The 227616-nt window shown below is 57.9% G+C and carries 211 protein-coding genes, 5 tRNA genes and 1 pseudogene (1 of these 217 only partly in view); 133 read left to right on the forward strand and 84 right to left on the reverse strand.

The window, feature by feature from the left end; all coding sequences use genetic code 11:
* Both E5Q11_RS00005 and E5Q11_RS00010 read left to right on the forward strand, forming a co-directional pair.
* Positions 1 to 415: pseudogene (locus tag E5Q11_RS00005) on the forward strand (integrase core domain-containing protein); the annotation flags it as partial.
* A gap of 174 nt (positions 416 to 589) precedes the next feature.
* Positions 590 to 901, forward strand: coding sequence for a hypothetical protein (locus tag E5Q11_RS00010; RefSeq protein ID WP_135801367.1), 312 nt, complete (start codon positions 590 to 592; stop codon positions 899 to 901).
* 110 nt (positions 902 to 1011) lie between these two features.
* On the opposite strand, the gene E5Q11_RS00015 is transcribed toward E5Q11_RS00010, so the two are convergent.
* The 9 genes from E5Q11_RS00015 to E5Q11_RS00055 form a co-directional block, all read right to left on the reverse strand.
* Positions 1012 to 1088 (reverse strand) — tRNA-Met (locus tag E5Q11_RS00015).
* Positions 1089 to 1199: 111 nt separating this feature from the next.
* A complete protein-coding gene (ychF, locus tag E5Q11_RS00020; protein ID WP_135801368.1) occupies positions 1200 to 2291 on the reverse strand; it encodes a redox-regulated ATPase YchF in 1092 nt (363 codons plus the stop codon).
* A gap of 48 nt (positions 2292 to 2339) precedes the next feature.
* A complete protein-coding gene (gene pth, locus E5Q11_RS00025; protein ID WP_135801369.1) occupies positions 2340 to 2927 on the reverse strand; it encodes an aminoacyl-tRNA hydrolase in 588 nt (195 codons plus the stop codon).
* A gap of 21 nt (positions 2928 to 2948) precedes the next feature.
* On the reverse strand, positions 2949 to 3632 hold the full coding sequence (locus E5Q11_RS00030) for a 50S ribosomal protein L25/general stress protein Ctc (protein WP_135802370.1): 684 nt from the start codon (positions 3630 to 3632) through the stop codon (positions 2949 to 2951).
* Between the two features lie 164 nt (positions 3633 to 3796).
* Entirely contained in the window at positions 3797 to 4747 is a 951-nt protein-coding gene (locus E5Q11_RS00035; RefSeq protein ID WP_135801370.1) for a ribose-phosphate diphosphokinase, read from the reverse strand.
* Between the two features lie 52 nt (positions 4748 to 4799).
* A tRNA-Gln gene (locus E5Q11_RS00040) sits at positions 4800 to 4874 on the reverse strand.
* 19 nt (positions 4875 to 4893) lie between these two features.
* Complete coding sequence (gene ispE / locus E5Q11_RS00045) at positions 4894 to 5751, reverse strand: 4-(cytidine 5'-diphospho)-2-C-methyl-D-erythritol kinase (protein WP_135801371.1); 858 nt, start codon at positions 5749 to 5751, stop codon at positions 4894 to 4896.
* Positions 5748 to 6377 carry a lipoprotein insertase outer membrane protein LolB gene (gene lolB / locus E5Q11_RS00050; RefSeq protein WP_135802371.1) on the reverse strand — a complete coding sequence of 210 codons (630 nt, stop codon included), beginning with the start codon at positions 6375 to 6377 and terminating at the stop codon, positions 5748 to 5750. The genes ispE and lolB overlap by 4 nt, the downstream gene beginning before the upstream one ends.
* A gap of 2 nt (positions 6378 to 6379) precedes the next feature.
* Positions 6380 to 8149 carry a tetratricopeptide repeat protein gene (locus E5Q11_RS00055; RefSeq protein WP_135801372.1) on the reverse strand — a complete coding sequence of 590 codons (1770 nt, stop codon included), beginning with the start codon at positions 8147 to 8149 and terminating at the stop codon, positions 6380 to 6382.
* 247 nt (positions 8150 to 8396) lie between these two features.
* On the opposite strand from E5Q11_RS00055, the gene hemA reads away from it, so the two are divergent.
* The 4 genes from hemA to E5Q11_RS00075 are packed head-to-tail and all read left to right on the forward strand — an operon-like array spanning position 8397 to position 12380.
* The gene (gene hemA / locus E5Q11_RS00060; protein ID WP_135801373.1) at positions 8397 to 9686 is read left to right on the forward strand and encodes a glutamyl-tRNA reductase; all 1290 of its coding nucleotides are present in this window, start codon (positions 8397 to 8399) and stop codon (positions 9684 to 9686) included.
* Complete coding sequence (prfA, locus tag E5Q11_RS00065; RefSeq protein WP_135801374.1) at positions 9683 to 10768, forward strand: peptide chain release factor 1; 1086 nt, start codon at positions 9683 to 9685, stop codon at positions 10766 to 10768. The genes hemA and prfA overlap by 4 nt, the downstream gene beginning before the upstream one ends.
* A complete protein-coding gene (gene prmC / locus E5Q11_RS00070) occupies positions 10761 to 11609 on the forward strand; it encodes a peptide chain release factor N(5)-glutamine methyltransferase (RefSeq protein WP_135801375.1) in 849 nt (282 codons plus the stop codon). Before prfA ends, prmC begins: the two co-directional genes overlap by 8 nt.
* Positions 11610 to 11633: 24 nt before the next feature.
* The gene (locus E5Q11_RS00075) at positions 11634 to 12380 is read left to right on the forward strand and encodes a HesA/MoeB/ThiF family protein (protein WP_135801376.1); all 747 of its coding nucleotides are present in this window, start codon (positions 11634 to 11636) and stop codon (positions 12378 to 12380) included.
* 64 nt (positions 12381 to 12444) lie between these two features.
* Here E5Q11_RS00075 and E5Q11_RS00080 read toward each other — a convergent pair whose 3' ends face one another.
* A complete protein-coding gene (locus tag E5Q11_RS00080; protein ID WP_135801377.1) occupies positions 12445 to 13347 on the reverse strand; it encodes a formate/nitrite transporter family protein in 903 nt (300 codons plus the stop codon).
* An 80-nt stretch (positions 13348 to 13427) separates the two neighbouring features.
* Here E5Q11_RS00080 and E5Q11_RS00085 point away from each other — a divergent pair, with 80 nt between their 5' ends.
* Both E5Q11_RS00085 and E5Q11_RS00090 read left to right on the forward strand, forming a co-directional pair.
* A complete protein-coding gene (locus E5Q11_RS00085; RefSeq protein WP_135801378.1) occupies positions 13428 to 13835 on the forward strand; it encodes a GFA family protein in 408 nt (135 codons plus the stop codon).
* A gap of 64 nt (positions 13836 to 13899) precedes the next feature.
* Positions 13900 to 14592: an aspartate/glutamate racemase family protein gene (locus E5Q11_RS00090; protein ID WP_135801379.1), complete on the forward strand. Its 693-nt coding sequence runs from the start codon at positions 13900 to 13902 to the stop codon at positions 14590 to 14592.
* Here the strand turns inward: E5Q11_RS00090 and phrB are convergent.
* Entirely contained in the window at positions 14589 to 15992 is a 1404-nt protein-coding gene (phrB, locus tag E5Q11_RS00095) for a deoxyribodipyrimidine photo-lyase (protein ID WP_135801380.1), read from the reverse strand. The genes E5Q11_RS00090 and phrB overlap by 4 nt on opposite strands.
* A 161-nt stretch (positions 15993 to 16153) precedes the next feature.
* Here phrB and E5Q11_RS00100 point away from each other — a divergent pair, with 161 nt between their 5' ends.
* The 7 genes from E5Q11_RS00100 (at position 16154) to E5Q11_RS00130 (ending at position 25351) form a co-directional block, all read left to right on the forward strand.
* Positions 16154 to 16645 (forward strand): ATP-dependent zinc protease family protein, encoded by a 492-nt coding sequence (locus E5Q11_RS00100; protein ID WP_135801381.1) that lies wholly within the window; start codon positions 16154 to 16156, stop codon positions 16643 to 16645.
* A complete protein-coding gene (rimK, locus tag E5Q11_RS00105) occupies positions 16645 to 17550 on the forward strand; it encodes a 30S ribosomal protein S6--L-glutamate ligase (protein ID WP_135801382.1) in 906 nt (301 codons plus the stop codon). Before E5Q11_RS00100 ends, rimK begins: the two co-directional genes overlap by 1 nt.
* A 2-nt stretch (positions 17551 to 17552) precedes the next feature.
* Positions 17553 to 18620 (forward strand): succinylglutamate desuccinylase/aspartoacylase family protein, encoded by a 1068-nt coding sequence (locus E5Q11_RS00110; RefSeq protein ID WP_135801383.1) that lies wholly within the window; start codon positions 17553 to 17555, stop codon positions 18618 to 18620.
* 219 nt (positions 18621 to 18839) lie between these two features.
* A complete protein-coding gene (locus E5Q11_RS00115) occupies positions 18840 to 19817 on the forward strand; it encodes a TAXI family TRAP transporter solute-binding subunit (protein WP_135801384.1) in 978 nt (325 codons plus the stop codon).
* An 89-nt stretch (positions 19818 to 19906) separates the two neighbouring features.
* Positions 19907 to 22093 (forward strand): TRAP transporter permease, encoded by a 2187-nt coding sequence (locus E5Q11_RS00120; protein WP_135801385.1) that lies wholly within the window; start codon positions 19907 to 19909, stop codon positions 22091 to 22093.
* 94 nt (positions 22094 to 22187) lie between these two features.
* The gene (locus E5Q11_RS00125; protein WP_135801386.1) at positions 22188 to 24002 is read left to right on the forward strand and encodes a sensor histidine kinase; all 1815 of its coding nucleotides are present in this window, start codon (positions 22188 to 22190) and stop codon (positions 24000 to 24002) included.
* Positions 23999 to 25351, forward strand: a complete 1353-nt coding sequence (locus E5Q11_RS00130) for a sigma-54-dependent transcriptional regulator (RefSeq protein ID WP_135801387.1) — start codon at positions 23999 to 24001, stop codon at positions 25349 to 25351. Before E5Q11_RS00125 ends, E5Q11_RS00130 begins: the two co-directional genes overlap by 4 nt.
* A gap of 47 nt (positions 25352 to 25398) precedes the next feature.
* On the opposite strand, the gene E5Q11_RS00135 is transcribed toward E5Q11_RS00130, so the two are convergent.
* The 9 genes from E5Q11_RS00135 to E5Q11_RS00175 form a co-directional block, all read right to left on the reverse strand.
* The gene (locus E5Q11_RS00135) at positions 25399 to 26967 is read right to left on the reverse strand and encodes a sensor domain-containing diguanylate cyclase (RefSeq protein ID WP_135801388.1); all 1569 of its coding nucleotides are present in this window, start codon (positions 26965 to 26967) and stop codon (positions 25399 to 25401) included.
* Between the two features lie 36 nt (positions 26968 to 27003).
* On the reverse strand, positions 27004 to 28389 hold the full coding sequence (locus tag E5Q11_RS00140) for a PhoH family protein (protein WP_210426278.1): 1386 nt from the start codon (positions 28387 to 28389) through the stop codon (positions 27004 to 27006).
* Positions 28390 to 28425: 36 nt separating this feature from the next.
* Positions 28426 to 28932, reverse strand: coding sequence for a CBS domain-containing protein (locus E5Q11_RS00145; RefSeq protein ID WP_135801389.1), 507 nt, complete (start codon positions 28930 to 28932; stop codon positions 28426 to 28428).
* A 68-nt stretch (positions 28933 to 29000) separates the two neighbouring features.
* Positions 29001 to 29762 carry an START domain-containing protein gene (locus tag E5Q11_RS00150; RefSeq protein WP_135801390.1) on the reverse strand — a complete coding sequence of 254 codons (762 nt, stop codon included), beginning with the start codon at positions 29760 to 29762 and terminating at the stop codon, positions 29001 to 29003.
* Between the two features lie 165 nt (positions 29763 to 29927).
* The gene (gene minE / locus E5Q11_RS00155) at positions 29928 to 30182 is read right to left on the reverse strand and encodes a cell division topological specificity factor MinE (protein WP_135801391.1); all 255 of its coding nucleotides are present in this window, start codon (positions 30180 to 30182) and stop codon (positions 29928 to 29930) included.
* A gap of 3 nt (positions 30183 to 30185) precedes the next feature.
* Positions 30186 to 30998, reverse strand: a complete 813-nt coding sequence (minD, locus tag E5Q11_RS00160; RefSeq protein ID WP_135801392.1) for a septum site-determining protein MinD — start codon at positions 30996 to 30998, stop codon at positions 30186 to 30188.
* A 51-nt stretch (positions 30999 to 31049) separates the two neighbouring features.
* A complete protein-coding gene (gene minC / locus E5Q11_RS00165) occupies positions 31050 to 31841 on the reverse strand; it encodes a septum site-determining protein MinC (RefSeq protein WP_135801393.1) in 792 nt (263 codons plus the stop codon).
* A complete protein-coding gene (locus tag E5Q11_RS00170; protein WP_135801394.1) occupies positions 31841 to 32227 on the reverse strand; it encodes a HopJ type III effector protein in 387 nt (128 codons plus the stop codon). The genes minC and E5Q11_RS00170 overlap by 1 nt, the downstream gene beginning before the upstream one ends.
* A complete protein-coding gene (locus tag E5Q11_RS00175; protein WP_135801395.1) occupies positions 32224 to 32514 on the reverse strand; it encodes a DUF1244 domain-containing protein in 291 nt (96 codons plus the stop codon). The genes E5Q11_RS00170 and E5Q11_RS00175 overlap by 4 nt, the downstream gene beginning before the upstream one ends.
* A 134-nt stretch (positions 32515 to 32648) precedes the next feature.
* Between E5Q11_RS00175 and dinB the strand changes: the two genes are divergently transcribed.
* Positions 32649 to 33713, forward strand: coding sequence for a DNA polymerase IV (gene dinB, locus E5Q11_RS00180; protein ID WP_135801396.1), 1065 nt, complete (start codon positions 32649 to 32651; stop codon positions 33711 to 33713).
* Positions 33714 to 33799: 86 nt separating this feature from the next.
* Here dinB and E5Q11_RS00185 read toward each other — a convergent pair whose 3' ends face one another.
* On the reverse strand, positions 33800 to 35038 hold the full coding sequence (locus E5Q11_RS00185; RefSeq protein ID WP_135801397.1) for a glycosyltransferase family 4 protein: 1239 nt from the start codon (positions 35036 to 35038) through the stop codon (positions 33800 to 33802).
* 103 nt (positions 35039 to 35141) lie between these two features.
* Between E5Q11_RS00185 and E5Q11_RS00190 the strand changes: the two genes are divergently transcribed.
* From E5Q11_RS00190 to E5Q11_RS00205, 4 genes are all read left to right on the forward strand, one after another.
* Entirely contained in the window at positions 35142 to 36179 is a 1038-nt protein-coding gene (locus E5Q11_RS00190; protein WP_135801398.1) for an NADP(H)-dependent aldo-keto reductase, read from the forward strand.
* A 192-nt stretch (positions 36180 to 36371) separates the two neighbouring features.
* A complete protein-coding gene (locus E5Q11_RS00195; protein ID WP_135801399.1) occupies positions 36372 to 36686 on the forward strand; it encodes a hypothetical protein in 315 nt (104 codons plus the stop codon).
* An 87-nt stretch (positions 36687 to 36773) separates the two neighbouring features.
* Positions 36774 to 38984 carry an acetyl-CoA hydrolase/transferase C-terminal domain-containing protein gene (locus tag E5Q11_RS00200; protein WP_135801400.1) on the forward strand — a complete coding sequence of 737 codons (2211 nt, stop codon included), beginning with the start codon at positions 36774 to 36776 and terminating at the stop codon, positions 38982 to 38984.
* Entirely contained in the window at positions 38984 to 39442 is a 459-nt protein-coding gene (locus tag E5Q11_RS00205) for an FKBP-type peptidyl-prolyl cis-trans isomerase (protein WP_135801401.1), read from the forward strand. Before E5Q11_RS00200 ends, E5Q11_RS00205 begins: the two co-directional genes overlap by 1 nt.
* On the opposite strand, the gene E5Q11_RS00210 is transcribed toward E5Q11_RS00205, so the two are convergent.
* Positions 39384 to 40214 (reverse strand): lysophospholipid acyltransferase family protein, encoded by an 831-nt coding sequence (locus E5Q11_RS00210; RefSeq protein WP_168215581.1) that lies wholly within the window; start codon positions 40212 to 40214, stop codon positions 39384 to 39386. The genes E5Q11_RS00205 and E5Q11_RS00210 overlap by 59 nt on opposite strands.
* A gap of 248 nt (positions 40215 to 40462) precedes the next feature.
* Between E5Q11_RS00210 and E5Q11_RS00215 the strand changes: the two genes are divergently transcribed.
* Genes E5Q11_RS00215 through glpK form a run of 3 tightly spaced genes read left to right on the forward strand, consistent with a single transcriptional unit; the run spans position 40463 to position 44347 of the window.
* Entirely contained in the window at positions 40463 to 41200 is a 738-nt protein-coding gene (locus E5Q11_RS00215; protein ID WP_135802373.1) for a response regulator, read from the forward strand.
* 58 nt (positions 41201 to 41258) lie between these two features.
* A complete protein-coding gene (locus tag E5Q11_RS00220; RefSeq protein WP_135801403.1) occupies positions 41259 to 42833 on the forward strand; it encodes an ATP-binding protein in 1575 nt (524 codons plus the stop codon).
* 32 nt (positions 42834 to 42865) lie between these two features.
* Complete coding sequence (gene glpK, locus E5Q11_RS00225) at positions 42866 to 44347, forward strand: glycerol kinase GlpK (RefSeq protein WP_135801404.1); 1482 nt, start codon at positions 42866 to 42868, stop codon at positions 44345 to 44347.
* Positions 44348 to 44386: 39 nt separating this feature from the next.
* Here the strand turns inward: glpK and argF are convergent, their stop codons facing one another.
* The gene (gene argF / locus E5Q11_RS00230) at positions 44387 to 45298 is read right to left on the reverse strand and encodes an ornithine carbamoyltransferase (RefSeq protein WP_404802767.1); all 912 of its coding nucleotides are present in this window, start codon (positions 45296 to 45298) and stop codon (positions 44387 to 44389) included.
* Positions 45299 to 45497: 199 nt separating this feature from the next.
* Between argF and grxD the strand changes: the two genes are divergently transcribed.
* Complete coding sequence (grxD, locus tag E5Q11_RS00235; protein WP_135801406.1) at positions 45498 to 45824, forward strand: Grx4 family monothiol glutaredoxin; 327 nt, start codon at positions 45498 to 45500, stop codon at positions 45822 to 45824.
* 19 nt (positions 45825 to 45843) lie between these two features.
* Here the strand turns inward: grxD and E5Q11_RS00240 are convergent, their stop codons facing one another.
* The 4 genes from E5Q11_RS00240 to E5Q11_RS00255 all read right to left on the reverse strand — a co-directional run bounded on the left by E5Q11_RS00240 (position 45844) and on the right by E5Q11_RS00255 (position 51183).
* The gene (locus E5Q11_RS00240; protein ID WP_135801407.1) at positions 45844 to 46629 is read right to left on the reverse strand and encodes a TonB family protein; all 786 of its coding nucleotides are present in this window, start codon (positions 46627 to 46629) and stop codon (positions 45844 to 45846) included.
* Positions 46630 to 46640: 11 nt separating this feature from the next.
* On the reverse strand, positions 46641 to 48857 hold the full coding sequence (locus tag E5Q11_RS00245; RefSeq protein ID WP_135801408.1) for a DUF1631 domain-containing protein: 2217 nt from the start codon (positions 48855 to 48857) through the stop codon (positions 46641 to 46643).
* Positions 48858 to 49012: 155 nt separating this feature from the next.
* Complete coding sequence (locus E5Q11_RS00250) at positions 49013 to 50290, reverse strand: HlyC/CorC family transporter (RefSeq protein WP_135801409.1); 1278 nt, start codon at positions 50288 to 50290, stop codon at positions 49013 to 49015.
* Between the two features lie 86 nt (positions 50291 to 50376).
* Positions 50377 to 51183 (reverse strand): cytochrome C assembly family protein, encoded by an 807-nt coding sequence (locus E5Q11_RS00255; protein ID WP_135801410.1) that lies wholly within the window; start codon positions 51181 to 51183, stop codon positions 50377 to 50379.
* 190 nt (positions 51184 to 51373) lie between these two features.
* Here E5Q11_RS00255 and ffh point away from each other — a divergent pair, with 190 nt between their 5' ends.
* The 13 genes from ffh to ung all read left to right on the forward strand — a co-directional run bounded on the left by ffh (position 51374) and on the right by ung (position 64907).
* Positions 51374 to 52762 carry a signal recognition particle protein gene (gene ffh / locus E5Q11_RS00260; protein ID WP_135801411.1) on the forward strand — a complete coding sequence of 463 codons (1389 nt, stop codon included), beginning with the start codon at positions 51374 to 51376 and terminating at the stop codon, positions 52760 to 52762.
* A gap of 153 nt (positions 52763 to 52915) precedes the next feature.
* Complete coding sequence (gene rpsP, locus E5Q11_RS00265; RefSeq protein ID WP_135801412.1) at positions 52916 to 53161, forward strand: 30S ribosomal protein S16; 246 nt, start codon at positions 52916 to 52918, stop codon at positions 53159 to 53161.
* A gap of 24 nt (positions 53162 to 53185) precedes the next feature.
* Complete coding sequence (rimM, locus tag E5Q11_RS00270; protein WP_135801413.1) at positions 53186 to 53713, forward strand: ribosome maturation factor RimM; 528 nt, start codon at positions 53186 to 53188, stop codon at positions 53711 to 53713.
* 3 nt (positions 53714 to 53716) lie between these two features.
* A complete protein-coding gene (gene trmD, locus E5Q11_RS00275) occupies positions 53717 to 54475 on the forward strand; it encodes a tRNA (guanosine(37)-N1)-methyltransferase TrmD (protein ID WP_135801414.1) in 759 nt (252 codons plus the stop codon).
* A gap of 24 nt (positions 54476 to 54499) precedes the next feature.
* Positions 54500 to 54856, forward strand: a complete 357-nt coding sequence (gene rplS, locus E5Q11_RS00280) for a 50S ribosomal protein L19 (RefSeq protein ID WP_135801415.1) — start codon at positions 54500 to 54502, stop codon at positions 54854 to 54856.
* Positions 54857 to 54945: 89 nt separating this feature from the next.
* Positions 54946 to 55878, forward strand: a complete 933-nt coding sequence (gene xerD / locus E5Q11_RS00285; protein WP_135801416.1) for a site-specific tyrosine recombinase XerD — start codon at positions 54946 to 54948, stop codon at positions 55876 to 55878.
* A 197-nt stretch (positions 55879 to 56075) separates the two neighbouring features.
* Positions 56076 to 56753 (forward strand): DsbC family protein, encoded by a 678-nt coding sequence (locus tag E5Q11_RS00290; RefSeq protein WP_225314995.1) that lies wholly within the window; start codon positions 56076 to 56078, stop codon positions 56751 to 56753.
* 113 nt (positions 56754 to 56866) lie between these two features.
* Positions 56867 to 58171, forward strand: coding sequence for a homoserine dehydrogenase (locus E5Q11_RS00295; protein ID WP_135801418.1), 1305 nt, complete (start codon positions 56867 to 56869; stop codon positions 58169 to 58171).
* 59 nt (positions 58172 to 58230) lie between these two features.
* Positions 58231 to 59631, forward strand: a complete 1401-nt coding sequence (thrC, locus tag E5Q11_RS00300; RefSeq protein ID WP_135801419.1) for a threonine synthase — start codon at positions 58231 to 58233, stop codon at positions 59629 to 59631.
* Between the two features lie 5 nt (positions 59632 to 59636).
* On the forward strand, positions 59637 to 61370 hold the full coding sequence (gene recJ, locus E5Q11_RS00305; protein WP_135801420.1) for a single-stranded-DNA-specific exonuclease RecJ: 1734 nt from the start codon (positions 59637 to 59639) through the stop codon (positions 61368 to 61370).
* Positions 61371 to 61494: 124 nt separating this feature from the next.
* A protein-coding gene (gene prfB, locus E5Q11_RS00310) for a peptide chain release factor 2 (protein WP_135801421.1) occupies positions 61495 to 62590 on the forward strand; the annotation gives its coding sequence in 2 pieces (ribosomal slippage) (positions 61495 to 61566 and positions 61568 to 62590; 1095 coding nt in all).
* A 41-nt stretch (positions 62591 to 62631) separates the two neighbouring features.
* Entirely contained in the window at positions 62632 to 64170 is a 1539-nt protein-coding gene (lysS, locus tag E5Q11_RS00315; protein WP_135801422.1) for a lysine--tRNA ligase, read from the forward strand.
* 2 nt (positions 64171 to 64172) lie between these two features.
* A complete protein-coding gene (ung, locus tag E5Q11_RS00320; protein ID WP_135801423.1) occupies positions 64173 to 64907 on the forward strand; it encodes a uracil-DNA glycosylase in 735 nt (244 codons plus the stop codon).
* A gap of 140 nt (positions 64908 to 65047) precedes the next feature.
* Here ung and E5Q11_RS00325 read toward each other — a convergent pair whose 3' ends face one another.
* The 5 genes from E5Q11_RS00325 to nadB all read right to left on the reverse strand — a co-directional run bounded on the left by E5Q11_RS00325 (position 65048) and on the right by nadB (position 69389).
* The gene (locus tag E5Q11_RS00325) at positions 65048 to 65881 is read right to left on the reverse strand and encodes an HDOD domain-containing protein (RefSeq protein ID WP_135801424.1); all 834 of its coding nucleotides are present in this window, start codon (positions 65879 to 65881) and stop codon (positions 65048 to 65050) included.
* Between the two features lie 106 nt (positions 65882 to 65987).
* On the reverse strand, positions 65988 to 66986 hold the full coding sequence (gene ygfZ, locus E5Q11_RS00330; protein WP_135801425.1) for a CAF17-like 4Fe-4S cluster assembly/insertion protein YgfZ: 999 nt from the start codon (positions 66984 to 66986) through the stop codon (positions 65988 to 65990).
* Between the two features lie 14 nt (positions 66987 to 67000).
* Positions 67001 to 67489: a hypothetical protein gene (locus E5Q11_RS00335; RefSeq protein WP_135801426.1), complete on the reverse strand. Its 489-nt coding sequence runs from the start codon at positions 67487 to 67489 to the stop codon at positions 67001 to 67003.
* Positions 67473 to 67727, reverse strand: a complete 255-nt coding sequence (locus tag E5Q11_RS00340; RefSeq protein ID WP_135801427.1) for an FAD assembly factor SdhE — start codon at positions 67725 to 67727, stop codon at positions 67473 to 67475. Before E5Q11_RS00340 ends, E5Q11_RS00335 begins: the two co-directional genes overlap by 17 nt.
* Before the next feature lie 57 nt (positions 67728 to 67784).
* Positions 67785 to 69389 (reverse strand): L-aspartate oxidase, encoded by a 1605-nt coding sequence (gene nadB, locus E5Q11_RS00345; protein ID WP_191964469.1) that lies wholly within the window; start codon positions 69387 to 69389, stop codon positions 67785 to 67787.
* A gap of 195 nt (positions 69390 to 69584) precedes the next feature.
* Between nadB and rpoE the strand changes: the two genes are divergently transcribed.
* From rpoE to pdxJ, 13 genes are all read left to right on the forward strand, one after another.
* Positions 69585 to 70202, forward strand: coding sequence for an RNA polymerase sigma factor RpoE (gene rpoE, locus E5Q11_RS00350; protein WP_168215582.1), 618 nt, complete (start codon positions 69585 to 69587; stop codon positions 70200 to 70202).
* Between the two features lie 14 nt (positions 70203 to 70216).
* Positions 70217 to 70744, forward strand: coding sequence for a sigma-E factor negative regulatory protein (locus E5Q11_RS00355; RefSeq protein WP_135801430.1), 528 nt, complete (start codon positions 70217 to 70219; stop codon positions 70742 to 70744).
* Positions 70744 to 71757 carry a MucB/RseB C-terminal domain-containing protein gene (locus E5Q11_RS00360; RefSeq protein ID WP_135801431.1) on the forward strand — a complete coding sequence of 338 codons (1014 nt, stop codon included), beginning with the start codon at positions 70744 to 70746 and terminating at the stop codon, positions 71755 to 71757. Before E5Q11_RS00355 ends, E5Q11_RS00360 begins: the two co-directional genes overlap by 1 nt.
* On the forward strand, positions 71754 to 72227 hold the full coding sequence (locus tag E5Q11_RS00365; RefSeq protein WP_135801432.1) for a SoxR reducing system RseC family protein: 474 nt from the start codon (positions 71754 to 71756) through the stop codon (positions 72225 to 72227). The genes E5Q11_RS00360 and E5Q11_RS00365 overlap by 4 nt, the downstream gene beginning before the upstream one ends.
* 79 nt (positions 72228 to 72306) lie before the next feature.
* Positions 72307 to 73746, forward strand: a complete 1440-nt coding sequence (locus E5Q11_RS00370; protein WP_135801433.1) for a DegQ family serine endoprotease — start codon at positions 72307 to 72309, stop codon at positions 73744 to 73746.
* 124 nt (positions 73747 to 73870) lie between these two features.
* Positions 73871 to 76597 carry a bifunctional diguanylate cyclase/phosphodiesterase gene (locus E5Q11_RS00375; protein ID WP_135801434.1) on the forward strand — a complete coding sequence of 909 codons (2727 nt, stop codon included), beginning with the start codon at positions 73871 to 73873 and terminating at the stop codon, positions 76595 to 76597.
* A gap of 112 nt (positions 76598 to 76709) precedes the next feature.
* Positions 76710 to 78512, forward strand: coding sequence for a translation elongation factor 4 (lepA, locus tag E5Q11_RS00380; RefSeq protein WP_135801435.1), 1803 nt, complete (start codon positions 76710 to 76712; stop codon positions 78510 to 78512).
* Positions 78513 to 78523: 11 nt separating this feature from the next.
* Positions 78524 to 79315: a signal peptidase I gene (gene lepB, locus E5Q11_RS00385; protein ID WP_135801436.1), complete on the forward strand. Its 792-nt coding sequence runs from the start codon at positions 78524 to 78526 to the stop codon at positions 79313 to 79315.
* 42 nt (positions 79316 to 79357) lie between these two features.
* Entirely contained in the window at positions 79358 to 79747 is a 390-nt protein-coding gene (locus tag E5Q11_RS00390) for a DUF4845 domain-containing protein (protein WP_135801437.1), read from the forward strand.
* Complete coding sequence (gene rnc / locus E5Q11_RS00395; RefSeq protein WP_135801438.1) at positions 79744 to 80433, forward strand: ribonuclease III; 690 nt, start codon at positions 79744 to 79746, stop codon at positions 80431 to 80433. The genes E5Q11_RS00390 and rnc overlap by 4 nt, the downstream gene beginning before the upstream one ends.
* Positions 80433 to 81350 carry a GTPase Era gene (gene era, locus E5Q11_RS00400; RefSeq protein WP_135801439.1) on the forward strand — a complete coding sequence of 306 codons (918 nt, stop codon included), beginning with the start codon at positions 80433 to 80435 and terminating at the stop codon, positions 81348 to 81350. The genes rnc and era overlap by 1 nt, the downstream gene beginning before the upstream one ends.
* Positions 81351 to 81368: 18 nt before the next feature.
* Complete coding sequence (gene recO / locus E5Q11_RS00405) at positions 81369 to 82097, forward strand: DNA repair protein RecO (protein WP_135801440.1); 729 nt, start codon at positions 81369 to 81371, stop codon at positions 82095 to 82097.
* Positions 82087 to 82836 (forward strand): pyridoxine 5'-phosphate synthase, encoded by a 750-nt coding sequence (pdxJ, locus tag E5Q11_RS00410; protein ID WP_135801441.1) that lies wholly within the window; start codon positions 82087 to 82089, stop codon positions 82834 to 82836. Before recO ends, pdxJ begins: the two co-directional genes overlap by 11 nt.
* Positions 82837 to 82866: 30 nt before the next feature.
* On the opposite strand, the gene E5Q11_RS00415 is transcribed toward pdxJ, so the two are convergent.
* Complete coding sequence (locus E5Q11_RS00415) at positions 82867 to 85746, reverse strand: ATP-binding protein (RefSeq protein WP_135801442.1); 2880 nt, start codon at positions 85744 to 85746, stop codon at positions 82867 to 82869.
* Between the two features lie 198 nt (positions 85747 to 85944).
* Between E5Q11_RS00415 and cysM the strand changes: the two genes are divergently transcribed.
* From cysM to E5Q11_RS00440, 5 genes are all read left to right on the forward strand, one after another.
* Positions 85945 to 86838: a cysteine synthase CysM gene (gene cysM / locus E5Q11_RS00420; RefSeq protein WP_135802374.1), complete on the forward strand. Its 894-nt coding sequence runs from the start codon at positions 85945 to 85947 to the stop codon at positions 86836 to 86838.
* 21 nt (positions 86839 to 86859) lie between these two features.
* Positions 86860 to 88194 carry a 23S rRNA (uracil(1939)-C(5))-methyltransferase RlmD gene (gene rlmD, locus E5Q11_RS00425; protein WP_135801443.1) on the forward strand — a complete coding sequence of 445 codons (1335 nt, stop codon included), beginning with the start codon at positions 86860 to 86862 and terminating at the stop codon, positions 88192 to 88194.
* Positions 88195 to 88216: 22 nt separating this feature from the next.
* Entirely contained in the window at positions 88217 to 90454 is a 2238-nt protein-coding gene (gene relA, locus E5Q11_RS00430) for a GTP diphosphokinase (protein ID WP_135801444.1), read from the forward strand.
* Positions 90454 to 91317, forward strand: coding sequence for a nucleoside triphosphate pyrophosphohydrolase (gene mazG / locus E5Q11_RS00435; RefSeq protein WP_191964468.1), 864 nt, complete (start codon positions 90454 to 90456; stop codon positions 91315 to 91317). The genes relA and mazG overlap by 1 nt, the downstream gene beginning before the upstream one ends.
* Before the next feature lie 120 nt (positions 91318 to 91437).
* Entirely contained in the window at positions 91438 to 91782 is a 345-nt protein-coding gene (locus E5Q11_RS00440) for a pilin assembly protein (RefSeq protein ID WP_135801446.1), read from the forward strand.
* 93 nt (positions 91783 to 91875) lie between these two features.
* Here the strand turns inward: E5Q11_RS00440 and E5Q11_RS00445 are convergent, their stop codons facing one another.
* Positions 91876 to 92109 carry a hypothetical protein gene (locus tag E5Q11_RS00445; RefSeq protein WP_135801447.1) on the reverse strand — a complete coding sequence of 78 codons (234 nt, stop codon included), beginning with the start codon at positions 92107 to 92109 and terminating at the stop codon, positions 91876 to 91878.
* An 83-nt stretch (positions 92110 to 92192) separates the two neighbouring features.
* Here E5Q11_RS00445 and ppc point away from each other — a divergent pair, with 83 nt between their 5' ends.
* The 7 genes from ppc (at position 92193) to E5Q11_RS00480 (ending at position 99897) form a co-directional block, all read left to right on the forward strand.
* Complete coding sequence (gene ppc, locus E5Q11_RS00450; protein WP_135801448.1) at positions 92193 to 94838, forward strand: phosphoenolpyruvate carboxylase; 2646 nt, start codon at positions 92193 to 92195, stop codon at positions 94836 to 94838.
* A gap of 32 nt (positions 94839 to 94870) precedes the next feature.
* Positions 94871 to 96241 carry an aminoacyl-tRNA deacylase and HDOD domain-containing protein gene (locus E5Q11_RS00455; protein ID WP_135801449.1) on the forward strand — a complete coding sequence of 457 codons (1371 nt, stop codon included), beginning with the start codon at positions 94871 to 94873 and terminating at the stop codon, positions 96239 to 96241.
* Between the two features lie 198 nt (positions 96242 to 96439).
* Complete coding sequence (adk, locus tag E5Q11_RS00460) at positions 96440 to 97093, forward strand: adenylate kinase (protein WP_135801450.1); 654 nt, start codon at positions 96440 to 96442, stop codon at positions 97091 to 97093.
* A gap of 4 nt (positions 97094 to 97097) precedes the next feature.
* Positions 97098 to 97802, forward strand: a complete 705-nt coding sequence (gene tsaB / locus E5Q11_RS00465; RefSeq protein ID WP_135801451.1) for a tRNA (adenosine(37)-N6)-threonylcarbamoyltransferase complex dimerization subunit type 1 TsaB — start codon at positions 97098 to 97100, stop codon at positions 97800 to 97802.
* A gap of 37 nt (positions 97803 to 97839) precedes the next feature.
* Positions 97840 to 98637, forward strand: a complete 798-nt coding sequence (locus E5Q11_RS00470) for an undecaprenyl-diphosphate phosphatase (RefSeq protein ID WP_135801452.1) — start codon at positions 97840 to 97842, stop codon at positions 98635 to 98637.
* Between the two features lie 85 nt (positions 98638 to 98722).
* Complete coding sequence (locus E5Q11_RS00475; RefSeq protein WP_135802375.1) at positions 98723 to 99088, forward strand: UDP pyrophosphate phosphatase; 366 nt, start codon at positions 98723 to 98725, stop codon at positions 99086 to 99088.
* Entirely contained in the window at positions 99088 to 99897 is an 810-nt protein-coding gene (locus tag E5Q11_RS00480; protein WP_135801453.1) for a class I SAM-dependent methyltransferase, read from the forward strand. The genes E5Q11_RS00475 and E5Q11_RS00480 overlap by 1 nt, the downstream gene beginning before the upstream one ends.
* Before the next feature lies 1 nt (position 99898).
* On the opposite strand, the gene plsB is transcribed toward E5Q11_RS00480, so the two are convergent.
* Positions 99899 to 102367: a glycerol-3-phosphate 1-O-acyltransferase PlsB gene (gene plsB, locus E5Q11_RS00485; RefSeq protein ID WP_135801454.1), complete on the reverse strand. Its 2469-nt coding sequence runs from the start codon at positions 102365 to 102367 to the stop codon at positions 99899 to 99901.
* Positions 102368 to 102509: 142 nt separating this feature from the next.
* Here plsB and nudC point away from each other — a divergent pair, with 142 nt between their 5' ends.
* Both nudC and murI read left to right on the forward strand, forming a co-directional pair.
* The gene (gene nudC / locus E5Q11_RS00490) at positions 102510 to 103328 is read left to right on the forward strand and encodes an NAD(+) diphosphatase (protein WP_135801455.1); all 819 of its coding nucleotides are present in this window, start codon (positions 102510 to 102512) and stop codon (positions 103326 to 103328) included.
* Positions 103325 to 104218, forward strand: a complete 894-nt coding sequence (murI, locus tag E5Q11_RS00495; protein ID WP_225314994.1) for a glutamate racemase — start codon at positions 103325 to 103327, stop codon at positions 104216 to 104218. Before nudC ends, murI begins: the two co-directional genes overlap by 4 nt.
* Here murI and E5Q11_RS00500 read toward each other — a convergent pair.
* The 4 genes from E5Q11_RS00500 to E5Q11_RS00515 form a co-directional block, all read right to left on the reverse strand.
* Positions 104165 to 105172, reverse strand: coding sequence for a DUF2156 domain-containing protein (locus E5Q11_RS00500; protein WP_135801456.1), 1008 nt, complete (start codon positions 105170 to 105172; stop codon positions 104165 to 104167). The genes murI and E5Q11_RS00500 overlap by 54 nt on opposite strands.
* Before the next feature lie 57 nt (positions 105173 to 105229).
* Positions 105230 to 105883 carry a class I SAM-dependent methyltransferase gene (locus E5Q11_RS00505; protein ID WP_135801457.1) on the reverse strand — a complete coding sequence of 218 codons (654 nt, stop codon included), beginning with the start codon at positions 105881 to 105883 and terminating at the stop codon, positions 105230 to 105232.
* A gap of 201 nt (positions 105884 to 106084) precedes the next feature.
* Positions 106085 to 108253 (reverse strand): EAL domain-containing response regulator, encoded by a 2169-nt coding sequence (locus tag E5Q11_RS00510; protein WP_135801458.1) that lies wholly within the window; start codon positions 108251 to 108253, stop codon positions 106085 to 106087.
* A gap of 24 nt (positions 108254 to 108277) precedes the next feature.
* Entirely contained in the window at positions 108278 to 110257 is a 1980-nt protein-coding gene (locus E5Q11_RS00515; protein ID WP_135801459.1) for an HDOD domain-containing protein, read from the reverse strand.
* A gap of 313 nt (positions 110258 to 110570) precedes the next feature.
* Between E5Q11_RS00515 and E5Q11_RS00520 the strand changes: the two genes are divergently transcribed.
* The 4 genes from E5Q11_RS00520 (at position 110571) to E5Q11_RS00535 (ending at position 116708) form a co-directional block, all read left to right on the forward strand.
* The gene (locus tag E5Q11_RS00520; RefSeq protein WP_135801460.1) at positions 110571 to 111950 is read left to right on the forward strand and encodes a MinD/ParA family ATP-binding protein; all 1380 of its coding nucleotides are present in this window, start codon (positions 110571 to 110573) and stop codon (positions 111948 to 111950) included.
* A gap of 268 nt (positions 111951 to 112218) precedes the next feature.
* A complete protein-coding gene (locus tag E5Q11_RS00525; RefSeq protein ID WP_135801461.1) occupies positions 112219 to 113757 on the forward strand; it encodes a fatty acyl-CoA reductase in 1539 nt (512 codons plus the stop codon).
* A 313-nt stretch (positions 113758 to 114070) separates the two neighbouring features.
* Positions 114071 to 116017: an acetate--CoA ligase gene (gene acs / locus E5Q11_RS00530; RefSeq protein WP_135801462.1), complete on the forward strand. Its 1947-nt coding sequence runs from the start codon at positions 114071 to 114073 to the stop codon at positions 116015 to 116017.
* Positions 116018 to 116042: 25 nt separating this feature from the next.
* A complete protein-coding gene (locus E5Q11_RS00535; protein WP_135801463.1) occupies positions 116043 to 116708 on the forward strand; it encodes a response regulator in 666 nt (221 codons plus the stop codon).
* A gap of 51 nt (positions 116709 to 116759) precedes the next feature.
* Here the strand turns inward: E5Q11_RS00535 and E5Q11_RS00540 are convergent, their stop codons facing one another.
* A complete protein-coding gene (locus tag E5Q11_RS00540) occupies positions 116760 to 117737 on the reverse strand; it encodes a D-2-hydroxyacid dehydrogenase (protein WP_168215583.1) in 978 nt (325 codons plus the stop codon).
* A 245-nt stretch (positions 117738 to 117982) separates the two neighbouring features.
* Between E5Q11_RS00540 and E5Q11_RS00545 the strand changes: the two genes are divergently transcribed.
* Genes E5Q11_RS00545 through E5Q11_RS00555 form a run of 3 tightly spaced genes read left to right on the forward strand, consistent with a single transcriptional unit; the run spans position 117983 to position 119977 of the window.
* Positions 117983 to 119209 (forward strand): pyridoxal phosphate-dependent aminotransferase, encoded by a 1227-nt coding sequence (locus E5Q11_RS00545; RefSeq protein ID WP_135801465.1) that lies wholly within the window; start codon positions 117983 to 117985, stop codon positions 119207 to 119209.
* Between the two features lie 5 nt (positions 119210 to 119214).
* Positions 119215 to 119406, forward strand: coding sequence for a CPXCG motif-containing cysteine-rich protein (locus E5Q11_RS00550; RefSeq protein WP_135801466.1), 192 nt, complete (start codon positions 119215 to 119217; stop codon positions 119404 to 119406).
* On the forward strand, positions 119399 to 119977 hold the full coding sequence (locus E5Q11_RS00555; protein WP_135801467.1) for a DUF1439 domain-containing protein: 579 nt from the start codon (positions 119399 to 119401) through the stop codon (positions 119975 to 119977). Before E5Q11_RS00550 ends, E5Q11_RS00555 begins: the two co-directional genes overlap by 8 nt.
* Before the next feature lie 3 nt (positions 119978 to 119980).
* Here E5Q11_RS00555 and E5Q11_RS00560 read toward each other — a convergent pair whose 3' ends face one another.
* Positions 119981 to 121141: an isocitrate/isopropylmalate dehydrogenase family protein gene (locus tag E5Q11_RS00560; protein WP_135801468.1), complete on the reverse strand. Its 1161-nt coding sequence runs from the start codon at positions 121139 to 121141 to the stop codon at positions 119981 to 119983.
* A gap of 200 nt (positions 121142 to 121341) precedes the next feature.
* Between E5Q11_RS00560 and E5Q11_RS00565 the strand changes: the two genes are divergently transcribed.
* Positions 121342 to 122121 (forward strand): EAL domain-containing protein, encoded by a 780-nt coding sequence (locus tag E5Q11_RS00565; RefSeq protein ID WP_225314993.1) that lies wholly within the window; start codon positions 121342 to 121344, stop codon positions 122119 to 122121.
* Between the two features lie 30 nt (positions 122122 to 122151).
* Entirely contained in the window at positions 122152 to 122508 is a 357-nt protein-coding gene (locus tag E5Q11_RS00570) for a hypothetical protein (protein WP_135801469.1), read from the forward strand.
* Positions 122509 to 122518: 10 nt separating this feature from the next.
* Here the strand turns inward: E5Q11_RS00570 and E5Q11_RS00575 are convergent, their stop codons facing one another.
* Entirely contained in the window at positions 122519 to 123412 is an 894-nt protein-coding gene (locus E5Q11_RS00575; RefSeq protein ID WP_135801470.1) for a LysR family transcriptional regulator, read from the reverse strand.
* Between the two features lie 142 nt (positions 123413 to 123554).
* On the opposite strand from E5Q11_RS00575, the gene E5Q11_RS00580 reads away from it, so the two are divergent.
* From E5Q11_RS00580 to E5Q11_RS00600, 5 genes are all read left to right on the forward strand, one after another.
* On the forward strand, positions 123555 to 124766 hold the full coding sequence (locus tag E5Q11_RS00580) for an acyl-CoA dehydrogenase family protein (RefSeq protein WP_135801471.1): 1212 nt from the start codon (positions 123555 to 123557) through the stop codon (positions 124764 to 124766).
* 218 nt (positions 124767 to 124984) lie between these two features.
* The gene (locus tag E5Q11_RS00585) at positions 124985 to 125800 is read left to right on the forward strand and encodes an SDR family oxidoreductase (protein WP_135801472.1); all 816 of its coding nucleotides are present in this window, start codon (positions 124985 to 124987) and stop codon (positions 125798 to 125800) included.
* A 165-nt stretch (positions 125801 to 125965) separates the two neighbouring features.
* Positions 125966 to 127030: a phosphotransferase family protein gene (locus E5Q11_RS00590; protein ID WP_135801473.1), complete on the forward strand. Its 1065-nt coding sequence runs from the start codon at positions 125966 to 125968 to the stop codon at positions 127028 to 127030.
* Positions 127030 to 127719 (forward strand): histidine phosphatase family protein, encoded by a 690-nt coding sequence (locus E5Q11_RS00595; RefSeq protein WP_135801474.1) that lies wholly within the window; start codon positions 127030 to 127032, stop codon positions 127717 to 127719. Before E5Q11_RS00590 ends, E5Q11_RS00595 begins: the two co-directional genes overlap by 1 nt.
* Before the next feature lie 32 nt (positions 127720 to 127751).
* Positions 127752 to 128522, forward strand: coding sequence for an SDR family oxidoreductase (locus E5Q11_RS00600; protein WP_135801475.1), 771 nt, complete (start codon positions 127752 to 127754; stop codon positions 128520 to 128522).
* A gap of 82 nt (positions 128523 to 128604) precedes the next feature.
* Here E5Q11_RS00600 and E5Q11_RS00605 read toward each other — a convergent pair whose 3' ends face one another.
* The 3 genes from E5Q11_RS00605 to E5Q11_RS00615 all read right to left on the reverse strand — a co-directional run bounded on the left by E5Q11_RS00605 (position 128605) and on the right by E5Q11_RS00615 (position 130873).
* Positions 128605 to 129414 (reverse strand): OmpA family protein, encoded by an 810-nt coding sequence (locus E5Q11_RS00605; RefSeq protein WP_135801476.1) that lies wholly within the window; start codon positions 129412 to 129414, stop codon positions 128605 to 128607.
* 26 nt (positions 129415 to 129440) lie between these two features.
* On the reverse strand, positions 129441 to 129815 hold the full coding sequence (locus E5Q11_RS00610) for a DUF4398 domain-containing protein (protein WP_135801477.1): 375 nt from the start codon (positions 129813 to 129815) through the stop codon (positions 129441 to 129443).
* Between the two features lie 179 nt (positions 129816 to 129994).
* The gene (locus E5Q11_RS00615; RefSeq protein WP_135801478.1) at positions 129995 to 130873 is read right to left on the reverse strand and encodes a DUF6279 family lipoprotein; all 879 of its coding nucleotides are present in this window, start codon (positions 130871 to 130873) and stop codon (positions 129995 to 129997) included.
* 281 nt (positions 130874 to 131154) lie between these two features.
* On the opposite strand from E5Q11_RS00615, the gene E5Q11_RS00620 reads away from it, so the two are divergent.
* Positions 131155 to 132204, forward strand: a complete 1050-nt coding sequence (locus E5Q11_RS00620; protein WP_135801479.1) for a fasciclin domain-containing protein — start codon at positions 131155 to 131157, stop codon at positions 132202 to 132204.
* A gap of 107 nt (positions 132205 to 132311) precedes the next feature.
* Here E5Q11_RS00620 and E5Q11_RS00625 read toward each other — a convergent pair whose 3' ends face one another.
* Both E5Q11_RS00625 and dacB read right to left on the reverse strand, forming a co-directional pair.
* A complete protein-coding gene (locus E5Q11_RS00625; protein WP_135801480.1) occupies positions 132312 to 132755 on the reverse strand; it encodes a hypothetical protein in 444 nt (147 codons plus the stop codon).
* A gap of 194 nt (positions 132756 to 132949) precedes the next feature.
* Positions 132950 to 134524, reverse strand: a complete 1575-nt coding sequence (gene dacB, locus E5Q11_RS00635; RefSeq protein ID WP_404802766.1) for a D-alanyl-D-alanine carboxypeptidase/D-alanyl-D-alanine endopeptidase — start codon at positions 134522 to 134524, stop codon at positions 132950 to 132952.
* 200 nt (positions 134525 to 134724) lie between these two features.
* Here dacB and E5Q11_RS00640 point away from each other — a divergent pair, with 200 nt between their 5' ends.
* From E5Q11_RS00640 to E5Q11_RS00650, 3 genes are all read left to right on the forward strand, one after another.
* A complete protein-coding gene (locus E5Q11_RS00640) occupies positions 134725 to 135495 on the forward strand; it encodes a glutathione S-transferase N-terminal domain-containing protein (RefSeq protein WP_135801482.1) in 771 nt (256 codons plus the stop codon).
* Positions 135496 to 135691: 196 nt separating this feature from the next.
* Positions 135692 to 136621: an aldo/keto reductase gene (locus E5Q11_RS00645; protein ID WP_135801483.1), complete on the forward strand. Its 930-nt coding sequence runs from the start codon at positions 135692 to 135694 to the stop codon at positions 136619 to 136621.
* Positions 136622 to 136662: 41 nt separating this feature from the next.
* Positions 136663 to 137310, forward strand: coding sequence for a hypothetical protein (locus tag E5Q11_RS00650; RefSeq protein ID WP_135801484.1), 648 nt, complete (start codon positions 136663 to 136665; stop codon positions 137308 to 137310).
* On the opposite strand, the gene dkgB is transcribed toward E5Q11_RS00650, so the two are convergent.
* Positions 137279 to 138088: a 2,5-didehydrogluconate reductase DkgB gene (dkgB, locus tag E5Q11_RS00655; protein ID WP_135801485.1), complete on the reverse strand. Its 810-nt coding sequence runs from the start codon at positions 138086 to 138088 to the stop codon at positions 137279 to 137281. The two genes, E5Q11_RS00650 and dkgB, sit on opposite strands and share 32 nt — an antisense overlap.
* Positions 138089 to 138228: 140 nt before the next feature.
* Here dkgB and E5Q11_RS00660 point away from each other — a divergent pair, with 140 nt between their 5' ends.
* On the forward strand, positions 138229 to 138642 hold the full coding sequence (locus E5Q11_RS00660; protein ID WP_135801486.1) for a GFA family protein: 414 nt from the start codon (positions 138229 to 138231) through the stop codon (positions 138640 to 138642).
* A 7-nt stretch (positions 138643 to 138649) separates the two neighbouring features.
* Here E5Q11_RS00660 and E5Q11_RS00665 read toward each other — a convergent pair whose 3' ends face one another.
* Positions 138650 to 139771, reverse strand: coding sequence for a PQQ-dependent sugar dehydrogenase (locus E5Q11_RS00665; protein ID WP_135801487.1), 1122 nt, complete (start codon positions 139769 to 139771; stop codon positions 138650 to 138652).
* Positions 139772 to 139984: 213 nt separating this feature from the next.
* Between E5Q11_RS00665 and E5Q11_RS00670 the strand changes: the two genes are divergently transcribed.
* Entirely contained in the window at positions 139985 to 142159 is a 2175-nt protein-coding gene (locus tag E5Q11_RS00670; protein WP_135801488.1) for a TonB-dependent siderophore receptor, read from the forward strand.
* On the opposite strand, the gene E5Q11_RS00675 is transcribed toward E5Q11_RS00670, so the two are convergent.
* The 7 genes from E5Q11_RS00675 to E5Q11_RS00705 all read right to left on the reverse strand — a co-directional run bounded on the left by E5Q11_RS00675 (position 142153) and on the right by E5Q11_RS00705 (position 150074).
* Complete coding sequence (locus E5Q11_RS00675) at positions 142153 to 142989, reverse strand: (2Fe-2S)-binding protein (protein ID WP_135801489.1); 837 nt, start codon at positions 142987 to 142989, stop codon at positions 142153 to 142155. The genes E5Q11_RS00670 and E5Q11_RS00675 overlap by 7 nt on opposite strands.
* A complete protein-coding gene (gene fhuB / locus E5Q11_RS00680; protein ID WP_135801490.1) occupies positions 142976 to 145015 on the reverse strand; it encodes a Fe(3+)-hydroxamate ABC transporter permease FhuB in 2040 nt (679 codons plus the stop codon). The genes E5Q11_RS00675 and fhuB overlap by 14 nt, the downstream gene beginning before the upstream one ends.
* Positions 145005 to 145904: an ABC transporter substrate-binding protein gene (locus E5Q11_RS00685; protein ID WP_225314992.1), complete on the reverse strand. Its 900-nt coding sequence runs from the start codon at positions 145902 to 145904 to the stop codon at positions 145005 to 145007. Before E5Q11_RS00685 ends, fhuB begins: the two co-directional genes overlap by 11 nt.
* A gap of 10 nt (positions 145905 to 145914) precedes the next feature.
* Positions 145915 to 146688: an ABC transporter ATP-binding protein gene (locus E5Q11_RS00690; protein WP_135801492.1), complete on the reverse strand. Its 774-nt coding sequence runs from the start codon at positions 146686 to 146688 to the stop codon at positions 145915 to 145917.
* Between the two features lie 88 nt (positions 146689 to 146776).
* On the reverse strand, positions 146777 to 148561 hold the full coding sequence (locus E5Q11_RS00695) for an ABC transporter ATP-binding protein (RefSeq protein ID WP_135801493.1): 1785 nt from the start codon (positions 148559 to 148561) through the stop codon (positions 146777 to 146779).
* A gap of 132 nt (positions 148562 to 148693) precedes the next feature.
* Positions 148694 to 149344 carry a NirD/YgiW/YdeI family stress tolerance protein gene (locus E5Q11_RS00700; RefSeq protein ID WP_135801494.1) on the reverse strand — a complete coding sequence of 217 codons (651 nt, stop codon included), beginning with the start codon at positions 149342 to 149344 and terminating at the stop codon, positions 148694 to 148696.
* Between the two features lie 277 nt (positions 149345 to 149621).
* Entirely contained in the window at positions 149622 to 150074 is a 453-nt protein-coding gene (locus tag E5Q11_RS00705) for a YaiI/YqxD family protein (RefSeq protein ID WP_135801495.1), read from the reverse strand.
* 325 nt (positions 150075 to 150399) lie between these two features.
* Here E5Q11_RS00705 and E5Q11_RS00710 point away from each other — a divergent pair, with 325 nt between their 5' ends.
* The gene (locus E5Q11_RS00710; protein WP_225314991.1) at positions 150400 to 150936 is read left to right on the forward strand and encodes a histidine phosphatase family protein; all 537 of its coding nucleotides are present in this window, start codon (positions 150400 to 150402) and stop codon (positions 150934 to 150936) included.
* 20 nt (positions 150937 to 150956) lie between these two features.
* Here E5Q11_RS00710 and E5Q11_RS00715 read toward each other — a convergent pair whose 3' ends face one another.
* Positions 150957 to 151946, reverse strand: coding sequence for a glycosyl transferase family 90 (locus E5Q11_RS00715; RefSeq protein ID WP_135801497.1), 990 nt, complete (start codon positions 151944 to 151946; stop codon positions 150957 to 150959).
* Between the two features lie 334 nt (positions 151947 to 152280).
* Here E5Q11_RS00715 and pdhA point away from each other — a divergent pair, with 334 nt between their 5' ends.
* The 5 genes from pdhA to E5Q11_RS00740 all read left to right on the forward strand — a co-directional run bounded on the left by pdhA (position 152281) and on the right by E5Q11_RS00740 (position 157977).
* The gene (pdhA, locus tag E5Q11_RS00720; RefSeq protein WP_135801498.1) at positions 152281 to 153360 is read left to right on the forward strand and encodes a pyruvate dehydrogenase (acetyl-transferring) E1 component subunit alpha; all 1080 of its coding nucleotides are present in this window, start codon (positions 152281 to 152283) and stop codon (positions 153358 to 153360) included.
* Complete coding sequence (locus E5Q11_RS00725) at positions 153357 to 154349, forward strand: alpha-ketoacid dehydrogenase subunit beta (protein WP_135801499.1); 993 nt, start codon at positions 153357 to 153359, stop codon at positions 154347 to 154349. Before pdhA ends, E5Q11_RS00725 begins: the two co-directional genes overlap by 4 nt.
* Positions 154346 to 155350 (forward strand): dihydrolipoamide acetyltransferase family protein, encoded by a 1005-nt coding sequence (locus tag E5Q11_RS00730; RefSeq protein WP_135801500.1) that lies wholly within the window; start codon positions 154346 to 154348, stop codon positions 155348 to 155350. Before E5Q11_RS00725 ends, E5Q11_RS00730 begins: the two co-directional genes overlap by 4 nt.
* Before the next feature lie 32 nt (positions 155351 to 155382).
* Positions 155383 to 155844 carry a copper chaperone PCu(A)C gene (locus E5Q11_RS00735; protein ID WP_168215584.1) on the forward strand — a complete coding sequence of 154 codons (462 nt, stop codon included), beginning with the start codon at positions 155383 to 155385 and terminating at the stop codon, positions 155842 to 155844.
* Positions 155845 to 155988: 144 nt separating this feature from the next.
* Entirely contained in the window at positions 155989 to 157977 is a 1989-nt protein-coding gene (locus E5Q11_RS00740; RefSeq protein ID WP_135801502.1) for a bifunctional metallophosphatase/5'-nucleotidase, read from the forward strand.
* A 52-nt stretch (positions 157978 to 158029) separates the two neighbouring features.
* Here the strand turns inward: E5Q11_RS00740 and E5Q11_RS00745 are convergent, their stop codons facing one another.
* Both E5Q11_RS00745 and katG read right to left on the reverse strand, forming a co-directional pair.
* Positions 158030 to 160021: a hypothetical protein gene (locus tag E5Q11_RS00745; RefSeq protein ID WP_135801503.1), complete on the reverse strand. Its 1992-nt coding sequence runs from the start codon at positions 160019 to 160021 to the stop codon at positions 158030 to 158032.
* A gap of 124 nt (positions 160022 to 160145) precedes the next feature.
* The gene (katG, locus tag E5Q11_RS00750; protein WP_135801504.1) at positions 160146 to 162323 is read right to left on the reverse strand and encodes a catalase/peroxidase HPI; all 2178 of its coding nucleotides are present in this window, start codon (positions 162321 to 162323) and stop codon (positions 160146 to 160148) included.
* Positions 162324 to 162767: 444 nt separating this feature from the next.
* Here katG and E5Q11_RS00755 point away from each other — a divergent pair, with 444 nt between their 5' ends.
* Positions 162768 to 163517 (forward strand): fibro-slime domain-containing protein, encoded by a 750-nt coding sequence (locus E5Q11_RS00755; RefSeq protein WP_135801505.1) that lies wholly within the window; start codon positions 162768 to 162770, stop codon positions 163515 to 163517.
* 29 nt (positions 163518 to 163546) lie between these two features.
* On the opposite strand, the gene E5Q11_RS00760 is transcribed toward E5Q11_RS00755, so the two are convergent.
* Complete coding sequence (locus tag E5Q11_RS00760) at positions 163547 to 164563, reverse strand: 2-dehydropantoate 2-reductase (protein WP_135801506.1); 1017 nt, start codon at positions 164561 to 164563, stop codon at positions 163547 to 163549.
* A 166-nt stretch (positions 164564 to 164729) separates the two neighbouring features.
* On the opposite strand from E5Q11_RS00760, the gene E5Q11_RS00765 reads away from it, so the two are divergent.
* The gene (locus E5Q11_RS00765; RefSeq protein WP_135801507.1) at positions 164730 to 165401 is read left to right on the forward strand and encodes an SDR family oxidoreductase; all 672 of its coding nucleotides are present in this window, start codon (positions 164730 to 164732) and stop codon (positions 165399 to 165401) included.
* Positions 165402 to 165468: 67 nt separating this feature from the next.
* Here E5Q11_RS00765 and E5Q11_RS00770 read toward each other — a convergent pair whose 3' ends face one another.
* The gene (locus E5Q11_RS00770) at positions 165469 to 165675 is read right to left on the reverse strand and encodes a cold-shock protein (RefSeq protein ID WP_027831301.1); all 207 of its coding nucleotides are present in this window, start codon (positions 165673 to 165675) and stop codon (positions 165469 to 165471) included.
* A gap of 238 nt (positions 165676 to 165913) precedes the next feature.
* On the opposite strand from E5Q11_RS00770, the gene E5Q11_RS00775 reads away from it, so the two are divergent.
* The 6 genes from E5Q11_RS00775 to E5Q11_RS00800 all read left to right on the forward strand — a co-directional run bounded on the left by E5Q11_RS00775 (position 165914) and on the right by E5Q11_RS00800 (position 169801).
* Positions 165914 to 166492 carry a CPBP family intramembrane glutamic endopeptidase gene (locus E5Q11_RS00775; protein ID WP_225314990.1) on the forward strand — a complete coding sequence of 193 codons (579 nt, stop codon included), beginning with the start codon at positions 165914 to 165916 and terminating at the stop codon, positions 166490 to 166492.
* A 37-nt stretch (positions 166493 to 166529) separates the two neighbouring features.
* On the forward strand, positions 166530 to 166832 hold the full coding sequence (locus tag E5Q11_RS00780; RefSeq protein ID WP_135801508.1) for a hypothetical protein: 303 nt from the start codon (positions 166530 to 166532) through the stop codon (positions 166830 to 166832).
* A gap of 105 nt (positions 166833 to 166937) precedes the next feature.
* On the forward strand, positions 166938 to 168287 hold the full coding sequence (locus E5Q11_RS00785) for a hypothetical protein (protein WP_135801509.1): 1350 nt from the start codon (positions 166938 to 166940) through the stop codon (positions 168285 to 168287).
* A gap of 113 nt (positions 168288 to 168400) precedes the next feature.
* Entirely contained in the window at positions 168401 to 168814 is a 414-nt protein-coding gene (arfB, locus tag E5Q11_RS00790; RefSeq protein WP_135801510.1) for an alternative ribosome rescue aminoacyl-tRNA hydrolase ArfB, read from the forward strand.
* 16 nt (positions 168815 to 168830) lie between these two features.
* Complete coding sequence (locus E5Q11_RS00795; RefSeq protein ID WP_135801511.1) at positions 168831 to 169148, forward strand: putative signal transducing protein; 318 nt, start codon at positions 168831 to 168833, stop codon at positions 169146 to 169148.
* Positions 169145 to 169801, forward strand: a complete 657-nt coding sequence (locus tag E5Q11_RS00800) for a class I SAM-dependent methyltransferase (RefSeq protein WP_225314989.1) — start codon at positions 169145 to 169147, stop codon at positions 169799 to 169801. The genes E5Q11_RS00795 and E5Q11_RS00800 overlap by 4 nt, the downstream gene beginning before the upstream one ends.
* Here E5Q11_RS00800 and E5Q11_RS00805 read toward each other — a convergent pair.
* Entirely contained in the window at positions 169798 to 171234 is a 1437-nt protein-coding gene (locus E5Q11_RS00805; protein ID WP_135801512.1) for a phospholipase D family protein, read from the reverse strand. The two genes, E5Q11_RS00800 and E5Q11_RS00805, sit on opposite strands and share 4 nt — an antisense overlap.
* 276 nt (positions 171235 to 171510) lie before the next feature.
* Here E5Q11_RS00805 and E5Q11_RS00810 point away from each other — a divergent pair, with 276 nt between their 5' ends.
* The 3 genes from E5Q11_RS00810 to E5Q11_RS00820 are packed head-to-tail and all read left to right on the forward strand — an operon-like array spanning position 171511 to position 174184.
* Positions 171511 to 173064, forward strand: a complete 1554-nt coding sequence (locus tag E5Q11_RS00810) for a serine/threonine-protein kinase (protein ID WP_225314988.1) — start codon at positions 171511 to 171513, stop codon at positions 173062 to 173064.
* A complete protein-coding gene (locus tag E5Q11_RS00815; RefSeq protein WP_135801514.1) occupies positions 173064 to 173804 on the forward strand; it encodes a PP2C family protein-serine/threonine phosphatase in 741 nt (246 codons plus the stop codon). Before E5Q11_RS00810 ends, E5Q11_RS00815 begins: the two co-directional genes overlap by 1 nt.
* 29 nt (positions 173805 to 173833) lie before the next feature.
* Entirely contained in the window at positions 173834 to 174184 is a 351-nt protein-coding gene (locus tag E5Q11_RS00820; protein WP_135801515.1) for an FHA domain-containing protein, read from the forward strand.
* A gap of 41 nt (positions 174185 to 174225) precedes the next feature.
* On the opposite strand, the gene E5Q11_RS00825 is transcribed toward E5Q11_RS00820, so the two are convergent.
* From E5Q11_RS00825 to E5Q11_RS00835, 3 genes are all read right to left on the reverse strand, one after another.
* Positions 174226 to 174960, reverse strand: a complete 735-nt coding sequence (locus tag E5Q11_RS00825) for a glutamine amidotransferase (RefSeq protein ID WP_135801516.1) — start codon at positions 174958 to 174960, stop codon at positions 174226 to 174228.
* A complete protein-coding gene (locus tag E5Q11_RS00830) occupies positions 174957 to 175679 on the reverse strand; it encodes a YebC/PmpR family DNA-binding transcriptional regulator (RefSeq protein ID WP_135801517.1) in 723 nt (240 codons plus the stop codon). Before E5Q11_RS00830 ends, E5Q11_RS00825 begins: the two co-directional genes overlap by 4 nt.
* 65 nt (positions 175680 to 175744) lie before the next feature.
* Entirely contained in the window at positions 175745 to 176176 is a 432-nt protein-coding gene (locus tag E5Q11_RS00835) for an SRPBCC family protein (protein WP_135801518.1), read from the reverse strand.
* A gap of 140 nt (positions 176177 to 176316) precedes the next feature.
* Between E5Q11_RS00835 and E5Q11_RS00840 the strand changes: the two genes are divergently transcribed.
* Together E5Q11_RS00840 and E5Q11_RS00845 are read left to right on the forward strand one after the other, a co-directional pair.
* Complete coding sequence (locus E5Q11_RS00840; RefSeq protein ID WP_135801519.1) at positions 176317 to 177456, forward strand: zinc-binding dehydrogenase; 1140 nt, start codon at positions 176317 to 176319, stop codon at positions 177454 to 177456.
* A gap of 24 nt (positions 177457 to 177480) precedes the next feature.
* Positions 177481 to 178524, forward strand: coding sequence for a proline racemase family protein (locus E5Q11_RS00845; RefSeq protein ID WP_135801520.1), 1044 nt, complete (start codon positions 177481 to 177483; stop codon positions 178522 to 178524).
* 22 nt (positions 178525 to 178546) lie between these two features.
* Here the strand turns inward: E5Q11_RS00845 and E5Q11_RS00850 are convergent, their stop codons facing one another.
* On the reverse strand, positions 178547 to 180472 hold the full coding sequence (locus E5Q11_RS00850) for a sigma 54-interacting transcriptional regulator (protein WP_135801521.1): 1926 nt from the start codon (positions 180470 to 180472) through the stop codon (positions 178547 to 178549).
* Positions 180473 to 180800: 328 nt separating this feature from the next.
* Between E5Q11_RS00850 and E5Q11_RS00855 the strand changes: the two genes are divergently transcribed.
* The 4 genes from E5Q11_RS00855 to cynS are packed head-to-tail and all read left to right on the forward strand — an operon-like array spanning position 180801 to position 184451.
* Entirely contained in the window at positions 180801 to 182228 is a 1428-nt protein-coding gene (locus E5Q11_RS00855) for an ABC transporter substrate-binding protein (RefSeq protein ID WP_135801522.1), read from the forward strand.
* Positions 182229 to 182230: 2 nt separating this feature from the next.
* Positions 182231 to 183058 (forward strand): nitrate ABC transporter permease, encoded by an 828-nt coding sequence (gene ntrB / locus E5Q11_RS00860; RefSeq protein ID WP_135801523.1) that lies wholly within the window; start codon positions 182231 to 182233, stop codon positions 183056 to 183058.
* Positions 183059 to 183068: 10 nt separating this feature from the next.
* Entirely contained in the window at positions 183069 to 183965 is an 897-nt protein-coding gene (locus E5Q11_RS00865; protein ID WP_225314987.1) for an ABC transporter ATP-binding protein, read from the forward strand.
* A gap of 42 nt (positions 183966 to 184007) precedes the next feature.
* On the forward strand, positions 184008 to 184451 hold the full coding sequence (gene cynS / locus E5Q11_RS00870) for a cyanase (RefSeq protein ID WP_135801524.1): 444 nt from the start codon (positions 184008 to 184010) through the stop codon (positions 184449 to 184451).
* A 25-nt stretch (positions 184452 to 184476) separates the two neighbouring features.
* Here cynS and E5Q11_RS00875 read toward each other — a convergent pair whose 3' ends face one another.
* Positions 184477 to 184749 (reverse strand): ACT domain-containing protein, encoded by a 273-nt coding sequence (locus tag E5Q11_RS00875; protein WP_135801525.1) that lies wholly within the window; start codon positions 184747 to 184749, stop codon positions 184477 to 184479.
* Entirely contained in the window at positions 184746 to 186446 is a 1701-nt protein-coding gene (gene ilvG / locus E5Q11_RS00880) for an acetolactate synthase 2 catalytic subunit (protein ID WP_135801526.1), read from the reverse strand. Before ilvG ends, E5Q11_RS00875 begins: the two co-directional genes overlap by 4 nt.
* 297 nt (positions 186447 to 186743) lie before the next feature.
* Here ilvG and E5Q11_RS00885 point away from each other — a divergent pair, with 297 nt between their 5' ends.
* The 3 genes from E5Q11_RS00885 (at position 186744) to E5Q11_RS00895 (ending at position 191732) form a co-directional block, all read left to right on the forward strand.
* A complete protein-coding gene (locus E5Q11_RS00885) occupies positions 186744 to 187826 on the forward strand; it encodes an efflux RND transporter periplasmic adaptor subunit (protein WP_135801527.1) in 1083 nt (360 codons plus the stop codon).
* Positions 187827 to 187831: 5 nt separating this feature from the next.
* Positions 187832 to 190906, forward strand: coding sequence for an efflux RND transporter permease subunit (locus E5Q11_RS00890; protein WP_135801528.1), 3075 nt, complete (start codon positions 187832 to 187834; stop codon positions 190904 to 190906).
* Positions 190907 to 191108: 202 nt separating this feature from the next.
* Positions 191109 to 191732: a methyltransferase family protein gene (locus tag E5Q11_RS00895; protein ID WP_135801529.1), complete on the forward strand. Its 624-nt coding sequence runs from the start codon at positions 191109 to 191111 to the stop codon at positions 191730 to 191732.
* Positions 191733 to 191741: 9 nt separating this feature from the next.
* Here the strand turns inward: E5Q11_RS00895 and djlA are convergent, their stop codons facing one another.
* Entirely contained in the window at positions 191742 to 192518 is a 777-nt protein-coding gene (djlA, locus tag E5Q11_RS00900) for a co-chaperone DjlA (protein WP_135801530.1), read from the reverse strand.
* A gap of 161 nt (positions 192519 to 192679) precedes the next feature.
* On the opposite strand from djlA, the gene alkB reads away from it, so the two are divergent.
* Entirely contained in the window at positions 192680 to 193327 is a 648-nt protein-coding gene (gene alkB / locus E5Q11_RS00905) for a DNA oxidative demethylase AlkB (protein ID WP_135801531.1), read from the forward strand.
* 1 nt (position 193328) lies between these two features.
* On the opposite strand, the gene E5Q11_RS00910 is transcribed toward alkB, so the two are convergent.
* Positions 193329 to 194195: a LysR family transcriptional regulator ArgP gene (locus E5Q11_RS00910; RefSeq protein ID WP_135801532.1), complete on the reverse strand. Its 867-nt coding sequence runs from the start codon at positions 194193 to 194195 to the stop codon at positions 193329 to 193331.
* An 86-nt stretch (positions 194196 to 194281) separates the two neighbouring features.
* Here E5Q11_RS00910 and E5Q11_RS00915 point away from each other — a divergent pair, with 86 nt between their 5' ends.
* Positions 194282 to 194887 (forward strand): LysE/ArgO family amino acid transporter, encoded by a 606-nt coding sequence (locus tag E5Q11_RS00915; protein WP_135801533.1) that lies wholly within the window; start codon positions 194282 to 194284, stop codon positions 194885 to 194887.
* Here E5Q11_RS00915 and E5Q11_RS00920 read toward each other — a convergent pair.
* Both E5Q11_RS00920 and E5Q11_RS00925 read right to left on the reverse strand, forming a co-directional pair.
* Positions 194884 to 195630, reverse strand: a complete 747-nt coding sequence (locus E5Q11_RS00920; RefSeq protein ID WP_135801534.1) for a ParA family protein — start codon at positions 195628 to 195630, stop codon at positions 194884 to 194886. The two genes, E5Q11_RS00915 and E5Q11_RS00920, sit on opposite strands and share 4 nt — an antisense overlap.
* A gap of 75 nt (positions 195631 to 195705) precedes the next feature.
* Positions 195706 to 196374: a GntR family transcriptional regulator gene (locus E5Q11_RS00925; protein ID WP_135801535.1), complete on the reverse strand. Its 669-nt coding sequence runs from the start codon at positions 196372 to 196374 to the stop codon at positions 195706 to 195708.
* A 143-nt stretch (positions 196375 to 196517) separates the two neighbouring features.
* Here E5Q11_RS00925 and E5Q11_RS00930 point away from each other — a divergent pair, with 143 nt between their 5' ends.
* From E5Q11_RS00930 to E5Q11_RS00955, 6 genes are all read left to right on the forward strand, one after another.
* Complete coding sequence (locus E5Q11_RS00930; RefSeq protein WP_135801536.1) at positions 196518 to 197516, forward strand: TRAP transporter substrate-binding protein; 999 nt, start codon at positions 196518 to 196520, stop codon at positions 197514 to 197516.
* A gap of 94 nt (positions 197517 to 197610) precedes the next feature.
* The gene (locus E5Q11_RS00935) at positions 197611 to 198132 is read left to right on the forward strand and encodes a TRAP transporter small permease subunit (RefSeq protein WP_168215585.1); all 522 of its coding nucleotides are present in this window, start codon (positions 197611 to 197613) and stop codon (positions 198130 to 198132) included.
* 2 nt (positions 198133 to 198134) lie between these two features.
* Positions 198135 to 199475, forward strand: a complete 1341-nt coding sequence (locus E5Q11_RS00940; protein ID WP_135801537.1) for a TRAP transporter large permease — start codon at positions 198135 to 198137, stop codon at positions 199473 to 199475.
* A 19-nt stretch (positions 199476 to 199494) separates the two neighbouring features.
* Positions 199495 to 200856 (forward strand): malonyl-CoA decarboxylase, encoded by a 1362-nt coding sequence (locus E5Q11_RS00945; protein ID WP_135801538.1) that lies wholly within the window; start codon positions 199495 to 199497, stop codon positions 200854 to 200856.
* Positions 200853 to 202388, forward strand: a complete 1536-nt coding sequence (locus E5Q11_RS00950; protein WP_135801539.1) for a malonate--CoA ligase — start codon at positions 200853 to 200855, stop codon at positions 202386 to 202388. Before E5Q11_RS00945 ends, E5Q11_RS00950 begins: the two co-directional genes overlap by 4 nt.
* Positions 202385 to 203140 (forward strand): maleate cis-trans isomerase family protein, encoded by a 756-nt coding sequence (locus tag E5Q11_RS00955; protein WP_135801540.1) that lies wholly within the window; start codon positions 202385 to 202387, stop codon positions 203138 to 203140. The genes E5Q11_RS00950 and E5Q11_RS00955 overlap by 4 nt, the downstream gene beginning before the upstream one ends.
* 5 nt (positions 203141 to 203145) lie before the next feature.
* Here the strand turns inward: E5Q11_RS00955 and E5Q11_RS00960 are convergent, their stop codons facing one another.
* The 5 genes from E5Q11_RS00960 to E5Q11_RS00980 all read right to left on the reverse strand — a co-directional run bounded on the left by E5Q11_RS00960 (position 203146) and on the right by E5Q11_RS00980 (position 206822).
* Positions 203146 to 203364 carry a hypothetical protein gene (locus tag E5Q11_RS00960; RefSeq protein WP_135801541.1) on the reverse strand — a complete coding sequence of 73 codons (219 nt, stop codon included), beginning with the start codon at positions 203362 to 203364 and terminating at the stop codon, positions 203146 to 203148.
* Between the two features lie 6 nt (positions 203365 to 203370).
* A complete protein-coding gene (locus tag E5Q11_RS00965) occupies positions 203371 to 204006 on the reverse strand; it encodes a hypothetical protein (protein WP_135801542.1) in 636 nt (211 codons plus the stop codon).
* A gap of 15 nt (positions 204007 to 204021) precedes the next feature.
* Positions 204022 to 204675: a HupE/UreJ family protein gene (locus E5Q11_RS00970; RefSeq protein WP_135802382.1), complete on the reverse strand. Its 654-nt coding sequence runs from the start codon at positions 204673 to 204675 to the stop codon at positions 204022 to 204024.
* Between the two features lie 165 nt (positions 204676 to 204840).
* Positions 204841 to 206019 carry a BaiN/RdsA family NAD(P)/FAD-dependent oxidoreductase gene (locus tag E5Q11_RS00975; RefSeq protein ID WP_135801543.1) on the reverse strand — a complete coding sequence of 393 codons (1179 nt, stop codon included), beginning with the start codon at positions 206017 to 206019 and terminating at the stop codon, positions 204841 to 204843.
* A complete protein-coding gene (locus tag E5Q11_RS00980; protein ID WP_135801544.1) occupies positions 206016 to 206822 on the reverse strand; it encodes a PhzF family phenazine biosynthesis protein in 807 nt (268 codons plus the stop codon). Before E5Q11_RS00980 ends, E5Q11_RS00975 begins: the two co-directional genes overlap by 4 nt.
* 167 nt (positions 206823 to 206989) lie before the next feature.
* Here E5Q11_RS00980 and E5Q11_RS00985 point away from each other — a divergent pair, with 167 nt between their 5' ends.
* The 3 genes from E5Q11_RS00985 to E5Q11_RS00995 all read left to right on the forward strand — a co-directional run bounded on the left by E5Q11_RS00985 (position 206990) and on the right by E5Q11_RS00995 (position 209478).
* Positions 206990 to 207685, forward strand: coding sequence for a metal-dependent hydrolase (locus tag E5Q11_RS00985; RefSeq protein WP_135801545.1), 696 nt, complete (start codon positions 206990 to 206992; stop codon positions 207683 to 207685).
* A 104-nt stretch (positions 207686 to 207789) separates the two neighbouring features.
* Positions 207790 to 208815, forward strand: a complete 1026-nt coding sequence (locus E5Q11_RS00990; RefSeq protein ID WP_135801546.1) for a hypothetical protein — start codon at positions 207790 to 207792, stop codon at positions 208813 to 208815.
* Between the two features lie 15 nt (positions 208816 to 208830).
* The gene (locus E5Q11_RS00995; protein ID WP_135801547.1) at positions 208831 to 209478 is read left to right on the forward strand and encodes a LysE family translocator; all 648 of its coding nucleotides are present in this window, start codon (positions 208831 to 208833) and stop codon (positions 209476 to 209478) included.
* A gap of 6 nt (positions 209479 to 209484) precedes the next feature.
* Here the strand turns inward: E5Q11_RS00995 and fdxA are convergent, their stop codons facing one another.
* Entirely contained in the window at positions 209485 to 209808 is a 324-nt protein-coding gene (fdxA, locus tag E5Q11_RS01000; protein ID WP_135801548.1) for a ferredoxin FdxA, read from the reverse strand.
* Between the two features lie 107 nt (positions 209809 to 209915).
* On the reverse strand, positions 209916 to 212534 hold the full coding sequence (mutS, locus tag E5Q11_RS01005) for a DNA mismatch repair protein MutS (protein WP_135801549.1): 2619 nt from the start codon (positions 212532 to 212534) through the stop codon (positions 209916 to 209918).
* 81 nt (positions 212535 to 212615) lie between these two features.
* Between mutS and E5Q11_RS01010 the strand changes: the two genes are divergently transcribed.
* The 3 genes from E5Q11_RS01010 (at position 212616) to E5Q11_RS01020 (ending at position 214780) form a co-directional block, all read left to right on the forward strand.
* Entirely contained in the window at positions 212616 to 213128 is a 513-nt protein-coding gene (locus E5Q11_RS01010) for a nicotinamide-nucleotide amidohydrolase family protein (protein ID WP_135801550.1), read from the forward strand.
* A gap of 139 nt (positions 213129 to 213267) precedes the next feature.
* Positions 213268 to 214323, forward strand: a complete 1056-nt coding sequence (recA, locus tag E5Q11_RS01015) for a recombinase RecA (protein ID WP_135801551.1) — start codon at positions 213268 to 213270, stop codon at positions 214321 to 214323.
* Positions 214277 to 214780, forward strand: a complete 504-nt coding sequence (locus E5Q11_RS01020; protein WP_135801552.1) for a flavodoxin family protein — start codon at positions 214277 to 214279, stop codon at positions 214778 to 214780. Before recA ends, E5Q11_RS01020 begins: the two co-directional genes overlap by 47 nt.
* Before the next feature lie 9 nt (positions 214781 to 214789).
* Here the strand turns inward: E5Q11_RS01020 and E5Q11_RS01025 are convergent, their stop codons facing one another.
* The 3 genes from E5Q11_RS01025 to E5Q11_RS01035 form a co-directional block, all read right to left on the reverse strand.
* A complete protein-coding gene (locus E5Q11_RS01025) occupies positions 214790 to 215467 on the reverse strand; it encodes a DJ-1/PfpI family protein (RefSeq protein ID WP_135801553.1) in 678 nt (225 codons plus the stop codon).
* 69 nt (positions 215468 to 215536) lie between these two features.
* Positions 215537 to 215911, reverse strand: a complete 375-nt coding sequence (locus E5Q11_RS01030; protein WP_225314985.1) for a PilZ domain-containing protein — start codon at positions 215909 to 215911, stop codon at positions 215537 to 215539.
* Positions 215912 to 216068: 157 nt separating this feature from the next.
* A complete protein-coding gene (locus tag E5Q11_RS01035) occupies positions 216069 to 216353 on the reverse strand; it encodes a hypothetical protein (RefSeq protein ID WP_135801555.1) in 285 nt (94 codons plus the stop codon).
* Between the two features lie 166 nt (positions 216354 to 216519).
* Here E5Q11_RS01035 and E5Q11_RS01040 point away from each other — a divergent pair, with 166 nt between their 5' ends.
* Genes E5Q11_RS01040 through E5Q11_RS01050 form a run of 3 tightly spaced genes read left to right on the forward strand, consistent with a single transcriptional unit; the run spans position 216520 to position 221201 of the window.
* A complete protein-coding gene (locus E5Q11_RS01040; RefSeq protein ID WP_135801556.1) occupies positions 216520 to 218928 on the forward strand; it encodes a Lon protease family protein in 2409 nt (802 codons plus the stop codon).
* Positions 218929 to 218945: 17 nt separating this feature from the next.
* On the forward strand, positions 218946 to 219572 hold the full coding sequence (fixJ, locus tag E5Q11_RS01045; RefSeq protein WP_135801557.1) for a response regulator FixJ: 627 nt from the start codon (positions 218946 to 218948) through the stop codon (positions 219570 to 219572).
* 45 nt (positions 219573 to 219617) lie between these two features.
* Entirely contained in the window at positions 219618 to 221201 is a 1584-nt protein-coding gene (locus tag E5Q11_RS01050; protein WP_135801558.1) for an ATP-binding response regulator, read from the forward strand.
* A gap of 10 nt (positions 221202 to 221211) precedes the next feature.
* Here the strand turns inward: E5Q11_RS01050 and E5Q11_RS01055 are convergent, their stop codons facing one another.
* A complete protein-coding gene (locus E5Q11_RS01055) occupies positions 221212 to 222087 on the reverse strand; it encodes a MaoC/PaaZ C-terminal domain-containing protein (protein ID WP_135801559.1) in 876 nt (291 codons plus the stop codon).
* A 134-nt stretch (positions 222088 to 222221) separates the two neighbouring features.
* On the opposite strand from E5Q11_RS01055, the gene E5Q11_RS01060 reads away from it, so the two are divergent.
* The 3 genes from E5Q11_RS01060 to E5Q11_RS01070 all read left to right on the forward strand — a co-directional run bounded on the left by E5Q11_RS01060 (position 222222) and on the right by E5Q11_RS01070 (position 223556).
* Positions 222222 to 223253 (forward strand): AraC family transcriptional regulator, encoded by a 1032-nt coding sequence (locus E5Q11_RS01060; protein ID WP_135801560.1) that lies wholly within the window; start codon positions 222222 to 222224, stop codon positions 223251 to 223253.
* Between the two features lie 123 nt (positions 223254 to 223376).
* Positions 223377 to 223453, forward strand: a tRNA-Asp gene (locus tag E5Q11_RS01065).
* 27 nt (positions 223454 to 223480) lie between these two features.
* Positions 223481 to 223556: transfer RNA gene (locus E5Q11_RS01070), tRNA-Val, on the forward strand.
* A gap of 11 nt (positions 223557 to 223567) precedes the next feature.
* Here the strand turns inward: E5Q11_RS01070 and E5Q11_RS01075 are convergent.
* Complete coding sequence (locus E5Q11_RS01075; protein WP_135801561.1) at positions 223568 to 224974, reverse strand: 3-oxoacyl-ACP reductase; 1407 nt, start codon at positions 224972 to 224974, stop codon at positions 223568 to 223570.
* A 57-nt stretch (positions 224975 to 225031) separates the two neighbouring features.
* Here E5Q11_RS01075 and E5Q11_RS01080 point away from each other — a divergent pair, with 57 nt between their 5' ends.
* The 3 genes from E5Q11_RS01080 to E5Q11_RS01090 form a co-directional block, all read left to right on the forward strand.
* Positions 225032 to 226429: an acetyl-CoA C-acetyltransferase gene (locus E5Q11_RS01080; RefSeq protein WP_135801562.1), complete on the forward strand. Its 1398-nt coding sequence runs from the start codon at positions 225032 to 225034 to the stop codon at positions 226427 to 226429.
* Between the two features lie 118 nt (positions 226430 to 226547).
* A tRNA-Met gene (locus E5Q11_RS01085) sits at positions 226548 to 226624 on the forward strand.
* 86 nt (positions 226625 to 226710) lie between these two features.
* Positions 226711 to 227616, forward strand: partial view of a protein adenylyltransferase SelO gene (locus E5Q11_RS01090; protein ID WP_135801563.1) — the 5' portion only. It continues 813 nt past the right edge of the window; the window shows 906 of its 1719 coding nt (coding positions 1-906); it begins with the start codon at positions 226711 to 226713; the stop codon falls past the right edge of the window.

Genomic DNA, 227616 nt, shown 5'->3' on the forward strand with positions numbered 1-227616 from the left:
CGATGGATTTTATGAGTGACAGCCTGTTCTGTGGTCGCCGCTTCCGGACGTTTAACGTGGTGGACGACTTTAACCGGGAGATCCTGGCCATAGAGGTTGATCTGAACCTCCCGGCCCCGAGTTCATTTCCATCGCCCTGGCGGATTGGGCTGAACAGAACGGCATAGCACTGGAGTTCATCAAACCGGGAACGCCTACCCAGAACTCTTACGTAGAGCGCTTCAATCGAACTTACCGGGACGAGATTCTGAATATGTATGTCTTCCGGAATCTCACCGAAGTCCGGCAACGAACGGAATCCTGGATGACGGAATACAACGATGAACGTCCCCACGATTCATTGGAAGACCTGACGCCATGGGAATATCTGGCGAAATACCAACAGGCGGAAAGCTCTAATCAGCGGTGCAACTAAAACAGGGATGTTTACAGCTCTTCGCCGTGAAAGGTCTTTTTACAACTCTGTGTCAGCGCCTAGAACTGGACTTTCGGGACCGCTACCATGTTTCTACATCGAGAAAAAACTGGAAATTCTCCCGAGCTCCGAGCGAGAGTTAATATCGCATGAGTCGCATGATGGAATTTGAGAATGGGTCGAATCGGGGAAGAGAAAACTAATCCGAAGAGGGTTGCCTGGGGCATAAGTTTTGCTGTTGTACTGCTATTTGGGACCGTTTTCTACTGGGCGCTCTTACAGTGGATGGATGCGGATTCTCTGAAAGCACAGATTGTGCTTACGGCTGGCTTTTCATTGGGGACATACAACACGATTGGTTTCTTCCTGGGGCTACCTATCCTGACAATAGGGGGAACCGGCATTGATTACGGAGACAGGCTGATCGGCGTTGTTTTCGGTCTCGTTTTCATTACCTCTAGTGTGGTTGTGATCGTACGCTTCTGATTCAATCGGATTCGCATTAACCTGAGGTGTTCTTTTCTCACACGTTATAGGCAATTTCCAGTCAGCCAACAAAAAAGGGTCGCGACTTTCGCCACGACCCTTTGGAATCTTGGTAGCAAGGGGCGGAGTCGAACCGCCGACCCCAGCATTATGAGTGCTGTGCTCTAACCAACTGAGCTACCTTGCCATTTCGTCATGGGGATAGCCCCAAACGAGGCGCGTATTTTCGTGATTTGCGCCGTGGCTGTCAAGACTGTTCGCGGCTTTTCCGGGAAAAACCTGCCTGATCAGGTTTTGATCAGACATTGAAGCGGAAGTGGATAACGTCGCCGTCCTGAACGATATACTCCTTGCCTTCCAGACGCCACTTGCCGGCATCCTTGGCGCCGGCTTCGCCGTTGTATTTGACGAAGTCCTCGTAGCTGACCACTTCAGCCCGGATGAAACCGCGCTCGAAGTCGGTGTGGATCACACCGGCGGCCTGGGGGGCGGTAGCACCCACTTTTACGGTCCAGGCGCGGACTTCCTTGGGGCCGGCGGTAAAATAGGTCTGCAGGTTCAGCAGGCCGTAGCCGCCTCGGATCACCCGGTCCAGCCCTGGCTCTTCCATGCCCATTTCTTCCAGGAACATGGACTTTTCATCGTCTTCCAGTTCGGAGATCTCGGCTTCCATCTTGTTGCAGATGGGCACCACAACCGCATTCTCGGATTCGGCGATCCTGCGCACGGTGTCCAGATGCGGATTGTTTTCAAAACCGTCTTCACTGACATTGGCAATGTACATGGTCGGTTTCACCGTCAGCAGGCAAAGCTCGCGTATCAGCGCCATCTGGTCCTTGTCCAGGTTCATGCTGCGCACCGGCTTGCCTTCGTTCAGCACCGGCATCAGCTTTTCAAACATCTCCAGCTGGGCCTTGGCTTCCTTGTCGCCGCTTTTGGCAACCCGCTGAACCCGCTTGATGGCTTTCTCCACCGTTTCCAGGTCCGCCAGGGCCAGCTCGGTGTTGATCACGTCAATGTCCGAGGCGGGGTCGATCTTGTTGGCCACGTGAATGACGTTGCCGTCTTCGAAACAGCGAACCACGTGGGCAATGGCATCGGTCTGGCGAATGTTGGCCAGAAACTGGTTGCCCAGGCCTTCGCCCTTGGAGGCGCCTTCCACCAGGCCTGCGATGTCTACAAACTCCATGGTGGTGGCAATCTTCTTTTCCGGCTTTACGATCTCGGCCAGCTTATTCAGGCGCGGGTCAGGCATGGCGACCACACCGGCATTGGGCTCGATGGTGCAGAAGGGAAAGTTTTCTGCTCCGATGCCGGATTTGGTCAGCGCGTTGAACAGGGTGGATTTGCCCACATTGGGCAGGCCTACGATGCCGCAGTTAAATCCCATGGAATGCCTCTGCTGGGTGTGAAAATGGTATGGAGGAATTTGGCCGGATTATACCGGTTTGAAGCTGTGCAAGCGATTCATGGCCGCGGCGAGTTTGCCTGTTGCCGCGTCGGGCAGCACCCGAATGATTTCGTCAATCACCGCGTTCAGGTCTTCGGTTTCCTGTTTGCCCAGGCGGCCCAGAACATAGCCGGTAACCTTGCGGCTGTCGCCAGGATGGCCAATGCCAACTCTCAGCCGCTGGAAGTCGTTGGTGCCCAGATGGGCGATGGTGTCGCGCAGGCCGTTATGGCCGCCGTGGCCGCCGCCTTTTTTGAATCGGGCGGTACCGGGGGGAATATCCAGCTCGTCGTGGGCAACCAGAATCTGTTGGGGCTCAATCTTGAAGAAATCAGCCAGCGCCTTGATGGACAGGCCGCTGCGATTCATGAACGTAGAGGGCTTCAGCAAGTGCAGGTCCAGGCCCTGCCACTGAATCCGGGCGTAGAGCCCGTGGTACTTCTTTTCGGGGCGCAGCTGCTGGCCCGCTTCACGGGCCAGAGCTTCGACGAAGAGGGCGCCGGCGTTATGACGGGTATTTTCATAGTCAGGGCCGGGGTTTCCGAGTCCAACCACCATGAGAATATCCTGTGCCATCTGCCGTTGCCCCCGGAGTGGTTACTCCTTGTCTTTGCTGTCTTCGTCTTTCTTGGCTTTCTTCTCTGGCTTCTCGGCCTCTTCACTTTCCTCGGTATCTTCGTCGTCTTCCACTTTCGCGGCACGAGGCTTGTGAATGGCAGCAACCGGCAGGTCGTGGTCTTCGCCGTGGATCAGAGCCGCAACGGTCACGCCTTTGGGCATCTTCAGATCGCTCAGGTGAACCACCTCATCCATGCCAACGCCCGCCATGTCTACTTCGATGTACTCCGGTAGATCCTGAGGCAGACAGATAACTTCCACTTCGTTGATCTGGTGAGTCACAACGCCACCCTGAAGCTTGACGGCTTCAGCCGTGTCTTCATTGATGAAGTGCAGCGGCACGTTCATGTGGATCGCGTGATCCTTGTCAACTCGAAGGAAGTCGGCATGGGTCAGAAGCGCCTTATAAGGATGGCGCTGGAGGTCCTTCAGGACCACGCTCTCTTTCTTGCCTTCCAGTTCGATGGTCAGGATGTGAGAGAAAAAGGCTTCGTTTTCCAGCGCTTTTTTCAGCTCGTTGTGCCAAATGGAGATGCTGGTGGCATCCTTGTTCCCGCCGTAAATTATGGCCGGAATCTTCTTTTCCTCACGACGCAGGCGGCGGCTCGCACCTCTCCCCTGATCGCCACGAGGAAATGCTTCAATTACAAATTCCTGAGACATGGTAATAACCTCAATCGTCATCTGAAGGGCCCGCGACCAGGCTGGAGTCAGATGATGTTTCTGAAAAGCCGGGTTTTCCGGCTGACTAAAAGAGACGGGAGCCTGTGTAGGCTCCCGACCCGGTAACTGCTTGTTCTACCGCCTGAAATATCTTTCAGGGCCGGTCAGACATTCTCGAACATGGCGCTGATGGACTCTTCGTTACTGACCCGACGAATCGATTCGGCCAGCAGTCCCGCCATCTCAAGGACGCGGATTCTATCACAATTCTTGGCTTTGTCACCCAGTGGAATGGTATCGCAGACCACCAGTTCATCAAGTTGCGAGGCGTTGATGTTATCAACTGCCGGACCAGACAGGACCGGGTGTGTGATATAGGCGACCACTTTGGCGGCGCCGTGTTCTTTCAGCGCGTTGGCTGCTTTACACAGGGTGCCGGCGGTATCGATGATGTCGTCAACCAGGATACAGGTCTTGTCTTTCACATCACCGATGATGTGCATGACCTGGGACACATTGGCCTTGGGACGGCGTTTGTCGATGATCGCCAGGTCGGCATCGTCGAGTTTCTTGGCAACGGCGCGGGCACGAACAACGCCGCCGACGTCTGGTGAAACCACGACGAAATTCTCGAATCGCTGTTTTTCGATGTCCTGAAGCATGACCGGTGTGGCGTAGATGTTGTCTACCGGGATGTCGAAAAAGCCCTGGATCTGGTCGGCGTGCAGGTCAACGGTAAGCACCCGGTCAACGCCGATGCTGGAAATCATGTCGGCAACCACTTTGGCGCTGATGGCAACCCGGGTAGAGCGAACCCGGCGATCCTGGCGGGCATAGCCGTAGTAGGGAATAACAGCCGTAACCCTGGTTGCCGAGGCGCGGCGCAGCGCGTCTGACATCACGATCAGTTCCATCAGGTTGTCATTGGTCGGGTTGCAGGTCGGCTGGATGATAAACACATCGTGTCCGCGGACGTTCTCATTGATCTCGACGGTGGTTTCGCCGTCGCTGAAGGTGCCAACGGTGGCCTGGCCCATGGGGATGTGCAGTTTCTGGGCAATGGCTTTGGCAAGTTCAGGATTGGCGTTGCCGGTAAAAATCATCAGTTTGGACACGACGGAATCCTTCTCGGTATCGGAAGTTGAATCAGAAGAATCGGAAGAAAGGTGGCTGGGGTGGCAGGATTCGAACCTGCGCATGACGGGATCAAAACCCGTTGCCTTACCACTTGGCGACACCCCAGTATCGTGCTTTTTTGGCATCAGTTCAGCTCTGTCAGCTTTTTGTGAAGTGGTGAAATGTTCACCCCTTTAGCTACGAACCCGTTGATGCCGGAAGGTCTGCTTGCCCAGATATTCCGGGCTTTGGATTCTGTTGGGAAACGTCCAAATATGCAAGCCCCGGTTCCGGTTAATCTTGCAGGTCCGAATTTTGCCAGCCATTCCAGGCCTTGATGAACCTCAGGATACAGTCTTCGAACCACATCCTCGCAGTCGTTTCGGTACCTCGAGGCGTCTCCCTCAAAAGCGGGCGCTATTTTGATTCTGGGGGTGTTTCTTGTCAACCCTTGCTCGGAAAAAATCTCCCGGGTGCTGATGTCGCAATCGGGTTTCAGAACAGCAAACCAGTCCTCCGGAGGGTCCGCTGGCGTCAGTTTTTCTCCCACCCCTTCTGCCCAGGACGCATGCCCGTGAACGAACACTGGCACATCGGCGCCCAGGGCCAGACCAACGTCTGCGAGTTGCGCCAGGTTCATGTCCAGTCCCCACAGCCTGTTGAGTGCCAGCAGGGTGGTGGCGGCGTTGGAGCTGCCACCACCAAGACCGCCGCCCATGGGCAGCTTCTTCTGAATGTGGATAGTGACGCCGGGCAGGGTCCGGGTAACGGTTTCAGAGAGTTTTCTGGCAGCGCGGATAATCAGATTGTCTTCGTCCGCAACGCCGGGTATCGGTTCCGCCAGCCGGATGGCCCCGTCAGTGCGTGGCGTGAAAGTTAGAGTGTCGCCATAGTCCAGAAACTGGAACAGCGTCTGAAGCTCGTGATAGCCGTCTTCCCGTTGCCCCACAATGTGCAGGAAAAGATTCAGCTTTGCCGGTGAGGGAAGGGTAAGGCTGTTCATCGCTGGGTGCTGCCGGTGGCCTGCCAGTCAGAAATAACGAGGCGGACCCGTTTCTCGCCTTTAACCGCAGTCAAGCGGGCCGGAAGCGGTGGCATGCCGTCGATGAAGTTTTCCCAACGGTCATAACGGATTTCCCAACCCTGTTGGCGGATCAGGGCAAGCTGACCCTGGTCATCGAACAGCAGTCGGTAGCTGCCCTCAGAGCCGGGCAGGCCTTTGATCCAGCGGCTCAGATTGCCCAGGGGAAGCAGCCAGCCCGTGGCAGCTTCGACCAGAGCTTCCGGGTCACCGGACTGGTAGCGGTCGCCGCCGGGCATGGTCAGCTCGATAAAATCCGGTGTGCCCTGCAGACGCGTGCTGCCCATGCCCAGAAAGGATGACGACAGAGCTATGTCGTAACGGCCGCCGTTCTGCTTCCAGTGGTTCACAATTGCCGTGCCACTGTCGGAGGGCTGACGAACCGCCAGTTTTCCCGAAAGCCGCCACTGGTCGAGCCTGTTCAGGGTTTCCTGGTGCTGGTCCCAGCTTTCGGGCTGCTCGTCGGTCAGACCCTCGGGCAGGGGCTCCAGGTCAATCGAGGCGCAACCGCTGATCACAAGCAGCAGGGCCAGCAGGCCGGTACGCAATATCACCTGGCCGGCTCCCCTGTTACCCGCTCAATGGTTTCCTGCAGGATCGGGTGCTCTGGATCGCTCTCCAGCCCCTGTTCCCAGATCATTCTGGCCTGGCTCTGGTCGCCGGTCTGCCAGAGTACCTCGCCCAGATGGGCGGCCACTTCCGGGTCCGGGTAGGCCTCCCACGCGCGGGTAAGATAGTCCAGCGCCCTTTCGGAATCCCCCTGTTTGAACAGAACCCAGCCCATGCTGTCCAGGATGGCCGGATTTTCAGGATCCTGCGCCAGGGCCTGCTCGATCAGGGCGCGGGCTTCGTCGTATCGGTTTGAACGGGTGGTGATGATGTAACCCAGTGCATTCAGGGCCACGGCGTTGTCTGGCTCGGTTTCCAGGATGTGCCTGAGGTCTTCCTCGGCGTCCTGGAAGCGGCCGCTGGAGTCCAGTTGCATGGCCCTGGCATACCGAAGCTGGATGTTGTCCGGGTGGGCCTCCAGCGCGGCGTTGGCTCTAGCCAGTGCCTGTGACTGGCGGTCGTTGTCGATCAGCAGGTTCACTTCCAGCAGCCAGAAATTCTCCGCCTGTTCAGGGTTGCCTTCCCTCAGTGTCTGAATATCCGCCAGGGCGCCGTCGAGATCACCATTTTCTGCTTTGAGCTCGCTGGCCCGGGCCAGTGCCGGGAAATAATAGTTCCCGGATTCCACGTTCTGATAGTAACCGATGGCCTGTTCCGTGCGGTCGCTCTGATCGGCAATCCTGCCCAGATAGTAATGTGCCTCGTCGGTGTGGTGGCCTTGTTCGATCAGGCGCGTCAGTTCTGCTTCGGCAAGGGCGGTTTCATCGTTTTCCAGGGCCACCAGGGCATGGGACAGCCGCAGACCCGGCACATCAGGGAACTGGGCAACCAGCCGTCTGAATTCATCCTGGGCCAGGCGCAGCTCGTCTTCCCCGATCAGCATTCTGCCGTAAAGAGTGCCCATCTGGCGGTTATCGGGGAAGCGGCGGGTGTTGCGCTGCAGGTGCGCAAGCGCTTCGGTTTTCTGGCCAACTTCGTACAGCAGATCGCCTTTCAGAACCAGCGCCGGCTGGAAATTCGGGTTCTGCTCCAGCAATGGTTCAAGTTGCGCCAGTGCCTGTTGCGGGTCGCCGGTGACTTTCATCAGCAGGGCAATGCTGAACTGGAGCTCCGGATTATCCGGGTGGCGTTGTTCCAATTGGAGATATAGCGCCAGCAGTTCTTGCTGTTTTTCTACCGGGAGGTTGCCGGCCATGGCTGCCAGGCTGTCGAAATCCGCGTCTCCGCCCAGGTCCATGATGGTTTCCATATGGCCCAGGGCGGCTTCAAGATTGTTCTGCTTTACCGCCTGAATGGCCAGAACCCGGTGGGCTTCCAGGTTTTCCGGATCAACGTCGAGCCACAGCCTGGCAAGCTGGCTCTGGGCGTTGTCAGCATTCAGGGACTGGGCAATGCGCAGCGTTCGTTTGATCACGCCCACATCCCGCGACTGTTTCGCAGCCTGAAGGTAGTTCACCAGTACCACATCATAGCGCCCACGCTGGGCCGCAATTTCACCGGCCAGCAGCAGATAGAGAACTTCTGGCTCAAATTCGGCGTACTCTATGGGCCGGTCGGTGCCGGTTTCGGGCTTGCCTGTCGTTTTTGTCTGAGCCTCGGTCTGTTCCGTATCCAAGGTCGATTCGTTGTCAGGGGCACCTTTGAAACCGGCGCAGCCAGCCAGTGAAAGGCCGAAAAGACAGGTGATAAGCGTTAAGGCAGGCTTTTGCATGCAACTTCCCATGATCAGGTGAGGCTGGAATCGACAAGTCTGTATCATGGCATAAGCTCTGGGGGTTGCCCAACCTGGCAACAGGCGAGGCCTCTCGCTGCTGCCTCTAGATAGTCAGATTGATCAGCACTTACCGACACAAGGCCGGTTTAAACCACGGGCCAAAGGGCATTCGGGTAGCGGCAGGCGCTCCCGAACGTTAAAATACGACTACTCGTTTCTTGCTAGAAGGCAGCCGTCACCCGATATGGCACTGGTTACTCTGGGAATCAATCATCGCACCGCTCCGGTTGAGCTGCGAGAGCGCGTCGCGTTTTCGCCGGACCGGATGGCCGATGCGTTTGCCGAACTGAAAGCATTTTCCGGTGCGTCAGAGGCTGCCATCCTGTCTACCTGCAATCGCACCGAGCTTTATCTGGCGGGCGACGATGACTGCGCGCCATCCGTACTGAGGTGGCTTGCCGGTTTTCACGGCCTGCCTGCCGCAGACCTGGAAGAAGCACTTTACGTCTACCGCGATGCCGAGGCTGTTCGGCATGTCATGCGTGTCGCCGCCGGGCTGGATTCCATGGTTCTGGGCGAGCCCCAGATTCTTGGCCAGTTGAAAGACGCCTACGCCATGGCCCGACAACATCAGGCCAGCGGCGGATTTCTGTCACGCCTGTTCGAGCAGACCTTTTCGGTTGCCAAGCGGGTGCGCACGGAAACCGCCATTGGCGAAAATCCGGTGTCTGTGGCCTATGCGGCCGTGAGCATGGCGCATCATATTTTTTCGGATATGTCCCAGCACAAGGCGTTGTTGATCGGCGCGGGTAAGACCATTGAGCTGGTCTCCCGGCATCTGGCGGACGCTGGGGTGAAGGATTTCCTGGTTGCCAACCGCACCCTTGAGCGGGCCCAGGTGCTTGCTCATGCGCGGGGCGGCAAAGGTATTCTGCTTTCCGAGATTCCGGACTACCTGGCGGATGTCGACATTATTATCTCCTCAACGGCCAGCCCGTTGCCCATATTGGGAAAGGGCGCGGTTGAGCGCACGCTAAAAAAGCGCAAACACCGCCCCTACTTTATGGTCGATATCGCCGTGCCCCGTGATATCGAGCCGGAAGTCGGCTCCCTGGCCGATGTATTTCTGTACACGGTGGATGACCTCCGTCAGGTCATTGAAGAAAGCGTTCGCTCCCGCGAAGGCGCCGCCAGGGAAGCGGAAAACCTGGTTGCCGATGGTGTCGATCAGTTTCTCAATCAATTGCGGGCGCTGGATGCGGTATCCACCCTGAAGCAGTTTCGTCAGCGAGCGGAAAACCTGCGGGATGTTGAGACCGAAAAAGCGCTGCGAGCGTTGCGCAACGGCGCCGACCCGGAGACTGTCCTGCGCAGTATGGCCCGGGGACTCACCAATAAACTCCTGCACGAACCGTCCATTCAGGTCCGTAAAGCCACAACCGAAGGCAGAACCGAAGTCACAGAGTGGCTGAGAGAGCTGCACCAACTGGATTCGCCGGAAACGGACGAACCAATCATTCCGGTAAAACTATGAAGTTATCCATTCAGTCCCGCCTCGAGCAATTGAACGAACGCTACGAGGAGGTCAGTGCGTTGTTGAGTGACCAGGGCACCATCGCCAACCAGGACAGATTCAGGGACTTATCCAAAGAGTACGCGGAGATCGAGCCGATTGTTCAGTGCTTCAAAGCCTGGCAGCAGGCCCGGGAAGATGTGGAAGAGGCTACCGAGCTTGCCCTGGATAGCGATGCCGACATGCGCGCCATGGCAGAGGAAGAAATTGAGGCGGCCCAGCAGAAAAGTGAAGAACTGGACACTGAACTGCAGCGGCTTATGCTGCCCAAAGACCCCAACGACGGCAAGAATGTGTTTCTGGAAATCCGTGCCGGCACCGGCGGCGACGAAGCCGCTATCTTTGCCGGCGATCTTTTTAAAATGTACCTGCGTTACGGTGAGAAACACGGCTGGAATATAGAAGTATTGAGCCAGAGCGAAGGCGAACATGGCGGCTATAAGGAGTTAATTGCCCGGGTCGCCGGTAGTGGCGTGTATGGCACCCTGAAGTTTGAATCCGGCGCACACCGTGTTCAACGGGTTCCGGAAACCGAATCCCAGGGCCGCATCCACACCTCGGCCTGCACAGTGGCGGTGATGCCGGAGGCAGACGAGGCCGAGGCGGTTGATATCAACAAGGGTGACCTTCGGGTGGACACTTTCAGGGCCTCCGGCGCTGGCGGGCAGCACGTGAACAAGACGGATTCCGCCATCCGCATTACCCATCTGCCTACCGGTATTGTGGTGGAATGCCAGGAAGAGCGTTCCCAGCACAAGAACCGCGCCAAGGCCATGAGCTTTCTGGCCTCGCGCCTGAAAAACGACGAGATTGAACGTCAGCAGAAAACCATTGCTGATACCCGCAAAAGCCTGGTGGGCAGTGGCGACCGGTCCGAGCGAATTCGCACCTACAATTTCCCCCAGGGCCGGGTGACCGACCACCGCATTAACCTGACACTTTATAAGCTGGATGAAGTCATGTCTGGGGACCTGGATGCGGTGATCGGTCCGTTGAAGCAGGAACATCAGGCCGATCTTCTGGCCTCGCTGGCCGATGACTGATACGCCAGACACCTGCGAAAAGCTGCTGATTGACGCTGCCGATACGATTGGTGGTGAGTCGCCCAGACTGGACGCAGAACTTCTGCTCAGCCGGGCGACCGGTTGGAGCCGGACCAGTTTCCGGGCATGGCCGGAACGCCAGCCATCGCCAGAGGTCATTGCTGAATTTCGTGCCCTGGTCCAGCGAAGGGTGAGAGGCGAGCCCGTTGCCCACCTGCTGGGTGAACAGGAATTCTGGTCTCTGCCGCTGAAAGTGAACGCCTCTACCCTGATTCCCAGGCCAGATACCGAATGCCTGGTGGAAGCAGCCCTGGCACTTGACCTCCCTGAAGACGCCCGGGTGCTGGATTTGGGTACGGGCACCGGCGCCATCGCCATCGCCCTGGCCAGCGAGCGGCCCGCCTGGACAATCGATGCCTGTGATTCGCAGGAGTCGGCTGTGGAACTGGCGCACGCCAATGCCAAAGCACTGGGCTTTCCGATTGCCGTGATGCGGAGCGACTGGTTTTCCGGTCTGCCACGGAGAAACTACAATCTGATTGTGTCTAATCCGCCGTATGTTGCGGAGCGGGATGAACACCTTTGCCAGGGAGATGTGAGATTCGAGCCCGCGTCTGCGCTGGTAGCCGGCCCGGACGGGCTGGATGATATCCGGCAGCTTGTGGCGTCCGCCCCGGCATGGCTTGAACACGGCGGTTGGTTGTTGATCGAACACGGATACGATCAGGGCGACGCTGTCAGACAGCTGTATGGTGCGGCTGGATTTCAGGCGGTTGAAACCCGGCAGGATTATGGCCAGCGGGACCGATTTACAATGGGATGCTGGAAAAGTGACCTTTGAAACCGACAACGCCGGGAGCGGCCCATGCTGAATGATGAAGAGCTGCTGCGCTACAGCCGCCAAATTCTTCTGCCAAACTTTGATATTGAAGGCCAGGCCCGGCTGAAATCCGCCCGTGTGCTGATCGTCGGCGCTGGCGGCCTGGGTTGCCCCGTTGCGCTCTATCTTGGCGCCGCAGGGGTAGGGCACCTGACCATTGTTGACGACGACCGCATCGAACTGGCCAACCTGCAGCGCCAGATAGCGTTTGATCAAAGCAGCATCAATGCCAGCAAGGCCGAAGCGTTGGCCGCCAGGGTACGTGATATCAATCCGGACATAGCCGTTTCCACCATTGAAACCCGGCTGGCCGATGCGGAGCTGGATCAGCAGGTTGCCACAGCCAGCCTGGTGGTGGATTGCAGCGACAATTTCGCCACTCGCTTTGCCCTGAACCGGGCCAGCGTGGCCGCCAGCGTGCCACTGGTGTCTGGTGCTGCGATCCGCGGGGAAGGCCAGATCTCGGTTTACGACCCGAGAGATGCTGCAAGTCCCTGTTACCATTGCCTTTATCCGGAACAGGGTAACGAAGAACTAACCTGCTCAGAAGCGGGCGTAATCGGACCCCTGGTGGGAATGATGGGCGCGACTCAGGCGATGGAAGCGATCAAGGTCATCAGCGGTGTCGGCAAAACCCTGGTCGGCCGGCTGCTTCTGCTGGATGCCTGGCAGATGGATTGGCGGGAAATGAAACTGGCCCGGGATCCGGATTGCCCGGTTTGCCAGCGTTAAATGACCGGTACTCGGCCTCCGGGTCTGGACGCAGCTTGACCGATAGTTCCATTAGGTTCCGGTCCTACATTTCTTCATGGACCTGGCCATAGGCAAGCATGGCGAACAAACCGGTGCCACCGATGATGTTACCGATCAGTACCGGGGAGATATGGTAAATCAGGGCGGTGACAAGGTTCATTTCGCCACTGAGCACCAGAGTGAAGATCTCGTTGGCTCCGGCAATCACATGGGTAAACTCACCCGCTGCGATCAGCCAGGTGAACATCACGATAATCAGAACTTCGGACCGCTTTGCCGAAGGCAGCATCCACACCATGGCCGCGATGAAAAAGCCCGATGGAATGCCCCTCAACAGGGTCTCGGCCGGAGTGAGCGAGGCCAGGTGGCGCGATATCTCCAGAATGGATTCAAGGGTATCGGCAGGAAGAATGTTGCCGTGGACGGTGATGGCAGCGGTAATGAAGGTGCCGGATAAATTGGCGGCGAGCACAATGGCCCACAGGCGCGCTGTGCGATAAAAGCGGTTGCGTGTCGGCTGTGCCAACACTGGCAGCACCACCGTGATGGTATTTTCGGTGAACAGTTGCAACCGGCACAGAATCACCAGAACAAACCCGAATGAATATCCCAGGCTTTCGATCAACGTCAGATAGGGGTGATCCGAGCCAAGACCGGAACGGATAATGCCCTCTGCAAGAACCGATGTTGAAATCCCGAGCCCGGCTGCCACGCCCGACCACCAGAGCGAGATTTTCGGTCTCTGGAGTTCCTCCTCGCCCTCCCGCAGGATGATCGAGTAAAGCGTCAAAGAGGACAGGCCACCATGCTCCGCGACGGTATCCCGTTCCTTCGGGGTCAGGGACTTTTCGCTGGACGTCGGTGTCTTTTCGCGGGATTCGCGATCGCTGGCTTTCGCCCGGGACTGCTCATCGTCTGTGGCTTGCCTGGCATCCCCGTCACTCATTCGACTATCCTTTAGCGGTCAACATCCGATTGTGTTGCAGCCGGCACGTATAAACAACCTACAAAATTCCGGAGATAGCCATGACGTTCCCCATTGAAGGTTCCTGCCAGTGTGGCGGAGTGACGTATCAGTTGTTGTCAGCACCCCAGATGGTTCTGGCATGCCACTGTAAGGCCTGCCAGAAACTCTCGACCAGCGCGTTCAGTCTGACGGCCCTTGTAAACGCCGACCAGCTTGAGTTTCAGGGGGAAATGGCCGAGTGGCGGCGAACGGCGGATAGCGGAAATATCAGTGCCGCAAAGTTCTGCCCGACCTGCGGAAACCGGATATATCACTACAATCCCGATGCTCCCGAGAAGATCAAACTCAAGCCGGCAAACCTTGCGGATACCAGCTTTATTACACCTGATGCACATATATGGGTAAGCCAGAAGCAGGAATGGTATTCCATACCGGAGGGTGTAAAGGTCTATGACGGGCAGCCCTGAGCGAGAGGAAGCTCTGGCTGGGTTATTTTTCACCAGGGCGGCGTTTAAGGCGAGGAGCCAGTTGATGAAAACCATTGGTCTGATCGGAGGTATGAGCTGGGAGTCAACCCAGACCTACTACCGTTTGATAAACCAGAAGATAAAGGATGAACTGGGAGGACTTCACTCGGCAAAGCTGGTTCTCTACAGCGTGAATTTTGCCGAGATCGAAACATTGCAGCAGCGGGGTGACTGGAGTACGGCGGCGGACATTCTTTCGTCGGCGGCCCGGGCCTTGGAATCTGCGGGCGCAGATTTCATGGTTCTTTGTACGAACACCATGCACAAGGTCGCACGTCAGATTGAGCAGGCCGTGAGCATTCCGCTTCTGCATATCGCCGATGCCACGGCCAGTGCCCTCAAAGAAAACGGGGTTAGCTCAGTGGGCCTGTTGGGCACCCGATTTACCATGGAGCAGGCGTTCTATCGTGATCGCCTTGAGGAACAGGGTATCCGGGTGACGGTCCCGGAAGAAAAGCAGCGAGAGCTCATTCATACCGTTATTTTTGATGAACTTTGCCGTGGTGAGACCAGGCCAGACTCGAAAGCGGCCTATCTGAAGGTGGTTGCTTCATTGGCCGATCGCGGCGCCCAGGGGGTGATTCTGGGATGCACGGAGATAGGGCTTCTGATCCAGGCTTCGGACACTGAGGTTAGGCTCTTTGACACCACCGAGATACACGCAGAGCAGGCGGTTCAACTTGCCTTGCGGCCCTAGTTTTTCAGGGCCTGAAATTTGGCAATGGCTTCTTTGCGGCTTTCCTTCAGATCCACGATCGGTCGTGGATATCCGCCGGGGATGACCCCGCCTGCCCAGGGCTGATGGATGCGTTTTTTATCCAGTTTGGCGATTTCCGGCAGGTATCGGCGAATAAAATCACCGTCAGGATCGAATCGCTCGCTCTGGGTCACCGGATTGAACACCCGGAAGTAGGGCGCCGCATCGGTGCCGGTGGATGCGCTCCACTGCCAGCCGCCGTTGTTCGACGCCAGAAACCCGTCCGCCAGTTTCGACATGAAGTAGGCTTCCCCCAGGCGCCAGTCGATGAACAGGTTCTTGGTAAGGAACATGGCGGTGATCATGCGCAGGCGGTTGTGCATCCAGCCGGTCTGGTTGAGCTGGCGCATGGCGGCATCAACGATCGGGATGCCGGTCTGGCCGTTTTTCCACGCCTCGAAAGCGTCGCCCGGGGTATTCCAGGTCAGCGATTCGGTCTCGGGTTTGAACGCCCGATGCATGCTTATTCTGGGGAAGTGGTACAGAATGTTGATGTAGAAATCCCGCCAGGCTATTTCACTGGTCCACGTGGTCAGACCCTCCTGATTGCCGCCCTCCCGTTCGCGGGCGGCCAGCAGGCACTGGCGACCGGACAGAACGCCATTTGCAAGATAGGGTGAAATAAGGCTGGTGCCGTCCACTGAGGGCAGGTCCCGCAGGTCCTTGTAGTCCTTCCCGCGTTCATCCAGAAAGCGTTCAAGCCTGGTGTGGGCGGCGTCTTCACCGGTTTCCACAAGCGTTGGCGGCGGTTCCGGGAATTGCGATGGGAAGATGTTGGTCGTGCTGAAGGTTTCAGCCGCTACCGGTTTGCCCCGGGCTTCCGGTATCGGAAAAACCGTCGGCTGGTTATCATCAATCCAGCGTCGCCAACTGCGGGAGAAGGGAGTGAATACGGAATAGGGTTCGTCCTGCTGGGTAAGGATGCTTCCGACAGGTGCAACCGTCTGGTCACGGTACTTGTTCACGGCCACGCCCAGTTCATCCATTGCGGCCTTGACCGATTTGTCCCGCTTTCTTTCGTTAATCCCGTACTCCTCGTTGAAGTGCAAATGCCTGATACTCTGCGCCTCGCAAAGGGCGGTCAGCTTCTGAATGCTCTCGCGGAAGTCCGGTGCTGTCAGGAATGTCATCGGGATGCCGAGCTCTGCCAGGCGACCAGAAAGCGCATTGGCGTGATCCAGCACCAGTTTGACCCGCGCCGGGGACCAATCATGTTCCTGCCACTGGCCGGGCGTGACGATAAAGCAGGCCTGAACCGGCTCCCGCTGTTTGCAGGCGGCAGTCAGGGCTGCGTTGTCAGCGGCACGCAGATCGTTACGGAACCAGACAAGGTGTGTCATCGGCAATCCTGGATGTAAGTCATGGATTTAACAGCGAAGAGTTGGTGTGTGAATATTCGCTGTCATGGCATGATTGGATTATAGTTGATTGGAATTTCAGGGAAATATTGAGCCATGCGCAATGCTCGCGCAGCGTTTGCGAAGTTTTCGAGGGGAACCGGATGACGACCACAGAGGACCAGAGCGCCAGTCAGGCCGCAGATCATACGGGCGGCAAAATGCCATTGGGCTGGCGCGAATGGGTCGCGTTGCCCGACCTGGATATTGGTCGGCTTAAAGCCAAGGTCGATAGCGGGGCGCGAACATCCTGCCTTCATACCTTTCGCACCGAGCCCTACACCAAAGATGGGCTACGTCGGGTGCGGTTCTGGGTGCACCCGGTACAGAACGATCTGCATCAGGTCGTTGAGTGCGATGCCGCTATACTGGACGAGCGCAATGTGTCTGATTCCGGCGGGCACAAGGAATTGCGCCTGGTGATTGAAACGCGGTTGATTATTGGCGGGGAAGAGTGGCCCATCGAGATGACGCTTACCAACCGCGATTCCATGCGTTTTCGAATGTTGCTTGGCCGCACAGCGATGGCGGGCAGGGCCTTTGTCGTTCCCGAATGCTCCTATCTTGCCGGCGAACCGGCTCTAAGGAAGAAATAATGAAGATTGCGATTCTCTCGCGTAACCGACACCTTTATTCCACCAGACGCCTGGTAGAAGAGGGTGTCAACCGGGGGCACGATGTAAAAGTGATTGATGCCCTGCATTGCTCCATGAACATTACGTCGGCCGACCCGCGCATTCATTATCACGAGGAAGTGCTTGAGAATTTTGACGTAGTGGTTCCGCGTATCGGTGCATCCGTGACTTTTTACGGTACCGCTGTTCTACGTCAGTTCGAGATGATGGGGGTATTTCCCCTGAACGAATCGGTGGCGATTACCCGTTCACGGGACAAGTTGCGGTCGCTGCAATTGCTGGCCCGCAAGGGCGTGGGCATGCCGGTTACCGGTTTTGCTAACAAGCCGGATAACGTACCCGAGCTGCTGAACATGGTCGGTGGTGCGCCAGTGGTGATCAAACTGCTGCAGGGCACCCAGGGAATCGGCGTGGTGCTGGCGGAAACCCGCAAGGCCGCAGAAAGTGTGATTGAAGCCTTTATGGGCCTCAAAGCCGACATCCTGGTACAGGAGTTCATCAAGGAAGCCGGCGGTGCTGATATTCGCTGCTTTGTGATTGGCGACAAGGTGATTGCCGCGATGAAGCGGCAGGGTGGCGAGGGCGAATTCCGCTCCAACCTTCACCGCGGTGGCACGGCTTCACTGGTGCGAATCACGCCGGAAGAGCGGCGCACGGCCATTATTGCAGCCAAGTCCATGGGCCTGAACGTGGCGGGCGTGGACCTGTTGCGCTCTAGCAGGGGCCCACTGGTAATGGAAGTGAATTCATCTCCCGGGCTGGAAGGTATTGAAAATGCCACCGGCAAGAACGTTGCCGGCATGATCATCAGCTGGACCGAAAAAAACCAGAAGCCCTGGAAAACCCGCACCAAGGGAGGCGGTTGACTATGGCCGCGAGGTCTCCCTTTGTAATAGCTGGGCATGAGATACCGGCAGGTACGCGGCAGACGGTTGAAGTACCTGTTGCCAAGCTTTACACCCACACGCCGCTGCACATTCCGGTGGAAGTTGTGCATGGTCGGCGTCCTGGCCCGGTGATGATGGTGTGCGGTGCGATTCATGGCGATGAAATCAACGGTGTGGAAATTGTCCGTCGGGTGTTGAAAAACTCGGCATTGCGCCATTTGCGCGGAACCCTTGTGGCCGTGCCTATCGTGAATATTTTCGGGTTTGTTCAGCGCACCCGCTATCTGCCTGACCGGCGGGACCTGAACCGGTGTTTTCCCGGCACAGAATCCGGCTCTCTGGGTGGGCGAATTGCCTATCTGCTTCGCACCCAGATTATGGAAAGCGTGTCGCATATTATCGACCTGCACACGGGCGCCATCCACAGGTTCAACCTGCCGCAGATTCGCGCTGAGCTTAAGAACCCCGAAACCATCCGTATGGCAGAGGCTTTTGGCGCCCCGATCATCATCAATGCCAGCCTGCGGGAGGGTAGCCTGCGGGCTTACGCCGATTCCCAGGATATTCCGGTGATTACCTTTGAAGGTGGTGAAGCCCTGCGCTTTGATGAGGTGGTGATTTCCAGTGGCGTGAAAGGGGTGGTTCGGGTGATGCGGGAACTGGAAATGATTCCTGCCAAGAAAGGCCCGAAAGCCCCCAGAAAGCGCTCTGAAACGGCGGCTAACTCACAATGGGTGAGAACTGACACAGACGGCATCATGCGCCCGGTGGCAAGCCTGGGACAGAAGGTTCGCAAGGGCCAGAAACTGGCGATGGTGGCCGACCCCTTCGGTGAATCGGAAAACGCGGTGGTGTCACCCTGTTCCGGTATCGTGATCTGCGTGAACAATCTGCCGCTGGTCAACGAGGGTGAGGCGATTTACCACATCGCACGATTCGATGAGCTGAGTGAGGCGGAAAAAGCCATGGATTACTTCCGCAGCAGTTACGAATCGGATGTGGGCGACGCCGTTGTGCCCGTACATCCCTGGGATGAAAACCAGAAATAGCGGTTGCCACCCAGTCGGCGGGAATCCGCCCGCCGGCTCGTAAAAATGGGTGAAATTCCACCCATTTTACCCTCTGAAACAGGGCTTAACTTTTGATAAGTGCCTGTTTTAAAGATCCTTCCCGATTCTGGTCTGCGACTTGCTCACTGTTTTACTGGTTGAAGCCTGCATAGCTTCACGAAGCACCCAATAAACACAATGAGACGGGGAGCATCCTCTATGAAAACCCAATCGATAATGGCACTGGCTTTTGCATCTACTATTGCAATAACCAGCCCGGCCATCGCACAGGACAGGTCTGACTGGCCGAGCAACTTTACTGTTGGTACGGCAAGCCAGGGCGGCACCTACTTCGCCTACGGCGCTGGCTGGGCCAACTTTGTTGCCGAGAACCTGGGCGTGTCTGGCGGTGCCGAAATTACCGGTGGTCCCATGCAGAACATGGCTCTGGTTCACACTGGAGACCTGCAGTTTGGCCTGACCACCATGGGCCCCGCCCGCGAATCCATGGACGGCAACAGCCCGCTGGCACCGGGCCTTGAGATGGACAACGTGTGTGCCATCTTCCCGATGTACCAGACACCTTTCTCAGTGACCGCCCTGAGCTCATCCGGAATCACCTCGATCTCCGAGATTCCTGATGGCGCCACCATTGGTTTCGGCCCGGCAGGTTCCACCTCAGACACCTACTTCCCGAAAATGATGGAAACATTGGGCGTGAACTTCGAGCGCCGAAATGGTAGCTGGTCTGACCTGGGCGGCCAGTTGCAGGACGGTCTGATCGACGTGGTTGCGTTCGCTGCCGGTATTCCTATTCCTGCGGTGAGCCAGCTGGAAGTGCAGACAGACGTAAACATCATCAGCATGACCGACGAAGAAGCCAAGATCATCACCGAGGCTTTCCCGGTCTCCGAGTTCATCATTCCAGCAAGCACTTACCAATCACTGGAAAATGACTCGCGTGTTGTGTCCATGTGGAACTTCGCTATCGCAAACTGCGACGTGCCCGAGAGCATGGTGTACGAAATCACCAAGCTGACCATGGAAAACAACGACAAGATGATGTCTATCCACAAGGCGGCACGTACGTCTGTACCTGAAAACTACAACAAGAACAACGTTCTGCCCTGGCATCCGGGAGCGGCTCGCTGGTTCAACGAGAACGGCTACGAGATCCCAGACAGCCAGATCAAGTAACGTTCAAAGTAGGTAGTGGGGCCCTGACGGGCCCCGACGGACGGCCGGCTTAATGCCGGCCCAGTTTTTTGCTGCAGGCAGGGTTTACCATGACCACCGAAGAATCCCCAAAGGACCCGACCCCCGTATTGACGGAGGACGGCCCCATTATCGCCCATGATGTTGATGAGGAGCCGGTCGAGGCGAATCGCCGACTGTTTGACGGTTGGCTGCTTAAATTCGTTACTCTGTTAACCATCAGCTATTCATCGTTCCATCTGTATTCCCTGAACATCGCGCCGATGGAAACCTGGAGTTATCGCATCGTTCACGTGGCGGGTGCACTGGTTCTGGGCTTCATGCTGTACGCCGGTTCACGGTTTGCCACTGCGGAAGAAGGCGGCGTACGACATAGATGGACCACCTGGTTTGGTGGTATTGCGCTTCTGCCCGCTCTTTATTCGCTTTACCAGACATTCTCTTTCAGCCAGATGGTCGACGCTGGTGCCATGCGTATTCCGCCGGAACTGGAAGCCTGGCATTACGGTTGGCCCCTGCTGGCGGCGACCGCTGCCGGCATCATTCTGAGCTGGTTCCATCAGCGCGAGCGCTCCCGGTTCAGCGTGCCAGACCTGGTCCTGGTTGTGTGTTCGATTGCTGTTGCTGGCTATTTTCTGGTGGCCTATAACACGAACATGCGGATGAGCACGGGCACCTCTTTTGCGCCTGTGGGTATTTCTTTTGCAGCCGTTGCCGGTACTGCCCTGATCATGGAAATGACCCGTCGGGTTGCCGGCCTGGCGTTGGTTATCATAGGGCTGGTATTTCTGGTTTATGTGTTTGTCGGCCAGTATCTGCCAGGCTTCCTGGGTTTCCCAGGGCTGTCCGTGCAGCGATTTTTCAGCCAGGTTTATACCGATGCCGGTATCCTGGGGCCCACCACGGCGGTGTCCTCAACTTACATTATTCTTTTTATCGTTTTCGCCGCCTTCCTGCAGGCCTCGAAAGTAGGTGACTATTTTGTGAACTTTGCTTTTGCGGCAGCCGGTCGCTCTCGTGGCGGCCCCGCCAAAGTCGCGATTTTTGCTTCCGGTCTGATGGGTATGATTAACGGCACCAGTGCCGGCAACGTGGTATCTACTGGATCGCTGACCATCCCGCTGATGAAGAAAGTGGGCTATTCCAAAAAGTCTGCGGGCGCGGTTGAAGCGGCTGCCTCCACCGGCGGGCAGATCATGCCGCCGATCATGGGTGCAGGTGCCTTCATCATGGCTGAGATCACCGGTATTCCTTACACCGAGATTGCGATTGCCGCGATTATTCCAGCGGTTCTGTATTTTGCATCGGTCTACTTCATGGTGGATTTTGAGGCGGCAAAGCTGGGCATGCGCGGAATGCGCGAAGACGAACTGCCCAAGCTGCGCAAGCTGATCAAGCAGGTATACCTGTTTATTCCGATCATCATCCTGATCTATGCTCTGTTCCAGGGCTACTCTGTAATCCGGGCAGGTACCCTGGCCACGGTTTCTGCGGCGGTAGTCAGCTGGTTCTCGCCGAACAGGATGGGTATTCGTGAAATCCTGCGGGCGCTGGATATCGCCTCTATGATGGCTATCCAGATCATCGTGGTGTGTGCCGCCGCCGGCATTATTGTTGGTGTCATCTCTCTCACCGGGGTGGGTGCGCGTTTCTCGATTCTATTGCTGGACGTAGCCGAGGCCAGTCAGCTGCTGGCGCTTATCTTCGCCATGTTTATCTCGATACTGTTGGGTATGGGCATGCCGACAACCGCTGCCTATGCTGTGGCGGCATCGGTGGTGGCGCCGGGCCTGGTGCAGTTGGGGATTGACCCGCTCACTGCGCACTTCTTTGTGTTCTATTTTGCCGTTGTTTCAGCCATTACGCCGCCGGTGGCCCTTGCGTCCTATGCCGCCGCCGGTATTTCCGGAGCCAACGCCATGGAAACCTCGGTGGCGTCTTTCCGGATCGGTATTGCCGCGTTCATCGTGCCTTTCATGTTTTTCTACAACAGCGCGCTGTTGATGGAGGGCGACTGGTTCGTGATTGCACGGGCTCTGGTAACCGCAACCTTTGGTGTGTACCTGTTGTCGGGTGGGGTGCTGGGCTGGTTTGCCAGAGTTGGCGCGGGCTGGCCGGTGCGTATCATGCTGATTGCAGCGGCACTGCTGATGATTGAAGGCGGGCTATGGACCGACATGGCTGGCGTATCGCTCGCGGTCATTTCCTTCCTGTTGCAGCGCCAGCGCCGGCAGCGAGTGGCCCCTGCGGGGGCCTGATGGGCGGCCTTTGCGAACGGCAGGGCGGGGCAGTTGGAGTTGTCCTGCCCGGTTCCCGGCGCTAACCTAGCGGTTTTCTCAGGGACCGGTTGTTATGTCTTACCGGATTAGCGGTTCTGTCGTATTTGGCCTGACCCTTCTGGTGTCCTGGACACTGGGCGGCTGGGCCGGGTACCGGCAGGTTGAACAGGAAAGCCTGGAAGAATCATTCCGATACCGTCAGCTTGTTGCCAATGAGCTTGCCCGCTACCTTCCCATTCCCGAATTAATGGCAGAGCATCCTCTGCTGGAAGAGGCTCTGAGCTCCCCTGACGACAGCAGAACCATCCTCCAGGTAAATGAGGAAATGCAGCGGATGGCTACCATTGTAGGCAGCTCCGACGTGTATCTGATGGATATCACCGGGCTGACCATCGCCTCCAGTAATTACCTGCAGAGAAACAGCTTTGTGGGGCAGAACTTTCATTTTCGCCCTTATTTCAGTGACGCCATGGAATCTGGTCAATCCGCCGTCTATTTTGCCCTTGGCTCCATGTCGGGCGTGCGCGGCCTGTATTTCTCGCACCCGGTGCGCAACCCGCAAGGCCAGATTCTGGGAGTGATTGCGGTGAAAGTACTTGTGCATGAACTGGAGTCCCAATGGCATCGCCCTGCCTCTCTGCAGGAGGCTGAAATGGTGGTGCTGGACCAGGCAGGGATCAGTTTTCTGGCAAGTCGTTCGGAATGGCTGTATCGGGATTTCAACGGGCCCGAGGCCGCTGCGCCAGACGAGGCTTCGCTCAGACGCTATCCGGGGCGGGATCTGCGCCCGGTTGACTTCGATGTGCTGGAGAGACCCACCGGGCTATCAGCAAGGTCCGGGAAATTACAGGTGACGGAAGATGGCAGGGTGCGGGAATATCTCAGCGTCAGAACGCCCTTGCCCAGGCTGGACTGGACGCTACAGGTCATGGTCAGCACGCAGCCCGTGCTGTGGACGCGGCTGGTATTTGTGGCCGGCGGTATGGCGCTGTTTTTCGGCAGTCTGCTTACCTGGCTTTACCTGCGTGAGCGGTATCGTCGGGAAGCGGAACTGGCACTTCGGGGGGAGCAGCTTGAACGCCGTGTGACAGAGCGCACTGCGGATCTGGAACGTTCTAACCAGCAATTGCTGGAGGAGGTTCGGGAGCGTGAACGTACCCAGAATGAGCTGCGTGAAACCCAGCAGGAGCTGATACAGGCTGCCAAGCTGGCGGTATTGGGCCAGATGTCGGCCGGTCTGAACCACGAAATGAACCAGCCATTAACTGCCATTCAGACCTACGCCCGCAACAGCCGTCGGTTTCTGGAGAAGGGTGCCACAGAGATGGTTGATGCCAACCTGCGGGAGATCGTCAGCCTGTGCGACAAGATGGCGGAGCTGACCCGGCAGTTCAAGGTGTTTGCCCGTAAATCCGAAGGTCCGCCGGCCATTGTTGACCTGAGGCTGGCGGTGGACGCCGCCCTGAAGATTATCGCCGCCCAGGAAAACAGTTCGCGTACGCGCATAGACTGGCATCGGCCGCTCGGGCCGGTGCAGTGTCACGGTGACCTGATCCGCATTGAACAGGTAATGGTGAACCTGCTGGCGAATGCGGTTCAGGCGGCCGAGGAACGCTCGATACCAGAAATCACCATCGATATTTCCGACGGTGGCCCGAACTGGTACTGCACGGTTCGTGACAATGGTTCCGGCCTTCCTGGCAACACCGAGCAGGTATTTGAGCCCTTTTTCACCACCAAATCGGTAAAACAGGGGCTTGGCCTGGGGCTGTCCATTTCACGCCAGATTGTAGATGCCCTTGGAGGCAGCCTGACCGGCCGGAATCGCAGTGACGGCCCCGGAGCGGAATTTGTACTCACCCTCAGGAAACGCGAGGCCAAGGAATGACAGACGTATCGGTCATCTTTGTTGACGACGACCCGGACATCCTTCAGGCCATGGCTCAGACCCTGGCCCTGGAGGATCTGCCGGTTGCCTGTTTTGAGAGCGCCAGATCGGGCCTTGAGAATGTTACCCGGGACTATGAGGGTGTGGTGCTATGCGATTACAACATGCCGGGCATGGACGGCCTGGAAATGCTGGACCGTATACGCGAGGTGGATGAAGCCATCCCGGTGATCATCCTGACCGGCCAGGGCGATATCAGCACTGCGGTAACGGCGATGCAGCAGGGCGCCTATGATTTTATTGAAAAGCCTTTTGATCATGATGAGCTGATCGAGTTGCTGCGTCACGCCCTGGAAAAGCGCCACCTTGCCCTGGAAAACCGCCGGCTGAAGGCCCAACTGAAACATCTGGCCAGGCCAGGCCCCCGGCTGCTTGGCGATTCCCCGGGCATGCGGAAGGTGATGGCCACCATTGATCCCATTCTGGATATATCCGCCAATATCCTGCTTCATGGCGAAACCGGCTCCGGCAAGGATGCGGTAGCCCGCTATATTCATGAAAGCAGCCGCCGGGGCGCCCACAATTTTGTGGCCATCAACTGCGGAGCCGTGCCTGAACACCTGATCGAAAGCGAGCTGTTTGGCCATGAGGCAGGCGCCTTTACCGGCGCCGACAAGCGCCGTATCGGCAAGATCGAATACGCCCACAAGGGCACGCTGTTTCTCGATGAACTGGAAAGCATGCCGCTGGCGCTACAGGTGAAACTGCTCCGGGTGCTTGAAGAACAGCAGGTCGAGCGCCTGGGCAGCAACCAGCTTCAGACCGTGGATGTACGAATCATTGCCGCCACCAAGTCCGATCTCAAGGCGTTGAGCGATAAAGGCGAATTCCGGTCAGATCTGTATTACCGGCTCAATGTGGTGAAGGTCGATATCCCGCCTTTGCGTGAACGCAAGGAAGACATCCCGCTTCTGTTCCACCACTTCGTACTGATTGCCGCCGCCCGTTACGACCGTGAAAGCATACCCCTGGAAGCCAACCAGGCTGCGCGACTGCTGCAGCATTCCTGGCCCGGGAATGTGCGGGAGTTACGCAACCTGGCGGAGCGCTACGTGCTGCTGGGGCCGGCGGCGCTGGATGAGAGCAGTTCATCCCTGGCCGATAACGTCAACGGGCGCCAGACTCTTGTGGAAATGATGGACGGGTTCGAGCGCTCAGCGATTATCAGCGCGCTGAACGCCTGTAATGGCAGCATCAAGAACACCATGGTCCAGCTTGGCATTGCCCGCAAGACCCTTTACGACAAGATGAAAAAACACGGGGTGGATAAAGCCCAGTTCAAAGACTGACTGGCCGGCCGGGGATCGAGGTATTAGCCCGGCCGGTTCCTGGTCGGCTAGGGATCAAGCGTCGCTGGTAAGGCTTTGTTTCGGCCGCTTGCCTTGGCCTGGTAGAGCGCGTCATCCGCAGCCTGAATCAGATCGGATGGAATGTGATGGTGTGATGGAATCACGGCCGCCACACCGATGCTGATGCTGACGTGGGGGGCAGCGCTGCTGCGAGCGTGTTCAATGTTTGCGTTGGCAACGGCCTCCTTTAGTTCCGCGGCAATTTCCAGGGCTGCATCAGTACCGGTTCCCGGCAGCATAACCAGGAATTCTTCTCCCCCGAAGCGGGCGACCATATCGGTTTCCCGTTTGGCTGCCTTGTTCAGGATGCCTGCCATACTCTTCAGGCACTCGTCACCAGCCGGGTGTCCGTAGTGGTCGTTGTATTCCTTGAAATGGTCAATATCGATGAGCATCACCGCAATTGGGTCGCCGGTACGCATCAGCAGGTTCCAGGCGCTACGCAGTCTCTTGTCCATGGCCAGCCGGTTAAAAAGACCGGTCAGGGGGTCTGTTTCGGTCAGTTTTTTCAGTTCAGTGTTGTTGGATTCGATAATGCCGAGCAGGGAATTGAATTCCTGTGAGAGGGCGCCAATTTCATCCTCGTTGCGAATCTGGGCGCGCAGGGAATAGTCCATGGCGCTGGAAATTTTCGAGATATCCTGCTTTAGGTCCATGACGGGCCTGATCACCAGAACCCGGAACAGCAGTAACAGGGTGATAGACATGAACAGGGTCAGCAGTACGAACAGTGAAATGCCGTAGACGGTGATTTCACTGCCCAGCTGGGTGATGTGTCGGGGCAGGGTGACCGATGTTTTCAAGCTGGGTATACCGCCGATCATCATGATTTTCGACGCTCTCAGAGTCTGATCATCCACTGCCTCGATCCGATAGGCGCCGGAGGCCACGGAGTCATTGTCGCGGTTGACGGGTTCAACCTGAAAGTCCAGCACAATCTGCTCCGACAGTGTTTCGATTCGCTGCTCGCTGAGCACTTGCCCGAACATAACGTAGCCCCGTGGCTCACCAGTGCCATCACTCTGGTAGATCGGGCGCATGGAGAAAAGTACCGGCAGGTCACCGATCTGAAGGATGCCCCCCGCTTTCTGGTCGTCCACGTCCGCGTCAAGATCAATCCGTCGGCTGAAGGCATTGGCGACCGGTAGAACAGCGTCCAGGTGCGTGTCAGTGAGGTCTGTTTTGCCTTCCTCGGCGTTAAAATCGTAAATGCCGGCCCAGAACGGATCACCGGAGTTATCGAGAAACAAGGCGATCTGAATGCCGTAGTTCCAGAAAGTGTCCGGGTGCAAGTTGGAGTCGATGTAGGCTTCGTTGCGGTCCTGCATGAAGCTGTAAGTGTCGTCCCAGGAGGACCAGTCGTACACGGTAAAGTCGATGGTATCCAGTTCACCTTCCAGGCGCCTTACCACCCGGTCGATGTTATCCCGCGCGTAATTCAGCTCAATCTCGCTGAACGCCGGATAGACCACGTTCCTCTGAATAAAGTAGGCCGACAGCGACAACAGGGCCGCCATGAAAATGATGGGGAGGGTCGTTTTTGTTGAAATAGACATACAACATACTTCCTGTCTTTTCGCCGGCCTGGTTGGCTAAAGATTCGCCTCCGCGTATTCGGCCAGCACTGAACGTGGAACACCCTGCAAATGGATGTGACCGCCGTGCCGGAAACTCTTGAAGCGTTCGGTCATATAGGTCAGGCCCGAACTCAGCGCGCTGAGGTAGGGCGTGTCTATCTGAGCCAGGTTACCCAGGCAGATCACCTTGGAACCATTACCGGCACGAGTAATGATAGTCTTGATCTGGTGGGGCGTCAGGTTCTGGGATTCGTCAATGATGATCAGGCTGTGCTGGAAGCTGCGGCCACGAATATAGTTCATGGATTTGAAGTGCAGCGGCACCTTGCTGAGGATGTAATCAACGCTGGCGGTCATGTTCTCGTCGTCCTCATGAAGCGCTTCCAGGTTGTCTACGATGGCGCCCAGCCAGGGTTCCATTTTCTCCGCCTCGGTGCCGGGCAGGAAGCCGATGTCTTCATCAAGCCCCTGAGTGCTGCGTGTGGCGATGATACGTTTGTAGAGCTTGCTGGCCACGGTCATTTCAATGCAGGCCGCCAGGGCCAGGATGGTTTTACCGGAGCCGGCGGAACCGGTCAGGTTGACCAGGTGGATGTCCGGGTCCAGCAGCAGGTTCAGGGCAATGGCCTGGTAGATATCCCGGGGTATCAGCCCCCAGACTTCCTCATTCATCAGGTCATGCTGGTGCAGGTCACGGATCACCAGTTTGTCGTCGCTTAAATCCGATACCTTGCCCACAAACCCCTGTTCATCAATCACAAACTCGTTGATGGTAAGCTTTGCCAGCTCGCCCTCTCGGCGCAGAATGTGTTCGGTGATGCCCTCACGCTGAATGGTTTCGACTTTCTCAATGGTGTCCCAGAAGGAACTGGCAAATTCCTTGTAGCCTTTTGGCAGCAGGTCAATGTCGTCCAGCAGCATGTCGTTGTGGTAATCCTGGGCTTCCACGCCAAAGCCGCGGGCTTTGAGCCGCATATTGATGTCTTTGCTGACCAGGATGATGTCGCGGGACTTGTGGCGCGCCTGAAGGGCCGCCAGGGTGTTGATGATCTTGTTGTCGTTGAGGTGCTCGGGCAGGCCGTGATTGCCCTGATGTTCAGTGCTCATCAGGATAGACAGTGCACCCAGCGGCTCCGCTTTCTTGCCCCTGACAATGGGAACGCCTTTTTCGATGTCACCCGGTGTGGCGTCGCCCAGCAGTTTGTCGATGTTGCGAATGGCCTGTCTGCAGTCGGCGGCAACCGCCTGTTTACCGGATTTGAGGCTATCAAGTTCTTCAAGGACCGTCATCGGAATGATGACATCGTGTTCTTCGAAATTCAGGAGGGCGTTGGGATCATGGATCAGGACGTTAGTGTCGAGGACGTACATCTTTCTGCGAGCCTGCGGTGCTCTTGGCATAGGGTGCGATACCTCTCTGGTGCTCTGTTCAGCTAATCAGCCGGCTGGTTCGCTGGTACCGGCGCAGCGTTTGGTGAGCTCCTTGTCGGAGATCAGTTTCAGCATATCGTAGGTGGTTACAATACCCGTAATTTTTTTCTCTTTGGTGATGAAGATACGGTGAAGGTGCTCTTTCATCATGACTTCGGCAATGTCCTGAACCGGAGTCTGTTCGTCAACCGACAGCACCAGCGGCGTCATGATGTCCCGCACTTCCACGGGTACCTTGCCCATTTCCTCGAAGATGACCATGCGCAGCCGCCTGGCCTCCTGTTCTTCTTCCTCGGTCATGGGGTTGGCGCCCGGGTTGGCACGATTGGCGTTCCAGCGGAATTCGGTGATGTCTTTCAGGGTGGCAATGCCGACAATTTCGCCAGTGTCATCCGTGACCGGGCTTCCGGTGATTTCGTTGTCCGTTAGAAACCTTGCCAGCCGGTCCATCGTCCATGACTGGGGTACGGCCTTTATGCTGGGTGTCATGATCTCATGAGCGAGAACAGTCATCGACGTCAGGGCTCCGTGGCATTCCGTTGACTTAGAGCTTAGCTGTTCCTTCTGGAGTCGTCATCCCCTTATTGGGGTTGCGATGCGCCTGAAGATTGTGTTGCCGGAACAACGGCATTCAAGCGGTTATTGGCGTCGTAGATCAGCTCGTAGCCCTGGTAGCGCTGCTGACCTGCGACCTGCTCCAGTTTTTCCATGGATTTAAGGGGAATGTCCACCAGCAGGGAGTTGACCAGCCAGCCGGGAATGGATCCGTTAGGCTCAGTATGCTGGATCCAGGTCATACGGGTCTGATCGCCCTTGGGCGTGAACCGGTAAAGCGTGTCGGAGCGGTCCACGCGAATATAATCGGCCTCAGGGTCACGGCGCTGAGGTACAGCGTTGAGATCCATGAGGATGTCGCCGCCAGCATTCCGACCATGAGTGCGGATTCGCAAAACGTAGTCGCGGTCTGCGACTGGCCACGGCATGTCATTGACCGAATAGGCATAGCGGTCATGGAAACTGCCATTGCCGAAGGCGTAAGATTCTGAGCAGTTATGGACCCACTCGGTACAGGACTCGGGATTAACCATGACGGCCATCAGGTTTTCAATGGGCGTGTCCAGAAGGGCGACAGCCTTGAACGCCTGGAAACTGGAATCCGGCTGGTCAATGGTGAAAACCCTGATAGAACCGGATTCCTTGCGCAACTCCCAGCCTTCGGCATCCTCCGCTGGTAGTCCGGCAGCGGCACTAACGGGAAACATCAGGGCTACGGCAATGAGTGCACCTCGTGCGGCCTGGGCAATCGACGGCCGCCGAGCATCCTGGGTGCTCGGATTCTGCATTACAGACTCTTCCTTGGGAATGGTGGCAAGAGCTTATCACGCCTTCTCAGCGTTCAACCTGCCCTGATTCAGGGTTTGTGAACTGGGTAGCCGAACCAGCCAGGACGGGCCGGATTTGGCCCGCCATGACGGCGGTTGTACCGCCATCCCGGCGGCTTGAGGACGTTAGTGTTCGGGAAGTGTGACGTTCAGCTCCAGCACGGAGTGGCTGTCGGTGCGGTCGACCTCCACCTGAACCATGTCGTCGCTGATCTGCACATATTTGCGGATGACTGCCAGCAACTCCTGCTGAAGCTGGGGCAGGTAGTCCGGCTGATCCCGCTGGCCACGTTCGTGGGCAACGATAATCTGCAGGCGCTCTTTGGCAACACTGGCGGTGCGGGTGTTCTTCTTGCTTTTGAAATAGTCCAGGAAACTCATCCCTTAGCCCCCCTTGAACATCCGTGAGAAGAAACCCTTTTTCTGCGAGGACATGAAACGGTGCTCCCGCTCTTCGCCCAGCAGCCGTGCCACGGCATCTTCATAAGCCTGCCCGGCGTCACTCTCTTCTTCCAGAATCACCGGGACGCCCTGGTTGGAGGCGTTCAGAACAATCTGGGATTCGGGGATCACGCCCAGCAGCGGGATGGCCAGTATTTCTTCTACGTCTGCCACCGACAGCATCTCGCCTTTTTCCACGCGGTCCGGGTTATAACGGGTCAGCAGCAGGTGTTCCTTGACCGGGTCCTGCCCCATCTCGGCGCGTCGGGATTTGCTCTGCAGGATGCCCAGAATGCGGTCGGAGTCCCGCACAGAAGACACTTCCGGGTTAGTGACAACGATGGCCTCATCGGCGTAGTAGAGCGCCATCAGCGCGCCGTGCTCAATACCGGCGGGAGAATCACACACAATGTAGTCGAAACGCTCGGAGAGCTCGTTGATGACTTTTTCTACGCCTTCCTTGGTGAGGGCTTCTTTCTCGCGGGTCTGGGACGCAGGCAGGATATATAGCGTTTCTACACGCTTATCCTTGATCAGTGCCTGGTTCAGGCTGGCTTCGCCCTGAATGACGTTTACAAAGTCATACACCACGCGGCGTTCGCAGTTCATGATGAGATCCAGATTGCGCAGGCCCACATCGAAATCAATCACCACCGTTTTGTGGCCGAGTTTCGCAAGCCCGGTACTGATCGAGGCACTGGTTGTGGTTTTGCCCACGCCACCTTTTCCTGAGGTAACGACAATGATTCTAGCCAAAATTGCATCCCTGTTTTTTCAGTGAATTCGAATGTGTCTGTTCAGTTGAGATCAGCCCTTGTCCAGCGGCGTTACCACCAGCAGATCGTCCTTGAGCTGGATCTGGACGGCGGTTTTCCAGCCGTTATCCTGAAGATCTTCCGAGATTTTATAGTGTCCTGCAATGGACACAAGCTCTGCTTCCAGCGACTGGCAAAAAACCCGTGCGTGTTCTGCCCCGTGAATACCGGCCAGTGCACGGCCTCTGAGCGGCCCGTACACATGCACATTGCCTGCGGCAAGCACTTCTGCCCCGGCCTGCACTGAGGCCAGGATGATCAGGTCGCCTTCGGGCGCGTAGACCTGCTGGCCTGAACGCACGGGCTGACTGACGATGCGGGCCGGCACGGGCTCGCCGGGTTCTGTGTGCCCCGGCGATCCAGTCTGCGCCTTATTCGGTGCGGCCGCTACAGACGAAGCATTGCTGTCGGTGGCGTCAACTGCGGGTTCGCTGATGTCCCGGTCGCGCTGGCTGCCGCCGGGCAGCAGCGCCAGCGCCGCGCCCCGTGCCAGTCGGCGTTGGTCATCATTGCCACCGCGCACGCCTATCACATGGATATTATGGCGGCGGCAGGTGCCGATGATCTTAAAAAAATCCAGCTCACTGCTCAGGCCTTCATATTTCTCCAGGCTGATAATCAGCGGGATATCCTTGAAAAAGCCGGGTGCCTGGTTGATCTTGTCACGCAGTGTCTGCTCGAATTCACTTTCCTCAAAAAAATACAGCTCCAGCGCAGTCATGGAGACGCTGGCACTTTTCAGCTGAAAACACTGGGTAACGCCAGATGCAGCGGTATCAGTCATCAATGGCTCTCTTCGGTGGTGTCTCCCGGGCCGGTGGCCGGGCGTTTGCGTAAAGGTGTTTCATCAAAACGGATGCCGGACCAGCCGGTCGCCATGAACTGGCGGATATTGCCATGGCTGTCACCGGTAGGGTCGTCCAGCACCTGCTGATAGTGTTCGGCGAACAGGCGCAGGGTATCGGCTTCATTCAGGTTGCAGTACTGGGCCAATGAAAAAACCCGGCAAGAGCCTTCGTTCTCCCCGGCGGCATTAAACAGCGGCCCGTTGTGGAAACCTTTGGGCTGATAGTCGAAGGCCTGGCCAATCAGTTCCAGAGTATCCGCAAACCGGCCGTGGCCGGCCTCAATGGACGCCAGGTGCACCTGTACCCGCTGGTTAAGATTCAATGCTGATGGCCTTTCATGTCCTGCTTGGCGTCGGTCTGGTAATTGGCTTTCCACTCTTCATAGGGCATGCCGTAGATGATCTCGCGGGCCTGCGGATCCGACAGGTCGAAACCTCGCTCACTGGCTTCTGCCCGGTACCATTTGGACAGGCAGTTTCGGCAGAAGAAAGCCAGGTTCATCAGATCAATGTTCTGAACTTCGGTGTGCTCGCGCAGATGTCTGACAAGTTTGCGAAAGGCTGCAGCCTCAATTTCGGTCTGGGCATCCTGGGGAATCTGATCAGTCATAATAGGGCATCCGTTTAACGGTTGATTTGAGCAGTCCTGTAACGGTCAATTTGAACAGTCCTGACATTCTCTGCATGTTACCTTAAGATACAAGGCTGTACATATGTACAGACCGTTTACCCGATTAGAACGCCATGGCCCAACGCAAGATTATCCACGTGGACTGCGACTGTTTCTACGCCGCAGTGGAGATGCGCGACGACCCCACCCTGCGGGATGTGCCCCTGGCCGTTGGCGGGCAGGGCGGCCGCGGCGTGGTGACCACGTGCAACTATAAAGCACGCGCTTTCGGCGTGCGCTCGGCCATGCCGGGCGGCGAAGCCCGCCGGCTCTGCCCGGGCCTGGTTACAGTGCCGCCAGATATGAACCGGTATCGCACCGCATCGGGCCAGGTCATGGCCATTCTGCGCGAGCTGACTGATCTGGTCGAGCCTTTATCGCTGGATGAAGCCTTTCTCGACGTCACCGAGGTTACAGATCATAAAGGAAGCGCCACCCTGATGGCCGAATACCTTCGGCAACGGGTAAGGAATGAAGTGGGTATTACCATTTCCGCCGGCGTCGCGCCTAACAAGTTTCTGGCCAAAATCGCCAGCGACTGGGAAAAGCCGGACGGCCTCTTTGTGATAACCCCAGACAGGGTTGATGAATTTGTTCAGGCGCTGCCGGTGGAAAAGCTGTTCGGAGTGGGGAAAGTCACCGCCGGCAAGCTGCACGATCTGGGCGTGAACACCTGTGGTGATCTTCAGACGGTCCCGGTGGATGGACTGCTGGACCGCTTCGGGAAACAGGGCTATCGGCTCCGAGAGATGGCCTTCGGGCGGGACAACCGGGATGTGGTGGTGTCACGCGTTGCCAAGTCCGTCAGTGTGGAGCGCACCTTTTCCCAGGACCTACCGGATAAAAGCGCCTGCGATTCAGTGATGGCGTCGCTGGTGGCGGACCTGAACCTACGTCTCAGTCGCAAGGCCGGGCGCAAGCCGATCCACAAGCTGTTTATCAAGATTCGCTACAGTGATTTTTCCACCCATACCCTGGAGCGGGTGCGGGATCAGGTACAGCAGCCGGAACTTGCAGATTATCAGCCGTTGTTGGATGAACTGGTGACCAACACTGAGCGGCCGGTGCGTCTGCTCGGCCTGGGTGTGCGCTTTCGCAATGACGAGTCGCCGACGACCCAGCTAAGACTATTCGAGTGAACAGCTCAATCATCAGTTAGGCGGTCAGCAGCTTCGGGTAGCCACGCTCGCCTCCTGACAGCAGGAATTCCCGCTGGTCCACCTTTTCAAACAATGGTGACCTGCTTGTGGCGGACATGTTTACGCGCCTCTGCGGGCTGGTTGATGATCAGGTTCTCGAATCGTTCCACCTGTGAAGCCCAGTCCAGGTCGAGTGCGTCCAGTCGGGCCTGGGTGCGGATTCTGCTGGTAAATGTCGGCTGATCGATGAGCCTGAGTGCGTGGGTTACAAACGCCTCGCTGTCTTCCAGACCGGCTTTCATACCGTTATCGCCGTGGCGGATATGTTCGTTGGCGGCCGCATCGTCAAAGGCGACAACCGCGAGGCCGCTGGCCATGGCTTCGATGACCACGTTGCCAAAGGTGTCGGTTTTGCTGGGAAAGAGGAACAGATCGCCAGAGGCGTAGTGTTCCGCCAGCCGCTCGCCGCGCTGCACGCCAGCAAAAATATAATCCGGGTGCTTTGCAGCCAGCCGGCTTCTCATGGGGCCATCGCCAACCAGCACGAATTTTGCGCTCGGGTGAAGGCTTTTCAGCCGCTCGAAACAGGATACCGCCAGTTGCAGGTTCTTTTCGGGCGCCAGCCGGCCAACATACAGTACGGCCGCGTCATCCGTTGCCAGGCCCCAGGATTCGCGAAGCGTCTGGCTCCGTTTGCGAGGGGAGAACAGGCCGCAATCCACTCCGCGACTCCAGATCGCGGTTGGGCTTATGCCCAGGCGGTCAGTGGTGGCCAGGGTTTTCCGCGTGGGTACCAGGGTGACCGCCGTGCGGTTATGGAACCACTGCCCATAGCGACACAGTAGAGCTTCTAGCCAGCCCACACCATAGTACTGGCTGTAGCTGTGGAAATTGGTATGAAAGCCGGAGCTGACGGGAATTGAAAGCTTTCGCGCGGCATTAACGGCGCTGACGCCCAGCGGGCCCTGGGTCGCCACGTAAACCGCATCTGGTCTTTGGATCTTCCACAGCCTGGCCAATCGCCCGGGGGCCGGGATGCCAAAGCGTAGATCGCTGTAACCAGGTAAGGGAATGGCGGCAACCAGGTGGCTCTGGTGGCAAAGACGAGGCTCGATTTGTTCAGGCTCCCCGGGCTCACTGTGTCCGGGACGGATGACTGAAACCAGATGGCCGCGACTGACCAGCTCCGCGCAGAGATACTTGAGCGTGTTAGCTACGCCGTTGGCCTCTGGCGGAAAGGTCTCGGAAACAATGCTAATGTGTCGTTGACCAGTAAGCACCTGACTTGTTCCAGTCACGTTATCTCCCGAACACTCTGTTTTCATGATAACCACTGTGAAGACAGGGCATGACAGGGTGGCGACACTCGTGTGACAAAACTGTGACACCGAATTTTCGATGTCAGACACCGTATAGACCGGAGGATGGATGAGAACCCGCAGTCTCGGCAGAACCGATGTAGAAGTCAGTGAGATATGCCTGGGCACCATGACCTGGGGTGAGCAGAATTCTGAGCGCGAGGCGGCAGAGCAGCTGGACTATGCCACGGCTGAAGGCGTCAACTTTATTGATGCGGCCGAGATGTACCCGGTGCCGCCCCGGGCAGAAACCCAGGGCCTGACCGAGGTCTATCTGGGAAACTGGCTGGCGAAGCGCGGCCGACGGGATGATCTGGTGATCGCGTCCAAGGTTGCTGGCCCCGGTAATGGCCTGACCTATCTGCGCAACGGTCCCCACCTCACTGGGCCTCATATCCGCAAAGCCTGCGAGGACAGCCTTCGGCGATTGCAGACCGATTACATTGATCTGTATCAGGTGCACTGGCCCGGTCGGAATTCCAACTTTTTTGGCAAGCTTGGCTATCAGCACCGGCCGGATGAGCAGGCGACTCCCATTGAGGAAACCCTGGAGGCGCTACATGAGCTTGTTCAGGAGGGCAAGATTCGTCACATCGGTATTTCCAATGAAACCCCCTGGGGCACGGCCGAATATCTGCGACTGTCCCACGAGAATAACTGGCCACGAGTGGTCAGCATCCAGAACCCTTACAACCTGTTGAATCGCACCTTTGAAGTGGGCATGGCGGAAATTGCCTGCCGCGAGCAGGTGGGGCTGCTGGCCTATTCGCCACTGGCCTTTGGTGTATTGACCGGTAAGTATCTGAATGGCAAACGCCCGGATGGCGCGCGCCTGTCGCTTTACAGCCGGTTTGCCCGCTACACCAGCCAGCGTGGTGAAGAGGCCACAAGGGCTTACGTGGAGCTCGCCAGGCAGCACGGTCTGTCCCCGGCCCGGATGGCGCTGGCCTATGTGACCGGGCGGGATTTCGTGACCAGCAATATCATTGGAGGGACCTCTGTTGAGCAACTGCGGGAAAACATCAGTTCGGCGTCACTGGTTCTGGATGATTCGCTGCTGTCGGAAATTGAGTCGCTGCATCATGAATTCACCTATCCCTGCCCTTAGGTTTCACCCGGCACAAGCCGGGTGTTACACGTTGATACAGAAAACGCTGGTTTTTTGACAAAAAATCGGAGGTGTGATGGCGGCATCCTGCCGCTTTTGTGTGCAAATTCACAACATTTCGGCCCCGAATGATTAGACTTTAATCCTAGGCATCATTAGACTTCGCCACCTGGTTAGGGTCACAGAAACATCATGATTATTCGCATCTTTATCGTACTTCTTGCACTTAATATGCTGGCCTTCGTTGTTCGCGCCGAAGCAGGTGAGCGAGTGTTTGCGGACGAGATGCCTACCCAGGACGTTTATCAGCTTCAGGAAGAGATGTCCGGCGATTTCGAGCGTGATCCTTCCGATATGTATGCAGCCATCGGTTCGCGTCTGCTTAGCCTTGGTTTTTCCGGCTCTGACGCTCGGTCTCGAACCTACGCCTCTGATCCGGCCCGGCCGGACCACGGGGTTGCGCTGCTTGAAGAGGGCGCCTGCCTCAACTTCAAGTGGAATTTCTGATCTGCCCCGATTCATTGCCTGACTTGCCCAGCCGTGTGATCATCCGTTTTCTGTAATCGAACTTTGATGCCAAAACGGAGTTTGCTCATGGCCAGCGATAAGCCGCTTACGTTGAACGACAGTAAGGCGTGCGTGGAACAGCTCATTCAACGGGTCGGCAAGAACATCACCATCGGGCTACCCCTTGGCCTCGGCAAGCCCGTCCGGTTTATCAACGCATTGTACGAGCGAGCCTGCTCTGACCCCGCTATAAACCTGCACATTCTGACCGCGTTATCGCTGACAGCCCCGCAAGGTAGCTCATCCCTTGAAAAGCGTTTCATGGAGCCCTTTGTCGAACGGCTGTATGGTGAAATTCCAGAGCTGGACTACGCCAGGGATGTGGTTCGCAACCGGCTGCCGCCGAATGTCAGGGTGTCGGAATTCTTCTTCAAGGCGGGCGCTTTTCTGAACAATGCCTCACAGCAGCGGCAATATGTCTGCACCAACTATACCCACGCCGTGCGCGACCTGATGGCGCAGGGGGTCAACGTGGTCGCCCAGATGGTGGCGCCGCCAACGGCCCCTGAGGATAAGGGAACGGTCAGCCTGAGCAGCAACCCGGATCTGACGCTGGATCTGATTCCGCTGCTGCGACAGCGTGAGGCGGAAGGTCAAGCCGTAGCACTGGTTGGCGAGCTCAACCGCTACCTGCCTTTTATGGGCAATCATGCGGCAATCCCCGAGACTCGTTTTGACATTCTGCTTGAGCATCAGCGGTCCGACTATCCTCTGTTCCCGGCGCCGCAGATGGCGGTGACCCCGGAAGATCACCTGATTGGCTTCTACGCCAGCACATTGCTGAAAGACGGTGGCACGCTGCAGGTTGGCATTGGTTCGCTGGGTTCAGCGCTGGTTCACAGCGCGATCCTGCGGCATCGCAGAAACAGCCACTGGAAAGCGGTTTATGACTATCTGGCCGTGGCAGGCAACTTTCCGTCTGCCGAGTCCCTGGGTGGCGTGGACACCTTCGAGAAAGGGCTTTACGGTTGCAGTGAGATGATGGTGGACGGCTTTATACACCTGCTGGAAGCCGGAGTGATCCACCGCGAGGTCTACAACCATGCGGACCTTCAGGAACTGATCAACGCCGGCCGGATTGGCCCCGAGGTATCACTGGAAACCCTGGACGTTCTGCGGCAGGAAGATCTGATTGATTCACCCCTGAGGGCCCGGGATGTTTCCTGGCTGCGCGGCTATGGCATCCTTCGGTCGGAAGTGGAGTATAAAGGCGGCCGGTTGCGAGTCGGGCAACAGTCACTGGAACCCGATCTGGACCAGCCGGAATCCCGCGATGCCATTAGCCAGGTTGCCCTTGGCGAGCGGCTCGCCGGTGGCATCGTGATTCACGGTGGCTTCTACGTGGGCCCCGAAACCTTCTACCAGCGTCTGCGCGACCTGTCCGCCGCTGATCGCCAGCGTATCTGCATGACCAGCGTCAACTTCATCAACCACCTTTATGACCACGCCTATGGTAATCAGCGGCTGAAGTCGGCCCAGCGGGTCCACAGCCGGTTTATCAACACGGCCATGATGCACACGCTCAACGGTGCGGCCGTCTCTGACGGGCTGGAGGATGGCCGGGTAGTGAGTGGGGTAGGTGGGCAGTACAATTTTGTCGCCATGGCCCATGAATTGCCAGAAGCCCGCTCGGTTATCTGTCTCAGAAGTGTGCGTAAATCTGGCCATAAAACGTTGTCCAATATCGTGTTCAGCTATGGCCACTGCACCATACCCCGGCACCTGCGTGATCTGGTGGTGACCGAGTACGGTATCGCCGACATTCGCGGGCAGTCTGATGAGCAGGTCTACCTGCGCCTGATTCGAATTGCCGATTCCCGCTTTCAGGAGGAGTTGCTGGCCCAGGCGAAAAAAGCGGGTAAGGTCGATGCCGCTTTCCAGATACCGCTGGCCTGGCGAAACAATACCCCGGAGGCAGTGAAACGGGCCGTTGAAACCGCCGGTGGGGGCGACCTTTTCCCCGCCTTCCCATTCGGCTGTGACTTCACCGGTGACGAGCTGGTTCTGGGTAAGGCACTGAAAGCCCTGAAAGCGGAAACCGCGACCGGCCGTGGTAAAATTTCGACGCTCTGGCGGGCCCTGAAGGCCAGCGATACCGAAGGCCGTTACCAGTCACTGTTGCAGCGAATGAAACTCGACAGTCCCCGGGGCCTGCGGGAAAAGCTTGATCAAAGGCTGGTGATTCACGGCCTTGATCTGACACACACACCATCGGATACAGGAAACCAGACAGCCTGATGCAAAAACCTGCCGTATTCACTGTTCATTATGTGCTGAAGAACAAGCTTGGCGAGTTGGTAGACACCTCAGAGGGCAGCGAGCCACTGCGGTTCATGCTGGGTAGCCCGGGGGTCATTGCCGGTATTCAGGAAGCGGTGAAAGACCGTAATCCCGGCGACTGCCTGGAGGTCACCGTTCCGCCGTCCATGGCCTACGGTGAGCATAATCCTGAATTGGTGCGCACTGTGCCGCGCTCCATGTTCGAAGGCGTTGAAAATCTTCAGGTGGGCATGAAATTCCAGACCAACACCGGTGACGAAGCCCAGATCGTCCAGGTTGTCAGCATCGACGGCAACCTGATCAAGGTAGACGCCAACCATCCTCTGGCGGGGTTTACCCTCTACTTTGATCTCGAAATCATCGAAAAGCGCGAAGCGACTGATGACGAAGTGGCGGCTGGCTATCCGTTGGATTAGCGTCCAGAGCCCCGTCCTGAATCTGATTGACACCCTCCAACACAGTGGATCGCAGCCTTGCCGCAAGTTCCGATGGTTTATCGTCGGGGGAAGGCACCATTGGTGAATGCATGAGGATGTCCACGGTCGGGGCCGGGTTCTGTAGTAGCCGTCGAAGGTGGCTCATAAAGCTGTCTTCATTGATAAACGGGGCCAGGTGATCGAGAGCACCGTCGCGACGATACACAATGCTCACTGGCTGAACCGGAACCCCGGCCTGCTGAGCCGCTTTCAATAACCGGCCGTGGAACGGTAGAACGGTTATCCCGGGGCTGGTTGTCGCTTCCGGAAAAACCATGACGGACTGCCCCTGACTAAGCCGTGCCTCCAGCTGACTTGCAACATCTGCCACCCTGCCGCCGCCACGTTTGATAAATACGGTGCCCGCCTGTCTCGCCAGCCAGCCAATCAAAGGCCATTGGCTGACTTCCGCTTTTGACAGAAACACCGCGGGCATTGCCCCACCCAGCACGGGAATGTCGCACCAGGAAACGTGATTGCAAACGTACAGGGCTGGCTGATCAGACGGCACGCCGTGGCAGCGTATCTTCAGGCCAAGACTGCGTGTGGACGCGCGGAAGCAGCGTTGGGCCCAGGGTGTGCGATCAACCTTTCTGCGGCTTACCACGTCGGCCAGTTTCAACCACGTGGCGACCAGAGCAATGGCTCCCAGCAGGCCGATAAACAGAATCAGCCTCAGGGGAATTCGCCGGGTGTTTGTATGGGGTTTCATATAAAGACCTGTGTAGATGACTGCTGCGCCAAGACTATGAATCTGGCGTGACATCCGGATGAACGGCAGGTGACCAACTGATGACAATCCGTGCGGGTCGGCGGGCAGCCAGCGTATCCCCGCTGTAACCATTGGGCGCTTCAATGTATATTTCTGAAAAGCATGTATAATTGCTGTTACAGGACGTAGCCTGTATCGTCTGAGAAACGGCAATTCGGGTGTTAAAAATCCAAACAACAACATCAGAGATGGACGGCGTGGAACAAACGAACGAAAGTTGGCGGATTCTTATAGTCGAGGACGACGAGAGGCTGGCAGAGCTGACCAGAGAGTATCTGGAAAGCAATGGTCTCACCGTATCTCTGGAAACCCACGGCGGAAACGCAGTCGAACGTATTCGCAATGAACAGCCCGACCTGGTCGTGCTCGATCTGATGCTGCCGGGCGAGGACGGTCTGTCTATCTGTCGTCGCGTGCGGCCGAATTACAACGGGCCCATCATCATGTTGACGGCACGCACCGATGATCTCGATCAGGTTCTCGGTCTTGAAATGGGTGCGGACGACTACGTCGGCAAACCCGTCAAACCCCGTGTACTTCTTGCCCGCATTCGTGCGCTTCTGCGCCGTGTGACCGAACACGGCACCATTGCCGCCGAAGAGGGTCTGGCGGAAGAGCCGGTTCGGCTCCAGTTCAATGATCTGGTGGTTGACCGCTCCATGCGTGAAGCCTGGCTTAACGACGCCAGCATCGACCTGACCAGTGCCGAGTTTGATCTGCTGTGGCTGCTGTCGAGCAATGCCGGCCGGGTGCTGAGCCGTGAGGAAATTTTTACCGCGCTGCGGGGCATTGAATACGATGGCCAGGATCGCTCTATCGACGTCCGGGTTTCCAGAATCCGGCCAAAAATAGGTGACGATCCCATCCATCCGCGGCGTATCAAGACCGTCCGTAGCAAGGGCTATCTCTTCGTAAAAGAAGCCTGACTTTTCAGTCTCTGGCGCTGGCCCCTGTGGGCCAGCGTTCATTGCCAGGGTTTATACAATGCCCTTCAAGTTCTTCCTCAAACTTTACGCTCGCCTGATCGGCCTGACCTTCCTGATATTGCTGTTCTGTGTTGCCCTTTTTCTCGGTGTGAATTCCGTCAGGGAGCAGTATTGGCAGGAACGCTTCGCCGAGCCGCTGATGCGCTGGATTGCCTCCACCCCCAACGCGGCCGGACAGTATCACTGGCTTTCTTCTTTTCACGATTTCCGGGTGTTGTCCCCCGGTCAGCTCAGTGCCTCTGACATTGTGGTCGAACGCCTCTCCTATGGTCAGGTTGTGTCGCTGGACACCAGCATCGGCCATCAGGTCATGATCCAGAGTGAGGCCGGGGAAGTTCTGATGCTGCGGTTCGGCGACCTGTACAACGACGTATCCGAAGCGCTCGCGCTGATCGCCCGATGGCACCTTGGTGGCGTACCCGGCGGCGGGCGTGAGCAGGCAATGGGCCAGCTTTCTGAATCCCTGGGGGTGTCCCTGACCTCGATTCAGGACCCAGATTCGGTGCCGGATGCTGATGTGCTGGGGCGGGTATCCCAGCGCGGCATTGCGCTCTACCAGCATCCGTTGGAGGGTCAGGCGCACGTTCTGATCCGCCTGGAGGACGGAGCCCTGATTGACCTTTCGATGCCGCCACCATTCGATCCCTGGGCCTGGCCGGTATTGCTGCTTTTACTGTTGGTCGGCGGCAGTGTGCTGGCGCTGGCGCTCTATCTGGCCATGCGTGAGGTGGACAGCAACCTCAGGGCGGTTGAATCAGTGGCGATCCGAATCGCCCGTGGGGAAATGAGCGCCCGGGTAGAGACTTCCGACAGTCGCCTGGTGTCGCGTCTTGCGGCCGCATTCAATGGAATGGCAGAGCATATTCAGCGCCTGGTCGGGGTTCAGCGGGAAATGATTCACGCCGTTTCCCATGAATTACGGACACCGGTGGCCCGTATCCGCTTCGGCGTACAGATGATTGAGAGCGCGTCCGATGCCCAGGCGCTTCAGAAACAGCTGGACGGCATTGACGGCGACATTCAGGAGCTGGATGAACTGATTGACGAAATACTGACCTACGCCAGGCTGGAGCAGGGCGGGCCGGTGTTTGCACTGCAGGAATCGTCGGTCACCGATATTGTCCGGCAGGTGGTCAGTGAGCAGCAGATGATCCGTACCGAGCACGTGATTGAAGCGGACATCGACGACGAATCCGAAGCCTGGGCCTTGTCTGATGTAGAACCGCGCTATATCCACCGGGCGATCCAGAATCTGGTGGGCAACGGCGCACGATATGCGGCCAGCCGCGTGCGGGTTCACTGCCAGTTGGACGAGGATAACTGCCGGATTGACGTAGAAGATGACGGGCCCGGCGTGCCTGAAGAAGACTGGGAAAAAGTATTTACCGCCTTTGCCAGACTGGATGACAGCCGCACCCGAACTTCAGGCGGCTATGGGCTGGGCCTGTCGATTGTGCGGCGTATACTCTACTGGCATGGCGGACAGGCGTTTGTGAGCCGCAGTGAAGCTCTGGGTGGAGCCAGGTTCAGCCTGGTGTGGCCCCGCAAGAAACCGATTGAACCGTCAATCTGATTAACGGTTGTATAACTGAAAGGATGCGAATCATGCCGCAGTATCTGCTTGCCATTGACCAGGGAACCACCAGTTCCCGCGCCATTGTTTTTGACGCCTCCGGGAACTCGGTTGCCACTGCGCAGAAGGAATTCCAGCAGTATTTCCCCCAGGACGGCTGGGTAGAACACGACGCCCTGGAAATCTGGGAAAGTACACTTGCGGTCTGCCGTGAGGCGCTGGAGACATCAAAAGTTCCTGTGGCCTCGATTTCCGGTATCGGTATCACCAATCAGCGGGAAACCACAATCATCTGGGACCGCCAGACTGGCGAGCCGGTTTATCGCGCCATCGTCTGGCAGGACCGCCGAACCGCCTCCTGGTGCACCAAGCTTAAATCCGATGGCCACGAAGACACGGTGGTTGAACGCACCGGGCTGTTAATCGACCCTTATTTTTCCGCCACCAAAATTGCCTGGATTCTCGACAATGTTGACGGCCTGCGGGCCCGTGCCGAGGCCGGGGAGCTGGCGTTCGGAACCGTTGACAGCTGGTTGCTGTGGAATCTGACCGGCGGCCAGTCACATCGTACCGATGCCACCAATGCATCCAGAACCGCCATTTTCAACATACACGAGCAGGACTGGGACGAAGAGTTGCTCAAACTGTTTCGCATCCCGCGCTCGCTGCTGCCGGACGTTCTGGACAGTGCCGCCGATTTTGGTGACACGGATGAGAAGTGGTTTGGCCAGGCCCTGCCGGTGGCCGGTATTGCCGGAGACCAGCATGCGGCGCTCATCGGCCAGGCCTGCTTCAAGCCGGGAATGGCAAAAAGTACGTACGGTACTGGCTGTTTTCTGATGGTCAATACCGGGTCAGAGGCGCCACGCTCGGAAAACCGGCTGCTGACCACCATGGCCTACCGCCTGAACGGCAAACCCTGCTATGCCATGGAGGGCAGTATTTTTGTCGCCGGCGCCGCCATGCAGTGGCTGAGGGATGGTCTGAAACTGATCCGGCACGCCAGTGAATCGTCCCGCTACGCCACCGAGGTGGGCGTTGAGAACCCGGTCTACCTGGTTCCCGCCTTCACCGGCCTGGGCGCCCCCCATTGGGATCCCCACGCTCGGGGCGCGATCATGGGCCTGACCCGGGACACCGGTATTGCCGAGATCGTAACCGCTGGCCTGCAGTCGGTGTGTTATCAGACCAAGGACCTGGTGCGGGCCATCCAGAACGATGGCACTTCACTGAAATCGCTGAGAGTTGACGGCGGCATGGTGGTCAATGACTGGCTGATGCAGTTTCTGGCGGACATTCTCAATGTGCCGGTGGAGCGGCCAAAAGTGACAGAGACCACCGCACTGGGCGCGGCCTATCTGGCGGGACTGCAGACCGGCGTATACCAGAGCCTGGAGCAGATCACCGAGCTCTGGGCGCGAGAGCACTATTTCCAGCCAAAAATGCGGCCCGTGTTACGTGAATCCCTTTATGCCGGGTGGCTGGACGCGATCGAAAGGGTCTGCAATAACTGACGCCGGCGTCGTCTCGGGGCCGGGCTCTCGCCCACCGGTTCAGTCCAGTCGGTTGAGAATGAGGAATTCAAGCAGTGCTTTCTGGGCATGAAGGCGGTTTTCGGCTTCGTCCCAGACCACGGAGCTGGTGTGTTCCATCATATCCGCCGAGATTTCCTCGCCCCGGTGGGCTGGCAGGCAGTGCATGAACAGCGCATCTTTATCCGCCAGCTTCATCAGCGCAGGGCTGATCTGATAATCCCGGAAGGCTTTCTCCCGGGCCTTCTGTTCATCTTCCTGACCCATGGACGCCCAGACGTCGGTCACCAGCAGGTTGGCGCCTCTGGCGGCCTCGGCAGGGTCGCGTAGAATTTCGACGCGGTCGGAATGGGCGTTCATCAGTGAGCTGTTCGGCTCATAGCCTTCCGGGCAGGCAATGCGCAGGTTGAAACCGAACTGGTCAGCGGCATTCATGTAAGATTGGCACATGTTGTTGCCATCCCCAATCCAGGCCACGGTGCCGCCCCGGATGCTGCCTCGGTGTTCCCGATAGGTCTGCATATCCGCCAGCAGCTGGCAGGGGTGAAAATCGTCAGTCAGGGCGTTGATCACCGGTGCCCTGGAGGCGGCTGCAAAGCGTTCGACGGTTTCGTGATCGAAAGTGCGGATCATGACCGCATCCACCATGCTGGAAATGACAATGGCTGAATCCTCAATAGGTTCACCGCGACCAAGCTGGGTGTCGCGGGGGGAGAGAAACAGCGCGGTGCCGCCAAGCTGGGTCATGCCGGCCTCAAAGGAAACCCGCGTACGGGTGGATGATTTTTCGAAAATCATCGCCAGTACGCGGTTTTTCAGGGTTTCGCGGACGATTCCCTGTCGCCATTCCTTGCGCAGTGCCGAGGCGTGGTCAAGCAGAGCCTCAAGCTCGTCGGGACTCAGGTCGTTGAGTGTAAGAAAGTGTCTTGCCATGACATGGCCCTTCATTGATCCATAGACGCATCGGTGCCCGGCAGGCGGCAGCCTGCCTCGCCAGAGGGGCACAAGTCTATCCGCTCAGGGGGTTGATGACAACGCTACGGGCCTTGGTCCGGGCGCGCAGACGCGTGTACAATGGGGCAAAAGCCGTTGCCCGCTGGCAACCCATGATTGATGTACGAGGTAACTGTCAATGGACATTAACGAAACCATCAAGAACCAGCTCGAAGAAAACCCGATTATCCTTTACATGAAAGGCAGCCCGCAGCAGCCGCAGTGTGGTTTTTCTGCCAAGACCTCCCAGGCGCTGATGGCCTGTGGTGAACGCTTTGCTTTCGTTAATATCCTGGACAACCAGGAACTGCGTGAAGCATTGAAAGTCTATTCCAGTTGGCCCACCTATCCCCAGCTCTATATCAATGGAGAGTTGGTTGGCGGCTGTGACATCATTCTTGAAATGTCCGAGAGCGGAGAGCTTGCAGAGAAGGTGAAAGCGGCTGCCAAGCAGGCAGAAGCCTGATCTTTGCCGGCATTTGTGCCTAGAACGTGTACCTGACCTCAACCCTGAACGGCCGCTGACGTGAAGCTGACGACGGCGGTTCAGGGTACGGGCTGGCCTCCAGTGCCGCCCGGTAGACCCGTTGATCCAGCCCGTCGTTTCCAGATGACCTGCTAATATCTGCTGCCACCAGTGCACCGTTGGACATCAGGTCCAATTCGAGTTCAACGCTGAGCGTTTGCCCCTTTTTTACGTCCTCAAGCTTGCGAATGGTCGCTCTCTCGCCGATGGTCTGGGCCAGCAGCGAAATATAGGAGCTTTCTTCGCTGGGCGCCTCCGATTGGAGGGTTATTTCGTGTTCTGATTCAATCGGCTTACCGGTTTGTCTGCCAGCTTTGCTAGGAGCTGAGGGCAGGGTGGCCCGGGCGCTGTTCTGTGCCGGCTGCGGTAGGGATTCCTGCCGATTCGGCCGGTCAGGAACCGGGTTGTGTTCGGGCGATGCTTCAGGCTGCGGCTCCGGAGCCTTGCGTGGTTGGGGGGTGGATGTTACCTGCAGGGCGCGGGTCGGCTCGGATGGCGGCATTTCTTCAATAGTGAAGGGTTCTGCAACGACCGCTGGCGCGGTCGAAGCAGGCGGCTGCTTAGCGGACGCGCGGCTGCCCCGAGGCGTCAGTTGAACGCTGACCGTAACCGGGTTGTAGCTGTGCTTGGGAAGATCAATGGTGAAGGTCGCCATCAGTAGCGTGTGCGCCAGAAGGGCGACGGAGACCGCCAGAGTGATCCGGTAGGTCTCCGGAAGACCGGTATCCTTGCCATACTGCAGCATTGACGCTCAGCCTATCCCGCCTTGCTCCGCAAACTGCCAACCACAGCATCCAGTGCCCGGTCGATCAATGCGCCCTGTTCCAGAACGGTCAGGCGACCACGCCGGAGCTCATGGGCAAGTTCGGACCGGGTTTTTTCAATCACTTTCAGGCCCATGCGATTGACGAACACAAAGCATTCCGCCTCCTCGATGATGGCGGACAGCTTGCAGCGGAAACTGGCGCCGTTGACCAGACTGAACTCTACCCAGTTGCCGATCTCGATCTGATCAATCTGGGCAATATGTTCGGCAATGGCCGCGTTTTCCAGCTCCTGCTGACGTTCGATGGCGGTCTGTGGCGCCCTGATTTCTTCTTCCTCAGGCTCTGGTGAGTCTTCGATGGCTTCTACCAGGGCATTGGCTCGGAAGGCCTCGGTCAGCTCATGCTTCAGATCGGCCATCATTTCATCGAGCTTTGACGAGTTGTAGGACACTTCCTCAAGCCCGGCGCGCAGGGACTTCAACAGGCCTGGAACGACTCTGACCCACTGGTCCCGCTCCTGGTCTTCCTGATGGGGGTGGAGGCACCAGATAAGGTCATCAACGACCCTGACCGACTGTGTCCAGCGGTGTTCAACGTCATCCCGCAGGTAGGCCAGGAACATCACACGGCTCCAGCCGTTAAGCAGAATGTTGCGAACCGGCTCCTGCAACTTGTAACGGGCCAATTTTGACTGAAGAAGCTTGTCGACCGTTTCCTGGGCTTTCTGTGACTTGATTCGGCCGCGCTCAGATTCCCGGGTGCGCTGCTCCACCAGCGAGGATTTGCGGTCTTCCCGGGCCAGAAACTGTTCGAATTCTTCGCCAAGGGTCTCGAACAGGGTCAGATCGCCGTCAAATTCGTTCAGTATCCGGGCAACAATAGCGTGGATCTGGTCATAGAGCTTGTCGCGGCTTTTCTCGTTGCTGTCGCTCCAGCCGATGCCCGCCCGCGCCAGGCTGTTCAGCAGGCGGCGCGCCGGGTGGGTCGCTTTGCTGAAAAAGGTCTTGTCTTTGATGACCACTTTCAGAATCGGGATCTGCAACCGGCTGATCAACACCTGTACCGGTGCCGAGAGGTTGTAGTCGTCCAGAATGAATTCGAACAGCATGGAAACGAGGTTAATCAGGTCCTCGTCCATTTCGTTCAGTGCTGGTTTTTTTCCGTCTGCGGTGCTGTCAGTCCGAGCCAGCAATTGCTGAATCACCGAATGCAGGTCAACGACGGTTGGCTTGCCTTCACTAAGGTTGTTCCAGTTTCTGACGTCGGCCGTCTGTTGTGGCAGCGCGCTGAGAAGATTGATCAGCTCGGCGTCACTGACAACGTGAACGCCCGGGTCCGCCGATCTGGGCTCCTGGCCTGTGGTCGCACGCCTGGATGCCAGCATCTGGCGAATCTGCTCGAACATGGCGCCTTCATGATGACCCTGACTGCCGGCCGTGGGGCCGGCGTTGTCGGCATCGTGATGAGCGTGGTCAGCGTTGCTGCCGCCGGGTTTATCCTGTTGTTTTCCAGCTTTGCCGTGGTAGCGAAAGTTGGGAATTACACCGGCCTGAACGAGGATGCGGTTTGCTTCATCAAGCAACATCCCCAGATTGGAAACCACGTAACGGTCAAACTGCTTGAGCAGAATCAACCGTTCGCGAATCTGAATCTCCAGTGCCTGGATGGCTTCTACAAAGGCACTGCAGAGATGCTCTGGCGCCATTGGGTTAACTGGTGTCTCTGCGGTCACGCCAGGATAGATTTCGCTGAAGCGCGCCTGCAACTGGAGCAGTGAGCCTTGGAAGTGCACCTTGGACTTGGTGATCATCGCGTTGAGAGCGACCTGTTCTTCCAGATCGTCATCACCGATCAGGGACAGGCTGTCTGCCCCGGTAGAGGCAAGGTCCTCGGCGGCCGGGGCGCCACCCCGGGGCGGGTGGGAAAATAGCTGGCCCACGGCGTTCTGGAAATGCTTTTCCACACCTTTGCGTTTGATGCGGATTTCACGCATGGCCTCGAAATAACGATTCTGCTCGTTGTTGCTTCTGGCGTTATTGGCCAGTTCAAACAGCGAATCATCTACCGCATCGAAGGCACCCTGCAACAAGTCTCCGAGACCGGCCACCACCGTGTCGCGAATACGCACAATTTCGGTTGGCAAAGAGCCTGCATTACCAGCCTCTCGGTGCTCGCGGAGAAAATGTATGCCGGACTGCTTATTCATGGCCGACTCCTGTGTGCGCCTCAACCGGATGCAAAACCGAGCAAACTTTGATCATCTTTTTTTCTAATTTACCGCATTTTAACACACGGTGACACACGCAGGTGTGAACAAACTGCAGTATTCACCCGAATCTCTGCCTGAAGTGGCCGCTCGTATTATCGTGCTGTTCTTTTTTTGCGTTTTTTCGGATGAACAATAGCAGCTTTTACGACGTTGTCCTTGATCTGGAGCACTTCAACCCTATGTCCGCCCACCTTAAGGCACACGTTGGTGTCCGGAATGTTTTCCAGAGTCTCGGTAATCAGCCCGTTCAGGGTTTTGGGCCCGTCTACCGGCAGTTTCCAGCCCAGGGTTTTGTTGATGGTGCGTAAAGCGCTGGTGCCGTCGATGATGAAGGTGCCATCGTCCTGGGGAATGATGTCCGGGCTGGTGGAGGCGTAGTCGGTTGTAAACTCGCCAACAATCTCTTCCAGGATGTCTTCCAGCGTCGCCAGTCCCAGTACGTCACCGTACTCGTCAACTACCATGCCGAACCGGCGTTTTTCTTTCTGGAAGTTGATCAGTTGGGTGTTCAGGGGAGTGCTTTCCGGAATGAAGTAGGGCTCCCGGCAAAGCTGCATCAGCATGGCTTTGCTGATGTCGTCCTCGTGAAGCAGTTTGGTGGCATTGCGAAGGTGAAGAACGCCCTGAATGTCGTTGATATCACCTTTGAATACAGGCAGGCGGGTGTGCTGGCTGCTTCGCAGCTGGCGCAGGATGGTGTCCAGATCGTCTTCAAGGTCAATGCCGACGACCTCGTTGCGCGGCACCATAATGTCGTTCACCGTGACTTTCTCCAGGTCCAGAATGCTGACCAGCATGTCCTTGTGCTTTGCGGGAATGAGCGCCCCCGCTTCATTGACCAGTGTGCGCAGCTCTTCCCGGCTGAGATGATCACTGGCGGCATCGCTTGGCGATACGCCGATGACCTTGAGTATGGCGCCGGTAAACAGGTTGACCGCCCAGACCACCGGGTAAAGTATTTTGAGTAACGGCCCCAGCACATGGCTGGCAGGGAAAGCTATTTTTTCCGGAAACAGTGCGGCAAGGGTCTTTGGTGTGACTTCGGCAAAAATCAGAATCACGATGGTTAGCAGAACCGTGGCAATGGCGATACCCGCATCACCCCAGATGCGAATGGCTATAACGGTCGCGATGGCTGATGCGAATATGTTGACGAAATTGTTGCCGATCAGAATGACGCCAATCAGCTGATCCGTGCGGTTCAGCAGGTTCTGGGCCCGTTTGGCGCCTTTGTGGCCGGTTTTGGCCATGTGCTTCAGGCGATAACGGTTCAGGGACATCATGCCGGTCTCGGAGCTCGAGAAGAAGGCAGAAAGCAGAATGAGGCCGGCCAGAATAATAAACAGCGCGGTAAGCGATGTCTCGTTCAAGAAAATAGGTCCTTACGTGACTGGGATGAAGCTAAAGTGGTGTCTGGTGAATGCGGTGTCAAGTAATCCGGCCTGTGCCGGGGCCGTCAGGCCCCACGCTGGAAAACCAGTTCGAGAACAAATTTGCTGCCATAAAAGGCCATCATCAGCAGTGCGCAGCCGGCCAGGGTCCATCGGCTGGCAGTCGCGCCACGCCAGCCCTTTACATAGCGCCCGATCAGCAGGGCAATAAAAACCACCAGCGACAGCAGGGAGAAAAAGGTCTTGTGAGCCAGGTCCTGTGCGAACAGGTCCTCAACGAACAGTGCGCCGGTGGTGATCGCAAGCACCAACAGGGTAACGCCCGCCCAGACCAGTTCGAAAAGCAGGGATTCCATGGTCTGAAGGGGCGGCAGATTGCGGATCAGCACACTGTTGTAGTTCTGTTTCAGGCCCCGGTTCTGCATGTACAGAAGAACCGCCTGCAGAGCCGCGAGGGTGAAAAGGCTATAGGCGGTCACCGACAGCGCAATGTGGGAGAGCATGCCATAGCTATCGCCAGCGACGACTCTGGAAGATGAGTGGGTGATCAGCACCATGATGATGGTCAGCCCGGCCATCGGGTAGACGGCAAGGAAAAGGCTTTGAACCGGTTTGCGCAGGCTGAGAGCCAGCAGCAGGAGCACGATAAGCCAGGAGATCAGTACCGAGCTCTGGAAAAATCCGAAATCGAATACGCCGTGGCGGTATACCGTCTGGGCAATAAGAAGGCCGTGACTGGTGAGCGCAAGAAGACCGATCAGAGCGGTGATCGCAGTGCTGGTGTGAACCCTGCCGCGAAAGCTCAGCGCCTGCAGTGCAGTGCCGATGCTATAAAGCAGTAGTGAAGTGACCGCAAGGATCAGCGTTCCCATGACTTCCTTTAACCACGTTCAGACGGAGAATCGGCGGGGATTTAAACCGATTTGACCAGGCTGGTCGTTTCAAGCCGCTAGTCTGGTTATAATGTCGCGATTATGCAACAGGAATCAAGGATGCCCGTCACGATCTGAAACGGGTTTCCCGTTGTTCTGCAACCAATTTATCCGGGTACGGAAGCACAGCATGTTTGAGAACCTTCAGGACCGACTTTCAGGTAGTCTGCGCAAAATCTCCGGCCAGGCGCGACTGACCGACGACAACATCAAGGAAACCCTGCGTGAAGTGCGCATGGCGTTGCTTGAGGCGGACGTTGCGTTGCCGGTGGTCAAAGCCTTTATAGAAGGTGTCCGGGAGCGGGCGGTGGGCCAGGAGGTTCAGCGCAGCCTGACCCCGGGCCAGGTTTTCGTCAAGGTCGTCCAGCAGGAACTCGAACGGGTAATGGGGGATGGCACAGAATCCCTGAACCTGGCCACCCAGCCGCCGGCGGTCGTCATGATGGCAGGCCTGCAGGGTGCGGGTAAGACCACGACCGTCGCCAAGCTGTCACGGTTTCTGAAAGAGCGGCAGAAAAAATCAGTAATGGTGGTCAGCGCCGACGTATATCGCCCCGCGGCTATTCGTCAGTTGGAGACCCTTGCCGGTGAAGTAGGCGTCGAGTTCTTTCCCAGCTCCGAAGACCAGGACCCGGTAGACATTGCCAATGCCGCCATGGACGCCGCCCGGAAAAAGCACATAGATGTGTTGATTCTCGATACTGCAGGTCGCCTGCATGTCGACGACCAGATGATGGGCGAGATTGGCCGCCTGCATAAGGCCGTTAATCCTATCGAGACCCTGTTCGTGGTCGACGCCATGACAGGCCAGGACGCCGCGAATACCGCCAAGGCCTTTAATGACGCTCTGCCGCTGACCGGTGTGGTGCTGACCAAGACAGACGGCGATGCCCGCGGTGGTGCGGCACTGTCTGTGCGCCACATTACCGGCAAGCCCATCAAATTCCTGGGTGTGGGTGAGAAAACCGACGCCCTCGAGCCCTTCCACCCGGACCGTGTCGCATCAAGGATTCTGGGTATGGGCGATGTGCTTTCTCTTATAGAGGAAGCAGAACGCAAGATTGACCAGAAGAAAGCGCAGAAGCTCACCACCAAGATCAAGAAGGGCAAGAGTTTCGATCTGGAAGATTTCCGCGACCAGCTCCAGCAGATGAAAAGCATGGGCGGTATCGGTGGCCTGATGGACAAGCTGCCGGGCATGGGCCAGATGGCGCAGATGGCCCAGCAGCAGGTTAATGACAAGTCCATGGGCCAGATGGAGGCGATCATCTGCTCCATGACGCCCAAAGAGCGTCGTTACCCGGACGTGATCAACAATTCCCGTAAGCGCCGCATTGCCGGTGGTTCCGGAACCCAGATCCAGGATGTTAACCGCCTGCTGAAGCAGCACAAGCAGATGCAGAAAATGATGAAGAAATTCGGCAAGAAAGGCGGAATGGCTAACATGATGCGCGGTCTTGGCGGTATGATGCCGCCGGGCGGTCCAGGCGGTGGTATGCCACCCCGTGGCCGTATGTAGAAACCGGGACATTTTCCCTGTTTTCTTTGGCGTTGAATTAGCATAGAATAGCGCCCCTTTCGAGTATGGGTCTTCGCGCCAGCCGGGGTTTTTAAACGCCCGGAACGCGTGAATCGTACAAAGTTCGCACAACAGAACAGGATATTGGTCGAAATGGTAATAATCCGTTTGGCTCGTGGTGGCTCCAAGAAGCGCCCGTTCTACCATCTGACAGTTACTGACAGCCGCAAATCACGTGACGGCCGTTTCATCGAGCGCGTCGGCTTTTTCAACCCGGTCGCCCGTGGCCAGGAAGAGCGTCTGCGCATTGATCGTGATCGCATTGATCACTGGGTGAGCCAGGGCGCTCAGACCAGCGAGCGTGTCGCGCAACTGCTGAAAGGCGCTGCAGCCGAGTAAGAAGATTTTTTCCGGGGTTTCGCCATGACTAAGCATTCGCAGGAAACTGTGATTGGTCAGATTACCTCGGTTTTTGGGGTCAAGGGGTGGCTTAAGGTCTTCTCCTATACAGATCCCAAAGAGGGCATTCTGGAATACCGCAACTGGACTCTGGTCCAGAACGGTAATCGGATTGCTGCAAAGCTTGAAGAAGGTCGCCGTCAAGGACAGGGGATCGTCGTCAGGCTCAAGGGTATCGATGATCGTGATCTTGCCCGTTCATACTGCGGCGCAGACATCACGGTACAGACGGCTGAACTGCCCGAGCTGCCGGAAGGCGAGTTCTATTGGCATCAGCTGGAAGGATTGACAGTTTACACGACAGACAACGAGTGCCTGGGTGAAGTTGACCACCTGATCGAAACTGGCTCGAATGATGTTCTGATCGTGCGGGCGACCGACAGGTCGATCGATCAGCGTGAACGCCTGATTCCCTATCTGCCGGACCAGGTGGTCAAGGCTGTATCGCTGGCAGAATCGACGTTGACGGTCGATTGGGACCCGGAGTTTTAACCGGTGTGGATTGGCGCAGTCAGCCTGTTCCCTGAGATGTTCGGTGTAGTAACGGATGTTGGGATAACCGGGAGAGCGGTGCGGGATGGTCTGGTGACCTTCAGTGCCTGGAATCCCAGAGAGTATACCCACGACCGTCACCGAACCGTTGACGACCGACCATACGGTGGCGGACCCGGTATGCTGATGAAGATTCAGCCGCTGCGGGACGCGATTCACGCCGCAAAAGCGGCGGCACCGGGCAAACCCTGCGTGGTCTATCTGTCTCCGCAGGGCGAACCGTTGAATCAGAAGGTGGTGGCGTCACTTGCATCAGAGCAGAGTCTGATTCTGGTTGCTGGCCGCTATGAAGGCGTTGACGAGCGATTGATTTCCGCGGAAGTCGATCGTGAAGTATCGCTCGGTGACTTCGTGTTGTCGGGCGGTGAACTGGCCGCGATGGCAGTTATGGATGCGGTTACACGCCTCATCCCCGGAGCGCTGGGTCATGCGCAGTCAGCGGAGCAGGATTCCTTTGCTGACGGATTGCTGGACTGCCCGCACTATACAAGGCCGGAAGTATACGAAGGTCAGGCGGTGCCAGAGATTTTGTTGGGCGGTCATCATGACCAGATTCGGCGTTGGCGGCTCAAGCAGTCGCTGAGGCGAACCCGGGAGCGACGCCCCGACCTGCTGGAAAAGCGGGTGTTTACGGACGAAGAGCGTGAGCTGCTGGAAGAGATTTTAAACGAACCGGGTGCCTTCGAATCATCAGGGCATTAAAGATTGGGTATCAGGAGCAATACGATGAGCGGTAAAAACAACATCATCAGTCAGATTGAATCAGAGCAGATGACCAAGGAAGTTCCGGCATTTGCACCGGGCGACACCGTGGTTATCCAGGTTCGCGTAACTGAAGGCAACCGTGAGCGTCTGCAGGCGTTCGAAGGCGTTGTGATCGGCAAGCGTAACCGCGGTATGAACTCCTCTTTCACCGTACGGAAAATTTCCTACGGCGTGGGCGTTGAGCGCACTTTCCAGACCTTCTCCAAGCTGATCGACAGCATCAGCGTGAAGCGTCGCGGTGACGTTCGCCAGGCCAAGCTCTACTACCTGCGTGACCTGTCTGGTAAGGCAGCCCGCATCAAGGAAAAGCTGGGCTGAGCCTGTGCCAGTGCCTTTGGCAGTGGACTCAAGCGCAGTTGATGCAGTGATAGAGAAAAGGCAGCCAAAAGCTGCCTTTTCTTTTTTGTATGGCCGATAAGCGCCGAACCCGGGAGGCTGTCCGGGCAGCAGATGCAGCCATTGTTGAGCGCTTCTGCGACGCAATATGGCTGGAAGACGGGCTCGGAGACAAAACCCGCCAGGCGTACCGCAGTGACCTGGAGCGTCTGGCCGCCTGGCTGGTAAAACAGCCCGGACAGCCCCTGTTGACTGGCGTTAGCCGCAGCGACCTTCTGGGGTGGATTTCAAGCGGGCTGGCGGACGGCTTCAAAACCTCCACCGCGGCCCGCCGCCTGTCGGGATTGCGCCGGTTTTACCGCTACCTGTTACGCGAGAAGCTGATCAGCGAAGACCCCACCCTGCGGATTGACAGCCCGCGCCTGCCCCAAAAACTGCCGGATTCGCTCTCGGAAGAAGACGTTGAGCATCTGCTGATGGAGCCCGACACCGGCGTACCCATTGAATTGCGGGACAAGGCCATGATGGAGATTCTGTATGGTTGTGGCCTGCGGGTATCCGAACTGGTCGCGTTGACTGTGGATGAAGTCAACCTGCGTCAGGGCGTTATCCGGATCATTGGTAAAGGCAATAAGGAGCGCCTGGTACCGATGGGTGAAGAGGCAGCGGACTGGTTGATCCGGTACATGCGCCACGGGCGGAGCGAGCTGCTGAAAGGCCGCCCCTGCGATGCGCTTTTTCCCGGAAACCGGCCCCAGGCCATGACCCGCCAGACCTTCTGGCATCGCATTCGGCACTATGCAGCCAGGGCGGGTATCCGCAAGCATCTGTCACCTCATACCCTGAGGCACGCATTTGCCACGCACCTGCTCAATCACGGCGCTGATCTTCGCGTTGTACAGATGTTGCTGGGTCATTCTGATCTGTCGACTACCCAGATATACACCCACGTTGCCCGTCAACGGTTGCAGTCCCTGCATCAATCCCATCATCCAAGAGGATAGACCCCGACTTTGTCAGGCTGGCAAATTCGCGGTGGTCGGGGTATTTTGGCGGCTTGCCAATGAACTTTGGGTGCGCTTTTCTGTCGCAACTCACCGAAACACCCACCAAACGCGGAACTTCGGAAATCCCTATGCCCATGATCAGAACGAACCGGTCCATTTCTCTTTTAATTGCGGCCCTATCCTGCGCCTTCTTTATGACGTCAGCCTCCGCCGACGCCACTGATGACATTGAAGCGAAACTCGCAGAGGCCATTCCCCAGTTGGATATTACGGGCGTGACTGAATCCGAGGTCCCTGGTTTTTACGAGGTATCCAGCAGTAACGGCGGAAATCTTCTGGTGAGCGAAGATGTGCAGTATCTGTTGACCGGGGATGTGCTTAAAGTAACCCCGAACGGTATTGCCAACCTGTCTGAAGAAAAACGGTTGGGTGAGAGGTCCCGGACCCTTGATGAGTTTGGCATGGACGGGATTATTACCTATCCCGCCAAGGGGGAAGAACAGGCGTCCGTGGCAGTATTCACCGACATTGACTGCCCTTACTGCCGCAAGTTTCACAACGAGGTTCCGGAGCTCAACGACATGGGCATCACCGTGCATTACTACGGATTTCCGCGATCGGGCCCGGATACACCCTCGTTTGCCAAGTATGTATCAGTCTGGTGCGCTGACGACCAGCAGGCCGCCATGGACGCCGCCAAGCAGGGTAGAAGTGTTGCCAGCCAGAACTGCGAAAACCCGGTGGATGCCCAGTACCGTCTTGGCCAGCAGGTCGGTGTAACCGGTACGCCAGCCATCGTGACAGAGACCGGCCGGATCATACCCGGCTATCGCCCGGCGAGGCAGATTGCCGAAGCTCTCGGAGTACTCTGACGTCATACACGGGTGCTCTGACACATTGCAGGCACTGACGGGGTTATTCAGGCGCAGATTTACCGTTATACTGTCGCTCGCTTGAACAACCCATCGGGAACAGAGGTGAAGGTTTGAAAGAGGTCAATGTCGGAATCTGCGGATTGGGCACCGTCGGTGGCGGTACATTTAACGTTCTGGAGCGCAACGCAAAGCTCATTACAGGCCGCACCGGAATCAACATCCGGGTTGCCCGGGTTGCCACGCGTACGCCTCGAACCGACATCAATCTGGGCGACATTCCGTTCAGCACCGATGTGTTCGATGTAGTGAATGACGCCTCCATCGATGTGGTTGTAGAACTGATTGGCGGTTACGACACCGCGCGTGAACTTGTGCTGGCCGCGATCGAGAATGGCAAGCACGTGGTTACCGCAAACAAGGCCCTTATTGCTGTTCATGGCAACGAAATCTTCGAGGCCGCCGCGAAGAAAAACGTGATTGTCTCCTACGAAGCGGGCGTTGCTGGCGGTATTCCTGTCATCAAGGCGGTTCGCGAAGGCATGGCGGCAAACCGCGTTGACTGGATTGCCGGCATCATCAACGGCACCGGCAACTATATCCTGACCGAAATGCGCGCTGGCCGTGAGTTTGCCGAGGTTTTGAAGGAAGCCCAGGATCTGGGTTACGCCGAAGCCGACCCGACTTTCGACGTGGAAGGCATCGATGCTGCCCATAAGCTGACCATTCTGGCCTCTGCCGGTTTTGGTGTGCCGCTCCAGTTTGAGAAGGCCTACACCGAAGGCATTTCCGAAATTACTCCTTATGACATCGCCCACGCCGAGGTGCTGGGTTATCGCATCAAGCACCTGGGCATTGCCCGCCGTCGTGAGGGCGGCATTGAGCTGCGGGTTCACCCGACGCTGGTGCCACGCAGCCACCTGATCGCCCAGGTCGACGGCGTGCTGAACGCCGTGCTGGTTGATGGCGATGCCGTTGGCCAGACCATGTATTACGGCCCCGGTGCCGGTGATGAGGCAACCGCTTCCGCAGTAATCGCCGACATCATTGATGCCGCTCGGGCGGTGGCCTCTTCTAGCAATCAGAGAGTTCCCTACCTCGGGTTTGAGCCGGAGGCGATGGAAAACCTGCCGGTGCTGCCGATGGAAGATATCCAGTCCGCCTATTACCTGCGGATCACCGCCATGGACCATCCGGGTGTTCTGGCCAAGATTGCGTCGGTATTGAGCGAGCATGGCATCAACATCGAATCGATCATGCAGAAAGAATCCGAGTTCAAGGATGGGCGCATCCCGGTCATCATCTTGACCCACACAGTTCAGGAGCGTCAGATGAACCGTGCCATCGAGGAACTGGAAGCGCTGAGCGATATTGACGGACGCGTTGTCCGCATCCGCGCGGAAAACTTCGAAGGTTAAGAAGGGTAAGCCCCTAGTTCCGGCAGGCCCCCAGTCCAGAGACCAGAGAGAAAGACAAGGTGAGATACATCAGTACACGGGGCGAATCGCCCTCGCTGGGTTTTGAAGACGTCCTGTTAACAGGGCTTGCCCCGGATGGTGGCCTCTACGTGCCCGAGGCGTTGCCGCATTTCAGTCTGGAAGAAATCCGCAGCTGGCGCGGCCTGTCCTACAGCGAACTGGCCTTCAAGGTGATGCATCCGTTTGTTGAGGATGCCGTGCCCGCTGATGATTTCCGCACCATGCTGGACGAAACCTACGGCGTGTTTGCCCATAAGGCGGTAGCGCCCCTGGTTCAGATCGACACCAACGAATGGGTGTTGGAACTGTTCCGTGGGCCGACCCTGGCCTTCAAGGATTTTGCCCTGCAGTTGCTGGGTCGCCTGCTTGACTATGTGCTTGAGAAACGCCAGCAGCACGTGGTCATTATGGGCGCCACTTCAGGCGACACCGGCTCCGCTGCTATTGAAGGCTGCCGTCGCTGTGAACATGTGGATATCTTTATCCTGCACCCCCACGGACGGGTATCCGAGGTGCAGCGTCGCCAGATGACCACGGTCAAGGGCGACAACATTCACAACATTGCAGTACGCGGTAACTTCGACGACTGCCAGCGCATGGTGAAAGCCAGCTTCAACGACCAGTCCTTCCTGGGCGGCAAAACCCAGCTGGCGGCGGTGAACTCCATCAACTGGGCACGGATCATGGCCCAGATCGTCTATTACTTTCACGCCTCATTGTCGCTCGGGGGGCCGGATCGCAGCATGGCGTTCTCGGTGCCCACCGGTAACTTTGGCGATATCTTTGCCGGCTATCTGGCGCGGAATATGGGCCTTCCCATTTCCCAGTTGGTGATCGCCACCAACCGCAACGACATACTGCACCGCTTCATGAGCGGCAACCGGTATGAGCAGCAGACGCTGGAACATACCCTGTCGCCCAGCATGGACATCATGGTGTCCAGCAACTTCGAGCGCCTGTTGTTTGATCTGCATGGCCGTGACGGTCGGGCGGTGAAAGAACTGCTGGAAAACGCGTCAAAAGGTCCGGTCAGTATTGAAGACTACCGCTGGAAGTCCGCTCGCCGGCTGTTTGACAGCGATGCGGTTGACGACAAGAGCACCACGGACACCATCCGTGAAATCTTCGAACAGAACGAATATCTGCTGGACCCCCACACTGCCATCGGGGTTCGCGCGGCCAGAAACTGCCGCCGGGATTCGTCAGTGCCCATGATCACATTGGGTACGGCCCACCCGGCCAAGTTCCCGGACGCAGTGCTGGAATCCGGCGTCAAAGCATCACCGGAGCTGCCGCTTCACATGGCTGACCTGTTCGAGCGGGAAGAGCAGTACACCGTGCTGGACAACGACCTGCCGACAATCCAGGACTTCATCACCAGGCACTGGAAAAATACCTGACCGGTATGACACCCAAAAAGATCCTGCGTCGCCCCGGTCCGAGCAGCCAGCCGGACTGGGGGCAAAACCTGCCTCCCTTGCTCCGGCGTCTCTATGCCGCCCGTGGCGTTACCTCCGACGATCAACTGAGCTATACCCTCAAGCATCTTGCCTCACCCATGGAGTTACGCGGCATTGATCGCGCTGTGGAATTGCTGGCGAGGGCCATTAATGAAAAGCAGAGCGTGATGATCCTCGGCGATTTCGACGCCGACGGCGCCACCAGCACCGCCGTGGCCATGCTGGGCCTGGGCATGCTGGGTCTGGAGCAGGTCGATTTCCGTGTACCCAGCCGTTTTGCCGATGGCTATGGCCTGACGCCAGGGATCATTCATCGGCTCAAAGAAGAGGGCGCCTTACCGGACCTTCTGGTGACCGTCGATAATGGTATCGCCGCGGTTGAAGGCGTCCGGGCGGCCAAAGAACTGGGCATCAGCGTCGTGGTGACTGACCACCACCTGGCCGGTGAAACCCTTCCGGATGCTGACGCCATCGTCAATCCGAACCAGCCCGGTTGCCCGTTCCTGAGCAAGAACGCGGCGGGTGTTGGCGTGATGTTTTATGTGCTGACGGCGCTGCGCAAATACCTTCGGGAAAAAGACCAGTTGCCTGATCCACAGCCCAACCTCGGCAGTCTGCTGGATCTGGTGGCTCTTGGCACCGTTGCGGACGTGGTGCCCCTGGACCACAACAACCGGATTTTTGTCGAGCAGGGCCTTAGGCGGATTCGCCAGGGCGAGGCGCGGCCGGGCATTCTGGCGCTGCTGGAAGTGGCCGGCCGGGACCACAGCGAAATCAGCTCTACCGACCTTGGTTTTGTGGTTGGCCCGAGGCTGAACGCAGCCGGCCGCCTCGACGACATGAGTGTTGGCATCGCCTGCCTGCTGGCGGACAGCCGGGATGAAGCCATTCGCCTTGCCCGGGAACTGGACACCTTCAACCGTGAACGCCGCACCATCGAAAAAGACATGAAAGCCCAGGCCCAGGACCTGCTGGCGTCAATGTCCCTGGATCTGGAAGGGCTGCCCTGGGGTTTGGCCCTGTTCGACACCGATTGGCACCAGGGCGTGATTGGCATCCTGGCCGCCAGAATCCGCGAGCAGACTCACCGCCCGACCATTGCCTTCGCCCCGGACGACAATGGCCTCGACATCAAAGGCTCCGCCCGTTCCATCCCCGGCCTTCACATCCGCGATGTGCTGGCGGTGGTGGATTCCCGCCATCCGGGCATGATGAAAAAATTCGGAGGCCACGCTATGGCGGCGGGTATGACCCTGCTGCGCGATGACCTGAATGCCTTCAGCGAAGCCTTCGACAGGGCAGTGCGAGATACGCTTCGGGCCGAAGACCTGGAAGCGGCCATCACCACCGACGGACCGCTGAACAGCGACGAACTCCACCTGGACACCGCCGCGCTACTCAAACGCGCAGGCCCCTGGGGTCAACATTTCCCGGAGCCGCTGTTTGACGGCAACTTCCGCGTTGTCAGCCAGCGCATCGTCGGCGAAAACCACCTGAAACTGGTGCTGCAACCGGAAGACGGCGGCAGTATCATCGACGGCATCGCCTTCAACACCGGCCCGGAAGTTCCCGACTACACCCGCACCGGTGCCCGGGTTGTCTACAAACCCGACGCCAATACCTTTCGTGGGCGGACCAACCTGCAGTTGCTGATTGATTATCTTGAGCCTCTGGGATAGCCGGCCTGCTCGATCGGTGCTTGCATCAGAGTAGAAACCGCCGGCTGATTTAATAACCAATTTCCGGTAGAATCCGGCGTCTGTTTTTGATCGCATCCATTTCCTGCTAGCGAGTAAGCAATTCATGGAAATTAATCCCATTGTTACGAAGATAAAAGACCTTCGTGAGCGCACAGAAGCGCTCAGGGGGTATCTTTGACTACGATCTGCGAAGTGAAAGGCTGACCGAAGTCGAACGTGAACTGGAAGTACCCTCGGTTTGGGAAGATCCTGACCGCGCCCAGGCGCTGGGCAAAGAGCGTTCCGATCTTGAACTGATTGTCCGCACCATCGACAACCTCACCTCCGGCGTCAACGACGCCGAAAGCCTGCTGGAAATGGCCGCCGAGGAAGAGGACGAAGGTACCGTCGCCGAGATCGAAGCCGACCTTGAAGGTCTGGACAACGAGCTGGAAAAACTCGAATTCCGCCGTATGTTCTCCGGCGAGATGGACGCTAACAACGCCTATATGGACATCCAGGCCGGCTCCGGTGGCACCGAAGCCCAGGACTGGGCCAATATGCTGTTGCGCATGTACCTGCGATGGGCCGAGCGTCGAGGTTTCAAATCCGAGATTGTCGAACTTCAGGAAGGTGACGTGGCCGGCATCAAAAGCGCCACTATTCATATTCAGGGCGATTATGCCTATGGCTGGCTGCGTACAGAAACCGGCGTACATCGCCTGGTTCGTAAATCGCCATTTGATTCCGGTAACCGTCGCCACACGTCTTTCTCATCGGTGTTCGTATCGCCGGAAGTGGACGACAGCTTTGAGATCAACATTGATCCCTCTGATCTTCGGGTCGATGTTTACCGCGCCTCCGGCGCCGGTGGTCAGCACGTTAACCGGACCGAGTCAGCCGTGCGCCTGACCCACAACCCCACCGGAATCGTGGTGGCGTGTCAGGCTGGCCGAAGCCAGCACCAGAACAAAGACCAGGCCATGAAGCAGCTGAAGGCGAAGCTGTATGAACGTGAGATGCAGGAGCGCAACGCCGCCAAACAGCTGGCAGAGGACGCCAAGGCCGACATTGGCTGGGGCAGCCAGATCCGTTCTTATGTGCTGGATGATGGTCGCATCAAGGACCTGCGAACCAAGGTCGAGACCAGCAGTACCCAGAACGTTCTGGATGGCGACATCGACAAGTTTATCGAAGCCAGCCTGAAAATGGCGCTGTGAAGCCCGGACAACCCTCTATAACCCCGATTTAGTGAGCCAACATGACTGAGCACACCCACAACGCACCGCACGAGGACAACAAGCTGATTGCCGAGCGCCGCGCCAAACTGTCGGACATGCGCGAGCAGGGCAACGCCTTCCCTAACGATTTTCGTCGAGACGCCTCAGCTGCCGAGCTGCAGGAAAAATATGGCGACAAAACCAAGGAAGAGCTGGCTGAGATGGGCGTTCAGGTGGCGGTTGCCGGGCGCATGATGCTCGACCGCAAAGCGTTCAAAGTGGTGCAGGACATGACTGGCCGCATCCAGATCTACGCCACCAAGGATGTGCAGAAGGACACCAAACACTGGGATCTGGGGGATATCGTCGGGGTGCGCGGCATTCTGTGCAAGTCCGGCAAGGGCGACCTGTACGTGACCATGGACGAGTACGTGCTGCTGACCAAATCCCTACGCCCGCTGCCGGAAAAGCACAAGGGCCTGACCGATACCGAAGCCCGCTACCGCCACCGCTATGTCGACCTGATGGTGAACGAGGACAGCCGCCGGGTGTTCTTTGCGCGATCCAAAATCATCAACACCATGCGCCAGTACTTCACCGATCGGGACTTCATGGAAGTGGAAACCCCCATGCTGCAGGTCATCCCCGGCGGCGCCACGGCACGGCCCTTCGTGACCCATCACAACGCTCTGGGTATGGACATGTACCTGCGCATCGCGCCAGAGCTGTTCCTCAAGCGCCTGGTCGTTGGCGGCTTTGAGCGGGTGTTCGAAATCAACCGCAATTTCCGCAACGAAGGCCTGTCCACCCGGCACAACCCGGAATTCACCATGGTGGAGTTCTACCAGGCCTACGCCGATTACAACGACCTGATGGACCTGACCGAAGACATGCTGCGCACCATCGCCCAGAAAGTCCTCGGCACCACCACTGTGGTTAACACCCGGACCCTGGCCAGCGGCGAAGAGGAATCGATCGAATACGATTTCGGCAAGCCTTTCGAGCGTCTGACCGTGGTCGATGCCATTCTGCGTCACAACCCGGACATCCGCGCCGAGCAGCTGGCCGACGACGCCAGCGCCCGCAAGGTCGCGAAAGAACTTGGCATCAACCTGAAAGCCAGCTGGGGCCTGGGCAAGGTCCAGATCGAAATCTTCGAAGCCACGGCCGAGCACCGCCTGCTGCAGCCCACCTTCATCACCGATTACCCGAAGGAAGTGTCGCCACTGGCCCGCTGCAAGGACAACGACCCATTTGTCACTGAACGGTTTGAATTCTTCGTCGGCGGCCGCGAAATCGCCAACGGCTTCTCGGAGCTGAACGACGCCGAAGACCAGGCCGAACGCTTCCGTGAACAGGTGGCTGAAAAAGACGCTGGCGACGACGAAGCCATGTTCTACGACGAAGACTACGTCATGGCTCTGGAATACGGCTTGCCGCCCACTGCAGGCGAGGGCATCGGCATCGACCGCCTGGCGATGCTGCTGACCGACAGCCCGTCTATACGCGACGTCATCCTGTTCCCCGCCATGCGTCCGGAACACAAGGCTGACCACGGCAAGGGCAAAGAGGCACAATAACCGTGCACCCGGCAGAAGAACTGGCCAGCCACCTCCGCCCCGGACGTGGCTGGCTGGAACAACTGGGCGAAGAATTCGACAAGCCCTACCTGGTGATGCTGGCGGAATTCCTCGCCGCCGAAGAAGCCGCCGGCAAAACTCTATTCCCGCCTCGGCGCTTCGTATTCAATGCGTTGAACAGCACGCCCCTGGAAAACGTATCAGTGGTGATCCTGGGCCAGGACCCATACCACGGCCCCGGCCAGGCCCACGGGCTGTCGTTCTCCGTGCGGCCCTACGTTCCCAAACCGCCGTCCTTGCTCAACATCTTCAAAGAACTCCAGGACGACCTGGCTATCAAGCCACCGGATCACGGTTGTTTACAGACCTGGGCAGAACAGGGCGTCTTGCTGTTGAATACAGTCCTGACGGTCGTACAGGGTCAGGCCGGCGCCCACCAGGGGCAGGGGTGGGAAGCATTCACCGACCAGGTGATCGAACTGGTTAACCGGGAACGTGTAGGCGTGGTATTTATCCTCTGGGGCAGCCACGCTCGCAAGAAAGGTAGAAACATAGACCGCAACCGTCACTTGGTGCTGGAAGGCCCACACCCATCACCGCTCAGCGCCTATCGCGGTTTTTTCGGCAGTAAGCCTTTTTCAAAAGCGAACAATTGGCTGGAACAGAAAGGTAGTGATCAAATCGATTGGTCGTTGCCATCGAAAGAAAATCTGTTGGGGCGCTACGGAAAAGCGTGAGCTTCGGCTAGTGGGGCTGGCTCCCGAAACCGTGCGGAGCCATGGATGGCGGAGCCCGAGCGTACAGGGAAGTATTTACAGCGTGTTTTGGGAGCCAGCCCCACTAGCCGGAGCCGCCCCCAATGCCACAAAACCAAACTCTATTGCAGTAAAGCCATAGCAGCTTCCATCTGCGCATTCAGATCCTCTTCCTCATTCATATCCATCTCCGGATCCAGCCCCAACCGCCCAAACGCAGAAATCGACTGACGATCAATCTCATTCCACGGATGCTTAGTCCCCGCAATCAACTGGAGATTGGCAATCATCACCAGATCCGCATAATCCGCAGCCGGCACCTCACGCTGGAAATTCGCAAACTCCAGTGGGACATTCTGCAGATCTTTCGGAAAATCCCACTTTTTGAGGATGGCGGCGCCAATCGGCGGATGCAGTTCGTCAATCACATTGTCCAGCATGATGCTGCTGATCTGGATATCACTGTCTTCCACATAACGCAGAATCGGTAACACGCCAATCAGGTGAACAAGGCCCGCCAGGGTGGCCTGATCCGGCTTCAGCTTGGTGTAATGCTGTGCCAGCACATGGCATACGCCGGCCACTTCCGTACTCGTCTGCCAGGTGGCCCGCAGGCGCTTGTCGATCATATCCGAGGTGGCCTGGAACATCTGCTCCATCGCGAGGCCCATCGCCAGATTGCTGGTATAGGCCATGCCCAGCCGGCTCACCGCCATGTTCAGGTTCTCAATGGCGCGGCTGCCGCGGAATAGCGGGCTGTTACACACCCGGATTATGCGGGCTGATAGCGCGGTGTCGTTGCTGATGACTTTGACAAGATCAACAATCGCCGAGTCTTCATTCTCAGCGATTTCCCGCACCTGCAAGGCTGCCTCCGGCAAGGTCGGCAAAACCAGTTTGTCGTTTTCGATGGCGTTGGTCAGATCGGCTTTTATGGTTTCAACGATATTCGACATGGTCAGTCACAGTCCGCGCATTGTTTTAGGCCGGATCCCAGCGTGGGGAAGTAGGTTCTGGTTGTACAGTCAGTTATAGCAAACTTTCAGGATTCTTCCTGTGATCTTATGTATCAGACGAGGCTGCCTGTTCGCGCTCGGGAACCGCATAGGGCAGGGAAAGCTTCGTTAGCCGTATTTCAGGCGCCGGTTTCAGGCCCAGTTCTGAATCCGCCGCATCATGGCGTACCACGGCAAGGCACTGGTAACTGCCATCGGCCAGTTGCACCGAATTAACAATATCGCCCACGCTGCGGTCACCGTTAACCAGGGGCATGCCCGGTACCGGTGGCTGATCGCTGGCGGGGCATGCGAAACGGAACAGACTCTTCTTCAACTGACCCAGGAAGTGCATCCGGGCAATGACCTCCTGACCGGTGTAGCAGCCCTTCTTGAAATGCACACCGCCAAGATGCTGCCAGTTCAGCATCTGAGGCACAAAGCCTTCCCGTGTCTCAGGGCAGAGTGATGGTACGCCGGCGGCAATTTCCGATGCCTGCCAGGTTGCCAGATTTTCCTCGTCAAGCGAATTCAGGGCATTGGTGGTATCCGCCTGCAGTTGGCCGGTCTGCCAGAGCTCAAAACGTGCTACCCCCTCGGCAGTGCCCATGGTACGCACCAGAAAGCCACCGTCGACCGCCAGGGTATCCCCCGGTGAAGGAATTCTTCCGGCTGCGTTGTCAGCGACTTTACCGGCAGCGGATTCGCCCAATAACCCGATGATATGCGCTTCGGTGTCTGGCTCCATGGACGTGCCCCTGAACAGCATCAGGTATTTGCGAAGGTGAGCGATGGTCTCGTCGGCCAGTGATTCGGGCAGCGCCATCAGTACATCCTCGCCATCCCTGACCATTCGGGTCAGACAGTAGGCGCGACCCTTGGGTGAACAGGCCGCCGCCCTGGGTGAGGAATGGGCATTCACATCGGCAATCTGCTGGCTGAACTGGCCTTGCAGAAATTTGTCCGTTCCCGGACCGGATACCCGCACAATGACCTGATCAGTAACTGCAATGCGGGCGGTGTCGGGGAATGGGTAGGTGGCGGCCAGATTTTCCGGATCAGACATGGCATTCTCCTGAACTAATGATTGTGCCGACGTTGCTCGCTGGAAGGACCCAGGCGCAACCAGGCTCTGAGCTGGCGGTGCTGGTCTGCCGGGACGTTGCCCAGGCTCCCACTATCTCCACAGTCAGCGCGATCGGCCCAGAGTAACACCGTTGAAGGTCTATTGGTGGTGTCCGAAGGCATCAGTTTCAAGATGGCCAGACGCGGATAAAGTCGGCTGCTCGGGTCTGCCCTCACCGGGTATTTCTGGCCGTTGCGATGCTGCAGCTGTAACTGGTCAACATTGACGGTCAGGCGGACAACTGAACGTTGCAGGCCAAGACGACCGTTGAGCTTCCATTGATAGATCCCACCGGCCAGCGCCAAAGGAATCAGCGCCAGAAACCAGAGGCTGTAGGTCAGGGCAAGGATCAGATTGAACATGCCCAGGCCCGCCCAGGGCAGGGCGACCAGGCATCCGACCCCGGCGCTGGGCCGGATAGCCAGATCAATCCGGCTGGACACGACTCAGAATGATATCAACGATGCGCTGGAGGTCCGGGTCTGCAGGTTTGCTGCGCTGCATGAACCATTCGAACATGTCGTTGTCTTCGCAGGTAATCAGCTTTTCATAGCGTGCCTGGTCTTCCGCCGGCAGGTCACGATAGGCGTTTTCCAGGAAGGGGATCAGCAGTACGTCCAGTTCAAGCATACCCCGGCGGCTGTGCCACCACAGGCGATTGAATTCGGCATTATCAGACATGAAGCCTCTCGTTGAAACGGTAGATGTTCGGTGACGGTTCGCCCGGCTGCCTGCCGGTCAGGGCGCCGGTCTGCGATAGGTTGTGGGAGTCAATACGGTGTCTTTTGCTTCATGGAGCAGTCCCGGGAAATCCAGTGTGTAATGCAGGCCCCGGCTTTCCCGCCGCTGGAGTGCGGAACAGATGATCAGGTCGGCAACAGTGACCAGGTTCCGCAGTTCAAGCAGGTCATTGGTCACCCGATAATTGCTGTAGAACTCGCCGATCTCCCGCTCCAGCAGGTCAATGCGGTGCTTTGCACGCTGCAGGCGTTTGGTGGTCCGCACGATACCGACATAGTCCCACATAAAGTGCCGCAGCTCATCCCAGTTGTGGGAAATTACCACGTCTTCGTCGGAATCCCGAACCTGGCTTTCGTCCCAGTCCGGCGCCAGGGGCGGCGGTGGAATATCAGATTCACGGCGGGCAATGTCAGCGGCGGCGGCGCGGCCGTAGACCAGGCATTCCAGCAGCGAATTGCTGGCCATGCGGTTGGCACCATGCAGGCCGGTGAACGCCGCTTCGCCCACCACGTAAAGCTGATTGATATCGGTTCTGGCCCGCTCATCGCTGAGTATGCCGCCGCAGGTATAGTGTGCCGCAGGCACTACCGGAATTGGCTCTCTGGAAATATCAATGCCGAAGGTCAGGCACTTTTCATAAATGGTAGGGAAGTGGTGTCTGATGAAATCCAGGGACTGGTGGCTGATGTCCAGATACAGGTGGTCGGCACCCAGGCGCTTCATTTCATGGTCGATGGCGCGGGCGACGATATCCCGGGGGGCAAGCTCCGCGCGGTCGTCAAAGCGGTCCATGAATCGTTCACCATCTGGAAGTCTCAGCACGCCGCCTTCGCCACGCACCGCTTCGGTAATCAGGAAAGACTTGGCGTGTGGGTGGTAAAGGCAGGTGGGATGAAACTGGTTGAATTCCATGTTGCCCACCCGGCAACCGGCGCGCCAGGCCATGGCAATACCGTCACCGGAGGCGCCGTCCGGATTGGTGGTATACCGGTAGGCCTTACTGGCGCCGCCCGTGGCGATGATGGTGAACCGGGCGCGGAAGAGCTCAACGTGATTATCTTCAAGGTTAAGGACATAGGCGCCGATGCAGGCATTGCCGGGCAGGGCCAGTTTGCGGTTGGTGATCAGGTCCACCGCAACGCGACGTGACATCAGATGAATGTTTTTACGGGCCAGCGCCTGGGAGGCAAGCGTGGTCGAGACCGCATGACCCGTGGCATCAGCCGCATGAATGATGCGACGATGACTGTGGCCGCCTTCACGGGTCAGATGATACTGGGCCTGGTCGTCGCGGCTGAAATCGACGCCGCTGTCGATCAGCCAGTCGATGCTCTCTCTGCCATGCTCAACGGTGTAGCGCACGGCGTCTTCATGGCAGAGTCCGCCACCTGCTTTTAAGGTGTCGGACACATGGTTTTCCAGCGAGTCTTCATCGTCCAGAACGGCGGCGATGCCGCCCTGGGCCCAGAGGGTCGCGCCACTGCTGATGTCGCCTTTGCTAATGACCGCGATCTGGAGGTGTTCTGGCAGATTCAGGGCAACAGTTAGACCAGCGGCGCCGCTGCCAATGATCAGAACATCGAATTCGTGGGATTGTGGCATCAGGTTGTTATCGCGGGTCATAATGTGGTTGTGTATTGAACTAAACTTTGCGCTTGCTGTCTATTTGGCCGAACGGGAAGCCCCGAGTTTCGGGGCCTTAAACAGAACCGGATGTCGGACAAGCGCATGATTTCTCCCAGTCACAGTGATTCGGGCCTTAAGGCCGAACCCCATCGGAGGCCCGGCGCCACGTCCATGACAGCGGATTCTGAACGATACAAAGACGATCACAGCCAGAGCCAGACGGACCTTCAACTGGTCCGGAAGGTGCGCCATGGTGACCGGTCTGCCTTCGATCTGCTCGTCGTCAAATACCAGTCGAGGGTGGCGTCAATCATAGGGCGCTATGTGTACGATCACCAGGAGGTGATGGACCTGACCCAGGAGACCTTCGTCAAGGCGTTCCGGGCCATCGAGCGGTTCCGCGGTGACAGTGCTTTTTACACCTGGTTGTATCGGATTGCAGTGAACACGGCGAAGAACTTCCTTGAGTCCCGGGCCCGCCGGCCACAGGGGGGCGCTGACTCAGCCGATGCCGAGAACTTTGAAGATGGCTTCCGGTTGCGGGATGATGCGTCCCCGGACCGGCTTTTACATCGGGACCAGTTGCAACGGGAGCTTGAAGCGGCCATTGCCTCGTTACCGGAAGAACTGCGGTCAGCGTTTCTTCTGCGGGAGTACGATGGCCTGAGTTATGACGATATTGCAGGGATACTCGAGTGCCCCATCGGCACCGTGAGATCCAGAATTTTCCGGGCCCGGGAGTCGGTTGACCGGCATCTCGGCCCCTTACTGAACGATGCGCGGACTTGAAGAGGTTGCATCCCATGGATGATCGGCTCAAAGAAACCCTGTCAGCAATGATGGACGACGAAGCGGATGAACTGTCCGTTCGCCGGCTGCTGTCCCAGGAAGGGCAGGACGAGGTGCGTGTACAGTTCCAGCGCTGGCAGCAGATGCGTGACCTGATCCAGCAACGGCACCCGGCAGTTGACTCGATTGACGTGAGTGAAAGCGTGCGTGACCAGCTTGACGGGCATGAGCGGGTGTCGAGCCCGGGGGCCAGCGCCATGCCACCTATGCAGAAACGATGGCAGTGGCCCGCCGTTGCCATGATGGCGCTGGCACTGGTGGTTGGCTTCAGCGCTGGTACCGGTTGGGACCCCAGCCCGACCCAAATGGAGCAGCAGGCGGCCGCAGGCATTCCGGAACTGGCCATTCAGGGGCTGGATGAAGAGCAACAGGAACAACTCAGCCGCTACCTGTTGCAGCACGCGCAGCACAACAGCTTCGGCGCGGGGCACGCCTCAATGGGCTATGCGCGGGCGGTCAGTGCCTCAGGGTCGGGTTACTGATGGCTGTGTTGCGCGCGGCACGGCTGGTGATCGTCTGGCTGTTTGCGACTTTCAGTCTGGTTATGGCTCCTACTGCCCTGGCCGCCGAAAAGTCCGAAGACGACCCCGGCTACTGGCTGGAACGCCTTGAGCCAGCGTTGACCCGAACATCCTACATGGGGGTATTTGTTTACGCGCGGGGCGATCAGGTCAGCTCCATGCAGGTTGCCCACCGCTATCGCAACGGAATGGTTGAAGAGCGGCTGGTAATGCAGGATGGCCAGATTGGCGAAATAGTGCGCAGAGGCATGGATGTGGTCTGTGTATTGCCCAGGCACGGCCGGATGGAACTGAATGCGGCCATACCCTCCGGGCCTTTCGCCGAGGCATTCACCAATCAGTTGGTGCCAGTTGACCGCTGGTATCAGCCCGAGATTATCGGGGACGACCGGATTGCCGGGCACGATGTGGTCCGGCTGGCTCTGAACGCCAGAGACTCCTTGCGCTACAGTCACCAACTGTGGCTTGAGCGTTCCACCGGCCTGCCCCTGAAAGGCAAGGTGCTGTCAGATTCTGGCGAAACGCTCGAGTATTTCCATTTCACCAGCCTCACCATCAGCGACAGCCTGCCGGATGAAGAATTCATGGTTCAGTCTGAAGGCAGGGAGGTGTCCAGAACGCTGGCGCCGCAAAGTTCCGCCACGCCCGACCAGAGCATGGAAGGCTGGACACTGGGCTGGCGCCCAGACGGTTTCCAGCCCGCCGCCGCGCCCCGTTCCGGCAGTGGCAAGGCAGTGGCGTTTTCAGATGGCCTGGCGTCTTTCTCGGTTTTTGTGGACACCGCTACCGGCGTGGGAATGCCCTCGGGCACGTCGCGGATCGGTGCAACCACCGTCTATATGCGGAAACTGGAAAAAGGCGATGAGGGCTTCCTGGTGACCGTGGTGGGTGAAATTCCCCTGGAGACCGCGCTGAAAGTTGCAGAGTCCGTCGAAATTGAAGACTCCGCTGTGCTGGGAGCGGTTCTTCCATGATCACTGAAACCGGCCGCGTGGTCGCTATCAAGGGAAACATGGCCTGGGTGCAGACGATTCGTGCCAGCGCCTGCGAATCCTGTTCGGCCCGAAGTGGCTGTGGCCAGCGGGTGCTTGCCAGCGCCTCCAGTGGCCGGGCAAATCAGGTTCTGGTCACCAATGACCTTGAGGCGTCAGTTGGCGACGAGGTCACCGTGGCCATTGATGAATCAGCGCTGCTATCGGCGTCGCTGCTTGTGTACGCCTTGCCATTGCTGTTGATGGTTCTGGGTGCGGTCACAGGTCAACAGTGGTTGCCAGCCGGCGACGCCGGAGCCATTGCCGGGGCCTTGTCTGGTCTGGCGGCAGGGTTCTTTCTGACACGGGTTATTCAGTCACGCCCGGGTAAGCAGTACGAGCCCAGGCTGGTCAGGGTTCTACCGTCCGGTGGTGCTATCCCCGGTTCAGCGCGGGTTCCGGCGTCAAGATGAACGTTTGTTAAGATCGTTGAAAATCCGCTGACTGACCGCACAATAAAGGCGGACAGTTGAGCTTAAACGGGAGTCTGGAATGCAGAAAATCAACCCTTTTCGACAGTCGGCCCTCTGGCTGGCTTTTGTGTTTGCGGTGTTTGCGCACTCGGTGTCGGCCAGGGAGCTGCCCGATTTCACTGAGCTGGTAGAAGACAACTCGGCGGCTGTGGTCAACATCAGTACCACCACAGAACGGAAAGCCCCTGGTGGCGGCGCTTATGGCAGCCCGTTCGACCAGCGCCAGTTTGAACAGTTACCGGAATTCTTTCAGGATTTTTTTCGCGGCCCCCAGTCTCCCTTCGGTGGTGCCCCGGGCGGCCAGCCGCCGCGTCAGTCCATGGGTTCAGGGTTTATTGTGTCCAGTGACGGTTATGTGCTGACCAACAACCATGTTGTTGAAGGCGCAGACGAGATCATCGTTCGCCTGAACGACCGTCGCGAGCTGCCGGCCCGTCTTGTAGGCACCGACCCCCGTTCTGATATGGCGGTGCTCAAGATTGAGGACGGCGACGACCTGCCAGTGGTGCAGATCGGTCGGTCACGGGACCTGAAGGTCGGTGAGTGGGTGCTGGCCATCGGCTCGCCCTTCGGTTTCGACTACACCGTCACAGCGGGTATTGTCAGCGCGCTTGGTCGTTCCCTGCCTTCGGAAAACTACGTTCCGTTTATCCAGACCGACGTTGCCATCAACCCGGGCAACTCCGGAGGCCCTCTGTTCAATCTGGATGGCGAAGTCATCGGTATCAACTCTCAGATCTACACCCGGTCAGGGGGCTTTATGGGCGTGTCTTTTGCCATTCCCATTGATGATGCCATGAACGTGTTCCGCCAGCTTCGCGACGAGGGGTCGGTGTCCCGCGGATGGCTTGGCGTGCTGATCCAGGAAGTGAACCGGGATCTTGCTGAATCCTTTGGTCTTAAGCGCCCCCGCGGTGCCCTGGTGGCTGAGGTTATGGCTGGTTCGCCGGCCGAGGATGCCGGCCTTCAGTCTGGTGACATCGTGTTGCAGTACGAAGGTGAGGATGTCGCTCTGTCGTCGGACCTGCCGCCGATGGTTGGCCGAACACCGGTTGGGGAAACGGCTTCGCTGCAAGTGCTGCGTGGCGGCAAGACGATCAACGTGGATGTGGAGATCGGACGCCTGCCGGAGGACGGCCAGGCCCGAGCGTCATCGCCAGCCGAGAGGGGCAGTCCTTCCTCGTCAGCGCCCCTGGGCCTGAGCGTTGAGCCTCTGCCCAGTGAAATAGCAGACGCATGGGATCTATCTTCCGGCGGCGTTCTGGTGACCAACGTTGCCCCCGGCCCTGCCCGGGAGGCAGGTATCCGGCCTGATGACGTTATCACCGAGCTGAACCGTCAGCCGATAGGTTCCCTGGATGATTTTGCGGATGTGGTGGAATCTCTTCCTGAGGACAGCGCGGTTTCCGTGAGGGTGATTCGCCAGGGTAGAGCAAGCTATTTCGTCATGAAGCCCTGATTATCAGGGTCAGGAAGGTTCCATGAAGCCCCCGTCACTGTTGATGGAAACGACAGTGGCGGGGGCTTTTGTTATACTGGGTGCCGAATAAAAAAACCGTGTTCAGGGAACGGACCCAGCAGTCATGATGAACAGAAAGGAATTGCCTCTAAGGACGCTTCTCAGACCCCGTTATTCGTGGCTGGCATGGCTGCTGCTGGTTGCCGCTCTGATTGTCACCTTTCTGCTCTGGCAGGTTTCTATCCGCCTGGTTGAAGACCGCACCCAGGCCCGCTTCAGAACCCAGTCACTCCAGCTCAAGACCGCCATCGATGAACGTTTGCTGAATTATGAGCAGGTACTTGCGGGCAGTGCCGGCCTGTTTGCTGTCGCCGGAGATGTCAGCCGTGACGAATGGCGTGAATACATCGACAACGTGGACATCAACCGCTACTACCCAGGCATTCAGGGCATTGGTTATGTCAGGCGTGTTGGTGTACGGCAGATGGCAGACCACATAGCGTCGACCCGGCGAAACGGTATCCTCAATTACCTTGTTACGCCTCTGGGCAGCGGGCCGGACTATTATCCGATGGTGTATCTTGAGCCAGGAACCGAGCGCAACCAGAAGGCGCTCGGTTACGATCCATTCAGTGACCCGGTTCATAGGGTTGCAATGGAGGCCGCCCGTGATGATGCCAGGCCAAAAGTGACTGGTAAGGTGGTTCTGGTTCAGGAAGAAGTGGCCGAGGATCAGGCCAGTTTTCTGATGTATTACCCGGTATTCCAGGGTGGCGAAGCCCCGGAAAGCCGGCTAGAGCGCAAGATGATGCTGTCTGGCTATGTATTCAGTGCCTTTCGCATGAACACTCTGCTGGATGGCATTGTGGGCCTGATTTCGCCGTTTCTGGACGTAAAAATCTACGACGACGGTGTGATTTCCCGGGAGTCGCTGATGTACGGCTCGAATCTGGGCTCTCTGGACGAAGACTTCAATTTTGAAATGAGCCAGACCATCTCTCTGGGTGGCCGGGACTGGTTATTGCAGACGCGGTCTACCCCGGCTTTCGATTATCTGGCCGCTGACCCGCGACCGCCGATTGTGCTGGCGTCCGGCATTATCATCAGCCTGTTGCTGTTCGGTTTCGTCCTCACGCTGACCCGGGGGCGGATCATGGCCCAGAGCAGTGCTGGCCGCTACCGCGCCATTACCGAAGGTGCAGCCAATGTCACCCTGGTTCTGGGGAGGGATGGCCGACTGCAATACGCCAGCCCGTCCAGTCAGGATATCCTGGGTTTCGATCCGGTGCGGGTGCATGACCTGGGCCTCAAGCCGCAGGTGCATGAAGATGACTGGGCCGCTCTGAAAAGCCGCTTTCTAGAGGCCCTGAAGTCGCCAGGAAAACAGATGCCGGTGGTTCCCCTCAGGGTTCGGGATGCCGGTGGTCACTGGCGCCAGATGGAAGGTACTTTTACATCCATGCTGAAAGTGCCAGGCGTCAGGGGTGTTGTGCTCAGCCTTCGTGACCTTACCCAGCTCAAGGCTGCCCAGTCCGAACTGCACCGGCTGGCGTTCTACGACCCGCTGACCGGGCTGGCCAACCGCCAGCTTTTTCGCGACCGGCTGAATCATGTGGTGCATCGCAGCAAGCGCAACCAGGAATCCGCTGCACTGATGTTTCTGGACCTGGACGGCTTCAAAAGGATCAACGACACCCTGGGCCATGATGCCGGTGATGAACTGCTCACGCTGGTGGCCGAGTGGTTGACTGGCTGTGTGAGGGAAGACGATTCCGTAGCCCGACTCGGCGGCGATGAGTTTGTTGTGCTGCTGTCGCGGATCAGCGGCCCGGATGCCGCGGGCCGAGTGGCGGAGACTATTCTTCGACGGCTCTGCCAGCGGGTGCGGTTGAATGACCACGAAGTCGGGGTGACGGTCAGTATCGGTATCACCATGATCCCCCACGACAGCGAAGACACTGGCACGCTGATGAAGTATGCCGATCTCGCGATGTACCGGGCCAAGGAAAAGGGCCGTAACGGCTACCAGTTCTTCACGCCGGCGATGAATGCCCAGGCGGCCCGCCGCCTGATTCAACAGGAAGAGCTATCGGCTGCCCTGGAAGACGACCGCTTTGTGCTGCACTACCAGCCCAAGATTGAACTGGCGACCCAGCGGGTGATTGGTGTGGAAGCGTTTCTGCGCTGGCATCATCCGGAAAAGGGCCTGGTGAGTGCCCAGCAGTTTATCGGGCTGGCCGAAGAAACCGGGCTGATTATCCGCCTTGGCGAAATTGCTCTGCGCCAGGCCTGTATTCAGGTGCAGGCCCTGGAGCGGGCCGGGTTCGAATCACTGAAGATGGCGGTGAACCTGTCGGTGAAGCAGTTGATGGATTCGGGTTTTCTGGACATGGTGCGCCAGGTGATCACCGAAACCGGAGTTTCTCCTGAGCAGCTTGAGCTGGAAATGCCCGCAGAGCTGCTCAACGAGGACCCTCGCCAGGTCCAGGACCTGCTGGTATCCCTCCATGATATGGGCGTCTGTCTGATACTGGATGATTTCGGTACCGGTGCCTGTTCGCTGGTATCACTGCAGCAACTGCCGCTGGACGTGATCAAGATCGACCACCGATTTATTCGGGACATTCCCTACAATGTCAGTGCCACGGATGTTGCGTCAGCGGTGATTGCGCTGGCCCGCAAGCTCCACCTGACCGTGGTTGCCGAAGGTGTGGAAACGCCCCAGCAACTGGATTTTCTTCACAGTGCCGGTTGCGCCCAGTGCCAGGGCAATCTGTTCAGCTATCCGCTGGATGAGGATGCACTGATTGGCTTCCTGGTTCGACAGTACGAAAGCCCCCTGATGTCCTGATCATGGCAATACAGCCCTTATACCGGTAAAATCACGCCGTTGTCGGGGGCGAGCCTCCCGGCGGTGGTCTGCCAAGGCCCAATCCTTCGTTCCATTTGAGTAGCCTTTTTCTGTGACTGAACTGAGCCGAATCCGTAACTTTTCGATCATCGCCCATATCGACCATGGCAAATCCACGCTGGCGGACCGTTTTATCCAGATCTGTGGCGGCCTCACCGACCGGGAAATGAACGAGCAGGTGCTTGATTCCATGGACCTCGAGCGTGAGCGCGGCATTACCATCAAGGCCCAGAGCGTCACCCTGAACTATACGGCTCGTGATGGGGTGGAATACAAACTGAATTTCATCGACACCCCCGGCCACGTCGATTTCTCCTATGAAGTGTCGCGCTCGCTCTATGCCTGTGAGGGTGCCCTGCTGGTGGTGGATGCGGGGCAGGGCGTTGAGGCCCAGTCTGTTGCCAACTGCTATACCGCCATCGAGCAGGGGCTGGAAGTGGTTCCGGTATTGAACAAGATGGATCTTCCCCAGGCAGAGCCCGAGCGGGTTGCCCAGGAAATCGAGGATATTATCGGAATCGAGGCCACCGAAGCCGTTCGCTGCAGTGCCAAGAGCGGCATGGGGGTCGAAGATGTGCTGGAAGACCTGATCAGGCGGATTCCGCCACCGGTTGGCGAAGTGGACGCCCCGTTACAGGCGCTGATTATTGACTCCTGGTTCGATAACTATCTTGGCGTAGTCTCCCTGGTGCGGGTTACTCAGGGAACCATCAAGAAGGGCGACAAGATCGTGATCAAGTCCACCCAGAAAGGCTGGACTGCGGACAAGGTGGGTATTTTTACACCGAAACCCACGGAAACCGGCTCGCTCCACGCGGGTGAGGTCGGTTTCGTGATTGCTGGCATCAAGGACATTCATGGTGCCCCGGTGGGCGATACAATCGTGCAGCAGAAAAACTGGGAAAACATCCCCAGGCTGCCGGGTTTCAAAAAGGTCAAACCCCAGGTCTATGCGGGCCTGTTCCCGGTCAGTTCGGATGATTACAACGATTTCCGGGATGCCCTGGAAAAACTCACGCTGAACGACGCCTCGCTGTTCTTCGAGCCTGAGAGTTCGGATGCCCTGGGTTTCGGTTTCCGCTGTGGTTTTCTGGGTATGCTCCACATGGAGATCATCCAGGAGCGGCTGGAACGGGAATACGACATCGACCTGATCACCACCGCGCCGACGGTTATTTATGAAGTCGTCACCAAGACCGGTGAAACGGTCACCGTTGCCAACCCTTCAAGCCTGCCTGATATCGGTTCGATTGAGGAAATGCGCGAACCGATTGTCGAGGCAAACATTCTGGTGCCACAGGAGCACCTGGGCAACGTCATTGCCCTGTGCGAAGAAAAACGCGGCATCCAGAAAAACATGCACTTTCTGTCCACCCAGGTGCAGGTGACCTACGAGCTACCAATGGCGGAAGTGGTGCTGGATTTCTTTGACCGCATCAAGTCTGCCAGCCGGGGTTTTGCCTCTCTGGATTATCACTTTGTGCGCTTCCAGGCCGCCAACCTCGTGCGCCTGGATGTGCTGATCAACAGCGAGCGGGTAGATGCGCTGGCGTTGATTGTACATCGGGAACAGTCCCAGTATCGCGGCCGCGCCCTGGTCGAGAAAATGAAAGAGCTGATCCCCCGGCAGATGTTTGATATTGCCATCCAGGCAGCCATCGGCAACCAGGTGGTATCCCGTGTAACGGTCAAGGCTTTGCGTAAAAACGTCACCGCCAAATGTTACGGCGGTGACGTCAGCCGTAAGAAGAAACTTCTGCAGAAGCAGAAGGAAGGTAAAAAGCGCATGAAACAGCTGGGCAATGTTGAGGTGCCGCAGGAAGCTTTCCTTGCCGTACTGAAAGTGGACAAATAAAAGGCATCTGAATGGATATTAATTTTCCCCTGGTTCTGGTTGTTCTCACCTTCGCCACCGGGTTGATCTGGCTGCTGGATATTCTGGTTCTGCGCAAGCGCCGCAATCCGCGCGCAGAATCAGCTTCCGAGGCTGCGGCCGATGATGAGTCTGAAGCAGGGAAAGAGCCTTACCTGGTTGAGCTAAGCCGGTCGTTCTTTCCGGTGCTGGCCATTGTTCTGGTGCTTCGGTCTTTCCTGGTGGAGCCCTTCCAGATCCCGTCCGGGTCCATGCTGCCAACCCTGGAGGTTGGCGACTTCATCCTGGTGAACAAGTTTGCCTACGGCCTGCGTCTGCCCGTTGCCGGCACCAAGATCCTCTCGGTGGATGATCCCCAGCGTGGTGATGTAATGGTCTTCCGCTACCCGGATGATGGCACCACCAATTACATCAAGCGTGTCGTCGGTGTGCCTGGCGACCGTATTCGCTATCAGGACCACGAGCTGTTTGTGAATGGCGAAAAGGTAGAGGCGCAATTCGTTGCGCGCATGCCGCCGGTGGAACTGCTTCGGGAAAAACTCGGTGACGATGAACATATGATATACCGCACCATGGGCCGCAGCGGCAATGGCGGCGAAGGCCAGTGGAGCGTCGGTGAAGGACAGTATTTCGTCATGGGTGATAACCGTGACAACAGTAACGACAGTCGATACTGGGGCATGGTTCCGGACGATATGGTGGTCGGCAAGGCGTTTGCGATCTGGATGCACTGGCAATCGCTCACCAGTCTGCCATCCTTTGATCGTGTGGGCAGTATCGATTAACAACAGCGACAAACGGTGTTGAACTCCAGGGGTGTACCGAACATGAAACAATCCAGCCTTTCTTCCATGCACAGACAGTCGGGCGCTTCCGCACTGGTTATTCTGATCATGGTCCTGTTTTTTGGTGGTCTGCTGACTATTGGTATCAAGCTGGGGCCAGCTTATCTGGACGACCAGACCATCAGCAAGGCAGTGGAAAGCATCAGCGACACCGAGGGGCTCTCCCGCATGGGGCCGGCCGAGGTTCGCACCCTGATCAACAAGCGGTTGCTGGTCAACAACGTTCGCAGTCTCAAGCCTGAGGACATCACCATCAAGAAAAACGGCGACACCGTTTTGATTACGGTGGAATATGAAGTGCGGGACAATATTTTCCGCAACATCGATACCGTGGTTCATTTCAAGCACGAGTATGAGATGACCGGCCAGTGAGTTCCCAACCCGATCTTGAAGAATTACAGCGCCGGCTGGGGTACCAGTTTAAAGTGCCAGAGCGTCTGTTACTGGCGCTGACCCATCGCAGCCACGGCAACCAGAACAATGAGCGCCTGGAGTTTCTGGGTGACTCGATTGTCAATATGGTCATTGCCGAATACCTCTACCTGCACTTTGAAAAAGCCCGTGAAGGCCAGCTCAGCCGCCTTCGAGCCCGCATGGTCAAGGGTGTGACCCTGGCGGAAATCGGCCGCGAATTCGAGCTGGGAAAATACCTGCGGCTGGGGTCGGGCGAGCTCAAGAGTGGTGGCTTCCGGCGTGAATCCATTCTCGCCGACGCCGTAGAATCGGTGATTGGCGCCATCTATCTGGACAGTGATTTTCACACCTGCCGTGAACAGGTCCTGCGCTGGTTTGATCTGCGCCTGAAAAAGCTGGATCTTCAGGACACCCAGAAAGACCCGAAAACCCGCCTTCAGGAATACCTGCAGTCCCGTCAGTTTCCGTTGCCCCTTTATGAAGTGATTTCCGTGGATGGCGAGGCCCACGCCCAGACCTTTAACGTCTCCTGTGCCTTGCCGTCGCTGGATCGCAGAACCTCGGGTATCGGCAGCAGCCGCCGTATTGCCGAACAGGAAGCCGCCCGCAACGCCCTGAAACAGCTGGGTGTGGAGAACGATTGATGAATGATATTACCCGTCCGGAAAACCCGGACAGCCGCTGCGGTTTTGTGGCTATTGTCGGCCGCCCGAACGTGGGCAAGTCCACGTTGCTGAACCACATTCTGGGCCAGAAACTCAGTATTACCTCCCGCAAGCCCCAGACCACCCGGCATCAGGTGCTGGGCATCAAGACCGAGGGGCTTTCGCAGGCGATTTACGTGGATACGCCCGGAATGCACGAAGAGGAACCCCGTGCTCTGAACCGCTATATGAACCGCGCGGCGACGTCTGCGCTGAAGGGTGTTGATGTGGTGGTGTTTGTGGTGGACCAGATGACCTGGACCACCGCCGATGAGATGGTGCTGGAAAAGCTGCGCCATCTGACTTGCCCGGTGATTCTTGCGGTCAACAAGGTCGACCGGATCGAGAAGCGCGAATCATTGCTGCCGCATCTGGAAATGCTGTCGAAGAAGCGGGACTTTGCCGAGATCATTCCCCTTTCGGCATTGAAGGAAATGAACCTGGAACCACTGGAAAAGTCCGTGGCTGGGTTCCTTCCGCAGAGCGTTCATTTCTACCCGGATGATCAGATTACGGATCGTAGCGAGCGCTTTATGGCCTCGGAAATGGTTCGTGAAAAGATTACCCGTCAGTTGGGTGCCGAGTTGCCTTATTCCGTGGCGGTGGAAATTGAAGAGTTCCGCCAGGATGGAAAAACACTGCATATATCGGCTCTGATCCTGGTTGAGCGTGAAGGCCAGAAAAAAATCATCATCGGCGATAAAGGCGAACGCCTGCGCCGCATCGGCCAGGAAGCCCGCATGGATATGGAGCGTCTGTTTGACGGTAAAGTCATGCTGCGGCTCTGGGTCAAGGTAAAGCGCGGTTGGGCCGACAGTGACCGGGCCCTGAAAAGCCTTGGCATGAACGACTTCTGACATTTCCATGAGATCGCCATGAGAACGCCGGTACAGCAGGAGCCCGCTTACGTTCTGCACCGCCGTCCATGGCGGGAAACCAGTCTGATGGTGGATGTGTTCTCCCTGAATGCCGGCCGCATTACGGTGGTCGCCCGTGGCGCCAACTCTGCAAAAAGCCCGCTGAAAGCCCAGTTGCAGCCTTTCCAGCCACTATTGCTGGACTGGACCGGGCGCAGTGACCTGAAAACCCTGACCCAGACCGACGTGCGCCCCGGGCCGTCGTTAAGTAAAACCCTGGCGCTCTACAGCGGCCTCTATATTAATGAGCTGCTGCAGCGAACCTTGCCCATGGCGGACCCGAACCCCAATCTGTTCGCGGCCTACATTGACCTGTTGGGCGAACTGGCGGCGACTGACGACGTAGAGCCTGTACTCAGGCGCTTTGAAAAAACCTTTGCCGGGGAACTGGGTTACAGCTTTGCCTGGGACCAGACCACCGACACCGGTGAGGCAGTCGCAAACGGATGTCAGTATTACTATGATCCCGAGCAGGGCATTCTGGCCCGGCCCTCGGAAACGGCCCGTTTGCAGGGATTGTCTGGCGATACGCTTAAAGCCCTGGCGGGAGGTGATCTTGAGTCTCCCGACTGTCGTCGGGTTGCCAAACGAGTGACCCGTGTTCTGGTGGATTTTCTGCTGCAGGGTCGTGAACTGAACAGCCGTCGTTTATTTTCCAGCCATCGAGGAGAGCGCAATGACCCTTAACCAGACCCGTTCGCGAGTGCTGCTTGGCGTCAATATCGACCATGTGGCAACGCTGCGCCAGGCCAGGGGTACCCGTTATCCCGATCCCGTGCAGGCGGCATTGCTGGCAGAAGAGGCCGGGGCCGATGGCATCACCATCCACCCCCGGGAAGATCGCCGCCACATTCAGGACCGGGACGTGTTTCTGTTGAAGGAAACCCTGAACACCAAAATGAATCTGGAGATGGCCGTGACCGAGGCCATGATTGTGTTCGCGGAACAGGTTCGGCCAGAGTGCGTCTGCCTGGTGCCGGAAAAACGTGAAGAGCTGACCACGGAAGGCGGGCTCGATGTGGATGGGCAGGAAGCCCGTGTGGCCAAAGCCTGCGAACGGCTCGCCCGCTTTGGCGCCGAGGTTTCCCTGTTCATTGACCCGGACATTGCCCAGATTGACGCAGCGGTTCGCTGCGGCGCACCGGTGATCGAGCTGCATACCGGTGAATTTGCCGAGGCAGAAACGCCTGAGGCTGAGAATGAGGCGTTTGACAGAATCGCCAAGGCTCTGGCCCACGCGCGCAAAAAGGGACTGGTGGTCAACGCCGGTCACGGGCTGCATTACCACAATACGGAGCGGGTGGCGTCACTGCCCGGCATTAACGAGCTGAACATTGGCCATGCCATCATCGCCCGGGCGGTTTTCGTGGGTCTGAAAGAGGCGGTGCGCGATATGAAGGAAATCCTCCACCACGCCAGCCGTTGATACGTCCCGCGGGCCGGGCGATGGAGGTGTCTAGTCGGTGACCGCGTTCTGGCTCTGCTGTCTGAACAGCGGTTGCCAGTCGGTCTGCTCGCTCCAGATCAACAGGCGTTCCATGGCGGCGACCAGTTGGTCTTTCTGGTACTCCCTGTCTGGCGCTTCCTGTTTTAGTGCGGTCTCGAACTGGTTTGCGGCGGCCCTCAGTTCCGGTACGCCACAGTAACGGGTGGCGCCGTGCAGTTTGTGTACGCATTCCAGCAGTTCTGACAGCTGGTTCGCGGACCAGAGTGCTTCCACTCGCCGGGTGTCGGTGTGCAACTGCTCTATCAGCATGCTGAACAGCTCTTCCGCCAGATCTGCCTTGCCCGCTGCCAGCTGGACACTTTCCGACACGCTGACGCAGTCTTTCTGTTTCTTGCGGTTTGAGGGCCGCACCGGCCTGCGGGTGTCACCAAATTCGGGCGCCAGGGACTGACGTCCCGGCGGTTCAGGCTGCGCAATGTACCCGGTGTACTCCTGAATGGTCTGCTCCAGCTGTCGGTTGCTGATGGGTTTCGGCAGATAGCCATCGAAGCCCTGACGGGTCAGGCGCTCCTGTTCATCGGCAAGGGCATGGGCAGTCAGGGCAATCACCGGGGTTCGATGGTGTTTGCCGTCCACTTCCCGCAAACGTTCGGTGGTCTCCACACCGTCCATTCCGGGCATCTGCAGGTCCATGAACACCAGGTCGAAGGGTCGTTGCCGGGCTTTGCTCAGTGCCTCGAAGCCGCTGCTGGCACCCTCTGCTTCGACTCTGCAGTCATTGAGCAGAGTCATCACCAGCTTCAGGTTGGCGTCGTTGTCGTCAACGGCCAGAATCCGGGGCGCACGGGAAGGTGCGGATGGTTGCGTTGGCTCCGGACGGTAATCCGGTAGCACCGGTTCGTTCTGGCTAATGCCGTGAATCAGCAGTAGCAGCTCGTTATAGAGCGAGTCCCGGCAGACCGGTTTGGTCATGTGTCCGCTGGCCAGGCCCGATAGAGGCGTATCGTGGGTCTCAAGGGTTGGCGTAAGCAGCAGGGTGCGGCAGTCCCGCTCCAGCTCAAGCGTGCGCACCAGATTGCAGTACTGACTGGAATTCAGCAGGTGGCGGGTGATGCCAATAATGGCCAGGGCATAGCCTGACTGCTCCCGCTGGGCTTCTTCAATCTGCTCCTGCAGGGCTCCGGGGGAGGATACCCGGTCAACGGTCATGCCCCACTCTCGCAGGGTATGCTCCACCGAAAGCCCGGTGGTTGTCTGGTGATCCAGATAAATGACTTTTTCGCCGCGCAGGGCATCCCGTGGGGAAACCGGGTCGCCGGATGAAGACAGCTCCGAGGTGAGAGTAAACCAGAAGGTGGAGCCTTTACCGAGCTCGCTTTCCAGGCCTATGCTGCCACCCATTTCTTCAACCAGGCGTTTGGAGATTGCCAGCCCCAGCCCAGTGCCGCCGTACTGCCGAGCCGTTGATGCGTCCGCTTGACTGAAGGCGTTGAACAGTGACTGTTGCTGCGCCCGGGAAAGTCCGACGCCGGAATCCGTGATGCTCAGCCGCAGGGTAATCCGGTTGGCTTCCTTGTCCTCTTCCTCAAGACTTGCCCTGAGCACCACTTCGCCGGTCTGGGTAAACTTGATGGCGTTGTTGACCAGGTTGGTGATGACCTGCTTGACCCGCAGCGGGTCGCCCATCATGTTGTCCGGAACATCGTTGTAGACCAGGGGTACCAGGTCCAGGTTCTTGCTATGGGCCGCCGGGGCGAGCATTACCATGACTTCTTCCACAATATCCCGCAGTTGGAAAGGAATGCGGTCGAGTATCAGCTTGCCGGCTTCAATCTTGGAGAAGTCCAGAATGTCGTTGATTATGGTCAGCAGAATTTCCGACGATTTCCGGATGGTGCTCAGGTGGTCCCGCTGCTGGCGGGGCAGGGGGCTTTTCAGTAGCAGGTCGGTGAAGCCGATAATCCCGTTCAGTGGAGTGCGGATTTCATGGGACATGTTGGCCAGAAATTCTGATTTGATGCGGCTGGCTTCCAGGGCTTCCTTGCGGGCGAAGTCCAGTTCAATGTTCTGGATCTCGATGGTTTCCAGGGTCTCCCGCAGGTCTTCGGTGGCCTGATCAATGTTCTGCTGCATCTCGGCCTGGGCCTTGCTCAGTTCACTGGCCATGGCGTTCAGGCCGGATTCCAGCTGTTCAAATTCGGGTCCGGCTTCGGTGTATACCCGGGTGTCGAGTTTGCCTTCCTTGAGTTTTGCCACCGCCTCGTTGAGCTCGAAAATAGGCCCGGTAAAGGCGCGGCTTAGCCGCATTGCGATGGCCAGGCTCAGAAGAACGCCAGCCAGCACCAGCAGCATGGAAATCAACAGGGCCTTGTAGGTTTCTTTTTCGGTGCGCACGTGGGACATCTCGACCATGGCCCAGCCGATCGGTTGATTGCCACGCCCCACCGCCTGGCGTGATTCCGGGTCCAGCAGGCCTTCAATCATCAGGTCCTGAAGGTGAACCGGCGTCACGAACACCGTGCTGTCCGGCCGCGGAATCTGAATGGGACTCTGGCTGGACATGGCCTGTTCGCGAATGTCGTCCGAGCCGCCCGGACCGGTGTGCAGAAGGCGTTCGCCCTCGCTGTCAAAGAAGGTGATTGAGCGGACGTCCTGCTCTTCCAGCAGCGCGTTGGACAGGCTGCTCAGTAGGCTTCGATTGGCGGTAAAAAGGCCGTATTCAGAGCCGGCTGAAAGCTGGCGGGACAGGGATTCGCCGCGGTCCTTGAGCAGGTTTTCAATGTTGGTGACCCAGCTGTAGGTGAAGAACATCCCCAGCATCAGAGTGGTCAGCAGGGTGGGAACGAGAGTTACCACCAGTACTTTTTTGCGAATGCCCCAGCGTCGCATAGTCTCTTCCCGATTTGCCCGGTCGGCTGCGCGACCAGCCGATCATCCCTGTCAGAATAGCTGATTACCGTTGGCGAGACGGTGGTGATGTTCGCGGTTATAGCTCGCAAGCATGGTGTTAGCGACAACCTGTATTGGGCGACCGCCGCCATTGCGAGTATCATGCGAAGCCGAAGTGTATCACCAGAAGGTAACAGCATGCAGTTTCCGACCATCGAAGATTACGTTGGGCATACGCCACTGGTACGCCTGCAAAGGCTTCCCGGTGACACCAGCAATGTGATTCTGGCCAAGCTTGAGGGCAATAACCCGGCTGGTTCGGTCAAGGACCGTCCGGCGATAAGCATGATTCAGGAAGCCGAGAATCGGGGCGAGATTCACCCCGGGGACACGCTGATCGAGGCCACCAGCGGCAATACCGGGATCGCCCTGGCTATGGCGGCGGCCATCAAGGGTTACCGGATGAAACTGATCATGCCCGCCAACCTGAGCGAGGAACGTCGGGCGTCGATGCGCGCCTACGGGGCGGAGATTATCTCGGTGACCAAAGAGGAGGGCATGGAAACCGCGAGAGATCTTGCCCTGCAGATGCAGGCAGAAGGCAAAGGCAAGGTGCTGGACCAGTTTGCGAACCCGGATAACCCCCTGGCGCATTACCGGACCACCGGCCCTGAAATCTGGGAGCAGACCGCCGGTAGGGTTACCCATTTTGTCAGCTCCATGGGGACCACCGGCACCATCATGGGCGTGTCCCGGTATCTGAAAGAGCGTAACCCGGATATCCGGATCATCGGTCTGCAACCCCAGGATGGCGCGTCCATTCCTGGCATCCGCCGCTGGCCCGAGGCCTACCTGCCAAAAATCTTCGATGCCACTCGGGTGGATGAAATCCTCGACGTGGGCCAGGAAGAGGCAGAAGTTACTATGCGGGCGCTGGCAAGCCGGGAAGGCATCTTCTGTGGCGTGTCGTCCGGTGGCTCCATTGCCGCTGCCCTGAAACTGTCCGCCCAAGTTGAAAACGCGGTGATCGTTGCCATCATCTGTGACCGTGGCGACCGCTACCTTTCTACCGGTGTCTTCCCCGGCGCCTGAACCCCAGCGAGAGAATATTCAATGAGCAGAAGACGCAGGAAGCCGCTTCCCCAGGAGCCCGTCCGGTGCCAGATCGAAACCCTGAGCCACGATGGCCGGGGCATTGCCCGCGACAATGGTAAGACCCAGTTCGTCGACGGCGCCCTGCCGGGCGAGACGGTGATGGCGAAAGTTGTTGGATCACGCAGCAAATTTGACGAGTTGCGAACCCTCGAAGTGCTGGAAGCGACCGCTGAGCGCATTACACCCCCTTGCGACTTTGCCGACCTGTGCGGTGGCTGCAGCCTGCAGCATATGTCAGGCGATGCCCAGATTCAGTTCAAGGAGCAGACCCTGAGGGAGCATTTCGCCCATTTTGGAGGCGTGGAGCCGGAAGAATGGGTTGCCCCCATGCGCTCCGAATCCCTTGGGTATCGGCGTAAGGCCCGGCTGGGTGTCAAGTACGTGCCGGCCAGGGAATCGGTGCTGGTTGGTTTCCGGGAAAAGCGGAACAGTTTTCTGACCGACATTGACCGCTGTGTGGTGCTGGACCCACGCATTGGCGAGAAGATCATGCCGCTGCGGGAACTGCTGCATAGCCTGGAGGCCTTTCGCCGGGTGCCGCAGGTGGAAGTGGCCTGTGGCGATGATGTCGCGGCCATGGTGTTCCGCAACATGGATGACCTCTGTGCCAGCGACAGGGAAGCACTGATTGCTTTCGGTCAGGCCCATGATTTGCATATATACCTTCAGCCCAAAGGCCCGGACACGGTTCACCGTATCTGGCCAGAAACCGGTCCCGAGCGCCTGAGCTACCGGCTGGATGAATTCGACCTGACCATGGCATTCCATCCCATGGACTTTACCCAGGTGAATGCCGAGCTGAACCGCACCATGGTGCACCGCGCCATTGAATGGCTGGATGTTCAGCCGGATGATCGGGTACTGGATCTGTTCTGCGGGCTGGGCAACTTCACGCTGCCGCTGGCCCGTAAAGCCGGAAAGGTGGTCGGGGTTGAGGGCGATGAAGCCATGGTTGTGCGCGGACGTGAGAACGCCGAGGCAAATCAGCTGTCCAACGTCGAATTTCATGGCGCCGATCTTCAGGCCGACTTTACTCGCCAGTCCTGGGCGGCAGAGGGATTCGACAGGGTCCTGATTGACCCGCCCCGGTCCGGTGCCCAGGAAGTCTGCGAATATCTGACTTCGTTCGGCGCAAAGCGGGTGGTGTATGTGTCCTGCAACCCGGCGACACTGGCGCGGGACGCCGGTGTCCTGGTGCGCAATGGGTATCGTCTGGTGCGGGCGGGGGTAATGGATATGTTCCCCCACACGACCCATGTGGAGTCCATGGCCTTGTTTGAACGCAAGGAATAAACGCGGGAAGAACAAAAGCAAGATGGTTAAAGTCCGAGAAGAATATACCTTTTCCGGTGACGGAGCGGTGGACATAGAGCGTTGGGTCCGCCAGATCGAGTCACAGACCCGTCTGGAGAACCCGGAACAGTTCCGTCGTGCTTGCGAGCGGGCCGCGGCCATTGATTTCAGGGCGGTGCGTGAGGACCGTATCTGGGCGCCGGGCACCAGCAGTTTCCGCACCGGTATTGAAATGGCGCAGGTGCTGGTGGAACTTCACCTGGACCAGGCCAGCCTGGTGGCGGCGATTCTGTATCGGGCTGTGCGCGAGGAGCGCATTCCACTGGAAGATATCCAGAAGGAATTCGGCGACGAAGTAGCCGGGCTGATCAAGGGTGTTCTGCAGATGGCCGCGATCTCCTCGATTCATCATCCGCTGAAAGGCAACGTCCTGGGCCAGACCGAGGGCCAGCTCGATAACGTCCGCAAAATGCTGGTGACCATGATTGACGACGTCCGGGTGGCGTTGATCAAGCTTGCCGAGCGGACCTCCGCTATCCGAGCCGTCAAGAACGCTTCGGAAGAAAAGCGGATGCGAGTTGCCCGTGAGGTATTTGATATCTACGCGCCGCTGGCCCATCGGCTGGGTATCGGCCACATCAAGTGGGAACTGGAAGATCTGTCGTTCCGCTATCTTCATGCCACTGCCTACAAAAAGATTGCCAAGCTGCTGGATGAAAAACGCCTCGACCGGGAGGGTTATATCCGTCAGGTTATTATCGACCTGCAGGAGGCTCTGGGCGCATCGGGAATCCAGGCGGATCTGTCGGGTCGCGCCAAGCATATTTACAGCATCTGGCGGAAGATGCGGCGCAAGGGTATCGATTTTTCCCAGGTCTATGACGTTCGCGCGGTGCGAATTCTGGTGCCGCAGGTACGCGACTGTTATGCCGCCCTGGGCATTGTTCACACCCTCTGGCGCCACATTCCCAATGAATTCGATGACTATATCGCCAACCCCAAGGAAAACGGCTACCAGTCCCTGCATACCGCGGTGATTGGCCCGGAAGGCAAGGTCATGGAGGTGCAGATCCGCACCCGGGACATGCACGAAGAGGCCGAACTCGGCGTTTGTGCTCACTGGCTTTATAAAGGCATGGACCGTGGCAACAAGTCCGCAGGATACGATGCCAAGATCAACTGGCTGAGGCAGGTGCTGGAGTGGCAGGAAGAACTGGGGGACATTTCCGGCCTGGCCGATCATCTCAAATCGGATGTCAGCTCTGACCGGGTTTACGTGTTCACCCCGGAAGGCCACGTGGTGGATCTGCCCCAGGGCGCAACGCCCGTGGATTTTGCCTATCGGGTACACACTGAGATTGGCCATGCCTGCCGGGGTGCCAAGGTAAACAACCGCATAGTGCCGCTGACCTATCCGCTCAGAACCGGAGATCAGGTCTCGGTTCTGACGTCCAATCATCAGGCACCCAGCCGTGACTGGCTCAACCCGAGCCTGGGCTATATTCAGACATCCCGCGCCCGGGCAAAGGTTACGCACTGGTTCAAACAGCAGAACCGGGATCAGAACATTGTGGACGGGCGGGCGATCCTGGAGGATGAATTCAGGCGTCTATCCCTGTACGACGTGGATCTCAATGAGCTGGCCCGCAAGGTCAATTACCCGACCGCCGCCGATATGTTTGCCGCAACTGGTGCGGGCGATCTGCGGCCAACCCACGTTGCCCATGTCGCCCAGCAGATGCTGGAGCCGAAATCCGAACAGCTGGACCTGAGATTTACGTCCCGGCCCCGGAAGCCCTATGACACCGAATCAGACATCCAGATTCGTGGTGTCGGCAAGCTTAAGACCCAGGTCGCCAAGTGCTGCAAACCTCTGCCCGGTGACCCGATCGGTGGTTATATCACGGTCGGGCGCGGGGTCACCGTGCATCGTCAGGACTGCATCACTTTCCTGAATCTGAAAGAGTTTGAGCCCAACCGGATCATCGAGGTGAGCTGGGGCGGCCAGCCCGTTGCGGTCTACCCGGTGGATATCGAAATTGAGGCCTATGACCGCTCGGGCCTTTTGCGCGACATCACCGAGGTACTGTCGTCGTCAAAAAGTGATGTTCTGGCCATGAACACCATCTCCAACAAGGACGAAAACACCGCCACCATGACGGTGAAACTGGAAATATCCGGCCTGGAGCAACTTGCGCGGCTGCTGGCGAAGATTCGTAACCTGCCCAATATCATCGACGTGAGGCGCACCCGTTCATGATGTATTCAGTGGAAGACCTGAAATATCTGATGGCGCGCCTGCGTGATCCGGACACCGGCTGTCCATGGGATACGAGACAGACCTTCAGCTCGATCGTGCCCCACACTCTGGAAGAAGCCTATGAAGTGGCGGATGCTATCGGGCGCGAGGATTATCCCCACCTGGAAGACGAACTGGGTGACCTGCTGTTCCAGGTGATTTTCTATGGCCAGATGGGGCAGGAGCAGAACCACTTTGATTTTGATTCAGTGGTGGACAACCTGGTCAGGAAACTGATCCGCCGTCACCCTCATGTGTTCCCCGACGGCACCCTTGAGAGCCGGACCGATCCGGAAAATCGACCCGACGAAGCCTGGATCAAGGCCAGTTGGGAGCGGATCAAAGCAGAAGAAAGGGCGCTGAAACCGCAGGCTGAGGCCGATAGCAGCCGGCTCAGTGGCGTTGCGCGAACACTCCCCGCGATGGTGCGCGCTGAGAAACTTCAGCGCAGGGCGGCCAATCACGGATTCGACTGGCCCGATGTGGAGCCGGTGTTTGACAAGCTTCATGAAGAAATTGATGAGCTCAAGGAAGCCTGGTATGCCGCGCGTTCCGGCCGGGGTGACCCGGCAGCTGTGGAAGATGAACTGGGTGACCTTCTGTTCGTGTGTGTGAATCTGGCACGCTTCATGAAGGTAAATCCCGAGCAGGCGCTGAACGGTACCAATCACAAGTTCGAGGCAAGATTTCGCGCAATAGAGCAGCGCCTGGAACAGGAAGGCCGGGAATTTGAAAACGAAACACTGGCCGCGCTGGACTCAGTCTGGCAGTCAGTCAAAGGGGTTGAAAAGAAAGACGGTAAAGCGGGAAAAAATGACGGATAAGTACAATCCGTTACCATTATACCTGCACCCGGCCTGACCGCTTCGTCTACACTTCGCTTATCAGGTGCACTGGCGCAGTGCATCTGGTGGCGACCGAGAACAAGCAGGAGTGACGGCACCATGAAGATTAAAGATCTGGTCAATTACTGGGACAAGCATGCCCGGGGGCGTTTAACCCGCGATGCCTATTATGCCAATCTGTCTGACCAGCATCACAAGCGGCTAGAGAAACTGGCTGCGCTCTACCCGATGAAATCCACTCAGGATCTGATGCGAGATCTGATCTCTGCCGCACTGGACGAGCTGGAAACCAGCTTTCCCTATGTGCAGGGCTCGAAAGTGGTTGCCTTTGACGAGGACGGCTTTGAAATCTACGAAGACAGTGGCATGACGCCACGCTTCATCAGCCTGAGTCAGAAGCACATCCAGGAGCTTAAAGCCCGCCAGCTGGAATCAGTGGCGTAAGCGCCGGCCCTGAGCCAGAGCCGTCGCCCGACAAGGGCAGCGAATGAAACGTTTGCGGGGTGGAACCTCCACCCCGACTGAGCACCTCTCGCTCTACTTTTCCCGGTTTTCCAGCTTATCCTTCAGTGGGCTCAGCCTGACGAGATCGTCCAGAGCTGCGCCAATCATGTCGTTCAGAATATCGGCCTCGGAACGATCCGGGTAGAGCTCCGCCAGGGCGGCAATTCGTGCGGCGTCTTCCAGCGGAAGCCTCAGGTTGTAATCGTGGCTGCGCTCCACCGGTTTCTTTTCGCTTTCCCAGTGCCTGGGCAGATCGGTTACTTTCATGAATACTCCTTGCGGCCAAACGCGTTAATCGTTATTAGTATCCTTAGTTTACTTCGCTCCCGTCAATTTAAAAGGACGCTATTGTGACTGAGCTGCATCCCGAACTGCGAGAGAACGTTCGAATGCTGGGTGAACTGCTGGGGCAGAGCATTCAGCGCCATCCGGGACAGGACTGTTTTGATCTGATTGAAGAAGTCAGGGCCGCCGCCAAGGCTGACCGCCGCCAGGAAAGCGGGTCCGGTCAGAGGCTGGTAAACCTGCTGGGTAAACTCAGCGATGACGAACTGCTGCCGGTAACCCGTGCCTTTAACCAGTTTCTGAATCTGGCCAACCTGGCCGAGCAGTATCACAGCATTCGCCGCAAGCGCGGCCATGAATCCGACCTGATGGTGGAATCGCTCAGTGAGGTGTTCGAGCGGCTCATAGACGGCGGCGTTGCCCCGGAAGATCTTCATCGGCGGGTTGCCGACCTGCGAATCGAGTATGTGCTGACCGCCCACCCGACAGAAGTGGCGCGGCGCACGCTGATCATGAAATACGACGAGATGTCGGATTGCCTGGCCAGGCTGGACCACGATGACCTGCTGCCGGCCGAGAGCGAAGAAATCGTCAGCCGCCTGACCCAGTTGGTGAATGAAGCCTGGCACACCGACGAAATCCGCCACGAGCGGCCCACAGCGGTGGATGAGGCCAAATGGGGCTTCGCTGTGATTGAGAACAGCCTCTGGCTGGCACTGCCGAAATTCCTGCGGAGCCTGGACCGTTCACTGACCGAAGCCACCGGCAAGGGCCTGCCGTTGAACGCCTCCCCGATCCGGATTGCGTCCTGGATGGGGGGTGACCGTGACGGCAACCCCAATGTCACCCATGAAGTAACCCGCAAAGTCTTTCTCCTGGGCCGCTGGATGGCGGCGGATCTTTACCTTCGGGATATCCAGGCACTGCGGGCGGAGCTTTCCATGTGGCAGGCCAGCGATGAACTGCGGGCCCTGGTTGGCGATTCTCGCGAGCCCTATCGCCAGGTGCTGGCCGAGTTACGGGAAAAGCTGATCCGCACCCGTGACTGGGCCGAGGCAAGAATCGAGAATCGCCCCGCGGACGACAGCGGCATCCTGTTTGAAAACAGCGATTTCGTCGACCCATTGGAACTCTGCTATCGCTCACTGATGGAGTGCGGGCTGGAAAGCATCGCTCAGGGCCCTTTGCTGGACACCCTGCGTCGGGCGCATACTTTTGGATTGCCACTGATCCGTCTGGACATTCGCCAGGAATCCACCCGCCACGCCGCCGCTGTCGCCGAGATGGTGAGCTATCTTGGCCTGGGGGATTACCTGTCCTGGCCCGAGGAGGAGCGCCAGTCGTTTCTGGTGAAAGAACTCCGCGGGCGTCGTCCCCTGGTGCCCCGCAACTGGGCGCCGTCTGACGAGGTCAGGGAAGTGCTTGCCACCTGCGAAATCGTGGCGCAGCAGACCCCTGAGGCACTTGGCTCTTACGTCATTTCCATGGCCAGCAAACCGTCGGACGTACTGAACGTGATTCTGCTGCTGCGGGAAGCGGGCATGACCCACCCCATGCGTGTGGTGCCCCTGTTTGAAACCCTGGACGATCTGCGCGGTGCGCCGGACAGCATGGCCGCCCTGTATGAAGTCGACTGGTACCGGGAGTACTGCAAGGGCAGCCAGGAAGTGATGATCGGTTATTCCGATTCCTCCAAGGACGCCGGCCAGATGATGGCCGCCTGGGCTCAGTACCAGGCTCAGGAAAAGCTGACCGAAGTGGCCGGGCGTTTCGGTATTCACCTGACACTCTTCCACGGGCGCGGCGGTACCGTTGGCCGTGGTGGTGGACCGGCCAATCGCGCGATTCTTTCCCAGCCTCCGGGTTCGGTGAACGGCAGTTTCAGAATTACCGAACAGGGCGAAATGATCCGTTTCAAATTCGGCCTGCCCCGGCTGGCGGAGCAGAGCCTGACGCTTTACACCACGGCGGTAATCGAGGCGACGCTGGCGCCGCCCAGGGGCCCGGAGCCGGAATGGCGCGAGGCCATGGACTGGCTGACCGAACGGTCATTGGCGGCCTATCGTTCCGTGGTGCGGGATAACCCGGACTTCGTGCCTTATTTTCGCCAGGTGACCCCAGAGCAGGCCCTCGGCAAACTGGCACTGGGCAGCCGTCCAGCCCGGAGAAAGCCCGGAGGCGGGGTGGAAAGTCTGCGCGCCATTCCATGGATATTCGCCTGGACCCAGATGAGGCTGATGTTGCCAAGCTGGCTGGGCAGTGATGTGGCACTGAAAGACGCTTTCGCCAACAACAAGGTGCCGGTGCTGAGGGAGATGATGGACCAGTGGCCATTCTTCAAAACCTATGTGGATATGCTGGAAATGGTCCTGGCCAAGGCGGACCTGCGGATTGCCAGCCACTACGAGAAAACCCTGGCGGATGACCCCCAACTGCTCGAACTGGGCGAGGATCTGCGGGCACGGCTGCGAGGCTGCATTGCCAATCTGCTGGAGCTCAAGCAACAGGACACCCTGCTGGAGCACGAGCCGGTGTTTGCCCACTCAATGAAGGTGCGAAACCCTTACACGGATCCGCTACACTATCTTCAGGCCGAGCTGCTCAAGCGTGACCGGGAAAGCGAAGGTAAAGGGCAGGTGCCGGAAATGGTTGAACGTGCCCTGAAGGTCACCATGGCAGGCATTGCAGCGGGTATGCGCAATACCGGCTGACGATCAGATAACAAGAAGGAAGGAGAAGGTCTTTGCCGATTGCACCAAGACTCGAGCGTTTTCTGAGCCTGAGAGGAATTGCCTTCCGGGAACTGGTCGTGCCATCTGCTTCCAGCCTTGACGCCGCCGTGTCTGCCTCCGGCCGGTCGCCCAATGAGTTTGTTCGCGCCAGCATGCTGATCGACATTAACGGCCCCTTGATGGTGGTGCACGGGTTTATCAGCAGCATCGACCCGGAGCTGATTCACCGGGTAACCGGGCGCCGGTTGCAACCCCTGACTGCGCGCCAGTCATCGCGCCTTTTCCTGGACTGTGACCCCGGCTTTATTCCCCCGGTTGGCGCGGCCTATGACGTACCAGTGCTGGTAGATGATGATGTCCGTCACTACTCACGGGTGGTGATGGCTTGCGGGGATGACAGCACCTTGCTGGAAATGGATCGCACCTCCCTGACCCGGGCCCTGGGTGATGCCATGGCTGGCCATGTGGTGATCAGAGGGCAGAACAATGGTGAGCGGGACTCGCTGACCCTGGAGGAAGTGGCCGACCAGTTGCAGAAGCTCTACAGGCTACCGCCCATGCCCGCTCTGGCGTTAAGGATTCTCAGGCTGACCAGCAATACGGATGCCTCGGCGAAAGAGTTGGCGGACCTGATCGAGTTCGATCCCAGCATGACCGCGCAGATCATGCGTTATGCCGGCTCAGCCCTGTTCAATTACCCGGGCCAGATCAATTCCGTTCAGGAAGCGGTCACCCGGGTTCTGGGATTTGACCGGGTTGCCCACATTGCCCTGGGTATTGCCTCGGTTCGGGCTTTCGAGATTCCCCGTAAGGGCATGCTGGGGATGGACGAGTTCTGGCGCCACTCCCTTTACTGCGCGTTCCTGTGTCAGCGAATGGCGTCCCGGTGCGGCGAAGACAAGGGGCTGGCTTATCTGTGCGGCCTACTGCATAACTTTGGACTATTGCTGATTGGCCATCTGTTCCCGGCAGAGTTTGATGAGCTGAATGAGCTTCGTGAATCCAACCCCGAAGCCAGTATGCACTCGCTGGAGCAACAGGTGTTCGGCGCTGGTGATCAGCGCCAGTTGCTGGCGGTTGGTCACGGGGCGATCGGCGGCATTCTGCATCGGCTCTGGCAGTTGCCGGATCCGGTTATCAAGTCAGCGGGTATGCACCAGCACCCGGACTACCACGGTGACCACGAGCAGTATGTTCTCATGGTGCAACTGGCCAACGCCCTGCTGAAAGAGCGGCAGATCGGTGATGAATTCAACCCTGACGACCTGCCTGCGCTGACGTCTGCGCTCGATCTGGAAGAGCAGGACCTGGACACCTTCAGGGATGAGGTAGAAAGAGTCTCCGCGGATCTGGACGCACTGGCCCGGTCCCTGTCATCCTGACGCCTGAAAATTGAACCTCCCGCACTGTGCGCGTGTTCCGCCTTACGACGGACGTCGACTTTCTATGGCAGGTCCGAATTCGTATAATGCGTGGCTTTCTGTGACCGACCGTAGAATCAGCCCCGAGAGGATGTCGCAAAGCCCGAGGGTTTTGCCACAGCTTTTCTTACGATAAAGACTATAACGGGAGCAATACCTATGAGAATCATCATGTTGGGCGCGCCAGGCGCCGGCAAGGGGACCCAGGCCCAGTTCATTACCGAACGCTTTGATATTCCGCAGATTTCAACCGGCGACATGCTGCGCGCGGCAGTCAAGGCCGAATCCGACCTTGGCAAACAGGTCAAGGAAGTGATGGCATCAGGTGGCCTGGTCTCGGATGACATCATTATTGCCCTGATTGAAGAGCGTGTGAAACAGCCTGACTGCAAGAATGGCTTTCTGCTGGACGGGTTCCCGCGCACGATTCCCCAGGCTGAAGCACTGAAAGACCAGGGTATTGCCATCGATTATGTGGTCGAGATTGCAGTGGACGACGAAGAAATTGTCAGCCGTCTTTCCGGGCGCCGGGTGCACGAAGCCAGTGGCCGCATTTACCACGTCAAGTATGATCCGCCGAAAGTCGACGGCAAAGACGATGAGACCGGCGAGCCACTGGTCCAGCGCAATGACGATCAGGAAGAAACCGTTCGTAACCGCCTGCGCATCTACCATGAGCAGACAGCGCCTCTGGTCAATTACTATCAGGACTGGGCCGGCAAAGATGCGACCAGTGCGCCAAAATACGTTCGGGTTGAGGGCGTTGGCAGCATGGACGACATCAAGAACCAGATTCTGACGCAACTGAAGTAAGCCCGTGAATCTATTGGCTCTGGATACCTCATCAGAGGGATGTTCCGCTGCGCTGCTTCGTGGCGCTGGGGATGACCGATTGACCATGCGCTCAGAACTGGCCCCGCGGGGCCATACCCGGCTGCTGATGCCGATGATCCGCGAACTGCTCAGCGAAGCCGGTCTGGCGCCGGCGGATCTCCACGTGCTGGCATTTGCCTGTGGTCCCGGATCCTTTACCGGCCTGCGAATTGCCACGGGCGTCGTGCAGGGTCTGGCCTACGGCCTGGATATCCCTGTGGTGCCCGTGTCTTCTCTGCAGGCGGTGGCCGCTGGTGCAATCGACGGGTTCGATCTGCAGGATGGAGACCGGGTGGCGGTCGCGTTTGATGCCCGCATGGGCGAAGTCTATTTTGCCAGCTATGAATGCCGCTATGGCAAGCCCCTGGCTCTGGCGAGCGAGCGGGTGTGTCCGCCTGAAGAGGTTTCTCTAGAACCGGGTGCGGGCCGCTGGTTCGGGGCCGGCAGCGGGTGGCGACTGCAAAGTCAGTTTCCCGCTGCAGTGACAGGCGCCATCGAGCAGGCAGACGATTCCTTGTTACCCCAGGCAAGCTGGGTTGCGCGGCTGGCTGCAGAATCGTTTGCAGCCTTTGGCGGTGTGGTGGCCGCCAAAGCGCAGCCGATCTATGTCCGTGATGAAGTAGCCTGGCAGAAACTGCCCGGTCGCTGAACGCCTTCTCTTTCCCTATCTGACGGATTTTGTGCCCATGGAACTTTGGCAAATCATTGTGCTGGCAGTGATTCAGGGTGTGACGGAATTTCTGCCTATCAGCAGCTCGGCGCACCTGATTCTTCCGTCTGAAGTACTGGGATGGTCCGATCAGGGTCTGGCGTTTGATGTCGCGGTGCATGTGGGCACGCTCACTGCGGTTGTCTGGTATTTCCGCCAGACTGTCGTCCAGTTGACCACCGCCTGGGTCGTCGATACCTCGCACCGGCGGATAGGCAAGGACAGTGGCCTGGCCTGGGCTGTCATTGCCGGCACAATACCGGCCGGCCTTGCCGGCATCCTTCTGAACGATGTGATTGAAACCACCCTGAGGTCGGGCCTGGTCATAGCCGCGTCCACCCTGGGGTTTGGTCTGGTGCTCTGGTGGTCTGATGCGGTCGCCCGGCGTAGCCGTTCCCTGGACGGCCTGGCCATCAAAGACGCTGTGGTGATCGGGCTTGCCCAGGCGCTGGCGTTGATTCCGGGCACCTCGCGCTCGGGTATAACCATCACCGCGGCGCTGTTTCTCGGATTCAGCCGGGAGGCCGCCGCGCGTTTTTCGTTTCTTCTGTCCATCCCGTTGATTCTGGCCGCCGGACTGTTGAAAACCCTGGAGCTTGTAGAGCAGGGCGGGGCTACCGACTGGGCTGCCATTGCGCTGGGCACCGGATTGTCTTTCATCAGTGCGCTGGTCTGCATCCACCTGTTTCTGACGTTTCTGGAACGGCTGGGGTTAATGCCTTTCGTGATCTACCGCCTGGTTCTGGGGACATTGCTGTTCCTGCTGCTGCTTTGATCGCTGCGGTAAAAGTCACGGCTTTCAAAACCGGTCGGGATCTTCCATAATCAGGCTCTCCAATGGATGATTCGGTGTGGCTGTCATGATCGGCGGAGTTAATCCAAACAGTAATCTGGCGTACCAGACCGGTAACAATGTACCGGTCCGAGAGCGAAGTGATATTGCCCGTGCCCCTGCGTCAACGGCGGAAGGCAATGCCGGCCAGGTGCGCCGTGATCTTGCCGAGGGCGCCTCGCCGTCTGCGGAATCCCGCCCGGTTACGCCCCAGGACGCCCTGGAGCGGCGAATCGAAGCCCGCCGGGCGGCGGAAGACACCCGCCTGGAACGGTTTCGCGCCGACGATCTTCCATTGAACACGTCTCGCGCCCTGGCGACCTTCGCCAATGTGGCGGCACCTGCCTCTGAAGCTCCTGACAGCCTTATCACCGGCATTGATATCCGCGTTTAATGGTGTCCGGCGACGATTTCACTGGCCTGGCTACGGGCCATAGTGCCCTCGGTGATGCCTGGCAGGTCAGGGATCTGGCGGATCGCCTTTCGGTTCCTTTCCTGGGGCTGGTAACGCCCAAGCTGGTCAGAGATGCGGCGCTTCTACTGTTTGCCGATGATCTGGGCCTGTGCCTGCAATTGACCGGTAAGGGCGCCCCGGGCCCGGTGCGAGCAGAATTCGTCAGTGGCAAGGCGGGCTATCGCCGGGAACATGGGGGCGGCACCGGCCAGTTGATTGCCAAGGCCGTGGGCCTGCAGAAAACCCGTCAGCCCCTGCACGTTGTGGACGCCACCGCAGGCCTTGGGCAGGATGCCTTTGTGCTGGCGTCACTGGGTTGCCGCATGACCCTTTTCGAGCGGTCACCGGCGGTCCATGCGATTCTGGAAGACGGCCTGGCCCGGGCATCCCTCAATCAGGAATGTGCCGGTATTATCGGACGCATCAAGCTTGAAGCCGGCGACAGCCTGCACTGGTTGCAGAACTGCGAACCCGGCTCTCTGGACGTGATCTATCTGGATCCGATGTTTCCCCACCGGGACAAATCAGCCCTGGTCAAGAAAGAAATGCAGGTGTTCCGGCAGCTGGTCGGTGATGACGAAGATTCCGATGCCCTCCTTGAAGCGGCCCTTGCTGCCGCCCGTTATCGGGTGGTGGTCAAGCGCCCGCGAAAGGCTGAGCCTCTGAACGGGCCGTCGGTTACCACGCGGGTCGAGGGCAAAAGCAGCCGGTTCGATGTGTATTCCCTCAAAGCCTTGCCCGCGACCTGACTTATGCGCCCAGCATGGTGACCTGCTGAATGGCCTGACGTTTCTCGACACTCAGAACCAGGCGGGCGTCTTCCGCCACTTCATCAAGGGCATCGCTGTAGCACAGTAGCCCGTTCTCGTTTTTAGTGACCACGTCATTGCTCTGCAGACTGCTGATAAAATTCCGGAACAGGGTCTTGTCGAAAAATTCCGGTGCATTCAGGCCAAACAGAATCGACATGCGCTCTGCCAGCAGGGTGCACTGATCTTCCAGTTCTTCCGCTGTTACCTTGCCGGATCCATACCGGCGTAGTACACCAATGGCAATGTGGTAGCGTTCGAGGGTCTGGATAATGAAGCGGGACAACACCCGCAGGCGCAGCATGGCGTCGGTTCCTTCCTCGGGTCGGCTGATCTGGCCGTTGGCTTCTTCAAACAGCAGGCCCTTGTCGACCAGAACGTCCACCCAGCGATTGATCACATCGGCAATTTCATCGGTGTGGTACCTCAGGAACAGCTCGGATTTCAGATAGGGGTAGGCGACACCGGCCAGAAACTCGATCTTGTCACGGTTCAGTGACTGCTTGTTCTCGAATAGGCTGGCAATCAGCGAGGGCAGGGCAAACAGGTGCTGAATGTTGTTGCGATAATAGGTCATCAGGATGGCATTGCTGCCTTCAAGCGCAATAATATCGCCCAGCTTCTGGGGTTTACGGGTAATCAGTCCCATGTTCTCGCAGTAGGCGACCCAGTCCTGGCCGTTGCCTTCGGGCAGGGTCACGGTGTCGGCGTAGGGATAGGCGCGCAGAAGGTCGGCGTACTGGTCCATCAGCCGGGTCAATTGAACCTCGTCCATGGCCAGCCTTTCCGCGCCAAGAAGCGCGGTTGCGGTGAGGCCAATCGGGTTCACCGCAACCGAGGCGTTGATATGGGACGCAACCCGGTCAGACAGTTCGCTGACTGCATCATTCAGCCAGTGCGGGCGGTATTCTGCATCGTAGGCTTCCTGGCGCCAGTCCGGATGGACCTCGTCCAGCACCTTTGCCAGTGGAATCGGGTCGCCAAAGTTAACCGCCACCTGGCCAAATGAATTGCTCAGCTTCCTGACCGTTTTGGCCAGTGTGAAGATGTTCTCCTTTTCCTTTTTCTTGCCCCGCAGCTCGCCCAGATATGAGCGGCCTTCCATGACTTTTTCATAGCCGAAGTAAACCGGCACAAATACGATTGGCTTGCGGTGGTCCCGCAGGAAGCTGCGTACCGTCATTGACAGCATGCCGGGGCGGGGCTGCAGCATCCGCCCGGTGCGGCTGCGGCCGCCTTCGACAAAATACTCCACCGAATAACCGCGGGAAAACATGACGTGCATGTATTCGTTGAACACAGTGGCGTAAAGCGGGTTGTCCTTGAAGCTGCGGCGCATGAAAAAGGCGCCACCGCGACGGAGAATGGGGCCGACAATGGGCATGTTCAGGTTGATACCCGCAGCGATGTGCGGCGGCATCAGACCGTTCTTGTAAAGCACGTAGGACAGCAGCAGATAGTCGATATGGGAGCGGTGGCAGGGCACGTAAACCACCGCATTATCCTGGGCGGCCTCTTTCGCAACCCGTATATTGTTCACGGCAATGCCTTTGTAGATCCGGTTCCACAGCCAGGCCAGCACCACCTCAAGAAACCGGATGGTGACAATCGACATGCTGGCGGCAATTTCATCCGCGTACTTGTAGGCTTTTATCCGGACCTTTTCCGGCTTCATGTCCTGCTCGACGGCGGTTTCGCGGATGGCTTCTTTCACTGCCGGAGTGCGGATCAGTCCGCCCACGAGGGTGCGGCGGTGCGACAGGTCAGGTCCCAGCACCGCCTGGCGCACCCGGCGGAAGTGGGTGCGCAGAATTCGGGCCAATTTGCGGTTGGCGCGTTCCTGGCTGTGGCGATATTCCGATACCACCTGCTGCAGGGACAGGGGCGCGTTGAACTGAACGTAGGTGCTGCGCCCGTGCAGCAGAATGATCAGCAGCTTCTGGAGACGACCGGCAACGGACCAGCTGTCGGAAAGCACCAGTTTGACTAGGGATTTTTCCTTGTCCGGGGACCGGCCCCAGAAAAGCGAAACCGGCACGATCTGCACTTCCTGATCCGGGTGCTCGAGGCCGTGGTGGACCAGCGCCCTGAATTCGCTGGTCTGCGCTGGAGTCCGGCGGCGTCTGAGCCGTCCACCGCTGCGGCCGTACAGAAAGAAAAAAGAATGGTTAGGCCCATTCTTCACCGGAAGCGAGGAGGCTGCTCCGGGCAGACCGGCATTGAGGACTTCCTGCTCCAGCACCAGCCGGCTTGAAAGCGACGCATACTGGAGTACGTAGCAAACCGGCTTATCCGGATCGATGCCCAGGGTTTCAGGGTCATTGCCGCTGACGTCTGTTCGCACCCAAAGAAACAGGATCTTGCGCAGAAACGTCAGGATCAGGCTGTAAACGCCCTGAAAAACTCGCATATGCAATGGCTCCGGTTTACCGAATCAGGCGCTAAGTTTACTCGCTTGCAGGGAACGCCGAAAGCCGTGTTCGCGTTCAGGTGTGCGTGAACGGTGTGGTACATTTCGTTATTACCTCATTCAAACGTCTGGAAAGTGGACTATGACGCAATGGACTCCCGGCTGGTCATCCCGCAAGCCGGCCCCTTCGGATCTGACTCTGGCGATAACCGATGGTCAGGTTGCTCGACCCCGGGATGGCTGGCTGCATCAATGGGCAGCCATTGAGCCGCTGACCTCCGGTGGTCTGGGCCCGGTCTATGTAGGGCAACTGAATGATCATCCGGTTTATGCGGTGGAAGTGTCGGAGCCTGCCGATGAAGTTTTTGAACTGGTGGGCCTGCGGGACGCGCTGATTCTGATGGAGGCCGCACCGGCTGAGCTGCTCAGTACCGGTTTCCAGGTACTGCAGTGGTGGCATGATCACCGGTACTGCGGCCGTTGCGGCGCGGTCACAGAAAGCCACACCAAAGAGCGTGCCCTGTGGTGCGGGAGCTGCTCCATTCCCTGGTATCCCCGGCTGGCGCCCTGCGTGATTGTGGTGATTCGGCGGGATGATCGGCTACTGCTGGCCCGGTCTTCCCGGGTAAAACGACATTTTTTCAGCCTGATTGCGGGGTTCGTTGAGCCTGGTGAAAATGTTGAGGCAGCGGTGGCGCGGGAAGTGAAAGAGGAGACCGGTCTTGAGGTGCAGAACATCCGCTATCAGCACTCCCAGCCCTGGCCTTTCCCCCATCAGTTGATGTTGGGTTTTTTCGCTGATTATGCAGGTGGCGAGCTGGTGCTGCAGGAAGATGAACTGGCAGAAGCGGACTGGTACCGGCCCGGCCAGCTGCCGCCAGTGCCGCCGCTGACCACCATTGCCGGGCGTCTGATCCAGGCCATGGAGCAGGAGATTCTGGCATCGGGGGAAGGATCTTGAACCATCCCGTGAACCTGCCCCAGCCGCGGATTCTGGTATTTGATTCGGGCATCGGCGGACTCAGTATTGCGCGCTGTATTCACCGGGCCCTACCGGCGGCCCAGTTGGTCTATCTGGCGGACAGCGCCGGATTTCCCTACGGCGGGCAGCCTGAATCGGTGGTGGTTGAGCGCAGCCAGCGGCTGATTGGCCGGGCGTTGAATGATGTGCCCTGTGACATCGTTGTTGTGGCCTGCAACACCGCCAGCACAGTGGTGCTGCCCGCCCTGCGGGCAATGACCGATACCCCGGTCATTGGTGTGGTCCCAGCGATCAAGCCAGCGGCCGCGCTGTCACAGAACCGTCGGATTGGCATTCTGGCGACTCCGGCTACGGTAACCCGTCCGTACCTTGAGTCGCTGGTGGCCGAGTTTGCCAGCGACTGCCATGTGGAACGCATCGGTCATCCCCAGCTGGTCCACTGGATTGAACAGCAGTTGGCGGGAGATAGTCTGCCGTCAGAGGATCTGAGCCGCGCACTACAACCATTCAGGGATGCCGGTGTGGATACGGTGGTGCTGGGTTGTACCCATTATCCGCTGATTGCTTCGGTGCTCAGGGAGCTGCTGCCGGATGTGACCTACTGGGTGGATTCCGGAGATGCCATTGCTCGTCGAGTAGGCTGGCTGTTGGAGCAGTCGGGCAGAAGCGTTGCAAGCCTCAAGGCGCAGGGCGCCGCCAGGACAATGGTTGACGTGCTTTTTACCGGAAGTCTGCCCGACGGGATGGCGGATTATCTCGCAGAACTGGGTCTGCCTGCTGGCCGGTTGCAGGGTAACTGGCCAGCCGACCCTGGCTCAGATCAGCCGGGTCAGCTTGAACATGGAGAAGAATTCCAACGCCGGCAGTGAGCGGCGATGGCAGCAATAGGTTTTAAACACCTCACCCCGGAACCGCGATTTGGTGAATTCCAGCCCCTTGAAGTTGTAAAGGAAGTTTCCCTTCTCATAGACGCCATGCATGATCCGTTTGAACAAGCGGCTTTCCTGGTGTTCGGTTTCAGGATGCAGCGACAGTGGGATCAGTCCCAGATCCAGATAGGGTACGCCCTCTTCCCGGAAAACCTCCATGGCATGGGCCATAAGAGTGTAGAAAATGCCCTGACGGAAATCCGCGTTGGCCCGTGAGATGTTGGGCACATAGCTGATGATTTCATTGTTGCGGTAAATTGGATCGAAATAGATAAAGCCCACGGCCTTGCCGTCCTGATAGGCGTAGAAATGGCGCTCGTTTTCCCGGTACTCCATGTCCATCGGCCGTATCAGGAAGCGGATTTCCTTGCTCTTGCACTTGCGGGTACGAATCCAGGCGTCAGAAATTTCCCGGGTATGATCGTCGCTGAAACGCTCTTTGACCGTGATGCCGGTTTTCCCGGCCTGATTCAGGGCTGTCCTCAGAATCTGTTTTTTCTTGCCAGACAGCGACCAGTTCTTCAGGTTGATGCGGGACTCGCTGCCAAACTGGGTGCCGAAGAGCCCGAACCGGCGATACATGAAATCGACAACGGGTTTGGAAACCTGGATATAACAGGCGTTGGGGAAGCGCTGGTGGAACTTTTCCAGAATGAATCCGAAATGTTCCGGGGCGGCGACCGGGTCAGACAGCACGAAGATACTGCCCCACTTGCGCATGTAGGCAATGTAGCCGATGCCCGGCAGATCGTAATAGGCCATGCCCGGCTGCAGGGTAGAGAATGACTGGGAGTGTACACCGTGCTTTTTGAGGTAGCCGACCCGCTCGGAGTGGGTAAACGCTCCTGCATCAGTTGATCGTATGCCATCCAGCGATAGAATCTGATCCGTCATTCCTGAATCTCCCCTTTTATTTTTTTACGCCCTTTTGCAGTCTGTCTGTTCGCGGGTTCAGGCCCGCTTTTGCCCAAGAATTGACCAGTAGCAATTCATGTTCAGCAGTTTGAAGTGCTTTTTCTCGGTGACATCCAGGCCAAGGCGCTTCATGTGCTCGGGGTAGTTGTAGATCTTGTGGAAGGCGTTATTGGCCAATAGCCAGAAGATGAACACGGCCATGTACCAGTAAAGCTTTTTGAACATCCGGGCGACGATGTTGCCAGTGGGGTAGCAGAAGTCCCCGACCACGATGCGCGCTTCTGGAGTGCCAAGGCGAATCAGGTGCTCCAGAACTTTCACCATCATGTCTTCGTCAAACACGTTGAGGAAAAAATTGGCGACTACCATGTCGTAGTGGCCGAAATCGTCCACGTTCATGATGTCGTTATGGATGCGACGAATGGTCAGGTGCGGCGCTTCTGCTTTCTGGGCATCGCCGAATTTGCGCAGCATGGTTTCAGATAGGTCGACGACGGTTACGTCGGCGCCCAGTTCGGCGGCGCGAATGGCATCACGGCCGTGGCCGACCCCTGCAAACAGGATGCGGTCGCCGGGTTTGACGGTTTCCACATCCAGCATGGCAGTTTTGCAACGGTGGATGTTCTTGCCGCTGTATAGGTTGCTGAGGAAATCGTAGACGGGTCCGATGTATTTGTATTTATCGCGCATGACCACTTCTGCCTGTTCAGATCCATTCGGAGCGTTTTCAGATGAAAGCGCTTGATGGAAATGAGCTTAGAGAAGTGACAGGGCCAATTATGTGCAGTACTACGCATTTCCGGATACACAAAGTTACGCTTGGCAACACTTTGCAAACCAGATCAACATTTTAAATCAGACTGTCCGACAATGGATTATCGGTGCGTGGAATCAGAAAGAAGCAGCGCGGGCAGGGATTTGCCCCAGAGACTTTTCGATCATCTCTTTCGGGCGTGCCGGGCCATAATAGAACCCCTGCACCTGATGACAGCCCAGGTTTTTAAGGTAGGCAAGTTGCTCATCGGTTTCCACGCCTTCGGCCACGATTTCCAGCCGCAGACCGTGGGCCATGGCAATAATGGCGTTGACGATGCAGGCTTCGTCCTCTCCACTGCGGATGCCGCGGACGAAAGACTGGTCCACCTTGAGCGTGTGGATAGGCAGGCGGTGGATATAGTTCAGTGACGAATAGCCGGTGCCGAAGTCATCAATGGCAATGCGAACGCCCAGTGCGGCCAGTTCACGGAGCTTCTGGCTGATATGTTCCAGGTCTTTCATGATCACGTTTTCGGTGATTTCGATTTCCAGGTTGCCCGGCGGGAAATTGTGGGCCCTCAACTGGTCCATCAGGGTGCTGACAAACCGCGGGTGCTCAACCTGCAGTGGTGAAAGGTTCACCGCCAGGCGAAGATGTTCGTGGCCATCCCTGATCCAGTCACCAACGTCGCGACAGGCAATGTCCAGAACCCGTTCACTGAGCCGGCTGATAAGTTTGGTTTCTTCTGCCAGCGGCAGAAAATCCCTCGGGTAGAGCAGGCCCTGCTGGGGATGTTCCCAACGCACCAGGGCTTCCAGGCCGACCACGCGGTTGGTGGTGGAACATACCTGAGGCTGATAGAAGACTCGCAGTTCGTCACGGTCCAGGGCCAGGCGCAGATCGCGTTCAAGGTTCAGCCGGTCGGCGGTGTCCACAGACATGGTTTCGGAGAAGAAACGGTAACCATCCTTGCCCCGGGCTTTGACGTGGTACATGGCGATGTCGGCATTCTGGATCAGCTGATCCATGGAATCGCCGGCCTCAGGGTAAGTGGCGATGCCAATGCTGACGCCAACGAAGACTTCGTGACTGCCAAGCTGGAATGGCTCGCGTAAGGCCTTGATCAGCTTTTTCGAAATCTGGCGGGCGTCTTCGTGGCTGTTGATGGAGGGCAGTAACAGGGTGAATTCATCGCCGCCAAACCTGGACAGGGTATCGCCCTTACGCAGACACTGTTCCAGGCGATGGGTAACGGCCTGAAGCAGGCGGTCGCCCATGGCGTGGCCCAGGGTGTCGTTAATGACCTTGAACCGGTCCAGGTCAAGGAACATGACTGCCAGTTTCTGCTTGCTTCGGCGGGCATGGGTAATGGCGAGGTCCAGCCGGTCCTTGAACAGGGCCCTGTTTGGCAGCCGCGTTAGCAGGTCATGGTAGGCCTGGAAGTTGATAAAGGCCTCGGCCTCTTTGCGCTCGGTCACATCCCTGGCTGTGCCGTAGTATCGCGCTGCACTGCGATGGCTTATATCGCCATTGTCGTGGGGCCAGGTTTCCGCATCGATGGGAAAAGCGGTGATTTCAAAATGCCGGGTGGCCTTGCGGCTGCCACGGGTCTTTAGCCTGACCTCCAGAGTCCGGGGATTATGGGCAGAGATGTTCGGGCCGGTGAGGGCATAGGTGCCGCGGGCAAGATCCCGGTTATCAAGAATGTGGCGGAAGTGTCGGCCAATCAGTTCAGCTTGCTGATAACCCAGCAGGCTTTCGACCTTGCTGTTCACGAAACAGAAGCGGCCCTGTCGATCCAGCATGAACACGATGTCTGGCGAGCTGTTGACGATGTAGCGATGCAGTTCTTCGGATTTCTCCAACCGCATGCTGACGTGCTCATGGGCGCGGATGAGAGAGCGTTTGGTGAGCACGCTGTTAACAATGGCCAGCAGCTCTTCAGGATCAAAGGGCTTGCGGATGTAGTCCAGGGCGCCGCGGCGCAATGCCCGGCTGACGGCGGCAAACGAGCTTTCGCCGCTGACCACGATGGCACCGCAGTCCGGTTGAACCTTTGCCAGCTTTTCCATCAGGTCAAAGCCGTCAACGTCCGGCATCCGAAGATCGAGCATGGCCAGATCAAAGGGGTGATCATCAATGGCCCTGAGGGCTGCCTTTCCACCTTCAGCTTCGACAACATCATGGCCTTGCTGCTCCAGCAGCGACGAAAGGCTGGCCAGCAGCCTGGGATCGTCATCAACCACCAGAATCCTTGCAGCCTGCTGTTCGCCAGGCGTCTTCTCGATGCTCGCAGGTGTCATGTTGTTTCGCTCGTTGTTACCGCGTCAGTCGTTCGCTTTTTCGTGGTTGTCTGCCATCGGGAACAGCACTCTGAATGCAGTTCCTGCACTTCCCGTGCGGCAGTTAACGATGCCCTCCATGTCATCTACGAGTTGTTTTACAACGCTCAGCCCAAGCCCACCATGGCTTCGGCCCTTGGTGCTTTTAACAGGGGAAAACAGGTGCGTCTGTACGTCTTCGGGAAGCCCGCCACCTGTATCGGAGACTTCCAGTTCCACCCATTTTCGTCCGCTCTGCCATATCGGCGCGGCACTGCGAATGGTGACTTCACCGCCATCGGTAAGGCATTCAGACGCGTTGCGCACCAGGTTGATCACAATCTGGCGAATGATCGCTGCCGGGGCAGCAATAGCTGTTGAAGTTTCGCACAGTTGTACGCTCAAAGTCTTGCCTTCGTCGCCAAACAGTCCGTCTTCCAGCAGGTCTCTGAGCGCTTTAAGTTCTTCATTGAGGCTGCAGGTCTCGGCAAGTTCGTTGCTCATTCCCTGCCAGCTCTTGCCAATCTGTAGCAGCAAATCCCCTGCGCGGTCCAGTTCTTCCCGGATAACGTCCAGCTGCTGGTGCATGTCAGTGTCGTCGAGCCGGTTCCGTAACTGATAGATATACTGGCGGATGATGGTCAGCGGATTGCTGACCTCGTGCACCTGCCGACGGATAGCCTGCTGTGCCAGCTCATCGGCCATGGCATCCGATCTGTTGGTAGTGCCATTTTCTATATCGACCAGGGCGCGGGACAACTCGGCGCAGAACAGGCTGCCAATTTCTTCAGCCTGTGCGGCACCCTCGGCGTCCGTGCCTACCACGAAGACGCCGGCACATCCGGACTGTCCGCTGACCGGCAGCGCCACCAATGAAGGCGCCTGCAGCAGATTCATCAGCTGGCGGTCAAGCACGCTGGGCTTGCGATCCTCAAGGCACAGTGTTCGGGCGTTTGTGTAAGCCTCTGTCAGCAGGCTTTCGGCAGGGCTTGCGGTCACGCTAAGGTCGGCTGGTTCGCCGTTGCTGGCAGAGTACAGGGTCAGTTCTTTTTCATAGCCCCCGAAGTAAAGCGAGGGCAGCCCGGTAATCAGCGTGAGACTGGTTACGGTCGCGGCCAGGCATTTCTGGGTACTGTCGTGCAGTGGCGCGAGATCCATTGCCTGAGCGGCCATTGCCTGGCGCAGAACCGTCTGCTTCAGTTTCTCATGGGATTTGCCAGCGTCATAATCCGAACTCAGGGGGATGCCAAGAGATTTCGCAACGCCTTCGACTTCGTGATCAATACGCCGGTTTATCTCCCGCGTCAGCTCTTCGTTGAGGCCGAAAATCGTGCCCGCCGCCGCAATCCCCGCGGTATCCGCCTGAGCCAGGCGAGTGGCCAGGCTGATCAGTTTTACCAGATGCCCGGCGTCGCGAATGTCCGCCGGCAGTGACTGCTGGTAAAGCATGGCGTCTGCGGCCATCGGCCCAAGCCCCCAGTCGCTGACCAGTTTTGCGGCAATTTCCGCCTGGTGGTCGAGATAATACTGTTGAGTCTCGCCGGCCGGTGTTTTCAGAGCGATCAATTCACCGACGTTGTGCAACATGCCCAGCATAAAGGCCTGGTCTGGCTCCGGGTAGCGGGTCAGTGTTGCCAGCGCCTTGGCGGTCATGGCGGTGGTCAGGGAGTGGCGCCAGAAATCTCTTAGCTGCTGCCATTGGTCAGCTCCGAGCTCAAACAGGATCTGGCGCAGGGCAGCCGTCAGTACCAGGGTGTGGAAGCGGTGGGTGCCCAGGCGTAGCAGCGCCTGATCAATTGAACGAATCCGGGTGGCTGCGCCGTAAATCGAAGAGTTGGCAAGCCCGAGAATGCGCGATACCAGAGCGGTGTCTGCGGACACTATCTCGCTGATGGTTCGATAGCTTTCCTCCTGATGACAGGCTTCCAGAGCGCGGAGTGTTACCTCCGGCAGGCTGGGTAGCTGGATGTCAGGAGCAATTTCCATAAATTGTTCTGCCCTGGGACCTGGCCGTGAGGCCGGGTCTGAACTGTTTATATATTCGCCAACGTTGGTGTTTAGCTTAGTCAAAAAAACCAGTTATTAAAGAGTTAGCGGTGGTTTTTTAAGCAAAGTATTCACCAGCATATTCCGTATGTAAACTTTTTACACGTATTTTTCTTATGCGTTTCATTCTATCGCACCCATCATGAGGCCAGTTTGGCTACAGTCTTGCTGTCGTTGCAGGTACACTGAATCCATTATTCCGGGTTGGTCACACACTCACGCTATGGATTCGATCGCTGATCAAAAGGGACTCATGACGGACACGACCTCAGCCCAGCAGGCTCGCAGGCAGCCCCGGACGCTGGCCATCACAGGTGGCAAGGGTGGGGTAGGCAAAACGTCTGTAGCGCTTAACCTTGCGCTGACGTTGGCCAGGGATGGATCCCGTGTGCTGTTGATGGATGGCGACACCGATCTTGCCAACGTCAGCATCATGCTGGGGCGCTATCCGCAGCGCACCCTGGCGGACGTGCTGGCCGGCACCAGTTCCCTTGCCGACACCATAATGACCGTCGACTATGGACTCGACATCCTGCCGGGTGCGTCGGGCGTGGATCAGTGCATCGATATGGAGGCTGGGGCCAGCCTGAAGGTTCTGAAAGCCCTGTCCCAGCTTGAAAAGCACTACGATTTTGTGATCACGGATACGGCATCCGGGCTACAGCCAACGGGCATGCACATGATTGCGGCGGCGGAGCTCGCCTGTGTGGTGGTCACGCCGGACCCCGCGTCGCTGACGGATGCTTTCTCACTCATCAAACTGCTGGTGCGCCGGGGCTATCGCCGGACCCCCAGCATTCTGGTGAACATGGCCCAGGGTGCGAGTCAGGCCCGGACGGTGTTTCAGCGGCTTGAAGGTGCGGCCCAGCGCCACCTTGGTATTTCCCTGCATTATCTCGGTGGCATCTGGCGAGATGAAACTCTGCGTCAGTCGGTTCTGAATCAGAGGCCCGTTGCCCTGCTGCCAGAATCTGATCCGTCTTGCCGCCAGTTTCGCAGCCTGTCGGATATGCTGAATGTGCGATTCCGGCAGATTTCTCCGAAGAAGGCGGGTGTCGCCGCATACTGGTATCGCGTATCGGGCAAGCGCCAGGACCACCTGCCCAGGGCGAGTGAGCCTGAGATTGCGCCCCAAACGGATGCCCAGTTGTGCCAGAAACTGGTGGGTGAAATCAGCCAACTGATTGCCGGCAGCAGTGACGCTTCGCTGCTGCGTTATGAAGCGTTTAATGAGTTCTTTGCACTGTTGGGGCGCACCATGGATGACGACGCCGTGGAGATTCTGCAAACCGGTCTTGCTTCGCTGCCCTGGGAGAATCTGGGTGACCAGCAACGCCGTCAGTTTGCCACTCACCTTCGGCATCTGGCTTCTGAGGTTGAGCCGGGGTCAGCAGAAGAGTCAATAGCAAGCACCCTGCCGGCAAGCCCCTCATCACCTGTAGGACGACAGTCGCCTGAAGGTGAAAGTCGTCAGGAGTCTCGCTCTGATGATTCGCCCCCGGAGCCGTTCTATGATCGCGTCAGTTTTGGCGAACAGAGGCGGTTGATTCAGGCGCTGAAGGAGCAGCCCTCAGACGTGGCTTTGGATCAACTGCTGCGTACCCTTGCCAGATCAGGCCCGGACCGGCGCTGATCGCTGGCGGCGTTCTGCCTCGCCGCGTCTGTATACCGGTATAAAAACGTCATTTTATTCGCGATTTTTGTAGCGTAATTTTGCTGCGTGTCACCGCATCGTCACGATGGCTGTGTGACAATCTGGCGCAATAAACGTCTATGGGCGTCCGACGAAAGCAGGGATCCGACGAAAGTGGCCCGCAAAATGCAGCTCAGGGAAGGAAAGGGCATGCGCCTTATTCTGCAGTGATGGGCAAAACACATATCGATGAGAAGGAGTTCTTAAAATGGCGAATACACAGACAACCTCCGGAGAGTCTACTTCGAGCGTTCTGGAACAGTTAAGCGGCAAGAATGTGCTTATCACCGGAACGTCCGGATTTCTCGGCAAGGTGGTGCTGGAAAAACTGATCCGGGCGGTTCCGGATATCGGCGGCATTTATCTACTGATCCGTGGCAACAAGAGCCATAGAGATGCCCGCAGCCGGTTTCTCAATGAAATTGCCAGTTCGTCGGTATTTGATCGTCTGCGCCATGATGATAACGAAGCTTTTGAGCATTTTCTGGATACCCGTATCCATTGCATTACCGGTGAGGTTACCGAGCCACGCTTTGGCCTTGAGGCCTCCGACTTCCGGAATCTGGCGGGAAAGATTGACGCCTTTATCAACTCGGCAGCCAGCGTGAACTTCCGCGAGGAGCTGGACAAGGCTCTGCAGATCAACACCCTGTGCCTGCGTAATATCGCCGCGCTGGCCGGGTTTAACCGTCACATGGCGGTTATTCAGGTATCCACATGTTATGTGAACGGAAAGAATTCCGGGCAGGTAACCGAGTCGGTGATCAAGCCGGCCGGTGAAGCCATCCCCCGCAGTAATGATGGCTACTACGAAATCGAGGAGCTCATTCACCTGCTGGAAGACAAGGTTGCCGATGTGCGCACCCGATATTCCGGCAAGACGCTGGAAAAGAAGCTGGTCGACCTGGGGATTCAGGAAGCCAATCACTATGGCTGGAGTGACACCTACACCTTTACCAAGTGGCTGGGTGAGCAACTGCTGATGAAGGCGTTGTCCGGTCGCTCGCTGACAATATTACGGCCGTCGATCATTGAAAGCGCACTGGAAGAACCGGCGCCGGGCTGGATTGAGGGAGTGAAAGTGGCTGATGCCATCATCCTGGCCTATGCCCGTGAAAAAGTATCCCTGTTCCCGGGTAAGCGCAGTGGCATTATTGATGTGATTCCGGTGGACCTGGTGGCCAATGGCATCGTTCTGTCCGTGGCAGAAGCACTGGCAGTGCCAGGTAAGCGCCGCATTTACCAGTGCTGTAGCGGCAGCTCCAACCCCCTGTCTCTGGGTGAGTTCATTGACCACGTTATGGCGGAGGCCAGGAACCACTATGCGGACTACAAGCAGCTTTTCTATCGTCAGCCCACGAAACCGTTTCTGGCTGTCAATCGCCGGCTGTTTGATTTTGTCGTCGGCGGGCTTCGGGTGCCATTGTCCCTGGCGGACCGGGCAATGCGCCTGACCGGCCAGAACCGAGAATTGAAAGCCCTGAAAAATCTGGATACCGGCCGGTCACTGGCGACCATTTTCGGTTTCTACACCGCACCTGATTACATCTTCAGGAACGACGCTCTGCTGGCGCTCGCCTCGCGCATGGGCGATGTTGACCGGGTGCTGTTCCCGGTAGACGCCCGTCAGATCGACTGGTCACTGTATCTGCGAAAAATTCACATGAGCGGGCTCAACCGCTATGCGCTTAAAGAGCGCAAGGTCTACAGCCTGAGGTCGACCCGGGCCCGCCAGAAAGCGGCCTGATCTGTCTGGCAATGAGTCTCTGGAAACCGGGCCCGTGCCCGGTTTTTTGCTTGTTGTTTTCCCTTCCCCGTCTATCCTTAACTCAGGTTGCCCTGGTGTGAAAACGCCATGGATTGTGCTTTGGTTTCTGGCTAAAACTGTCGGCGCATTAGTACGTTAGTCTAATTCATTGTTCACTGGTGCGCGTGTTGAACTAGGGATATCTATCTTCAGGGCACCCTCGCCCGCACGCCCAGATAATAAAATAATCAACAGTGACGACAGGCTCAGGGGTTGCTTGCCAGCCCGAGCCTGAAATTAAAAGGGGAGCGCTATGACTGCTAAACAGCTGTATCCGGTAAGCCCGGAGGTTGCTAAACGGGCTTTGGTTAATAAGGAACAGTACGAAAACATGTACCGCCAGTCGGTAGACGACCCGGAGGCCTTCTGGGGGGAACACGGTAAGCGCATCGACTGGATCAAGCCCTATACCAAGGTGAAAAACAGCACCTACGATTACGACAAGCTCTCCATCAAATGGTTTGAAGATGGCCAGTTGAATGCATCCGCAAACTGTCTGGATCGTCACCTGGAAAGCCGTGGTGACAAGACCGCCATCATTTTCGAGGGCGATGACCCTGCGGATTCACGGCACGTTACCTATCGCGAGCTTTACGAGGAAACCTGCAAATTTGCCAACGTTCTGAAAAGCCAGGGCGTGAAGAAAGGCGACGTGGTCACCATCTACATGCCGATGGTTGTGGAAACCGGCGTAGCCATGCTGGCCTGCGCGCGCATCGGTGCCATTCACTCGGTGGTATTCGGTGGTTTCTCGCCGGAAGCGCTGGGCGCACGGATTGCAAACGGCAAGTCCCGTTTCGTGATTACCGCGGACGAGGGCGTTCGTGGCGGGCGCAAGATTCCTCTGAAAAAGAACGTGGATGCCGCGTTGACCAAAGAAGATGCCGCGAAGGTAGACAAAGTGATTGTGGTCAAACGCACCGGTGCCGACGTGCCCTGGAAAGATGGCCGGGATGAGTATTACGAAAACCTGATGGAGTCGGCTTCCACGGATTGCCCGGCCGAGCCGATGAACGCTGAAGACCCGCTGTTCATGCTGTATACGTCCGGCTCTACCGGCGCGCCCAAAGGCGTGCTACATACGACCGGTGGGTATATGGTGTACACATCCATGACCCACGAGTATGTCTTCGACTATCACGAGGACGACGTTTACTGGTGTACCGCTGACTTCGGTTGGGTTACCGGCCACAGCTACATTCTGTATGGTCCGCTGGCGAATGGTGCGGTCACGGTTCTGTTTGAGGGCGTGCCCAACTATCCGGATTCCTCGCGGATGGGCCAGATTGTGGACAAGCACAAGGTAAATATCCTCTATACTGCGCCCACCGCGATCCGCGCGCTGATGGCTGAGGGTGAGTCCTGCATGAACGGTACCACCCGCGACAGCCTGCGGCTGATGGGTTCGGTGGGTGAACCGATCAACCCCGAAGCCTGGGAGTGGTACCATCGGGTTATTGGCAACGGTAAGTGCCCGATTGTGGATACCTGGTGGCAGACCGAAACCGGTGGCATTCTGATTTCGCCCCTGCCCGGTGCGATTGATCTGAAGCCCGGCTCCGCGACCAAGCCTTTCTTTGGTGTAAAACCCGCGCTGGTGGATAACGACGGCAAGATTCTGGAAGGCAAGGCCGAGGGCAATCTGGTGATCCTGGACAGCTGGCCAGGCCAGATGCGCACTATCTTTGGTGATCATGAGCGCTTCAAACAGACCTATTTCAGCACCTATCCGGGCAGATATTTCACCGGTGACGGCGCCCGCCGTGATGAGGACGGCTATTACTGGATTACCGGCCGCGTGGACGATGTTCTGAACGTCTCAGGCCACCGGCTCGGCACCGCAGAAGTGGAAAGCGCGCTGGTGGCTCACAGCAAGGTCGCCGAAGCGGCCGTTGTTGGCTATCCTCATGACATTAAAGGCCAGGGCATCTACGTTTATGTCACTCTGGTGCATGGTGAAGAGCCGTCCGAGGAGCTTCGCAAGGAGCTGGTTCAGTGGGTGCGGCAGGAAATTGGTCCGATTGCATCGCCGGATGTGATTCAATGGGCGCCCGGCCTGCCGAAAACCCGGTCTGGTAAAATTATGCGTCGCATTCTGCGTAAGATTGCGTCGAACGAACACGATCAACTGGGAGATACTTCCACACTGGCTGACCCTGGCGTGGTAGATGATCTGATCAGTGGTCGTGAAAATTCTTAAGGGAATGCTGAAAAGGGAACGCTGAATGTCACAATCCATAATCGTCGCTGATGATCACCCTCTGTTTCGGGCAGCGCTGAAACAGGCGGTTAATCAGGCGGTACCTGATGCGGAAACGGTAGAAGTGGACAGCATCAAGGCCCTGCAGGCGGCGGTTGAGTCGCACCCGGACGCGGATCTGGTTCTTCTGGATCTGAACATGCCGGGTGCCCATGGCTTCTCCGGGCTTGTCTTCATGCGGGGGCAATACCCGGGTTTGCCGGTGGTTGTGGTTTCAGGCTCAGAGGAAATGCAGGTGATGCGGCGGTCGATAGATTACGGGGCGTCTGGTTTCATCCCGAAATCCGCGCCGCTGCCCACCATCACCGAAGCCATTCAGGCGGTTCTTGAAGGAGATGTCTGGCTACCGGAAGGCGTGGCAGACAAGCTGGAGCGGATGCAGTCGGATACCACCGACTTTTCCGAGAAGCTTGCCTCATTGACCCCCCAGCAGTTCCGGGTGCTCGGCATGCTGGCGGAAGGCCTGCTTAACAAGCAGATTGCCTATGATCTGGATGTGTCAGAAGCCACCATCAAGGCGCACATCACTGCGGTGTTCCGCAAACTGGGTGTACGTAATCGTACCCAGGCGGTGATTGCCATTCAGCAGATGGAGATTGATCCTTCGGATACGTCCCTGTCCGGAAGCTGAGATAACCCTGTTGTGTCGGATTACGCCTTCGGCGAATCCGACCCTTTCCTGTCACTTACTGGCATACCCCAGCTTCTTGTCCACCAGATTAAATCGCTCCTGACCTTTCTGCCACCGATCCAGGTTATCCAGGAACTGATCCGTCAGCGCGCGTTTCCAGCCGATGAAGTCGCCGGACATGTGGGCGGTCATAATCACGTTTTCCATGTCCCACAGCGGATGGTCCGCGGGTAGGGGTTCTTCCTCGAATACATCCAGCGCTGCGCCAGCGATTTCGCCGCTTTTCAGCGCATCGATCAGGTCATCGGTTTTTACCACCGGGCCGCGGCCGATGTTAATCAGGCGGGCGCTGTTACGCATGGATTTGAACGCTTTGGCATTGAACAGGCCTTCGGTCTGCGGCGTCAGCGGTGCGGCAATGACCACGTAATCGGCCAGGCCCAGCTGTTCGGTCAAATCGTCATTGCCGTGAACGGCAACAAAATCGTCATCCTGGCGGGGCTTGCGTGCGATACCGTGGGGTTTCAGGCCAACCGCCTTGCACAACCGGGCAATCTGGCCACCGATGGAGCCGGCGCCGACAATCAGCACCTGCTGGCCTTCCGCGCGCTCGGTATCCCGGTGCTTCCATTCATGCCGGGCCTGAAGCCTCATGGACCCCGGGAAGTCCTTGGCGAACATCAGGATCGTGCACAGCACGTATTCGGCGATGGTGCGGTCAAAAATGCCCCGGGCGTTGGTGACGGTGACATCGCCGTCGATCAGCGCCGGAAACATCAGCGCATCAACCCCGGCGCTGGTGGCGTGAATCCATTCCAGTCTGTCGGCGGAGGGCCAGGCGGCAGCCAGTGCTTCGGTGCGGAAGTCGGTCACCATCATCACATTGGTGCCGGGCAGGGTGTTGTTCAGGGTGGCTTCGTCCCAGGCAAAGCGGACTTCGGCCCGTGCCCGCAGCGCGTCCATTCCGGGAGGCTCCTGCTCCCCGGGTGCTGTCAGAACGGTTACAACCGGCTTGGTGTTTTGATTCATCTGTCCTCCGCTGTGAATGCCATGCGCATCAAGCTTACAGTCTGGTATGTCCCCCTGCGGCGGTCAACCGCAAGGCTGCATACGGGCCAAGTCTTAGCCCAATGTCTTAGGGCGGGATGGGCGCTTGTCAGCGGGCTATAATCGTTCACCACCATGTTTCGGTTTTTATCTCTTGTGTGGCCTGAATTTACTGGCTAACCTGCCAGTTGATTCATTATTTTACTCCCTGCCCAAGAGGTGTGTTTATGGCCGGAGCCGTCAATAAAGAAACCGATCAGGCGAAGCCTCGGAAGGTCAAGTATCGCAAGTCCAAGGCAAGCTGGAACCCGGCCATGCAGGCGGTTCCCGTGCCCGGTATTCGCCGGATGGTGAACATGGCGGCCACCATGAAGGATGTGATTCATCTTTCCATTGGCCAGCCCGACCTGCCAACACCGCCCCACGTCATCGAAGCCTACATCGATGCGCTGAACGCCGGGCAGACCGGTTACACCATGGACGCAGGACTGCCGGAACTGCTTGTGGCACTTCGGGACTATTACGGCAAGCGCTACAACCGCAAGCTGACCCGCGACAACATCCTGGTCACAAGCGGTGCCACCGAGGCCATGTACCTGGCGATTTCCGCCACGTCTGCGCCGGGCCGCCAGTTCATTGTCACCGACCCGTCCTTCCTGCTTTATGCGCCGCTGATTCGCATGAACGGGGGCGAGGTGAAGTTTGTGCCGACGCGCGCCGAGAATAACCACCAGCTGGACCCGGACGAAGTGATCAAGGCAATGGGTTCGCGAACCTTCGCATTGATTCTGAATAACCCGAACAACCCCACTGGCGCGGTCTACCCTCGCAGCACGGTCGAAACCATCCTGGAAGAGTGTGCCTACCGCGGCATTCAGGTCTACGCCGACGAAGTCTACGATCACCTGACCTTCGACGACGATGACTTCGCCAGCGTGCTGAGCTGTTCCATGGACCTGGACAACGTCATGTGCATGAGCAGCTTCTCCAAGACCTACAGCATGGCCGGCCTGCGGGTAGGCTGGGTGATTTCCAGCCAGGCGGCGATCAAGTCCCTGCGGCGGTTCCACATGTTCACCACGTCTGTGGCCAACACGCCTTCCCAGTTCGCCGGTGTTGCCGCGCTGACCGGTGACCAGCAGTGCGTGCGCGATATGGTGAATATCTACCGTGAGCGCCGTGACAAGACCGTTGAGCTGATCGAACAGACGCCCTACATGACCGGTTACAAGCCAGGAGGCGCCTTCTTCGCCTTCCCGGACCTGCCGCCGCACGTTGATGGCTCTGACGTCTGCCTGCGCATGCTGAAGGAAACCGGTGTCTGCATGGTGCCCGGGGATGCCTTTGGTGAGCACTGCACCAATGCCGTCCGGATCAGCTTCTCTACCACCTGCGAGAAGCTTGAAGAAGCGTTCGACCGCGTCATCCCCTGGATGGCGAAGCAGCAGTTCTGACGATCATGTCAGCGCTGGATTCGGTGGAAGTTCAATGTCCTTACTGCTGGGAGGTGCTGGATATCAGCATCGACCCTTCAGTGCCGGATCAGGAATACGTCGAAGATTGCCAGGTCTGTTGCCAGCCCATCGTGGTTCATGTTGTGCTGGACGAGGATCTGGTTCCTACCGTTAATGTCTGGGCCGAAAATGACTGATCGACTGAATGCGTCCAAGCGCGCTTTGTTTCTGGTACTCATTGCCTGCGTGTCGCTCCTGGGCGGTTGCGCGAGTTTTTCACCCTATTCTGTATCTGAGGGCACCATCGAAGGTTATCTTCAGGATGCCGTGGCAGATTTTGACCGGCAGCAGCTGCAGAGCGGCTCGCCGCTGGGATTGTCCCTGAGCAACGCAGATATCACCCTGGGACCGGATGGGCGTGATGTTGCGGTCATCGATCTGGCAGGGCAGGTGTCTCTGAATGCCATGATGATGAAGCTGCCAGTGGATATCGTATTGAAGGTAGAAGGTGCGCCGGTTTACGACAGCCAGGAAAAGGCCATTTACCTGCGTCGGCTGCAGTTACTGGACAGTCGGATTGAATCCTCGTTCTTCAAGGGTGACCTCAAACCGGTGACAGACGGTGTTATGCGAGGGGTCGCCCAGATGCTGGAAACCATGCCGGTTTACCGGCTGGACGAAACCAATGCGACCCAGCGCATGTTTGGCATGGTGCCACTGGATATCCGGGTGGCACCAGGCCGCATTGAGTTCGTGATGGCCGAGTAGGCCTTACCCTGCTTTTTCCAGCCGAGCACAGATGGCATCGCCGATCTCACGGGTTCCACGCCTGCTGCCGGAGTTCTCGGCCAGGTCCGCCGCGACGGCATCGAACAGCGCCTTTCCGGCGGCGTTCACCTCATCATTCTGCCGGCCAAACCATTCCAGCATACGTGCGGTGGTGAACAGCATTGCGGTAGGGTCTGCCAGACCTTCGCCGGCGATATCCGGGGCACTGCCGTGGGTCGGCTCGAACATAGACGGCATGTCCGGGTCATCCGGGTTCAGGTTGCAGGATGGCGCAACCCCCATTCCGCCGGAAAGAACCGCGGCCAGGTCCGTCAGAATGTCACCCTGAAGGTTGCTGGCCACCACCACGTCAAAGGCCCAGGGTGCCTGAACAAATTTCATGCAGGCGGCGTCCACCAGTTCATGATGGGTGGCTACATCCGGGTAGTCCTTAGCCATCTCTTCAAACGCTTCGCTGTACATGTCCCCCCAGTAACGCAGGGCATTGCGCTTGGTGATCACGCAGACCTGACTCTCACAGGTTCGGCCGTCCAGGGTTTTGAACTGGCGCGAGGTGCCGGCTTCGGCCCGCTCGCTGGCGCGTTTTCTGGCCTGCTCGAAGCCGTAACGAATGATGCGATCGGTGGCCCGACGGGTGAAGACTTCCATCTGGGTGGCCACCTCATCTGGCCGCCCTTTGCGTAACCGGCCGCCCTGGCCGACGTATTCGCCTTCGCTGTTTTCGCGGATGACCAGCATGTCGATGTCTTTGGCGCGCTCGTCCGCCAGATACTGTCTGGCGCCGGGTAGCAGCCGCGCGGGACGTTCGCACACCCACTGGTCAAAGCCTTTGCGCATATCCAGCAGCGGTGCCAGCGAGATGCTGTCCGGTAGCAGGTAGCGATTGGGGTCAGACACCGGGCCCGGGTCGCCCAGCGCTCCCAGCAGAATGGCATCGTAGGCCTTAAGTTGCTCCAGCGCATCGGCGGGCATGGATTCGCCATGCTGCTCATGCCAGGCGTGAGACGGCCAGGGCAGGTTGGTCCACTCAAGTGGCAGGTTGTGTTTTGTTTTCAGCAGTTCCAGGCAGCGCACCGCCTCGGCAACCACTTCAGGGCCGATCCCGTCTCCGGGTGTGACGGCAATGCGGAAACTCTTTGCCATAGAGGCTACTCCTTATAGTCAATTCTGCCGTATCAAATTTAGTGTGCCCCAGTGTAGTCCGGTGGTGCAGTCCCGTGAAATCGGGTTTCCACATAATTTAACGGTTTCTACATTTATCGATTTGAATTTACTGTCTATAGTTGCATTCTAAAGGCCTTATTTTTAATTCGCCAAAGATGTAACAGATGTTCGGAGCTCAAGTGCAAAAAACGGATTCGGTGTTTCCTGGAAAACTCTTCGACGAATCAAATTGTGAAGAATGCGCCTGCGGTAGAGGCCTGGATTTTTCATTTACCTTCGCGTTTCAGCCGATCGTCGATGCCGATAACAAGTCGGTCTATGCCTACGAGGCGTTGGTAAGAGGGCTGAATGGTGAGGGCGCTTACAGCGTGCTCTCAAACGTCAACGAAACCAACCGTTATTCCTTCGATCAGATCTGTCGGGTGAAAGCAGTCAAGCTTGCCGCGCGGCTGAGCATGGAGGCCATGCTGAGCATTAACTTTATGCCCAATGCGGTCTACAACCCGGAATACTGCATTCGCACAACCCTGGCGGCCGCGCAGGCCAGCAAGTTTGATACCCGTAAAATCATCTTTGAGCTGCTGGAGTCGGATGACTTTGACTCACTGGATCACCTGGTGAATATCATAAAGTCTTATCAGCAGATGGGTTTCAAGACGGCGCTGGATGATTTCGGTAGCGGTTATTCGCGGTACAACATCCTGATTGCCAGCCCGCCAGACATCCTCAAGCTGGATATGGATGTGGTCAGGGATATTCACCGAACGCCCAATAAGCAGGCGGTGGTTGCCGGAATCATGACCATGATGGCCCAGTTGGGTGGTAAGGTACTGGCCGAGGGCGTTGAGACCGAAGAAGAGTACTTCTGGCTGCGTTCCCAGGGAATTTCGTTGTTCCAGGGGTATCTGTTTGCCAAACCCGGCTTCGAATCGCTCCCTGAGCCGTATTTTCCAGCCTGAGTCTGGTATTTCTGATCTGAGGAAGATGGTTTGCTTTATCGCCTGATTACCGTCATTGGTGGCCTAGTATTCGTAGTTGCGTTATACGGCCTGGTTTGGTTCTTCTGCAAACAGTTTCTGCGGCGCCACGGCGTGATTGAACAGCTGACGGACCGTTCGACGGTGCTGGCAACCTGGACGTTTGCGGGTATCAGTCTGGGGTTGGTGTTAGTGGTGGCCGGTGCTTTTGTGCTTGGCCCCTGGGCTTTTTACCGCACTCTGCGGGGGCATGATGTGCCAATCTCCGATGCCGCGGCCATCTGGTGGGGCTTCGGGATAGTCAGTGCATCATTGCTGATCACCGCCGCTGGTTTTATGGGTTTCCTTAAACTGGTTGGCGCCTACTGAGCCTCTGGCTTCATCCGATATGGCGCAGCTGCTCACGAAACCAGATCAGCGCCGGCTCCCTTTCATAGGCTTTATGCCAGTAAAGATGAACATCAATATCCGGTAGGTCGGCGGGCGGTGTGAGTATCTGGATATCCGACCGTTCCACAATAATCCGGGCGTAGGTTTCCGGCATCGTCAGCAATAGATCCGAATTTTCCACTACCCGACAGGCAGCGTAGTAGTGTTGGCACCGAAGCCTGATCTGTCTCTGTACTCCGAATCGCGATAGTTCGAAATCCTCGATGCCCGGCCCTTCCGTGCGGGAAGACACCAGAACGTGTTTTGCCTCCAGATACCGGTCCATGGACAGGGGCCCGTCCGTAAGCGGGTGGTGGGCTCTGGCAAGAACTACAAGCCGGTCCCGCCGGAGCCTTTCATGGGCAGTCTGTTTGCTCACCGGTAGCAGTACATCCACCGCAAAATCCAGCTTTCCAGCGGCCAGAAGGGTTTCCATATCCCGCCGGGGGATCCTTTGGCTGCTGATCTCCAGCTCCGGATAGTCCTCCAGCCGCTTCATCAGTTGCGGCAGAAACGTCGATTCCAGAATGTCCCGCAAAGCCAGGGAATAGGTCTTGCGCTGGCTGGCTGGGTCGAAGGCATGGAACTGGTTTACCGCGCTCTGAATCTGGGTCAGCCCCGGGCGCATGGACTCCAGGAAACGCCGCGCCAACGGTGTCGGAACCATCTGATTGCCCTGACGGCTGAACAGCGGGTCGTCAAAATGCTCCCGTAGCCGCGACAGGGAATGGCTGACCGCAGGCTGGGTCAGGTGCAGGGCTTTTGCGGCGCGGGTCAGGCTGCCTTCCCGGTAGATAGTGTCGAAAACATGCAACAGGTTCAGATCCAGCCGATTCAGGGCCATTCCGCGCGCTCCTTTGAATAAGCCTTGCTTATGTGGAAGGATAAGAAAAATTCAGTCGCGTAATAGTATAGGGGAATCTAGACTGATTCCAACTCGATCAAACTATCGAATCCCCTATTGATCAAAGCCTGAGGATACAGCGATGGACTTTACAATTTCGGACAAAGGCCAGGATTACCTGAAGCGCGTGAAAGCCTTTATGGAGAAGGAAATTTTTCCCATCGAGGAAGAGTACCACCGCGAACTGATGGCCCAGGAAAATCGCTGGGTGGTGCTGCCCATCATCAAGGAACTGAAAGCCAAGGCGAAAGCTGAAGGCCTGTGGAACATGTTCTTCCCGGATGAAAAAAACGGCTGCGGATTGCTGAACTCCGACTACGCCCTGATTGCGGAAGAAACCGGCCGCAGCTTCATCGCCCCGGAGATCTTCAACTGCAACGCGCCGGACACCGGCAACATGGAAGTACTGATCCATTATGGCTCGGAAGAACAGAAAGCCGAGTGGCTGCCAAAACTGCAAAGCGGCGAAGTGCGCTCCGCCTTCTGCATGACCGAACCTGCGGTAGCTTCTTCTGACGCCACCAACATGGAAGCGACGGCAGTGGTCGACGGAGACGAAGTCGTCCTTAACGGCCGCAAATGGTGGAGTACTGGCGTTGGTCACCCCGACTGCAAGGTCGCTATTTTTATGGGCCTGACCGACCCTGACGCCCACAAACATCGCCGCCACTCCATGGTACTGGTCCCCCTGGACAGCCCGGGCGTCACCGTTGAACGCATGCTGCCGGTATTCGGCGCCTACGACGAGCCCTATGGCCACGGCGTGGTGCGCTTCGACAACGTCCGTCTGCCGAAAAGCGCGTTTATTGCAGGCCCGGGCCGCGGCTTCGAAATCGCCCAGGGCCGCCTTGGCCCGGGCCGGGTGCATCATTGTATGCGTGCCATCGGTGCAGCAGAGCGCACGCTTGAATTGCTGATCAAACGCGCCAACAGCCGCGAGGCCTTTGGCCGGCCAATTGCCAAGCTGGGCGGCAACGTGGACATCATTGCCAATGCCCGTATGAACATTGAACAGGCGCGTCTGCTGACGTTGAAATGCGCCTGGGCGCTGGACACCAAGGGTATCTCCGGAGCCCTGCAGGAAGTGTCGATGATCAAGGCGGTGATTCCGAAGATGCTTCAGCAGATTGTGGATGATGCGATTCAGATTCACGGTGGTGCTGGTGTCAGCGATGAGGATTTCCCGCTGACGCAGCTGTTTGCCTATGCGCGGGTTCTGCGGTTGGCTGATGGCCCGGATGAGGTTCATCGGGCTATGGTGACTCGCCTGGAGCTGGCCAAGTATCGGGCCTGATATTTGGGTGCCCGGGATCACCTCGGCCCGCTAACTATGGGGAGTGGAGCAGGTGGGATGGGGTGTCTGAAACACGCTCCTTGCGGCACATCCATGTGACGCTTGGGCTCCGCCATCCATGGCTCCGCACAGTTTCGGAAAGACTTACCCGGCAGCGGCTCGCGCACCCAGGTTAAAAGAACGCGAACTCTAAAGTTACGAACGAGGAAAGAACCAAAATGACACAGCGAGTATTTATAACCGGTGGGGCCAGTGGCTTGGGCCGGGCGATAGCATTGCGGTATGCGAAAGAAGGCGCGAAGGTCTGTATCGGGGATATTAACCCGGAGCAGGGCGCATTGGTTGAGCAGGAGCTTAACAGGGCAGGTGGTGAAGGCTACTACGTTGATTGCGATGTGCGCCGCCTGACTGACCTGGAAAAGATCTGTGAAGACCTGACCAACAAATGGGGCGGCATCGACATCGTCGTCAACAACGCGGGGGTTGCCTCTGCCGGGTCCATTGAAGACACCACCATGGCAGACTGGGAATGGATCCTTGATATCAACGTGCTGGGCGTGGTGCGCGGTTGCAAAGCCTTTACGCCACAGTTCAAAAAGCAGGGCACCGGTGCCTTCGTTAACGTTGCGTCCATGGCAGGGCTGATGCTTGCGCCGCTGATGGACAGCTACAATGTGTCCAAAGCTGGTGTTATCGCACTGTCTGAAACTCTCAGCCAGGAATTGCGGGATTCAGGAATTCACGTGGCCTGCGTGTGCCCGGCGTTTTTCCAGACTAACCTGACCAGCAGCATGCGGTCGGATATCCCCGGCATCCAGCAGAACGTGAACAAGCTGATGAAGAGGTCGACCATTACCGCCGAAGACGTTGCCGATGACGTTTACCAGGCCGTTGAAAAAGGCGACTTCTGGGTACTGCCCCACGCCAAGGAACGCCGCATGTGGATGCTCAAACGCCACGCCCCCAAGGCCTTCGATTTCCTGATGCACATGGAAATGAAGCGCTGGATGAAAAAGATGGGCGGCACCGCCTGAGGGCGTTGCGATCACCAAATCAGGAAGTGAGGGGGCAGGGATTTCCAGAACCGTGCGGAGCCATGGATGGCGGAGCCCGAGCGTACACGGACGTATTAACAGCGTGTTCTGGAAATCTCTGCCCCCTCGCTGACGTCTCAGAGTCACAAGTCAGAGGAGAGCCGAATGACCCAGATTGACCAGGCCGTAGATATCCGCGAAGGCGAAGAGCTGGATGTCGCAGCCGTCGACCGCTTCATGAAACAGGCCATTCCGGATCTGGAAGGCAGCCCCAAGATCAAACAGTATCCGGGCGGCGCCTCGAACCTGACCTATCAGGTGGACTACGGCGAACGCTCCTATGTATTGCGCCGCCCACCCTTCGGCCACATCGCCAAATCCGCCCACGACATGCTGCGCGAAGCCAAAGTCATGCGGGCGCTGAAGCCGGTCTATCCTTACGTGCCCAACATTATTGCCATCTGCGACGATCACGACGTTCTGGGCTGCGATTTTTACGTGATGGAGCGCTTAAAAGGCATCATCCTGCGCCAGGATTTTCCCAAGGACCTGGAGTTGAGCGAAGCCGACACCCGCAAGCTTTGCCTGAACGTTATCGACAAACTGGTAGACCTGCACCAGGTAGATGCCAAAGGTGCCGGGCTGGATCAGTTGGGCAAAGGTGTTGGCTACGTCGAGCGCCAGATTCGCGGCTGGAGTGACCGCTTCCGCAAGGCGAAAACCGATGACGTGGGTGATTTCGAAAAGGTAATGACCTGGCTCAACGACAAAATGCCCGACGACATTGCCCAGGTAGTCATCCACAACGATTTCCGTTTCGACAACGTGGTACTGAATTCCGATAACCCGTTTGAAGTGGTAGGAGTACTGGATTGGGAAATGGCCACCATCGGCGACCCGCTGATGGACCTGGGTAACAGCCTTGCCTACTGGATCCAGGCCGACGATGAAGGTCCCTTCCAGATGTTGCGTCGCCAACCCACCCACCAGCCAGGCATGCTGACCCGCAAGGAAGTGGTCGCTTACTACGCGGAGAAATCCGGCTTGAAAATCGACAACTTTGATTTCTATGAAATTTATGGACTGTTCCGCCTGGCGGTTATTGTTCAGCAGATCTACTTCCGCTTCTACAACGGCCAGACCAAAGACAAGCGTTTCGCCGCCTTCGGCCATGCCGCCAATTATCTGGAGAAGCGCTGCCAGCGCTTGATAGAAGCGAGCAATCTGTAATGGCAACGATTTATCTGATCCGCCACGGTCAGGCCAGCTTCGGCCAGGAGAATTACGACCAGCTTTCCACCAAAGGCTGGGAGCAGGGCCGGGCGCTGGGCCGATGGCTCAAAGGCAAGGTCACCCCGAATGCGGTGTTCGGCGGCAATATGGAGCGTCACCGGGAAACGGTGGAGGCCATCACTGGCGGCTACGGCGATGAACTGCCAGACATGCAGGCGGTAGAAGGCTTCAACGAATTTGACCACACCCAGGTGGTCGAACGCTTCCGGCCCGAATGGGCAGACCGCGCAATCATGGCGCGTGACCTGGCGGCGTTTCCGAAACCGGCCAGCGCCTTCCAGCAGATCTTCGAGCAGGCCATGGGCCGCTGGGTTGGGGGCGAGCATGACGATGAATATGCCGAGACCTGGCCAGCGTTTCGCGCCCGGGTTATCACTGCCCTGGACGAATTGATCGAGTACGCGGACGGCGGCGATGTTCTGGTTTCGACCTCTGGCGGGCCGATCGCCGTTATTGCACAGCATCTGCTGCAGTTGAGCGACCGCAAGACCCTGGATATGAACAGCGTGATTGCCAACTCCAGCGTATCCCGCGTTCTGTATTCCGGCTCGCGCCGGTCGCTGGCGGTGTTCAACAATTATAGCCACCTGGAGGCGGAGGATCCGTCTCTGGTGACCTTTCGATAATGAACGGAATTCTTCAAATATTGAGGTAAAACATGAGCAAACCAGATCTGTTTGATATGACCGGTAAAGTCGCACTGATTACCGGCGCCAGCCGGGGCATTGGCGAAAGCATTGCCCGCACACTGGCGGCCTACGGTGCCCATGTGATCGTCAGCAGCCGCAAGATTGACGGCTGCGAAGCCGTGGCCGGTAGTATCCGTGACGACGGCGGCAGTGCTGAAGCCTACGCCTGCCACATCGGCGAAATGGATCAGATCGAGGACATCTGGAAGCACATTGAAACCACTCACGGCAAACTGGACGTGCTGGTCAATAACGCCGCTGCCAACCCCTATTTCGGCCCCATTGAAGACACCGATCTGGGCGCTTACCACAAGACCGTGGACGTGAATATTCGCGGTTACTTCTTCATGTGTGCCCGAGGTGCACAGCTGATGAAGAGGCAGGGCGGTGGTTCAATAATCAACGTGGCCTCCGTAAACGGCGTTAACCCCGGCCATTACCAGGGCATCTATTCTGTCACCAAGGCGGCGGTGATCTCCATGACCCGTTCTTTCGCCATGGAACTGGGCCAGCAGAAGGTGAGGGTGAATGCGCTCTTGCCCGGCCTGACCGACACCAAATTCGCCAGTGCACTGACCAGCAACGAAGCCATCAAGAAGCAGGCCATGGCCCATATCCCGATGAAGCGTGTGGCTGACCCGGATGAAATGGCCGGTACCGTGCTGTATCTGGCCTCAGGTGCTTCAAGTTATACCACCGGTACCTGCATCAATGTGGACGGCGGCTATCTGACTATCTAGATCACAGTTTCTGCCCCCGTATAAAAAAAAGCAGCCCTTATGAATCGGGGCTGCTTTTTTGACGCCTTTTTTTGAACCTCAGTTACCGGCTTTTGATATTGCCGTCCTCGTCAGAGATCACAATCTCTACCCGGCGGTTCTGTTGCCGTCCTGCGGCGGTGTCGTTGGTTGCTTTCGGGTATTCTTCCCCGTAGCCCATGGTCTCAACACGGCTGCTACTGATCCCCATGCTGACCAGTTCGTCACGCACGGCATCGGCGCGACGTTCAGACAACCCCTGATTGTAGGAAGCTTCACCGGTGCTGTCGGTGTAACCCTCCACGCGAACCCGGCGGTTTTCGTACTCGGCCATGAATTCGGCCAGTCTGGCCACCGTTTGCTCTCCGGAAGGCTTCAGTTCGGCCCGGTTCAGGTCGAATAGTACATCGCCCAGCGTCAGTACCATCCCGCGATCAGTCTGTTCGGCCTGCATCTTTTCCATTTGCCGGCGAAGCTCTTCTGCTTCCCGCCTAGCCTGTTCTGCTTCATTGGCACGCATCTGAAGCTCAAGCTCCCGGCGCCGCTCTTCAGCGGAATTGATCTGCTGTTGAAGTTCCGCGCGCTTGCCCTGCTCGGCAGCAATCTGCGCATGGCGGTTTGCAAGGTAGGCAGCCTGCTCAATCTTTACGATATCGGCGCCTTCATCCAACATGGACTCAGCCCGGGAAAGCTGCTCTCTGGCATCCCGCAACTGTCGGTCGCCGCTGCGGGCAACGTTCGGATCGTTTTTGATCTCGTCGTAGGCAGCTCTGGCTTCGTCAACCCGATCGTTACTCTGGGGCGCGCTGGCGCAGCCAACCATCAATACCGAGAAGCCCACGGCCATGCCTAATGTCATGTTGCGTTTGTTCATAAGATTCTCCTGTTTCCGCTACCGGCTTACTGGCGTTGTTGGAGGCGCTGACGAAGAGCTTCTATATTGCTGTTGATCTCTTCGACTGCCTGTTGCGCCTTCGCGGTTTCGGAGCGGGCACCTGCCAGTTGCGCATCGACGGATGCCTGCTCTAGCAGGCGGCCTGCCTCAAGGTATTTTTCAGAGTCGATCAGTCCTTCCGCATCGGCCACCTTATTCTGCGCGCGATTCAGCAGAACGGGTTCGAACTCCCTGGCGTCTGAAGACACGGCCTGCTGGATTGAGGATTCCGCCGTCTGCAGTTTGCCGACTGGCCGCTCAACGGAGCTGGCGCAACCTCCCACCAGTAAGGCGATGCCAAGAACACTGGCAGCACCTGTCATCGAAGTATGCTTGTTCATGCACGTTCTCCTTCCAGTGAAAGACAGAGCTGGCCGGCCCTGCCCAAATTCTGATTGACACATCAGGAACAAAGAACTTCCGGCTTGGGATACCACGTTCCCTGAAAAGAGTGCCTTGCCACGCTACGGAAAAGGTTAGCAGCTGGGTTGCCACCGGGCATGAAAGAATGGCAATGAACCTAGCTTTCGTTGCAGGCAAGTGTGTTGAAATCACCCCTAAGATTGGCCGCCCGATCGAGCAGGTGATCACGTTGTTGTTGGTCTGATTCTGCGATAAGTGAGGCCATGAGCGCTGCCATGGCCTGGCGGCTTTCGGTCATCATTCTTTGGTAATCTGCCCCGCGTACCTCGTCATTGTCGATAATCAGAGCGTTAATTTTCCGGGTGAAATTTTTGTCATCACGGTCTTTAAGGGCCGCGAGCAGCGCTTTTTGCCAGTTCCTCCTGCCTTCAAGCCAGATTTCAGTCTGTCGCCCCCGGTTATCTGACCATTCGGTAACCATCTCTGCCTGGCTAGTGCTCAAAGGCCCAAGCCATTGCTCGACACGTTCCATCGTTCGTTCAGCACGGGCAAGGCGGGTCAGCTCAGGGCTTTCTCCAAGAAACTCTTCTTCAAGTTCGGCCTGGCTGTCCGCCATATTTCCCGCCAGTGCCTGAACCTGTCCATCGGAAAGACTGGCAAGCAGGCGCGCTGCCATAGGCGTGGCCTGCTCGAGCAGTGGTGGGAAAAATGAGAACAGCTGCTCCTGGTGATGCTCAATGGTGGCTCGGTTCAGATCACCGGAACGCACGTCCTGTTTCAGCTCCGTCAGCCATTCTGAATAGCGGGGCAACTGTGTGCTGCAATGCCAGTCCCTCAGGGCAACGACATCCCGCTCCAGCTGGGCTTGCTGCTCACCGGTCAACGGAATGTAATCGTCGACCCACCACACGATGCCCCAATCGGCATAGCGATAGGCGAGTTTTGTTGAGCTGCAGCCCAACAGGAGTAGCGAGAGAGCCGCAAACAACGCCAATGTTCTGTTTCCGTTCAGCCTTCTGGGCAATTGAGATTCCATGATTCACCTGATTGGTAAAGAGGTATTCCGGGGAAACTCTGAAAGTTTTTCCCGGAAATTGATTGGGTTCTACGACCGGGGAAAGCGTTCAGATGGGGTTTCCAATCCGATGCAAAACCGCCCATGGGCTGTCAGCGAACATCCGTTAACTGAACTGTTAAATACTGTAAATCCGAAATATTTGGAGTGTCGTAATCGCTTCAGACTTTGGTTCAAAAATTAACCAAGTCTTTGAATCAAATCTTCAATGTTGCAAAAGGCCAAAAAAAGGAAATTTGATTATGAGCTTTCTATCTTCGCATTCGAAATTCCGACGTTGGGCACCGGCCCTGATTCTCGTCACTTTCCCGTTTATCAGTGCGTGTAGCGATGATGACGACGATGACGTAGCCGCAGATGTTGCACCGCAAAACATTTTGGAAATCGCGTCTGAGAACGAGAACACAACGATCCTTGAATCTGCGGTTCTCGCTGCTGATCCGTCTATCGCGACTCTGCTTGGCGGAGACGACGAGCTGACCGTGTTCGCGCCCACAGACGCCGCGTTTCAGGCTCTTTTGACTGACCTCGGACTCTCTGCTGACCAGTTGTTGGCCGACACTGATCTGTTGAACGAAGTCCTCAGTTATCATGTTCTCGCTACGTCCGTGGGCGAGGTCAAGTCAGACGCTGCTATAGGCGTCGCGCAAAGCCCGGTTCCTCAAAATCTGGTTCCGACAGTGAACGGCGAAGATGTTGCGCTTTCAATATCTCAGGAAAGTGGTGAAGATGTATTGTACGTCAATACCTCTCGCGTGACGGGTCCGGACGTAGACGCGACTAATGGTGTTATTCATCTTATCGATAAGGTGCTCTTGCCACCGCCAAGCGACCTGAGCGATACCAGCCAGACGATTGCGGATATCGTAACTGCGCTAGCAGGCGCTGAAGACGCTGAGTTCACAACGTTGCTGGCCGCACTCCAGACTGACGGCGCAGCCGCTCTGCTGGCGGCAGCTTCAGATGAAAATGCGACCTTGACTGTGTTCGCGCCAACAGATGAAGCTTTCGCCACGTTGCTAGAGGAGCAGAATCTTACCCCGCAACAGTTGCTTGATGACCCGAATCTGCCAACCGTTCTAAGCCAGCATATCGTTGGATCGACTGTAGACTCTCTCACTGCATACGCTTCAAACGGAGGTACTGTAACGAATTTGGCAGGTACCACTTTGAACGTTGACATACAGGACAACGCGCTCGTTATCGAGGGCAGCAGGGTAGTTGAGGCAGACGTTGAAGCGTCTAACGGCGTGATTCATGTGATTGATGAAGTGATATTCACCGTCGACTAATAGCTGCGGTTCCGTTTATCACGTTCAAACGTTAGTGTTGGGCCGGCTTTATCAGCCGGCCTTTTTAATGATGCGCCGGCTACAGAGCGTGTCGCCTTTCTGCAAGATTATTTTCGGCGCACCCCTAACTGAAGCTCTATCTGATACCCCGACCCATTGCGGCTCACCACAGTCCTATTATCGCCAGTGGCCGTCAGTGAATTCTCCTCAGCAATACGGTAAAGCTCGGCCCAGGCGTCCTGGCTGTCTGAACCGGCCTCGCGGGTCACCGTCAGGCATTGGAAGTCATCCTTCATCTGCTTCTGATAACGCGCCAGATTCTGGCCGGAGCCGGTGACCGGGTAGCCCAGTTCCAGCGTGATGTCACCGAATGTGGGCTGTCGCCAATCGGGGAGGAACAAGGTCAATGGTCCCACGATATCCAGCTTGGCGTTTTTCACCGCCGCTACCGCCACTTTCTGGGCCAGGGGGCGGGTTTGCTCACGGATCTCATTCACCGGCATTTCATATTGCCCTGTGAAATAGACTGCCCGTTGAACGGTTTTCAGCATGACCGGCTCATCCCCCAACCTGCTTATTTCTGAAGCATTTGTGTCGGGACTGCCCGGAGAGGTTGCACAGCCGACCAGACCAGCCAGCATCATTACAAAAACCAATAGCCGCATTCCGCCGGATCCGAGTGCCATGACGGGATATCTCATAATTCTTCAGCCTTATCCAAAAGCATCGGGTGTAAATGCTGTGTTCAGCGGATGATGGTCTTGCTCTCGGCCTGTGACATGGTGGTGCCGGTGGGCGGCCTGAAGTGAAGTGAATACAGAATGCGGTCGAGCACGGCCTGGCCGTTCCAGGCCGGATCATTGTTTACCATGCCAACAACCGCCCAGGTGGTATTGGTGTCGTCGCGGGTATAGCCGGCAATCGAGCGAACGTTTTCAAGATAGCCTGTCTTGATTCGGCCTTCGCCATCCATACCAGAGTTCCTGAGCCTGCGTGCCATGGTGCCATCCAGGCCGATCAATGGCAGTGAGGCCATAAGATCTGCGGAGAAGGGGCTGTTCCAGGCGTGCTGAAGAATCTGCGCGCCCTGGCGGGCGGTGATCCTGCCGTCGCGGGTCAGCCCGGCGCCATTTTCAATCACCAGGCCTGTGGTGTTGATGCCTTTGGTCTCAAGCCATTCAGTGATTACACGAATGCCTGCCAGCCTGTCGTCCTGTTCGTCTTCTTTCCGGTTTTCCGCGCCGATGGTCAGCAACAGCTGGCGCGCCATGACGTTGCTGCTCCACTTATTGATGTCCCGCACCATGGAAACGAGGTCAGGAGAATAAGTGGACAACAGCAGTCGTGCATCTTCGGGCGTGGTTGCCAGGCGGTCTGCACCAACCAGTTCAATGTTCAGGTCCGCCAGCAGCGAGCGAATCATCGAGGCGGTGTACTGCTCGTGGGGAAGCAGTGAAAGATAGGCCGAGGTTCTGCAGCCTGTCGGCAGTTCGCCATTTACTTGGACGGTCACCCGGCCGTCATCGTGGAAGACCGGCTCCCACTCAAAGTAGCGTCGGGCCGGGCAGGGGCCTTCGGCACTGGAGGTGACACGGTTATCGATGACAACGTCCGTCAGGGCCGGTGCGCTCCAGGCCTGGGTGCCGCGCTCGTCCGAGCGAACCTGGAAGTGAATCAGGTTCAGGTTACTGAGGTAGGCAGAAGGATGAACCAGGAAGGGCGCGTAGGGGTTGTCGCCGTTGTCCTCGAAGGCTGGTGCATCTGCCGCCAGCCTGAAGACGTCACCGTCCAGCACCAGGTCACCTTGAATCCGGGTGATGCCCATGCCGCGAAGCTCGCCGAGCGCTGTCCACAGCCGTTCGATGGTCAGTTTCGGGTCGCCGCTCATATCAACGAACAGGTTGCCGTTCAGGGTGTCCCCCTGCAGGGTACCATCGGTCAGGAAGCGGGTTTCCCAGTGGTGGCTGGGGCCCAGAAGCTCAAGTGCTGCGTAGGTGGTGATCAGCTTCATGATTGAGCCGGGGCTCATCAGTTCATCGGCATTGATGTATTGCTCGATGCCTGGGCCATTCAGAGGAATGGCGGCCATGCTCAGGGCTTCATCACTGTTCAGTGAGCGTGCGGCATAGTCCTGAACCTGGGTGGTCCAGGTCTTGGTGGGTTTGTCGGCGGCCGCAGGGGCATCGCCTGCAACGGCCGGGGCAAGCATGGCTGTGGACAGCACAAAGCCGGCAAAAATCGCCTTCAACGGGAGCGCTGAGGCGGCGCGACCTGGCTTACCGGTTGCTTGGGATACCGGTGTGTTGGCAATTGGCGTCATGATGTGCAGGCCTGATGATGTCCGATAGGTTAACAATAGCCCATATTGTTTCAGCGTACTATGTGGTTTGCCTCTACATGACGTTAAAAATTGGCAGTAGTGGCGTTGTTTATATTGCGGTTTCGTTACCTTGTGTAAGCTGCCCTGTTAGGCTTGTCAGGTTATCTGGAACGCTCGCTCTGTTGAAAAAGGATTCATCAATGATCAATGCGATTACCCATAATCTGAATGTATTGGGGTCTGTGACCACATCGTCGCTGTCGGCCTGGCGGGGCTGCCTTGTGGTTCGGCAGGTGCCGCAGCCGGCAAAACCGCTGGTGCTGTTCGATATTGAGGCCTGCCCCTATTGTCGCCGGGTGCGAGAGGCGCTGACGGCGCTGCATCTGGATGTTGAGATCCGGCCCTGTCCGAAAGGCGGCCGCAAGTTCCGTAGTCAGGCGGAAGCCCTGGGCGGCAAGCAGCAATTTCCGCTGTTATCCGATGAAAACACTGGCACGGTGATGTATGAGTCCACCGATATTGTGGACTATCTGTTCCAGACCTATGCCAAACGCCCGGTACCAAAATACTATCGTTCGAAAGTGTATCAGCCGGCATTGGGTTCGTTGGCGTCAGCCGCCAGTGTCATGCGCGGGTTGTGGGCCAGTCCGGCGAAGGCGGTGGGCCAGCCGCTTCATCTGTGGAGTTTCGAGGGCAGCCCCTATTCACGCCTGGTGCGGGAACGGCTGTGTGAGCTGGAGGTGCCCTATACTCTTCATAACCTGGGCAAGGAGCACTGGACGGAGGTAGGGCCGGCGAAGCAGCGCCTCAAGCCCGGTCCCTATACGCCGATTCCGGGTGGCAAGCGGGATGAGTTTTTCCAGATTCACAAGCGGGTTCAGGTACCTTATCTGGAGGACCCTAATACCGGGGAACGGCTGTTTGAGTCTGCGCGGATTCTTAAGTATCTGAATTCTCAGTACGGGAACTGAGCCTGTTTCAGGACTGTCACCAATGGTGCTTTGTGCAGGTAGTTACTTCCTTTTCCGGACACGCCGTGAACCCATCCATGGGGGCTCGGCATTGCCATCCATGGCAATGCACGGTCCGTAAAAGGAAGTAACTACCTGCACCTTCTGGCCTCGTGCTATTCGCCGTTTGAGGCCCTGCGCTTTTGGAGGCACACGGATGGTTCTGGATAGACGTAAATTTCTTATTGGTGCTGGCCTGACCGGCCTGGCCCTCAATTCCTCCTTCCTGTTCGCAAACTCCGGATCAACACCGGACTCGTCCCCGATTACCCGCAACATCCCCGGAACCGAGGAGGCGATTCCGGCCATTGGCATGGGTACCTGGATTACCTTCAACGTTGGCGGGGATCCGGCGCTGATTGAGCAGCGCACGCAGGTGCTGAAAACCTTCTTTGACCAGGGCGGTACCCTTGTGGATGGGTCGCCGATGTATGGCACCGCGTCTGATGTAGTTGGTGAAGCACTGGACAGGTTGGGTGCCAGGGACCGACTGTTTGCGGCCACCAAGATCTGGACCAGTGATGAATCTGCCACACGTCAGGAGGCTGAGCGGTCTGGGCGCCGGTGGGGGGTGGAACAGTTTGATTTGCTGCAGGTTCACAACCTGAGGGGTTGGCAGGGGCATCTTGAGACCCTGAAAGCGATGAAGGCCGAAGGGCAGGTTCGGTACATCGGGATTACCACGTCTCACGGTCGCCGGCATCGGGAGTTTGCGCAGATCATGGAGCGCGAGCCCATCGACTTTGTGCAGTTGACCTACAATGTTCTGGACCGCGAGGCCGAGGATCGTCTGTTGCCGCTGGCCCAGGAAAGGGGAATTGCGGTGATCGTGAATCGGCCGTTCCAGGGTGGTTCCCTGTTTGGACGCTATCAGTCCGAGCCGCTGCCGGATTGGGCGGGCGACGCCGGTGTTTCTAACTGGGCAGAGTTTTTTCTCAAGTACATTATTTCCCATCCCGCGGTGACCTGTGCCATTCCGGCGACGACCAGTGTTGAGCATATGAAAGAGAACATGGGCGCGCTTTACGGTGCTCTGCCGGGCGCCCAGCAGCGGCAGAAGATGGCGGATTACGTGAGGTCGCTGTGAGTGGGGCTGGCTGGCTGAGCTACTCGCTCGAAGATTTCATTATGTTCGGGCCGCAGGTGTTTCTGCGGCTTTTTGTTCGGATAAATCAGGATCTCTGGCCCTGGCCATTGCTGGCGGTGTTGGCTGGTATTCTGGTGCCCATGCTGTTGCTTAGCCAGAAGTCAGCGCCAAGGCGAGTGGCACTGGGGCTGGCTTCGGTGGCCTTGGTGACCAGTGGCTACGGTTTTCTGGTGGGGTATTTCGGGCCGATCAACTGGCCAGCGCTCTGGTTCGGCTGGGGATTCGTGCTGCAGGGTGTTTTGCTTGGGTCCTTTATGCTCTTTGGAGGGGCTCCGCCATCCAGGTGGCTCGATTCGAAGTCTGCCGGTTACTGGCTGGCCGGCTTATGGTTAGCGGCTGTTCTGGCCTTGCCCTGGTTAACCGTTGCTGAATCCGGTGACTGGAAAGCAGTGGGGCTGTTTGGCCTGGCGCCAGGTACCACGGCGGCGGCCGGCGTGCTGCTAGCGGGATCTTTGCCGGGGTTCTGGCGCTGGCTTTACCTGGCGGTTCCGTTTTTTTGGAGCCTGTTCAGCGCGGCCACCTTCTGGTCCCTGCAGACCTGGTGGTTGCTGGGCCTGCCTGTGGCCACGCTGATACTGTCCTTTCTTGCCTTCCGGCTCAGTCCCAGTTGGGCGCGAAGCCGGGGTTAGCAATCCGCTCATTGCGGTCCAGCCTGTCGATCTGTGCGATCTCATCGGCGGTCAGTTCAACCTGCAAGGCTTCCAGGTTGGCCTTCTGATGAGTGGCCCTGGTGGAAGAGGGAATCACTACCACCCCGCGCGATGCGACCCACGCCAGTGCGACCTGGGCCGGCGTCAGGTTGCGGGCCTCGGCAATGCGTATCAGCGTTTCATCTTCCATGACCTTGCCCACGGCCAGTGGCATGTAGCCAGTCACGGTGATGCCCAGCTTCTGCGCGTGCTCAACCACTTTGCGGTTAGCCAGGAATGGATGCACTTCTACCTGATTGGTGGCAATGGCGCCTTCGCCGAGAATGCGGACGGCCTGGTCCATCTGGGCGCAGGTGAAGTTGGACATGCCAATATGGCGGGTCAGTCCTTCGCGCTGGGCGTCTCTCAGGGCGCCCAGGTATTCCTCCATGGGCACCTTGTCGTCCGGTGATGGCCAGTGGATCAGGGTCAGGTCGACGTGGTCGGTTTTTAGCCGGGCAAGGCTGTCGTGAAGGCTGTTGATCAGGTCACTCTTTTCCAAATGATCGTGCCACACCTTGGTCGTCAGAAAGATCTCGCGGCGGGGAATGCCGCTGGAGGTAATGCCGTCGCCGACTTCGGACTCGTTCTCGTACATCTGGGCGGTGTCGATATGGCGGTAGCCCAGTGAAAGTGCGCTCTTAACCGCTTCTCTGGCGTCGTTTCCTTTCAGACGAAAGGTGCCCATGCCAATTCCGGGAATCTCGCTGTCTGTCATTCTGGTCTCCTTAACTTAAAAGGCCAAGCTACTAATGATCGTATCTACACCCTACGTGGATTCGGCTGACTGGTTCTTCAAGTGGGCCACAGTTATCATACTGCGCTTCAGCTCAAGCAGTTCAGAGAAAAGGTGGAATTATGATCTCCGGCCATTGCCTGTGCGGCAACGTCAGCTTTGAATACGATGGCCCGCTGGGGCCGGTGGCGTTGTGTCATTGCAGCCAGTGCCGCCGCGCCCATGGCAGCGCCTTTTCGGCCAGCGCACCGGTTCAAAAGATTCGTTTCCGCTGGACGTCCGGAGAGCAGGACATTCGTGAGTACGAATCACGCCCGGGCAAATACCGGGCGTTCTGCGGCAACTGTGGCAGCCCGCTTTACAGCCGGGTGGATGCTATTCCCGGCATCCTCCGCCTGCGCGTGGGAATGATTAACGAGGCGCTCGGCAAAGGCCCGGCGCAACACGTCTTTGTTGGCTCGAAATCCGACTGGTTCGAGATTACCGATGATATTCCCCAGTTCGAGAAAACCGAGAGAACCAACGACCCGAACTGACGTCAGTTCAGTCCGCCGGTACGACCCGGTAGACCTTGCCATTGCCGGCATCGGTCAATAGCCACAAAGCGCCATCCGGCCCCATTCTCACATCCCGGATGCGCTCTCCCAGATCAACTAGCAGGTCTTCCTCTTCCACCAGGTCCTTGCCATCAAACCGCAGGCGCACCAGTTTCTGGAGTTTCAGGGCACCGACAAACAGGTCCCCCTGCCAGGCGGAAAACAGGTCACCGGTGTAAAAGGCCATGCCAGATGGCGCAATGGACGGATCCCAGTAGTGAAGGGGGTCGGTTACACCGTCCATGGTGGTTTTATCGGAAATCGGGAAACCGCTGTATGCGATGCCGTAGGTTACGTCCGGCCACCCGTAGTTATCACCGGCATTGATGATGTTCACTTCGTCACCGCCCCGCGGGCCGTGTTCATGGGTCCAGATATCGCCAGTTTCCGGGTGACGGGTCATGCCCTGTATGTTGCGGTTGCCATAGGTGAAGAAAGTATCATTCACTGAGCCATCCTCAAGGAAGGGATTCCCCGGCGCCGGGTCGCCATTAACCGTGATGCGGTGCACCCCGCCTGCGTCGTCAGCGGTGTCCTGGGCGCGCGGCTTGTCGCCCCTGTCCCCAACCGACACATACAGATTGCCATCGGTATCGAACTCCATCCTGCCCGCAAAATGCCGGGAGGTTCCGCTGCGGGGAAGAGCTTCGAAAATCACGTCAACGTTCCGCAACTGCTGCCCGTCGAATTCCGCACGCGCGACCCGGGTGGTCATTCCCGCATTGTTCCTGTGGGCGTAGCTCAGAAACAGGGTCTGGTTGTCAGCGAACTGCGGGTGCAAAAGCACGTCCAGCAGACCACCCTGGCCGGCAACCACCAGTTCAGGAACACCTGAAATGGGATCTGGTTGAAGCTCACCGTTTTCAATCAGCCGCAGGCGACCGGCCCGTTCAGTGACCAGCTGAGAGCCGTCTGGCAGGAATGCAAGGCTCCAGGGATGCTCCAGGCCCTGCGCAACGGTTTCAAGCCGGAAATCGGCTTTATCGGACGAGAACGTCCGGTCGGCCAATGCGGGTGCCGAGACCAGGACAAAGCTCAGGGTTAGGGCCAAGCGGGAACAGGTAAGCATGGAGCCTCCGTTATTTTTAGGAACATTGGGCTGTGAATCTGGTTGCCAGAGTTTGAGGGTAGCAGTCTCGATGAGTTCCCACGACTAACGCTGCCAGCCAAACCTATCTAGGGGCAGGCAAGGGTTTTGGATTGTTTTATTTTAAATAAGAACGATTCGTATTATTATGCGCAAATAGCATGAATCATCCTGATATTCCAAACGGAGAAAACGATGTCCCGAGTTCCAGAATTCCTGTTCCGTCGCAAGCCGCTTTTCACTGCCATTGTCTGCGCAACCCTGCCAGCGTTTGCGTCGGCACAGGAAAATGAACCCACAGCCCTCGAGGCGCTGACGGTATCCGCTCAGCGAGGGCCTGTGTCGTCCGAGGCCACAGGCAGTTACACCACTGACACCACAAGCAGCTCCACAAAACTGGAACTGGGCCACCGGGAAACACCCCAGGCAGTCACGGTAGTTACACGTGAGCAGATGGATGATTTTGCCCAGGATGACATCAACGATGTGCTGGAAGGCACCACTGGCGTCACTGTGGAATCCGTTGAAACCGACCGCACCTACTACACTTCCCGCGGTTTCGATATCAACAACTTCCAGTACGACGGCGTTGGCCTGCCTGCGGTCTACGACAACGTGCAGGGAGAACTCGATACCGCGTTCTTTGACCGTGTGGAAGTGGTGCGGGGCGCCAACGGCCTTATGGCCGGTTCTGGTAACCCGGCCGCGACGGTCAACTTTATCCGCAAACGGCCAACCGCGGAAACCAATGCTTCTGTAAAGGTGACAGGCGGATCCTGGGAAAAAAAGCGCATGGTGGGTGATGTGTCCGGCGCGGTGTCAGAATCCGGCGCTGTGCGTGGCCGCGTTGTCGCCGGCTATGAAGATAAGGACTCATACCTGGATCGCTACAGCAACGAGAAACAGATGTTTTACGGTGTGCTGGAAGCGGATCTTTCAGACACCACACTGCTGACACTGGGCCACTCGATTCAGACGTCGAATACTGACAGCCCGCTCTGGGGCGCCTTGCCACTTTTCTATACCGACGGTACGGCCACAGATTTTTCGCGCTCCACCAGCACGTCGACCGACTGGTCCTACTGGGACAACACCCAGTACAACAGCTTTGTAGAACTGCAGCAGGAACTGGCCGGTGGCTGGCAGGTGAAAGGTACGGTTTTCCGGCTTGAGAACGACAGCGATTCGGAGCTGTTTTACTGGTTCGGTACGCCAGAACCTGATGGTACCGGGGTTGCGCCATACCCGAGTCAATACGATCTGAACACGACGCAGGTGGTTTTTGATCTGTATGCATCGGGGCCGTTTAGTTTCGGTAATCGCACCCATGAGCTTGTCGTGGGCACCAACTGGTCCCGGTCTGAAACGGAAGACCTGTCACTGTTCACTTCTGATACGCTGCCGCCGTTGCCTCCCCTGGAACAATGGACAGGTGACTACCCAAGACCGTCCTTTGGCGCGACCAGCTCAGGATCGGACTGGATCGACCGTGAAAAGTCCGCCTACGCGGCCACCCGCTGGAGCCTGACTGACAGCCTGGCAGCCATTACTGGCGTGCGGCTGACCTGGCTAAACAGCAAGGGGAATAGTTATGGTCTAAGCAAGGCAACCAGTTACGATGCGGTGGAAACGCCCTACGCCGGGCTGATTTATGACCTGAATAACGACCACTCCGTCTACGCGAGCTATACCGAAATCTTCACCCCGCAAACCGAAGTGGACATCAACCTTGACCGTCTGGATCCCATCGACGGGGTGAATTATGAGGTGGGGCTGAAGAGCGAGTTCCTGAACGACCGGGTCAACACCACCGTTGCCCTGTTCCAGGTCGAGCAGCAGAACGTTGCAGAGGCGGCCGGTACGCTTTCGGGTTCCAGTGACACCTACTATCGCGGTGTAGATGGCCTCCAGAGCGAGGGTGTGGAGCTTGAGTTTGTGGGTGATGTAACCGATCGAATCCAGCTGTTTGCCGGTTATACCTGGGTGAACATCGAGGATGCCGACGGCAACTCCGCCAAGCCGTCCGTGCCTGAGCATCTGGCCCAGCTGCGCGGTACCTGGAAAGTGCCCGGTGTTGAAGGGCTGGAACTTGGCAGCCAGGTGCGCTGGCAGTCTTCCATCAGTCAGGACCAGGGTGAAGCGACCACCGGGCCCAATGCCGGATCGACGATCACCACCGAGCAGGACAGCTACGCCGTGGTGGACCTGATGGCCAGCTATGACTTTGCCCGCGACTGGAACGCCACCCTGAACGTGAATAATGTGACGGATGAAAAGTACATCGAAAGCCTCAAGAAGTTTGGCGCCTTTGCCCAGGGCTTCTACGGAGCCCCGACCAACGCCAGCTTGACGGTTTCCTGGGTTTATTGAGGAATGACTCGGGAGCGGGGGCTATAACCCCCGCTCTTTGTGAGGGCCTTTAACCGTTCCTTTCGATAGATTCCGCAAGTGCCACAATAACCACCACCTGGTAGAAGATACTTCAAGCAGCATCCCTTGCGCTGGGGGATGGCGGTGGTTTTTCCGTCAAACACCGCGGGAATCCAGTCGATAAACTGGTTGGCATCGTTGCTGAATTCCCGGAGCCAACGCTGCGCAAGATCACACAGTGATGCAGGCTCAGCCAGGTTCCACACTGCCGAGAAGGGCGCCCCCAGGCCCAGCCCGATACTGCTCCAGTAAGCGCCTGGGCTGACTCCCAGCTCGTGTCTGAAAACGGGATACCAGTCTTTTGTCTGTTGCCCGAGTGAACGCACAAAGTCTTCTTCATGGACAGTTTCTGCGCCCGGCGCCAGGAACCAGCCAGGTGCTGACACTTCGGCATGTTCTGCGGGCGCCAGAAATATCCACTCAGGATCGGGCAGCGGTGCGTGGCCATCCCGAAACAGTTGCAGGCTGAGCGGGGCGATGACGTTCAGCGCCAGGTCCTGCTGAAGCACGGACATTTGCGCCCGAAGGGCGCGGGGGTCTGAAGCATGGGTGTAATCCCTGCGTACCTGATCGGTCAGCAGCGATGGCTGATCCAGGCACTGGGCCAGGGACAGCACGGCCGGGCGGCTGCCTTGACCTGGCGGAAGGGCGTTGGTCAGAACGGCATGCCGGTCCAGTCGGGATTCCCCCAGCAGTTGGTCATAGCGACTGACCCAGCTGGATCGCTGGTGCGGGTTGAACTTGCTACTGGCTGGCTCAGGCGCGGCCATGTCGGCTCAGCCCCCAGAGGAAGTAAACCCCGCCCACCAGGGCAGCCAGAAGCCCGGCCGGTAGCTGTTCAGGGAAGATCACTACTCTTGCGATGTAGTCCGCTACCCCGAGCAGTAAGCCGCCCGCCAGGGCTGCGACAATCAGTTGCCGCCCGACCGTTTGCTGTCCCAACACCCGCGCCAGGTGCGGCGCAATCAGGCCAACAAAACTCAGGGGGCCGATGACCACGGTGGCCGAAGCCGTCAGCAGCGCCGCCAGCACGAGCAGCAAGAGGCGAGATTTTCCAACCGGCAATCCCAGGGAGGAAGCAGAAGCCTCTCCCAGCGGCAGTATGGTCAGCGGCCTTACAACGATGACCAGGGTGGCGCAGATGTAAAGAATCAGGGCCATCAGCGCAAGGGCCTCGCCCTCGGACACCAGCCAGGTGGAGCCATACATCCAGTTGAGCAGTTGCGAGGCGACGGTGCCGCCGGACGCCATCACCAGCCTCAGACCGGCATCCATGAATACATAAAGCGCCAGCCCGCCCAGCAGCAGCTGGTTGCCCGCAAAGTTGTGTTTCCGGGCCAGCAGGGTCAGAAGGCCAAGCGCAGCGGCGGCCCCCAGGGTTGCGCCGCCCAGTTGTCCGGCGCGGCCAATGTCAGCGCCGGACAGCACAATCAGCACCATCACCATGGCTGCGCCGCCGCTGATGCCCAGCATTTCCGGGCTGCCCATGGGATTGCCGGTCATCCGCTGGATCAGAGTGCCGGCCAGGCCCAGGGCCACGCCGGCCAACACCGCCGCCAGCATTCTGGGGCCGCGCCAGACCCAGGCCTGATCCCATTGCGACACTGCCGTCCAGTTCCAGCCTTCCAGACCCGGCGACCAGCCCATGGAAAGTATGGCACTGCTCAGCAGCAGGGCGATCAGAACGCCGGAAACCAGTGCAACTGGGCGCCGTTTGGGCAGAAAACCGGCAGGGCCCGACGCCTGCCCGGGCATGTTGTGGGTGTTTCTGAAGCCCTGAAGCGCCAGCAGGATGATCGGGCCGCCGATCAATGCCGTGGTGGTTCCGGTGGGAACCAGAGAACCGTCGCCCCAGGTGGATGCCCAGTGCGCGAGCGTATCCGCCAGAAGCAGCAGACCGCCGCCCAGCAGGCTGCTCCAGAGCAGCCGTTCGGAGAGCGTTCGGGCGCCGAGCAGGCGAGCCAGCACCGGGGCCGCAAGGCCGATAAAGGCCACGACGCCCACGCGGCTGACCACAGTTGCACTCATCAGCACCACCAGCAGCAACGCCAGTACACGAACCAGGCCGACTTTGGCGCCCAGCGAGCTGGCGGACGCCTGCCCAAGCTGCATAACCTGGAGCGGGCGCATTAGTAATAGCATCAATACCGCGATCACCAGCACCCGGGGCCAGAGTTCCATAAACGGCTGCCAGTTATTCTGCACCAACGAACCGGCGCCCCAGATAAACAGGTTGCCCAGCCATTCGCCTTTCAGGAGCAGGAATGCCATGTTCACCGCGCCCAGGAAAAAGGTAATCACCAGGCCCGCGAGAATCACCGTGACCGGGGAAAAGCCAAGGCGCCAGGTCAGGGCGATCACCATCCCGATGGCCAACAGGCCGCCGGAGACCGCAACGAGGTCCGGGCTGAACGCCAGCAGTCCCGGAAAGAACATGGTGGCCACGGTTACCCCGAACTGGCCGCCTGCTTCCACACCGAGAGTGGTGGGTGACGCCAGCGGGTTGCCCAGAATCTGCTGGGTGACGGCGCCGGCAAGGCCCAGCCCGACACCGATCAGGATTGCCATCGACACCCGTGGCGCCCAGCTGAAATGGGCCAGAACTGAGTGATAGTTGCCGTCTGTGAAGGTCCAGAAGGACGCAATGACCGCTGCCGGGTCTAACTGACCGAACCAGGGCGAAGCGCTGGCCAGAAGCGCGCCCGCCCAGAGCAGAACCGCGGTCAGCGGCAGGCTGGCGGGAAGTCTGGCCGGCGCCGTTCCTATGCCTGAGCTGGCGGCTGTTTCAGCGGACATTGTCGGAGCCCCCGTCGATCAGGCTGTCCACCAGCAGGGTTGCCAGTCGTTTCACCGGATAGACCCCGCCAAACGGCCATACGGACTCAATCCGGTAGACCTGTTCACGTTTGACCGGCGGCAGATAGGTCCAGAAGGGGCTGGTGGCCAGGGTGTCGGCCAGGCCGGGCAGCGTGGGCTCAATTACCACAATCCGGCTGTCCGGGTAGGGCGCAATGGCTTCCAGCCCCACCACCGAAAAGCCCCAGTAATTGCCCTGGTGTGGCCAGGCGTTTTCAAGGCCCAGGGCCTCCAGGGCGCGCTGGTAAAGGCCGTTGGGTGCGTAAATGCGAACGTGGCGGTCATCCAGAAAGTTCACCAGGGCGACCGGCCGGTCTGCCAGTCCGGCGTCGGTCAGGCGTTGCTTCTGTTCGTCCAGAGTCTGCTCGACACCCTCGATTACCGCCTGCGCCTGGGCTTCCCGGTCCAGGATGTCGCCGAGAGTGACTAGCATTTCACGGGCCTTCTCGAATGGGCGGGTGCCTTCCTTGTAAACGCTTACCACATAGGTGGGGGCAATGCGTTCAAGCAGCTTGGCCGCCGGGGCCATTTCAGAGCTGGTCACAATCAGGTCCGGCTTGAGCTCGGCAATGGCTTCCAGGCTGGGGGCGACGCGGGTGCCCACATTGGCAATCCCGTCCGGCAGCTCGGGCTCGTCCACCCAGGTTTCGTAACCGTCTCGGTCGGCGACGCCTACCGGTGTCACCCCAAGCAGCAAGAGTGCCTCGGTGGCGGCCCAGTTGAGGGCGATGACCCGCTCTGGCGGTTTGTCCAGAGTCAGGGTGCCGTTCTCGTGTTGCCAGGTGTCCGCGGCTGACAGGGCCGGCGCAAGACCCAGCAAAACGCTCATCAGCAAGCGCCTAATGAACATAGGAGATCCACTGCTGCGGCGCCCGTTCCATGACGCCCATGGGCACGCCATAAATGGATTCCAGTATCTGCGAGTCCATGATCTCCCGGGGGCTGCCGTCAGCCACCAGCTGACCGGATTTCAGGGCCACCAGGCGGTCACAGAAGCGGGCCGCGAGGTCCACGTCGTGCAGCACAACAATTACGGTGAGCTCCCGCTCTTCGGCAAGGCGGTGGACCAGCCGAAGGGTCTCCACCTGATGTTTCACATCAAGGGCGGAAATCGGTTCATCCAGGAGCAAGCAGCGGGTCTGCTGCGCCAGTAGCATGGCAATCCAGGCCCGCTGGCGCTCACCGCCGGACAGGGTGTCCACGGAGCGGTGGCGGAAATTCCCAAGGTCGGTATCGGCGATGGCCTGATCGATCAGCCGGTGGTCTTCCCGGGTGTAACGCCCAAGCGGACCCCGCCAGGGATAGCGCCCCAGGGCTACAAGCTCTCGCACCGTCAGGCCATCGGTCGCGGGTGGATGTTGAGGCAGGTAGCCGACAGTGCGGGCAAACTCCCGCGCGCCGGTTTTTCTGAAGGATCTGCCATGCAGGTGTGCATCGCCGGAAGACGGCACCAACTGACGCGCCAGGACTTTCAGCAGGGTCGATTTTCCGGACCCGTTATGGCCGAGCAGTGCGGTTACTTCGCCTTCGCGAAAGCCCAGAGTGATGCGGTGCAGTATGGCGGTGTCACCAATCTGTACGCCCAGATCGGTGACGTCGAAGAAGTCAGACATGCAGGCTCCTGAATTTCAGAGCCGGAACTATAATCTAAATGATAATCACTAGCAATAATGCTGGGCATCCAAAGTTTGCTGCTGATTGTCAGATCTGTCCGGTCTGCACCCGCCATTGCGCGGCATAGGGTCCCTGATTGTTTAACAGATCCTCGTGGGTGCCGGATTCCACCACCTGACCCTTCTCAACCACGGCGATGGTGTCGGCGTCCACAATGGTGGAAAGCCGGTGCGCAATCATGATGACCGTGCGGTTATGGCCGATGCGCTTGAGTGAACGCTGGATAGCGGCTTCGGTTTCGTTGTCCACGGCGCTGGTGGCTTCATCCAGAACCAGAATCGGCGGATCTTTTAACAGTGCTCTGGCCAGGGATAGCCGCTGTCGCTGGCCGCCGGAGAGCCGCACGCCACGTTCGCCCACCGGTGTTTCCAGGCCGTCTGGCAGGGCTTCGATAAAGCCCCAGGCTTCGGCGGTTTTTGCAGCGTCCATGATGTCGGCATCGGTAGCATCCGGTTTGCCGTAGGCCAGATTCTCGCGGATGCTGCCCTCGAACAGATAGACATCCTGGCTGACCAGCCCGATAGCACTTCGCAGGGAATTCAGGCTGAGGTCGCGAATGGGCTGGCCGTCGATCCGGATTTCACCCTGGCTGGGGTCGTAGAACCGCAGCAGCAGTTTGATCAGCGTGGATTTGCCGGAACCTGTGGCGCCGACCAGGGCCAGGGTGTGGCCCGCCGGTACCTGCAGGCTGATGTTGTCGATGCCAGCGCCGCTGGATGGGTAATGAAAACTCACGCTATCCACTTCCACCATGCCTTTCACCGGCGCTTCCAGTGTCTTGCCGCCTTCATCCCGAACATGCACTGGCTCGGCTAGCAGGTCCAGAATCCGCCGGGTGCTGGCCATGGCCCGCTCAAACAGGTCGATGACTTCAGCCAGGCCGGTCAGTGGCCAGAGCAGGCGCTGGGTCAGGAATACCAGCACACCGTAGGCACCCACGTTCAGGCTGCCTTCCAGGGCCATCATGCCGCCAACCGTAAAGGTGGCCAGAAAGCCCGCCAGGATGGCCATGCGGATGATGGGAATGAAGGCAGAGCTGATGCGGATCGCCCGCCGGTTGGCCTGCACATAGGCTTCACTGCTTTCCTTCAGCCGCGCAGCTTCCCGGTTTTCGGCGGTGAAGCTTTTGATAGTGGCAATGCCGCCCAGATTATTCGCCAGCCGGCTGGAAAGGTCGCCGACTTTTTCACGAACATCCGCGTAAAGCGGCCCGGCCTTGCGCTGAAAATAGAAGGCGCCCCAGATAATCAGGGGAATGGGCGTGAACGCCAGCAGCGCAATCAGCGGGGAGAGCACGAAGAAGACGGCGCCCACGGCCACCACGGTGACCACCACCTGGATCATGGCGTTGGCGCCGCCATCCAGGAAGCGCTCTAGCTGGTTGACGTCGTCGTTCATGGTTGCAACCAGCTGGCCGGAGCTGCGGGCCTCGAAAAAGCTCATGTCCAGGCGCTGGGCATGTTCGTAGGCATCCTGGCGCAGATCGGATTGCAGGCGTTGGGCCAAGTTGCGCCAGAGGATCTGGAACAGGTATTCGAAGATGGACTCACCGGCCCAGATGAAGAAAGTCAGTATCGCCAGAATGGTGATCTGTTCCTGGGCGGTCTCAAAGCCCAGGCCGGCCACAAAGCTCTCTTCCTGGTTCACCACCACATCAATGGCGACCCCAATCAGAATTTCCGGCGCTATGTCGAACAGCTTGTTGATCACCGAGCAGGTGGAGGCCGCAATGATCTGCTTGCGATAACCGCGGGCGTATTTGAGGAGCCGGGTGAGGGCGGCAAAACTGCTGCTGTGCTGTCTGTCTGACATGGGTCGCTCATGACGAAGTGGGGATCAACAGAGCGGAAAGGGTAGCTGCTTCGAAGTTGAATTAAAAGAGAATCATTATCATAAGGAAAGCCCCGCGTTCGCGGGGCTTTCGGGCTGGCTGTGCCTCTGCGGTCAAGAGGCGCTCTCATCGTCCAGAGTAACAACGGTATCCGCCATTACCTCTGTTTTTTCAAAGGTGTCGTACTCAATGTCACCGGTAACGGTCACCAGGTCGCCTTTCTCGATTTGCTGATAACCCTCGTTATCGGTCGGATCGTAGGGCATCAATGCGGTATCAATCGTCATCTCCTGAGCACCGGAGTCGATGGTAAATTCAGTGCCCGAAACGCTGTTTACGGTGCCCGTGAGCACCAGATTGCCAACGTCGATCACTGGCGCGATATCAAGATCACTCGCGGTTTCTTCATCGCGGGCACTGGCGAAGAAATAGGTACCCAGATTTTCGACGTAAACGCTGCTCGCTTCGACTTTGGCGGTTTCAAAAGTGTCGTCATCGACTTCACCGTAAACCGTAACCTTGTCGCCGGGCAGAACTTCGCCCTGTTCTTCGTACCAGTCCCAGTCGTCCATTTCCACAGTGACCAGACCCCGGCCGTAATCCAGCATAAAGGTGTCGGCCGTGGTGCTGGTTACCGTGCCACTTAGGGTTATCCAGGAGCCGTCGGACTGAAGATACGGGCTTTCCGTTTCTGCGGCCGAGGCTGCTGCTGGCAGAATGACAAAGGTTGACGCCACTGCAATTGATAGAGCTGTGCGTTTCATAATTTGATCTCCTTGCCGTTTCCGGCTTTTTGATCTCGAAATGTACGGATGCGGTGTTTGTGTTAATCACCTTATCCGCCGCCTGTGTCCATCAATGTGCGATTTAGTTCAGTAGAATAAAGGTTTTTAAATACATGTTAATGATCAGGCAATTTCCCATGTTTCTGGCAAATGCCTCATAGGAACGTACTTGAGGCGCTCGCCGTTGAAAGGCGCCTATTCGCTTTTGAAGCTTTTGAAGATTTCATTACCGCCGTCCTCCGTGGGTTTTACCTTTTCAGCGTTTTTGGTTCTTTTGCAGCCAGCGGTCGAGTTTATCCGCAAACTCTTTGCGGTCGGTCTGGCTGAAGGGGGCAGGCCCCCCGGTGACCTGGCCGGCGCTGCGCATTTCCTCCATGAAATTACGCATGGCCAGGCGCTGGCGGATGTTTTCTTTGGTGAAGGCCTGGCCCCTGGGGTTGAAGACATCGGCGCCTTTTTCGATGGCTTCGGCGGCCAGGGGGATGTCCTGGGTGATTACCAGGTCGCCCTTGTGCATCTGGTCCACGATTTCGTTGTCGGCGACGTCGAAGCCCTGGGGGACCTGGCGGCGTTTGATGTAGGGGCTTGGGGGCAGGGTGATGACGTGGTTGGCGATGAAGGTGGTGTCGACCTGCCAGCGGGTTGCTGCGCGGCAGAGTATTTCCCGGATTGGCACGGGGCAGGCGTCGGCGTCGACCCAGATTGGCATGGTTGGTTCCTTCGTCGTATGGCTTATATCCTGGGAGTTTACCTTTTGTTGTTGTGAGCCTGGAAGTTCGTGGCCGCGTATATCTATTAGGCCTGCGTGTTTGAGGCCTGCGCCATTGGGGATGGGGTTTCCAAAAACCGCTACGAGCACGTCCATGTGCGCTTGTTTCCGGCCATCCTTGGCCTCCAACATTTTTGGAAACCCCATCCCCAATAGCGCGATCAGGCCACGGAGAAATCTCCGCGGATTTTGTGGTTGTTCCAATAAAGACTTGAGGGCAGTGATGAGGGCTCGAATTTTTTCTACTGCATTTCTGGCATTAATAATGGGCGCTATTTTCATGGCTCCCTACATTGCCCGTGCTGATCAAGCGGCAGCTCTGCAAGCGCTTCGGGACGGGGAGGCTGTCCTGATGATGCGTCATGCGTTGGCGCCGGGCACGGGGGATCCGTCGAATTTCCAGGTGGATGACTGTAGTACCCAGCGGAATCTGAATGAGACCGGGCGGGAGCAGGCGCGGGCGTGGAAGCCGTTTCTGGCGGAGCATGGGATTACCGAGGCGCGGGTGTTTTCCAGTCAGTGGTGTCGGTGTCTGGATACGGCTACCGAAATGGATATGGGGAAGGTTACGGAGTGGACGTCGTTGAATTCGTTTTTCCGGAATCGGAGTCAGGGGCCAGCCCAGACGCGGGAGACGATTGAGCGGGTAAACGGGCTCGGGGATGGTGCGCCGGTTATTCTGGTGTCTCACCAGGTGAACACCACGGCATTGACGGGCATTTTTCCGTCGTCCAATGAGGGGGTGATTCTGGCGCTGCCACTGTCGGATTCGCCGGAGATTCTGGCGCGGGTATCGCCCTGATTATTGATTGACCATTCTGATCAGCCTGGTTGGAGAGCAGCTCGCTGGCCGGTTTCCTGGCGGCTGAGTTCCAGGTATTTCTGCATCACCAGTAGCGCGGTAATGCGTTCGGTGCGTTCGTCGCGGAAGCGGGCGACGTGGCGTTGGGCGTTGGCGATGATGGCTTCGGCTTCTTCCGGGTGGGCGGTGTAGTATTCGATTTTTTCAGGCAGGTCGGAGTGGTCGTCGGCCAGTTGGACGTAGTGATAGCCCGGTATCAGGGCCCCTTCCATGAACCAGGTTTCGAACTTCGGGCGGCGCATCAGGCACAGGGAGTTGGAGGCCATGATCCACTTCAGGTTTGTCGCCACGTCTATGCCTTCCACGCTCACCACAAACTGGTATTCCAGCTGCTCTTCGATGCTCATGAAGTCTTTGTGATAGGCCTGCTTTTCCGGTTCCTTGTGCTGCGTGCAGCCGATGTTGCATAGCGGATGGTCGGCAAATCGTGAGGCGAATTCGACTCGGTGTGGGCGGTTGGATTTTCCTCGCCATACAGCCATGGGTTTCTTGTCGGCGAAGGCCCGTCTGTCCGGCACGAAATGATAGTGGCGGATGGCGTTGAGTTTCAGCAGCACCGAATTGCGGTTGCTCTGGTCCGGTCGGATCGGGCGGCTTTTTACGAAACGGGGCTGGTCCGGTATTTCGGTCACGTCGCCGAACTGGTAATCGACTTTGCGATTGCACGGGAAAAAGCGGATCAGGCTGCTGAAGTCTATACAGTAGGCGGTGCTTTTGCCCGCAAAGCGGAAACTGCCGGTGGTTTCTGCCGTTTTCGAAGGGCTGAACGGCTGGGTCAGGCGGTTGTAATAAGCCACTCGACGCTGAATATCGGCCTGATGGGCGGCGGGCAGCCGTTCGAAGGAGTCCAGTAAAGCCTTTCGCCGGTTTTGCCAGAACATCCGGGGCAGCAGGCAGCGGAGTCCGTGTTGCAGGTATACGGCCAGCTTGTGGGCGGACTTTGCGGTCATTGCGGCTGTAGTCCTCTTACTCGAACGGAAATATCCATCCTTCGACTGTGAGGTCTGCCTGTTACATTGGAATGGCAGGGCAGTGACGTTTCAGTGACGGCGTAATTACTTCCCGATGACAGTCCTGCTTTGATACTTCATTTGCCCAATCCCCGCTTTTTGTCTAAAACTGAATCAGGGGTGTGTGAATGGAGCGCCACCCATAGTCCCAACGGCGTGTGATCCACGTTTAACAATCGAACAGTCAGCCTTGTCGCTGCCGGCCTTCCTGCCAAAAGCGGATTGCCAGAGTGCAGCGGAACCTTCTACCAGAGGGCGGGGCGGGGAGAATGGGATGAGACAGATCCACGAATTCCGTGTGGATAGCGTTTGCTATCTCGACGATCAAGGCGCGCCTCTGGGCGATCTGCCGCCACAGGCCAAAGACACCGACCGGTTGCTGGCCGCCTACCGCAACATGGTGCTGACTCGCACCTTTGATGCCAAAACCATTGCCCTGCAACGCACCGGAAAGTGCGGCACTTATCCATCGGTACTGGGCCATGAGGTGACTGGCACAGCCATTGGCCAGAGCATGGCGAGATCGGATGTGTTTGTGCCCTATTACCGTGACCAGGCCACCCATATTCTGCGGGGAGTTTCCCTGACCGAGCTGCTTTTGTATTGGGGCGGCGATGAGCGGGGCAGTGCCTGGAAACACTGCCCGGAAGACCTGCCCATTGCCGTGCCCATCGCAACCCAGAGCTGCCACGCGGTGGGGGTTGCCGCCGCCATGCGAATCCGGGGCGAATCCCGGGCGGTGGTGTGCTGTATCGGTGACGGCGGGACCTCCAAGGGTGACTTTTCCGAGAGCAACAACCTGGCCGGCGCCTGGCATCTGCCGGTGGTGTTTATGGTGATCAATAACCAGTGGGCCATTTCCACGCCCCGCAGCATCCAGACCGGTGCCGACACCATTGCGCAGAAAGCTATTGGTGCCGGTTTGCCAGGCCATATTGTCGACGGCAATGACTTTTTTGCGGTAACCGAGGCCCTGGATAACGCCCTTGAACGGGCGCGGGCCGGTAAAGGCGGTGCGGTGATTGAAGCCTTAACCTACCGGCTTGGCGACCACACAACGGCCGACGATGCTACCCGCTATCGCTCCTCTGACGACCTGCGACAGGCCTGGGAGAAAGACGGCGTCAAACGACTTCAGAACTATCTGCACCGGGCCGGTTTCTGGTCCGCTGAGCGGGAAACCAGCCTACAGGCGGACTGCAGGAGAATCGTCGATCAGGCGGTGGAAGACTATCTGGCCACCGAAGCCGAACCGCCCACTGCCATGATGGACTACCTGTTCGAAACCCTGCCGGAGGCACTGAAATCGCAACGCGAGCGCATTGCGGACAAGTATCGCGGAGGTGCCCTATGAGCCGCTTAGACAGCCGTGATGTCACCCTGGTAGAAGCGGTCAATATGGCCCTGGAATGGGAAATGGCCCATGACGAATCAGTGGTGGTGCTTGGCGAAGATATCGCCACCAATGGCGGCGTCTTCCGCGCCACTGCCGGACTGAAGGACCGCTTCGGCTTCAAGCGGGTGATGGATACCCCGCTGGCGGAAAACCTGATTGCCGGCACCGCCATCGGTATGGCGACCCAGGGCCTGAAACCGGTCGCCGAGTTCCAGTTCATGGGGTTTATCTACGCCGGTATGGAACAGATCATCAGCCACGCCGCCAGAATGCGCAACCGCACCCGAGGGCGGCTGCACTGCCCGCTGGTGTATCGGGCGCCCTTTGGCGGGGGTATCCATGCACCTGAACATCACTCGGAAAGCACTGAAGCCCTTTTCACCCATATTCCGGGCCTGAGGGTGGTCATCCCCAGCTCGCCCCAGCGTGCCTATGGCCAGTTGCTGGCGGCGATCCGCAATCCGGACCCGGTGATTTTCCTCGAGCCCAAACGCATCTACCGCGCGGTGACCCAGAGCGTTGAAAACAATGGCGAAGCCATCCCACTGGATACCTGCTTCACCCTGCGTGAGGGCAGCGATGTGACCTTGATCAGTTGGGGCGCATCGATCATGGAGACCCTGGAAGCGGCGGATGTACTGGCAGAACAGGGGATTTCTGCCGAGGTCATTGATGTATGCACCATCAGCCCACTGGACCGGGAAACCCTGTTGTGTTCCGTGACCAAAACCGGCCGTGCGGTGATTGTGCACGAAGCCTGTCGCAACGGCGGGGTCGGTGCCGAGATTGCGGCCTCCATTGCCGAGGGCGCCTGGCTGGAGCTAAAAGCGCCGGTGGCCAGGGTCACCGGCTACGACACGGTCATGCCGTACTACCGCAACGAACAGGCCTATCTGCCGCAGGTGGATGACATCCTTGAAGCTGCCAAACGGGTGATCGCGCTATGAAAAACTTCAAACTGCCCGACCTGGGGGAAGGTCTGCCGGAAGCGGAAATCGTGGAATGGCACGTAAACGTCGGCGATACCGTGGAGGTGGACCAGGTGCTGGTCAGCGTGGAAACCGCCAAGGCCATTGTGGAAGTGCCGTCACCGGAGGCCGGCACAGTCGCGAAACTCTACGGTCAGCCCGGGGACATCATCCATACCGGCGAACCCTTAATGGCCTATGAAGGCGAGGGCAACGACAGCGGCACCGTGGTAGGCGAGCTAAAAAGAGCCGATACCGGCACCAGCAAAGACAATTTTATCATCGGCGCAGCGGAATCCAGTAAACGCGCGAGGGCGAACCGGGCCAGCTACAGGGCGCGTTCCCTACCGGATGCAGAGCTGCTGCGGGGCACCAGGCGCACCATGGCCAAAAATATGGCGGCCTCCCACTCCCAGGTGGTGCCGGTGTCGATTTTCGAGGATGTGGATATCGACGACTGGAAACCGGGAACGGACATTACCATGCGACTGGTTCAGGCCATTGCCAGAGCCTGCGAAACCTCGCCGGTGATGAACAGCTGGTTTGATGGCGAAACCCTGAGCCGCCGTCTGAAAGACGAAGTGCACATCGGCATCGCCGTGGACACGCCGGAAGGTCTGTTCGTGCCGGTTTTGCGGGACGTCAACCACCGTACCGCAGATGACCTGCGCCAGGGGTTGCAGAACCTGCGTGAAGCAGTGGCAACCCGAAAGATTCCGCCCGCCGAGATGCAGGGCGCGACCATTACCCTGTCGAATTTCGGTACCATGACGGGCCAATACGCCAATCCAATTGTGTCGCCGCCGCAAGTCGCTATCATTGGCGCTGGCGTAATCCGCGAAAAAGTGGTGCCCCACAACGGCAAGCCCGCGGTTAGACGGGTGCTGCCCTTATCGGTTACGTTTGATCATCGAGCCGCTACCGGCGGTGAGGCGTCCCGATTCCTCGGCGCATTGATTGATGAACTTGGAACGGTCTGACAGCAACAGGCTGACAATGAATGAGAGGTACCATGAAAGCGATTTTCACCGTTTTGACCGCAACCATCCTGGCTTTCGGTGCAGGCGCTGCACTGGCCGACAGTTACACCCAGGGCAACATCACCATTACCGATCCGTGGAGCCGCGAGACACCGCCGGGCGTGTCCAAGGGCGTCGCCTATATGAAAATCACCAATAACGGCGACGTGGCAGTCACTCTGATCGATGCAGAAACCACCAAGACCGGCGATGTTACCCTGCATCAAAGCAGGATGAACGGTGACCTGATGACCATGCGCTATGTGGAAGGTGGCCTCAGCATTCCCGCCGGCGAAACCGTGGAACTGCGGCCCGGCGGCTACCACTTTATGCTGGAAGAGCTGGACCGTGGCCTGGTGCGCAACGAGAGCGTTGCCATGACGGTTTTCTTTGAGGATGCCGAGGCCGTCAATATCAAGCTACAGGTGAAATCTGCGGGTGAGATGCACCACTGAACCCCGGATGGTTGTCAAAAGCGTTTGAATTTATTTGCAACTGTTTAGATTTTCTTCAAAGCGACACACAGCGGTCACTGAACGTTCATGGGCGGACGTTAATCTGGATTTTTAGATCCCGGCCCTAATGAACGGAGTGATGAAATGACACAGCCTTTTGCAGGAAAAGTGTTATTGCTGGCGCTTGCTGTCAGCCTTACCGCATGCACGGATACCGCTGACGAGAGTGATGTCGACGATTTGCGCGACGACCTCAACAGTCTCAGTGATCAGGTCAACAACGACGAGACTTTTGAGCTCCAGCTGCTGCACCTGGCAGATATGGACGGCTCAAACGTGGATGCCCTCGCCAACGTGGGTCATCTTGCCGCTATCGTCGACGGGCTGCGCCGCCAGTACCCGGATAACACCCTGTTCGTGAGCTCGGGCGACAATTACATTCCCGGCTCCCGTTACACGGCGTCCGCCGATGACTCTTTCAATACAGTAACCGGGGTGGCCACGCCCGGGGCAGGGCGGGCAGATATCGCCTTCCTGAACGCCATGGGCCTGGAAGTGTCTGCGGTGGGCAATCATGACCTGGACAGCGGTACCAGTGCCTTTGCGTCCCTTGTCTCTGCGGACGCTAACTGGGCGGGAGCTCAGTTTCCGTACCTGAGTACGAACCTGGACTTTTCCACCGACGCCAATGTCAGCTCGCTGGCGGTGACCAACGGCCAGGAGGCCAGTTCGATTCCGAGCAGTCTGGCAGGGAATGCTGTCGTTACGGTCAACGGGGAAGCAATCGGCCTGGTTGGCGCTGTCACCCCAACGCTGGAGAATCTGACATCGACGGGCGATATTACGGTACTGCCTGCCAACGATAGCGTGTCCGATCTGGCCGCTGTCATTCAGTCTTCGGTTGATGAATTGACCGCCGAAGGTATCGACAAGATTATCCTGCTGGCGCATATGCAGCAGATTTCGGTAGAGAAGCAGTTGGCTGGCTTGCTGGAGGACGTTGATATTATCGTCGCCGGCGGCTCGAACACCCTGCTGGCAGATTATAATGACCGCCTGCTGGATGGCGATACCGCCGCTGATACCTACCCCTTGCTGTACACCAGCGCCAAAAACGAGCCGGTGATGCTGGTCAATGTGGATGGCGATTACAAATACCTTGGCAGACTGCTGGTGGAATTTGATAGCCAGGGGCGGGTTATTCTGAACAGCCTGAATCCGCTGGTCAGTGGCGTCTATTCTGCAGAGCAGGATACGGTGGACGCAGTGGGCGGAATGGCCAATGCCACGGTCGATAATATTGTGGATGCGGTGAACGATGTGTTGATTGCCCAGGAGGGCACGATCCTTGGCAACACGTCAGTGTACCTCAACGGCCAGCGTTCGTCCGTGCGCTCTGAGGAAACCAACCTCGGCAACCTGACCGCTGACGCAAACCTGTGGTATGCCCAGCAGTATGATCCAACCGCTGAAATCTCCATCAAGAACGGCGGCGGCATCCGGGCCGATATCGGCAGCTTTGCGTTTCCGGCGGGTTCAACGGATGTTGCGGATCTGGAATATTTCCCGCCTGAAGCTTTCCCCGCGGCCGGCAAGGAAAACGGCGACATTTCCCAGTTCGATATTCAGAGCGCACTGGCATTCAATAACGGTCTGGCTCTGGTCGACGTTACCGCCGGGGAACTGAAAGCCATCGTTGAACATTCGGTCAGCACCGTTGGTGCCGGCGCCTTCCCACAGGTGGGTGGCATGAGCTTTACCTACGATCCTGAGGCTACTGCGGGTAGCCGCGTTACTGAGCTGAGCGTGGGCGCGACGGATGTGGTTATCGGTGGCGCCGTTCAGGCAGTGGGCCCCTTCCGCCTGACGACTCTGAGTTTTCTGGCCGATGGTGGCGATGGCTACCCGATTCCCGAGACCAACCGGGTGGACCTGGTTGCCGACGCAGGTGTCGCTACAAGTGTTGATATGAGTGCTGATGACCCGGGGGCATCCGACTTTGCCATCACCGGTTCTGAGCAGGATGCACTGGCGGAATATCTGCAGGCATTTTTTGCCGATAGCAACACGCCGTTCAGTAATGCAGATTCAATCGTCAGTGGTGCCAATGATGAGCGGATAATGACCCCGTAAATCAGCACAGACTGGACATCAGAAAACAGCGGCCTCTATGGCCGCTGGTTTTCTATGCTTCTGCGCTATCCGCAACGGGCTCGTCTTTGGCCCAACTGCCGAACGCCAATTCCGAAACCCGCTCGATTTCATCTTCAGGCACGGCATTCACGTCGCCCAGTTCCAGTTTGTCGTAGTGGAATGCGTAGAGTCGCGATGCGAATTCGGCGATGGGCAGGGAAGCCTCTCCGCGAATTTCGCCATGGCCACGGGTTGAGCAGTTGATGCCCTGACCCCAGTCCTGGCCGCTGTCGTTGTTGGGGTTGAAAAAATACACCCGCATGTCGTTTTGCGGGCTCAGGCAGACCCTGCGGATAACGATGGCATGACGGCCGACAAAGCGCGCAGCGCTGTCGGTGACCGCGATGCCGGCAGGCTGGGGGTGAATCAGCGGCATATTGTCGTTGTAGAACGGATGGTAGCTGGCATAGAAGTAGCGGATAAAACCGTTGTAATCGGTAATCTCGCCGGTGGTAACGTCGCTGACCACCCGGAAGCCGTGGTTGACCCACCAGCCGTAAAACTCCGGGTTGATCCAGCGGTGTGCATCGTCTTCCCGATCACTACAGCGGCGCCACATTTCGCCGTAAATACGGTCCAGGTGCGGGATTAGCAGCAGGGAAACCGGGTCCACGTCCATCGGAATCTCGGTGACCAGCCCGTCCTCCAGATCTTTTGACGATACCTCATCGCCTTCAAAGCGCATCAGGATTTCGTTATCCCGGGCGGCCCAGGCCAGTAGCTGCAGCAGGTAGTCCGCTTCGTGGTCGGCCCAGAGGCTCAGGCCGATGGCAGACTGGCAGCTGGGGTTGTTGCCCTGGCCCACGCCCAGTGGCTGGCCAAGCAGGTTCAGCACCCCGGCCAGCAGGAAGACACGGGGGCGATGGGCATCCCCGAACACGCTACGTATCATTTCCCGGTTTTCGTCAGATACCCTGAGTTCAATCTGCCGCCATAGCGCCTGAGCAACCGCGGGCGTAAACAGCGAGCCCCGTTCCAGCATCATCGCCAGGCCATAGACCGCCTGGCAGGTCTCAGGAAAGATGGCTTCGTCAATCAGTGTCTTGACCAGCTCGGTGTAGCACAACAGGTCATCCTGACCGGTCATCGTCAGGCCCAGTGCTGCCGACAGCAGGTCGTCTTTTTCTGTGGCGCGCAGGAACCTTATCAGTACCGCGTGATAGGGCGATGCCAGACCGGTGTCGTGCATACTGTCTGCCAGCCGCGCGGCCTCTACGGCCAGGGACAAATCGTCCATCTTTTCAAGACGCTCGAGATAGACAGTGGTGCCCGGGTCTTCCTGGCTTCCCGGCGTTGGCGCATAGAGTGCGCGTACCAGTCTGGTGGCATTTTCGTTGTCCGAGGTTTTCAGTGTCGGATCATAAAGGCAGGTTGCGATCTGCCCGATCATTTCGCGGATGCTGTCGACCTGGATCGGGCGTTGTTCCAGCAGGCGCCAGACTTCGTCGACGAGGCTGTCCAGAAGGTTGGCATAACCGAGATGGTTCACCAGATACTGGTAAAGCGACTGAACAATTACCCCAAGCTGTTTTGGTCGCTCGCGGTCAGCCTCTGAAAGGCTGCCTGAAAGCAGGTCCAGGTTCAGGGCCATCACCTGGGTCAGAAAATGGGATGCCTGCTCCGCAGAAATGCCGGGGTGAAAGTAATCGCCGCGAATGACCGCCAGCATTCGCAATTCACTGATTGCCTCGACAATGGTAGTGACAGCACCGGCCGATCTCAGTGACTGCCGGGCGAGAACCGGCTTGAGCAGCGCTGGCTGCGCCCAGTCGCTGGTGCCAAAAATGCCGGCGGCTTCCAGGGTGGGTATGCGCCGGTAGAGCACATCAAAGCCGCCGGGCATGATCATCAGCTGCCGCGCCCGCTCTAACAGCCCCATGCTTGAGGCCGTGTTGTCCGAGCGCCGGGCGCGGGCAAATTCAGAGATGGCGATGTCGAACTGAATTGACGTATTGGCCAAAGCAGGATCAGAAGATAGGCTCAAGCGGGTAAATCCTTGTTGGTTCGTTCAATACACAGGGTCAGGATAGCGATAATATAACTCAAGGCAAACGGGCATAAAAAAAGCGCGGCCGTTTCCGACCGCGCTTTTCATCTACCGGGTGTGATCACGCCAGATCGAAGCGATCTGCGTTCATCACCTTAGTCCATGCAGCGACGAAGTCGTTGACGAACTTCTCTTCGTTGTCGTCCTGGGCATACACTTCCGCGTAGGCGCGCAGGATAGAGTTGGAACCGAACACCAGGTCAACACGGGTCGCGGTGAACTTGGTGTTGCCGCTCTTACGATCCACGATGTTGTAGGAGTTCTTGCCAGTGGGCTCCCAACGGTTTGCCATGTCGGTGAGGTTCACGAAGAAGTCGTTGGTCAGCTGGCCAACGCGATCTGTGAATACGCCGTGCTTGGTGTTGCCGTAGTTGGTGCCGAGCACCCGCATGCCGCCCATCAGAACGGTCATTTCAGGCGCGGTCAGGCCCATCAGCTGGGCACGGTCCAGAAGCATTTCTTCCGGCTTGACCACGTAGTCCTTCTTCAGCCAGTTGCGGAAGCCATCGGCCAGCGGCTCCATCGGCTCGAAAGACGCGGCATCGGTCTGCTCGTCGGTGGCGTCGCCACGGCCTTTCGAGAAAGGTACGTGCACGTCGTGGCCGGCTGCCTTGGCGGCTTTCTCAACGCCCAGGTTGCCGCCCAGAACGATGACGTCAGCAATGCTGGCGCCGGTCTCGGCAGAGATCTTCTCGTAGACCTTGAGTACCTTGGCCAGACGATCGGGCTCGTTGCCCTCCCAGTCTTTCTGCGGAGCCAGACGGATGCGAGCGCCGTTGGCGCCACCCCGCATGTCGGATCCACGGAAGGTACGGGCGCTGTCCCAGGCTGTGGTGATCAGCTCGTTCAGGCTCAGGCCGGCTTCATCGATCTTAGCCTTGACGATTTCTTCGATGTAGTTGGTCTCACCCTGCGGGCAAGGATCCTGCCAGATCAGGTCTTCAGCAGGCACACCCGGGCCGATGTAACGGGCTTTGGGGCCCATGTCACGGTGAGTCAGCTTGAACCAGGCGCGGGCGAAGCAATCCTGGAAGTAAGCCGGATCTGCCATGAACTTCTCGCAGATGGCGCGGTACTTCGGATCTACCTTCATGGCCATGTCCGCGTCGGTCATCATCGGACGAACGCGGGTCTTCATGTCCGTAGGATCAACCGGCATGTGCTCTTCTTTGATATCTATCGGCTCATACTGATTGGCACCGGCCGGGCTCTTGGTGAGCTTCCACTCATAACCGAACAGCAGGTCGAAGTAACCCATGTCGAACTTGGTCGGGTTGGTGGTCCATGCACCTTCAATACCGGACGTTACGGCATTGGTGGCCTTCCCATCCATGTTCGGATTCATCCAGCCGAAGCCCTGGGTTTCAACGTCAGCACCTTCGGGCTCTGGCCCAAGCGCATCCGCATTACCGTTACCGTGTGCCTTACCAACGGTGTGACCACCGGCAGTCAGGGCCGCAGTCTCTTCATCGTTCATTGCCATACGGGCAAAAGTGGTACGAACCTGCTCTGCGGTTGCCTGCGGATCAGGGTTACCGTTAACACCTTCCGGGTTCACGTAAATCAGACCCATCTGAACAGCGGCCAGCGGGTTTTCCATGGTGTCGGGCTTGGTTACATCTTCGTAACGGTGGTCTGAGGGGGCCAGCCATTCTTTTTCAGAGCCCCAGTAAATGTCTTCTTCCGGGTGCCAGATGTCCGCACGGCCGTAGGAGAAGCCAAAGGTTTTGAAGCCCATGGACTCATAAGCGACGTTGCCGGCCAGAATGAACAGGTCAGCCCAGCTGATCTTGTTGCCATACTTTTTCTTGAGTGGCCACAGCAAACGACGGGCCTTGTCCAGGTTTCCGTTATCTGGGAAAGAGTTGAGCGGGGCGAAACGCTGATTGCCGGTACCGGCACCACCACGGCCATCAGCCAGGCGGTATGTACCCGCAGCGTGCCAAGCCAGACGGATCATCAGGCCGCCGTAGTGACCCCAGTCCGCTGGCCACCAGTCCTGGCTGTCGGTCATCAGCGCATGCATGTCCTTTTCCAGGGCTTCGTAATCGAGCTTTTTGACCTCTTCGCGATAGTCAAAGTCTTCGCCCATCGGGTTGGATTTGGTGTCGTGCTGATGAAGGATCTCGAGGTTCAGATTTTCTGGCCACCACGCCTTAACATCTGCCTGCTGCTGCGTGTTGGAACCATGCATTACGGGGCATTTGCCGCCGGTGCCTGCGTTATTATTACCGTCCATAACTCTCTCCGATCTTGACTGGTTTTGTTGAGCAACTCATCTCAGACTTAACTTCTTGATTCAGGAAGCCTGAACTGAGCCAGACTGCCTTGAGATATTTCCTTTATAGCAATGGTGATCGATTGAAACAATTAAGATTTAATGACTAAAGCTATAGCCTTTGTTTATGGGGCGCTATTTCCTTCCGCAGTAGTTACGCTGCCCGGTGCTGCGACGGTTTATTTGACTATCGCTAAAAACTAGTCGCTGTTTGCAGATTTTGCCACTGGGCACCTAATCGGTCCTTTGAGTGTCTGAATTTTTTACACACTGCTCTCGTTTGTTTTCGCGAGTTTAGCCAGGCTGCTGAAAAATATTTATTTTTTTGGAATGGCACAGAGACTGCATTGTGAGTAGTCCAACCTGCCCGCTAATGATTCGGGTTGCATCGAGGAGAGAACAACTATGAAAAAACTGATTCTGGCCGCAGGCGTTGCTTCGCTGGTCGCGGCTTCGCCGGCGTTTGGTGGCCTGACGCTATCCGGAACCATTTTTGATAAAACAATATCCGAGCCTGATTTTCAGGACGGAATCAGTGGCCTGCAGACGGGGATGGTAGAAACCACACTCGGTGCTGATGGGAATCCCGTTTACATCACCGGAAGTGGAGGTGAGGTTGACAGCCAGACAACATTCAATAACTGGTGGAAGGACACCGGCGCAGGCTCAACAGCTTTTAGCCTGACGCTTGATGAAACTTCCCCAGGTTCTGGATTGTTCGCATATAGCAGTTCCGCTTTCTTCCCGATCGACAATCAACTCGGTGGCAATGAGACAAACACGCACAATTACCACTTTACCATGAAGCTTGGCGGCACTACGTCATTCGAATCCTCTGACGTCTTTAATTTCACTGGTGACGATGACCTTTGGGTGTTTATTAACGGCACTCTTGTGATGGATCTCGGCGGTGTTCATGCTCCTGTGAGCGCGAGCCTCACCGGCGATGATCTGGTCAAAATGGGCCTGTCCACTGGCACTGAATACAGCCTGGATATTTTTTTCGCAGAGCGCCACACCACGCAATCCAACTTCAACATTACCACTTCGTTCCGAGTGGATGATCGGGTTGAAGTACCAGAGCCCGGTTCACTGGCGTTGATGGGCCTTGGCCTGGCAGGTCTTCTGACCTGGCGTCGTCGCCATCACGCCTGACAAGGCTGACACTAGGCCGGACCATACGGTCAGGCCTGCTTCAGGGTTTTAAGAAGAGACTCCGCGCTCCAGGGCCTGGGGTCTTTTTCCTGTTGGTGCATCAGTTCGACCAGCTTCTGGTTCACTGGTGCTTCAGTGCCCAATGATCTGGCCAGCTTGACGACCTCACCGTTGATCCAGTCTACCTCTGTGGGACGCCCCGCCTGAAGGTCTTCCCACATGGATGATCGTGCTACGGGGTCGATGGTCAGCATCTGTTTGGCGACCCGGGTGAAGATCCAGTCGGGTGAGGCCATTAATACGGGAATCAGCCCGGTGGGCAGGCCGGTAAGCTTGACCGTTGGTATTCCGGCCTGTTTAAGAAGCTTCAGGGTCTCCCGCTGGGCCATGGCAAGCACAAGACGGTAGTCGCGCTGCGAGAGCTCTTCCAGCAGAGGCACGCCAGACAGGGCGTTGACCGGGTTATTAAGATTAAGCAGCAGCTTGGACCACATGACCGATTCTATGTCGGTGCGAAGTTCGAGGGGCAGACCCGCTTTTTCAAACCAGGGTAAAGCAGATTCCAGAACCGAGTTTTCGGCAGCCATCAGATGGCCCTCAGTTCCCTGGTGGAAGTGCCCGGGCGCCTGTTGCAGCACATTGAACGGCACCATGCCCGCGACCACGTTAGCGTCGGGCATGGCTTGCTGAAGCTCTGCGGCGTTGGAAATGCCATTCTGCAGGCTGACCACCGGTACGCCGGGTTTTACGTGGGGCGCGAGGGTTTCGCCGGCTTCGCGGGTGGCTGCGGATTTAACTGTAACCAGCACAAGGTCTGCATCGCCCGCAGGCTCTGGAGAGACCACGTAACCAGAATCACCGAGTCCATGTTCTGCACTGAAGCCCTCATAGTCGGTGATCTTGAGCGGATTATCGCGGAACACGGACTGCATCCTGGCACGCCCGATAAATGTGACACTGGCGCCTGCTGAAAGCAGCCGTCCACCGACATAGCAGCCGATGCTGCCGGCACCGAAGATCACGACACGAATAGGGGGATTGTTCATTACTGTTTTCCCGCTGAGAAGTTGATTGTACACCGCAACTTTGAAGCCTGGCTGGTAACCATAGCAGTTCCTGCTTCCTTTCCGAATCAGCAAACATGGGGCCCTTCAATCTGAGGTACAGTCTCGTTAGAGTTAGAGCCATTATCCTTTATTCGAGAGAGGTACCATGTCAGTGATAAAAACCGCCGTTATTACCGGAGCGAATCGTGGGATCGGCCTGGAACTGGCTCGCCAGTTTGCAGGCAGAGGTTACTCAGTGATTGGCGTATGTCGGGCAAGCTCGGATGAGCTGAACGCCATCGCCGCGTCAGTGATTGAGGGAATTGACGTTACCCGTGAAAGCGACATTCAATCGTTGGTCGGCCAGTTGAAAGACACAACCATCGACCTTCTTATCAACAACGCTGGCCTGCTTCAGGATGAAAAACTGGGCAGTATCGATTTTGACTCGATCCGCGCGCAGATGGAAATCAACGCCTACGCGCCGCTAAGGGTGGTAGAAGCATTGGTGTCGAGGATTCCTGACGGTGGAAAGATTGCCAATATCACCAGCCGGATGGGATCAATAGCAGACAACGATTCCGGCGGCCGCTATGGTTACCGCGCGTCGAAGGCGGCGCTGAACGCCTTTGGTAAATCCCTGGCCATGGACCTGAAGCCCCGGGGAATTGCGGTGGCCCAACTTCACCCTGGCTATGTGCAAACCCGCATGGTGAACTTCGGCGGCCTGATTTCGCCAGAGGAGTCCGCCAGTGGACTGGCCGCTCGCATTGACGGTCTTAACCTGGAGAACACCGGGTCATTCTGGCACAGCAATGGGGAAGAGTTGCCCTGGTAAAATGTAAAACCACCAGGCACAAAAAAAGGCAGCCGAAGCTGCCTTTTTCTTACGTGCTGACTGTTATTTAAACAGCAACTACGTTTTCTGCCTGAGGACCTTTCTGGCCTTCAGTAACGGTGAAGTCGACTTGCTGGCCTTCAGCCAGAGTCTTGAAACCGCCACCCTGAATTGCGCTGTAGTGAACGAAGACGTCCGGGCCGCTTTCGCGAGTGATGAAGCCAAAACCTTTTGCTTCGTTGAAAAACTTAACAGTACCGGTAGTTGTAGACATAATATTAATCCTGAAATCGATAATTTAATGTGCAGCCAGACCATCCGAATGATGACTGATCTACGTTGTGCGGAAACAAAAAACGCGCGGGATCAAAAACAGGACAGGCAACTACCAAATTAAAAGCGGTGCGTCTTATTCGTGAAATGCTTTGCTAAATCTTTCCTACGAGAGCCACAGTACTCTTATACTCTCGGCCTTTGCAAATTTATTTTACCCACTGGCCCGGAGTGACCGATTGACTGAACCCGGAAAACGCCCGCAGATATCGCCCCAGGCCGCACTGTTGTTTCAGGGGGCTATCGGTGCAGTTGGTCTGATCGCCATTGTCCTGTTCAGCATCCCTGTTCCTGCTGCGGGCATCAGCCCGGGCGCTGCATTTGGTCTGGGGCTGGCGGGCGCCATTCTGACCTACGGCATTATCCTGCTGCTGTGCCGCTTGTTCGGTGATTCGGCCTGGCATCACCAAATGGAAAAGCTGCACCAATTTGCCTGCGACTATTCCTGGCACGTTCTGATCGCGCTGTCGGTGTTCGCCGGGGTTGGTGAGGAACTGCTGTTCCGAGGTGCTATCCAGGGCTGGATAGCGCAGCAGTTTCACCCGTTGATCGCCATTGCGGTCGCTTCAGTGTTGTTCGGGCTGGTTCACTTTCTTTCCTTCGCCTATTTTGTCATGGCGACCGGGCTGGGGCTGGTTCTGGGGGCAGTCTACGCGCTGACCGACAGCCTGTTTCTGGTGATGGTCTGGCACGGCGTGTACGATATGATTGCGTTATATAGCCTTCGGCGACATCCCCACCTGTTTGGTGTGAAATAGCCTGCCGGGCGGCATTCACCAGAACGAGAGGCAGCTTGTGAGCAAAGACTTTTTCAGAACGATTTTCTGGCCCATTCTCTACTTCTTTGAGAAGGGGAGTGAAGCTGCCAGCACTGAGGGCTATCGCCCGTCCCATCGCAAAATTCTGTTCGCCGTTGGCTTTCTGTTTTTCATCCTGTCCATGGCCACGCTTTTTTTCGTGATCGTCACGGGCACCCTCGGCGGACTTTTCCCGGTGGCCGTCTTTGCCTTTATAAGCCTGGTCTGTGCGGTGGTTGCGACCCTTGGCAGTGACGGTGCTGTGGCGAAAATCTGGGGCAACCAGTCGCCTGAAAAGTGAATTACTGCTGTTTATTCACATAAATCAGAAAAATTGATTCGCGGAATACCCGAACCCTTTCCATACTCAGGCCACTACAAAAATAACCGTGGGTGGTGACTGATAATGAGTGAGCGTAAAGAACTGCCGGGTTGGCGATGGGGCCCGTTTACCTTCCGGCTGCCGTTTTATCACACCAAGCTCTGCTGGTCTGAATTTCTCCAGGGCCTGATGGTGTCTGCCGCTACCGGCCTGGCGCTGGTGCCGATCATGACGGCTTTCTTTGGTTTCAGTTTTGAAGAAGCCATCGCGCTCTCGATGATTCACGCCTTCCTGATTGCCTCAGCCGTGATCGTGTTCGGCGAACCCTATGCCGGTGGCTGGATCACACCGGCGTTGCCGCTTATTCTCGCGTTCGTGATTGGCGGCTACGAGGACCCGTCCAGCCGCTTCCAGGCCATGACTGCTCTGACGCTGGTGTTCGCCAGCCTGGTGTTTATCCTGGGTATTACCGGGCTGGGTCGGAAAATGGTGATCTGGCTGCCGGATACGCTGAAAGCAGGCATTATCCTGGGCGCGTCAATCGCCGCGTTAAAACGGGTCTTTATCGACGACGCCGACAAGTTTCTTCTCGAGCAGCCCATTGCGACCACCATGGCAGTGGCGGTCTGTCTGATTTTTACCTTCTCGATTCCCATGCAGAAGCTCAAAGAGCGAAATCGCTTCTTCCTGATGCTCGGTGCGCTCGGCTTGCTGCCAGGCTTTCTGGTGGCGGCGATGATCGGCCCACTGGTGGGTGAAGTGAACTTTGATATCGAGTGGGGCTTTATGGTGCCGCCGCTGGCGGAAGCCTTTGCCAAGGCGTCTCCTCTGGTCAATGGCTGGCCGACGATTGAAATGCTCGCCCAGAGCATCCCCCTGGCGTTGATTGCCTACATCATTCTATTCGGTGACATCGTGACCGGTAACGAAGTGCTACGGGACGGCATGGCTGTGCGCAAGGATGAGCACATCGACATCAACCTGAATCGCACCCATTACTCCCTGGCGATCCGTAACGCCGCCATGGCCATAGTGGCGCCCTTCTTCCCGACCCAGGGTGCAGTCTGGACCGGCGTCCACGTCATTGTGGTGCAGCGCTGGAAGCAGGGGCCAAAAGCCATGGGTAGCCTGCATAGCGGCCTGGCGTCCTATTATCTGATGGGCCTGCCGTTCATTTATTTCCTGCTTCCACTGATGACCGGGCTAAAGCCCCTGCTGGGTATCGCACTGTCGCTGACGCTGGTGCTGACGGGCTTCGCCTGCGCTTACATCGCGATGTCCATTCCCAAAAGCAATGCCTCACGGGGTACGGTCGTCCTGATTGGCGCAGCGCTGGCGTTTTTCGAACCCTGGATCGGGCTGTTAATTGGTGTGGTGGCAACGCTGACCATGGTCGGCTGGGACCGCAACGCCGATCCCATTCCACATGATTAGAGTTTAGGTCCGGCAGATCATAACGCCCTGCCGCTACTGGCAGGGCGTGGTTCAAGTCTATAAAGTGAAGGTTCAGGCTTTTATGACGGACCATCAAACGGATCAATCTCAGTATGTTGCGAATTTCCGACTCGGTGACCCTGGGTGACTGGGAAATAGAGCTCTCGCAGATTCGGGCGCAGGGAGCGGGCGGGCAGAACGTGAACAAGGTCGCGTCTGCCATCCACCTGCGTTTCGACATCCAGACCTCGAGCCTGCCCCCCTTCTACAAAGAGCGGCTGATGAAACTGTCCGACCAGCGGATCAGCAAAGAGGGCGTGATCGTGATCAAGGCGCAGAAATACCGGACTCAGGAGCTGAACCGAGAGGATGCCCTGGAACGCCTGAAGGAACTGATACTGAGTGCCACCCGCCTGCAGAAAGCCCGCCGACCGACCCGCCCGACCAAGGGCTCCCAGCGCCGCAGGGTGGATCACAAGACCCAGAAGGGGAAGACCAAGGCCCTGCGGGGTAAGGTCAAAGTCTGAATTCAGGAGTCCGGCTATGCTGATTGCCTATCGTGCCCGTGATATCGCCGAAGCTCACATTGTGTCTGGCATGCTTCACGCACAGGGTATCGAAGCCCACGTTGGCGGGCATTACCTGCAGGGCGCCATGGGCGAGATCGGGGCAGCGGGATTCAGCAATGTTCATGTTGAAGATGAAGACTACCCCCGCGCGCGTGACCTGATTGCCGAATACGAGGCGAACCGGCCGGAGGAAGCCTCCAAGCCTGATTCTGGAGGACGGGTCCAGCGCTACGCGATCGGGTTCCTGGTTGCCGTTGCAGTGTTGCTGGCCGTGCTGGTAGGAGCGCTGTGAGCGAGCGGTGCCCAGTCTGCGAGCAGGGTGAGCTGACCCGGTTCCAGGCCGTTAAGGATACCCGCTACCACCGCTGTTCTATGTGCCAGGCTACCCTGATGGCTCCTGAGTGCCGGCTGGGGCCATCAGAAGAGAAAGCGGTTTATGCGCTTCATGACAACAATACTGAAGACCCCGGTTATCGCCAGTTCCTTTCCCGGCTTGCAGAACCGCTGCTGAAACGGCTTTCACCAGGCAGTCGCGGCCTGGATTTTGGCTGCGGCCCCGGGCCTGCGCTGGCTGCGATGCTGGAGGAGTCGGGCATGACAATGTCGCTCTACGATCCCTACTTCCATCCAGACAGGTCAGTCCTGGACCAGCCGTATGATTTTGTTACCTGTACCGAAGTGATCGAGCATCTGTACCACCCAGCGTCGGTGTTTCGGCAACTGGACGGGCTGCTTGTGCCCGGCGCCATCCTGGGCGTGATGACCTGTTTCCAGACAGACGATGCCCGCTTTGCCAACTGGCATTACCGTCGAGACCCCACCCACGTGGTGTTCTACAAGCAGGCGACACTGCAATGGCTGGCCGACCATTATGGCTGGCACCTCGAGGTGCCAGCCAAAGACGTTGCCATATTTCGGAAGCCCGTCAGGCCGTTGCCCGGCTAGAAGGTGGACAGCCCCGTGGCTTCCATAAACCGGTATTGCCAGTAACGCAGCTGCGAATGATCTGCCCAGGCCTGGTAGGGCAGGCTCATGACCGCCGGGCTGCCTGGCCCGCTGAGCCATTGCTCCTCAAAGAACAGGCTGGCCTTCTCGACCGTCGGGTGGCGCCGGTCGGCCAGCACCAGTACATCTGTTTCCAGATTGAGATCGTCCAGGTTGCGGCGGGTGAAGTTCGCGGAACCCAGAAGCATCCGGGCCTGGCCATCCTTGTCCTGTCTTAGTAGCAGTTTGCTGTGACACTGTTCACCTCGGGTGTTGCACCAGCGAACCGAAACCCCATTGTTGGTCAGCTCCATGGCGGCCTGGCGATTTGGTACACCGCTTTTTTCGCGGCCAAACGCATCATGGTTGGCGTCAAGCAGTACCCGCACCTTCACGCCCCGGCGGCTGGCCTTGATCAGGGCTTCCAGGACAGCCCGGTGAGACAGGTAGAACATCGCCATATCAAGCTGATCTCCGGGCTCGGCCGTGGTGATCATGTCCTGGGCGGCATCGAGGATAGCCGACTCGGTCACTACCTGGATGCGCACATCCCCGGCGGGCGCCACCTCACTGATGCGGCCCAGAGCATTGTCGACCGCGCGGGTGCTGGCGTCTGACATGGCAAGAACAGCGCGTTCGCTGCGCAGCAGGTCTGCCACTGCGGGGCCGCCAAAGCTGAGCCCGACGTTACTGTGGTGGCTGCTGCCATCGTGGGGGTTGGCAGACGAAACCAGTGCCCGGAAGCCGTCCGGGCTGTCGGTAACCAGAATTTTCCGGTGATTGGCCTTGAAGTTCAGCAGGCTGAGATAGCTGCGCAGCGTCACTTTCTGGTCACCAATCGGGTTGGGAAGCCATCCGGCCTCGGAGGAATTGCCGAACCACTGGCAGCAGATCCGCCACACACCCGACCACAAGGGGTTGCTGTCCCGAAGCGGCGTCAGGTCCGTGAGCGTGACTTGAATCCCGGCCTCCTCCAGTGCCTGGAAATGAGGCGATTCCGTGCCTCCATAGAGCGTGTTGATCGGGTCTGATATCACCACGATCGCAAGCTCCGGAAAGGCTTCCCGCTGGCGGATCAGGGCCTGGGTCAGTTGCATGGCCAGAGGCCGTCCCTGCTGGGTTTCACCTCCTGTGCTGTTGTACAGGAACATATCCACCAGAATGAATTCGCGGGCCTGTTGGATCATCGACCGGGTTTCGTTGAACAGTTCATGGTCAAGGCGAGGCGCTTCGTCGCCGAAATGTAGTGTGCGATCCGTTAACAGCCGGGGTTCCACCAATGGATGAATAGCCCCCGAATAGGCGATGCCGCTGGGTAGTGGTTTGAACGAGTGGTATACACCGGTGCCAGTAATGGCCAGCAGAAAAAGCGCGAGCAGTAACTTTATGGTCATCGCCAGATTCCCTGGTTGAAGGTCTGTTTTCCATTGATTTCAGGACTATACGTGACCTTTCAGCCCGCGTCTTTTACCGAATGATATTGCCTGAGCTTCAGATCCGGCCCGTGATGCGGGTCCCACTCGAACAAACCCTTACAAAAAACCACACAGGCTGCGCTATCCCCCGGCGGGCTCAGTTTCTAAACTGAAAAGAAAAGAGGTCTGGCCTGAACTGCTGTGGATGGATTACGTTTCGTTTTTGAGAGGATATTCAGTCTCCGTTTGCTGGTTGTGGCAGCCGCAGCTGGGCTTGCCGTGGCGGGTGACGCCGTGCCGTTGCTGGGATATGTGGATAGTCTGTTGTTGGGCGCACTGGGTGATGCCACCGGCGACGCCATGGACGCCGGCGGTCTGGCCGAGCCTGCCTGGTCGGAAGCGGCCATCCGCGGTGCATTGATGGCCGTTGCCATGTTTCTGGTGCTGGCGGTGCCCCGGCTCGGCGGCGCAGTGGCCCTGCCGGTGGTGCTCCTGCTTGCGGGCGCCCTGGTCGTGGTGCAAGCGGCCCTGATGTTTTACCAGAGTGTCTGGCTGCCGCTGGGAGAAGTGGTTGCGCTGCTAATGGCCGGTTACCTGGTGATGCTGTTCTGGTTGCAACCACAGCGCACCATTTTATCACTGACCAGTAACGTGGTGGACGCCCGCACCCGGCTCAGCAAACTGCTTCTGCGCCAGGGTCAGGCCGATGATGCCCTTGAGGTGCTGGCCGACTGCCCGGCAGATGATCAGACCCTGGAACTGCAGTACGACATTGCCATTGCCCAGGAACGAAAACGTCAGTACGACAAGGCCTGTGCCACCTTCCGACAGATTGTCGCCAGTCGCCGTAACTTCCGCGATGCAGGCAAACGCCTGGCAGCGCTGGAATCTATGGCCAGCGAGGTAAACCGTGTAGGCGGTGCCGGTTTCGACAGTACCCGAACGCTGGTGTTGCCAGAACAGAACCTGAGCCGGCCAACCCTGGGCCGTTATGAAATCGAGCGGGAAATCGGCCGGGGCGCCATGGGTGTGGTTTACCTGGGCAAGGACCCGAAGATTTCCCGCACCGTTGCGATCAAGACCCTCAGCTATCAGGCGTTTGACCCGGCCGAACTCAGTGATCTGAAATCCCGGTTTTTCCGGGAAGCCGAGGCGGCGGGGCGTTTGAATCACCCCGCCATCGTGACCGTTTATGATGTCGGCGAAGAGGCAGATCTGGCGTTCATTGCCATGGATTATGCCCAGGGGCGACCGCTCAGCGATTTTGGCAAGCCCGACCGGTTGCTGCCGTTGAATACCGTGCTGATGATTGTCGCCCGGGTGGCCGATGCTCTGGGCTATGCCCACGGTCAGAACATCATCCATCGTGATATCAAGCCGGGCAATATTATCTACAACCCGGATAACGGCGACATCAAGATTACGGATTTCGGCATTGCCAAAATATCCGACGATTCCCGCACCCGCACGGGCAGCGTGATGGGTAGCCCGCTTTACATGTCCCCGGAACAGCTGAAGGGCCAGAAAGTAACCGGTGCTTCAGATACCTACAGCCTTGGAGTGACGCTTTACAAACTGGTGTCGGGCCATACGCCCTATCAGGGTGAGACCCTTGCGGCGTTGACCTATCAGATTCTGAACAAACGCCCGCGCAGTGTCCGGGAATTCAATAAAGACCTTCCCAATGGTGTGGTGCGGTTGATCAATAAAGCCATTCAGCGGGAGCCCGAGAAACGCTTCGCCAATGCCGCAACCATGGCTGAAGCAATACGGCGACAGGCCGCCAGGGATACAGAGGAGGTGTCCTGATGACACTGCTGGTCAGTGGTCTGACAGACACAGGCGCCGTGCGCAAATCCAATCAGGACGCCATTGACTGGTGTGTTGATGACGCTTCAAACCAGGCGTTGCTGGTGGTTGCGGACGGCATGGGCGGATACCAGGGTGGTGAGGAAGCCAGCCGGATTGCCGTGGATACGGTAATGGAAGTTCTTGGTCCATGCCTGAGTGAAGCCGAGGCCCCTGATACCCGGGAACGACTGGTGCAGTCGGCACTGGATCTCGCTAGCGAACGCATCGAAGCGCGCAAGGGCGAGGCACCCGATCTGGCTAAAATGGGCACCACCATCGTGCTGGCCTGGGTGACTGGCAAACAGGCCCTGGTTGCGCATCTGGGCGATTCCCGCTGTTATCTGGTGCAGAACCAGACACTGCAGTGTCTGACCAGAGACGACACCGTGGTTCAGAACATGCTGGAGGACGGCAGCATCAAGGAAAGGGATGTTCCAAACGTGCCTTTTCGCAATGTGCTCACGCGGGCTCTGGGCGCGTCCGACGCCTCCGCAACGTTCAGTGAGGTGTCGCTGGAAACCGGAGATCACCTGCTGCTCTGTTCCGACGGCCTGACCGGGGCGCTCGACGAAAACGCCTGGTTGCAGCTGATGTCGACATCGGATTCGATTCAATCTTCGGTAGCAGCGCTGGTCAGGGCAAGCCTTGAGCAGGGGGCAAAAGACAATGTGTCCGTGGTTCTGCTATCAACCAACTAAACAGGAATGATTCATAGGGGGTTAGGGTAATGGCGTCGCTTTCGCAACTGGTAGACAGTGTTGTAGTGACCACCTTCGAGGTGGACAAGCCCGAGGTGAGGGTTGGCCGTCGTGCCGACAACGATATCCGCATCGACGAGATTTCCGTCAGCGGCCATCACGCGCTGATTGAGTGTGTCGCCAATGCCTATCTGGAAGGCACGGTGGATTACTACATCACCGACCGCAGCAGCACCAATGGCACCTTTGTGAATGACCTGCGGATCAGTGACCGTCAGCGACTGAACAGCGGCGATCGGGTGCGCATTGGCTGGAATGAGTTCCGCTTTGTCGACGAAGACGAAAGCGCGATGGAAAAGACCGCTTACATTCTCGATTGATAACTGAGAATTGAAAATTGAGGGTTGAGAGCGGAGCCGCTTTAGCGGCTCTGAATCACAAACTCGGAGAAACGCTGCAGCAGGGAGCTGGCGTGGAGTGAATCCTCGACCCCAGCCGTCAGCGCTTCAGGCGACAGGCCTTCCGCCAAGAGTGCGGGGGTCTGAGCTTGCAGGTAGGCCCGCATGATGTCCGCAGTAAACTCTGGGTGAAACTGCACACCCCAGGCGCAGGGTCCGATGCGAAACGCCTGGTGGGGCTCGAAGTCATTACTCGCCAGCAGTACGGCGCTTTCGGGCAGCTCAAGGACCGACTGGCGATGGGTCAGCTGCACCGGAAATTCCGCGGGCAGGCCCGCAAACAACGGGTCCTCCTGGGCCGACGCATGCAGCCGTATCGGGTAGCTGCCGGTTTCCCGCCCTCTCGGGTGGTAGCCGACCTTGCCGCCCAGGGCATGGGCCATCAGCTGATGACCATAGCAGACGCCCAGCACCGGCACGCCCCTCTCAATCGCCTTTGCGAGCCAGTCCCCAGTAGATTCGCTCCAGGGTTCACGGTCGCTGACCATGGCCGGTGACCCAGTCACCACAATGCCGTCCCAGTGATCGGGCTCTCCGGGAAGAGGCTGGCAGGTGACATCCACTACTTCCCGTGCAAGTTCCGCTGACAGGCCATTGAGGAACCAGCGATCAAAATCCCCGAAGGCGTCGCGGATCGGGGGCAGGGTGTTTCCGGTTTTAAGAATAACGACCCGGGCCGGGCCTGTACTGGTTTTCAATCCTCAAACACCGCGTTGTGGTAAACGTTCTGAACGTCGTCCAGGTCGTTCAGCATGTCCATGAACTTTTCGAACATCTCAACATCTTCGCCTTCGATTTTCGTGGTGGTCTGGGGCAGGAACTGGATTTCATCTACCTCAAACTCGATACCCTCGAACGCATCCTGCAGGGCCTGTTTGGCTTTTGCATATTCAGTGTGGGGCGCGAACACGGTGATCATGCCGTTTTCACATTCGATGTCGGTCACGTCGACATCCGCCATCATCAGTGCTTCCAGCGCTGCTTCTTCATCCTCGCCTGGGAAGCCCAGAATCGCGGAGTGGTCGAACATGTGGCTGACGCTGCCCTGGGTGCCAATCTTGCAGTTGGTCTTGGTGAACGCCAGGCGCACATCGCCGAAGGTGCGGTTCGGGTTGTCGGTCAGGCAATCCACGATGGCCATACAGTTACCGGGGCCGAAACCTTCGTAGCGGGCGGGTGAAAAGTCTTCGCCGGCACCGCCTTTGGCTTTCTCAATGGCCTTCTCAATAACATGAGCGGGCACCTGGTCTTTCTTGGCCCGTTCAATCAGTCCTCGCAACGATAGATTGGCTTCCGGGTCCGGGCCGCCAGATTTAGCACTGACGTAGATTTCCCGTCCGTATTTGCTGTAAACCTTGGTTTTGGCGGCGGCCGTCTTGGCCATGGAGTCTTTGCGGTTCTGGTAGGCTCTGCCCATGCTACTGCCTCAGTCGTGATTTCAAAAACGCCGATTTTACTCAACTACCCCAGGTGGTAACAGCCTTATTTGGCCATTGTGGGAAGGCGTCGCATTCCCCGGCGAAGCGCCTGGTTCAGGGCCGACCTGACCAGTGCCCCGGTCAGTGGGATGGCGTCCTCAAAATAAACGGTGTAATGAACCCGGGTCTTCTGTTCCGATGGGCTGCTAAAGCGGATCCGCCCGAAATGGTTTTTCAGCGGGCTCAGGCTGGTAATCGTATACTCGATCAGTGAGTCTGGCTCGAAACTGGTGACGGTCTCTTCCACGCTAATCGGGCCAATGCCGACCCTGCGGACGGACCCGATGCCATTGGGGTCGGCCTGGTCGCTGTCGCGAATCCTTTTTACCGGTGCGCCCAACAGTCTGCCAAAGCTCTGATGGTCTGCGAAAAGAGCGAAGACCCGGTGCAGCGGAATCTCAAAAGTTTCATCTATTTCAATTGTATGGGTTGCCATGTTCAAGCTCTTAAAAGGCGATTTTTTACAGAGTATCGGGTTCCGTGCTCTAACAAAAGGCATACCCGTTAGTGCTATTCTGGTTTGAGATACGGTAAGTCGAAGACAGGTCCGATTCCTTCAATGCAGGAGTAGTGTCCATGATCCCCGAGACTATGAAAGCCATGCTGCTGACCGGCCATGGTGGCATCGAGAAACTGGAATACGCAGACAATGTTCCAACCCCGGAGCCCGAAGCGGGGGAAGTCCTGGTCAAGGTGACTGCCACCGCCAAAAACAATACCGACCGTAAGGCCCGCGAGGGCCTTTACCCAACCAAGGATAAAGGGGATGTGACCTCCTTCCAGATGGGCGGTTCACCAACCCTGACTTTTCCGAGAATCCAGGGGGCGGATGTTGTCGGCCAGGTGGTTGCCGTAGGTGAGGGTGTCAGCCAGGGCAGGATTGGCGAGCGCGGCCTGCTGGATTTCAATCTGTACGCGGATGATCGGCGGGATATTAACCTGACGCCGGATTACTACGGCCATGGTGCCGATGGTGGTTATGCGGAGTACATTTCTGTGCCGTCCGACCAGTTTCACCAGGTCGAGAATGCGGATCTGGCGGATGCAGAACTGGCGTCCATGGGTATGTGCTCCTACCAGACCGCCCTTCATATGCTGACATCCGCCCGTGTGAAAGCAGGGGAGCGAATACTGGTCACCGGCGCCAGCGGTGGTGTTGGTACGGCACTGCTTCAGCTTTGCCGGATCATGGGCGCCATTCCATATGCACTCAGCCAGGCAGACAAAGCCGATGCGTTGATCGCCCTCGGCGCCGAGGCGGTTCTTGACCGCTCAGATATGGACAGTTTCACCGACCGGGTAAAAGCGGTGACCGGCGGCCATCCCTTCGATGCGGTGATGGACCTGGCTGGCGGTGAAATGACCAACGCTTTCATCGACGCCATGATTTTCAACATGAACAGCCGTGGCGATTATCCCCGCTTGAGCATCGCCGGCGCCAGTGCCGGTAACGTCAGCGAAATCCTGTGGACCAAAATCTATCTCTATCAGGTGCAGGTGTTCGGCGTGTCCCACGGCACCCGGGAAGAGGCAGAACAGCTGATTACCTGGATCCGCAGTGGCCAGCTCAGGCCGGTGCTGCACGCTGCCTTCAAACTGTCGGAGCTACATGAAGCAGAGCGCTATTTTGTAAGCCGCAACAGCAACTATCTGGGAAAGATCGTGATTGTTCCGGACGCCCAATGGGCCGAACACGGTGCGGCTTTTTCCCTCTAATCACCCAGTCCCGGAGATACGAGCATGCAGCCTGAACTCAAACTGCAATTGATGGACACCCACGCGGGCGGCGATGTAAGCCGTATTGTTACCGGTGGCATTCGCCCGCTGCCAGGCGCAACCGTGCGCGCCCAGATGGAATACCTGCGGGATGAGGCAGATGGCCTGCGCAGGCTGCTATTGGAAGAACCCTACGGTATTCCTGAGATGTCGGTAGACCTGTTGGTGCCGCCCACGGACCCGAAGGCGGTCGCCGGTTACATCATCATGGAAGTCATGGGCTACCCGATCTATTCCGGCTCCAACACCATGTGCACCGCCACCGCCGTTCTGGAAAGCGGCATTGTTGCCAAGCAGGAAGGCTGGCAGAGCTTTATGCTGGAAGCTCCGGCGGGTCTGGTGCATATCGATGCCTTTGTGCGGGATGGCGTGGTGGAAGCCATCACCTGCGGTGGCCTGCCCAGCTATATCGATACCTATCAGGCCAGCATCCATGTGCCTGATGTTGGCAATGTGAATTACAGCGTGGCCTACAGCGGCGGCTTCTACGCGCTGGTAGATGCCACCAGCCTGGGTTTTGCCTTGACCCTGGACGAAGAACGCAGGCTCAGTGACTGCGCCTACCGCATCGTGGAGGCCATTCGGGCAGAGCGGCGGTTTTCCCACTACACCCTGGGCGATGTTGGCCCGCTGCCGTTCCTGCATTTCATGGGGCCGGTTGAACAGCTAGCGGACAATTCCTATCGCTCCCGCTCTACAACCTATGTGCACCCGGGGGTTATCTGTCGCAGCACCACTGGCACCGGAACTTCGGCCCGGCTTGCGCTGATGAATCATGAGGGGAAAATCCGACCCGGGGATCGCCTTGAAACCGTTTCCCTCCGTGAGACCGGGTTTATCGGTGAATTTACCGGCGTGCGTCAGGAAGGCCCGCACCAGGTGGTAGAGAACACCATCACCGGTCGAAGCTTCGTGCTCAACCGCGCCGACATCGTCGTGAACTGCGATGACCCGATGGTTGAATGCGCAGGGCTGAAACACATTCTCACCAGCGCCCATCCGGAATAAGCAAACAGCAGGGTTTGCGGCATTACCCCGGGGACCGGAAGCGGGCCGGGTTGATGTCCAGCTTTTTCAGGCGTGACGACAGGGTCGTGGGTTTCATGCCCAGCATGACGGCAGCGCCGTCGTCCCCCGATACACGCCCGCCGGTGGCCCTTAGGGCGCGGATCAGGTTGTCCTTTTCCAGAGTCTGAATCTCCTGATCGGTCATGACCTGTGCGCCCGAATGGCGGGCGGGTGGCGCGTCCTCGCCGGTCATGGCAGGCTCATCCTGCTCCCGGCCGATCAGATCGAAGTCCAGTGAACCATCTGCAGTAATCACCTGGCGCTCGATAACGTTCTCCAGTTCCCGGACATTACCCGGCCAGTGGTACTGCTTCAGCTTTTCCACATCGGAGACCCGAAGTGGCAGGCGGGGGCGGTTGAACCTGATGCAGGCCCGGTTCAGGAACTCCTGAGCCAGCATGGGTATGTCCTCAATCCGCCGCCGCAAGGGCACTGACTCGATCGGGAAAACGTTCAGTCGGAAGTAGAGATCCTCCCGGAACTGCTTTTCGTTCACTTCGGTTTTGAGCTCCCGGTTGGTGGCGGCTATCACCCTCACGTTTACCGCCCGCGTGCGGTTCTCCCCGACCCGCTCGAACTGCTGATCCTGCAATACCCGCAGCAACTTGCCCTGCTGTTCCAGTGGAATTTCGCCCACTTCATCCAGGAACAGGGTGCCGCCGTCCGCCAGTTCAAATCTGCCCACCCGATCACTGAAGGCGCCGGTGAACGCGCCTTTTACGTGGCCGAAGAACTCGCTTTCGAACAGATCCTTGGGGATAGCCGCGCAGTTGACCCGGATCAGCGGGCGGTCCCGCCGGTCGCTGGCCTGATGAATGGCCCGGGCGATCAGTTCCTTGCCAGTGCCGGATTCGCCGGTGATCAGCACGTTGGCATCGGTGGGCGCGACCAGCCCGATGCGACGGACGATGCCTTTGACCGCATCACTCTGGCCGACAATTTCGTGAAAATGGTATTCGGCACTCAGTTCTTCCTGCAGATAGGCGTTCTCGATTTCCAGCTTGTGCTTCAGGGTCTCCACTTCTTCCAGGGCCTGGTGGAGTTCGTGCTGGGCATCCCGGCGCTGGGAAATGTCCCGGAACACCACCACGGCACCCACCGGGTGGCCGTTATCGATAATCGGTGTGCTGGTGTATTCCACCGGGAAACCGGAGCCGTCCTTGCGCCAGAACCAGTCCTCGCCCACGCGGCGGATGCTACCATCGCGAAACGCCGCATAGATGGGGCACTCCTTCAGCGGAAACAGCGAGCCATCCTCGTGGGAATGATGAACCACACGGTGAATCACCCGCCCCATCAGTTCGTCTCCGCGCCAGCCCAGCATGCGTTCGGCCGCAGGGTTGATAAAGGTGGTTCGGCCCTCGGCATCCACGCCATAAATGCCTTCGCCTACAGCATGGAGAATCAGTTGGTTCTCCCGTTCCATATCCTTGAACAGCTCTTCCACCCGTCTCCATTCCAGCAGTCCGCCACGGTGGTAGTGGTTGGCCTCATGGCGTTCGCGCAGGGCCCTCAGGAACTGGCGGTCGCGCAGCAGGAACAGGATCTGTTGTTCTTCCGCCTCGCCCGCCCGGGCGGAGGATATCTCCAGCTCGATGGTGTGGCCGTCCCGGTGGTTAAGATGAAAATCCCGGCTCCATGCGTTACCGCGGAACAGGGTTTCCTCGGTAAAAGAGATCAGTTGGGGGCGCTGTTCACTGAACAGTCGGGTGCAGGAGGTGCTCAGCAGGCTGCCCCGATTTGTTCCCAGCATACGGGCGAGGGCGTTGTTCAGGGCCAGGATGATGTCGCTGGCCGCATCCACCAGCAGGGCAGGTTCCGGAAGATGGTCAACCCACTGGGTATCGGTGACTGGCAGGGGCGATTCGGTTGGTGTGTTTGTCAGCATGGTGTCTCCCGGAAACGGACTGGACCTGTTTCAGTGCTTTAACCTTGCGGTCCAAATCCCGTGCCAGAACACGAAAAATCGTAAAAAAATTTACGAAAACTCGTTAATAACGAAATTTCGTGATCTGTGGAGATCGGTCATTAGCGCACGAAATCAGAAAAAACAGATAGTTAAATAAAAATTCCGAGTTGGCACGAACCCTGCGATACAGCACATAGAACCGCGGGAACAGTTGGACGCCCCTGAACACATCCAACTGCTCGCGCACTGAAAGAGTGCATAAGCCGCACCATAACGTGCAAAAAGTCCAGTTTAGGGAGAGTGTCCGATGACGATTAAAAGCCTGGGAAATCCGTTCGACGGGGATCAGACCCTGATCCACTCAAAGCAGTGTGGTTGCCCTACCTGCAAGGCACCCAACGATACCGCGCATGTGGAAAGCAAAGCGCCTGTTTCGGCCCAGACGGCTCATGAAGAGTCATTTGCCGGCCATGATCATTCCGAGGAAATGCTTGACCGCGCCATCGAAAGCGCCGTGGTGCGTTCGGTGTTCGGCCATAACGATCACAACCGTCGCAGCTTCATGAAAATGATGGGTGCGGGTACGGCCGCTGCACTGCTGGGCAGCGTCTTCCCGATGGACAAAGCCAAAGCAGCGGTTAAAGAGTCCATGGGCAAGCTCGAGAAGACCAAGCTGAACGTTGGTTTTGTGCCCATTACCTGTGCCACACCCATCATCATGGCGCAGCCTCTGGGTTTCTATGAAAAGTATGGCCTGGACGTCACCGTCACCAAGACCGCGGGCTGGGCGGTCGCCCGGGACAAGTCCCTAGCGGGCGAATACGACGCCTCCCACATGCTGACCCCCATGCCCCTGGCGATGTCCATGGGCGCCGGCTCCACCCCCGAGCCGTACCTGATGCCGGCGGTGGAAAACATCAACGGCCAGGCCATCGTGCTGCACGTGGACCACAAAGACAAGCGTGATCCCAAGCAGTGGAAAGGCTTCAAGTTTGGTGTGCCCTTCGAATACTCCATGCACAACTTCCTGCTGCGTTACTACCTGGCAGAGAACGGTATCGACCCGGACAAAGACGTCCAGATCCGGGTAGTTCCACCACCCGAGATGGTGGCGAACCTGCGTGCCGGTAACCTGGACGGCTACCTGTCACCGGATCCGTTCAACCAGCGCGCGGTCTGGGAAAAGGTCGGCTTCATTCACATGCTGACCAAGGAAATCTGGGAAGGCCATCCCTGCTGCGCCTTCGCATGCAGCCAGAAATTCGCCACCCAGAACCCCAACACCTATGGCGCCCTGCTGCGGTCGATTCTGGACGCCACCCAGTACGCCAACAACCACGACAACCGCAAGGAAATCTCCGAAGCGATTGCGCCCAAGAACTACCTGAACCAGCCGGTGGCGGTGATTCAGCAGGTGTTGACCGGCCGCTATGCCGATGGTCTGGGCGAAGTGAAGAATGTACCGGACCGCATCGACTTTGACCCCTTCCCCTGGCACTCCATGGGCGTGTGGATCCTGACCCAGATGAAGCGCTGGGGCTACATCGAAGGCGACGTGGACTACAAAGGCATTGCCGAGCAGGTCTACCTGGCGGGTGAAACCGGAAAGGTCATGAAAGAGATGGGCATGCCCGTGCCAGACACCACCTACAAGAAGCACGTCATCATGGGTAAGACCTTCGATCCGGATTCCGCCGAAGAGTATACCCGCAGCTTCGCCATCGGGAGGGTCTGATCATGGCATCGCTGAACGTGAGAGCGGCCCTGCTGTCGATTTCGTTCCTCATTCTGGCGCTGGGCCTCTGGGAAATGTCTACCCAGCCGCCGGAAGCGGATCAGAACCTGACGGAGTACGAAATGCTGATGGGTGGCGTGGAGCAGGAATCCCGTGTTCCACCGCCTTCAGCGGTGATCAAGCTGGCCTGGGAAGAGCTGTCGAACCCCTTCTATGACGCGGGGGCCAACGACAAGGGTATTGGTATCCAGTTGGGTTACTCGGTGTACCGGGTGCTCACTGGGTACCTCGCCGCCATGGCCATCGCGCTGCCAGTCGGATTTCTGATTGGTATGTCGCCCCTGATGTACAAGGCGCTTAACCCCTATATCCAGGTGCTGCGGCCGATCTCGCCGCTGGCCTGGATGCCACTGGCCCTGTTCATTATTCAGGATTCGGATGCGTCCGCGATCTTCGTGATCTTCATCTGTTCGATCTGGCCCATGTTGCTAAATACCGCGTTCGGGGTGGCCAATGTAAGACAGGACTGGATCAACGTGGCACGCACCCATGAACTGGGTCACTTCCGAACCGCACTGACAGTGATCCTGCCGGCGGCGGCACCCACCATCCTGACCGGCATGCGGATCTCCATCGGTATCGCGTGGCTGGTTATTGTGGCGGCGGAAATGCTCGTCGGCGGCACCGGCATCGGTTACTACGTCTGGAACGAGTGGAACAACCTGGATCTTGCCAGTGTGATCTTTTCGATCCTGATGATCGGCGTAGTGGGCATGCTGCTGGATCTCGCCCTGGGTAAAGCCCAGAAACTCGTCGAATACACGGAGTGAGGAGCCGGTTATGAGTAAGTCATTCCTGGAAGTAGATGGCCTGTCAAAAGTATACCCGGACGGCGAGGGTGGCCTGTTGACCGTTTATGAGGACATCAAGTTCTCTCTGGAGAAAGGCGAATTTGTCTGCATCATCGGCCATTCCGGCTGCGGCAAATCCACCATCCTCAACGTACTGGCGGGCCTTGACGAAGCCACATCGGGCAACATCGTGATGAATGGTAAGGAAGTAGTAGGGCCAAGCCTGGACCGTGGCGTGGTGTTCCAGAATTACAGCCTGCTGCCCTGGAAAACCACCCTGAACAACATCGTTTTTGCGGTTCAGGCCCGCTGGCCCACCTGGTCCAAAGAGAAGGTCCGTGAGCACAGCGAACGCTATCTGAAAATGGTGGGGCTGGACCATGCCCTGCAGCGCAAGCCATCCCAGCTCTCTGGCGGTATGCGCCAGAGGGTGAGCATCGCCCGGGCGTTTGCCACCCAGCCGGAACTGTTGTTGCTGGATGAGCCTTTTGGCGCGCTGGACGCGCTGACTCGGGGTGTGATTCAGGACGAGCTGGTGAAAATCTGGGAGGAAACCCGCCAGACCGTCTTCATGATCACCCACGACGTAGACGAAGCCATTCTGCTGTCCGACCGCATCTTCCTGATGTCCAACGGGCCGAATGCGCGCATCGCCGAAAGCGTGAAAGTGGACCTGCCGCATCCAAGGGCAAGGTCGACCATTTTCCAGAACCCCAATTATCACAAAACCCGTGATTACCTGGTGGATTACCTGATCAACCGCAGCGAATCGGCGCTACCGGGGCCTGACGGTACACCGAGGGTAGTCGAGCCCGCCAAGGGCGCCGACGGTTCAGAAGGTGGCACCAACGATTCGAATTCCACAGCGAAGGCAGTGAATGCCTGAAAACCTGAGTCAGACAAAACCAAGCGAAAAGAGGAAACAGCCATGATGAACAAAGAACTGATGACCGCAAAAATCCTGGAAGCCAAAGTAGGCAAGGGCATGACCTGGGAAGCTATCGCTGAATCCATCGGCATGTCACCGGTATTCACCACCTCCGTGTGTTTTGGTATGAACAGCTTCGATGAGGACAAGGCTTTCGCTCTGTGCGACACCCTGGGTCTGGACAAAGAAGTCGCCATGGCCCTGCAGGAATTCCCGAAAAAGGCCTGGGACGGTGGCATACCCCAGGACCCGCTGATCTACCGTTTGTATGAAGTGGTCGGTGTTTACGGCGACACCATGAAGGCGTTGATCCACGAGAAATTCGGCGACGGCATCATGAGCGCCATTGATTTCACCATGGACATTGAAAAGGAAGAGAACCCCAAAGGTGACCGCGTGGTGGTCACCATGAATGGTAAATTCCTGCCTTACAAAGCCTGGTAAGTCGTAGGTTGGATTATGGCCCGGCTCAAGCGGATTGAGACCGGGCCAGGGGAACCTTCCCGACCAGGCCCACCCCCACCACCGTATGCAACTTCTCCAACTGCGCCTGCAGCATGGCAATCGGCCGCGTACCCTCGAGGGTCAGGTGGATATCCAGATGCTCGTCCAGGCTTTCAACGGCCATACTTGCAATCCGAAAACCACGGATTCGGACAACCTGGCAGAGCCTTTCCAGAGCTGCCGGTTCGAAGGCCATTCGGCAATTGAGGGTGTGGGTAGGTGATGGCTTTGGGCTCATGCAACTTGCTCCTTATCTTTTCTGGTTTTTGTTTGCGATTCATCAATCATTTCGCGGTTGCTGCCGCCGGGCTGGACAATGGGCCAGACGTTCTCTTCCCGGCTGATGGCAACGTGCAGCAGCATCGGGCCGTCGAAGGCCAGGATGGTTTCGATGCCGCGACGGATCTGATCGGTGCGTTCAATGTGCAGCGCCGGAATGTCGAAGGCACGGGCCATGGCGACGAAATCCGGGTTGTCATCCAGATTGATCTGGCTTTCCCGGTTGCCGTAGAACAACTCCTGCTGCTGGCGCACCATGCCCAGGCACTGGTTATCCATCACAATGATTTTCAGCGGCAGACCGTAGCGGCGTATGGTGGCGAGTTCCTGGGCATTCATCATGAAAGAGCCGTCGCCGGTGACGTTAATGACCATGCTGCTCCGGTCGGCGAACTGCGCGCCTATGGCGGCGGGCAGTCCGAAGCCCATGGTGCCCAGGCCGCCGCTGGTGAGGTGATGGCGGGGGTGGTCGAATTCATAGTGCTGCGCCACCCACATCTGGTGCTGGCCGACATCGCAGGCGATCACCGTGTCGTCCGGCGCGATCCGGGATAACTGACGGATAAACGCTGGTCCGGTGATTGGCGCCAGGGGCTCCTCGTTGTCCGCGGCCGAGAAGCCGCTGGTGGTACGCCACTGTTTGCACTGATGGCGCCAGGCATCAATTTTCAATGGCTTGGATTCCACCGCCCGCGTCAGGCCATCAAGAATATCCGCAAGGCTGCCCCGCAGCGACAGATCCGCCGCCCGCAGCTTGTTGATCTCTGCCGCATCGGCATCGATATGAATCATTCGGGCATTGGGGGCGAAACCGTCCAGTTTGCCGGTGGCGCGGTCGTCCAGGCGGGCGCCGATGACCAGCAAAAGGTCACATTCATCCACCGCCCGGTTCGCGGCGCGGGAACCGTGCATGCCCAGCATGCCCAAATTGTCCGGGTTGTGTTTGCCGGGGTTGCCGATGCCTTTCAGCGTCACGACGGCTGGCAGGGCAGAGGCCTCGGCAAACTGCCGGAAGCTGTTTTCACAGTGAGCCAGGCTGATGCCGCCACCGCTATAAAGCAGGGGGCGTTCAGCAGCCTGTAGCATGGCGATTACGTCACGCAGGTCAGGACAGTTGCCGGAGGTGATGTCCGCAGGGGGAACCCTTGCCTCAGGCGTCTGTTGCAACAGGACATCCTTGGGAATATCAATCCAGACCGGGCCGGGCCTTCCGGAGCTGGCCAGCTGTATGGCCTCCTCCATGATGCCGTCAATCTCTGTTGCATCGGTGACCAGGTAGCTGTGCTTGACGATGCCCAGGGTCATCCCAAGCACGTCTGTCTCCTGGAAGGCATCGGTGCCGATCAGCCCGGACGGTACCTGGCCGGTGATCACCAGCATAGGGATCGAATCCCGGTGGGCGTTGGCAACGCCAGTAATCAGGTTGGTGGCACCGGGGCCGGAGGTGGCAATGCACACCCCCAGCCGGCCACTGGCCCGGGCATAGCCGTCGGCGGCCAGGGCGCAGCCCTGTTCATGGCGGCAGAGCACGTGTTCCACGCCTACATCGTCCACCAGCGCATCGTACAGCGGCATGATGCAGCCGCCGGGGTAGCCGAAAACCGTGTCGATCTGGTGACGGTGGAATGCGTTCAGAATCTGCTCTGCGCCGTTCATGGTTCGATGTCCTTTCTCGTCTGTTTTTTTGGGGCCAAAAAAAAGCCCCCGGGACCTTTCGGTGCCGGGGGCTCTGGTGTTCGTTCGAGTTGTTGCTTGCTATCTCACTCGGCTGTCCACGCAAAAGCCCCCGGATGGCACCACGACCACCAGAATAAGCTTCACTAGGACGACCACTGACATGAGATTCATAAAATGGGCAACGGCTCTGAATCTGTTTTTGAATTAAGTGTAGAATCTACCCCACGTTTTTAGGCCGTTGCAACCACTTTTTACCTTCCTGTTTGTGAGCAAGTCATGACCAAAGCAAAACTGGGATCAATCGGACTGTCCCTTTTCCTGTTTATCGCCCTGATTGTCTGGATGGCCACCGGCGATGTGAAAGTGGCGGAAAAGGAGGCGCCAGCGGCAAGGGAGACGACTGAAGAAACCCTCCCTGCGGTACAGGTAGAACAGCGGCAATCGCGGTTGTATCAGCCCGGTTTGCTGTTGCAGGGGCAGATTGAACCCTGGCAGTCCGTGTCGATTTCGGCGCGGGTGCCCGGCACTGTGGAATCATTGAATGTTGGCCTGGGTGATCAGGTGGAAGCAGGGCAGGTGATGGCCAGGCTGTCTGAGGACGGACGGCAGACTGCGGTTACCCGATGGCAGACCCGGCTACGCAAACTGGAGGCCGATCTGGCTGCGGCCCGTCGGCTGCGGGAGCGTGAGTTGACTTCAGAATCCGAAATCCTGACGCTGCAGAGCGAGCTCGCAACGGCCAGGGCAGAGCTGGCGGAAGCCCAGCTTGTGATCGACCATCTGACGCCAGAAGCGCCTTTTGATGGTGTGGTCAATCACAAGTCGGTGGATCAGGGTGATCTCGTACAGGTGGGCTCGCCGATGTTCGAGCTGGTTCAGATCGACCGCCTTAAAGCCGTTGGCCAGGTGCCCCAGCAGAATGTCAGCCGGGTGGCGCCTGGGCAGTCGGTGAACATCGAAACCCTGGACGGCGAAACCCTGAACGGCGAAGTGCGTTTTGTGGCCAGCGCCGCAAACCGGGAGACCCGCAGTTTCGCAGTGGAAATTTCGGTCGATAACCCCGAGCGGAAAAAGGTTGCCGGTGGCAGTGCCACGCTGCGTATCGCCCTGCCAGAAGTGCAGGCCATGTTTATTTCCCCCGCCTATCTGAGCCTGGGAGATGATGGCCGGCCGGGCGTTCGTCACGTCAATGATGACAACCAGGTGGTGTTTACCACGGTCAGGCTGCTGAGCATTACCACTGACGGTGCCTGGGTGGCAGGCCTGCCTCCCGAAATCCGGCTGATTACCCGTGGCGCGGGCTTCGTGGCCCTGGGTCAACAGGTGCGACCGGTCTTCCCTGAAGACGAGCGGGGCTGATTGCCATGCGCACCCTCATCTTTGCTGCGCTGAACCGCAGCCGGACCACCTTTCTGACTCTGCTGTTCCTGATGGTCGGCGGTATTGCGGCGTTCCAGGCCATTCCCAAGGAAGCAAACCCGGACATCACCATCCCGATGATCTACGTGTCCATGACCCTGGACGGCATCAGCCCGGAAGACTCCGAGCGTCTGCTGATTCGTCCCATGGAGCAGGAACTGCGCTCACTTGAGGGCGTGAAAGAAATGCGGTCGACCGCCTCTGAGGGGCATGCTTCGGTGATGCTGGAGTTCGATGCCGGTTTTGACCCGGACAAGGCGCTGCAGGACGTTCGCGAAAAGGTCGACACCGCCCGCAGCAAGCTGCCCCAGGAAGCGGATGAGCCCCGGGTAAATGAAATCAACGTATCGCTGTTTCCGGTTCTGTCCGTTGGTTTGTCCGGCCCCCTGTCCGTGCGTGAACTGGTGACCATCGCCCGGCGGCTTCAGGATGCCATCGAAGGTATTCCGGAAGTTCTGGAAGTCGAGATTGGCGGGGATCGGGAAGACCTTTTGGAAGTGGTGGTTGATCCGCAGGTACTGGAAAGCTACGGCGTTGATTACGACACCCTGGGGCAGCTGGTCGCCCGCAATAACCAGCTTGTCGCAGCGGGCAGCCTGGATACTGGCGCCGGGCGAATGACCATGAAAGTCCCCGGCGTGATTGAAACCATTGAAGATGTGATGACCATGCCCATCAAGGTAGACGGCGATACCGTGGTTACCTTTGGCGATGTCGCCATGCTGCAGCGAACCTTCAAGGACCCCACCGGTTTTGCCCGCATTAACGGCGAACCGGCGCTGGTGCTGGAAGTGTCCAAACGCACCGGCGCGAACATCATTGAGACGGTCGAGAAAGTGAAGAGCCTGATCAGTTCAGCGGACAGCCAGCTGCCGGACGAACTGGAAGTGCGATACATCATGGACCAGTCCGGCGAAGTGCGGGATATCCTGGCCGACCTGCTGAACAACGTTCTGACCGCCATTGTTCTGGTGATCGTGCTGATTATTGCTGCCATGGGGCCACGGTCAGCGCTGCTGGTTGGCCTAACCATTCCCGGCGCTTTTCTGACCGGCATTCTGGTGATCTGGGGCATGGGGCTTACCCTCAACATCGTGGTGCTGTTCAGCCTGATTCTGGTGGCCGGCATGCTGGTGGATGGCGCGATTGTGGTGTCAGAGCTGGCCGACAGGAACCTGTCTGATGGCCAGAGCGTTACCTCAGCCTGGGGCGAGGCCGCCGCCAGAATGGCCTGGCCGATCATTGCTTCTACCGCGACGACCCTGGTGGTGTTTCTACCCCTGCTTTTCTGGCCCGGGGTGGTTGGCGAGTTCATGAAGTTCCTGCCAATGACGGTGATTATCTGCCTGATTGCCTCTCTGGCCATGGCACTGATCTTTCTTCCCGTGATGGGCAGCCTCAGTGGTGGGAAACGTTCCAGGCAGGCCCAGGAGACCGGGCGCCTGGGGAATGCCTATCGCGGCGTTCTGGCAAAACTGCTGTCGGCACCGGGGGTCACATTATTCGGCGTGCTGGCTGTGGTGGCAGTGATTTACGGCGCCTATGCCGAATTCAATCACGGGGTCGAATTTTTCCCGAGCGTCGAGCCGGATTCGGCCCAGGTACAGGTCCGGGCCCGGGGTGATCTGTCGGTCTGGGAGCGGGACGAGATTGTGCGGGAAGTGGAGCAACGCCTTCAGGGTATGCCCGAAGTAAAAGCACTTTATGCCCGGTCTATGGTGTCTGCGGGCAACCGCATGGCGCCGGATGTGATCGGGGTATTGCAGTTCCAGTTCACCGACTGGGACCAGCGGCGTCCGGCCAGCCAGATTCTGGAAGAGCTGCGGGAACGCACCGCGGATATTGCGGGCATTGAACTGGAATTCCGCAAACAGGAAGGCGGTCCCGCCGATGGCAAGCCGATCGAGCTCAAAGTCAGTAGCAAGGACAGCGCCCGGCTCAACCGGTATGTGGATGAGATCAGGGCAGAAATGGAAGACCTTGGCGGGTTTGTGGATGTCGAGGACGACCGCAGCCTGCCGGGTATCGAATGGCGCCTGAATGTGGATCGGGAGGCTGCCGCCCGTTTCGGTTCCGATGTTCTGGGGGTAGGCAGCGCGGTGCGACTGGTCACCAATGGCCTGGTGCTGGCCACCTATCGCCCGGAAGAAGTGCGCGATGAAGTGGACATTGTGGTGCGCGTACCCAACAACTGGCGGGAACTGGATCAGTTCCAGCGCCAGACCATCAACACCGCCCGGGGCCAGGTGCCACTGTCGCAGTTTGTTGAGCTGACGCCAGGGGACAAGGTAGGCAGCATTGTCAGGGTAGACGGCCAGCGTACCGTGACCATCAAGTCGGATGTAGAGCCGGATCGCCAGGCAGACGCCCTGCTGAAGTTCCTTCAGGACCGGATGCCGGAAACGCCGGAAGGCGTCACCGTCAGCCTGGGTGGCGAGAATGCCGATCAGAAGCAGGCGGCGGATTTTCTCGCAGCGGCGTTTCTGGTGGCCATTGGCCTGATGCTGCTGATCCTGGTCACCCAGTTCAACTCGCTGTACCAGACCCTGCTGATTCTGTCCGCCATTGTGCTGTCCACTGCCGGTGTGCTCCTCGGCCTGCTATTGAACGGCCAGTCCTTCGGCATCGTCATGGTGGGCATGGGGATTATCGCGCTTGCGGGCATAGTGGTGAATAACAACATCATCCTGATCGACACCTACAATCATATGCGGTCCAGCGGCATGGACGCCTACAGCGCCGCCCTGGAAACCGGCTGCCTGCGCCTGCGCCCGGTGCTGCTGACGGCCGTAACCACGATCCTGGGGCTGATGCCCATGGTGTTCGGGGTCAATGTAGACCTGCTGACCCCCTCACTGGGTATCGGTGCGCCATCTACCCAGTGGTGGACCCAGCTGTCCAGCGCCATCGCCGGTGGCCTGGCGTTCGCCACCATTCTGACTCTGTTGCTGACGCCGGCCTTGCTGGTGCTAGGCAACAGGGCGGGCGAGTGGATCAGGGTGCTGTCAAGCCGGGCCTGAAGTTCCGGGGCCTAGAGGCGTATGCTTTCCGCCATCTTGCTGGCCCACCCGGCTGGCGTTGGTGCCATGCCCGGTCGGGAACTTTGCGACCTGGGTATTGTCCCTGATCAGAGTCGGTATTCCGGACACAATGAATGTTTTCATCTTTTGCGACAGGGGATAAGCTTGTTGCAAAGATCCGTTAAAGTAGCCAAGAAATTTCATGTTTGAGTCTTCAGTAAGCGCCTTCGCCGAGCCACTGGTTCGTTATTTTCTGGGTATCTTCTTCCTGATGATCGGGATCCAGTTCACCGCCCGTAGCCTGGGGCTGCACGCCCGTAACGGATTTTCCTACATCAATTATGGTAAGCCGCGTTCGTCTGCCTGGTGGCACAGGCAGCTGTTTAACGTTTTTCGCACCCTGATTCTGGCCGCTGTTGTCGCGCGTATTTTCGTGGATATTGATAGCTGGTTTGGCCGGTTTGATGCGCTTTATCACTGGCCGGTGCTGGTGACTGGTATGGCACTTCTGATCGTGGCGTTTGGCCTGGTGAACTATTTTCAGGCCTACATGGATGATGAGTGGCGCTCAGGTGTGGATCCGAACCAGAATTATACCCTGCTGACAGGTGGCCCCTACAGTCGCAGCCGGAACCCGGTGTTCCTGTCAGTGATGCTGGGGCAGTTGGGGTTTTTCCTGGCGCTGCCGTCGGTCTTCTCGCTGATCTGCCTGATGACAGGTGTCACCGTGCTGATGCGCCAGGCGAGGGTTGAAGAGCAGGCACTGGCCGATATTTTCGGAGACCTCTACGAAAGCTACCGCAGGCAGGTGCCCCGCTGGCTCTAGGCCGTTCCTCTAGCCATTCTGCCTCGCGTTCTTGACCACATCGTAGGCGTGGCTGATTTCCCGGGTGCGCTGTTCCGCCATATCCCGCATGCTTTCCGGCATGCCTCGCCCGGCCAGTTTGTCCGGGTGGTTTTCGCTCATCAGTTTGCGGTAGACCTTTTTGATCTGGGCGTCCGAGTCTGAGGGCGACACGCCCAGAACCTTGTAAGCATCCTCAAGCTGGTTGGCGCTGGACTGCTGGCCTGCCTGCCCGGCACCGCCACCATGACTGCCCCGCAGCATGGCCTCAAGCTGGTCCACCTGGGCTTCGGGAAGGCCAAGCCCGCGGGCGATCCGCACCAGCATTTCGTGTTCCGCCGGGTGAACCACGCCATCTGCGGCCACCGCGGATACCTGAACCTGCAGAAACATCTGAAGCAGGGACGGTTGTCGGCCGCTGATCTTCAGGAAGTGCTGCAGCTCGGCGTCCAGGTCGAAGTCATCGGCCTTGCCGCGATTGAAAGCGGCCTTGGCGCGCTCGCGATTCTCACCGGACAGCCGGAACTGGGTGAAAAGCCGCTCGGCCACCTGGATTTCATCGCGGGTAACTACGCCATCGGCTTTGCACAGGGCGCCCATCACCGCAAACACGGATTCCAGAAAGCGGGTCTGTACATGGCTCACTTTCTGCCACAGCCGGCGTTTGATGTACTGGGTCAGGAAAACGCCAGCGGCTGCGCCTATCAGAAATCCGGGGAAGCGCCCGAACATGTAGCCAACCAAACCGCCGATAAACAGGCCGAGCATGCGTGGTTCCTTATCTGTGGGTAAAACAGAGAGTATGAGTGTAAGTTAAATAACCTCATAGCATAGCGCTGATCGGCACAAGACTGAATGATCGTATGTGGGAAAGGTGGGATAACAGGCGTGATTTTTCTGCAAGGTTCCGGAAAGGTTAGAGTGTTTTTATGACAGCGGATCTTTTTGACGACGTTGAACAGCCCTGGGTAGAGCCGCTTGAAGACGGCGCCCAGGTGTTACGACGATTTGCCAGCGCCCGTGCGCCGGCGCTGCTGGACGCCATTATCCGGGTGACGGAACAGGCCCCCCTGCGCCAGATGAAAACGCCCGGCGGCCACACCATGTCGGCCGCTATGGCGTGCTGCGGTACCTGGGGCTGGGTGACTGACCGCAAAGGTTACCGCTACCAGCAGACCGATCCGCTCACCGATAAGCGCTGGCCGGGTATGCCGGAAATTCTGCGGGCCCTGGCCAGAGAGGCCGCGGAACAGGCTGGCTATCCGGATTTCGAACCGGATGCCTGTCTGATTAACCGTTACCTCCCCGGCGCGAAGATGGCCCTGCATCAGGATAAGGACGAAACCGATTTCAGCCAGCCTATTGTGTCTGTGTCGCTGGGCTCGCCGATTGTCTTCCAGTTTGGCGGCGACCGGCGCAGCGACCGGCCCCGGAAGGTTCCCCTCGAACATGGCGATGTGGTTGTCTGGGGCGGGCCCTCACGGCTTCGCTATCACGGTGTACTGACTCTGAAACCGTTTGATCACCCGCTCACTGGCGCTTGTCGCTATAACCTGACGTTTCGCCGCGCCGGTTAACTCACTGGCTCATGGTCTGGAGTGTTCGGGTCAGCCGCTGCAGCAGCTCGCCGCTGTGGCGCCAGAAATGCCAGTACAGGGGAACCGTCAGCTCATGGCCGGGGGCGAGATTGATCAGTTCGCCTGACTGTATCCATTGCCTTGCCTGCATCTCCGGAATCATGCCGTAACCGATACCTGCGCGTGCCATCTGCACAAAGCCTTCAGACGATGGGCACAGGTGGAAGGGGAAGCGCCCGTGGTAACCCAACCCGGCCAGAAATCGATGCTGTAGCTGGTCGTTGGGCCCGAAAATGATGGCCGGCGCCGATTCAAAAGCCGTTGGCGTAAGGCCGTCGCTGAAATAGTGGTTGCGGTAATCCGGCGTGGCCAGGGGCCAGTAGCTGGCCGCGGTAATGGGTACCGCCCGTGCCCCGGCAATTGGCTGGCTGTTGCTACAGAGGCAAGCGGCGACGTCGCCCTCGCGCATTCGCTTCAGGCCCACATCCTGATCTTCAATGACCAGGTCCAGCAGCAGTCCTTCCCGGCGGCAGAAATCACCAATGGCTGCGGCCCACCAGGTCGCCACGCTGTCAGCGTTGATGGCGATGCGCAGCCGAGACGATTCCTCGGTAAGCGTGGGTATGGCGTGATGCAGGTCGCGCTCCAGCAGTTGCACCTGCTGGAAATGATTCAATAGCTTCTGGCCGGCAGGGGTGGCTTTCAGCTCCGGATGACGGGTCAGTAGCGGCTGGCCAAGCCGAACTTCCAGTGACTTGATTCGTTGGGATACCGCGGACTGGGTCAGCCCCAAAGCATCGCCGGCACGTTCGAAGCCGCCGTTTTCAACCACCGATGCCAGCGCCTGCAGCAGCTTGTAATCCAGCATAAGAAAAACTTATAGGGTATTAAGAGTATGATTTTTAAGTATAGCTGCAGATGGGTAAGCTTCCAGCAACTTTTCTGGAGGACATCATGCTGACAAGTTATCTCACCGGCCTGCTCGTGTGTGGCGGCATCATCATTGCGATTGGCGCCCAGAATGCCTACATCCTGGGTCAGGCGATTCGCCGTGAGCATCACTGGAAATGCGCCGGCATCTGTATGAGCGCAGACATTCTGCTGTTCACGGCCGGTATGTTCGGGGTCAACGCGGCATTGATGGCCCTTCCGGAAGCGCTGGAGATACTGCGCTGGCTTGGTGTGGTGTTTCTGGGATGGCTGGCGGTGCTGGCGTTTTCGAGAGTGGCGCGGGGCAGGGATGCGCTGGACGCGAATACCAAGGCGGTATCCAGTGCGCGGGCGGTGATTCTGACCACCCTGGCGGTAACGCTGCTCAACCCGCAGGTGTATCTGGATACCCTGCTGCTCATTCCTGCCATTGGCGCCCAGCAGTCCAGCGCTTTGGGCTTCGTGGCCGGGGCCAGCAGTGCCTCGGTAATCTGGTTCGGACTGCTGGCATTCAGTGGTGCAGCGCTTTCACCCTGGCTGGCGAAACCCTCGGCCTGGAGGGTCATCGACGGCACCATCGGCGGCATGATGGCCGCCATTGCCATCCATCTCGCCAGTAACGGGCTTTAGCTCCAGAGCTCAGACTTCATCTCGGACCACAACTGGCGATAGCTGGCGGCAGGCTGTGAACGGGGGCTGAGCACTTCCAGCGGCAGCCCTGCTTCGCCCATCCGTTCAACAGCGCTGGAATAGGGAATCATGGCTTTGGATGGCCGGTCGAAAAGCTCGGCGGTCCGTGAGGTCAGTTCCGTGTGAAGCTTCTTGCGGCGATCGACCAGGGTGAAAAAAGGCCTGAGTTTTTTCAGCCCCAGTTTTTTGTCCTTTACCAGGTCCCGGAACTGATACCAGCTGTTCAGGGACAGCCAGGTAGGCACCAGCGGCACATACACAAGGTCAGCGACTTTGAGCACGTATTCGGTCAGGCGCGACTGGCCAGGCGGGCAATCCAGTATCACCAGGCTGGTGTCTTCAGACAGGGGCGCAAGAATGGTTTTCAGGGGATTACTGCGTTCGTCATCTTCCAGTTTTATATCGAAATGCCGGAAGCTGGGGTGTGATGGCAGCAAGTCGAGATGCGGGTAAATATGTTCTTCCACAAAATCCGCAATCGGCAGGCGGCCGTCCAGCAGCTTGGATATTTTTTTGCCTTTGGTGCGGGAGGCACCTGAGAGGTAAAAACTTGCCGCGCCCTGTGGGTCCAGATCCCAGAGCAGAGTGGAGCAGTGGTCAGCATTGGCCAGATAGGCAATATTCACGGCAGAGGCCGTTTTCCCGACCCCGCCTTTCGGGCTATAGAAAGCGACGGTTCTCATGACTTGCTCCAACTGTCAGCGGGCAGTAATTGAACCATATTTCACTCGCTGTAATATGACAGCTTTGTTAAATGTTCAGGCTGTTGTTTTTTCGCCGAAACTCCTGACCTGAGACACGAAATCGCTGAAGCGCGTGCCCTGTATAAGCACATGTTCCTTGAGGCATTGTTGCGCGTCGGTTTCCCGTCCTGAGCGGATGGCTTCGAAAATACGGCGATGCTCCTCAACGGAATTCCGCACCCGGTTACGGGCCTGCAACTGCAGGCGTCTGTAGGGTTTCAGGCGCTGCTTCAACTGCCGGGTTTCATTCGCCAGAAACTCGTTGTGGCTGGCCGAATAGATGCAGTTGTGGAACTCTTCATTCTCGTAATAGTAGTCGTCCGGGTCGGCAACCACCTCCGGGTCCTCACATCGCAGCAGGGCGGTTTCCAGCATCGCCAGTTCAGAGGGCTGGATCCGCCTTGCTGCCAGCCGCCCACACATGCCTTCCAGCTCAGCCATCACTTCAAACATTTCGATCAGCTGATCAATGCCTACCTTGGCCACAAAAGTGCCCCGTTTGGGCTTCACGGTGACCAGACCGCTGACCACAAGTTGCTGCACCGCTTCGCGAATGGGGGTGCGGGACACGGCGTATTTCCGGGCCAGGGCATCATGATCCAGCTTCTCGCCGGGTAACAGGCGGCCATTGATGATGTCTTCCTCAAGGGCGTCTTTCAGCTTCTGGGTACTTGATCGATTCATCTTGTTTTGTCCACGTCAGTGACTGGATCACGATCAGTCATACTTTAGTCAATTCATGTTGACAACAATATACAACATCGTTATTGATGTATACATCAGACGAGTCTGATTGATCCTACAACAATAAGTATGGAGATCTAACAATGAAAATGCCTTTCGCAAAACTGGCCATAGCGGCCTCCCTGTCTGTTTTTGTTTCGGGTGTCGCGGCAGCTGACACTACATTGCGCGTATCCCACCAGTTTCCCGGCGGTAAAGGAGACGTGCGAGATGAAATGGTCCAACTGATGGCCCGTGAGGTCAAGGCGGCCGACGTTGGTCTGGAGCTTCAGGTGTATCCGGGGCAGTCGCTGTTCAAGGCCAAAGAGCAATGGGGTGCCATGGTTCGTGGTCGCCTGGATATGACTGCTCTGCCACTGGACTACGCCAGCGGCCGTCATCCTGAGTTCTCGGCAACGCTGATGCCCGGTCTGGTCCGTAACCACGAGCGCGCTCAACGCCTGAACGATTCCGAATTCATGGACATGATCAAGAAAGTGATCAACGATGCCGGTGCCCGTGTACTGGCTGACGCCTGGCTGGCAGGCGGCTTCGCGTCGAACAAGCAGTGCATCACCTCACCGGACACGGTACAGGGCCAGACCCTGCGTGCCGCGGGCCCGGCGTTTGACGAGATGCTGGCAACCGCCGGTGCGTCTATTGCCTCGATGCCATCCTCAGAAATCTACACCGCCATGCAGACCGGTGTTCTTGACGGGGCCAACACCTCATCCGGTTCGTTTGTCTCCTATCGTATTTATGAGCAGGTGACCTGCCTGACCGCTCCTGGCGCCAACGCCCTGTGGTTCATGTATGAGCCGGTACTGATCTCCGAAAGCAGCTGGAACAGCCTGAACGAAGAACAGCAGGCTGCGCTTATGGCCGCTGGCCAGAAGGCGGAAGAATACTTCGTGAAAGAAGCCGCGGGACTCGACCAGAAAATGGTTGATGTGTTCAAGGAGAACGGCGTTGAGGTGGTCAACATGACGCCCGAGAACTACGAAGCCTGGCTGAAGATTGCCCAGGACAGCGCCTACAAGACGTTTGCAGAGAATGTGCCCAACGGACAGGCTCTGATTGATGCCGCACTGGCTGTCGAGTAACGGCCCCGTTACTGACGTCTGATCCAGTTCAGCCTTGCCCGGGTTCCTGCCGGGCAGGGCGGAACGCAAGCCAACAACTTCCCGGGTTTGAGTTATGTCCCAATCTACGAGTTCCGGACAAGTGTCTCAGCGTGGTCTGATCGGCGGCTTCATCCGCCTGATGGACACAGCTTCGATTGCCACTGCCTACCTGGCAGGCGCGCTGCTGTTTATTGGCGTGCTGTCAGTCGTTCATATGGTGTTCGTGCGTTATGTCATGGGTGAGAGCACCATCTGGCAAACCGAATTCACAACCTTTGCCATTTCCGCTTCCATGCTTCTGGGTACGCCCTATGTGCTCAAGACAGGAGGCCACGTGGCCGTCACCGTTCTGCCCGATGCGCTCAGTGGGCTGCCCAAGTTCCTGATGCAACTGGCGGCCTCCCTGGTAGGCCTGGCTTTCTGCATCGCCCTGAGTTTTGGCTCCTGGTATTACTTCTACGAGGCTTATGCCTTTGAGTGGACGTCCGGAACCGTCTGGAACCCACCTCTCTGGCCAGCCATTTTACCGGTCGCCATTGGCGCAACCCTTTTGTCGCTGCAATACGTGGCGGAAATATTGCGAGGAGAACCCTGAACATGGATCCGGTAACGAGCGGTATTTTTGTCGTCATTGCCCTGCTGATACTGATGGCCATTGGCACGCCCATCGCGTTTGCCCTGGGGGCCATTGCGCTGGGCGCACTGTTTCTTGATCGGGGCGTTGGTGAGCTGGTCTATTTTGGCGAGACCTTTTTTGGTCACATAGCGTCTTTCGGCTTTGTGGCTATTCCAATGTTCATTCTAATGGGTGCGGCGGTTGCCTCGTCACCCACGGGACGTGACCTGTATCGGTCGCTCGATTTGTGGATGGGCAAACTGCCCGGCGGGCTGGCCATTTCCAACATTGGCGCCTGTTCCATATTTGCGGCCCTGTCCGGCTCATCGCCTGCCACCAGTGCCGCTATCGGTAAGCTGGGCATTCCGGAAATGCGCAAGCGGGGCTACCCGGATGGCGTTGCCGCCGGCTGTATTGCCGCAGGTGGTACCCTGGGCATTCTGATTCCCCCCTCCGTTACCATGATCGTGTACGGAATCTCCACCGAGACATCCATAGGCCGTCTGTTCATCGCCGGTGCCATACCGGGGTTGATGCTGGCTGGCCTGTTTATGGTCTGGACGCTGATTGCCTGCAAGATGGCGGGCGGTTACAACACTCCGAGCCCTGTGGCCGAGGCGGCTGCACAGATCAAGGAAAACGTCGAAGGCAACCTGAAAGCGCTGGTACGCGTACTGCCTTTCCTGCTGGTGGTGATGGGTATTCTTTTTGCCCTGTATGGCGGTGTCGCTACCCCATCGGAAGCGGCCGGTGTCGGCGCTTTTCTGTGCCTTGGCCTGGCGATTGTGGTCTACCGGATGTGGCAGGCAGGGCCGATCAACACCATCATGCGGGATGCCCTGCGTGAGAGCGTGATGATCATGCTGATCATTGCAACGGCGGAAATTTTCGCCTTTGCCCTGTCGTCGCTGTTCATTACCCAGACGGTTGCCGGGGCCATTGCGGACCTGGAAGTCAATCGCTGGGTGCTGATGGGCATTATCAACCTGTTCCTGCTGGTTGCCGGCTTCTTCCTGCCGCCGGTCGCGGTGATTGTCATGGCCGCTCCGATTCTGCTGCCGATTATTCTGGCGGCGAATTTCGATCCTTACTGGTTCGCGGTCATCCTGACCATCAACCTGGAAATCGGCCTGATCACCCCGCCGGTTGGACTCAATCTGTTCATTATCAAGGGTATTGCACCGGATATCGCTCTGCGTGACATCCTGCTGGGTAGCTTGCCTTACGCCCTATGCATGGTGCTTGCCATCATTATTCTGTGCGTGTTCCCGGAGATTGTCCTGTGGCTTCCGGACCTGCTGATGGGCCCCAGTACGTACTGATATTTCAAAGGACAGGGTTATGAACATGAGTTTTTTGCAGGAATTGTTCAGCAATATTACCCAGCGGGATGCGTTGCAGCGGACCTTTGGCGGCAGAAAGGCGAACCACACCCACAGTGATCTTGACGATGCCTGTCAGGCGCTGCTTCACAGCGACGGCGAGGCTGCCAGCATTGTGCTGGCCAGCCGCGCCCTGGACATCTATCACTCGCTGGACGACGACAACAAGCGGGCGTTTTTCGAGTCGCTGGCAAAGAACTTTGCCGCCGATCCGCGAAAAATCGACGACGCCTACCGGGCCTACAAGACAGACCGCTCGAACCGGCACCTGGCCGAGTTGTTTGAGGTGTCGGAGCCCCGGCGTCAGGAGCTGCTGCGACGTCTGAATCTGGCCCAGGGCGCAACCTACGAGCTTGTGAGGATGCGCCAGGATTTTCTGTCGCTGATGCGTGGGCACAAGGATTTTGACCCGATCAACGCCGACTTCATCCATCTGTTCGCCTCCTGGTTCAACCGGGGCTTTCTGGTGCTAAAGCGGATTGACTGGACCACACCCGCGTCCATTCTGGAAAAAATCATCCGTTATGAGGCCGTTCATAAAATCGAAGGGTGGGATGATCTGCGTCGGAGGCTGGACAGTCGTGATCGCCGATGCTTCGGCTTCTTCCACCCGGCGATTGGTGATGAACCACTGATCTTTGTGGAGGTGGCGCTGACCAAAGGCATTCCCGATCGCATTCAGCCCATTCTGGCTAACGACCACTATGACATTGAGGCCGCAGAACTGGCCGATTCGGCCGCCTTTTTCGGAATCAGCAATTGCCAGGTGGGTTTGCGGGGAATCTCCTTCGGCAACTTCCTGATCAAGCAGGTGGTGCAGGAACTGAAACAGGAACTGCCGAACCTGAAGAATTTCGTGACACTGTCGCCGCTGCCCGGTTTCCGCAGCTGGCTGGAAAAAACCTATCGCTCTGAATCCGGCCTGCTTACCCCTGAGGCCCAGGAAACACTCGCGCTGCTGGACGACTCGCAATGGGTGTATGACGACGAAATGACGAACTCACTCAATGAGGTTGTCCGTCCGCTGGCCGCCCGTTATCTGCTGAAAGAAAAGAACCACGAAAACCTTCCGCTGAACCCGGTAGCCCGCTTTCATCTGGGCAATGGTGCGGAACTGCACCGCATTAACTGGATGGGCGACATCTCGGCCAAGGGCATAGAGCAGTCCGCCGGGCTGATGGTGAACTACCTGTATGTGCTCGAACACATCGAGCGCAACAACGAAAAATACATCACCAACGGCGAAATAGCCTGTTCCGCAAAAGTGAGGGAACTGGCCAAGTCGGGTCGAAAACTGCTTCAAGGAGAGCACGAGAAATGAACCACAACCTGTTCGAGACGTTCGCCGAAAAGATGCAAGCCCGGGGTGCGGCGAATTTCATCACGACGCCGGAAGGCGGGCATTACTCCTACGCAGAGGCCCTGGCCAGAACCGAACGAATCGCCGGCGCCCTGAAAGAACTGGGCGTGAACCCTGGGGATCGGGTTGCGGTGCAGGTCGACAAGAGCCCGGAGGCCATTCTTCTGTACCTGGCCACCCTGCGCATCGGCGGCGTCTATCTGCCCCTCAACACCGGTTATACCGCGGATGAAATAGGTTACTTTCTGGGGGATGCCGAGCCCGCGCTGTTTGTTTGCCAACCCAATGCCCTGGAGTCTGCGCAGGCAGTCGCTGAAAAAACCGGCTGCCCCAATGTGAGAACACTGGGCACAAGCGCGGACGGTTCTCTTATGGATGCCGTTGCTACGGCAGAGGCGTTCACCGGCATCGAACAGCGCAGCGACGATGACCTGGCGGCCATCCTTTATACCTCCGGAACCACCGGCCGCTCCAAGGGTGCAATGCTGACCCACAGAAACCTGGGGTCTAACGCCAAGAGCCTGGTTGAGGCCTGGCGCTTCACCGAAAACGACCGGCTGATTCACGCGCTTCCGATCTTTCACACCCACGGGCTGTTTGTGGCCTGTAACGTGGTGTTGATGTCCGGTGCCAGCCTGTATTTCATGTCGAAGTTTGATGTAGACACCATCATCGCCGCTCTGCCCGGGGGCACCACGCTGATGGGCGTGCCCACGTTCTATACCCGGCTGCTGCAGGACGACCGCCTGACGCCGGAACTGACCGCCAATATTCGCCTGTTTACATCGGGGTCGGCACCGCTGACTGCCGAAACTCATCAACAGTTTGAACAACGCACCGGCCACGCCATTCTGGAACGTTATGGCATGACCGAGACCAACATGAATACCTCCAATCCCTACGACGGCGACCGCATTGCCGGCACCGTGGGGATGCCATTGCCGGGTGTGGAAATCCGTATCACCAACCCGGACAACAATCACCACGAGCCGTTGCCACAGGGCGATATCGGCATGCTGGAAGTTCGCGGCCCCAACGTATTCAAGGGCTACTGGCGGATGCCGGAAAAAACCCGGGCTGAGCTGCTGGATGATGGCTTTTTCGTGACCGGTGACCTGGCACTGATTGATGATCGCGGCTACGTACAGATTGTCGGTCGCGACAAGGACCTGGTGATTTCCGGCGGTTTTAACGTCTACCCGAAAGAGGTGGAGCAGGTGATCGACGAAATGCCGGAGGTTGTGGAGTCTGCCGTCATTGGTGTTCCCCATCCCGATTTCGGCGAAGGCGTCACTGCTGTGGTTGTGCTGGTACCTGGCAAAACCCTTGAAGAGGCAGACGTGATCAAGGCGCTGGCTGGCCGTCTGGCCAAATACAAGCAACCCAAGCGCGTGTTCTTTGTGGATGCCCTGCCGCGCAACACCATGGGCAAGGTTCAGAAGAAACAGCTTCGCGATGACTACAAAGGCATCTATTCAGGAGACAAGGTATGACCCGGAGTTTTCGAATCGGCCAGATCGTTCCCAGCTCCAACACCACCATGGAAACCGAAATACCGGCCATGCTGCGTGCCCGTGAAGCGGTGGAACCCGAAAGGTTCACTTTCCATTCCAGCCGCATGCGCATGAGGAAAGTCACCCGGGAAGAGCTGGCGGCCATGGACGACGAGTCCGACCGGTGCGCTCTGGAACTGTCTGACGCCGCGGTAGACGTCATGGGCTATGCCTGTCTGGTGGCCATCATGAGCCGTGGCGCCGGATATCACCGGGAATCTCAGGCACGCCTTGCCAAAGTGGCTGAAGATAATGGTCATCCAACGCCGGTAGTGAGCAGTGCCGGCGCCCTGACCGACGGGCTGGGGATACTCGGGGCCAAGCGTGTCGCCATTATTACTCCGTACATGAAACCACTGACTCAGATGGTCATTGATTACATAGAGGCAGAGGGTATTCAGGTGGTCGACAGCATCGCGCTGGAAATACCGGACAACCTGGAAGTCGGTCGTCGCGATCCGGAGCTGTTGAAGGAAATCGTCAAACGGTTGGACATCAGCCATGCAGATGCAGTGGTTCTGTCAGCCTGTGTGCAGATGCCTTCGCTTTCTTCGATCCAGCAGGTAGAGGATTCGCTGGGGCTCCCGGTGGTGTCCGCAGCGACCTGCACAACCTATCAGATGCTAAAACAGCTGGGTCTCAAGCCGGTGGTGCCGAACGCTGGCAGCCTGCTCAGCGGCCGGTATGCCTGATTCTGTTATCTGCCGCGTGATCTCCACAGCCCGCGGGCACCGATGGCCAGAACCACCAGGCTGCCCGCGATTGCAAGCCACCAGACGTTAATGCTCATTGACTGGTGATCGAGCTGTGCCGGGGTCGGGTTGTCGATCGGGACCGAGGCGCCCAATAGCCCAAGCGAGCTGACGCAGGCTGCAAGCAGCCCGGTTATAACAAAGAAGATGTTTCTCGTGCGCATACCTTTTCACTTTAACTTTTTAAGCTCACCGTAGTCACCGCCGGTGCGAAGTACCAGCGTGATGTCGCCGTCATTTCGGTTGCGGAAAAACCAGCCATGGTTACCCGTGAAAGCGGCCTCAAGCTCGCCTTTATCCTCAGGGACACCGCGGCCTTTTTCGTAAGAGATGGATTGGCCGCCGCCATCACCATGGGTATCGTAATTGATCGGGCCGCCTTCCGACACCCAGGAGAAGCGAGCCACGGCACCTTCCTCCATGGTGAGTTTGAACTCGGTGCCTTCGCCCGGTGTCAGGACCACCCGCACTTCATCTTGCCACTGGGGTTCCACAGGCACCGGTTCTGATGCCGGTTGCTCTTCAACCGTAGTGGTTTCCGGCTCGGGCTGGTCGACGGAAGATTGCACGGCGACCATCCCGGCGGTTTCATCTGCGGCCGCCTCCTCAGCCAGTTGCGCCTTGATTTCCCCCATTTCGGTCAAGCCTAGCAGGCGGCCGGCACCGGTCGGGTCCAGGGCATATTCTGCGGGCATGACCACGGTAACCAGCAGAACAAGCGCCACGATGATAGCCAGGATGGTGGATCGAATCAGCTTGGCGGTGCTGGGTAATTCTTCACGGCTCGGCATATCAGTGTTGTACATGATGTATCTCCAGAATCAGGCGACGAAATAACCGGTGAGCTGGTAACCAAATAGTAGAAAGCCCGCACTCATCATGACCACATTGGCGGTGTAGGCGTGGCGGAAAAAGCCGTCGGTTTTACGCCAGAAACTGATCACGATCAGAATCATGGCCAGGGCGATGAGCTGTCCGATTTCCACACCTACGTTGAAGGCAAGAAGGTTGGGGATCAGTCCATCCGGTGAGAAGTCGTATTCAATAATCTTGCTGGAAAGGCCAAAGCCGTGAAACAACCCGAAAATCAGCGTGGCGGCTTTGGTGTTGGGCTGGAAGCCAAACCATCTTTGATAGGCACCGATGTTGTCCAGGGCTTTGTAAACGATCGACAGGCCGATGATCGCATCGATGATGTAGCTGTTGATGCCAATGTTGAAGTAGACCCCCAGCAACATTGTGGTGGAGTGCCCCAACGCAAAAAGGCTCACATAGATGGCAATGTGCTTCATCTTGTAGAGGAAGAAAATCACACCCAGCAGGAACAGTAGGTGGTCATAGCCGGTGACCATGTGTTTGGCCCCGAGGTAGATGAACGCAATCAGGTTTATACCGGTAATTTCCTGGATATATCCCTTATCGCCCTGGGCGACAGCGTGGGCGAGGGCGTCGGTACTCAGGCCTATCAGGCTCATCGTCAGAAAGATCAGGATCAGACGGCCGCCTATGCTTGTCATGATTGTCTCTAAAGCCTCAGTTGATGGTCTTGCAGGTCGGTCTCGTTGCCAGTGTGAACGGCGCAGAAAGATAGCATTGAGTCACTTCAACAGGAATTAAGGATCTTCAATTTTCCGCTGGTATCAGGCGTCATTACCTGCGGCCACACCGGAAGCCCAGGCCCACTGAAAGTTGTGGCCGCCCAGGTGGCCGGTCACATCCACCACTTCACCGATAAAATACAGGCTTGGTTTATCCAGCACGGCCATGGTTTTGGAGGATAGCTGCCGAGTATCTACACCTCCCAGGGTTACTTCCGCCGTTCGGTATCCCTCTGTGCCGGAAGGCTTGATCTGCCAGCGGCTCAGGGTCTCGCCCGCCGTGTCAAGATCACTGTTCTTGTACGCCTGCAGCGGGCCCTGCCACTCGTTAATGTCATTGAAAGCCTGGGCAAAGCGCTTGGGCAAGTGCTGCATCAGATACTGGGCCAGGGTGGATTGGGGCTTCTGTTTGCGAAGCGCGTACAGGTCTTCGCGGGCATTGGTGTCCGGCAGCAGGTTCACCGACAGGGCATCACCGGGTGACCAGTAGCTGGATATCTGCAGCATGGAAGGTCCGCTGAGGCCGCGATGGGTCACCAGCATGGGTTCGCGAAAATGCGCATTCTGGCAGTGGACATCAACGGGACAACTGACCCCCGAGATCGGTGCCAGTCGCTCCTTGAGTTGCGGCTGAAGGGTAAAAGGCACCAGCCCGGCCCGGGTGGGTAAAAGCCTCAGCCCGAACTGCCTGGCGATGTCATAGCCGAAACCGGACGCGCCCATGGTCGGAATTGACAGGCCGCCAGATGCCATGACCAGTGATTCGCAGGTGAGCTCCCCCGATGAGGTTTTCAGCCGGTAGCCGGTTTCAATCTCCGCGACCGAGTCGACGCTGGTTTTCATGCGGATCTCAGCACCGGCCCAGTCGCACTCGGTCAGCAGCAGGTTGAGGATGTCTTTGGCGCTGTCCCTGCAGAACAGCTGGCCTGCGGCTTTTTCTTCATGCTCGATTCCGTGTCGCTCGACCAGCTCCAGAAAATCCTGGGGCGTGTATCGCTTGAGCGCGGAAATGCAGTAGTGGGGGTTGTCCGACAGAAAGTTGGCCGGTGTGCTGTTCAGGTTGGTGAAATTGCAGCGGCCACCGCCGGACATCAGAATTTTCTTGCCCGGCTTGTTGGCGTGGTCCAGAACCAGCACACGGCGGCCGCGATAGCCGGCCGTGGCCGCGCACATCAGCCCGGCCGCGCCTGCGCCAATGATAATGACGTCGAAATGGTTCATGGCAGGATGACAGAGCCTTCCATGTACAGAACCGCCTGGCCCGCAATGGCGACCCGGTCGCCCTTCAGTTCGCAGCGTAGGATGCCGCCGCGCCTGGAAACCTGGCGGGCATCAAGCCGGGTTTTGCCCAGTTTCTCGGCCCAGTAGGGCACCAGCACGCTGTGGATGGACCCGGTCACCGGGTCTTCATCAATACCGGCGCCAGGTGCGAAATAGCGGCTGACGAAATCGCAGTCCTGGCCCTGTGCGGTGATTATCAGGCCCTGATTGCCAAGCGTTTTCAGGGTTCGTATATCCGGCTCCGCGGCTTTAATCGCCGCCTCGTCCGCCATCACGATCATGTAATTGGTGTCGTTCGGCACGAAAAAGGATGATTCAGGCGCGCCATCAATGGCATTCAGGATGGCTGGCGGGGTTGGCCGCGCTTCGAAAGGCAGGTTGGGGAAGTCCATGATCAGCCAGCCATCGTCGCCCTTGCGGACGCCCAGCAGGCCGCTTTTTGATTGAAAGCGAACCGAGTCCTTCGGCCACTCCAACAGGTTGAAAATCACCCAGGCGGTGGCCAGTGTGGCGTGGCCGCAAAGCGGGACTTCAATGTCTGGGGTAAACCAGCGGATGTTGAAATCGGCGTCTTCGCTGTCTGGTAACGGGGTGAAAAAGGCGGTTTCTGACAGGTTGTTTTCAGCCGCCAGGGCCAGCAGTGTCTGGTCCGACAGTGGCTCTTTCAGTGGCATGACCGCTGCCGGGTTTCCGCCGAAGAGTTGGTCGGTAAAGGCATCCAGCTGGTAGATGGGGTAACGCATGTGGCCGTCTCGCTGATGGGTGGCAAACGCCTATTCTGAACAAAGATGTCATTCAGTGACAAACTTTCGAGGGTAACGGATAGGATGCTTCCATTTTTACAGAAAACAGGCGTAAGCTGGCAGCAGCTGTAACAGGGCTCCATAACCATAAAAAACAGGAGGCTGCCATGACCATCAGCTCAACCCCTGCGGGCGTGTCGGTTGCACCGCGCCACATGCATTTCAATGTTGATCAGGACCTTGAGACCCTCTGGCATGGTGGCGACGTGTTCCGTACCGCCTTTTTCAATGCCTTGTCGTTACAGTTTCCGGACGGCGAACAGCAGTTCATTAACGCTGTCAGGCTGTACCGTGACAGGGTGGACGATTCCAAACTCAGCAATGAGATTCGAGGCTTCATCGGGCAGGAAGCCTTGCACAGTCGTGAGCACAAGCATTACACCGCCGTCCTGGCCAACTCCATCCTCAAACACCCGGACTGGATGAACGGAGCGACACCGGAAATGGCACGGCTGTGGCGCTGGCATGCCATTGAGGAAACCGAACACAAGTCCGTTGCGTTTGATGTCTACCAGCACTGTGTTGGCGATGACAAGCTGCGCCGCCTGGTTTTTCTGTTCGTCACCTGGAACTTCTTCAAGTACACCTTTCTCAATACCTGCACGCTGCTCAAGGCGGACGGCAAGCTCTGGAGCCTGTCTACCTGGTCCAGCGGCATGAACTTCCTCTGGGGCAAGCCCGGTGTGATTCGTAAATGCCTGCCGGATTTCCTCGCCTATCTGAAAAAAGGCTTTCATCCCTGGCAACAGGACAACCGTGAGCTGATCGACAGGAACCTGAGTGAACTTGACCGCCTTTCCTGAAATTCCCGCTCCCACGGCAAAGGTTTTTGGTCGCCCCGGGTGTTAGCCTTGTCTGCAATTCTTCGGGGTTTAGCAGCCCAGCGAACCATACCTGGACAAAGATTATGACCAAGGCCAGCACCGATCTTGCGGATGCGCTGCTCGAGCAGCATGTAAAGCACGAACTGTCTTCACTGAAGGGCGCAAAGTTACACCGTTTCCTGGAGCAGGAAGTGGATGAGCTTTTTGACTATGCAGGCCGGTTAACCCTTGGTCGCCTGATGTCAGCCGAGCAGGTAATGGGCGTGGTCCGGCGGGTTGTGATCAATATGGAACTGGACCCCGGCATTCCCGAAATTGCGGCCGAAATGTCAACGGAAGTGCTCAACGCCCCCATCCAGAAAACCACCAGACTGAACCAGATCATCACCCGGGAGCAGGCCACCGGTTTTCTGGAACAGGCCCTTGAACTGAAGCAGCAGCGGAAGCGGGTGATCAGCGAAATCATGACTCACCCGGTCTATCAGGAGCTGGTTTCAAACCTGGTTTATCAGGGCGTGGTGAACTACCTCTATGAAGACAACATGATCACCAAGAGCGTGCCCGGCGTCGGCTCCATGATGAAGTTCGGCAAGCGCATGGCCAACAAGGCCGTGCCAGGCCTGGATGAATCATTCGAGCGGCGATTCAAGGCCTGGCTGTCAGACAGCCTGCCCGGGTTGATTGCCCGCAGCGAACAGTTCCTGCATAAATCACTCAGTGACGACGAGCTTCGCGACAGCGTGATGGCGGTCTGGGTCTCCCTGGAAGATCACACCATTGCCGAGCTTCAGGACGGCCTGGGCGATATCCAGTTGCAGGAGTTTGTGGTGCTGGGGTACGAATTCTGGCTGCAGTTCCGCCAGACACCCTATTTCGATGGCTGTGTTGAAGCGGTGGTGACCCATCTGTTCGAGCTTTATGGCGACCGCCCGGTTCTGGACCTGCTCAATGACGTTGGTGTTAACCGGAAACTGGTGATGTCCGAATTAGACGCCCTGGTGCTGCCGGTGGTGGACGTGTTGCGTGAGGAGGGTTACCTTGAGGCCCTGATCCGTCGACGCCTGACGCCGTTCTACAAGTCAGCGGCGGCCAGGAAACTCCTGTCCTAGGGTGCTTTCGCCATCATGTGGATATCTGCCGAACTGCTCTGGACATACCTTGCGGCGATTACCCTGTTAACGCTGACCCCGGGGGTGGATACCCTGCTGGTGATGCGCAATACCGGGCGCGGTGGTTTTGGTGATGGCGCGGTGACCAGCCTTGGCATCTGCTGCGGGCTGTTTATTCACGCCACGCTGTCGGCTCTGGGCATTTCGATCCTGCTGGTGGAAACCGCCTGGGCCTTCACGGCACTTAAATGGGCGGGCGCCTGCTATCTGATCTGGCTGGGGATCATGTCGCTGCGGCAGGCTCTGGCCCGGCAGGGCTCCGGCACCGCTCCCGATCAGCCAGCTTTCAAGGCGGACAAGCCTGCGGTGCTTAGGCTGGTGTCCTTCCGGGAGGGCGTGCTTTCAAATCTCCTGAATCCCAAAACCGCGCTTTTTTACATGGCTTTGCTGCCGCAGTTTATCGACCCGGCCGGGCCTGCTTTCGCGCAATCGCTGTTTCTGGCGGGGCTTCACTTCGGGCTGGCGATGGCCTGGCAATGCGCCGTGGCGGCCATGGTAATCAGATCAAAGAAACTCAGGATGGGGCAGGGCGTGAAGCGCGCCCTCAGTGGCCTGACGGGCGGCTTCTTTGTGGCTATTGGCGTCAAACTGGGGCTTGAGTAAGCCCGGTTACTTCTCCAGGTACTGCAGCTTGTTGGGCTTGCCGTCCCACTCTTCCGCATCCGGCAGCGGGTCTTTTTTCTCGGTGATGTTTTCCCACTTGGCGGCCAGCTCAGCGTTCAGTTCGGTGAAATGAACCTGGTCGGCGGGTAATTCATCTTCCGAGAATATGGCCTCGGCCGGGCATTCCGGCTCGCACAGGGCGCAGTCGATGCACTCGTCCGGGTCGATGACCAGGAAGTTCGGGCCTTCGTAGAAGCAGTCTACGGGGCAGACTTCCACGCAGTCGGTGTATTTGCACTTAATGCAGTTGTCAGTAACGACAAAGGTCATGGGCAGTCCCCTGGTCCAGTAGTCAGTCTCATCAATGTAATAATAATTGCGCGATATTGTAGGGAGCCCCCCGCAGGGGCGCAAGCGCTAGTGTCCCGTCAGAGCCGTTATCTTCCGGTCATAATATCCCGCAGTTCGTAAAGCCGGTTCAATGCCTCTCTTGGGGTAAGGCCGTCCAGGTCTATTTCAGCAAGGGCTTCTTCCACTTTGCTGGGCTCGGCGGCGGCAAACATGTCGCCCTGGAAAGCGGTATTTACCGTGGCTTTTGCCGGTGCAGACGGTTGTGGTACCGCACTTCTCATGGGCGCCACCGGCTCAGCATTGCCTTCCAGGTGGGCCAGCTGGGCCTTGGCATGGCGAATCACATCCTGGGGCACCCCGGCCAGTTTGGCCACCTGCAGGCCGTAGCTCTGGCTGGCGGGCCCATCGTGGACATTGTGCAGGAACACGATGGTGTCGTCGTGCTCGGTGGCGGTTAGGTGGACGTTAACCGCATGGGTCAGGTCGTCCGCCAGTTGGGTCAGCTCGAAGTAGTGGGTTGCAAACAGGGTGTAGCAGCGGATCTGCTTCGCCAGATGCTCGGCAGTAGCCCAGGCCAGGGACAGGCCATCAAAGGTGCTGGTGCCCCGTCCCACTTCGTCCATCAGTACCAGGCTGTGTTCGGTGGCGTTGTGGAGAATATTAGCGGTTTCGGTCATTTCCACCATAAAGGTGGATCGCCCGCCGGCAGTATCGTCCGATGACCCCATGCGGGTGAAAATCCGGTCCACAGGGCCGATCACCACCCGGTTTGCAGGCACGAAGCTGCCGGTATAAGCCAGCAGGGCAATCAGCGCGGCCTGGCGCATGTAGGTGGACTTACCGCCCATGTTCGGGCCGGTGATCACCAGCATCCGGCGCTGATCGTCCATCAGCAGATCGTTGGGAACATAGGGATCGCTTAAAAGCTGCTCCACCACCGGGTGACGGCCCTGTTCAATATCAAAGCCGGGTGAATCGCTGAATTCCGGCGGGTTGAAGCGCAGGCTGGTGGCCCGCTCGGCGAAGTTGCTCAGTACATCCAATTCGGCCAGAGCCTGGGCAGCGTCCTGCAGGGGGGCCAGTTCCGCAGCCACGGTTTCAAGCACCTCGTCATACAGGCCTTTTTCCCGGGCCAGGGAACGGCTCTTGGCACTCAGCGCCTTGTCTTCGAATTCCTTGAGTTCCGGGGTGATAAATCGCTCGGCGTTTTTCAGGGTCTGGCGGCGGATATAGTCCACTGGCGCCTGGTCCGACTGCGCGCGGCTGATTTCGATATAGTAGCCGTGAACACGGTTGTAGCCCACTTTCAGGGTGCTGATGCCGGTACGTTCCTTCTCGCGGGTTTCCACATCCAGCAGAAACTGCCCGGCGTTTTCGCTGATGTTGCGCAGGTCGTCCAGCTCTGCATCGAAGCCTTCGCGAATCACCCCGCCGTCGCGGATAACCACCGGCGGGTTATCAATAATGGCCCGTTCCAGCAGGTCCGCCAGTTCCGGGTATTCACCAATAATGGTGGCCAGCTTCACGATCAGGTGGGAGTTGACCGGTGTCAGCGCCTTCTGAAGGTCTGGCAGCACATGAAAGGCGTCCCGCAGTCGCGCCAGGTCCCGTGGCCTGGCCGAACGTAGCGCCACCCGTGCCAGTACCCGCTCGATATCGCCCACCGCTTTCAACAGGTCATGGACCGGCTCGTAGTGAAATTCGTCGAGTAACGCAGACACCGCTTGTTGACGCTGCTCCACAATGCTGACGTCTCTTAACGGCCGGTTCAGCCAGCGTCGAAGCTGGCGGCCGCCCATGGAAGTCGCCGTGCGGTCCATCACCCAGGCCAGGGTGTGCTGGGTGCCGCCCATCAGGTTGATGTCGATTTCCAGGTTGCGTCGGCTGGCGGCGTCCAGAATCACCGCCTCTTCCCGGCGCTCCCGGCTGAGTTTGCGAATGTGGGGCAGGGCGGTGCGCTGGGTTTCCTTGGCGTATTGCAGCAGACAACCGGCAGCGCAAACGGCGAGCTTCATATCCTCGCAGCCAAAACCGGTGAGGTCCCGCACCTGAAGTTGCTGGGTCAGCACCCGGTGGGCGGTATCGAATTCGAACAGCCAGGGGCCCTGGCGGCGAATGCCGGTATAGCCTTCAAGCACTTCCTGAAAGGGGAAATCTTCGCTGATAAGGATTTCCGCCGGGCGAAGTCTTTGCAGCTCACCCTGCAGGCTTTCCAGGTCGTCCAGTTCCGCCACGGAAAAGCGACCGCTGGAAATGTCCAGTGACGAGAAGCCGAACTTTTCCTGGCGGTTGTAGATGGCCACCAGCAGGTTGTCCCGGCGGTCTTCCAGAAAGGCGTCGTCGCTCAGTGTGCCGGGTGTGACGATGCGCACCACCTGGCGGTCAACCGGACCTTTGCTGGTGGCCGGGTCACCAATCTGTTCACAGATGGCGATGGATTGACCAGCCCGGACCAGACGTGCAATGTAACCTTCAGCAGAATGGTAAGGAATGCCGGCCATTGGGATCGGGCTGCCACCGGACTGGCCCCGGGCCGTCAGCGTAATGTCCATCAGCTCGGCGGCTTTGCGGGCGTCGTCGTAGAACAGCTCGTAAAAATCTCCCATGCGGTAGAACACCAGCTCGTTCGGGTGCTCGCCCTTGATCTTGAGGTACTGCCTCATCATGGGCGTATGCTGGGAGAGATCGGTCTGCGCTGCTGACATGAAGGGTTCCGGATCTATGGCATTTGTTAGAGGCACGGATTGTAAGAAAATACACGCCATGATGAAACGAAGGGGGCCATTATGCCACTAAACGATGTCGCAACAGATGATGCGTTATCGGAAGCCGGTGAACAGCTGGCCACTGTGCTGCTGAAACAGAGGCAGACCATCGCAACGGCGGAAAGCTGCACCGGTGGCTGGGTTGCGAAAGTTCTGACGGATCGTGCCGGTTCCTCATCCTACGTGCTGGCCGGCCTTGTGACCTACAGCAATGAGGCCAAGCAGGAGCTGCTGGGCGTTACCGATGCATCGCTCCAGGCCCATGGGGCCGTCAGCGAACCCGTGGTGCGGGAAATGGTCGCTGGCGCCCTGGCCGCGACCAGAGCCGGTGTGGCGGTGGCCGTCAGCGGTGTTGCCGGACCCGGCGGGGGTTCTGATGACAAGCCGGTGGGCACCGTCTGGTTTGCCTGGGGGCGTTCGCCAGCGGACACCGAAGCGGTGGTGCAGCATTTTAAAGGCGACCGGGATTCGGTCCGTCGGCAGGCGGTTCTGTTTGCGCTGCAGGGCGTGCGGGCCTATCTGGAAAACGGATAGAAAGAGGGGGTTGGTCTTACGATCCGCTTGTGTTTTAATACTGTTCAAATATACAGGAAACTGATTTTTCACGTTTCCTGCTGACATACTCAGCCGCGAATGAAAACAGCGGCGATACCGGTGACAGAGGCGTGAAATAATGGAAGATAACCGCAAAAAAGCATTGGGCGCAGCGCTCAGCCAGATTGAACGTCAGTTCGGCAAAGGCGCCGTGATGAAAATGGGCGACCAGCCCCGTGAAGCCGTTCCGGCGGTATCCACCGGCTCACTCGGCCTGGACGTTGCACTCGGCATTGGCGGCCTTCCTTACGGGCGTATCTGTGAAATCTACGGCCCGGAAAGCTCCGGTAAAACAACGCTGACACTTCAGGTAATCGCCGAAGCCCAGAAAGCGGGTAAAACCTGCGCGTTCGTCGACGCTGAACATGCTCTTGATCCTGTTTACGCGGAAAAGCTGGGCGTTGATGTGGACGAACTGCTGGTGTCCCAGCCGGACACTGGCGAGCAGGCCCTGGAAATCTGCGACATGCTGGTCCGCTCCAACGCCGTTGACGTCATCATCGTCGACTCGGTAGCGGCACTGACACCGAAGGCGGAAATCGAAGGTGAAATGGGCGACAGCCACGTTGGCCTGCAGGCCCGCCTGATGTCCCAGGCCCTGCGCAAGCTGACCGGTAACGTCAAACACGCCAACTGCCTGCTGGTGTTTATCAACCAGATCCGGATGAAAATCGGTGTGATGTTCGGTTCGCCGGAAACCACCACCGGCGGTAACGCCCTGAAATTCTACTGTTCCGTGCGTCTGGACATCCGTCGCATTGGCGCGGTGAAAGACGGCGACGAAGTGATTGGCAACGAAACCCGTGTGAAAGTGGTCAAGAACAAGGTGGCCCCGCCGTTCAAGCAGGCCGAGTTCCAGATCATGTACGGCAAAGGCATCTACCACATGGCTGAAGTGGTCGATATGGGCGTGAAGGAAGGCTTTGTGGACAAGTCTGGCGCCTGGTACGCCTACAAGGGCGACAAGATCGGCCAGGGCAAGGCCAATGCCTGCAAGTTCCTGGAAGAGAACCCGGACATTGCCAACGAAATTGAAACCGCTGTGCGCGATAAGCTGATGCCCAAACCTGCCAAGAAAGAGACGGCAGATGAAAAAGCGGCCAAGGCAGAAGAAGCGAACGGTGAGCTTCTCTAAGAAACTACTGATCGTTGCCCATGCGCCCTCTGCCAACACCCTCAGACTCCGTGAGGCGGTTGAAAGGGGGGCATGTCACCAAGACATCGAGAACGTTCAGGTAAAAGTGCTGGCCCCGCTGGATGCGGGGCCGGACGATGTGCTTGATTGTGATGCAATCATTCTGGGCACCACTGAAAACCTGGGTTACATGAGCGGCGCATTGAAGGACTTCTTTGACCGCACTTACTACCCCGTTCTGGAAAAAACCCAGGGCCTTCCTTTCAGCTTCTATATCCGGGCCGGCCACGACGGCACCGGAACCCACCGGGCTATTGAATCCATCACCACCGGTCTACGTTGGCGCCTGGTTCAGGAACCGCTGCTGTGTCGCGGCGAGTATCGGGATGAATTCGAAAGCCAGTGCGAGGAGCTTGGCCTGTATCTGGCCGCCGGGCTCGATGCCGGACTGTTCTGAATCCCGCCCTCAGGATTTCTCCTTGCGCTCTGACAGCGCAGCCAACACTCTGGCCAGAGCCTTATCGTAGAAGGGTTGAACTTCCTCCAGCACCGCCGGCTCTGAGCGGCTCGGGTGCCCACCGGCAAACGGCGGTCCGGGGTTGTATTCCATTCTCAACTGGATGGATTTCGCCAGTTTTTCTCCCCAGATCTGGGCAATCACCGCAAGGCTGAAATCGATGCCGGAGGTGACGCCGCCTGCAGTAATAAGGTTGCCATCGGTGACAATTCTTCCAGGTGTAAAAGTAGCGCCGCAGGCCGCCAGCGCACCGGTATAGCCCCAGTGGGTGGTGGCTTTCTTGCCTTTCAGGCGGCCAGCCGCTCCGAGGATGAAGGCGCCGGTGCAGACGGAGGTAAGGTATTGCGCGCTGTCGCATTGATGGCTGACGAAGGCAATCAGCGCCTGGTTATTGATTGCCTCGAACACGCCCGGGCCGCCAGGAATACAGATCAGATCAGCCTGCGGGCAATTCTCAAAATCGTAACCCGGCACAACGCCGAAGCCCGAGTCAGTCTGAATCGTGTCGCTGGATTCAGCCACCACGCAGGTTTTGGCATCCGGCACATAGGCAAACATCTGGGCCGGGCCGGTAAAATCCAGTTGGGTAACACCCGGGAAAACCGGAATCACGATATTGAAGGCCATGGTTCGACAGGCTCCGCTGTTGAAAGAGGTCCTTATTATAGAACCGGTTTTAAGAGCTGCGCTAACCCATCAGCCTGCGTAGCGGTTATAGAAACCTTCAATGCGGGAGAGCGCGTTATCCACGGTTCGTGAATAACCTTTCTTGTCAAAACAGTAGCTGAACTGGATGCTCACACGAAAACCGGTCTGAAAGGGTTGGCAGGTAACCACCCGGGCAGCTACACGGGATTCGCGGATGTATTTGCCATCAAAGTTGAGGTAAAGGCGTGCACCCGGTTCAATGGGGCGGGGGCTCAGCACGGCCATGCCGTAGCGGTTCATGTCCAGGCAGGTGACCGCCGTAGCGTTTTTCCCACGGCCAAAGAAACCACGTTCCTGCAGCTCTACCTTCAGGCAGTTCGCAGCGTAGCGGTCCTTGATACGGCGGTCCGGGGAAGCACTCATAATTCGTCGGCGTCTGTCCTTTGTTGAACGAAGCGATGAATGTCGCGTAGCCCCAACATCCGGTCGGGACAGAAGAGTCTAGTGGGCAAATAACTGGCTGAAAAATAACCATGCTCAATTTTGTGATTGAGTTCTCGCTTGAGCCATGGTTGAAGCGTCAGGCTCGGGTGCTGATCATCCGGCCCCTGCGATCCTCAAGGGACACCGGCTGCCGGGTGTGCGGGTGCAGCAAAGCGGTGCTGCGACGGCCGCTTTTCCTGCGCCTGCAGGGGCCCTTGAACTCCTGTTGTGCCCGCCGGCGATCTGGCTGCAGCCGCCTGTCATTCAGGGGTTTGCGTGGCGGCGCTGAGGATCCTTCCATCGCAGGTGTGCGCTGGGTTCCCTGTTTGCGGATAGTCTCAAGCACGTTCAGTCCGTGGGGCTGATTGCGATAGATGTCCATATTTTCCTGATTCCGCGGTCGACTTGAGATTGAGTTAAGAACGACTTGTTGGTTTTTTAACGGCATTAAACCCGAAATCTTTAGTACCGGGCGCGACAGCGCGAGCCCCAGATTCTACAATGACCGGCCATTAATCGTTGGTTTTCCATCGCTACAGGACCCAATCTTGAAGTCACTGCCTCTGAACCAGTTATATAAAGTCTGTGTGTTAAAGGACTTGCCGTTCAAAACCACCCGCCAGCTCAAGCCTCTTGCTGAAATCGTCGGCCAGAACCGGGCGCAATCAGCGGTGCGTTTTGCGCTTGCCATGCCCCACGGTGGTTACAACGTCTACGCGGTGGGTCGCCCCGGCCTGGGCAAACGAACCATGATGCTGCGTTACCTTGAGCACCATGTGGATGCCGACCATCAGACCCATGACTGGTGCTACGTTGCCAATTTTGAGGAGCCCCGGGTACCGAAGGTGCTCAAACTGCCCGCTGGCAAAGGCAACGAGCTGAAACAGGACATGGACAAACTGATGGCCCGTCTGATGAAGATGGTGCCGCAGACCTTCGACAGCGACAGCTTTCTGGAACGGGCCGAGCAGCTGAAAAACGGCTTTGCCAAAAAGCAGGAAGACGAACTGGAAAAAATAGCGGACCAGGCCCGACGGAAAAAAGTCAGCCTGAACATCACCACCCCCGGCGGCTATCGGCTGGTGGCGATGAACGGGGATGAGCCCCACACGGCGGAATCATTCCAGGCGCTGACAGAAGCCCAGCGGGATAAATTTGAAAGCGAGATCAACAAGCTCGAGAAGAAGCTGCGCCAGGCCCTGCGCAAGGTCACGGACTGGGAGCAGGAGTACGCGGAAGCCCAGCAGGCGCTGAATGAAGAAACCCTGGAAAGCATCTCTGGCGAGCAGCTTGAAGCGCTGATTGCCAAGTACGCCGATCAGGCTGATGTGGTCAGTTACCTGAAAGCGGTGCGTAGCGACCTGTCGGAAAGCCTCGATATTTTCCTGGAAGAGAACGAAGAGCAGGCGGCCATGGCCTATGCCTCTCTGGACAAGAAAACGCCCCGGCGCTATCTGGTCAATGTGCTGGTGCACCAGAAGACAGACGAAGTGCCCGTGGTTGTCGAAGACAACCCCACCTACCACAACCTGTTCGGCTATGTTGAAAACGTCACCTTCAAAGGCACGGTATTCACGGACTTCTCACTGATCCGCCCGGGCAGTATCCACAGGGCCAACGGCGGCTACCTGTTGATGGACGCCATCAAGGTGCTGGAGCAGCCCTTTGTCTGGGACGGTCTCAAGCGTGCGCTGCGGTCCCGTTCGCTGCAGATCAATTCGCTGGAACGCGAGCTGACCCTGTCTGGCACCATTTCCCTGGAGCCTGAAGAAATCCCGCTGGACGTGAAAATCGTGCTCTTTGGCGACCGGGAAACCTGGATGCTGCTGCAGGAATACGATTCCGAGTTTGCCGAGCTATTCCGGGTGACCGCGGATTTTGAAAACGAAATGATGCGCACCGACGAAAGCCAGCTGCTCTACGCCAAGTTCATTGCCAGCCTGGTGGAAGAAAAGAAGCTGCTGCATTGCAGCAACCGCGCGGTTGCCAGAATCATAGAACACAGCGCCCGCATGGCAGAACATCAGGACCGGTTGTCCCTGCATGCGGCGGATATCGCCAACCTGCTGAGGGAATCCGATTACTGGGCGCGGCAGGGCGGTGCCAACATGATCAGCAACAACCACGTGGACCAGGCGCTTGAAAGCGCCGAATACCGCAGCAGCCGAATTCGCGACCATTTCTACGATGCCATTCGCGATGGCACGACCCTGGTGTCTACTTCCGGCACCTGTGTCGGCCAGGTGAACGGTTTGTCCGTATTATCAACCGGCGGCTATGAATTCGGGCTTTCCAACCGAATCACGGCGACCTGCTATTATGGAGATGGTGGGGTCATGGACATTGAGCGGGACGTCAAGCTTGGCGGCAACCTTCACTCCAAGGGCGTGATGATTCTCAGCTCCTGGCTTTCCGCTCATTTTGCCGTGACCGACCCCATGAATCTGTCAGCCAGCCTGACCATGGAGCAGAACTACGGCGAAGTGGACGGCGACAGTGCGTCTCTGGCTGAGCTGTGTGCCCTGGTGTCGGCGCTTTCAGAGCTGCCGGTTCGTCAGGATCTGGCCCTGACCGGTTCGGTTAACCAGTTTGGTGAGGTTCAGCCCATTGGCGGCGTGAATGAAAAGGTTGAGGGGTTTTTCGCAACCTGTAAGCTAACCGGAGGCCTGACCGGTTCCCAGGGCGTTATTGTCCCTGCCACCAACGTGCAGAACCTGATGCTGAACCAGGAAGTGATTCAGGCGGTGCGCGACGGCAATTTCGCGGTCTACTCAGTGACCCGGGCCGAAGAGGCCATCACGCTGCTGCTGGGCAAACCGGCAGGCAAGGCTGATGATAAGGGCCGCTACCCCAAGCAGAGTGTCTTTGGCATGATTCAGCAAAGGCTGGAAAAAATGCGGGAACACGAGCGGCAGGAACATGCGCGGGATGATTCCAAGGACCCGTCCATACATTGACAGGAGAGGCAAGACCCATGGCGGACAGTCAGCAAACAGTTTACGTGGTGGAAGACGACGAAGCAGTGCGGGACTCCCTGGAGCTGCTGCTGAAATCCGATAGCAAGCCGGTCAAGACCTACGATAACGCCAACGCCTTCCTGAAAGATTACTCGGAAAGCATGTCCGGCTGCATTGTGCTGGATATCCGCATGCCGGGAATGGACGGCATGGAGCTGCAGAAAAAGCTCAACGAGAAACACTCCATCCTGCCGATCATCTTTGTGACTGGCCACGGTGACGTGCCCATGGCCGTAGACGCCATGAAAGAGGGCGCTGTCGACTTTATCCAGAAGCCCTATCGGGAAGAAGCCCTGCTGGAGAAAATCGACGCAGCGCTGGCCCAGGATGTCGAACAACGCAAGACCCTGGGCGAGAAACAGGAAATACTGCGCCGGGTGAAAAGCCTGACCCCGCGGGAACATGAAATCATGGACCGCATGATCGAAGGCCAGGCCAACAAGGTCATCGCGATAGAACTCGAAATCAGCCAGCGAACCGTGGAAATTCACCGGTCCCGGGTGATGCATAAAATGGGCACACACTCGCTTGCCCACCTGGTTCGTATGATTCTGTCCGTAAAGGACCTTATCGACGCGCGCTGAACCCGGCGCCATCATAGGGGAATCTTCGCAACCGGTCCGGCTTTTATGACAGATGCTGTCCATGAGACAACAGACGTAACGGTTCTGCTTGTTGACGACAACCCACAGAACCTGAAAGTGCTTTATGAAACCCTGAAAGACAAGGGTTACCGCCTGCTCATTGCCAATGAGGGCGAAAAAGCGCTGGAACTTGCCCGTCGCCACGCCCCTGAAGTCATCCTGCTGGACATCATGATGCCGGAACTGGACGGCTATCAGGTGTGTGAGCGTTTGAAAGCCGACCCGGTAACCTCAGACTGCGCCGTGGTATTCCTGTCCGCCCTGGACGATGTCGACGCCAAGGTGCGTGGTTTTGCTCTTGGCGGTGCCGATTACATATCCAAACCTTTTCAGGCCCAGGAAGTCATTGCGCGGGTAAAAACCCACGCCCGTGTTATCCGGCTGGAGCGGGAACTGCAGGCCCGTAACCGGCAGTTGGAGAACGACCAGGCGCGAATTCTCAATTCCATCAGCGAGGGCATTTACGGCCTGGATAATGAGGGCCGTATTGTATTTGCCAACCCGGCTGCGGCGACGATCGTGCGGAGCTCTGCGGAAGCGCTGATTGGCCAGAATTTCTTCGAACTGCATTTCGGTACGCCCAGCCAGAACCTGGAGGCGCTGCCGGCCAGGGCGACCTGCTGCCAGGGCCAGCCCGAGAATCAGCGCGGCGTTGAGCTGCTGCGCGCCGACGGCACTCGCTTCCCGGCACAGTACTGCTCCACCCCTAAATGGGACGGCGACGAACTGCACGGTGCCGTGGTGGTGTTCCGCGATATCACCGCCGAGCTTGAGAACGAACAGGCGCTGGAAGAAGCCCGCGACCTGGTGCAGGAACAACGGGACCAGCTGGCCCACGTCTCCAGAATGACCACCATGGGTGAAATGGCCGCCGGTGTTGCCCACGAAGTGAACCAGCCCTTGACCGCCATCACCAATTACGCCCGCGTTGCCAAGCGGGTAATGGCCAAGGACGAACCGGACCTTGCGCTGTTGGCGGAAACTCTGGATAAAATCGAGGCCCAGTCCCATCGCGCCAGTGAAGTTATTCGCCGCATCCGCCGTTTCATGAAAAAGCCCGCTGCCGGCAAAGAAGTACTGTCTTTGGCTGAACTGCTGGAAGAAACCCGGCAGTTTGCCGAAGTGGATATCCGCAATAACGATGGGGGCATTGAAATTACCGTGGCGGACGACGTGGCCGATGTCTGTGCGGACCCGGTTCAGGTGCAGCAGGTGGCATTGAACCTGATTCGCAACGCCCTTGAGGCCACCCGCAGCGCGGATTCGTCAGAGCCTGTGCGGGTCAGTGTCACCATGCAGGGAGAGCAGTATGTGCGGGTTGAGGTAACCGATTCCGGTACTGGGCTGTCTGAAGAAAACGAGGCGAAACTGTTTCTGCCATTCTTCACCACCAAGGACGAAGGTATGGGCATTGGCCTGCCCACCTGCCGCTCGCTGATTCAGGCCCAGGGCGGTGAAATCGGCTTTTTGCGCCCCGAAAGCCGTGGCGCCTGTTTCTACTTTACTCTCCCTGTCGCCCCTCAGAATGCTGAGGTGCAGGCTGAAACCTCGGGATCTTCTGAGGCATAACCAGCCAGGTTCAGGCCTGCCAGTCTAACCGGCCGCTCAGGTGCGGCGCATTGCCTTTGCCATTGAGTAACTGGTAGTCCAGTCCGTCGCCACTGGCCTGCCAGTTCAGCAGCGCATCGCCCGGCAGGAACAGCGGCTTCTTGAAATCGCATTGAATGGTGAAGGCGCCGCCCTGCCAGTCACGCTGCTGCTCCAACAGGCTCAACACCCGGGCTTTGCTCCACATGCCGTGGGCAATCGCGCGGGGAAAACCGAACAGCTTTGCGGTCAGCGGGTACAGATGTATCGGGTTCCGGTCGCCAGAGGCCGCGGCATATTTCCGGCCCGTGGATTCCGGCACCCGGATATCGCAGGTGTTTGCGTAGGTTTCCAGCGGTGGTGGCTTCTTTCTGGTGCCGCCGCTGTCGGGCTTTGGTTGCCGGAACAGGGTGGTGCTGCTTTCCTCCCAGACCAGGCGCCCCGCCGACCGGGCCTCGGTAATCAGATCGAATTCCAGCCCTTTCGAGGTTTGTTCGGCCTCGCCCAGGCGTACATCCAGGTCCAGATTCTCGCCCACACCAATCGGCCGGTGCTGGACAATCCGGTTGCGCAGGTGCACCAGCCCAAGCAAGGGGAAGGGCACACGGGAGTCCGTCAGCACCTTAAGGTGCAAAGGGAAAGCCAGCACATGGGGCCAGGTTGCCGGTATGGCCCTGTGGGGTTCGAACCCGCATACCCTGCGATACCGATCCAGGCCTGCGCCGCCGGTGGTCGCACCAATCAGCTGCGCCGATACGTCCGGCAGGGTGGTGGCGTTCTTCTGTTGCCGATTTTTCGGCAGCAGTGCCTTACCGTACATGGCCAGCAGACCCGGTGCCCGATTATGGTATTTAGTGTTATGAGTCATTTCGTTACGGCTCCTGTTACACCTGTGCGACTTTGGCCTGATATGCTCTAATTAGGCGTGGAACTCGGAACACGGTCTCACAGTTTGGCGAACCCGGCCAGACTGATCCATCAACAATCATAAAGCAGGATGCTATGCAGGAACTTCGCGACGCGGGCGTGATGCTGCGCCTGATCTACCGGGCGATGAAGAAGAAGGGCATCGATACCGACGCTATTTTCGCCCGCCTGGGCGTAGACGAAGCCTATGTGTTCACCGAACAGCTGCGAACCCCCCACAGCGCCCAGCCCTATTTCTGGCAAGTGGTTGAAGACGTCTCCGGGGATGAAGACGTTGGCCTGCACCTTGGCCAGCTGTTACCGGCCTACAACGGCCAGGTACTGGAATACCTGTTTCTGAGCAGCCCCACCTTTGGCGAAGGCCTGCGCCGGGCCCAGAACTATCAGCGCCTGCTCAGCGATGCCGCCAGAACTGACTTTTTCATCGACGGCGATGAGGCCTGTATGGTGCTGGATGCCGCCTCAGACGAAGTCAGCCGCCTGCAGCACTTTAACGAATGTTTTGTGCAGGGGCTGATCACCTTCTTCAAATCGATTACTGACCACCGATTTTATCCGTCACGCATAGAATTCGAGCATGATCGTTCCCGCGGGAAAGACCACGTACAGGCCATTTTTGGCTGCGAGGTGGTGTTTGGTGCGCCAGAGAACCGCCTGTATTTCCCGGCCGGCTTTCTAGACCATCCGTCCCCCCACGCCGAGCCGGAACTGCTGGACCTGCACGAACGCTTTGCCAGCGAACAGGTCGCCCGGCTGGAGAAGAAAGACATCGTAGGGCAGGTGGAGCGCATCGCGGCGGAGCTGCTGGACAGCGGGGAAGTGACCCTGGACGCCGTGGCCGAGCGCCTGGGCATCAAAGCCAGAACCCTGCGAACCCGGCTAACCGAAGCGGAAACCAGTTTCAATCAGGTGCTGGCGGATTTCCGTTATCGCCTGGCGCGCCAGTTACTGGCGACCACCGAAGAGTCCATCGACGAAATTGTGTATCTGACCGGCTTTTCAGAGCCGAGCACTTTCTATCGGGCTTTCAAGCGCTGGTCCGGCATGACACCCGTGGAATACCGCAAAACCGCCCAGGGCAAAGACGCCATGGTTGATGCCATGTAAACATGGCGGGCCGAGCGATTTTTTGATGAAAATCGTTGACATGCCAGGCCGCCTCTTTATAATGCGCCCTCGTTGTCACCGAGCATTCACACCCTTGAATGCGCCCGAGGTGGCGGCCAACGCGGAGCGGTAGTTCAGCTGGTTAGAATACCGGCCTGTCACGCCGGGGGTCGCGGGTTCGAGTCCCGTCCGCTCCGCCATTTTTGATTTCCTTCGATTCAGTTCCCGGGTGGTTAGCTCAGCTGGGAGAGCATCGCCCTTACAAGGCGAGGGTCACTGGTTCGATCCCAGTACCACCCACCATTTTTTCCGTCCTACTTGCCAATCAGCGACTGACCGCAAACGCGAACCACATTGCCGTTCACGCCGTTTGACGCCGGGTTGCAGTACCAGGCAATCGCTTCTGCCACGTCTACCGGCAAACCACCCTGAGACAGACTGTTCATCCGCCGACCGGCCTCGCGAATGGTGAAAGGCATGTCTGCCGTCATCTGGGTCTCGATAAAGCCCGGTGCAACCGCATTGATGGTCACGCCGTTTTTTACCTGCTTCGCCATGGCTTCCACGTAACCAATCACACCGCTTTTCGCCGCTGAATAGTTGGTCTGGCCAAAGTTGCCGGCAATGCCGCTGATAGACGAAATACACACGATGCGGCCATTTTCCTTCAGCAGGTCCTGCTTCATCAGCGCCTCATCAATATGCTCTTCTGCCGTCAGGTTCACGGCAATGGTCATGTCCCAGAAATGCGCCGGCATATTGCCCAGGGTCTTGTCCCGGGTGATGCCTGCGTTGTGAATCACCAGGTCCACCCCATCAAAATGCTGTTTGATGAAATCCGCAATCTGGGTGGGCGCGTTCGGGTCTGTGATGTCGCAGCCCAGCGCCTTGCCACCAAGGGCGTCGGTGACCTTCTGCAGTTCTTCCATGGCCTGGGGAATATCCAGGCCGATCACCGTGGCGCCATCCCGGGTCAGGGTTTCGGCAATGGACGCACCAATACCACGGGAGGCACCGGTCACCAGTGCCACCTTGCCGGACAGCGGCCTGGCCGGGTCGGCTGGCATCACCTCAGCGGTCTTGCCGACCCGCGCAACCTGGCCAGACACATAGGCCGAACGGGCTGACAGGAAAAAGCGCACACTGGAATCCAGTGCCTTCTCGGCGCCATTGGCCTGCCACAACAGGTTGGCGGTGGCGCCCCGTTTACCCACTTCTTTTGCAACGCTGCGCACAAAGCCTTCCAGCGCCTGATGGGCCGCTGCCTTGGCCGGGGCACGGCAGCTTGATGGCTCCTGGCCAATCACCAGCACCCGGCCGTGGGGTGCAAGCTTTTTGATGGTGGGGTGGAAGAAATCGTAAACCGCCCGCAGATCCTCGGTGGTTTTCATGCCGGTGGCGTCGAATACCAGGGCGGCGAAACGCTCTTCAATGTCGGCGTCCAGGGCCAATGGCGATGCCTTGTTGCCCACTTTTGCGGAATCGGTCAGAGTGGTGAGGTTGCTGGCGTGAAATACTTTGGCAGGGCTGGCGCCCAGGGTCTGGCCCAGGTGGCTTACCGCTTTACCACCGGCTGCCGCGCCGACCAGAACATTGCCCTCAACAAAGGGCTGGTCACCGCGCTTCCAGCGTTTCAGTGGCAGGGGCGAGGGCAGGCCCAGGGACTGCGCGGCCGTCTTGCCGAAGGGCGTATTCACGAATCTGAGATAAACATCAGACATAGCCTTTTCCTTTTGCTGAGATACCATCGAATTTACATTGATAGACAGGACGACATCATGGCACAGGCTCCGAAAAGCACCCAAAAGAAAACCACCACCACAGCGGCCAAGACCACCACCAAACGGGCGCCCCGGAAAGCCGCCGGGACCGCACCAAAAGGATCTGCCAAATCAGCGCAGGCACCGGGCGTTCGCCGGGTTGCTATCATCGGTGGCAACCGCCTGCCGTTTGCCCGCTCCAACACCGCCTACAGTAAAGTCAGCAACCAGGAACTGCTGACCTCCAGCCTTCGTGGCCTGGTTGATCGCTACGGCCTGCAGGGCATGAGAATGGGCGAAGTGGTGGCAGGCGCCGTGATCAAACATTCCCGGGACTTCAACCTGACCCGCGAATCGGTACTCAGCAGCGGCCTGGCACCGGAAACCCCGGCCTACGATGTGCAGCAGGCCTGCGGAACCGGCCTGGAAGCCGCCATACTGGTGGCCAACAAGATCGCCCTGGGCCAGATCGAATGCGGGATTGCCGGCGGCACAGACACCACCTCAGACGCGCCCATTGGCGTCAGCGAAGGCCTGCGCCAGATCCTGCTGGACCTGAACCGGGCCAAGAGCGCCGGCGAGCGGCTGAAAATCCTGTCGCGCTTCCGCCCCAAGCACCTGGCGCCGTCCCTCCCGGAAAACGGCGAACCCAGAACCGGCCTGTCCATGGGCGGGCACTGCCAGATCACCGCCAAAGAGTGGAGTATTCCCAGGGACGAACAGGACCAACTGGCCTATGAAAGCCATAAAAAACTGGCTGCCGCCTACGACGAAGGCTTCTTCGACGACCTGATCACCCCACTGGCGGGCCTGAGCAAAGACAACATTCTGCGCCCGGACACCACTCTGGAAAAGCTGGCCACGCTCAAGCCCGTGTTTGACCGCGAGAACGGCACCATGACCGCCGCCAACAGCACCGCGCTGACTGACGGCGCTTCCTGCGTTCTGCTGGCCAGCGAAGAATGGGCCAAGGCCAACAATATGGAAGTGAAGGCCTACCTGACCTTCTCTGAAGTGGCCGCGGTGGATTTTGTCGACAAGAAAGAAGGCCTGCTGATGGCCCCGGCCTATGCCGTACCGAGAATGCTGGAGAAAGCCGGGCTGACGCTGCAGGATTTCGATTTCTACGAAATTCACGAAGCCTTCGCCGCGCAGGTGCTGTCGACACTGAAAGCCTGGGAAGACCCCGCCTTCTGCAAAGACCGTTTGGGCCTGGACCAACCGCTGGGCAGCATCGACCGCAGCAAGATGAACGTCAAAGGCAGTAGCCTGGCCACCGGCCACCCGTTTGCCGCCACCGGCGGTCGTATACTGGCCACCATGGCCAAGATCCTGGAACAAAAAGGCAGTGGCCGCGGTCTAATCTCCATCTGCGCTGCCGGGGGGCAGGGTGTGACGGCCATAGTGGAACGATAGCGGAGGGTAAGTTTCCGGAAAACCGGAAATTTTCCTGAAAGTCCTTTGACAGACACTGCCCGTATCCCTATCATGCGCAGCACGTTGATCGGGTCAGACCCGGCAACAACCAGTTTGATGCGGGGTAGAGCAGTCTGGTAGCTCGTCGGGCTCATAACCCGGAGGTCGTTGGTTCGAATCCAGCCCCCGCTACCATATTTGAGAAAAGGCAGATCAGTTACACTGGTCTGCCTTTTTTGTTTTCCGGCTTCTATTTTTTTGGTAAATCATCCGAGGCAAACATGGACAACCAATCGTTAAAAGCAACCAACGATGAAGTGACCAGCCTCGAAGCGCTGGCACCCCTGGCAGACTACTCGCTGATGGACACCCTGAACTGTGATCCTGATGCGACGGCCGATGGCGTTGATCATTCGCCAAGGCAGGTCTTCACGGGGCAATACGTGCCGGTGAAACCGACGCCCATCGAAGCCCCTGAATACGTGGCTCACAGCCACGGCCTGTTTCGCGAGCTCGGCTTTGCGGATGGTCTGGCCCAGTCCGCCGACTTTATCCGCATGTTTTCCGGCGATCTTTCACAGGTGCCGGCACCGCTTCGCAACGTGGGGTGGGCCTGTGGCTACGCGCTGTCAATCTACGGCACCGAACTCACCCAGCAGTGCCCGTTCCAGACCGGAAACGGCTATGGCGACGGCCGTGCAATGTCGGTGTTTGAAGGGGTGCTCAACGGCCAGCGCTGGGAAATGCAGCTGAAAGGCGGCGGGCCGACTCCCTACTGCCGTGGCGGCGACGGCCGGGCCGTTCTTCGCTCCAGCGTTCGGGAGTTTCTGGCGCAGGAGCACATGCATGCGCTGGGGGTGCCCACGTCACGGTCCCTGAGCCTGTATGTGTCCAAAACCGAAAAGGTGCAGCGACCCTGGTATTCGGAGGGCTCCCGCAGGCAGGATCCGGACCGGATGGTGTCAGAACCGGTGGCCATTTCGACCCGCGTCGCACCCTCGTTCATCCGTGTGGGCCAGCTTGAACTGTTCGCCCGCAGGGCGCGGAAACAGGAACATCCACGTGCCACCGAGGAGCTCCGGCAGCTGGTGCTTCATCTGATTGACCGGGAATACGCCGGGGACATTGACCAGACACTCGAAACGCCCCGCAAAGTGGTGATGCTGGCGCACCAGTTCCGCAGCCGC

Source organism: Marinobacter confluentis, assembly GCF_004785685.1.
GTDB classification, from domain to species: domain Bacteria; phylum Pseudomonadota; class Gammaproteobacteria; order Pseudomonadales; family Oleiphilaceae; genus Marinobacter; species Marinobacter confluentis.

Bases quoted from the DNA above. Each gene is read 5' to 3' on its own strand.
- E5Q11_RS01055 (WP_135801559.1), bottom strand. From the start codon at position 222,087: ATGACTCATAACACTAAATACCATAATCGGGCACCGGGTCTGCTGGCC.
- E5Q11_RS00500 (WP_135801456.1), bottom strand. From the start codon at position 105,172: ATGACGGATCAGATTCTATCGCTGGATGGCATACGATCAACTGATGCA.
- rimK (WP_135801382.1), top strand. From the start codon at position 16,645: ATGAAGATTGCGATTCTCTCGCGTAACCGACACCTTTATTCCACCAGA.
- E5Q11_RS00290 (WP_225314995.1), top strand. From the start codon at position 56,076: ATGACGTCAGCCTCCGCCGACGCCACTGATGACATTGAAGCGAAACTC.
- E5Q11_RS00145 (WP_135801389.1), bottom strand. From the start codon at position 28,932: ATGACTGTTCTCGCTCATGAGATCATGACACCCAGCATAAAGGCCGTA.
- E5Q11_RS00515 (WP_135801459.1), bottom strand. From the start codon at position 110,257: ATGGAAATTGCTCCTGACATCCAGCTACCCAGCCTGCCGGAGGTAACA.
- recA (WP_135801551.1), top strand. From the start codon at position 213,268: ATGGAAGATAACCGCAAAAAAGCATTGGGCGCAGCGCTCAGCCAGATT.
- E5Q11_RS01075 (WP_135801561.1), bottom strand. From the start codon at position 224,974: ATGTCTGATGTTTATCTCAGATTCGTGAATACGCCCTTCGGCAAGACG.
- E5Q11_RS00805 (WP_135801512.1), bottom strand. From the start codon at position 171,234: ATGACCATAAAGTTACTGCTCGCGCTTTTTCTGCTGGCCATTACTGGC.
- E5Q11_RS00935 (WP_168215585.1), top strand. From the start codon at position 197,611: ATGTCCCAATCTACGAGTTCCGGACAAGTGTCTCAGCGTGGTCTGATC.
- rplS (WP_135801415.1), top strand. From the start codon at position 54,500: ATGAGCGGTAAAAACAACATCATCAGTCAGATTGAATCAGAGCAGATG.
- E5Q11_RS00930 (WP_135801536.1), top strand. From the start codon at position 196,518: ATGAAAATGCCTTTCGCAAAACTGGCCATAGCGGCCTCCCTGTCTGTT.
- E5Q11_RS00010 (WP_135801367.1), top strand. From the start codon at position 590: ATGGGTCGAATCGGGGAAGAGAAAACTAATCCGAAGAGGGTTGCCTGG.
- E5Q11_RS00125 (WP_135801386.1), top strand. From the start codon at position 22,188: ATGTCTTACCGGATTAGCGGTTCTGTCGTATTTGGCCTGACCCTTCTG.
- nadB (WP_191964469.1), bottom strand. From the start codon at position 69,389: ATGCCACAATCCCACGAATTCGATGTTCTGATCATTGGCAGCGGCGCC.
- lepB (WP_135801436.1), top strand. From the start codon at position 78,524: ATGGATATTAATTTTCCCCTGGTTCTGGTTGTTCTCACCTTCGCCACC.
- E5Q11_RS00325 (WP_135801424.1), bottom strand. From the start codon at position 65,881: ATGTCGAATATCGTTGAAACCATAAAAGCCGATCTGACCAACGCCATC.
- E5Q11_RS00850 (WP_135801521.1), bottom strand. From the start codon at position 180,472: ATGCTGACAAACACACCAACCGAATCGCCCCTGCCAGTCACCGATACC.
- dkgB (WP_135801485.1), bottom strand. From the start codon at position 138,088: ATGACAGACAGCGAGATTCCCGGAATTGGCATGGGCACCTTTCGTCTG.
- E5Q11_RS00445 (WP_135801447.1), bottom strand. From the start codon at position 92,109: ATGAAAGTAACCGATCTGCCCAGGCACTGGGAAAGCGAAAAGAAACCG.
- E5Q11_RS00615 (WP_135801478.1), bottom strand. From the start codon at position 130,873: ATGGAATCTCAATTGCCCAGAAGGCTGAACGGAAACAGAACATTGGCG.
- glpK (WP_135801404.1), top strand. From the start codon at position 42,866: ATGCCGCAGTATCTGCTTGCCATTGACCAGGGAACCACCAGTTCCCGC.
- E5Q11_RS00560 (WP_135801468.1), bottom strand. From the start codon at position 121,141: ATGGCAAAGAGTTTCCGCATTGCCGTCACACCCGGAGACGGGATCGGC.
- alkB (WP_135801531.1), top strand. From the start codon at position 192,680: ATGACAGCGGATCTTTTTGACGACGTTGAACAGCCCTGGGTAGAGCCG.
- E5Q11_RS00875 (WP_135801525.1), bottom strand. From the start codon at position 184,749: ATGAGCCCAAAGCCATCACCTACCCACACCCTCAATTGCCGAATGGCC.
- pdxJ (WP_135801441.1), top strand. From the start codon at position 82,087: ATGACCCTTAACCAGACCCGTTCGCGAGTGCTGCTTGGCGTCAATATC.
- era (WP_135801439.1), top strand. From the start codon at position 80,433: ATGAATGATATTACCCGTCCGGAAAACCCGGACAGCCGCTGCGGTTTT.
- acs (WP_135801462.1), top strand. From the start codon at position 114,071: ATGACTGCTAAACAGCTGTATCCGGTAAGCCCGGAGGTTGCTAAACGG.
- E5Q11_RS00975 (WP_135801543.1), bottom strand. From the start codon at position 206,019: ATGAACCATTTCGACGTCATTATCATTGGCGCAGGCGCGGCCGGGCTG.
- E5Q11_RS00910 (WP_135801532.1), bottom strand. From the start codon at position 194,195: ATGCTGGATTACAAGCTGCTGCAGGCGCTGGCATCGGTGGTTGAAAAC.
- E5Q11_RS00670 (WP_135801488.1), top strand. From the start codon at position 139,985: ATGTCCCGAGTTCCAGAATTCCTGTTCCGTCGCAAGCCGCTTTTCACT.
- plsB (WP_135801454.1), bottom strand. From the start codon at position 102,367: ATGCGAGTTTTTCAGGGCGTTTACAGCCTGATCCTGACGTTTCTGCGC.
- E5Q11_RS01060 (WP_135801560.1), top strand. From the start codon at position 222,222: ATGCAGGAACTTCGCGACGCGGGCGTGATGCTGCGCCTGATCTACCGG.
- adk (WP_135801450.1), top strand. From the start codon at position 96,440: ATGAGAATCATCATGTTGGGCGCGCCAGGCGCCGGCAAGGGGACCCAG.
- E5Q11_RS00970 (WP_135802382.1), bottom strand. From the start codon at position 204,675: ATGAGCCTGATAGGCCTGAGTACCGACGCCCTCGCCCACGCTGTCGCC.
- hemA (WP_135801373.1), top strand. From the start codon at position 8,397: ATGGCACTGGTTACTCTGGGAATCAATCATCGCACCGCTCCGGTTGAG.
- minE (WP_135801391.1), bottom strand. From the start codon at position 30,182: ATGAGTTTCCTGGACTATTTCAAAAGCAAGAAGAACACCCGCACCGCC.
- fixJ (WP_135801557.1), top strand. From the start codon at position 218,946: ATGGCGGACAGTCAGCAAACAGTTTACGTGGTGGAAGACGACGAAGCA.
- E5Q11_RS00610 (WP_135801477.1), bottom strand. From the start codon at position 129,815: ATGAACAAGCATACTTCGATGACAGGTGCTGCCAGTGTTCTTGGCATC.
- E5Q11_RS00890 (WP_135801528.1), top strand. From the start codon at position 187,832: ATGCGCACCCTCATCTTTGCTGCGCTGAACCGCAGCCGGACCACCTTT.
- E5Q11_RS00575 (WP_135801470.1), bottom strand. From the start codon at position 123,412: ATGGCCCTGAATCGGCTGGATCTGAACCTGTTGCATGTTTTCGACACT.
- E5Q11_RS00240 (WP_135801407.1), bottom strand. From the start codon at position 46,629: ATGCTGCAGTATGGCAAGGATACCGGTCTTCCGGAGACCTACCGGATC.
- rlmD (WP_135801443.1), top strand. From the start codon at position 86,860: ATGAGCAGAAGACGCAGGAAGCCGCTTCCCCAGGAGCCCGTCCGGTGC.
- E5Q11_RS00740 (WP_135801502.1), top strand. From the start codon at position 155,989: ATGACACAGCCTTTTGCAGGAAAAGTGTTATTGCTGGCGCTTGCTGTC.
- recJ (WP_135801420.1), top strand. From the start codon at position 59,637: ATGACACCCAAAAAGATCCTGCGTCGCCCCGGTCCGAGCAGCCAGCCG.
- E5Q11_RS00390 (WP_135801437.1), top strand. From the start codon at position 79,358: ATGAAACAATCCAGCCTTTCTTCCATGCACAGACAGTCGGGCGCTTCC.
- E5Q11_RS00705 (WP_135801495.1), bottom strand. From the start codon at position 150,074: ATGCCAATCTGGGTCGACGCCGACGCCTGCCCCGTGCCAATCCGGGAA.
- E5Q11_RS01030 (WP_225314985.1), bottom strand. From the start codon at position 215,911: ATGAGTGCTTCCCCGGACCGCCGTATCAAGGACCGCTACGCTGCGAAC.
- minC (WP_135801393.1), bottom strand. From the start codon at position 31,841: ATGACTGATACCGCTGCATCTGGCGTTACCCAGTGTTTTCAGCTGAAA.
- E5Q11_RS00365 (WP_135801432.1), top strand. From the start codon at position 71,754: ATGATCACTGAAACCGGCCGCGTGGTCGCTATCAAGGGAAACATGGCC.
- cynS (WP_135801524.1), top strand. From the start codon at position 184,008: ATGATGAACAAAGAACTGATGACCGCAAAAATCCTGGAAGCCAAAGTA.
- E5Q11_RS00190 (WP_135801398.1), top strand. From the start codon at position 35,142: ATGAGAACCCGCAGTCTCGGCAGAACCGATGTAGAAGTCAGTGAGATA.
- E5Q11_RS00375 (WP_135801434.1), top strand. From the start codon at position 73,871: ATGATGAACAGAAAGGAATTGCCTCTAAGGACGCTTCTCAGACCCCGT.
- E5Q11_RS00940 (WP_135801537.1), top strand. From the start codon at position 198,135: ATGGATCCGGTAACGAGCGGTATTTTTGTCGTCATTGCCCTGCTGATA.
- E5Q11_RS00755 (WP_135801505.1), top strand. From the start codon at position 162,768: ATGAAAAAACTGATTCTGGCCGCAGGCGTTGCTTCGCTGGTCGCGGCT.
- E5Q11_RS00100 (WP_135801381.1), top strand. From the start codon at position 16,154: ATGACGACCACAGAGGACCAGAGCGCCAGTCAGGCCGCAGATCATACG.
- E5Q11_RS00620 (WP_135801479.1), top strand. From the start codon at position 131,155: ATGAGCTTTCTATCTTCGCATTCGAAATTCCGACGTTGGGCACCGGCC.
- E5Q11_RS00980 (WP_135801544.1), bottom strand. From the start codon at position 206,822: ATGCGTTACCCCATCTACCAGCTGGATGCCTTTACCGACCAACTCTTC.
- katG (WP_135801504.1), bottom strand. From the start codon at position 162,323: ATGGACGGTAATAATAACGCAGGCACCGGCGGCAAATGCCCCGTAATG.
- rpsP (WP_135801412.1), top strand. From the start codon at position 52,916: ATGGTAATAATCCGTTTGGCTCGTGGTGGCTCCAAGAAGCGCCCGTTC.
- E5Q11_RS00245 (WP_135801408.1), bottom strand. From the start codon at position 48,857: ATGAATAAGCAGTCCGGCATACATTTTCTCCGCGAGCACCGAGAGGCT.
- E5Q11_RS00195 (WP_135801399.1), top strand. From the start codon at position 36,372: ATGATTATTCGCATCTTTATCGTACTTCTTGCACTTAATATGCTGGCC.
- E5Q11_RS00585 (WP_135801472.1), top strand. From the start codon at position 124,985: ATGACACAGCGAGTATTTATAACCGGTGGGGCCAGTGGCTTGGGCCGG.
- E5Q11_RS00505 (WP_135801457.1), bottom strand. From the start codon at position 105,883: ATGCGCGATAAATACAAATACATCGGACCCGTCTACGATTTCCTCAGC.
- E5Q11_RS00675 (WP_135801489.1), bottom strand. From the start codon at position 142,989: ATGGCCGCGCCTGAGCCAGCCAGTAGCAAGTTCAACCCGCACCAGCGA.
- E5Q11_RS00470 (WP_135801452.1), top strand. From the start codon at position 97,840: ATGGAACTTTGGCAAATCATTGTGCTGGCAGTGATTCAGGGTGTGACG.
- prmC (WP_135801375.1), top strand. From the start codon at position 10,761: ATGACTGATACGCCAGACACCTGCGAAAAGCTGCTGATTGACGCTGCC.
- pdhA (WP_135801498.1), top strand. From the start codon at position 152,281: ATGAGACAGATCCACGAATTCCGTGTGGATAGCGTTTGCTATCTCGAC.
- E5Q11_RS00110 (WP_135801383.1), top strand. From the start codon at position 17,553: ATGGCCGCGAGGTCTCCCTTTGTAATAGCTGGGCATGAGATACCGGCA.
- E5Q11_RS00545 (WP_135801465.1), top strand. From the start codon at position 117,983: ATGGCCGGAGCCGTCAATAAAGAAACCGATCAGGCGAAGCCTCGGAAG.
- ispE (WP_135801371.1), bottom strand. From the start codon at position 5,751: ATGAACAGCCTTACCCTTCCCTCACCGGCAAAGCTGAATCTTTTCCTG.
- E5Q11_RS00845 (WP_135801520.1), top strand. From the start codon at position 177,481: ATGCAGCCTGAACTCAAACTGCAATTGATGGACACCCACGCGGGCGGC.
- ilvG (WP_135801526.1), bottom strand. From the start codon at position 186,446: ATGAACGGCGCAGAGCAGATTCTGAACGCATTCCACCGTCACCAGATC.
- E5Q11_RS01050 (WP_135801558.1), top strand. From the start codon at position 219,618: ATGACAGATGCTGTCCATGAGACAACAGACGTAACGGTTCTGCTTGTT.
- E5Q11_RS00510 (WP_135801458.1), bottom strand. From the start codon at position 108,253: ATGACACCTGCGAGCATCGAGAAGACGCCTGGCGAACAGCAGGCTGCA.
- E5Q11_RS00355 (WP_135801430.1), top strand. From the start codon at position 70,217: ATGGATGATCGGCTCAAAGAAACCCTGTCAGCAATGATGGACGACGAA.
- E5Q11_RS00710 (WP_225314991.1), top strand. From the start codon at position 150,400: ATGGGCGCTATTTTCATGGCTCCCTACATTGCCCGTGCTGATCAAGCG.
- E5Q11_RS00695 (WP_135801493.1), bottom strand. From the start codon at position 148,561: ATGTCAGACAGACAGCACAGCAGCAGTTTTGCCGCCCTCACCCGGCTC.
- E5Q11_RS00820 (WP_135801515.1), top strand. From the start codon at position 173,834: ATGGCGTCGCTTTCGCAACTGGTAGACAGTGTTGTAGTGACCACCTTC.
- cysM (WP_135802374.1), top strand. From the start codon at position 85,945: ATGCAGTTTCCGACCATCGAAGATTACGTTGGGCATACGCCACTGGTA.
- E5Q11_RS00525 (WP_135801461.1), top strand. From the start codon at position 112,219: ATGGCGAATACACAGACAACCTCCGGAGAGTCTACTTCGAGCGTTCTG.
- E5Q11_RS00965 (WP_135801542.1), bottom strand. From the start codon at position 204,006: ATGTACAACACTGATATGCCGAGCCGTGAAGAATTACCCAGCACCGCC.
- mutS (WP_135801549.1), bottom strand. From the start codon at position 212,534: ATGTCAGCAGCGCAGACCGATCTCTCCCAGCATACGCCCATGATGAGG.
- E5Q11_RS00885 (WP_135801527.1), top strand. From the start codon at position 186,744: ATGACCAAAGCAAAACTGGGATCAATCGGACTGTCCCTTTTCCTGTTT.
- E5Q11_RS00895 (WP_135801529.1), top strand. From the start codon at position 191,109: ATGTTTGAGTCTTCAGTAAGCGCCTTCGCCGAGCCACTGGTTCGTTAT.
- E5Q11_RS00955 (WP_135801540.1), top strand. From the start codon at position 202,385: ATGACCCGGAGTTTTCGAATCGGCCAGATCGTTCCCAGCTCCAACACC.
- E5Q11_RS00960 (WP_135801541.1), bottom strand. From the start codon at position 203,364: ATGCGCACGAGAAACATCTTCTTTGTTATAACCGGGCTGCTTGCAGCC.
- E5Q11_RS00120 (WP_135801385.1), top strand. From the start codon at position 19,907: ATGACCACCGAAGAATCCCCAAAGGACCCGACCCCCGTATTGACGGAG.
- E5Q11_RS00770 (WP_027831301.1), bottom strand. From the start codon at position 165,675: ATGTCTACAACTACCGGTACTGTTAAGTTTTTCAACGAAGCAAAAGGT.
- E5Q11_RS00370 (WP_135801433.1), top strand. From the start codon at position 72,307: ATGCAGAAAATCAACCCTTTTCGACAGTCGGCCCTCTGGCTGGCTTTT.
- E5Q11_RS00665 (WP_135801487.1), bottom strand. From the start codon at position 139,771: ATGCTTACCTGTTCCCGCTTGGCCCTAACCCTGAGCTTTGTCCTGGTC.
- E5Q11_RS00150 (WP_135801390.1), bottom strand. From the start codon at position 29,762: ATGCAGAATCCGAGCACCCAGGATGCTCGGCGGCCGTCGATTGCCCAG.
- E5Q11_RS00865 (WP_225314987.1), top strand. From the start codon at position 183,069: ATGAGTAAGTCATTCCTGGAAGTAGATGGCCTGTCAAAAGTATACCCG.
- E5Q11_RS00725 (WP_135801499.1), top strand. From the start codon at position 153,357: ATGAGCCGCTTAGACAGCCGTGATGTCACCCTGGTAGAAGCGGTCAAT.
- E5Q11_RS00185 (WP_135801397.1), bottom strand. From the start codon at position 35,038: ATGAAAACAGAGTGTTCGGGAGATAACGTGACTGGAACAAGTCAGGTG.
- E5Q11_RS00255 (WP_135801410.1), bottom strand. From the start codon at position 51,183: ATGGGAACGCTGATCCTTGCGGTCACTTCACTACTGCTTTATAGCATC.
- E5Q11_RS00915 (WP_135801533.1), top strand. From the start codon at position 194,282: ATGCTGACAAGTTATCTCACCGGCCTGCTCGTGTGTGGCGGCATCATC.
- E5Q11_RS00520 (WP_135801460.1), top strand. From the start codon at position 110,571: ATGACGGACACGACCTCAGCCCAGCAGGCTCGCAGGCAGCCCCGGACG.
- E5Q11_RS00140 (WP_210426278.1), bottom strand. From the start codon at position 28,389: ATGCCAAGAGCACCGCAGGCTCGCAGAAAGATGTACGTCCTCGACACT.
- E5Q11_RS01020 (WP_135801552.1), top strand. From the start codon at position 214,277: ATGAAAAAGCGGCCAAGGCAGAAGAAGCGAACGGTGAGCTTCTCTAAG.
- djlA (WP_135801530.1), bottom strand. From the start codon at position 192,518: ATGCTCGGCCTGTTTATCGGCGGTTTGGTTGGCTACATGTTCGGGCGC.
- E5Q11_RS00815 (WP_135801514.1), top strand. From the start codon at position 173,064: ATGACACTGCTGGTCAGTGGTCTGACAGACACAGGCGCCGTGCGCAAA.
- E5Q11_RS00645 (WP_135801483.1), top strand. From the start codon at position 135,692: ATGGTTCTGGATAGACGTAAATTTCTTATTGGTGCTGGCCTGACCGGC.
- E5Q11_RS01080 (WP_135801562.1), top strand. From the start codon at position 225,032: ATGGCACAGGCTCCGAAAAGCACCCAAAAGAAAACCACCACCACAGCG.
- E5Q11_RS00950 (WP_135801539.1), top strand. From the start codon at position 200,853: ATGAACCACAACCTGTTCGAGACGTTCGCCGAAAAGATGCAAGCCCGG.
- E5Q11_RS00030 (WP_135802370.1), bottom strand. From the start codon at position 3,632: ATGTCTCAGGAATTTGTAATTGAAGCATTTCCTCGTGGCGATCAGGGG.
- phrB (WP_135801380.1), bottom strand. From the start codon at position 15,992: ATGACACACCTTGTCTGGTTCCGTAACGATCTGCGTGCCGCTGACAAC.
- ygfZ (WP_135801425.1), bottom strand. From the start codon at position 66,986: ATGTCTGATCCGGAAAATCTGGCCGCCACCTACCCATTCCCCGACACC.
- fhuB (WP_135801490.1), bottom strand. From the start codon at position 145,015: ATGTCCGCTGAAACAGCCGCCAGCTCAGGCATAGGAACGGCGCCGGCC.
- argF (WP_404802767.1), bottom strand. From the start codon at position 45,298: ATGGCAAGACACTTTCTTACACTCAACGACCTGAGTCCCGACGAGCTT.
- E5Q11_RS00855 (WP_135801522.1), top strand. From the start codon at position 180,801: ATGACGATTAAAAGCCTGGGAAATCCGTTCGACGGGGATCAGACCCTG.
- E5Q11_RS00605 (WP_135801476.1), bottom strand. From the start codon at position 129,414: ATGAACAAACGCAACATGACATTAGGCATGGCCGTGGGCTTCTCGGTA.
- E5Q11_RS00115 (WP_135801384.1), top strand. From the start codon at position 18,840: ATGAAAACCCAATCGATAATGGCACTGGCTTTTGCATCTACTATTGCA.
- E5Q11_RS00220 (WP_135801403.1), top strand. From the start codon at position 41,259: ATGCCCTTCAAGTTCTTCCTCAAACTTTACGCTCGCCTGATCGGCCTG.
- E5Q11_RS00200 (WP_135801400.1), top strand. From the start codon at position 36,774: ATGGCCAGCGATAAGCCGCTTACGTTGAACGACAGTAAGGCGTGCGTG.
- E5Q11_RS00175 (WP_135801395.1), bottom strand. From the start codon at position 32,514: ATGACTGATCAGATTCCCCAGGATGCCCAGACCGAAATTGAGGCTGCA.
- E5Q11_RS01035 (WP_135801555.1), bottom strand. From the start codon at position 216,353: ATGGACATCTATCGCAATCAGCCCCACGGACTGAACGTGCTTGAGACT.
- E5Q11_RS00055 (WP_135801372.1), bottom strand. From the start codon at position 8,149: ATGCAAAAGCCTGCCTTAACGCTTATCACCTGTCTTTTCGGCCTTTCA.
- E5Q11_RS01010 (WP_135801550.1), top strand. From the start codon at position 212,616: ATGCCACTAAACGATGTCGCAACAGATGATGCGTTATCGGAAGCCGGT.
- dinB (WP_135801396.1), top strand. From the start codon at position 32,649: ATGGCCCAACGCAAGATTATCCACGTGGACTGCGACTGTTTCTACGCC.
- E5Q11_RS00555 (WP_135801467.1), top strand. From the start codon at position 119,399: ATGACTGATCGACTGAATGCGTCCAAGCGCGCTTTGTTTCTGGTACTC.
- arfB (WP_135801510.1), top strand. From the start codon at position 168,401: ATGTTGCGAATTTCCGACTCGGTGACCCTGGGTGACTGGGAAATAGAG.
- E5Q11_RS00135 (WP_135801388.1), bottom strand. From the start codon at position 26,967: ATGTCTATTTCAACAAAAACGACCCTCCCCATCATTTTCATGGCGGCC.
- E5Q11_RS00925 (WP_135801535.1), bottom strand. From the start codon at position 196,374: ATGAATCGATCAAGTACCCAGAAGCTGAAAGACGCCCTTGAGGAAGAC.
- E5Q11_RS00475 (WP_135802375.1), top strand. From the start codon at position 98,723: ATGATCGGCGGAGTTAATCCAAACAGTAATCTGGCGTACCAGACCGGT.
- E5Q11_RS00550 (WP_135801466.1), top strand. From the start codon at position 119,215: ATGTCAGCGCTGGATTCGGTGGAAGTTCAATGTCCTTACTGCTGGGAG.
- E5Q11_RS00535 (WP_135801463.1), top strand. From the start codon at position 116,043: ATGTCACAATCCATAATCGTCGCTGATGATCACCCTCTGTTTCGGGCA.
- E5Q11_RS00480 (WP_135801453.1), top strand. From the start codon at position 99,088: ATGGTGTCCGGCGACGATTTCACTGGCCTGGCTACGGGCCATAGTGCC.
- E5Q11_RS00205 (WP_135801401.1), top strand. From the start codon at position 38,984: ATGCAAAAACCTGCCGTATTCACTGTTCATTATGTGCTGAAGAACAAG.
- E5Q11_RS00360 (WP_135801431.1), top strand. From the start codon at position 70,744: ATGGCTGTGTTGCGCGCGGCACGGCTGGTGATCGTCTGGCTGTTTGCG.
- xerD (WP_135801416.1), top strand. From the start codon at position 54,946: ATGGCCGATAAGCGCCGAACCCGGGAGGCTGTCCGGGCAGCAGATGCA.
- E5Q11_RS00835 (WP_135801518.1), bottom strand. From the start codon at position 176,176: ATGGCAACCCATACAATTGAAATAGATGAAACTTTTGAGATTCCGCTG.
- rimM (WP_135801413.1), top strand. From the start codon at position 53,186: ATGACTAAGCATTCGCAGGAAACTGTGATTGGTCAGATTACCTCGGTT.
- E5Q11_RS01025 (WP_135801553.1), bottom strand. From the start codon at position 215,467: ATGGCCTTCAATATCGTGATTCCGGTTTTCCCGGGTGTTACCCAACTG.
- E5Q11_RS00210 (WP_168215581.1), bottom strand. From the start codon at position 40,214: ATGAAACCCCATACAAACACCCGGCGAATTCCCCTGAGGCTGATTCTG.
- ffh (WP_135801411.1), top strand. From the start codon at position 51,374: ATGTTTGAGAACCTTCAGGACCGACTTTCAGGTAGTCTGCGCAAAATC.
- E5Q11_RS00945 (WP_135801538.1), top strand. From the start codon at position 199,495: ATGAACATGAGTTTTTTGCAGGAATTGTTCAGCAATATTACCCAGCGG.
- E5Q11_RS00080 (WP_135801377.1), bottom strand. From the start codon at position 13,347: ATGAGTGACGGGGATGCCAGGCAAGCCACAGACGATGAGCAGTCCCGG.
- E5Q11_RS00995 (WP_135801547.1), top strand. From the start codon at position 208,831: ATGTGGATATCTGCCGAACTGCTCTGGACATACCTTGCGGCGATTACC.
- E5Q11_RS00730 (WP_135801500.1), top strand. From the start codon at position 154,346: ATGAAAAACTTCAAACTGCCCGACCTGGGGGAAGGTCTGCCGGAAGCG.
- E5Q11_RS00690 (WP_135801492.1), bottom strand. From the start codon at position 146,688: ATGTCTGACTTCTTCGACGTCACCGATCTGGGCGTACAGATTGGTGAC.
- E5Q11_RS00085 (WP_135801378.1), top strand. From the start codon at position 13,428: ATGACGTTCCCCATTGAAGGTTCCTGCCAGTGTGGCGGAGTGACGTAT.
- E5Q11_RS00985 (WP_135801545.1), top strand. From the start codon at position 206,990: ATGACCATCAGCTCAACCCCTGCGGGCGTGTCGGTTGCACCGCGCCAC.
- rpoE (WP_168215582.1), top strand. From the start codon at position 69,585: ATGACAGCGGATTCTGAACGATACAAAGACGATCACAGCCAGAGCCAG.
- fdxA (WP_135801548.1), bottom strand. From the start codon at position 209,808: ATGACCTTTGTCGTTACTGACAACTGCATTAAGTGCAAATACACCGAC.
- E5Q11_RS00990 (WP_135801546.1), top strand. From the start codon at position 207,790: ATGACCAAGGCCAGCACCGATCTTGCGGATGCGCTGCTCGAGCAGCAT.
- nudC (WP_135801455.1), top strand. From the start codon at position 102,510: ATGACGCAATGGACTCCCGGCTGGTCATCCCGCAAGCCGGCCCCTTCG.
- E5Q11_RS00920 (WP_135801534.1), bottom strand. From the start codon at position 195,630: ATGAGAACCGTCGCTTTCTATAGCCCGAAAGGCGGGGTCGGGAAAACG.
- lysS (WP_135801422.1), top strand. From the start codon at position 62,632: ATGACTGAGCACACCCACAACGCACCGCACGAGGACAACAAGCTGATT.
- E5Q11_RS00580 (WP_135801471.1), top strand. From the start codon at position 123,555: ATGGACTTTACAATTTCGGACAAAGGCCAGGATTACCTGAAGCGCGTG.
- E5Q11_RS00735 (WP_168215584.1), top strand. From the start codon at position 155,383: ATGAAAGCGATTTTCACCGTTTTGACCGCAACCATCCTGGCTTTCGGT.
- E5Q11_RS00830 (WP_135801517.1), bottom strand. From the start codon at position 175,679: ATGGGCAGAGCCTACCAGAACCGCAAAGACTCCATGGCCAAGACGGCC.
- E5Q11_RS00595 (WP_135801474.1), top strand. From the start codon at position 127,030: ATGGCAACGATTTATCTGATCCGCCACGGTCAGGCCAGCTTCGGCCAG.
- E5Q11_RS00760 (WP_135801506.1), bottom strand. From the start codon at position 164,563: ATGAACAATCCCCCTATTCGTGTCGTGATCTTCGGTGCCGGCAGCATC.
- E5Q11_RS00090 (WP_135801379.1), top strand. From the start codon at position 13,900: ATGAAAACCATTGGTCTGATCGGAGGTATGAGCTGGGAGTCAACCCAG.
- E5Q11_RS00785 (WP_135801509.1), top strand. From the start codon at position 166,938: ATGAGTGAGCGTAAAGAACTGCCGGGTTGGCGATGGGGCCCGTTTACC.
- E5Q11_RS00540 (WP_168215583.1), bottom strand. From the start codon at position 117,737: ATGAATCAAAACACCAAGCCGGTTGTAACCGTTCTGACAGCACCCGGG.
- E5Q11_RS00440 (WP_135801446.1), top strand. From the start codon at position 91,438: ATGAAGATTAAAGATCTGGTCAATTACTGGGACAAGCATGCCCGGGGG.
- recO (WP_135801440.1), top strand. From the start codon at position 81,369: ATGAGAACGCCGGTACAGCAGGAGCCCGCTTACGTTCTGCACCGCCGT.
- E5Q11_RS00590 (WP_135801473.1), top strand. From the start codon at position 125,966: ATGACCCAGATTGACCAGGCCGTAGATATCCGCGAAGGCGAAGAGCTG.
- ychF (WP_135801368.1), bottom strand. From the start codon at position 2,291: ATGGGATTTAACTGCGGCATCGTAGGCCTGCCCAATGTGGGCAAATCC.
- E5Q11_RS00600 (WP_135801475.1), top strand. From the start codon at position 127,752: ATGAGCAAACCAGATCTGTTTGATATGACCGGTAAAGTCGCACTGATT.
- E5Q11_RS00640 (WP_135801482.1), top strand. From the start codon at position 134,725: ATGATCAATGCGATTACCCATAATCTGAATGTATTGGGGTCTGTGACC.
- E5Q11_RS00215 (WP_135802373.1), top strand. From the start codon at position 40,463: ATGGACGGCGTGGAACAAACGAACGAAAGTTGGCGGATTCTTATAGTC.
- E5Q11_RS00340 (WP_135801427.1), bottom strand. From the start codon at position 67,727: ATGTCTGATAATGCCGAATTCAATCGCCTGTGGTGGCACAGCCGCCGG.
- E5Q11_RS00840 (WP_135801519.1), top strand. From the start codon at position 176,317: ATGATCCCCGAGACTATGAAAGCCATGCTGCTGACCGGCCATGGTGGC.
- relA (WP_135801444.1), top strand. From the start codon at position 88,217: ATGGTTAAAGTCCGAGAAGAATATACCTTTTCCGGTGACGGAGCGGTG.
- ntrB (WP_135801523.1), top strand. From the start codon at position 182,231: ATGGCATCGCTGAACGTGAGAGCGGCCCTGCTGTCGATTTCGTTCCTC.
- dacB (WP_404802766.1), bottom strand. From the start codon at position 134,524: ATGACGCCAATTGCCAACACACCGGTATCCCAAGCAACCGGTAAGCCA.
- prfA (WP_135801374.1), top strand. From the start codon at position 9,683: ATGAAGTTATCCATTCAGTCCCGCCTCGAGCAATTGAACGAACGCTAC.
- E5Q11_RS00650 (WP_135801484.1), top strand. From the start codon at position 136,663: ATGTTCGGGCCGCAGGTGTTTCTGCGGCTTTTTGTTCGGATAAATCAG.
- E5Q11_RS00660 (WP_135801486.1), top strand. From the start codon at position 138,229: ATGATCTCCGGCCATTGCCTGTGCGGCAACGTCAGCTTTGAATACGAT.
- E5Q11_RS00795 (WP_135801511.1), top strand. From the start codon at position 168,831: ATGCTGATTGCCTATCGTGCCCGTGATATCGCCGAAGCTCACATTGTG.
- E5Q11_RS00765 (WP_135801507.1), top strand. From the start codon at position 164,730: ATGTCAGTGATAAAAACCGCCGTTATTACCGGAGCGAATCGTGGGATC.
- E5Q11_RS00075 (WP_135801376.1), top strand. From the start codon at position 11,634: ATGCTGAATGATGAAGAGCTGCTGCGCTACAGCCGCCAAATTCTTCTG.
- grxD (WP_135801406.1), top strand. From the start codon at position 45,498: ATGGACATTAACGAAACCATCAAGAACCAGCTCGAAGAAAACCCGATT.
- E5Q11_RS00625 (WP_135801480.1), bottom strand. From the start codon at position 132,755: ATGCTGAAAACCGTTCAACGGGCAGTCTATTTCACAGGGCAATATGAA.
- mazG (WP_191964468.1), top strand. From the start codon at position 90,454: ATGTATTCAGTGGAAGACCTGAAATATCTGATGGCGCGCCTGCGTGAT.
- E5Q11_RS00130 (WP_135801387.1), top strand. From the start codon at position 23,999: ATGACAGACGTATCGGTCATCTTTGTTGACGACGACCCGGACATCCTT.
- E5Q11_RS00685 (WP_225314992.1), bottom strand. From the start codon at position 145,904: ATGAGCGTTTTGCTGGGTCTTGCGCCGGCCCTGTCAGCCGCGGACACC.
- E5Q11_RS00700 (WP_135801494.1), bottom strand. From the start codon at position 149,344: ATGAAACGCACAGCTCTATCAATTGCAGTGGCGTCAACCTTTGTCATT.
- E5Q11_RS00715 (WP_135801497.1), bottom strand. From the start codon at position 151,946: ATGACCGCAAAGTCCGCCCACAAGCTGGCCGTATACCTGCAACACGGA.
- pth (WP_135801369.1), bottom strand. From the start codon at position 2,927: ATGGCACAGGATATTCTCATGGTGGTTGGACTCGGAAACCCCGGCCCT.
- E5Q11_RS00415 (WP_135801442.1), bottom strand. From the start codon at position 85,746: ATGCGACGCTGGGGCATTCGCAAAAAAGTACTGGTGGTAACTCTCGTT.